Genomic DNA, 177,079 nt, shown 5'->3' with positions numbered 1-177,079 from the left:
ACTCCGGTACAATACCGAAGCCATCTCATAGCAGCTTAAAACGTTAAGGGTGCTTTTATTAAACTGTCCAAACTCTAGGGCTCAGTTCACGGTCACGATCACATCCGTCTTTATCACCGGTATTTTAGCGTCATTCATTTATTAAAGGGGGCATTTTCATGGGACTTGGAGAAGATATCAAACGGTTAAAGGAATTTGACGAATCGACGCAAGTCTTGTCGGTGTATCTGAGCACGGCACCGGATAAACGGAATCAGTGGGAGACGATTTTACGGAATGAGAAGAAACGTCTTTTGACGGAACAGGAGGATAAAAAAGCCGTTGAAAGCGTCTTTACGAAACTGGAACAAGCGATTAACAATCAGCGGACAGGGTTGCTCCGGAGTATCGTCGCCTTTGTCTCAAGTGATGATTCGCTTCAGGAAGTGTATTTGTTACAGCTTGATGTGACGGATGAAATCAGTTATTATAGCAAACCGAATCTCAATCAACTCGAAGTTCTTGATCAACAATTCCCACGGACCGGGATCGTACTGACGCATCTCGATTCCGCGACTGTCCTCGACGTCCGCCTTGGTGAAGTGGACGCGACGCACGAGTACGAACTGGATCTCGATACCGGGCAATGGCGGCGTTATCAGGGGAGAAGCGGACGAAGTGGCGCTTCGAGCAGCAATCAGACGGACGATTTCCGCAATCGGGTCGAACAGCAGGCAGAACGGTTTTACCGGGAATTGTCAGGAGAGGTCGAAAAATTGAACCGGTCGCTCGGTTGGGAGCAGATCATCGTCATCGGCGAACGATCGCAAGCGAACTTCCTCGAGCAGGCCCTAACGACCAAACCCAAACGGGTCATTCATAAAAATTTGTCGCAATCGAGCCAACAACAGATTCTCAAGCAGGTATTTTAAGCGTCCACGTCTAAAGTATAGCTTTAGACGTTACATAAGGAGTGACAACAGATGTTCATGCACCATATTACCGATCAATTGAGCTTAAAATTAATCGAACGCCAGGACGCCGACGCGTTGTATGCGTTGATTGACGCCAACCGGGACCACTTGCGGCAATGGCTACGCTGGGTCGACGGGGCGACCGGACCCGACATCTACCGGAACGAAATCATTCCGGCCTGGTTGACGGACTATGCGAACGGCAACGGCTTTGCCTGCGGGATCTATTTTGAGGGCGAACTCGTCGGGACGATCGCCTTACACGAAATCAATCAGACGTTACGGCAAACGTCGATCGGGTATTATTTGACCGGGAACGGACGCGGTAAAGGATTGATGACGACTGTCGTCGCATTTATCACAGACTATTGTTTTACGACATTACAACTGAACCGGGTCGTCATCGAATGTGCGGTCGGCAATACACGAAGCCGGAAGATACCGGAGCGTTTAGGTTTTCAGCAAGAAGGGATTCTGCGTGACGCGGAGCTTTTGTACGGGTCATATCATGATATTGCCGTTTATGCGATGCTCGCAAAAGATTGGTCCGGCACGTGCGTATCGTCCGTACAAAATCAGCAAATGAATTAAAGCAGGAGGTGCCACGGAATGGTTCAATTCATGAAAATGACAGAAGCGGCCTATGCTGCATACTTACCGGAAGCCATCAAAGAATATGCCGAGGAGAAAGTCAAAGCCGGGACATGGGCAGAGGTGGAAGCGCTTGACCGGTCAGCCGCCGAGTACGGCCAATTATTACCGGACGGTATCCAGACGAAACAGCATTATCTGTTTTCGATCGTTGACGATCCCGAACAGCCGCCGGTCGGTATGATTTGGTTTCAATTAAGTGAATCGACGCACGGTCGAACCGCCTTTATCTTTGATTTCAAAATCGAAGAAGGCTATCAAGGGAAAGGGTACGGACGGCAAGCGATGGAAGTACTGGAGCAGGTCGCCCGACGGATGAACATTAAAAAAATCAAATTGCATGTCTTTGCGCATAACACGCGGGCGATTCATCTCTATGAAACGACCGGATTTGTCACGACAGACTTACATATGACCAAAACAATCGACTGAAAAACACCTCTGTGCATCCGAAAAATCGATGCACAGAGGTGTTTTGTTGTCTTCAGCGCCACGTTTGAAGGGTGTTTGCGAACTGGATATCGGTCTCGAGTTCACCATGGATGTGCGTTGACATAAAATCGTTTCCGGCCAGCCAATCTTTAAAATCAAACGTAACCGGCTCTTGATCACCGCCGAGAGCGAACCAGACTTTCATGTCGGTCGGGAAATAGGCTGACGTATGAATCGTGCCTGCCCAGTGACTGTACAACTCGGAGAAGACCCCTTTATCGGAATCGTTTAACAGACGGAATGCCGATTCCGCATCCTGAATCAAATGCTGATGCGTTTTCAGTTCCATCATCCGGCGTTTTGAATCGTCGAGATGGAACCGATTTTCGTGTTGCAGCAGATCAAAATGATTCGTACAGAGATTCGTCTCCCGGACTTCGATGTCGCGGGCTGTCGCTTCGATGACGAATGACCGGTTCGACCGGTCATGGACGACATAACTGAAAGATCCCCGGTGCGGCATCTCTTTGACGAGCGAAATCGCATCTTCAATCGAGGTACATGTCTCGAGGATGATCCGCCCAATCATGAAACTGACGAAGCCGTCGCCCGGACGACGGCGGTTGATGAAATTGTACCCCATCGCAAGACCATGTTCGTTCATCCCGTCCATTCGTCCGGTGACGCGGGACGCCGGTCCGATGATGGCGGAGCCGCCATCCGTCGGTTGAAAGACAGAGAAACGTCCGTCGTATGTCATCGGATGATAATCATAATTGCGGACTAAGAAGTTATCGCCCGTCATGATGGAACAGCCGCTGCTTGGTCCTTCGACGCGGTAATGACCAAAATGGAGCAACGTATCGGCGAGCGATAATTCGAGTTCGTCCTGTAATCCGAGTAACTCGTCCCAAATGTACGGGGCATAGCGGAGAAACATCTCTTTCGTTTCGACAGGGTCGACCTGAAAACGGGGGACCCGGATTTTCCAATTGTCTTCACGGTTATGCAACAATTCATTTCGTTTCACATAACGGCCCTGTTCGCGGCCGAAGTCATAGTGTGTTCCGCGAAACTGCGTGATTTCGTTCGAGACAGACTGCACAAACTTCACTCCTTTTGTTTCTGTATGATTCTGATTATATCGAATCTGTCACCTCCTGTCGTAATCAAGGGCTTGGCACAACACATCCGGAAAATGAAAAACAGAAAAAGACTGAATCATTTGTGTAATCGACCGATAAACAGGTGGGAGGGGTCTACATAATGAAAAATTTATCAGTACGGAAAAAGATTCAACTGTTGATTGCGACAGCGATTGTCGCAATGATTTTATTAGCCGGTGCAGGACTCTATTTTTTAAATCAGATGTCGAATGCATCAAAAGCGATGTACGAAGAAAACTTGATTCCGATCCAGGAAGTGGCGCAAATCCGGATTGATACGCGGGCGCTTGATTCGTTTCTCGTCGAGATGATGCTGACGAAAGATCCGGCCCGGGTTGAAGAACTGGGGGCGCAAATCGATCAACGGCAAGCGCAAATCCGTTCTTCCCTCAACAAATTTGAACGCACATCTGTACCGACGAAACAATCAGAAAAACAAGTCGAGAACCTGAAGGACAGTGTCCTCGCTTACGATAACGGCTTGAGTACGATTCAGGACCTGGTCACACAGGGCGATGAAGAACAAGGCTACCGCTTCTATTCGGAAAGTCTCGAGAAAACACGGGACGAAGTGGCCAATACGGCGAAAAGCCTGATGATGTCGATGACGAAACAGTCGAAAGACATCAACGCATTGAACCAGCAGGAAAAGCAGGCAGCGTTTTACATCATGCTCGGGATTTTCCTCCTGGCCGTATTGTTGTTTGCCGGTCTTGCAATCTATATCACGCGTCTGATCACAAAACCGATCCGTTCCCTTCAAGGATGGATGAAGCAGTCGGGTAAAGGCGATTTGTCTGTCCGTGGCGATTACGTTTCAAAAGACGAACTCGGTCAATTGACGACATCATTCAACACGATGACAGAGCAGCTCCATCACGTCATCATTGAGATGACGGATACGTCGAAACATGTCGCGACAGCATCGGACGAATTAAGTACGAACGCGGAAGCGACGACAAAAGCGACGGAAATGGTTGCCGTGACGATGGAAGAAATCGCGAGCGGTGCCAGCCAACAATTAAATCAGGTATCCGGTGCATCGCGGACCGTTCAGGACTTGACGTCCGGCGTCAGTCAGGTTGCCGGGAATGCCCAACAGATGACGGACGCGACGGGTGACGCGATGGAGAAAGTGACTCACGGCGGACAGGTCGTCCGTCAGCTCGGTCAACAGATGGAACGGATTAACACCGACTTTACGGAACTGGGTCACGTCATCGTCGGACTTGGAAACCGGTCGCAGGAGATCGGACAAATCACCGATTCGATCACGGGCATTGCGGCGCAGACGAACCTGCTCGCACTGAATGCAGCGATTGAGGCGGCCCGGGCCGGTGAACAGGGACGCGGATTCGCCGTCGTCGCAGCGGAAGTCAAGACGCTTGCCGAACAGTCGGCACTCGCGGCGAAACAAATCGAGGGTCTGATTCAAGTCATCCGTCAGGAAACGGAACAGTCGGTTGTTTCGATGGAAAAAGTCACGACGGAAATGATGAACGGCATTCAGGTTGCCGGCGAGGCGAGTGCTTCCTTTGAAGCAATCGAACGGTCAATCAGTGACGTGACGGGGCAGGTCGAAGAAGTGTCGGGAGCCGTCCAGGAAATGGCGGCCGGCAGTGAACAGATTTCCGCAATCATGCGTGAGATTCAGGGTGTGACGGAAAGTACGGCCGCCGGAACCGAGAACATCTCGGCTTCGACGGAAGAACAGATGGCCTCGATGCAGGAAATCTCGTCCGCGTCACAATCACTGGCGACGATGGCAGAAGACTTAAAACGGTTGTCGAGTCGTTTTAACGTGTAATAAATCAGGCAGGTATCCAAAACGGATACCTGTTTTTTGATGGAAAAAGAAGGGATTTGAAGTAGTGAACAGTAATAACTATAGAAATAGTGAAAAAAGGAGGCTACGGATATGGGACCACATGAACTCATTGAATGGATTCTTTACGGGGTATTCGGTTTGATTGTGCTTCCGATTGTCGTGTTCGGCTTTGTGAAGACGGGAAAAAAACGTATGCTGGCTTTGATGACGGCAGGAGTGCTCTGTCTGATGTTCGGCAGTTTTTTAATGAGTCAGCCGGATGATGAGGACATCAAAGCAGAGATTCAGGAAAATGTAGCAGCCGTCAAACCGTATCTTGCGAAAGAGTTTCCGGGTGAAAAGTGGACGATTTCGACCGTACCCTTTCAAAAAGAAGGATATCAGCACGTCAATCCTTATTTCATAACCGTTGTTTTTCAAAATGAACCGGATGCTGCGTATGAGTACAATGTTAATCGCAACGGACGCGTCGAACTGGTCGGGTTTTCCAGTAAAAGTGATTACCATGAGTTTAACCACTTGGAAAAATGAAAAGAATCAAAAAAACAGTCCACCGCGAGGCGGAACTGTTTCAAACATCCGTTCAGGACGTCAGCGTTTTTCCTTTGGAAGACGATAGCGACGACATCGTTTTGACGGCGAAGAAGGCAATCAAACCGAACCCGACCTTGTTCGTTAAATCGGCAAAGTTGTAAATCAATTCGCGGACGAGCTGGATTTCAACTCCCGGCGCAAACAACGTGACAGCGTAACCGATCGGATAGATGGCCCAACCGATCAGGATGAACAACCGCATTTTCAGAAGAGCATCGCGAATTGGAGCCGGTTTGTTTTCCGCAGCTTTCGTGACATTCGTAAACAGCAGATAGATGATATAGATCCAGGCGAAACATCCAATCAGATACGACCACAGTCCGAGTTGCGTGAAACCGCCGGCGATGTTGATTGAGGATTCGCTGATGTAGCCGCCGACAATCATGATCACGTCAGCGATTACGAGTTTCGTCAGCAAGGACCGGCCGAGCCGACCTTTCAGACCGAGTAACAATGGAAACTTGACGAGCAACAGAGGCGTCGTGACGAGCCAGTCGATATAACGGATTTCTGTTGGAAAACCGCCGATTTCTGACAACAGACCGGACGTTCCGACGGCATCTTTCATAAAGTAATAATGAATGGCCGCGACAAAGGTGACGAGTGCAGCGACGGTAGCGGTGGAGCGGTATTCCGGTGCCAGTGAATTCCGTTCGACTAAAAAGTAGAGTGTCCCGGCGGCCATTCCGACGAATCCGACCCAAAACATATACTGCGTGGCAAGAACGAGTAAATTGACTTCTTCCATGATCAGTCACTCCTTCATTACACAAAACACGCGTTTCTATACATTTAGTATAGGACGACACTGGCAACAACGAAGTGCTTCAACCGTTGCGTGATGTGCGGTGAGGTACTGAAAAGACACAAGTTAGACGAAAGATTCAAACCGAAACCAAGACATCAAAACTGGAGGAATCAATATGCCTTTTCCCACTTTAGAAACATCCCGTCTCGCACTGGTGGAAGTAACACCGGAACACGCTTCGTCACTCTTTCATATCTTATCGAACGAAACCGTCACCCGCTTTTACGGAATGAATCCGCTTCGTGAACAAAACGATGCGTTGAACATCATAGGGTCTTTCAAACAGACGTATGACACGCAACAAGGCATTCGTTGGGGTATCCTGATCCGTGACAGCGGGACGTTTATCGGGACGCTTGGTCTGAATCACCTCAGCCTGTACAGCAAAAAGGCGGAGATCGGCTTTGAACTTGATCCTGCGCACTGGCGGCGTGGTTATGCAGCAGAAGCGATTCAAGCTGTGTTGGAATATGCCTTCGAGACACTGGCATTACACAGGATGGGTGCCGTGACATTTTTAGAAAACGAGGCATCCGTTCAACTGTTAAAACGACTCGGATTCGAAGAGGAAGGGATTTTGCGTGGTTATCTTTATCAAGACGGCTCGTCGCACGATGGACAGATTTTTTCATTGCTGCAACCAGATTATCAGTTGATGGTACAGGAACAACACGCACAGGAAAAACCGGTATGAAAGTGAACCGGATTGATCATGTCAGTATCAACGTACTGAGTTTAGTGGAAGTGACACATTTTTTCGTCAGCCTGGGATTCGTCGTAAAAGGTGAATGGGAATCGTCCGGACCGCAACTCGACCGGATTACCGGTCTGCGTAACGTCAAGACTTCATGTGCCGCTCTCGGCGTACCCGACGGAGAGACGTGGCTTGAACTCGTTCAATATCAGAATCCAGTCGATACTGGTCAATCATCAAACGAAGTTCACGCGGCAGGTCTTCGTCATCTTTGTCTCAATGTCGAGTCGCTTGACGCGATGATGACAATCGTGAACGAGCAGGGCTATACTTCAATCAGTCCGGCAGAGCAGTTTGGAGAAACGTACCGAATTTGTTATGTCAGGGGACCGGAAGGCATCATACTGGAAATAGCAGAAAACTATCTTAAACTAAAGGAGGGAAAAGATGTTTCGTAATTCAAAAGGCAGCACGCAAGTCTGACTCAATGATCTTGGTGTTTGTTTATTCGTCCTGATCGGTCTGACGCTTGCGACGTATCCTGTCGTCATCACGGCATCTGGACGGTTGATGTACGATGAATCAATCTGGCTGAGTACAACGGAAATGAACAAATTCATCACCTTTTATTTTTCTGCATTTTTTGCCTATTTTTTAATCGTAAATCAATTGTATCCCCGTTTTAATAGACGTCAGCTAAAAAAAGACTTGAATAACAAAGAGGTTATATAATAAATTGGTTATATAGAGAAAATCGTCAGTCTGAACGTGTCGGCTGACGATTTTCCCGTTGAAGCTCAATCCGGAAAGGAGGAATTGACTTGATTCGTACGGCGAACCCTGTCGAAGAGATGAGCCAGTTCTTGAAACTGCTCAGTGACAGTACACGTCTTGAAGTGTTGCGTCGGTTGCATGCCCGGGAACATTGTGTCTGTGATTTTGTCGAAATGTTTGATATCTCACAACCCGCCGTCAGCCGTCACTTAAAATTGTTGCGTCAAGCACAGGTGATTTTGGAACGGCGTGAACGGCAATGGATTTATTTCCGATTGAATCCGGATCATCCGCAACATGACTTGTTGTTGACGATCTTAAACTCGATGGAACCATTACCAGTTTCTTTACCAAATAGTTGCTGAGTTTTAAGTAAATAAACAGAGCTGATACATAACGGAAATGTTATGTAAGAAAAAATGTATTCAGCCGTTGTAAAACAGAGGAAAAAATTAATCAAGAAATGAAGTGAACGCATTGACCGGAACACATCTACTTGCGATCGGGATTTTCCTGATCACCTTATTTTTAATCATCAAACAACCAAAAGGTCTAGGCATCGGCTACTCCGCGATAGGAATGGCATTGATTGCCTTACTGACCGGCGCAGTGAATCTGGATGATGTCTCGACGGTTTGGGGCATCATCTGGAACGCAACCTTTACCTTCATCGCCCTGATCATCATCTCGTTGATTTTGGACGAAATCGGCTTCTTCGAATGGGCGGCGCTTCACATGGCACGTATCGCAAAAGGCGGCGGCGTCAAACTGTTTGTTTACCTGACATTGCTCGGCGCACTCGTATCCGCCTTGTTTGCGAACGACGGGGCTGCCTTGATCCTGACACCGATTGTTCTTGCCATCGTCCGCTACTTAAAATTACCGGACTACGTCGTTTTGGCGTACGTGTTTGCGTCCGGCTTCATTGCCGATACGGCGAGTCTGCCGTTCGTCGTCTCCAACCTCGTCAATATCGTCTCGGCCGACTTCTTTGACATCGGTTTTACGGAATATGCCTCACGGATGGTCTTCGTGAACGTCTTTTCCGTCATCGGCAGTCTGCTTGTGTTGTATCTTTACTTCCGCAAAAGTATTCCGAAGACCTACGACGTGACGCAACTTGTCGCACCGAGCACGGCAATTAAGGATCAGCGGATGTTCAAGTTATCGTGGCTGGTTCTCGTGCTGCTTGTCGTCGGCTACTTCACGAGTGACTTCATCGGCATTCCGGTCAGTCTCGTTGCCGGCGTCATCGCCTTGTTCTTCCTGTTGATGGCGCGTCGTTCACCTAGTGTGCCGACGAAAAAAGTCATCGCCGGTGCACCGTGGGCGATCGTCTTCTTCTCGCTCGGAATGTATATCGTCGTTTATGGTCTGCAAAATGCCGGGTTGACGCAAGTGCTTGCCGAAGTCATCGACGGTTTTGCGACGACGCTTGCCGGTGCGACGTTCGGGATGGGCTTCCTCGCCGCCATTCTGTCATCGATTATGAACAATATGCCGACCGTCATGATTGATGCCCTGGCAATCGAGCACAGTCAGACGACCGGCATCATCCGTGAAGCCTTGATTTATGCCAATGTCATCGGTTCCGATTTAGGTCCGAAGATTACACCGATCGGCAGTCTGGCAACACTGCTGTGGTTGCATGTCTTACGCTCGAAAGGTGTCAGAATCGGCTGGGGACAATACTTTAAAATCGGTACGATCCTGACGATTCCAACGCTTGCGATTACGTTGCTCGGATTGTACATCAGCTTGTTACTTTATTAATTTTCAGGAGGACACTTACATGAAATTGTTGATCATTGGTTCAGTTGCCGCCGGAACATCGGTCGGTGCAAAAGCACGCCGGAACAGTGAAGATTTACAGATTACGATTTATGACCGCGATCAGGACATCTCCTATTCCGGTTGCGGGATTCCGTACTTCGTCGGCGGTGAGATTGCCGACATCGACGAATTGACACCGCGCGATGCCGCATTCTTCAAAAAACGTTATAACATCGACATCCACACAAGACACGAAGTCGAATCGATTGATCACGCAACGAAAACGGCGACCATCGTTAATCTGGCGACCGGTGATCGGTTGACGGATACGTACGATACGCTGGTGCTTGCGACCGGTGCATCAAGCATCGTTCCGCCCTTACAGGGTGTCGATCACGACAACGTCTTCACGGTGCGCAATGTCCGGAATGCCGATGCGATCCGCTCATACATCGACGCCCATAATCCAAAAACGGCAACGATTGTCGGCGGCGGTTTCATCGGTCTTGAGATGGCCGAGCAACTGTCATACCGCGGGATTCAGGTGACACTCGTCGAACGTTTGCCGCAAGTCATGCTACCGCTTGACCGTGACATGGCAGAACGGGTTGCTGATCATTTAAGAGATAAAGGCGTCTCACTGTTGCTCGGAGAATCGGTGACGGCATTAAACGGGACGGAGCGGGTCACGGACATCGCCCTTGAAAGTGGCAAATCAATTGCGACAGAGCTCGTCATCCTGTCAGTCGGGGTCAAACCGAATACGGAGCTCGCCAAACAGATCGGCGTTGGGCTTGGTCAGACAGGCGCAATCGCCGTCAACCGGAAGATGCAGACGAACGTGGCAGATATCTATGCCGTCGGTGACGTCGCGGAAAGTTTCTCCGTCATTACCGGAGAAGCGATTTATCGTCCGCTCGGCTCGACCGCCAACAAGATGGGCCGGATTGCCGGGATGGTCATCACCGGGGAAGAAGCGGAACACCGCGGAATTCTTGGAACCGGCATCTTCAAAGCGTTTGATCTGACGGTCGCCCAAACCGGCTTGACGGAAAAAGAAGCGCGGGAAGCCGGATACGACATCGAAGTTCTCCACAATATTAAACCGGATCGTCCGGAATATATGGGTGGAAAAGAAATGACGATCAAGGCGATTGCCGACCGGGCGACAGGACGGGTCCTTGGCGCACAAATCGTTGGTCCGCAAGGGGTCGACAAACGGATTGATGTCCTCGCGACAGCGATTACGTTCAAGGCAAAAGCAGAAGATCTGTTCCACCTTGATCTTGCCTATGCGCCGCCGTTTGCGACAACAAAGGATCCGGTGCTCTATACCGGAATGGCACTCGACAATGCGATTAAAAAAACAGCCCGTCTGATGACACCAAATGAGTTGATCGAACAGGTCGCCGGCGGCAAGTCGTTCCAAATCATCGATACCCGTTCGAAAGCCCAGTTCGAAAAAAATCACGTCGACGGCGCGATTCATATCCCGCTCGGTGAACTGCGGACACGGGCGAAGGAACTCGATCCGACGTTGCCGACGATTGTTTACTGTAACAAAGGGGTGACCGGGAACGCCGCACAAAACGTGCTCAAAAACCTAGGTTTTACGGATGTCTGTAACTTATCCGGCGGTAATAAAAACTATCAACATTGCAAAAAGTGTCTGACCGAGTAATGGTCCGATGACAAAAAGCGGTTCTTCTTCGCAGAAGAGCCGCTTTTTTTACTGTGCATACCGGTAAGTATGCTCAATCCGTTGACGGATGCTGTCCGGCAAGGAAGCAGCGAGTGCGGTTTGTAACCGTTCCGGCGCGTCGAGCGGGTGAGACTGCCAGTAGTCTTCAAGGAGACGGACTTTGGATTCGCGTCCCGGCATCAATAGATAGAAGACGTACCAATCCTCAAGATGCATGAACGGATAGCGTTGTCCACCGAAACTGACCTGTTCCGTCATAGCCGTCTCATCAAAAATGAATGAAAAAACGCCTGCTTTATGTTGAATTTTGAAATCGACGATGAGATCCAGTTCAACGCTTCCAATCGTGTATTCTTCAAACCGGCGTGTCAAAAAAACTCCTTTATCTTGAGACGGCTGTTGTTTACCGAACTGCTTCAAAATCCGTTCAGCCACAGCGAAATCGTCCGGATGAAAGAGCAAATCCACATCGTTTGGATGCTCCACCAACCCATGGTGGGCGAGGAGAACCGAACCACCAATGCCCCATCTGACGTGAGCAGAGGCAAAGAGTGGGGAAAGGAGAGAAATCACGGATTCAATCATTTAAAATTCCTCCTGTGCAAACTATTGATTCTGTGAAATTACATTCAGCTTAGCAAACAAGCGCACTGAAATGAATTATTTTTTGGTCATCACCACTGTATGCTCAGGATAGGATTTCCGAAGACGTTTAAGCGACCTACTCAAATCCAACTCCGGTACTACACAAGGAGTTCATCGATTCGGATGAACTCCTTTTTAGTATGGATCAAATTTATCGTTTGAAAATAAAAAGACCAAAAGTGTTCCTTTTTGAAACTAATGGTGCTAGACTGTGGATATTCAAAACAGGACAGGATGTTGAGTAAGGAACGCTTCTCAACAGAAAGGTGGAAGAAACAGATGAAAATGAGTGTAAGAGAACAATGGTTCTCAAATGTCAGAGGTGATGTATTGGCAGGCATCGTTGTTGCGCTTGCTTTGATTCCGGAAGCAATCGCTTTCTCAATCATTGCCGGTGTCGATCCGATGGTCGGATTGTATGCTTCGTTTTGCATCGCTGTCATCATCGCTTTTGTCGGCGGCCGGCCGGGAATGATTTCAGCGGCAACCGGTGCGATGGCCCTTTTAATGGTCCCGCTCGTCAAGGAACACGGACTCAATTATCTGCTTGCGGCAACGATTTTAACCGGAGTCATTCAAATTCTCTTTGGGGTCTTCAAGATTGCACGGGTCATGAAATTCATTCCGCGTGCCGTCATGATCGGGTTCGTCAATGCACTGGCGATTCTGATTTTTATGGCTCATGTCCCGCATTTCATCGGGATTTCCACGATGACGTATGTGTTCGTCGCGATGACGCTGGCAATTGTCTATCTGTTACCGCGTTTTCTTAAAACGATTCCGGCACCACTGATTGCAATCATCGTGCTGACGATTGCGGCGATTTATTTAAACGTCGATTTACGGACGGTCGGTGATCTCGGAACGATTCAACGGTCGTTACCGTCGTTTTTCTTGCCGGACGTCCCGTTGAACTTCGAGACACTTCAAATTATTTTCTCGTATTCACTGGCACTCGCGATTGTCGGATTACTTGAATCATTGCTGACGGCGACGATCGTCGACGATATGACGGGCACGGAGAGCGAAAAAAACAAGGAAGCCCGCGGGCAGGGGATTGCGAACTTCATCACCGGTTTCTTCGGCGGAATGGCGGGTTGCGCGATGATCGGTCAATCGATCAATCGGTCATCAACGTCAAGTCAGGAGGACGTGGGCGGCTGTCGACACTTATCGCCGGGCTGTTCCTGATGTTTTTGATCATCGTCCTCGGAAACTGGGTCGTTCAAATTCCGATGCCGGTTCTTGTCGGAATCATGATCATGGTCTCAATTGGCACGTTTGACTGGTCGTCGTTTACGTATCTCCGTAAAGCTCCGAAAGCCGATGCCTTCGTGATGCTCGCGACAGTCAGCATCGTCGTTGCCACACATGATCTGTCAATCGGCGTCATGGCAGGTGTCGTGTTAAGTGCCCTGTTCTTTGTCGCCAAATTCTCGAAAATCAAGATCAAGCAACAGATAACGTCCGGAAAAACGGTATATACCGTCAAAGGTCCGTTATTCTTCGCGTCGGTTGATCATTTCATCGCTTCGTTTGATTATGAGGGGACGAACCAACAAATCCGGATTGATTTCAGCAGCACCCAAATTTGGGATGATTCGGCCGTCGGAGCGATTGACAAGGTGATGCTCCGCTTGATGGCGAATCAAAACAAAGTCGAACTGATTGGATTGAATCCGGAAAGTAAGAAACTGATTGATCGGTTGGCGGTTCATCAGGATCCGATCCCGAAAATTTCCACACATTGAGTTAAGGGGGAACGGTTATGTATCAACATATCTTATTAGCCGTCGACGGTTCGGACCATTCCGTCCGAGCGGCGGAAGAAGCAATTAAGATTGCCCGGCTCAGTCCGGACAGTCAAGTGGAAGTCGTTTTCGTCGCCGATTTTGGAAAAATTAAAGACGATGTCCTGCATACGAAAGGAACGGCAGGGCTTGAAGTGGCCCGCAGAAAAAGACTGGCACCGGTCGAAGAAAAGCTCGAAGCAGCAGATGTCTCCTATTACGTGACGATTCTTCGCGGTGAGCCGGGTCCGACAATTGTGGATCACGCCAATCAAAAGCAGGTCGATTTAACGATTATCGGCAGCCGGGGGTTAAACAGTCTGCAGGAAATGATGCTCGGTAGTGTCAGTCATAAGATTGCCAAACGCGTCAAATGTCCGGTTTTGATTGTGAAGTGACGAGTGAATCTTTTTCTGAAATCGCACATTAAAATGATTTATGTGTCTTGACCCGGGGGATAGTCAAAAAAAGAGGGGGTCATTCTAATGAAGAAGACATATTTGGTACCGGTTCTTGGTCTTGCCCTGTTTACCGCAGGATGCGGCAATTCGGACAATCAGGAAACGGAAAAAGTCGAGGAAACGACAACGACAAATGATAATTCGATGACGGATGACAGCACGATGAACGACGATACGTCAGGTACACAAGATCAGGATACAGTGACGGACAATGCCGACAAAGATTACGGATTCGTCAGTCTGTCAGTCGAGGCAGATACTTCGGACATGATGGACGCCGTCGACATTAGTTATGACCGTGATAACGACGGGACGGAAGCCGATTACAAGATGAACGGTGAGCAGGCGCAAGGCAATGAAGCGATGAAGACGCTGGATGCCAAGCTCGACGAACTGAACCTTGATGCCGATACGTCAAATGATGACGCGATTGCTCAAGTCGAGAAAGTCTTTGGCATCAATGACGCGACCCGTCTTGAAATCGAGATCGAGTTTGCCGATGGTACAGAAAAAGAATTTAAGAAGTAAAAAAAAGAGGTGCCAAGCGGCGCCTCTTTTTCTTTTCTCTCTATGATATGATGAGAACGTATTGTAAAATATTTCAATCGGGGGTTTTGAATGATGGAAATCACAAGCGGTACGACGAAAGATGGGCAATGGATCCGGGAGCAACTGATTGCTTATAACCGACAACACGTTCCGGCAACGCTCTTTACGGAAGCGGAACCATATTGCTTTTTGGCATGGGATGAAGACGAGCAACTCCTCGGCGGTGTTACGGCAAGTTATGTGTGGAATCATCTGCAGGTGCACTTTTTGTGGGTCGACCCGGAAAACCGAATCGGCGGTACCGGAAAACAGCTGATGGCAAAAATCGAATCGATTGCCGAAGAAAAATCATGCAGTAAGATCTTGCTTGATACGTTCAGCTTTCAAGCGCCGGGCTTTTATGAAAAGCTCGGATTCGAGGAATACGGTCGTCTGCCCGATCATCCGACGGAAGGACAGACCCAGTACTTTTTCGTCAAGTATTTGTAAGTGTTTAGCGTTGGTAATGATAGACCCAGGCCGCCATATAGGAAAACGTTCCGAGCGACAAGACGGTCGCGATGGCGTAAAACGGGAAACCCGGAACCCACTCAGGGAAACGCGCATAGACGGAGAACGGAATCATTAGGACGGTCAACGCAGCTAGGAACGTTGTATAGGCGACACGTGTCGCTTTACCGGTAATGACTTCCTCCCGTTCATCCTGATCGGAGAATTCCGTCATACCGACGGACCACTCGGAAAAAGAACTTTTTTTATTTGTCCGGTTGAGATACCCCATCACCGTTAAAATGATGGCGATTATAATCATTGGCAGGATTAACGGCAGTTCAAGCGTCAGATTAAAACCCGTTCCCCGAGTTGGATCATTGTCAAACACTTCAAGCTGTTGCGTGATCGAACTGATGAGAGCGGCACCTAGAAAATACATACAAATGTTTAAACACGACTGAATGATGACACGTTTCATTCCGATTCCTCCTCCAAGTAAAAAATCGATTCGACAGGACGCTCGAGCACTCGTGCAATCTGCATCGCCAGTAACAAGGACGGAGTATAGCTGCCTTTTTCAAGCGAGATGACTGTCTGGCGTGTGACACCAATCATCTGAGCAAATTGTTCCTGCGTCCATCCGTTGCTGCTCCGCAACGATTTAACCCGGTTCGTCAGCTTCATCACAGTTTCTCCTTCATTAGTTGGTACTTAAATTGTAAAGTATGTTTTACATTTTGTAAAGTTCGTTTTACATTGGAATAAAAAACAGACTGTTACTTTTTTGAGACTCTTTATCAAAAATCATCGAACCTCTTGAATTATCGGAATATTCAACCGATAAACGGGTAACTTACACAAAACGATGACGGTTGGCTTAAAGAGAGAAAGGAGGCGCCGACATGATGCCGGAATTGTTACCTGACGAGCGTGAACTCGAGCGAAGGATTCGAATCGTCCATTTGCTGCGTAAACTCGGGAAATCCGACGAAGCCATCGCCAAATCATTATATGTTTCCACCGAATGGGTCCAGTCGATCTTTGATGAAGACGACTGGCGACATATGCAATCATCCTAAGGAACAACGAACAGAGTGTCGGATGACGCTCTGTTTTTTTGTTTGCTTCTGTTAAAGAGTAGGCGGTCGAATTGTTTTTCGGTACACTGAGAAGGAAATCACTGGAAAAAAGCGGTCAACATGCGAAGAATTGCCATCATCGGTGCCAGTTTAACCGGTTTGTACACTACTTGGCGTCTGCAGGAAAAGGGATATGAGGTCACGCTTTTTGAGGGACGTGATCAGATCGGCAGGCGGATCGGGCAGGCTTCGCTATCAGTTGACCCGTTTATTCGAACCGGAAGTCCGATCCACGTATTGTTTTTTATCAGGACTGGGCAAAGGAAATGGAGACAGCCACGTTAGCCGACGCTGACTCGTTAATCGAAATTCCCGTCTATGAAGCGATTGAGCTTGAAGGATTGTGGAAAGATGCGCTGACGTTACTCGGAACGGAGAGTGACCCGGCGTTCGGCGACTATCTCGAAGGGGAGTTACAATGGGTCGAGCGGTGGTTAACACATCTCGCTTGTACATGAAACGAAAGGGTGAGTAGGAATGGAGATTAGGGTTAAAGTCTTTCACTATGATGTTTTTACGACAACACCGGGTAAAGGGAACCCTGCTGGTGTTGTGTTAAACAGTGACGCCCTATCAACAGAGCAAATGCAATTAATTGCAGCGCGCAAACAGGCTTTACGGAAACGACATTTGTTAGTCGATTAAACGAATCTGTTCCCCGCTTCAGATATTTTTCACCGAAATCTGAAATGAACCTTTGCGGGCACGGCACGATTGCTGCCTGGACCGCGTTGCAAGAGCAAAACTTTAATTCCGAACGTAAACAACTGATTGAGACCAAAATTGGTCGGTTAAATATTGGGGAAGTACGAACCCCAAAAGGAATTCAAGTACAGATGCAACAGGGAGTAGCACAATTTTCTCCGTTCGAAAGTGATTTGATACCTGTTCTTGAAAGTATCGGCATTAAGCTGGAGCAAGTGGATAAGCGGTTTCCAATCGTCTATGGAAGTACAGGGAACTGGACGCTGATTCTTCCAGTCAAACGCTTAAAAGACTTTCTTGATATGCAACCAGATAATAAACAATTTTCTTCAGTTTTAAAACAGTTTCCGGAAGCATCGATTCACCCGATTTGTCTTGAAACTTATTTGGCGGAAGCTGATATGCATGGTAGACATTTTTCTGCAACGCAGTCTGGAACAAAGGAAGATCCGGTGACAGGTACCGCAAGTGGCGTTATGGGGGCATATTACGCTAAATACATAAATCCACAATCCTGGGAGCGACATATCTTTCGAGTGGAACAGGGACATGAAATGGAACGCGAAGGATTAGTAGAGGTCACAGTCAACTATATTGCAAAAAATTGGGAAGTAATGATTGCAGGGGTTTGTGTCAGAACAACATCTCGCATACTCATTATTTAAAAAATGGAGGATCATCATGCAACAATCAAAAGATACGTTTCACCGGGCATTCGGTACATACGGCATCTATTATAATGAAGGAAAATTGCTCGTCATTCATAAGCAGGGCGGACCGTACACGTACCGGTACGATTTGCCGGGCGGGAGTCTGGAAGATTTCGAGACGTTGCCGGACGCGCTGGACCGTGAATTCCAAGAGGAAACCGGGCTGACGGTCCGTTCCAAACAGTTGCTTGGAACGTTTGAATTTTTCCTTCAGTCCGACTGGTACCGGGCGTCGCATCTGCATCATATCGGCGTATTTTTCCGCGTGTTAGAAGCAGTTGGGGAACGGTCTGTACCAAAGACATTTGATGGGCAGGATTCGACCGGTTCGTCCTGGGTCAGCCGGGAAGACGTCGATGCGTCGAACGCGTCGCCGCTTGTTTTAAAAGCTTTTGATTATTTCGAAAACCCGGAAACGGACAAACTGACCCGGATACAAGACTGGGTCGTCCGCCAGAAGGCGACACGATGTACCGGCATGTAATCTGGGATTTTGACGGGACGCTGTTTGATACTTATCCGGTCATGGCTACTTTCTTGCAGAAGATGTTACGCGGGCAGGGACAGAATGTGGCGATTGAGTCGATTTTGGAAGCCATGAAAATCTCGGCGAAAACGGCCTATGAAAAGTATGGACTTGATGCGGACGCGATTTCACGGTTCAAAGTACAAAAAGCACAGGCAGAACTTAAATCGGCTCAACCGTTTACCGACATACCGCAACTCTGCCGCTTCATTCAAAAACACGACGGACATAACTACATCCTGACGCATCGCGGAGCATCGACGTTTAAACTGTTACAGGCGAACGGATTGACCGGGGTCTTCCGGGATGTAGTGACGGCGGAGCGGGGATTTGCCCGAAAGCCGGATCCGGCCGCGATTCAGTATCTGATGAAACATTATCAAATGGAACCGGCTGAAACAATTATGATTGGTGACCGCGAACTTGACGTACTATCGGGACACCAGGCTGGAATTGACTTCTGCCTGATTGCGGACATACCGCCGAATCAAACTGTCGCGACGTACATTGTATCGAACGTGAAGGGTCTGAAGAGATTATTTGATTGATCTTCAAAAAAGCCGATAAAAGTTGGATGGTGACGTCCAACTTTTATCGGCTTTTTATGTTTATTCTGAAGATGACACATCCGTGTCACGCATATGAGAAGACAGTATGTAAGACGGTCAAAGATTATACTTTAAGAACCTATGTTCGTTTTATAACACAATTCAAACAGGGCTTTCCTTACTTATTTTTCATAATGTTAGTATAATCCATGCGGAAATATAAGTCTAGTTCTTTCTGTATCGTTTTCTTATAGTAAATCTACACGGGAAAAGCAGGGCTTCCTGCATGAATTGAAATGAGGGGATGTATATTATGGAGCAATTTTCTTGGGATTCAAACATGAAAGTCAGATTAGTCGGAGAGGGTCTGTTCAATTTATTATTTTGGATGTATTTCCCCTTTATCACCGTTTATTTCGGTCAAACGTTAGGTTTGCAGAAAGCAGGACTTCTGATGACCCTTCCTCCTCTGCTGAGTATCCTCGGCAGTTTAGTCGGCGGGAACCTTGCGGACACTTGGGGAAGACGTCCCGTAATGCTCGTTGGGACGTTCCTCCAAATGAGTATGTTCGTGCTGTTTGCAGCCTCCACCTCCTATTGGATCGACTATATCGCTTTTATCGGTATTGGAATCGGAGCTGCATTTTATCGTCCGGCTAGTTCTGCCATGATAGCGGACATTGTTCCCGAGCGTGCACTGCGTTCGGTATTTGCGACGTTTTCGACTGTGAACAATATCGGAGCAGTTCTTGGTCCGGTGATTGGAGCTGTTTTCTTTTTTCAATATCGCCAAACCTTACTATGGACTTGCGCCGGTATTCTTTTGCTGTACTTATTGGCTCTGTATTTCATGATGTATGAAACGGTTCCTCTTGAAAAAAAGCAAGAGGATGTGACATCATCCCTCAAACATTCCTTTCAAAAAAGATGGAACGGGTATCGAATCATTTTTCAGGACCGGGTTTTTATGTTGTATGTGCTTGCAGGAATTTTTTCCTTGTTTCCGATCATGCAACTTGATCTTTATTTGCCGGTTTATTTGATTGAGCAGATACCCGCGCAGTCTCTTCTATCTTGGACGCAAGACCCGATTCGTCTGACGAGCCAGTCACTGTTTGGATGGTTGGTCGGGTTTAACGGTCTTTTGTTTGTGCTCTTGATTCTTCCGGTGACCAATGCGCTAAAGCATTGGTCAGAAAAACGTCTGTTTATTGTATCTACCTTGTTTGCAGGGGTCGGAACGTTTTTAGTTGGTATGAGCAGTAATATCTTGTATTTATTTTTCTGTACCGTCCTCTTTACGCTGGGTGAGATTATTCGGACCCCCGTCACACAGAGTTTCGTGAGCCATTATGCTCCTAAACAAGCGAGAGGACAGTTCTTAGCAGCCGACAGTCTGCAGAATACACTTGGGAAAACACTTGCTCCGTTGACGGTCTATTTGTCAGGAATTCTGTCGCCGATCAGTATTTTTGGCGTCATCCTGTTCTTTTCCTTCACCGGTGTCGGATTATACCTTTGGTTATTCCGTCTGTACGAGACTCTTCGTCGACCGAAGCTAGAGGACAACTCCCAAACATCATGATTATTGAGAAGTTTTCTCTGACAATCGGTAAAAATGTCGGCAAAAAACTCACATATCTATAAATACGTGAGTTTTTTCTCTCTAATTTCTGAATGTCATGACGTTTTTTCTTCAGCCGTCAGATCAGCCGGCTGTTGTTCCCGCCAGACGAAGGTCAGGGCGATGCCGATGGCAAGCATGACCGTTGCGAAATAAAACGGATAGTTGAGATCGACGTCAAACAGAATCCCGCCGATGATCGGTCCAAGAATATTCCCGATACTCGTAAACATCGAGTTCATCCCGCCGACGAAACCTTGTTCGTTACCGGCGATTTTCGATAAATACGTCGTAACAGCAGGGCGCATCAAGTCGAAACCGACGAAGACGACCATCGTCACGAGAATAATCGCAAGGTAACTTGTCACATAGGTCATGACAAGGACGAGCAGGGTTGAACCGATCAGGCTGTACCGGATGAGACGAATCTCACCGAACCAGCGCGTCAGCCGTTCAAACAAGCCGACCTGGACGATGACACCGACGATTGCCCCAAGTGAAATCGCGAGCGCGATATCTTTCGCCGTGAATCCGAACTTCCGGTCGACGAACAGCGCGAACAGTGACTCAAACGACGCGAGTCCGAATGAAGAAATCAGCAGCACCATAAAAGCGATGAAGTAGAGCGGTGAAAAGACTTTCCGGAAACCGGTTTTTTGCTGGGGAATCGTTGACTGTTCATAATGTCGTTCCGGTTCGCGTAACGTAAAGACGGACAAGATCATCGCGGTCAAACCAAATGCGGCGGCAAAGAAAAACGGCACCCGCGTTCCGATGTCGGCCAGGAAACCGCCGATGCCCGGTCCGATGATGAAACCGGTCGAAATCGCCGCCGACATATAGCCGAGGGCTTTCGGACGGGTTTCGTTTGTCGTAATATCAGCGATGAACGCCGTGACGGCCGGCATGATAAAGGCGGCACTGACACCACCCAAAATCCGCGACGCAAACAATACTTCGACGGATTGTCCGAGACCAAACAGCAGTTCCGACATGCTGAAGATGAACAGACCGATGATGATCATCGGTTTGCGGCCGTACTTGTCGACGGCCCGGCCGGCGAGCGGAGATAATACAAGCTGGGCAAAGGCGAATGCCGAGACCATGTAACCGACGGTCGAACCGGAAATGTTCAGCTCGTTCATAATCGTCGGCGTGACGGGAATGACAAGACCAATCCCTAGAAAGGCGATAAACAGGTTAAGCAACAGGGTGCCTAAGATCAATTTGTTGTTTTGCATGGTGAATTCCTCTGTTTCTGTAGTTTAAATCATCAGCGGACAAGTCCCCGCCAAAAAATCGGCCAAACGGCGGTGAAACGCCGTTCAAATGCGGCGACGCCATTGAACACGAACTCGGTCATCGTCCCTTCCGTCACCGTCAAATAGGCGAGGGCGGCACTGGCGTAATCGTCCGAATATAAAATCTGTTCCGTCCGATTGCGTTCCCGTAACAAACGGGTCAAATGGCGTTGCATCGTATCAAAAAACGGATTAATCAAATCCGTCACTTCCCGTTCGAGTTTGACGGGTGGAAAATAGGCAATCCGTAAAATGAACTTCAATTGATCATTTTGGGTGCTCTCCTCGAGAAACCAGTCAAAAAACCCTTTCAGACTCTGTTCGAGTGACAGATGACGGGTCGAGATAAAGTACGTGGCGAGACGTGTTTTTTGTGTGTCGAGGGCGTAACGCATCGCCGTCAAAAATAAATCGTCTTTTCCGCGGTAATGCGCGTAAATCGATGGTTTTTTGATGCCGACGTCCTGCGCAATCTCCTGTAAGGACGCTCCTTCGTAACCGTGCTGGGCAAAATGCCGCAGGGCCGTCTGTAGTAATAATGAAGCTTTCATTTCGTCACCTTCCTAACGGTCGTTAGTTAATAGCCTAACAGATTTAAAATGATTGTCAAACAAAAAAGCCGAAGGTCGCTGGGACCTTCGGCTGCATGCATTCACTTATTTGTTGGCGATACGACCGCGTGATGCAACACGTGAACCTGTGATGCCGGCGATTGATGTCACGATCATCGTTAAGATGAGAGCGACGAAGCCCCAGATTGAAACTTTAGATGCTGTTTGTGTCGCTTGTTCTGTTTGAACACGGACATCTTCAACTGTTTTCTTGAGATCAGCTGATGTTTCATCGAGTGTTTGTTTTGCGTTTTCGATCTGTTTGCTTGTTTCGCTTGTTGCCTGGTTTAAACCGTCAACGATATTTTTCGTTGCTTTATCTGCTTCTGCTTGTGAAAGATCTGTGTTTTGAGCAACAGCTTCAGCGATTTTATCTTCATCGACCGAGTTTTGGATTTTTTCTGAACGTGCTGTCAATTTATCACCAAGATCGCTGACGATTTTATCGAAATCTTCCGGCTTTGTTAAGACATCTTTACCGGCTGCTGTTGCGTCATCTTTGACGGCATCGAGCTGACCTTGCAAGTAGTTCGGTTGTAATTCCCGGATGTCTGTATCTTTCAGAATTTCATCGACATTTCCTTCAAGTTCTTTTGTATCGACTTTTGAGACGTTATCCGTTACCGAGCTGAATCCTTGTGAGACAGCGTCTGATGTTGTGCTGGCGATTGCGCCGACACCTTGACCTGCCGCACCACCGACTGTACCAAGTACTGAACCGACTGTTTGGAACGTGTTGATTGTCGTGAATGTCAACAATGCGAACAAGAGGATGACACTTGTCGACCATGTGAGGAAACCGTGAACGAGTCCGGCACGTGATGATGTCACACCGGAAACGAAACCAGCGACGAACAATGAGATTAATAACGACAGGATTGCCCAGATGGCTAATCCGATGCCGACACCGTCAAACGGTTTGTCGGACGTGACGTCCGTAACACCAAAGCCGATGGCCGAACCGATTAAGCTGAATGTAATTAAAAGTGCAAAAAATGATACGACCCCCGCGATGATTGAACTCCACGAGATGTTTCGACCTGCTCCGTCTGCCTCCGGTCGCAAGTACGACGAGAAGCCTTTTCTTGTTTTTTCCATAATAATTCACTACCTCTCCACTTACAATTTTAGAACATCATTTGATTTCAAGAAACTTTGATTTGAACTGCTTTAAATTGAGATTTTGATGTGCATAGCTCTTATATTGCCGATAAAACTACCGAAGAAACCTAGTATCAAAAGTACTCCTTTTAGAAACTTTAATCGGATTATTCTGGCTATTATGCAAGGTTAAATGTACAACAGTTGATATTCGCAAACGTGTCCGATAGTATATTAAGCATAACGTGTTACTGTACAGTTTGTAATTATGGAATCATTTTAGCGATTCAAACTATTTTACTGGAGGTGACCCCCTGTCTCAGGGGAATGGATTGGACATATTGTTGGTATTGAATTTAGCGTTACTGGTATTGTTGATCGTCTTGACGGCATTTTTCGTCGGATCGGAATTTGCCGTCGTCAAAGTCCGGATGTCGCGGCTCGATCAAATGATTCAGGAAGGAAACAAAGGCGCCGTCCTCGCGAAGAAGGTCGCAAGCGACTTGGACTACTATCTGTCTGCCTGTCAGCTCGGGATTACGATCACAGCGCTTGGACTCGGGGCACTTGGGAAACCGACCGTCGAGAAACTGCTTGGACCTGTCTTTGACGAATTCGGCGTCGCTGCAGCCCTGTCGACGATTCTTTCCTATACAATCGCTTTCGTATCGGTGACGTTTTTGCACGTCGTCATCGGAGAACTTGCGCCGAAGACGCTTGCGATCCAGTACGCGGAACGGATGACATTACTCCTTGCACCGGCGTTATATGTCTTCGGTAAAATCATGTATCCGTTTATTTGGATCATGAACGGTTCAGCCCGTGTTTTCCTGCGTCTGTTCGGTGTTCAGCCGGCCGGACATGAGCAGGCCCATTCGGAAGAAGAGTTGAAGATCATCATGTCACAGAGTTTTAAAAGCGGAGAAATCAATCAGACGGAGCTCGCTCTGATGCAAAATGTCTTTGCGTTTGACGAACGGGTGACGAAAGATATCATGGTGCCGCGGATGAACGTGACGACGCTCTCACTCAGCATGACGTGGACGGAAGTCCTGCAGGTCATGACCGACAATCAGTACACGCGTTATCCGGTCATTGAAGATTTCGATAAAGACAAAATCATCGGCTACGTCAACGTCAAGGAAGTCCTGACGGATCAGGCAAACGATCAACAGCGGGATTTACGAAAGTATCTGAAAGACATTCCGGCTGTATCGGAAATCACACCGCTCCAGGAAACGTTGTTGAAGATGAAGATGACGCGTTCCCACATTGCGCTCGTCATTGACGAGTACGGCGGGACGGCAGGAATGATTGCGATGGAGGATTTGCTCGAAGAAATCGTCGGTGAGATCCGTGATGAGTTCGATGAAGATGAACAGGCTGATATCGAAACGATTTCAAAGACGGAATACCAACTGTCGGGAACAGTTCTCCTCGCAGATTTAGTTGAGCGCTTTAACCTGACGTTTCCTGATGCGGACGAAATCGATACGATTGCCGGGTTCATCCAGGCAAAAGGAACGGACTATCAGGTCGGGGAACGGCACGAGATGGAGACCTATGATTTGGAACTGCTGCACGTCGAAAACTATCAAATCCAGCAGGTGAAACTGGTTTTAAAACAATTAACTTAACCACAACAGCAAGCGCTCTGTAACACGGGGAGTGCTTGTTTTTTTCTGTTTCAAAATATATTTTGAAAGCGCTTCATAAAATGATTGAGCTGCACGTTTTCCATCGTATTCTAGTAATGAAAAGAATAAACCATTCAGGATTGTTACTGCGAAAGCAGGCAAAACCTAAATTGATATCTGTTGCGTGTTGCGGCGATGGATATGAATTTAGGTTTTTTCTTTTCAATACGATGCTTAAGGGTGGAGGTGAGGGATTCCGTGCAAATCGTGAAAGTGTTTAATAACAATGTCGTGGCGATTGAATCGAACGGACAGGAACACGTCGTCATGGGGCGGGGAATCGCGTTTCAAAAACGGATGGGCGATGTGATTGACGAATCACGGATCGAGAAAGTCTTTACGCTCGAGAGTAAAGAGAGCCGGGAACGGTTCATCGATTTTTTAAACGAGATGCCGCCAGCTGAAATCGAGACGGTTAAGGAAATCGTCAAGATGGCTGAAGCCAGACTCAACAAATCGCTCCATGACACAGTGTACGTGACACTGGCCGATCACATTCATTATGCGCTGTCACGGTATGCAGATGGTATCCTGATTCGGAATCCGCTCGTCTGGGAAGTCAAACGGTTTTATGCGCCGGAATTCGCGGCCGGTAAAGAAGCGGTCCGGCTGATTAATGAACGGCATAATGTCCGTCTCGAGGAGGAAGAAGCCGTTTCGATTGCCCTGCACCTGGTCAATGCCTCGATGTCCGGCGTCAAAGGTGAAAGTCTCCACATCGTCACCGAAATGACGAAGGCGACGCAGGCGATCATGACGATCATCACCTATCATTTTCAGGTCGAACTGGATGAAGAGTCCCACGCGTACGCCCGTTTTTTAACGCATCTCAAGTTTTTTGTCCAGCGGATTGTCTCTAAATCGATGCTGAAGGCAGGGGGAGACGAAGAATTGTATGAAATGGTCAAATCACGTTATCCGCTCGCTTTTGAATGTGTCGAAAAGATTGCCAGTTTGATTACCGGAAAGTATGACTATGCCGTCTCAAAGGATGAGCGGCTTTACTTGATGATTCATATCGAGAATCTCATGAAACAGAATCGTGCGTAAGGATGGTTACCGCATCGACGGGCCAAACCTAAAGGATTACAGGTGTTTTTCACTTGTCGTCGTTTAGGTTTTTTTATTCCAAAAAATCATGAATGGAGTGAGTCAGGTGGGCAAATATCAAACGCTGGCGCAAGATATCGTCCGATTGGTCGGGGGCGAAGACAACGTCAAAACGGTTTTTCACTGTGCGACACGGTTACGTTTCAAACTAAAGGATGAACAAAAAGCGGATGCCGAAGCGTTAAAACAGGTCGACGGTATCATTACCGTCGTCAAGAGCGGCGGACAGTTCCAGGTCGTCATCGGCAACCATGTCGGCGATGTTTACAACGAACTGAATGGAATCGGTCAGGAAACGTCGGAAGAAACGGAAAAGACCAGTTTATTCAACCGCTTCATCGATACGATTGCCGGTATCTTCACACCAATCCTCGGACCGATGGCAGGAAGCGGACTGTTAAAAGGGTTGCTCGCGATTCTTGTTGCGACTGGCTTATTGACACCGACGATGGGTACGTACATCGTCCTGAACGCGACGGCGGACGCCCTATTTTACTTCCTCCCGGTCGTCCTCGGACATTCGGCAGCAAAAAAATTCGGCGGCAATCCGTATATCGGGATGATTATCGGGGGCGCGCTCGTCTATCCGTCGATCGTCGCCCTGCAAGCTTCCGGTGAGAGTCTGACCTTCCTGACGATTCCGGTCGTTCTGATGAGTTATGCTTCATCCGTCATCCCGATTATCTTGGCGACGCTTGTCTCATCAAAACTTGAAAAATTCTTTAACCGTCACTCGCATGAAGCGGTCAAAAACTTTACGACACCGATGCTCGTCCTGATGATCGTCGTTCCGGTAACGTTCCTTGCGATCGGACCACTTGCAACATACGCGAGCCAAGGGCTTGCAGCCGGTTACTCGTTCCTCTACAACTTGAGTCCGGTCATCGCGATTGCCTTCATCGGCGCCTTTTGGCAAATCTTCGTCATGTTTGGTCTCCACTGGGGACTGGTCCCGATCATCATCAATAACCTGGCCGTCAACGGTTTTGACACGATTACAGTCGGTGTCCTGATGGCGACATTTGGTCAGGTCGGTGCCGTCTTCGCGATCACGATGCGGGCAAAAGATCCGAAAATCAAAGGACTCGGAACGTCTTCGACGATTGCCGGCATCTTCGGCATCACGGAACCGGCAATGTACGGTTTGACGTTGCCGCGGAAAAAACCATTCATTTTCGGTGTTGTCGGTGGAGCGGCCGGCGGTTTGGTCGGCGGCGGGCTCGGAACAGCTTCCTACGCGATGGGCGGACTCGGGATTTTCGGTATTCCGGTCATGATTCCGCAGGACGGTCTCAACTTGACGTTCTGGGGTGCACTGATTGGTCTTGCTGTCGCGACACTCGTGTCGTTCGGACTGACATACTTCTTTGCCCGCGACAACGAACAGGTGACGCAAGAAATACCGACGATCAGCGAACAGGTTGGCTTACCGGTCCTCGCACCGGTCAAAGGTGAAATCATTTCACTTGAACAAGTCGATGATGCCGTCTTTTCAAGCGGCGCAATGGGAAAAGGATTAGCGATCATTCCGGATGAAGGTGTCGTCTATGCCCCGTTTGACGGGGAAGTCGTCACGGTCTATCCATCGAAACATGCGATCGGTTTACGGTCGGACACCGGCGTTGAAATTTTGATTCACATCGGTCTCGACACCGTCCAGCTGAACGGTCAACACTTTGAGTCGTTCGTCGAGAATGGTCAATCCATCCGTGTCGGTGATCCGTTGATCCGCTTCGATATCGAGCGGATCAAACAAGCCGGATATGACGTCATCACACCAATCATCGTGACGAATACAGCGAGTTATCTCGACGTCTTACCGACGTATCAAGGAACGGTCGAACCGTCACGCGATGTCTTACGCATCTTAGTCTAAAACCAATCAGAGGAGGAATTATTCATGAAACAGATCAAATCCGATTTTCTATGGGGCGGCGCAACGGCTGCCAATCAACTCGAAGGGGCGTACGCAACAGACGGCAAAGGATTGTCGATTGCTGACGTTATGCCGGGTGGCAAACACCGGATGCAGGTCATCCATGATCTGCAGTTCGATTTCGAGTTAAAAGAAGAGTATACGTATCCGAATCATGACGGCATTGATTTTTACAGTCACTATAAAGAAGACATTGCCCTGTTTGCCGAAATGGGCTTCAAAACGTACCGGATGTCGATCGCCTGGAGCCGGATCTTCCCGAACGGGGACGAAACGGAACCAAATGAAGCGGGTCTGCAGTTTTATGACAACGTCTTTGATGAATTGCTGAAACACGGCATTGAGCCGCTCGTCACGATTTCGCATTACGAACTGCCGCTCCATTTGGCAAAAGAATACGGCGGCTGGCGCGACCGCCGGCTCGTGACGTTCTTTGAACGCTACAGCCGGGTGCTGTTCGAGCGTTATCAAGGAAAGGTCAAATACTGGCTGACATTTAACGAAATCAATGGTGCCCAGTTCATGCCGATGCTCAGTCTCGGGATGACGGTCCGCGAAGACGAAAACATGTTGCAGTCGACCTATCAAGGCCTGCATCACCAGTTCGTCGCGAGCAGTCTGGCGACGAAGGCCGCCCGGGAAATTGATCCGACGATGCAAATCGGCTGCATGCTGATTGCCGCTCCGGTTTATCCGTTCAGCTCAAACCCGGTCGACGTCCAGTTCGCCCTGGAAGAAGAACGGATGATGAACTATTTCTGCGGGGATGTTCACGTCCGCGGCGCCTATCCGGCGTTTGCCGACCGTTTCTTCACTGAAAACAATATCGAACTCGTTCTCGAAGACGGCGATCTTGAATTGTTGCGTGACTACACCGTCGATTTCTTCTCGCTCAGTTATTACATGTCGCGGACGGAAAAAGCGGAGAAAGACGGAAACGATGCCGGCGGAAACATCATGAGCGGCGTCAAGAATCCATATTTAAAAGCGAGTGACTGGGGTTGGGAAATCGATCCGGACGGGTTACGGATCATCTTGAATAAATTATATGACCGGTATCAGATTCCATTGTTCATCGTCGAAAACGGACTCGGTGCCTACGATGAAGTCGAAGCGGACGGTGCGATTCATGACTCGTACCGGATCGCGTATCTCGAAGGTCACTTGAAAGCGATGATGGAAGCGATCGAGGACGGTGTCGAGATGATGGGGTATACAAGCTGGGGCTGCATCGATCTCGTCAGTGCGTCGACTGGTGAATACAGCAAACGCTACGGATTCATCTATGTCGACAAACATGATGACGGGTCGGGAACACTGGCGCGGTCGCGGAAAGATTCATTCTACTGGTACAAAGAAGTCATCGCTTCAAACGGTGCGGTACTGACGCAGACATCAGTTTCAAAATAAGCAAAGACCGGCGTCGCAGAAGCGACGCCGGTCTTTTTTAATCAATTATTCTGCCCACCATAAGGCATCATCCGGTTTTTTAGCAACGGCTTGCAGTTCTTTTTCCGTCGAGACGGTCGGGTGGGAACCTTTTAAGGCTTTACCCGATGTGCTCTTGAAGAAGAAGAAGAACGTGATGAAGCCGATCACGCTGACGGCTGTCAGGTAATACGCCGGAGCGAGTGGATTTTGTGTCGCATGGACGAGCCAAGTCGAGACAAGTGGTGTCGTTCCGCCGAAAATCGAAACGGAAACGTTAAACGTGACAGACAATGTTCGGTAACGGACGTCTGTATAAAAGATACTCGGCAACAGACTTGGCATCGTTCCTTCGAAGATGGCGAGGAAGAATCCAAGAATGAAGATTCCGATTCCGACGAACAGGAGTGGCTTCAGACCAATCAGGTAGAACGAGAGAATCGACAGAATCGACAGACCGGCCAATGCAAACAGGACGATGTTCCGATTGCCTTTTTTGTCGCTGAGTTTACCGAAAAAGTAGGCGAGTGGAATCATGATGAACATGACACCGGTAATCAAAATCGTACTCGTTGAGCTTGAGATGCCCATGACTTCATTCAGGTAAGAAGGCATATACGACAGTAACATGTAGTTCGTAATGTTGAAGAATGCAACGGCGATGAAACAAACGATGATATCGCGTTTGTGGTCCCGGAGAATTTCGCGGAACGACGCCGGTTCTTCCGTATTTTCATTGATTTCATTTTCGAAAATTGGTGATTCATCGAGGTGGCGACGCAAGTACAGACCAAACAGTCCGAGCGGTGCCCCTAAGATAAACGGAATCCGCCAGCCCCACGATGCCATTTGATCGTCGGATAACGTGACGAACAGCACAGTCGCAAGAATCGAAGCTAAAATGTAACCACCGAGTGTCCCGATTTCAAGACCACTTCCAAGGGCGCTTCGTTTATTGTCCGGTGATGATTCCGCGATATAAACCATCGCGCCGGCATATTCACCGCCGGTTGAGAAACCTTGTAGAATCCGAGCCAGTAACAGTAGAATCGGTGCCCAAATCCCGATTTGATCATACGTCGGTAACAGACCGATGAGCAGGGTGGACGCTGCCATCATGACGATGGTTGTCGTCAGGACAACCTTTCGTCCAAGGCGATCTCCGATTCGTCCGAAAACGATTCCGCCGATTGGTCGCATTAAAAAAGCGATCGCAAACGTCGCAAAGGTAAAGACAAGCTTCAGTTCATCATTTTCAACAGCACTAAAGAAGTTTTGACTGATGATGATTGCGAGATAGGAATAAAGACCAAAATCGAACCATTCCATCGCATTCCCAATTCCGGTCGCGTAGACACTTTTTTTGGTTTGCTTCATGTCGACGACATTGACTTTTTCTTTTCTGAATTTCATGAGTTCTGTTCACTCCCTTTAATAAGTTCGTATCGTAACATAGTAGGAAATGAAGTCAAGTCGCTAAGCCGCTTAACGACTTGGAAATGACTAAAAACGGCTCTGTGCCGGGAGTTGTCAAACCGTTGAGACTGTAAGGAAGACGTCTTGTCGTCAAGATAAATGAAAAAATATTAATTTTTTTCATTTCTTTTTACAAAAATGACACGTTTCTTATTCGTTTTCATTTTGTTTGTCCGTCAAGAATCCGCCCTAAGCAGGAGGTCAAGTTAAGGAAATGATTGGTAAAATCAAATGGATACATAGATGAATGAAGAGGGCGGGATAACATGAATACTCGACGCATGGGAAAGTGGCTGGCAGGTTTATTAGGTGTAGCGATCATCAGCGGAACGGCTTGTTATTATCTGTTTGAAACGTCAAACGTAAATGGTTTTCCGATTCCACGAACGGGGACGGTCGAGGAAAAGCCGGAGGGTTTATTAGTCAAGACGCATCTTGTGTCGGAATTAGAAGGTCCCGGCGTATTATACGAAATGCGGATCCGGCAAGCCGGCTGGAAATGGATCGACCGGGAAGGACTGGCTGCCTGGTACGAAAAAGACGGCCGGATGATTGAGCTGACGACTTTTGATGATGAACTGTTTCTTGAACCGGCTGTGCGAGCGGGTATCGAACAGTAAACAAGCGGAGTTCCTATTCACAGGAACTCCGCTTGTTTGTGTCCTCAATTCGCATAGAGCAGCTTTTTCGTATCTTTGTCGAAGACCCGGTAATTGATTTCGAAAGCCTGATTCCGGGTCGTTGTTACCTGGCAATAATACGGAACCTTCTTCCCGTAAGCCTCGAGGTCAGGTGCGTCACGGAAAGAAAACGTATCGTTGGTCTCCGTTAACGTGATGTCGATCGATGTTCCTTTTGACTCCGACGGTTCTAGAACACAGGCACCTTCTAATACACGGTAATCCCGAAACACCATCTCGGTGAAACTCGGCATTGTCATCCAAAGACACAGCAATCCGAGTAACAGGACACCTGTCCATTTGAGCTTCTTTAAGAAAGCATACTGCTTATTGTCGAAGTGAAGTACAAGAAAGTAACAGGCCGGTAAGACAAACGCGATACCCAATAAAAAAATGAAAAAATAAGTGATGATTTCAGCATTCATCTGGACACGTCCTTTTCAAGAAACAAGTTCGTCAATCCGAATTTCCTGTAAGTATTAACTCCTCGGACCAAATAAGATGACAGCTACCCCGATCAGACAAATCCCGCCACCAAGCCAGTCGTAAAAATCGGGTGTTTTTTATCGATGCCGGCACTCCAAAGCAGCGAAAGGACAATAAATACTCCGCCATATGCGGCATAGACCCGGCCGAAAGTCGGGAACGTCTGCCAGATTGCGATGACCCCGTACAATGCAAGCGAAAGTCCGCCGAGCAATCCGAAATAAGCAGGCAGTCCCTCCCGCAACCACAGCCAAATTAGATAACCACCGCCAATTTCAGCAAGTCCGGCCAGTGTAAAAAATAGTAATGACATAATCTAAACGGTACTCCTTTTTAAACGGATCCATTATTCAGACGAATAGAGTAACCGGTTTGTCTTAACATCATAGAGCCGGTAAGAGATCTCAAATTCATGATCTTTTGTGGTTGTCACGTGACACGTATACGGGACGTCCGGTCCGTACGCACCGAGGTCGGCCCGATCCAAGAAACTGAAATAGTCGCCTGTTTTATCGTAATAAAGGTCAAGCGTCCGCGGTGAGGATTGATCATCGTATTCCACCGTACATGTTCCTTTGATTGTCGCATAGTCATGATAGAAGACGTATTTCAGACTCGGAGCCGTATACCAGATGAGTCCGACGCCGAGTAAACACATGAAAACGAGTCGGCCAAACGTAGAAAATTCGATTCCGGTATCCTCGCGGAGCCAGAAGTATAACAAGATGCTCAAGATTATACAGACGATCCCGCCTGCGAAAAGTGCGTAAAAAAACAATATTTCTTCATTCATGCGACCATCCCCCTCATAAATACAAGCCGTTCGCCTGAACGACGAATTGCGAGTGTTCATAATGATAGGTGATGACGGAATAGTCGAACGGTCGGCCGTTCGTCAGGTGGAAGATTGTCTCGACCGTCAATGCCGGATCACCGGCTGTCAGCTCCAAGTGGGTTGCGATTGCGTCCGGCAACTTACCGACATGCATATACATGTCCGAGAACCCGATGTTCAGTCCGAGGGCCGTCTCGAGGTACTCAAAGATCGATTGTTCGACGATTTCCCGGTTTAAGTAAGGCACGATGGTTTGACGGTAATAGGACTCCTCAAGACACATGATCTGCCCGTCGATGTAGCGGATCCGTTTAATGAAATAAACCATGTCACCGGTCGTACAGCCGAGGTTTTCAGCAACCGCTTCCGGACACGGGATTAACTCAAACGACAGGACGTTTGACCGGATGTCATGTTCGACGAGATTCTGCTTAAAACCTTGCGTCGAAAACAGCTCGATATAGCCTTTCCGATTGGTCTTGCGGACAAAAATCCCGCTGCCGCGGACTTGAAAGATGATGCCTTTTCGCTCCAATAATTCCAGTGCTTTCGTCATCGTCGTCTTGCTGACCGCGAATTGACGAATCAAGTGATCGAGAACCGGTAATTTATCTCCTTGCTGTAATGCATGTTGCTCGATGTAGGCTTCGATTTCCGTTGCCGTCTGTTGGTATTTCAGCATGGTTCACCCTCATTTTCCAGTAATTGTTCTGCTTTTTTACTATAGCATAAGACGATTTCGAACTAAATAATACGAATAATTAAATTGAATATGTATTGATAAATTGTACATGTACAATTATAATAAGAACGTACGATACGGATTTACACCATAAGGAGGTTCAGGGATGAGTAAAGTGCGGGATTATCAGCAGCTGGCGCATTCGATTTTGGAGGCGGTCGGCGGCGAGGACAATATCATCAGTGTTGCGCGGTGTGCGACCCGGCTGCGTTTAGTGTTGAAACGGTCGGATGCGAAAGCGAAAGATCAAGTCGCTGCCTTACCGGGCGTCATCACGGTTGTCGAATCAGGCGGTCAGTTCCAGGTCGTCATCGGGCAGCATGTCGGGGAAGTCTATGAAGCGTTTCGACCACTTGTTTCATTAGAGGACGGGAATTCGGATCAGGGGACCGAAGCACCGAAAGGAACGATCTTGAACCGGATCATTGCAACGATGTCCGCGGTCTTTGCACCGTTCGTCTATATCTTGGCGGCAGCCGGTATCCTGCAAGGGGCACTCATCTTAATTTCACTTGTGTTTAAAGACTTTGCCGCGACGGGAACATATGAAGTGTTCAGCTTTATCTCATGGGCACCGTTTACGTTCCTGCCAATTTTCATTGCGATCACGGCAGCGAATCATTTTAAAGTCAATCAGTTCATCGCAGTCGCCTGTAGTGCGGCACTCGTCAGCCCGACGTGGGCCGAGATGGCAGGGCGGATCACGTCGGGTGAGTCGATTTCATTCATCGGTATCGCTTTATCAGGTACGACGTATACGTCATCGGTCTTACCGCCGTTGTTCCTTGTCTGGTTACTGTCCTATCTCGAACGGTTCCTGAACCGGACGATCAATGATGTCATCAAGCCGTTGTTCGTCCCGTTTTTCTGTATGGTCATCATGGTCCCGCTGACGATTCTCGTCATCGGTCCGATCACGACCCTCGGAGCGGAAGGAATTGCAAACGGATACAATTATTTAGCGGAAAATGCACCGGCGTTGGCCGGATTGATTATCGGCGGTTTTTGGCAAATCATCGTCATCTTCGGTGTTCACTGGGGCGTCACACCGATGGTCCTGGCGAACTTCGAACAATATGGTCGGGATTCGTTCCAGGCGTATCAGACGATTGCCGTCATCGCCCAGGTCGGTGCCGTCATCGGTGTCATCTCAAAAACACGCAACAAGGAAACGAAAAAGGTTGGTGTCTCAGCCGGTCTGACCGGGATTTTCGGGATTACGGAACCGGCGATCTACGGGGTGACGTTACGCTTTAAGAAACCGTTCATCTACGGCTGTATCTCGGGCGCGGTTGGAGCGGTCGTCGCGAGTTTCTTCAAACCGTATTACTTCGCTTATGCCGGTCTGCCGGGACCATTGACGCTCGTCAACGGTATTAATTCCGATTATCCGTCGTCGATCGTCGGATTGCTGATCGGAACGGCGATTGCCTTGATTTTACCAATCGTTCTGATTCAAATCCTTGGTTTTGGTGAAGAAAAAGTTGTCCCGGTGACGACGACGCCGACAACACCGGTTCCGGCACAAGAAGTCAGTGCAACGTTGACGAATGAAGAAACGATTCAAGCACCGATCGCGGGACAAGTCGTGCCACTGTCGGACGTACCGGATGAGGTTTTTGCATCGGGAGCGATGGGGCAAGGTGTGGCGATTCGTCCAACCGGAAACACGGTCGTCGCACCGTTCACCGGTACGGTCGTTATGATTGCGCCGACAAAACACGCGATCGGACTCCGGTCGACGAGTGGCGTTGAAGTGTTGATTCACGTCGGTCTCGAAACCGTCGGCTTGGACGGAGAGCCGTTTACGCTGCACGTTGAAGACGGAACGCATGTCGAAGCGGGGCAAACACTGTTGACGTTCGACGCCGCAATGATTGAGCAGCACGGTTTACAGACGATTACACCGGTCATCGTCACGAACGCGTCGAGTTACGCGGAAGTGTTGACGACAAACACTGGAACGGTCGAAGCCGATACAGAACTGTTAACGATCGTGAAATAAGAGAGAATAAAAGGAGGAAATGAAGATGAAGACATTACCAAACGATTTTTTATGGGGCGGGGCACTTGCTGCGCATCAATTTGAAGGCGGCTGGAACGCCGGCGGTAAAGGACCAAGCGTCGTCGATGTCATGACGGCTGGTGAACACGGGGTGGCCCGCCTGATTACCGAGACGATCGAAGAAGGAACGTTTTATCCGAACCATGAAGCAATCGATTTTTATCACCGTTATAAAGAAGACATCGCGTTATTCGCCGAGATGGGATTAAAATGTCTCCGGACATCCATCGGCTGGAGCCGGATTTTCCCGAACGGGGACGAAACGGAACCAAATGAAGCCGGTCTGCAGTTTTATGATGATGTCTTTGACGAATTGCTGAAACACGGCATCGAACCAATCATCACGTTGTCACACTTCGAGATGCCGTTGCACCTGGCCCGCGCATACGGCGGGTTCCGCAACCGGAAAGTGGCCGAGTTCTTCGAACGGTTCGCCGAAGTTTGCTTCACACGCTACAAAGACAAAGTCACGTACTGGATGACGTTTAACGAAATCAACAACAAGATGGATGTCGAAAACCCGTTGTTCCTCTGGACGAATTCCGGTGTCAAAGTCGAGCCGGGTGAAAACGCGATGGAAGTCATGTATCAGACCGGTCACCACGAGCTGATCGCGAGTGCTCTTGCTGTCGCAAAAGGAAAAGCGATCAATCCCGACTTCCAGATTGGGGCGATGATTTCCCACGTGCCAATCTATCCATACTCGTCACATCCGGAAGACGTCATGCTGGCGGAAAAATCGATGCGTCAACGGTACTTCTTCCCGGACGTTCAGGCGCGCGGGTATTATCCGAACTATGCCTTAAAAGAGTTTGAACGCGAAGGGTATCAGATTCCGATTCTCGACGGCGACGACGAAATCTTGAAAAACGGAACCGTTGACTACATCGGCTTCAGTTACTACATGTCGACGACCGTCAAACACGACGCGACTGTCAACAATACAGGCAACATCGTCAACGGCGGCCTTGCGAACGGTGTCGAGAATCCGTACATCCAGTCGAGTGACTGGGGCTGGGCGATTGATCCGGTCGGTCTCCGGTATGTCTTAAACCGGCTCTATGACCGCTATCAGCTCCCGCTCTTCATTGTCGAAAACGGCTTTGGGGCCGTCGATACGATTGAAGACGGCAAGATTCATGACGCAGCGCGGATTGATTATCTGAAGACGCACATCGAGGCGTTGACGGAAGCGGTCACGGAAGACGGCGTTGAATTGATGGGCTACACACCATGGGGCATCATCGATATCGTGTCGTTTACGACAGGCGAGATGAAAAAACGTTACGGGATGATTTACGTCGACCGCGATAACGAGGGCAACGGATCGATGGAACGGATGAAAAAAGATTCGTTCGACTGGTACAAACAAGTCATCGCGACAAACGGTCAAAATTTATCTTATAACAAAGCCGTGCAACGTTAAGCCGGCCGACCTCCACCTGAACACGGGTGGAGGTTGTTTGTTATATCCAAAAAAGACTTGCCGGAACAAGGGAAAGACGGGATGATGAAGAAGGAATCATCCATTTTTTGTATGGATTAATTGAAAATCATCCTAAATACAGGATGATTCAAAAAGATGACGGAGGTTATACATATGTTTACAGTTACTGAATACTTGGCTTCCATCCGAACGAATCTCGCACCACACACAGAGACGTTGGTCAATCAGTTAAAGACAGTCGCGGAATTGACTTTTGCAGCAGATGTCGAGTTGCTTGATTTTGCAGCCTTTATCGAACCGTTGAGCCATGAGGTATCGATTACGCTCTTTTCGATGGACCGAGACGCCAACGAAGTATTTGAAGAAGAGGGAACACCGGGTTTTGCCGGCAGTAGATCAGTGCTCGATGAAATTGTCTTTATGGACGTACCGGACGACCAATCTGAGGCGTTTGATGCTTTTTATGAAGAACACGAGGAAACGCTGCTTGAAGAGGAACAGCGCCTGATCGGAGAATGGTTCCGTACCTGCTTTGAGCAAGCCGGTGGCGCTGCTGTGGAGTTGCCGTGTTACTTCGGCGTTCACGATGAAGGGCAGACACTTGATTTAAAACGGAATGTCTGGATGGACGAAGAAGAAAAATGGAACTGATACCTGACTTAAAGCACGTCGAAATCGGCGTCAGTATCGCCACCGTTTGGGAATTCGAGGCGGCATTAAGTTACTTTGACGTAAAAGAAACGGAACGAACGACGTATCCGTACGGAGAATACTTTTCCCGGACGATCAAAGGGACACCGGTCATCTTTTTCAGTACCGGTGTCCGCAAAGTGAACGGGGTTGGTGCGAATCAGTATATGCTGGCGCGTTTTCCACTTCAAAAAGTGCTTGTCGTTGGGACGTGTGCCGGCATCGACGAACGGTTTGACATCCTCGATATCCTCATACCGGACCGTGCCGCTCAATATGACTGTACGGTCAAAGAGATCGAACCGTTGCTTAAACCGTCGTTCATCGTGGAAATCGATGTGCTGAAATATGGCATGAAAGGCAACGGGACGATCGGTACGGCTGACCGTGCCGTCGTCATGTGGAACGATTATCTCGAACTGCAGGCGAACGACATTATGATTGCCGATACGGAAGCAGCGGCGATTGCCTATATCTGCCGTAAAAATGACGTCGAATGCATCATCATCAAAGGCATATCAGATGTTCCGACGGACGAGACGGATCTTGATCCGCTTCAGTCGAATCAGGAACAGATCAACGTCTACATCGCCAATACACCGAAGGTTATGACGAGGATTTTTGACGACTATCTGCACATATTCATTTAAAAGGAGTGACGTTATGAAAAAACGAGTTTTTTGTTCGGTCACGATGGCGCTGATGCTTGGCGGATGTGGAACCGGACAACCGAAAGAGCCCGACTTCCCTCGGTATACGGGCGAATATTTACACATTGCCTATATCGGGAAAGCACCGGAAGTTCGGGAAGACAACGTCCGTTTAAAGGAAATTTCATTCACAGAATTAAAAAATCGTAAGCAGGTCGCTTCGACTTTCGACGCGGTCATGATCATGCCGAACAAGTTACTGGAAGCGGATCAAGGCGAGTATGCCGACACCTACCTGAAAATGCGAATTCCGACGTTTTTCATCGGATCGAATAAGGGGCATGTGCCGTTTATCGCGGACTGGATTTCGTACAAGGAAGCGGCGGGAGAGACGACCGATTATGCAGCCGGTTACTTAAACGGGAAAACGACTTTGTTTTGGACATACGGGTTATACAACGATGTTAAAACGAAGAGACATATTACCGCCATGTATTCGAATGTCTTTCAAACGGTGGAAACGGTCAAAAACAAACGACAGCAGTAACAGAAAAAACGCTGTTCCGGCATCACGTCGGAATGGTGTTTTATGTATGAGATTGCGTCATGATGAGAAACGTGGCATGCGTCGTCGAAAACGCGGCGTGGCGTTGAAATCCGAGCTGTTCATACAGGTGAATCGCCCGTTCATTAAACGAAGCGACCGTTAAACGGAGCGGTAACGCCGATTGCGCTTTGACCGTATCAAGGACAAACGAACAAAACGCAAATCCTGTCCCTTGTCCGGTCAGTTCGGGCTGCCGGCCGAGTCCGATATCCAAATGGTCATCTGGGTACAAATGAAGCGGGCGACCAGGTGGGACTTGCGCAGAACGGCCCGTACAAAAGAAGCCGACGAGTTGTTTGTGAGCGATGACGGCCTGATAGGAACCGTCAAGCAGTTCAGCATATGCCTCCTCCGACTTTTCCATGTTGTAAAAATCGTACGGCGGCGGATAGGTCCACTTCAGAATGGCAGTTGCCTGATCAACGGTCATCGGGACAGCTTGAAAGGTCATAACGTATACCTCCGGATATATTTTTCTCCACTGTATCGCATTCCTGTTATTTTTTCTATATAATGTAAAAAAAGAACGGGGGAACGAACATGACGACAACGGAATTTTACCGGCACTTACCGGTCCTTAAGACCGAACGATTGGTGCTGCGGCCGCTTCGAGCAAGCGATCTTGATGATTTATTTGAATACACGCAGGACGAGGAAACCGCCCGTTACGTGACGTGGAATGCCAATCAGACAATTGAACAGGCCGAACAGTTTTTGAACTATGTCCTGTCAAACTATGACCAGGGGAAAGAAGCACCGTGGGCGATCGTTTGGAAGGAAACCGGCAAGATGATCGGAACAATTGATTTCATCCACCTGTTGCTCGACGACAATAAACAGACGGAACTCGGGTATGCGTTATCGCGTCAGTTCTGGGGCAAAGGAATCGTCACGGAAGCCGTCGCACGTGTCATGGCCTATGGTTTTGAAGAACTCAAGCTCGAGCGGATCCAGGCGCGGTGCATGGAGCCGAACATCGGTTCAGCCCGGGTGATGGAAAAAGTCGGGATGACGTACGAGGGAACGTTACGCCGATTAATCTTCATCAAAGGGGCGTTCCATGACGTCAAGATGTATGCAATATTACGGGATGAGTATGCCGCAGTGACGCAAAAGACAGAATCCAATTCGAAACAGCATCAATGAGATGAAACCCCCAAACCGGCGAACCGGTTTGGGGGTTTTTTGATTAGATCGTCTGTTCAACGGATGAAGCATCCACAAATTCAACCATGTGCGTCTCTGTATCGAGAATCCGTGTCCGTGGATCATCTTTTGAGAAGAAAATCGCTTCGCCGGTCGCGTCAAAGGCAAACGCCGTCGGAATCGAGAAGCCGCAATTGCGGTAAGAGCCGTCGGCGTGACTCGTTCCGAGGAATAGTGCCGATTGCTGGCGGCTGATGCGCCGGGCTTCGCCGGACCAGTCCGTGTATTGTTCCTCACTGAACATCCCGACACCGATCGGATTAAAAATGATGTCGACTTTGTCCTGCTTCAGACCGTCCAGGCCGAGGAAAATCTCCCGGCAAAGCAGATATCCGGCAGCTTGTCCGGCAACAGTCGCCGTCGACGGCGTATAAAGTGGACCGGCTTCCGGTGTCTTCGCCCGGTCGAGCAGAATCTCGCCTGTTGCATTGATGATCAGGGCCCGGTCCAGGCGATCCGCATCGCGGTACCCGGTCACGATGACGGTCGCGAATTGCTTCGCCAAGTGACGTAACGTCTCGACATCCGTCTCGCGGCAGTAACCTTCCGGATACAGCAGAAGATCGATGTCCGGATAGGCCGCTATTTCACGTTGCAATTGTTCGAGTTGTGTTTCCTGTTTCGGTTGGCCGATTAAAATCTTCATGTTAGCACGTCCTTCTATGTATTACGAAATTTGTTTGGTCGTCTGTCGTCCCGGAAAAATGCTTCCTTGTCCGGTTGCAGGACATGACGGATCAGTATGAGACTCAGCAGTGAAAGCAAAACAGAATCGGCAATGATGCTGAAACGAAGCGGGAACAGGTCGCCTGTAAAGCCGATCGCTAAAATCAACAGAATCTGGATGACGCTTTGACCGAGACCATACAGACTCGTGAAGCGGCCGATCAAAGCTTGCGGGACATTGTTTTGATAAAACGTCATGAAGCCGGTTCCGGCAAAGGCATTAAAAAAGCCGAGCAGTAAAAATCCGACCGTCACGATCAGAAATGAGCCGGCAGTCGCATACATCAGGTAGCCGATTGCGACGAACAGATAACCGCTGACGAGTAATGTCTTGAGCGACAGCCGGTTTGCAAAACGGGCAACCGTCAGACCGCCGAGGACGGAACCGATTCCCGTGATGCTGATCAGAAGACCGTAATCGGTGGCGGTCAAACCGACGACCGTTTGCAGAAAGACGACTTCCTGAGCATCCATTGCAAGTGCGAGACTCATCGACAAAATACCGACCAGGTAAATTCGGCTGACAAACCAGTTGGTCCGGCTGAACCGGCTGACCATCCGCCAATCGGTTCTAATATCCGACAGGCGGACGGTTGACAGAGTCGCATGCGAAACGGACGGCAACGTCAGGAGTAGTACCCCGGACACGAGAAATGAACCGGCATTGATCCAGATGGCGACATCGGGTGTCGCAACAAGTAACAGCAGACCGGCGAGTGCCGGACCAATCAAAAAGGCACTGGATGTGATCAGACCTCGGTACGCATTAAACGACTTGCGTCCGCTTTCCGGAATCATCTGCGTCAGATAACGGATGGCGGCCGGTTCAAAAAATGCTTTGACGAACGCCAGTCCAAACAACGTCAGGTACATCATTGGTAAGGACGATAAAAAGGGAATCAAGGCAACAAGCAGTGCCCGGACCAGATCGGTTCCAATCAGCCAGCGTCGGACATCGGCCCGGTCAACCACGCTGCCAGCCCAAAATTTCGTCAACAGGGCGGCGAGCGGACCGATGATCCAAAGACCGGCAACTGCGGCGGCAGAACCGGTCAGTTGATAGAGGTAGACATTGATCGCGACGAGGTAAACAAAATCTCCAAACTGGGAGATACCGAATGAAGCCAAAAGAGTCGAAGAACGAGACAACCAAATCCACCTGCTTTTCCAGAAGCATTTTACCAAAATTATACAGGTTGTCCGATTAGTATGCCAGACCCATCTTTTAAGCTGTTGTTCCGGAAATCAAGTTCTTTTGTTTAACAAGTGACTGTAAAAGCGAACTGATGACACCGAGTGTAACAGGAATCAAAATCAGTATAAAAGCAAATAGGATCAGACCCGGTGCATCATCCCGATCGGCGACGATGAACATGACCGGAAACAGACCGACTGCGACACAACTGATAAGGATAAAACAGATTTTAATTGTGCCGAAGGAAGAAGAGAGGACATTCGCTTCAGCCATACTTCCCTTAAGCGACCGGAGAATTTTTAAGACATGAACCAGGATCAGCAGACTCGGAATCAATGCGAGCAGTCCCGCCATCAAGATGAAATAACCCGGTTTATCGAGTAAGACTTCCAGTGAGAATCCCCGTTGTGCTCTTTTAATCAGCAGGGAAATGGCGACTCCCGCCAATCCGAACAGACTGATCAACAACCCGCTGCATACAAGTTGCAAGTAGACAAAACGCCATTTTTTCATCGGCCGTTCCTCCTTTCTTTCCTTCAGTATAGTCCATCTTTGTCCGGAAAATGACCGCCTGAAGGATGAGAAAAAAACTTTTTCGTTAATTCAAAGCAAAGTACTCGGAATTAGTTTGAACGTATGTTACACTGGGAATAAGAAAAGTAAGGAAGTAAGGAAAATCAGACAAAGAAAGAAGGAAGTTCGGAATGGAGCTATCCAAGTTGACGTCCAAAGGGCAAATCACGATCCCGAAAAAAATCAGACAGGCGTTACAAGTAGAGGAAGGAGATCGCGTTGCCTTCATCGAGGAAGACGGGTTTGTCATCATGGCGAAAGCGGATTTACAACAGCTGCATGACCTTCAAGATATTTTGAGTGACGAGAAATTCAAATCACTCATCCAAAAAGCACATCATCACCTGTAAAATTATCAGATTGACCAACTAAAAGGAGGAACTAACAACATGGATATGCGCGAAGTAGATTTACCGGGAATCGGACGGAAGTTCGAAGGAATTACGACAAGAGGGGACAAGGTGGTTGTGATTGTCCACGATGACGGACGCCGGGAAATGCACCACTATGACGATGATGATTTTGATGAGAGCATCTCAAGTGTGACATTCAACGACGCAGAGGCAAGACAGATGGCAGGTATTTTAGGCGGTCTGGCATATAAACCGAAGGACCTTGAAAAAATTGAACTGGCGTTTGACGATCTCGTCATTGAATGGTTTAAGATCGGTGAGGACTCATCCGTCAACAACCGGACGATTGGCGAACTCGACGTACGAAACGAGTACGACATCTCGATTATCGCTGTCCTCAAACACGATAAATCAAAATCATTGAACCCGGGTCCGGAGACACGTCTTGAAGCCGGTGATACGATTGTCCTGTCGGGAGAACGTCAAAATGTCCGCCACATTACGAAAGCACTCTTCTCAATCGAAGGAGGCGGATGATAGATGGATCATTTAATATTTGAAGTCGGTACCGCGCTTATCTTAGTGGCAATCGCAGCTTTGCTTGCGAATAAATTGAATTTTTCGATCATTCCGTTTTTAATCATCTTAGGGATGATCGTCGGACCGCACGCTCCGACAATCGGGATACTAGACTTCAAGTTCATTGAAAGTGCTGAGTTTATCAGCTTCCTCGGACGCATCGGTGTCCTGTTCCTCTTGTTTTATCTGGGACTGGAGTTCTCAATCGGAAAATTAATCCGGTCGGGTAAATCGATCGTTACGAGTGGAACAATTTATTTATCGATTAACTTCACAGGTGGATTGCTGTACGGATTCATCGCCGGCTTCCCGTTATATGAAGTGCTGATCATCGCCGGAATCATCACGATTTCGTCGAGCGCAATCGTTGCGAAAGTCCTCGTCGATCTGCGACGGACCGGGAATACGGAAACCGAGTTGATTCTCGGGATCATCATGTTCGAAGACATTTTCCTCGCTGTTTACCTGTCCGTCTTATCGGGACTCCTGCTTGGCGACGGAACGACGTTACTGTCTTCGGTCACATCGATTTTAATCGCTCTCGGTTACATGCTGTTGTTCTTCATCATCGCCCGCAAAGCGACACCACTTCTGAATCGGATGCTGAAGATTGCGTCGGATGAAGTCTTCATCATCGTCGTCTTTGCCGCCCTGTTCTTCGTCGCCGGCTTCTCGGAAACGATTCACGTCGCGGAAGCCATCGGGGCCTTACTGCTCGGACTCGTCTTTTCGGAAACGGAACAAGGCGAACGGATTGAGCACCTCGTCGTGCCGTTCCGTGATTTCTTCGGTGCTATCTTCTTCTTCAGCTTCGGACTGAGCATCGATCCGACGATGTTGCTTGACGCCGTCTGGCTTGCCCTCGGTGCCGTCGTCATCACGATTGTCGGAAACTATGTCGCCGGCATGATTGCCGGACGAAGAGCCGGACTGTCGCATAAAGCGTCTTCGAACATCGGGCTGACGATTGTCTCACGCGGTGAATTCTCGATCATCGTCGCGAACCTCGGCATCGCCGGCGGTTTGATGGAGATCCTGTCCCCGTTCTCGGCACTCTATGTCCTGATTCTCGCGATTCTCGGACCGCTGATGACAAAGGAATCAAGACGGATTTTCAACTTTATGAACGGAATATTCAAGTGGACGGAACCAAAACCGAAAAAAACGAAACCGAAATCCTGATTCGAAAATACGCTGACCGGCTTCAAGCCCGGTCAGCGTATTTTTGAGATGTCATCCTTTTAAGATGTCATACGTAGCCATGATGAACTGTCCGGACGGACGGCAACCGGTCAGTCGGAACCGGGTTTCAAGCGTTCCCTCCGGAAACAGCGGGATGCCGCTGCCGAGGACGACAGGGGCAATTGCCAGTTCCATCTGATTAATTCGTTTCAACCGTAACGCTTCCTGAATCAGTTCGCCGCCGCCAATCAGCCAAATCTTCCCGTCGATTGTCGGACCAATCCGGTCAAGCAAGACATCGAGCGGCTCATTCGTAAACGTGGCATGGTCCGACTGTTTGTCCGGTTGCCGGGTCAGGACATAGTTGTCGATGGCGGAGTAAGGGTAGTCGTTACTGAGAACGAGTACTTCGTCAAACGTTTTCCGCCCCATGATGACGGCACCGACGTCCTGCATGAACGTCGCGTAGCCGTTATCACCGTCTCCTTCAACAGCGAACAACCAATCGAGTGAATCGTCCAAACGGGCGATTTTACCGTCTAAGCTGCAGGCGATATATAAAACGGTTTGTGTCATCTTTTTTCCTCCTTTGGTTCGTTCTGTTTTTAGTCTACGGTATAATCATGACAAAAGATGTCATAATTAAAGGAGGTTTTTTATCATGAAAACCCGACAGCTGAAACTGATGCGTCTGTTGAACCGGCAACAACTGCTGACGGCGCGGGAACTGGCGGAAGCATGCGGCGTTTCCTTACGGACGATCCAGCGCGATTTGTTGGAGCTCGAAGCAAACGGCTATCCGATTTACAGCGAACGCGGACCGGCTGGCGGCTACCGGGTCTTACCAAACCGTCTGTTGCCGCCGCTTGCTTTGCGGGAACAGGAAGCCATCACACTGTTTTTGATGCTCGACTGGGTCGGTCAGGTGCCGGATTTGCCGTTCGGTACGTTACGCGGCAATCTTGCCGAGTGGTATCTGCACGAACTGCCGGCCGATCTCGAACTGAAGCTCGACCGGTTGAAAGGGCGTGTCCGTTTTGCCAAACCGGATACACCGGCGTCTCCATTGACGCGCGACTTGTTGCGGCTGATGGAGATGGAAGTGCAGGGTGAACTGATTTACCGGACGATAAGCGGTCGTCGGACGATTCGGATTGACCCGGTTGGTCTGACGTTTGAACGGAACCGCTGGTATCTGCTCGCGCAGACAGACCGCGGATTACGCCAGTACCGGGTCGACCGGATGGAGCAGGTGACCGAGACGACGGTTCCGTCACAGCGAATGACGTTTGAGGAGGCGGAGCAGCTCGGGCAGGCGGGAGAACAGGTGACGGTCCGTCTCGAGTTGACGCCGCTCGGCGAACGGTTACTTGAAGGGGTTTTGCCGCTGAATGCGTTGCGGACGTGGTTCGTGCCGGTTGCCGAACTGCCGTTTCTCGGACGACAGTTATTCGGATTGGGGCGGGAAGTGCGGGTTCTCGAACCGTTGCTCCTGCGTCAAGAGATCCAGGAGCAGGCCCGGGCGGTCATCGCCTTATATGAGGACTGACAAGGGGTTCTGTTCCTAAGTCAGTGAGAAACTATGTTACGATATAACCAGAGAAACAGTGAAAGTATGGAAGGGGTTTTCTATGGAAACGTTATCACTTATTTTGTTAATGCTTGCCTTAATCATCTTGACTCAAGTCCTTGGACACTACATCCGCTTCATTCCGACCGCGTTGATTCAAATCCTCGTCGGAACGATTGCCGCGCTGCTGATCAGCGGGCTGAAGATTGAAGTCGAATCGGAATGGTTCCTGTTATTATTCATCGCTCCATTGCTTTATAACGACAGTTCACATTTTCCGCGTGATGAACTGTGGAAGATGCGTGCCGCCATTTTCGGTAATGCCATCGTCCTCGTCCTGTTGACGACGGTCATCGGCGGTTACTTCATCAACTGGCTTGTACCGGTCATTCCGGTCGCGGCCGCCTTTGCGCTCGCGGCCATCCTGTCACCGACTGACCCGATTGCCGTCAACGGGATCGCGAAACGCGTTCAGATTCCGGAACAGATCTTAAATCTTGTCCGGGGAGAGTCGTTGATCAATGACGCCTCGGGACTGGTTGCCTTCAGTTATGCGGTCGCCGCCGTCGTCACCGGTTACTTCTCGATCCAGCAGGCGACAACGGAATTCGTCTACATGTTCGTCGTCGGAGCCGTCGTCGGTCTTACGATCAGCATCGCGATGAACTGGCTGAAGATGAAATTACGCCGGACCGGAATTGAAGACGTCGTCTTTTATGCGTTACTGCAAATCCTGACACCGTTCATCATCTTTTTCGTCGCAGAAGAAATTCTGCATGCGTCCGGTGTCATTGCCGTCGTGACGGGCGGGATTCTCCACGCCTTGATTAAAGAACGGACGGAAACGTTTTTTGCCCAGGAGCAGACGTTGACCGACAACATCTGGACGATGATCGCCTACATCTTAAACGGGATCATCTTCTTATTACTTGGTTTGACGTTACCGGAAGCGACACGCGAAATCTTTGCCGATGACGCGATTAACAACTGGCGTCTGATGTCATTTGTGATTGAAATTGGAACGGTCATTCTTTTAATTCGCTTGATTTGGACGATGTTCTTCAATTGGTTCGACCATCGCTTCCTGAAAAAAGCGGATCACCGCAAACCGTCGTTTAAGCAGGATGTCATCACGACACTCGTCGGCGTCCGCGGAACGATTACGATGGTCGGGGTCTTGTCATTACCGTTCGTGACCGAATCAGGAGAAGCGTTCCCGGAACGGTCGCTGATCATTTTCCTCGCGGCCGGTGTCATCATCTTCACACTGGTTCTCGCGACAATCCTTTTACCGTTGCTCAACCGCGGTGAGGCCGATGCTCAGCCGGAACTCGATTTGAATTCGTATAAACAGCGGATGGTCAAAAGGGCGATCACGGAAATCAAACAGGTCGTTCAGGAAGAAAATTCGACCGTCGCCTTTGATTTATTAAATGAATATCATGTCATGCTGCGCCTGTTACGGGCACAGGAGAAAAGTGAAGAAGAATTAACCCACTTCAACCAACAGCTGAAAAAACTGCGGCTTGAGGCGGTCCAGTGGGAACGTGACTTGACGAAACAATTCCTGCAGGAACATAAAACACCGGACCAGCTGAAAAAAGAAGTCTTCCGGTCGATTGATAACCGCCGCGAAGCCATCGACAAGGAAGCCCGCTTCCGTCTGTTGCAACCGATCCGGAAAATCCTTTGGAAACGGAAACGGTCTAACATGTCGTCCGATCAATTGATCCGTCTGACACAGGTCGAACATGAACTGTACGAACAGGTCATGACAGGAGTCGTCACCCGGCTTGAAGGATGCCGCGGCGATTATCCGGTCGATGTCGTTCAAAGCGTACTCGAATTCTATAAACGTTTACGCTTTAAACACACGCGCTGGTCGTCACCGGTCGGCGGAAAAGCCGACGTCGATCAGCAAAAAGAAGAACTTTGTCTGCGGGCAATCGAAGTCCAGCGCCAGGAAATCGCTTCGATGTCAAACGAAGGCGATTTGTCCGGCGAGGAAGAAAAAGAATTGCGCCGCTTCATTCACTATATCGAAAGTGTCGTTCTCTATGAGTACGTCGAGTAAATGAAAAAAACAGCCCTTGTCCAGTGGACAGGGGCTGCTTTGTGATTAACCGAGTGAAAGGTATTTGACTTCGAGGTAATCCTCGATGCCGTAGACGCCGCCTTCACGGCCGAGTCCACTTTCTTTGTAGCCGCCAAATGGGGCTTGGGCAGCAGATGGTGCACCGTCATTCAAACCGACGATGCCGTACTCGAGTTTTTTACCGAGCAGGAGAGCTTCGTCGATTTTTTCCGAGAACGCATAGGCCGCAAGACCGTATGGTGTGTTGTTCGCGCGTTCGATGACTTCGTCAAGCGTATCGAAGACCGAAATCGGTGCGAGCGGACCAAACGTTTCTTCCTGCATGCAGATCATGTCTTCCGTGACATTACCGAGGACGGTTGGTTCAACAAAGTATCCGACTGAATCATCAATCGTACCGCCGGAAAGAATCGTTGCGCCTTTGGCGACGGCGTCGTCAATATGTGCTTTGACTTTGGCAACGGCTTTCGCATTGATCAACGGTCCGATCGTCGAATCGGCGTCGAGTCCGTTGCCGACTTTCAGACGATTGACTTCAGCGACGAATTTTTCAGTGAAGGCGTCGAGAACCGATGCCTGGACATAAAAGCGGTTCGTTGCGACACAGGCTTGTCCGCCGTTGCGGAATTTCGAGCGGATGGCGCCTTGAACGGCTTTGTCGAGATCGGCATTTTCCGTGACGATGAACGGCGCATGACCACCGAGTTCAAGCGACAATTTTTTCATCGTATCAGCCGCTTGACGCATGATCAATTTACCGACCGCTGTTGAGCCGGTGAATGTGATTTTCCGGACACGGGAATCGCCTTGCCAGACACCACTGATTGTTGCGGCGTCCCCAGTCAAGACGTTGATCGCACCAGCCGGAATACCCGCTTCGATCGCCAGTTCGACGAGGCGAAGTGCCGTATACGGTGTTTCTTCTGACGGTTTCAACACGACGGTACAGCCGGCAGCCAGTGCCGGAGCGAGTTTCCGTGTAATCATTGCTGCCGGGAAGTTCCATGGCGTGATTGCCGCAACGACACCAACCGGTTCTTTTTCGACGAAGAGTCGTTTCCCGGGAACCGATGCCGGAATTGTTTCTCCGTAGATCCGGCGCGCTTCTTCCGCATACCAGCGGACATATTGATTGCCGTAGTCGATTTCTCCGCGTGCTTCGACGAATGGTTTCCCTTGTTCGAGCGTCATGATTTCCGCGAGTTCATCACGGTGTTGTTGAATCAGGCGGTACCAGGCATCGATTTTATCGGCGCGGTCATCGGCTGTCCGTTCCGACCAGTCGACGAATGCTGTACTTGCTGCATCGACGGCACGCGCTGCATCGTCTGCTGTGCTGCTCGGGACGTGTCCGAGCAATTCTTTAGTTGCCGGGTTAAAGACGGGAATCGTTTCTTCTGTGTTATACCAAATATTATTAATGACGTTTTGTTCAATCATGTGTTGCACCTCCGTGTGTTTTCATTACGTCCCTTATTAAACACCCATCCGGGCGGTTTGTGTACTTCCGCTTTGGATGGGGGACATAACGAACTGGAATACCCTTCTCAAAGTAGTTAATCGACTGAATAATCGGGAATATAAAAAGTAAGCGGAGTGGAGTATTGTTTGTCGGAGAAAGGACGGAATTCAGATGAATAAAAAATGGATGGGCGTCAGTCTTGCAGGAATCGTATTGATCAGTGGATGCGGTCAGCCGTCAGTTGGATCAGAAACGAAAACGAAGCAGGTCGAACATCAGGCAGCAGACACGAGCTACATACGTCAGGAATTAAAACGCGCCGATTTTATCGCGGCCCAGTACGATTATGCCCGGGCAATCCGGATTGTCGACCGGTTGAAGACGACGGAAGCGAAACAAAAGCGGAAGGAATACGCGGCGAAACAGGTGGATCTCAGTATGATTAAAGCCGGCACGTCCGTCCCGCACCTGTTTTTCCACTCCTTGATCGCCGAGCCGAAACGTGCCTTTGACGGGGACCGGAAACAGCAGGGCTACGATGATTATATGGTGACGCAAGGGGAGTTCGAACGGATTTTGACCGCCTTGTATCAACGGAACTATGTCCTCGTCCGCCCGACCGATCTTGCGGTATGGAGAGACGGACGGATGACGGAAAAGGGACTTGCTTTTCCAAAGGGCAAAAAGCCGCTTGTCCTGTCGCAGGATGACGTCAACTACTATGAATACATGACGGGAGACGGTTTTGCGACGACGTTGAAAGTGAAAAACGGGCGGATCACCAATTCGATGGCCGGAAAACCGGATGGTGCGTATGATCTCGTGCCGATCGTGGATGCGTTCGTCAACCGCCATCCGGACTTCTCTTACCACGGCGCAAAAGGATTGCTTGGTATCACCGGCTACAACGGTGTTCTCGGGTACCGGTCGTCGTATGCGCAGTACGGAAGTTCTTCTAAAGTTGAGCAGGCGCGTCAACAGGCAAAAGCGACTGCAACGGCCTTGAAGAAGGACGGATGGCAATTTGCCAGCCACACCTATGGTCACATCGCGATTGGAAAAGTCAGTCTGGCAACGCTTCAGGCGGATACGGCTCGCTACAACCGTGATGTCGCTCCATTGATCGGAACGACACGGCAGTTGATTTATCCGTTCGGCAGTGATATTCAGAATTGGCATGGGTACACGGGGGATAAATACCGTTATTTGACGCAGCAAGGGTTCCATTATTTTTATAACGTCGATGCGTCGCAGCATGCCTGGAAACAGTTAGGGAAAGATTATTACCGTCAGGCGCGGATCAATGTCGACGGGATTCGGCTCCGCCAGGCGATTGCCGGGAAGACCAAAGTCTTGGATCCGTTTTTCGATTCGAAAGCCGTTTTTGATCCGATGCGGCCGGTCGTTAAAAAATAATCTCATTCCTGAAAAACGAATTGACCCATTTAATGATTCACGACTTTCCACGTGACATTAAATGGGTATTCTTTATATAGAGGAGAAAGTGGAGACGTCAGGATGTGACGGTTTCTAGAACCTCAATATGGTTCGTATGGAAAGGAACCCGGGACATGCATACAGGATACAAGCTGTTGATGGCAGCAACGATTGTCAGTTCTACGATTGGTTTTACTCATGATGTTTCGGCACAATCGGACAGTTACAAGATCGCGTCGACGAGTTACAGTCAACCGTTGACCCAAATTGAGAGCTTCATCGGCGGAAAGAAAGTGGAAACGGTACGTTACACGTTAGGCAGTGTCGATCGTCTGCATGACGGTTTGTTATACAGTTCTTACGGTGACCAGGTGATCAATCTGAAAAACAGCAAGACGACACTCCAAAAAGTCGCCGACTCGCCACTGCGGATTACAAAGTATAAAAATGCTTACTATGTCTTAACTATATCTGCACTCAATGAATTTTCACTGACGAAATATACGTCTGAGTTCAAAAAAATCGGTCAGACGAAACGATTTGTCGGTCATGGGCGGGACATGATCGTAACCGGAGATAAAGTGTATGTCCTCGCCAATAACATGAAAACGGAAACGAATTCGGTTGAAATACATACGTTTGATACTAAACACTTTACGTCGCTCCACCTTGAGAAAATCAAGCCGATGATTTTTGCTTTTCATTTCCGGCATACCGGTAACGAGTTGAAAATTTACGGCAATCAAACGGAAGCAGGGGAAGAGCTGTCGATTGCGTCGTATGACTTAAAAAAACAACAGGGCAAAATCGTTTTGACGTCCAAGCAATCCGTCATGTGGGTCAACGAGACAAAAGCCTTGTCACCGACAAAAGATTTAGTCTTCAATATGTATTCGATGCTCGAAGTCGATCAAAAAACGAAACAGGTCCGGGTTCTGTACAGCAGTAAACAGGCACTGATTGACTATGCGTACGACAGTAAAACCAAAACGTATCATGTGCTCGAAGGAAATTATGAAACAAGTAACTACCGGGTCAAGACGCTGAACAGCCACTTTAAGCCGGTTGCCGATTATAAGTTTCAGCCGATCGGCCGTTTAATGCCGTTTCAGGTGTTGTGACAAATTCAGGAAGGGGTGTAACTTATGCAAAAAGCTTACAAGCTGCTGATGGCAGCAACAGTTGTCAGTATGACTGTTGGATTTAATCACGCTGTAGCGGCGCAAAAAGATACGTATCAAGTCGTTTCAACAAGTTACGAACAGCCGCTCACGACATTCGAGACTTATATCGGCAATAAAAAGATCGAAACGGTGCGCTATACGCTGAAAGGCGCTGATCGTCTGCATGACGGACTGTTGTACAGCTCGTATCATAACCGTGTCATCAACTTGAAAAATAGTAAGACGACCATCAAGCAGATTGAGCCGGCACCGATGCGAATCAAGAAGTATAAAAATGCCTATTACATGATGAGTTTATCGGCAATCAATCAATTTTCGCTGACGAAATATACATTGGATTTCAAGAAAATCGGGGCAACGAAACGTTATACCGGCTTCGGAAAAGATTTGATCGTGACCGGTGATAAATTGTATGTACTGGCAGATCATATGAAAGGAATCGATTACTCAATCAAACTCCATAGCTTTGATCCAACATCATTGAAGCCTCTCCAGCATGAGACCATCAAAGAATTAATTTATGCCGATTACATTCGCCTGGCCGGTTCACAACTCAAAATTTACGGCAACCGTTCGGAAAAAAATGAAAAATTGACGGTCTTGTCGTATGACGTTAAAAAACAGCGTAGTACGAAAATGATGACAACGGATCGATATGTAAAAGGCGGGGTCGAGAAAACACAAACCCTTACAAAAGAAACCGAACTGATCTTTAATCAAGACCGGATGTATGAAATCAATCATAAGACGAAACAAGTCCGTGTCTTATATGATAGTAAAGCTGATTTGATCGATTATGTGTATGATGCGAAAACGAAAACGTATCACGTCCTCGAAGAAATCACTGAAACGGCCGAATTCCGGGTCAAGACGCTGAACAGCCACTTTAAACCGATTGCCGAATACCGCTTGAAAAAATCCGACAGCGTCCGTCCTTTCCGTGTGTTGTGAAGAAACAAGTCCCACGACTTGTTTCTTTTTTATATGTACGTACTTAATCATTTTGATGAAAAAGACAGTTGTTCTACTCAAGGACAAACAGGGACTCTCGATAAAAATCGGAAGTCCCTGTTGCTTTGTTCTAATTAAAACCCTTTAATCGTCATCCCGCCGTCCACGAATAACGTTTGTCCGGTGACGTATGTTCCGGCATCCGACGCGAGAAAAACAGCCGGTCCAACGAGTTCCGTCAGTTCACCGACCCGGCCGAGCGGTGTCACGTCAACGATCTCCTGTAAGTAGGTTGGATCGGCGAGCAATGGTTCCGTCAGCGGCGTCTTGAAATACCACGGTCCGATTGCATTGACGCGGATGTTTTTTGGTCCCCATTCCAGCGCCAAGACTTTGGTCATCTGAATCAAGGCGGCTTTCGTCGTCGCATAGACGACACCGGTCCGCAGCGCGACATGTCCCGCAACCGAAGCGATGTTCAGGATACTGCCGCCCGTGTCCTGCATCCGGCGCCCGATTTCCTGTGAGAACAGGAAGGCAGACTTTAAGTTCGTCTGCTGGATTGTTTCCCACTCGTCCTCGGTGACATCCAGTGCTTTCGAGCGGATGTTCATTCCGGCGTTGTTGACAAGGACATCAATCCGGTCGACATATGTATAGGCACGGTCGACTGTCGCCTGGACCTGCGTCCGGTCGGTGACGTCGCACGTCAAAACAAAGGCCCGTCGTCCAAGCTGTTCGACCTGTTTTGCGGTTTCCTGTAAATCGGATTCCGTTCGGGCGACCAGTAAGACATCTGCGCCAGCTTCTGCCATTCCGATTGCCAGGGCACGGCCGATGCCACGACCTGCACCGGTCACAAGAACGGTTTTCTGATCCAGTTGAAACGAAGGTAAGTACATACGATCACATCCTATTCTGACAGTGTAATTTTACTGTACGCTCAAATTGACTGAAAAGAAAGAAAAATGCTGATGGACTGAAAACGATATGTTATTATTTGGTAAAAAAAGGAGGGGCGATATGAAACGGAAGCTCGGACTGATGATTCTCTCCGTTTTAGTACTGGCAGCATCTTTGGTTGCTTTTGAACGTTATGCCTACACGACTTACATTTACAAACCGGCGGATTATACCTTCCATTATAAAATCAAACCGCGTAAAGGACTGAAGGCGGCGGCGATAAAAATCAAACGTTTTCCGAGCGGTCCGATGATCAAAGGTGCCTCCTTGTTCTTGCCGGATATGCTGCTGCCGGTCGGAGCACTGGTCACAGCCTTCTTATCAGTGTTTGTGTTCCGCCGGTTACTCGGATACCGCCGGCGTAAACAGTTGCTTGAGCCGACGGAAGAGGGGGATCCGCAAATCTTGCGTCCGAAGATAGCACCGCTTGACTGGCATCCGGAGCAACAACGACAACAAACGGACTCCGTTTCCGAAGTCCGTCAATTGATTGCTTCTTTTGACCGGCAGCTGCCGGACGGATCAAAACGCCGGCCGGAAGAAACGGTCCAGGACTGGCTCGACCGGATCAAGTTGACGATTGATCCGATGCTCTATCATGTGGTCCGTTACGGGGAAATCGACGATCAGACGATCGACCGTTCCGAAATCGACGCTCTGCGGAACCGACTGAATCAACGGCTACGCGGATGACCAATCAAACGGAGTAACGTCTGATGGTGTTCCGCATCCCGTGTTACGAGAGATAGTTCCCGTGTCACGTCAAAACCGGTGATCGGCAATGTCCGGACTTCCGGCGGGAGACCATCCTGAAAGATTGCCGGTAAAATCGCGATCCCGAGTTTTGCCCGGATGAAGCCAAGGACGCTTGAACCAAATTCCATTTCCGAGGCGACGGTATAGGTCGCCCCGCGTTCCGCAAACGCGGCTTTCAGGATATTCGTCGAGTCACAGTCGATCGGCAAGGACAGGAACGACGAGGCTTCGATTTGATCGAACCGGACATCGACACAGCCTTCGAACCGTTCGTCGGCTTCATGGAAGTAGAGTAAAAACGGTTCCGTATACAGGTTTGTTGACGGATACGGATGCTCGATTTGCCGATCGTCGAGCAATACGGCATCGTACTGATGCTGCTCCAAACCGGCCATCAGTTCGATGTACGTATGGGCCGTCTTGATCTTCAGTTCCGGTCCGCCCACTGTTGGATGGTTGGCGAAGTGTTGCGGCAGGTAAGACATGGCGACACTCGGCCATGAACCGAGTGTAAACGACGTCTGTCCCTGCAACTGATCAATTTTTCGTTGCATGTCATCGAGCTGTTCGAGAATTTTTTGTCCGTCTTTGAAGACGATTTCTCCTGCCGGCGTCAACGAGACGCCGCTCGTCGTCCGTGTGAACAGCGGAGCGCCGACCGCTTGTTCGAGATTTTTGATTTGTTTGCTAAGCGCCGGTTGCGTCATATGCAAAAGTTCGCTCGCTTTCGTCAGGCTAGATGTTTCCGCCGTAACGTGAAAGGCTTCGAGCCATTCGGTTTTCATCAGACTTCACTCTCTCTTTACATGCGTGTGCTTTGACGATACTGTACGTCAGCTCGAAAAGACAACTTTTCCGCTCAATTTTATATATTCTTTGTTTGGAATATTCCTTTAAGGGTATATATAAATAAGAAGAGGTGGAAATCATGTCAGAGAGGCTTGCACGTACGTTATTTGCTTTATCCGATACCAATCGCCTGAACATCGTCGAACTGTTAAAGACAGGTCCGTTGCCGGTCGGTGAGATTGCCGCACAGTTAGGCCTTAACCAACCGCAGACATCAAAACACCTAAAGGTTTTGCTCGAAGCAGATCTCGTCCGCATCGAACCGGCCGCGAACCGCCGGATTTATCATTTGCGAACAGAGCCGTTCCAAGGTCTCACTGCGTGGAGCCAATCGTTTGAACAGCAGATGGTCAGCCGGATGACACGACTTGAAGGATATTTGGAACAGATACAGGACACAGTCAACCCAAAGGAGTGAATGAAGATGCAGGAAAAATTAAAAACGAAAGTCGAAGATTCCGTTCTTCAAATGGAATGGACGTTCAACGCTCCACGTGAGCTGGTATTTGCCGCATTTACGGAAAAAGAGCATCTCGAAGCCTGGTGGGGACCGGAAGGCTGGCAAACGGAAATCACGACCTTTGATTTCGTCGAAGGCGGCATTTGGCATTACTGTATGCGCTGCAAGGATCCCGCACAAGGGGAATTCTACGGAATGGAGTCATGGGGAAAAGCGATCTTCCGACAAATCGATGCTCCGCAAAGTTACGCCCACGCCGATTATTTTTCGGATGCTTTCGGAACAATTTCCGAAGAATTGCCGGGCAGTGAAAACGTGACGACGTTCGAAGCCGTCGGTGACCGGACCAGGGTAGTGTTCCGGTCGGACTTTAAGACCGAGGAAGCGGTAAAACAAGTCCTTGAGATGGGGATGAAAGAAGGGTTTACGTCACAACTGCATCGTCTCGATCAATGGCTTCTTCAACGAACCGTATCCTAAAAGATCTGACAATCCGTCACGGACAGGTTGTTTTTTCGAATATTCGGTCATATCTGTCACTCTTTTGGAAAAAAGGTCTTCCATATTGGGAATTCAAAGGAAAATACTTCATCTTTGGCAGTATGGAGCCGTTATACAAGATGAGATGATTGAAAAAGGGGATCGATAGTGTGAAATGGTGGGCAAAACAACAAGAGATGACGTTTTCAGAACGGATGCAACAAGAACAGGTACATGTTCGCTTAGAAGCGGGTTCAGCATTTGCGCAACAACTCCAGCTGATTGATTTGACGGTCGAGGATTTACAAATCGTTCGTTTGATCCGTCACGATGTCGCGGAGTGGATGCCGCAGATGGTCGATGCGTTTTATGCGGAGTTGGTCCGGGTGCCGGAGCTGAAACAACTGATTGAACGGCATTCGACACTTGAACGGTTAAAAGGAACGCTTGCCAAGCATATCCTCCAGATGTTTGACGGACAGGTTACACCGGACTACATCAATGTCCGAAAACGGATCGCCGACCGTCATGTCCGGATTGGTCTGCAAAACAAGTGGTACATCGCCGCGTTCCAAAAGGTATTAAACGTCTTAAGCCGGCAAATCGAGGACAGTACGTTACCGGAGTCGGAACAGGTCCGGATCGTCCGCTCCGCCGGAAAACTGTTTAATCTCGAACAACAGATTGTTTTGACGATGTATGAGGAAATGGTCGAAGCCGAGCGGCAGACGGTGACGGATGCGAAACAGCGTGTCGGACAGACCGTTCAAAAGTCGACAGAGGAACTGGCCGCGATGAGTCAACAATCGTCCGCCAGTTTTCAGGAAATGGAGCGACATGCCCAACAGGTTTCGTTGACGACGGGAACGATTGCGATGCAATTAAGCCAAGCCGCGAAAGAAGCAGAGGATGGCGTCGATTTGGTCGAGGCGGAAACGAAACGGTTCGAGCACGTCGTCTCCGAGATGACGCAGACGACGGAACAGATGACGCAACTTGCTTTTTTATCGCAAGAAATCGAACGAATTGCCGGAATGGTGACGGCGATTTCCGATCAGACGAACCTGTTGAGTCTCAACGCCTCGATCGAGGCCGCACGGGCCGGCGAGATGGGACGTGGCTTTACCGTCGTCGCCCAGGAAATCCGGAAACTGGCGGAAGAAAGTAAACGTTCCGCGTCAGAAGCATCAAGCATCGCGCAGGAAATCACCTCGAAAATGGGACAAGTCTCACGGCGGATGAACGGAACAGAACAATCGGTCGTGCAAACGACGGAGGAGCTGGGGCGCGTCGTCACCGCCTTTACGACGATTTCCCGCCAAACGGTCGATGTCTCGAAACAGATCATTACGCTGTCGCAGGATACGGAACAGGTTGCCGGAACGATTGAAGGGATGCGCCATATCGCGGAATCGATTGCCGAGACGGCTGACGATTTACAAACCGTTGCGACGACACTCTGAAGGAGGGATGGGGATGAGAAAACGAATCTATCTGTTGTTTGGAGTTGGAATTCTGATGCTTGCCGGTTGTGCAAGTAACGATTACCCGTCAGAGGAAGCCATCAAAAACGGCGATATCGTCACGACACCGGAACGGGCGAACGTTGACCAGTTTGAAACGTTTTTACAGCGGGTGGAGGCGAATAAAAAAGACACAATTCGGATCACGAACTATACGACGGAAGGAGATGCAATTCTGGAAGACATCACCTACGACGGAAAACAGTTCGTCTATTCACTGGATTCATCGCGCGACGAATACGGTTCCCAGGCCGACGACCGGGAAAAAGAAGTCTGTCGAAACATGCAGAAGAAAGCTGAAAACGAAGGATATGTCTTTACATTGACCGATTGTCAGGAAGGTCAGGATCATATTGTTTTTACTGCACGTCCAGGTGAATTATCTGACAGATGACAAAAGGTTGATCCTCAGACGGGGATCAACCTTTTGTGTCCAGTGTCTCCTCGAGCAGTCGCAGGGCTTCCCGCCAGCTGGAAAAGCGTTCAATCAATAACGTTAAGGAAGGAGCTTGATGTGTCCGGGAGTACCGGACATATTCCTGGCTCGTGATAGTCGGACCAATCGCGTCATAGGCTTCGCGTAAGGCATTTAAGCAGTCTTCATTTGAGTAGAGGCCGCTTGACGATAATTGAAAATGAGCCAACGCCTGTTTCCAGGTTCCGTGATGGCGGATAATGGTATTCGCACTCATCATTTGCGGATAATTGGCCCGCAGTTCGGAATAGGACCGGATGGTCACCCGGGAGCCGCATGTTTTGACATAAAAGGCGATGCTGTCATCAACACTCCAGCGGTCACTGTTTGCCGAATCGGTTTTCGAGCGGTCGAGCACCGCCCGTTTTTCAGTCGATAGTTCGGAAGTCCGGATGATTCCCGCCTGTTCGAGCAAACGAGTCCAGGAGCCGAATCGCCGTTCGATTTCCGTCAGAGACGGATACGGTAAATAGCGGGCTAACTTTTGATAGTGGGCAGCTTTCATCGGAGCTGTGTGCAATTGGTGCAATCCTTGGATCAAGCGGATGATTTTTTCATTGGTCGTAATAGAAGTGGATGTAGGCGTGGTTTCTTTCATAGGAAGTCTCCCTTAGCGGATGGCTGTTCATAATGCCGCTAGTGTACCATCTAGCCTTAAGAGATTTAACTAACAAAATCGTAAGGTTCGGACTGATGTCCTGAAACGGGTTCAACCCTCTGCAATGGCTTCGTACCGAAACGCGACAGTCCCTTGAAACACGTACAATTCGCCCGTTGAATTTTTTGACTGGTACAACTTCGTTCCTTTCGGCCAGTCGGTTGCTGTCCGGTCGGCAAGTGCTTCTTTTCCAGATAACTGTTTTTGGACGGTCGTAATGGAAACCAGATATTTTTTCACGATGGTCATATCTTTGCCGCTCCGTTTATAGACACGATCATGGATCCGGATTAAATCCGCTGATTGATCCTGGCAGGCTTCCTACGCAATGATGTCGGTCGTTGAGATCGTTTCGGTTTCCCGCGCACAGCCGGCAGTCAGACAAATGCTGCTCAGCAGGATGAAAATCAACTGTTTTTTCATTTCAGTCCTCCGTTTCGTTAGTCAGGCAGAAGAAGCTCTTTTATTTGGCGTTCGGTTGCAGTGAGAACAACTGGAGCAACCGCTCTATTGTCTCGTCAAACGATCGAACCGGTTCGTAACCGAGTGTCTTGATTTTGTCTGTTGCATAGGTCGGACGTTCCGCGACACGATCAGGGATTTGGTACGGTTTGCCGGAGGCTTCAACCAGCCGCATTCGGAAGTCCGTTTCCGGAATGTTGGTATCGACGGCGTGAAACACATCACCTGGTTTTCCACGTGTCAGGACGAGGAAAACCATCTCGGCAATGTTATCGGCATGGACCCAGTTGACGAGATCGTCCGGGTGGACCCAGGTCACACAATCCGCTTCCTGCATCCGTCTGACTTGCCGGTCGCCCCAGTGGGAATCCTGTTCGGCGCAAATGGCACCGGGGCGGAGAATCCGGACGTCCAAGCCGCGGGCGGCGTAATCGTTTAGAATCTGTTCCGACCGGATTTTTGTTTGGATATAGGGTGCCGGATGATCAACCGCGAGCGGCGACGACTCCGTCAAATGACCATCTGCCGGTTCCCCGTAAACGGATGTCGTCGAGATGTGAAGGACACGTGCTCCAGTATTTAACGCGACCGTTGCTAAATGAATGACACCTTCAACATTCGACTGGCGGGCAAGATTTTCATCATCACCGAGATAGGCGGCGCAATGGACGACCCAGTCGATCTGATCCATCGCTTTTTCAAGTGACGTTTGATTGGTCAAATCACCAAAAACCGGCGTGATCCCGAGTGATTCGAATTCGTTGAACCGCTCCGCCTGTCGTATCAATCCCCGGACTTCAAGCGCCTCTGACAATAATCGTTTTGCGATGCGCAGTCCAAGCGTCCCGGTGACACCGGTGACGAGAATCCGTTTTCCGGACAGTTCCATCTGATCAACCTTCTTTCTAAATTATTTCACCCGCTCAATCGTTGCGACGAGCGGTTTTTTGCCATTCCGGTATGCAAAGCGGATAATATCCCCCTTTTGGAGAACGGATAATTGATTCGTCCACCCGTCAATTGTTGTCTCGCCGTCCAGTGTGACTTCGGTCAAGGCATACTGTTCCTCCGGATTTTGGTCGTCCGGACCGAGCGAAAGCTGATTGCCGTTCAGTTCTTCGATCACGTATGCCTGATCGGAACAACCGGATAAACTGCCTACTATGAATAGACTCAACAGCATCAGCCAAATGATTCGGCGCATGTTTCCACCACACTTTCATTGGTAGGATTCAGAGATCAATCGGTTATGTTCATTGTAGGGATAGGAAACGAAATGCGAAAGTGAAATATGGATGAATTTAGTCAATTTAATAAAACGGATGGTAATATTAAGAAAAAAAGGAGGGGTGTCATGAATGCTTTTTCTAAAAAAGTACTGAGCCTTTTCGGCGTCATGGTCGTGATGTCCGGTCTGGTGGTTTTCCTGTATGTCCAGTCGATGGAACCGGACGAACCGGAAGCCGACCGTATGGTGCGCGAGACAAAATCATACATCGCAAAGCATTTTAAACAGGCAGAACTGCAAGGTGCCTTTTATGATGCCGCGGGGAAATACTCTGAGTTTGATTATGCCGTACAATTACAGGAGCCAAAAACCAATACGGAATTTTTCGTCTACATCGATCAGCAGACAAAGCAGGTCACGGATACGTACTTGTCTGAGCAGTGGTCACAGGAACTGACGGAACAGATTCGTCCGCTTGTTGAAAACATCTTCGGTACAGGGCCGGTGTACAGGGCCGTCTATTATCAGGACGATGTCCAACAGTTGAAATTGGACCCGACATCGTCAAGCAAATATCAAAAAGCAAAAATCCCGCCATTCATTACGATTACACTGCAACGGGACCGGTTACCGACGGAAGAGAAAAATCTGATGCGTCTGGCAACGGCTATAAAAAAACAGAAATTACTTCGGCACGGAAATCTGACCACGGAATACATCAATGAAAAAGGTGTTCTGCGGGAAGATGAAATCGGATTTAATACATACTTTTAACAAAAGAGCGGACGACCTGGAATGTCAGGTGATCCGCTCTTGTTCAGTTTCCAGTTACCAGGCTTTGAAGGTAAACGATTCCCATGAACAGAATCCAGACGCCGATCGGAATTTCTAGACTCATCAAAGCTTGCGTCAGCCGGTACGAAGTTCGTTTGTTTTGTAAGTAACGATCCGTCACGAAAAACAGGAGAGCGGCAGCCAGGCTGAGAATACCCGCGTAAGGATTCAGGAGCAGGAAAACCCCGGCTCCGAATGCCAGGTGCAGCACACCCGACACAACGAATTCCGCTTTTGGATGGTTGGTGATCCGTCGGCTGATGATTTCACTAATCAGTGACGTCATCCCGCCGTAAATCAGGATGAACGGAAAACTATACATCAGGTAAGCCGGAATACTGATGACAACACTTGATATATACTGCCCCATCGAATTATCAGGCAAGCTGGTCGGACCCGGAACAAACAGACCGAATAACATGGCGAAGATAGCGCCGGAGATGGAAGCCGCAATGATTTTCCGATAAATCATACGATCGGTCTCCCTTCTTGCTCCTGTACATGCTTCGCTTCCCGGACCGGAAACAACAAGCCGATTCCAATGATTAAAGCACAGCCGATAAAGATGGCTGGTAATCCGAGGGTCGCGACAAACGACATCGTTCCGAGAATGATTAAATCGAACGCGGAATCAACAAGATTAAGCAGCGAGAGTGTCGTCGCCCGGCTACCGGACGGGATGTGTTCGTTGATGATACCGGAGTAAAGCGGTTGTCGGATCGACCGCAGCATCCGCAGGACAAAAAACAGTACTAAGGCGATCCATAAGCTGTTAAACAGGAAACTCGCCAGTGAGACGGCAAGCAGTGTGATAATACCCGACAGTTGCATCAGTGTCGTCCGTTTGAAGCGGAGCAACAGCCAGGCGAGGTGCCGGGTGATCAGCATGCTGAGTAGAGCGGCGCTTGCGTACAAAACACCGAGCCATGCAACTGGAAGTCCGGCTCCCGTCACATACGGTTGCTCAAACTTTCCGAAAATGACGACAGATGGAATCAACACAATCGTGAAGTTGAGAAAAACTTTAATCAGATCCGGTGATCGGCGGATGATCTGCCAACCATTTTTGACATGGGTATACGGGTTGTCCCGGAACTGGTCAAAAGATTTAGGGTTGATCAGACTGAAAATCAACAGGAATTCGATGATTTTGAAGAGAATTCCGATGAGGATCAGAAATTGGAACTGACTTTCCGCCAAGTCCCGGACGAGAAAGGCGCCGATCAGGCTGGTAAAAATCGTGACGAAAAACATGACAGACGAGATCTTCGCCATGACCTGACTCATCGTCTTTTCCTGTCCACTTTCCTTTAAGGATTCGTAAATCAGAGCATCGTCTGAACCGGAAAAGAAGGACGTTGATAATCCCCACAGCAGTCCCTGAATCGAAAACCACCAAATGTCATCCGCAATCAGCAACAGACTGGTTGAGAAAATACTGATCAAGCTGCCGGTTAAAAACGACGCTTTTGGTCCGAAGCGGTCGGCAAAGGCACCGGTCGGGATTTCCGATACTAACGTCGCGGCACAATACATGAAGAGAATGATCAGAATGTCAGATGCCGACAAGCCGCGCTGGAAATAAAACAAGGTGATGACCGGATCGAGGAGATTGATCGTGCCGAACAAGGTGATGAAATAAAACACACGGACATTATGGGTAGCCAGATTATGATGATTTCGTTTGATGAACATGATATGTCCTAACTTGAACTGTAATGTTATTCTACACAATTATAATGATAATATATGGAATTTGAAAGGAATAATTAGGAGTTCAGAAAGGAATAGCGAAAGGAAACGAGAATACAACAGATAATCATAACAGAGGATCAAATCAGCCGCTGATTTGAAAGGGGGAGTCGACAATCGGTAACCAAATGACAAAGAGAAGGTGGTTTCTATGAACATTCAATTGCAAGCCTGTACGGCACAAGATGCCGATGAATTATTCGCGTTTGAACGTGATAACCGACGTTATTTCGAACAATCGATTCCGTCAAGAGGGGATGATTACTACGAACCGGAGACATTCCGGGAGCGACATGCCTCTCTCTTGCAGGAACAGCTGGACGGCAAATCGTTCTTTTTTTTGATTAAAAACGAAACCGGATCCATTCTCGGCCGAATCAACTTGGTGGACCGGCATCCGATCACCAAGCGGGCCGAGCTCGGTTACCGGATCGGGCGGTTGAACACGGGAAAAGGTATTGCGACACAAGCCGTCCGCTTGTTGATGGAATACTGTCCGGCACTTGATATTCAAGAAATCCAGGCCAAAACGACGGACGGAAACACCGCTTCGCAAATCATCTTGTCACGTAACGGATTCAAACGAGTCAATGAAGAGGAAACAGCGGAATTAAACGGTCAACAGGTGACGCTCATTCAGTTTAAACGAATCGTTTAAAATCGATTGAATCGAGGAGGATGTTTATGCTAACCCTGACATTAATCAATGCATCGAGTGTTATTTTGAGTGATACCGCACTGCGCCTTGTCTTGTTTGGTGAACTGTTGGTGCTCGTCCTTTTGTACTGGGCGTTCGCGCGATTCTCAAAACGCAGCCTTTGGATCGGTGGTCTTCTTTTAGTGATTGGATTTGCTGCACTCATTCCCGGCTATTTGTATGTCCAAAATTCGAATCCGCAAGACGCCGTCATTGACGTCGCGATTTTACTCTATTTCCCGCTCGAATTGATTGCGCTGGTGTTGGCGTTGCTCTCGCTCCGGAAACGTCCGGTGCGAAAGGCTGCGAAATAATTGAAAAAGCACCTTTAGAAAATGACTCCGGTATTCAAACCGTGAGTCATTTTTTAGGGGGGTTATGCGATTTTTTGAGGATTTTCTGCGAAATCCAAAAATACAGAGTCGCGGATGCACAAAAAAGCATAAGAAGAGACAACAGACCAGACAGCTCACTTGAGCGAATAGCTCCATCATGAAGCATTAAAAGAATGAGCAAGCCGATTAGAATGCCGGATACACCATATAGCAAAGCGACAGCCTTCCGGTGCTTAGGAAAGATTGAAATGAATCGTTTGTTCAGCCAGTCGACGAGGATTCCTGAAATGAAGATGATCGGAAACGAATAGATCGTGTAAATGACGAAAAGATCGAAAGATGAGAAATAGATGTCATCTCCTAAATCTTCGAAAAATGCATGAACGGATAAAACTAACGTCAACAGACCGGATGTGGCGATTGCGGTCAGAGCAGCTGATAATAATTTGTTCAACATACAGCACTCTCCTTTTTTCTGTTTCAGCTGATTTCATCGTTCCGTCCGCAATGGAATTCAATTGTCGGAATGTGTCCCGTCACGATGCCGTCTTTCGTATAGTAACCGCCGAGACTGATTTCATAGGTTTGATTGGCATCGATGCGCGTCGCTGTATAACCTTTTTGAATCCATTTTCCTTTCGTCCGGGATTCGGACGTGACCGAAACCGTATCCGAACAGAGATGACGTCCGGCACTTTGACTGTAGGCGGTCGTGATATCCGGTCGGACATTAATGTCACTTGCCGATTCCTCCTTGACCGCCTGTTTCTCGTTTGACGTCAAAGCAATCCTGAACGTACTCCGCTTTTCCGCGATTTTTCTGAATTCCTCGACCGGACGCCAGTCTTCATCCCGAAAGGCATAGATCGGGGCTAACTCCAGCTCACCATCCTGATGACTTTGATTCACGGATTCAATCACGATCTCGTATTGTTGATACCACTCATTTTTTTGCTCCGTCGTCGGTCCGTTTGTCTCAGCAATCGCGTCCGGCGACAACGGAACGAGCAGCGTAAGGGACAATAAAGCAGTAGATATTGTTTTTGTCATCGACATTCGTGTACTCCTTTTTCAGGCCATAATTTTTTGATACTGGATCAGCGTCGCGTTGGCAGTCAGCGGTTTCCGGACACCGGTTTCGACGTAACCCATCTTTTCGTACAACTGGCACGTTTTCGTTTCTTCAAAAAGACTCGACAGTTCCCAAGTCTCAGCCTGCGGATAACGGGCTTCCGCGAGCAGCATGGCTTGTTTGGCAAATCCGTTGCCTTGTGCATCCGGTGCTAGAAACAGCGGACTGATCCGGAAATGAACGTCTTCTTTCCAGCGAATACAGATCGCGCCGACGAGCTGTCCGTCCGCGATGATTTTTAGGAACATGCTCGTCGGATGATGAATCCGCGCGTAGACCCGGTCAATCGTTTCATTGGCAGGGTTCGTGTCGTAATCTTGATATTTCTTAAGCAAAGGACTGAACGCTGCGACTTGCAGTTCAAATAAAGCAAGAGCATCGCTGTCGGTTGCCGGTTCCAAATGAATCATCCTGATCCTCCTTTTTTGACGTAATGGAATTATTTTACCATAAGGTCATTCATATGGAATTATTTTTCCTATTTTATAGAGGGCTCTCCCTGTCTGAAAAAGACTATGGTATAGTAGATAAGTTAAAAAATACCATCTACCGATTTGAGGGGGGGAATGAGCATGACACGTCAAAAAAATATCGTCTATAACGTCTTATTGAACGAGGAACGGGATCAAGTGTTAATGGTCAAAAACATCGGACCGTCTTATTCGTATTACACGTTGCCCGGGGGAACAGTCGAAGCGGGGGAGACGTTACCGGAAGCAGCCGTCCGGGAAGCGAAGGAAGAAACCGGATATGACGTTGCGGTCGGGGAACTGTTACACGTCAGCGAAGCGTTTTTTCCGCAAGTCGATGAACATTGTCTGTTCTTCTTTTTCCAGTCGGAGATTCGCGGGGGCGAAATTGGCACGATTTTTCCGGATGAAATCGAAGAGATATCGTGGGTGACGATTGCCGACGCCGTTCAGTTCATGAATCTGTCGAAAGAATACGAACAGATTCTGACGACGCAACAGACGGTCCCGTATGTCTTCAACGGACAAATCACACACTGAGCGGAGGGGTAGGCATGAAGATTGTTGAAACAACGGATCTCGATACACTCGCCCGGCTGAATCGTTACGTCCATGAGCCGCACGTCGCGCAACAGCCGGACTTTTTTAAACCGTACGACTTTGCGACGGTCCGGGCGTTTTTTGCGAAAATGGTCGGGAAGGATCAACATCAGTTTTTAATTGCGGAACTGGACGGAGAAGCGATCGGCTACGTCTGGATCGAATATCTCCGGCGTCCGGAAAGTGCCTTCAACTTTGCCAATACCAAAGTCCGTGTCCATCATCTTTGTATTGTCGATGACAAACAGCAACAAGGGTTCGGCCGTCAGTTATTGCTTGAAGTCGAGCGACGGGCACTTGAACAAGGTATACATAAGATTGATCTCGATTACTGGATGAGCAACGACGGGGTCGACGTCTTTTACGAACGGCTCGGTTTTGAAAAGATGCGCCAAGTCGTCGCAAAATCGTTAAATTAAGAAAGAAGGAAGTACGAATGGATTATACAGACTTGAATTTCATTTTTGGTTTGCTGCGCATAGCAGTTCTCGTCATGGCGATCCCGTCAATGGTGTACGCGTTGTATCTGTTGCGGAAGATTGCTAATAAATAAGCGACACCTTGTTTCCTCGACGGAGACAAGGTGTTTTGTATTACATCGATTGAAAACAGGGTACTTAAATAATGAACGACGTCTCAGGAAAGCCTTGGAACTAGGAGGGATCAGATGTTATTTCTATTCATCGGTTATTACGATGCAGAAAAGATGAATCAGTCCTCGCAACAAGAGCTCGATGCCGTCATGGAACGGTGTAATCCACCGCTCGAAACGTTTTTTACGAAGCTCAACGTTCTGTATGAATGGCATCCGGGAGCCGAAACGAAACGGGCCCGGCTTCTCGACGGTCAGATTCAGCATCAGGACGGACCGGATCCGGACAAAACGGAACAGATCGGCAGTCTGATCGTGTTTGAAGCGGATGATTTGGAACGGGCGGTCGACTTGGCGTTACTTCATCCGACGACCCAGTTACCGGAAGCACAGAAGTACGGCTGGCGGATGGAAGTGCGGCCGCTGATTGACCCAAAAGAAGCCAAATAAACGGTTTTTTGAACATACAGCGCATCGAGGCGTTGTATGTTTTTGTGATTTTCGGGTATACCTGTTTCATAGCGGATTAATTGAAACCAGAAAGTCAGGTGAAGCAGACGTGTCGATCATTACCTTTGAAGACGTGCAGTACAAACACATACTCCGTGGCATCTCAGGTGCTTTTACGGAAGGAAAAATCACGACGCTCGTCGGACCAAGCGGTGCCGGTAAATCGACGTGCTTAAAACAAATCAACGGATTGATTTCCCCGGACAGCGGTCGGATTCGTTACCGTGGCGAGGACTTGGAACAGATGAACCTCGTCGAACTGCGGAAACAGATCGGAATGGCGTTTCAAAGTGCGCCGATGCTGCCGGGGTCCGTCATGGATAATCTCAGTTTGCCGAAAACAATTTTTCACGAGACTTTGGCACAGGACGAAGCGAAGCGTCTACTCGCACAAGTCGATCTCCATGTTGACTTGAAGCAGCCGGTCAAAGAGTTGTCGGGCGGTGAACGAAGCCGGCTCGCGATTGCCCGGACACTCGTTAATCAACCGGATGTCTTGTTACTCGACGAAATCACGGCCAGTCTTGATTTTCGGATGGTCAAGGAAATCGAACAGCTGATTCAGCGTCTGCAACGCGAGCTTCAGGTGACCGTCATCTGGATCACACATGATCTCGATCAGGCACGGCGGGTCAGTGAAGAAGTCTGGTTCTTAAAGGACGGTCAATTGCTCGAGCAGGGGGACGTCTCGTTGCTTGAACCGGACGGAACACGCCCGGACATCGAAGCGTTCTTGAAGGGGGAATCGTTATGAGTTACGTCCAACTGGCGACGTCGCTGATTTTCATTGCGATTCCGCTGATTCTTGCCTTTACACTGAAACTCGGTCTCGAAAAAGACATCCTGATTGCGACAGTCCGTTCCATCATTCAATTGCTGATCATCGGCTATATTCTGACGTTTGTTTTCGAGAGCGACAGTCCGATCTATATCCTGTTGATGATTCTGCTGATGATCGGAGCGGCGACGCTCAACGTCATCCGCAAGGGCGACGGGATTCCCGGGATCCAGTGGATTGTTCTTGCGACGCTGATTTCGGTCGAAGTGCTGACGATGGGGCTGATGCTCGGTCTAAACATCATTCCGTTTGAAGCCCAGCAAGTCATTCCAATCAGCGGGATGGTGATCGGGAACTGTATGATTCTGTCGCTGTTATTCTTGAACAAGTTTAAGGACGAGGTCGAACGCAGTGACGAAGTGATCGAATTGATTTTATCCCTCGGCGGTGATACGAAAACGGCAATTGATACCAGTCTAAAAAGTGCCATCCGGACGAGTATGATTCCGACGATCGAAGCGCAGAAGACGATGGGTTTGGTTCAACTGCCGGGCATGATGAGCGGTCTGATCATCGGCGGGGCCAATCCGATGGAAGCCGTCCTGTACCAATTGCTGATCTTATTCCTGTTGCTGACGACGGCAGCGACGTCGGCTGTCCTCGTTGGCTACATGTCGTACCGGAAATTGTTTAATCAGAAATCACAGTTCATCGGTCTGACGTACCGGAAGGACAAACAGAACTGATTTGAATTTTGAAACAGCCCCTGAGACGCTTAGCGGGTTGAAGAATTAAAGCAGTAACAAACAAGCCGTGCAACCACTCCCTTTTCGGGAATCGGTTGCACGGCTTGTTTTTGAAGGATTCCTTTCCATCGCGGTCTTTCTTTAAAAAGCAGGAAATCTTTAATGAACAGCGAATTCTGTCTACAGAGAACAAAACGGAAACGGGGCGTTCGAAATGCGAAAGACGGTACTGGCACTACTCTTATTAGGAATGATCGGCGGCATCGGTTGGTTTTTTCTTGAGCAGGAACAGGATGAGACGTTTGAACAAATCGTACGGGCCCGGGTGACGACACATGTCGCCGCGCAATATGGCAAAGAGACGATCATTGCGGTCAGGTCTGCCTATGACAAGACAGGTTCTTCGAAAGAAGCCCGGCATCAGGTCGCCGTTCAATTGAACACCGATCCGCGCGGTGAATACCAGGTCTTTCGACTGGTGAAACAACAGGTCGTTTTCGTCGGCCGGACCCGCTCGTTACCGGAACGGGAATAAGCTGAACGCGTCAGTTTTTCTGTGTTCGTAACCGGACGTAGGAGACAAGCGTCGGGACAGCGAGCGCCAAAGCGACAACCGTTGCGAGCAGGAGCGGCACGGAATCAAGCATTATGTACGAGACGAAGGCTGCTACAATCAAGCCGGTTCGAAGGACATTCAATCGAAATGGTGCAGTAGGAAGATCCTGATCAGGTACAATGTATGCCATCCGGTACTGGAAGTAGAAGTGGACCAACAGTCCGAGTTGAATGATCAGCAGAAAAGTCGAATCGGATTGTTCGAAAAAGATGGCGTAAATCGTCATCATCATGACGAGCAGATACAAACCAGTCGTGACAAGCAGACGTTTTTTCAATAGAGCATCCTCCTTTTTCTTATGTAAGTTGTTACTTTCTATACGTTCGTATTACCCAAGTGTTCCCAGGAATTTTCATTCAAATAAGTAATCATCCAATCATGAAGGGGGAAATCAAGATGTTTTACGGATTATGGACAAAGTTCACGACCCAACCCGGTGAGGGACACCGATTGGTGGAGGTACTGTTAGAAGCAGCAACGTCCTTACAAGATGTCTCAGATTGTGAGCAGTATATCGTCAGTACGACTGAAGAAGCTGATACCGTAATGGTCCGGGAAATTTGGACGGATCAAGCGGCGCATGCTGCGTCTTTGCAGTTGCCGGCGACCCGGCAATTGATTGAACAGGCGCGACCGATTCTGTTAAAGGTCGAGCGGTTGCTGGAAGATCAGCCGCACGGAGGCAAAGGACTGGCATAATTTTTACAAAAAGAGGGAATCATTATAGCCAGAACACGTATGATCGTCATGAGGTGAGAAGATGAACAAACAAGAACGGATCCAAACCATTCAAACCATCCGCAAGAGAACGAAGCCGGCCCGGATTCTATCGGCCGTCGTTACCGGCGGCGCCTTTTTAGCGGCTCATTTTTTTGACCAATCCATTTGGTCGATGCTGGTACTGATCTGTGCACTCGCGGTTTCCGGCGTGATGTTAGGTCGCGAAAGTTTTGAAATCAGCCGACTGTCAGATTCGACACGTGCCAAACGATTGATTCGACTCCGGTCCATCATGGGTTTTGGTATCATTTCACTCATGCTGCTCCTGATCGTCACGACTGAACTTAGAGATGATACGGACATGGCACTGCTATACGTGGCAGGATTCATGCTGATTGGAATCGTCATCGAAATCGTCCTCGAGTACCGAATCCATCGAGCCGATCCGGAACAGCCGATGAGCAAAGAATACCGCTGACTACATCCATTTGTTGAAAAAGCATCTGTAGCATTCGGGTGCTTTTTCTTGTGTTCAACTGACGGTATAAGCAGGCAAATCGCTTTCCTGTCCGGCTCTGGCATATGATAGGAACGACTCGTACAAAAGGAGGGCTTCTTATTCTTGCCATTATCATCGGATTAATCATCGGGATCCTCGTGCCCGTTCAAACGAGTGTCAACACACGCTTACGCGGCATCGTCGGCTCGCCGTTCCTTGCCTCTCTGCTCTCTTTCAGCATCGGGACGGTTTTTTTGATCGTCCTGACGCTGTTCGTGGAACAGAATTTCCGTCTGAATCCGGGTGTCTGGTCGGAACCCGCCTGGATTTGGATCGGCGGTGTGCTCGGTGTCATCTTTTTAACCGGAAACATTCTACTGTTCCCGCGAATCGGCGGTGTTCAGACCGTCATCATGCCGATTTTTGGACAGGTCTTGATGGGTCTGTTGATTGATAATTTCGGTTGGTTTTCGACCGCCGTCACTCCGGTTTCCCCAAGTCGTCTGCTCGGCGCCGGATTTGTCCTGCTCGGTGTCGTCGGTACCGTTGCGCTCGGTGACTGGCTCGCAAAACGCCGGCATCCGGAACAAGCGAAGCCTGTCGATCCGACGATTTACGGGTGGCGGATCATGGGTGTCGTCATGGGAATGATGAGTGCCGCCCAAGCCGCGATCAACGGGCATCTCGGAGTGGTGCTTGATTCCGCCATTAAAGCAGCATTGATTTCCTTTGTCGTCGGAACGGTGACCCTGTTGCTTGTCAATCTGATTGTCCGGACGAAGTGGCAGTTCGATCGGTCGCTCCCGACACCATGGTGGATTTGGATCGGCGGCTTGATCGGTGCTTTGTTCATCGCCGGCAATGCCGTCATCGTGCCGCTTGTCGGAGCGGGTGCTGCTGTCGTCATCGTCACCATCGGTCTGTTGACAGGCAGTCTGTTGATTGACCGGTTCGGTTTGTTTGGCGCAGCGAAAACGCCGGTCACCGGTGTTCAACTGGTCAGCCTCGGGCTGATGATTGTTGGTATCGTGCTGATCCGGCTCTAACTAAAAATGCTCCCTTCCGTCAGTGGAAGGGAGCATTTTTTAATCCAGTCCAATTTTGACGGTCGTCGGTTTCGGGAACGCTTCACTTGACGCATACATGACGAAAACAGACTGATCGTCCGGCACTTCATAAACAAAATCGATTTGCGAACGAAACGGAGGATAATACTGGAATCCATTTTTCCATGCTTTTTCGTTTCGATTGACGTAATCGATTTGTTCATACTCGGTTCCGTCCGGTGCTTGCAGCGTGAACGTATTCGGCCGGTAATTCACGGAACTTCCGTCATGATCGTAATACGTATCCTGAAAAATCAACGGCAACGTGACCAATTGGTAACCGCTCCGCGGTTTTAATTTCAACTCTTTCGGCGGATTCGGCAACATAGCGTCCACATGAAACACTGCTTTTTTCTGAAGCGGATCACCGGGATAGGTCTTGACGACACCTTTATTCATCATCTGTTTTACCGCTTGTTCTTCTTGATCCGTCAAAGCCTTTGCTACCGGAGGCAACTCGATTTTGACGGTGACCGTTCTCGGGAACGCACTATCCGATGCATACAGGACCAATACTTTTTCATCTTCCGGTACTTGATAGACGAGATCGACATGTGATTTTTTGCCCGAAAAATACTGATAACTGAATTTCCAGGCTTTTTCATTACGATTGACATAATCAATCGGCAAGTATTCCTTTCCGTCAGGAGCGGTCATCGCATAGGTACTTGGCCGATAAATAGACATGGCATTTTTAAATTCAGGATCAACATCTAGTTCCAACATCACCGGAACCGTCACAAAACGGTAACCCGGTTTTTCTTTTAAATCCAGTTCTTTTGGTGTCTCGATCAGCGGATCGACATAAAAGAACTGATTGTTGATCTGTTCGCCGCCCGGAGTCGTCTGCACCATACCTTTTTTCATCAACTTCTTGATTTTTTTATCGGTTTCCGACTGTGAAACGGCCGCTGTTTTCTTCGATTCATTTTGTTTTACATCAGCGATTTTCGCACCGGTCGTTTGAACGGCAGGCGGTTTATCCTGCGCCTGCTTTGGTGCTTGCGTGATATCTTCGTTTGAGGCAAACAGGAACAAGCTCGTAACACCGGCGACTAAGACGACGCCGATCGTGCCGAGCGTCAGTTTAAAGCGTCGTTCCGTCGCCTCGATATTGACGGCGACACTGCCGATTGCCGCATTCGGCGTAATCCGGACAGCCCGTTGCGCCGGCAACAGGGCACCGATGACCCCGGTCACAACCGGGATGAACAGCATCATGCTGAGGAACAACAGCTCATTGACCGGGAACTGGTTGTAGACGTATCCGATCATCGCGAGCGCAAGCAAGAGACCGATCACACCGGCGAACAACCCGGTCAGCATGCCTTCTGTCAGGACGAGCAGCCGGATCCAACCGTCGCGCCAACCGGTTGCTTTTAAGACGGCCAGTTGCGGTTTTCGCTCATTGACGTTTTGCCACATGATTTCCGTTGTTGTCAGAATCGCAATCAAGAGGGCGACCGCCATCGCGACGTAATGCTTCGTTCCGACTTCAAGCGCGACATATTCACCGAGCCAGGTCGCATATAAGACGCCTTTCAGTCGGAACGTCACGAACAGGAAGAAGATAAACAGACTGGTCGGCAGGGCAATTGCGACGATTGACAGCAATGTCCGTTGCCAGTAGGTGAACAGTTGATTGAGACTCATCCCGAAAATCGATTGCGACCGGACAAACCGGCGGCCTTTTGAGACTTCACCGGACCGCATGCTTTCAAACGGCCGGATGCGGCGGATCAGAGCCATCGGGACGAGCGTGCCGCCCCAATAAATCAACAGACCGGCGAGTCCGATCAAAAGGATCCGGCCGAGGGCGATCGGGTGATCCGTCGTCAGCCAGAACGAACCGAGAATCGTCCAGGAAATCAGGGCGACGAACGTTCCGAGCAGTGTCGCCTCTAAAAACAGCAGCTTCGACAGCTGACGCGGACGCCAGCCGAGTGACAGTAGAATCGCAAACTCTTTTTTACGGGCATAGAGCAAGATGACGTTTGAACTGAAGACATAAACGAGCGCGACCGCAATCACACTTGCGATGACGCCGCTCATCCCGACTTTTGCTTCCTGGAAAATCGCCATCGAGGAACCGAGTTTGATCCACGGTTGCTGGACCCATCCTAAAGCCGATTCATTTTTTAAGCCGGGCAGGTAGGTCAGGGCGAGCTGCGGCGAGGACCCGAGTGTAACATCAGTAATCAGTCCTGTCTTGTCTTCAATCTCTTGCGCGACCGCCTGTAATTTTTTTTCGCTCGTCGCATTCATGGCTTCGACCCCTTTGACGTTGACCCGGATGGCCGAGATGGCTTTGTCGCCACGGAGTTTGAACGCCGCATCGAGCGTCGTCAGCATCGACGGCGGTTTCGTCAGGAAGTCATACGGGTCATTCGTTGGCTTGACGTCACGGACGGGATTGACGGGCCGTTCGTCTTTGTCCATAACCCACTGGGCTTTCGCCGGGAAGTACGTTTCCATCGGCAGTTCCGTCAATGGATCCTTTGGAATGTTCAGCTTTTGTGGATCAAAGACACCGATGAAATTTAAAGTCATCTTCGGTACGGATTTAAAATTGATGGACGTATCTCCAAATGTCCGTGCTTTTCGGTACATCGTTCGTTTGGCCAATTGAATATCTTCCGGCACTTCCTGTGGTGTGATCTGATAGGCAAACGGCCATCGTGTAGCGAACGGACTCGCGAGCGCCTGGTATTCAACGGAGGAAGGCTTTAAGTACATCCAATCGAAGCTTCCGGTTGGTTTGGACGGAACCGTTCCTTTTAAGATGTCGTTGACCAGTTCTTCAGAGGTTTCGTTTGTCGTAATCTTGTAGACTTTCGCAGGTTGAAGCGGAAGCGTCTTCAGATACGATTTCCCGCCTTTTTTCATAATGTCCTGGACGGTCTCGGTCATCGAATCATTGACTAAGGACACATCGACTTTTTCGTAACGATACTTCCGGTAGGCATCGACGTATTCATGACTGTTTAAAATCAATGGGATCTTCCAGACATCGTTTCCGTTGTCTGTTGCGATATCGTCTTTTGTAAAGTATCGGCTATGTGTCGCTTTTTTCGTCGCTTGATCAAGACCGACAAGTTTTGCCTCTGCTTCCGGATCGATTCCGGCGAGCATCGTCGCACTGCCGAACTCCATCAGTGGTTGTTTTCCCAACTCTTGCGGCGAAAGATCCCGGTTTAAGCCATCACTTTCGGAAGGAGACCACCCGGCACCTAAAAAGTAGGAGTTTGTTTCCTTTTCCTGTTGTAAACCGGTATCCTGAACGTCTTGGATCGTAACTTTATAGATACCCGGCTCTTTGAAATCATACGTACCCAGTTGGGCATCTGCATAGTAATTCCCGATCATCGCAATCGGTGCCGCAACTTCAACATCCGTGATCTGTTTGATCATTTCATATTGTTTTCGCGTGATGCCGCCGTCGAGCCCGCTCATATAGTTCGGTTCAAGCAGCTTCAGGTCTTCCGTCACACTGCGGCTGTCCGGCGGTCGGACGACGATGTCGTAAGACGAGCCCCAGCGTTTTTGCAACTCGTCGACGACGGTGCCGTTGTTCGCCTGCGTCGTCCCGATCAGGTAACTGAGGCCGGTGCTGACGATCAGGACGCCGACGAGGAGCAGGATGAACCGCTCCTTGTTGCGCCACCAGGAATTCCAGATGAATTTCAGCATATACTTCCTCCTTTTTAAGGCACTTCAATTTTGACAGTCGTTGGTTTAAAGGCATCTCCCGAGGCATACATGACGTACGTCTTTTTCCCGCGCGGTACTTTAAAGACCAAGTCGACCTGCGAACGGAGCGGGGCAAAGTATTGACTGACCGCACGCCAGGCTTTTTCGTTCCGGTTGACGTAATCGACTGTCTCATAGACATGGCCATGCGTATCTTCGAGCGTAAATCGGTTCGGATTGTAGGTCGAAAAGCCCAGATTCGGCTCGGCTTCCTTGTCATGCAGGATGACGGGGACGGTCACGTATTGTTCGTTTTGCAATTTCGGCAGCTTCAGTTCCGCCGGCGGTTCTTTCAGCAGTGGTTCGACGTAGAAAAATTCACGCTTTGCTGCCTGATCGCCGGGGTAGGTTTTAACAAATCCCGGTTTCATCAGCCGGTCAATTCCAGTTAATTTCTTGTAGGATTTCGCTTTTTTCTTTGGTTTGATTGTAGGATCCGCTTTTTCGTCTTTGATTTTCGCACCGGTCGTCCGAACGGTCGGCGTCTTTTGGACAACCTGTTCAGTCGGCCGGATGACTTCTTCCGACGAGGCAAAGAAAAACAGCGAAGCAACACCCGCAACGAGAACCGTGCCGATCGAGCCGAGTGCGATTTTAAAGCGACGTTCCGTTGTTTTCGTGTTGACGGCGACACTGCCGATCGCGGCGTTTGGTGTAATCCGGACGGCCCGCTGCGCCGGCAGTAAGGCACCGAGAATACCGGTCACGACGGGAATCGCGAGCATCCCGCTGAGGAACAAAAGCTCCTTCGTCGGAAACTGATTGTAGACAAAACCAATCAGACCGAGGGCAACAAGGACGCCGACGATTCCGGAAAAGAAGCCCGTGAACAGACCTTCGCTGAGAACAAGCAAACGGATTTGCCGATCACGCCAACCGGTCGCCTTTAAAACGGCCAGTTGCGGTTTTCGTTCATTGACGTTTTGCCACATGATTTCTGTCGTCGTCAAAATGGCGATCAGGAGCGAGACCCCCATCGCGACGTAATGCATCGTCCCGACTTCAAGCGCCACATACTCGCCGAGCCAGGTCGCATACAAGACACCTTTCAAGCGGAACGTCACGAAGAGGAAGAAGATGAACAGACTGGTCGGCAGGGCGATCGCGACGACCGACAGCAACGTCCGTTGCCAGTATGTCACGAGTTGATTGAGACTCATTCCGAGCAGGGACTGCGACCGGACGAGCCGGCGTCCTTTCGAGACTTCTCCTGACCGCATGCTGTCATATGGTTGAATTCGGCGGATGAGCAGCATCGGGACGAGCGTTCCGCCCCAGTAGATCAACAGACCGGCGAGACCGATCAACAGGATCCGGCTGAGGGCAATCGGATGATCTGTCGTCAGCCAGAACGAACCGAGAATCGTCCAGGAAATCAGAGCGACGAACGTTCCGAGCAACGTCGCTTCGAAAAACAGCATTTTCGACAGTTGACGCGGACGCCAACCGAGTGACAGTAAAATTGCGAACTCTTGTTTACGGGCATACAGTAAAATGATGTTCGAACTGAAGACGTAGACGAGCGCGACTGCGATGACACTAGCGATGACGCCGCTCATCCCGACTTTGGCTTCCTGGAAGATCGCCATCGAGGAACCGATTTTGATCCACGGTTGCTGAATCCAGCCGAGTGCCGATTCGCCCTTCAAACCGGGCAGATAGGTGAGGGCGAGCTGGGGGGACGAACCGAGCGTCACATCGGTGATCAGTCCGGTCTTGTCCTCGATTTCCCGAGCGACGGCCTGGATTTTTTTCTCGCTCGCTTCATTCATCACGTCGACCCCTTTAACATTGACGCGGATGACCGAAATAGCTTTATCGCCGCGGAGCTTAAAGGCAGCGTCAAGCGTCGTCAGCAGGGACGGCGGTTTGGTCAGGAAATCATACGGGTCGTTGGCCGGTTTAACGGTCCGGGCCGGATTGACGGGGCGGTTATTTTTATCCATGACCCATTCGGCTTTCCCCGGGAAGTAGGTCTCCATCGGCAGTTCCGTCAACGGATCCTTCGCGATGGCCAGCTTTTTCGGATCAAAGACGCCGATATAGTTGAGTCGCATTCTCGGAAGGTCCTTGAAGTCTTTTGCGAATTCAATCGCTTCGCGGTACATCGTTTTCCGTGCGAGTTGGGCATCTTTTGCTGCTTCCTTCGGCTTGACCTGGTAGGTGAACGGCCAACGGTTCGGGAAAGGGCTTGTAATCGTCTGATAGTCGACCGCTGACGGTTTCAGGAACATCCAGTCGAAACTGCCCGGAGGCATCGAGGGCAGGGTGTGGTGTAAGACGTCATCAACCAGCTTTTGATGCGTGTCCTGGGTTGTCACTTTATATGTCTTGGTTTCATAGACGGGAAGTGTCCGCAGGAACGGTTCTCCGCCTTTTTTCATGATGGCTTTGACGGTTGCGTCCATCGAGTCGTCTACAACCGGGAATTCAACTTTTTCATAGCGGTATGTCTTAAAGGCATCGACATATTCCCGGCTGTTTAAAAGAATCGGAATCTGGCTGACGTCCTCGCCGAGATCCACTACCGTATCGTCTTTTGTGAAGTAGTGGCTGTATGTTTCTTTTTTGGTCGCCTGATCGAGTCCGACGAGTCGGGCTTCCGCTTCCGGGTCAATGCCGGCAAGCATCGTCGCGCTGCCGAACGGGAAGAGCGGTTGTTCTCCAAGCTCCTGCATCATGATATCGCGGTTCATTCCGTCATTCCCCGACGGATTCCAACCGGCTGCGAGGAAAAATGAATAGGGAGACTTCTCGATTTTCAGTCCGGTGTCCTGTTGGTCGACCATCGACACTTTATATACACCTTCCTCGTCAAATGTGTACGTGCCGACTTCGGAAAAGATGTTGCTGTTGCCGATCATCGCAATCGGAGCCGCGACTTCAACATCCGTGATCTGTTTGATCGTTTCGTATTGTTTTCGCGTGATGCCGCCATCGAGCCCGCTCATGTAGTTCGGCTCAAGCAGTTTCAGGTCTTCCGTCACACTGCGGCTGCCGGGCGGCCGGACGACGATGTCGTAAGATGAGCCCCAACGTTTTTGCAACTCTTCGACGACGGTGCCGTTGTTTGCCTGCGTCGTCCCGATCAGGTAACTGAGGCCGGTGCTGACGATCAGGACGCCGACAAGGAGCAGGATAAACCGCTCCTTGTTACGCCACCAGGAATTCCAGATGAATTTAAGCATCGGCCGTTCCTCCGATCATCCTTTGGCTATAAAAAAACGAAACAACAGGTTCAATAAATGATGGTTCATTCATTCGGATGACGATTGGATTTTTACGTACATCGCTCATCACAGTTCCTCCCTCAAAAGTTGTATGACATATTTTTCATTTTAAAATGATTATTTTACCATTATATATAATTAAAGAACCTTTTTGGTTCAGAATGGAGATAATTATCTAAAAATTCCATCAATTTATTTTTACGATTCGTCCAGAAGGACCGCTTAATCTGGTTAAAGGACATCCGGTAAATGGAAGCGAATAGGATATAAAGTAGAAGATTTCTAAAAGGAGGAATGGCGATGATCATGATTGGTATATTTACCGTGATTGCTGTAGGAATGACGATTTTAGCGGCACGACGAGGTTACCGGGAACGGTTAATGGATGATCTCGTGCGTATACGTCAAACGATCACGAACTGGATATCCATCATCGAAATGACCCGCCGTTCTGGTAAGGAGAGGAAATATTCATGAAAAATAAACAGGAGCGGACCCAGTTCATTCAGGAGGCAAAACGGCGTCTGATGAAACAACGCATGTTGAGTGCACTGTTGTACGGAACAAGTATCGTCCTGATTGTCGCCAATCGCGGGGCTTACTGGCCGTTCGCCGTTCTCATCGTTGCGCTGGTCTTGATTGCCCGCCTGCACTCAAAAGAAGTCAACCGGGATATGGCGCTGACACCGCATCCGGCAATGAAGCGGATCATTCAAGTCCAGTACGTGATTGATTATTGTTTCATCGTCTTAGTCGGTCTTTTTCTGCCGGTCGTATTAAACCTGAGTCTGCCGTTCTTCACGAGTATCGGGGTTTACCTGTTGCTTGCCATTGTACTCTTACTGACGGATACGATTCTTGAACGCCGCGGAAAAGTACTCGATCCCGAGCATCCGACAAAAAAAGAGTTGCGGACCTATCCGAAGACGTGGCAAAAGCTGAAGACATAACGAGGAGGCTATCCGTGCAGGAAACAAACGAAATCTACCAGTCATTGTATGAAAATGAAACACTGCGCGAACAGTTAATTCTCGTTGACCGGCTCGGACTGCCGGATGCCTGGATTTGCGCCGGTTACATCCGGTCGTTGGTTTGGGGGCTGACTTTGACGGGAGAACAGGATATCGATGTCGTCTATTACGACGCGACCGATACATCGGAAGCGACGGAAAAACAGTATGAGGAACAGTTGAAGTCATGGCAACCGTTGCCGTGGTCGGTCAAAAACCAGGCACGGATGCACTTGAAAAACGGGTTGCCTCCGTATCAATCGACCTGTGATGCCATCGCACATTTTCCGGAGACGGTGACGGCGATAGCGGCGAAGTTAACGGACGGACAATTGCAGCTGTATCTGGCCTATGGCGCAGCCGATTTACAGACTCGGACGATCCGTCCGACACCGCTCTTTTCAAAAGGATTACCGCGTCATACGATTTTTCAAAAACGTGTCGCCGGTAAGGGATGGGACAAGCGGTCTGATTTACGGATTGTCGACCGGTTCTAAACAATCAGGATCAACCGTCAAAGGAGGGGTCAGATGGATTTTCGGAAGATGCTGGTTGCCGGCCTCGGTGCCTTGCTGATTTTTTATCTGTTTCGGGAACCGCCGGCGCCTGACTATAAAAAGAAATTTAATGCCTCCATCGAGACCGTGATTAAACTGGAAAACGAAGAACTCGTTTGGCAGAATCACGATCCGATTGTCCGAAAAGAAACGGGTATTGAAGTCAGTGATGACGGGGACTGGATTGAGCTGTACTATGATACACCTTTGCAGGGAGATAAAAAAAGTGTCTACCAAAAGCAGGGTGACCGGTACGTGCGGGTGACGGATATAAAGACGGTTTCCGATCAACTCGATCAGTCGGACACGACGTATATCGAAAACTTGGGAATCAAGTGAAGGAACAGCTGAAGGAATCAGAAAAACGCTGATGCCAGAAGTGACCGGCATCAGCGTTTGTTTCATTATCCTTTAATCGTCCATGTATCCCGCAGTTCGATGATTGTTCCTTCCGGCGCCTTCAGTTTACTGAGGTGACCGTCGACGACAAAATAGATGTTGCCGTCGTGTTTCGGTAAGAACGGCATGCCGAGCTGTTCGAGCCGTGCGACTTCCGCCTGCAGATCATCGACATACAATGCGAAATGGACGGGACCGGCTGCATGTTTCGTATAGGACGTCAAGGTCTCATCGACTTTGTTCGTCTGAAGTTCGATGTAGAAGTCACCGAGCTTCAGCCAGCTGTTGAAGGCACGGGTATGGAAATCAGGGGATTCCTGGACCAGTTCGAAGCCGAGGTGTTCGTAAAACGTTTTCGACGCGGTGTAATCGGTCGTCTGGATACAGAGGTGATGGATTTGTTTCATCGTCAATCATCCTTTCAGGTGATGCGGATTGTATGTAGTCTACAGTAATTTCAAACCAAATTTTATCATAAACAAGCGTCCGTTTCCTTTGTGGGAGACGGACGCTTGTTGATTACGTCAGATCGAATTTCTCTGTCTGATCTGTTAAATAAGAAGATGTTTCGTTTAACGTCTCGACCAAAACATGCAATCCGGAAATCGTCGCAATCATCTGCTCGGAGGCGGCAGCGACTTCTTCGTTGCCGGCCGTATGTTCTTCCGCAACAGCGGCGATCTCCGTCAAGGCACTGCGGATCCGTTCTTCCGTCCGGGCAACATCCAGCATTTGTTGCCGCATACCGGCAGCCGAACGTGCGACGGTTCCGACCTGTCCCGCTATATCAGAAAACGAGCCGTCCGTCGCTTGGATTTCCTGCTGACCGGTCGCCGTTTCCTCCAATGTCTCCATGAAGCGGACTTCCATTTGGGTCGAGTTGCCGGTGATGTTCTGAACAATCGAAGCAATCTGGTCGACGCTGCTTGCGACATGCGTCGATAACTTTTTGACTTCCGACGCGACGACCGCAAATCCTTTTCCCTGCTCGCCGGCACGGGCCGCTTCGATCGCAGCATTCAGTGCCAGTAAGTTCGTTTGCGCCGCGATATCACGGATGATTGTTACAAGTGCCTGGATATCAGTCGACTGTTGTTTTAATTGCCGGACCTGTGCCGCGGCTTCCGCGACATGCGTATGAATCGTATTCATCCGGACGACGGACTGTTTCATCTGCGTTTGTCCTTCTTCGGTCGCACGGCGCATCGTCTCGACAGTCTGTTCGATATGCCGGCTGTCGTCAGCTGTTTTTTGGACAAGAGCCGAGAATCCGGTCATCTCATCCGTCAATGCGAGAGTCGTATGCGTCTGATTTTCCGTCCCGGCTGCGATTTCCGACATCGTCTCGGCAATCTGCGTCGAACCGTCCAACACTTCCGCCGTTCCGGCATCAATCGCCAGACTTGTCTCCGTGACGAGAACTGTCGTCCGTTTGATGTCGACAATCATTGAACCGAGTGTTGTATTCATTTGCTCGATGGAACGGGCCAGCGTATAGATTTCATCTTTAGCCGGGATTTTTAAATGATGCATCGTTTGCTGCGCCCGATCAAGTTTTCCGTCAGCAATCAGCTGGGCGACCGATTGAAGCGTCTCGAGCGGTTTTAATTTTCGTCCGAGTATGTAATACAGCGTACCAAGCGTCAGAGCAAGCAGGATAAGCAAAAGTCCGATGAACAAAGGCAGACTCTGTTTCAGGATCGAAGTCGTCAAGGTTTCGACATCTTTTGCCGCGATATCCACCCCGAGAATTCCAATGACTTGACCTGCTGCTCCTTTAAGCGGCACATAGACACTGATGTACTGTCCGTATTTCGGATCATCGATCATATCCGTCGCATGAGTTTGTCCTTTGAGGACGTCTTTCATGTCGGAGGCGACGGCTCCTGTTGCCGGATCATTGATTTTCGCGGCGTCAGCAAGTGGAAGACCGTCAATCAACAGTTTGACCTTGCCTTGATCGATTTTTGCCGTATAGACATACAATAAGCCGTTTTGCTTTCGTAATTGATCAAGCGATTCGCGTAATTGATCATACGTCGCATCGTTTGTCGGATTCGTTAAGAATTTTTGGTAGGCATCGGTATCAATAGTCTTAGCGATTCGAAACGCATCCTGTTCTGCTGTCTTTTTCAGCGTCGACAACGCGGTTTGTTTCGTCGTCATGTAAAGGGATACACTGCTGAAGACAAAGAAAAGAATGAGTATCAAGCTGATGATGAGCAGTAAACGTGTTCTGATAGAATGAGTCCGTGTCGTATTCATATAAACCTCCTGATGAAGTATTGCGTTGTGCTTATCTAAGTTATCGGTCAGATTTTGAATAAACTATAGAGAGCGTGACTAAAAAAGTTAAAGGATAGAATAACGGTAACTACTTAAAAAACGATAAAAATAAAATGTTTACAGTTAAATAGTTTAGTGTTAAATTATTCAATGCGAGAAGGAATGTGTAGAATATGACGCAAGTATCAAACGACCAGAAAGGATGTCGAACGAATGGAACAAGATCAGCTTTTTAAGATGATACACACGGTGGAAGCCGTGACGAATGAAGCGATCATCGATTGGAATACCCGTTTTCCGCATAACGTCGGAATTTCACCAATCCTGACACTGGGCGAGTTAAAACGAAAAGGACCTCAAAATCAAATGAAGTTAGCAGAAACACTTGGTTTTACGGGAGGAGCGATGACAAACATCGCTAAAAAGCTGATTCAGCTTGAATTGGTCGAGCGGGTCTATAACGAACAGGACCGGCGGCAAGTCTTGCTTCAGATTACGCAGCAGGGCGAGCAAATCTTAAGTGAAGCTCAGGCAATCGGAACACAACAGTATCTTGAACTGTATGACGTGTTGGATGAAGAAGAGATTCGGCTTTATTTGGCAATCAACGAAAAACTGTTGACCCATATCCGGGCAAAGCGTGAGAACGGAGTGAAACGATGAATCGAGTAGCAGGAAAAGTGGCATTGGTGACAGGAGGTGCGTCAGGGATTGGCTTATCGGCCGCGACTTTGCTTGCCGAAGCAGGAGCTGCCGTCGTCGTCGCAGATTATAACGTCGATGGAGCGGAAGAAGTAGCGGCTAAGTTACGGAAACAAGGACGACAAGCTTCTGCCGTCTTCTTGGACGCGTCTGAAGCTGAATCGATCCAGCATGCTGTCGATTTTACCGTCGAGTCGTTTGGGAAAATTAACGTGTTGTTCAATAATGTCGGTCTGACGAACCTTCAGAAAGATCTCGATGTCGTCGCAATGGACTTGGCGGAATGGGACCGATTAATGAACGTCAATGTCAAAAGTGTTTTGCTTGGTGCAAGATATGCGATTCCACATATGAAGGAAGCAGGTGGCGGATCAATCATCAATACAGCTTCGATGTCGGCTTTTGCGGGTGACAGCATCCGTTCTGCCTATGGGACGTCAAAAGCTGCCGTCGTCCAGTTGACGAAGTATATCGCGACGCAGTACGGCAAGGATTTAATCCGCTGTAATGCGATTGCTCCGGGTCTGATTTTGACACCAGCAGCAAAAGAAAACATGAGTCCCAGTCTGCTCGCGACCTTCGAAAAATACAATGCCCTTCCGTATCACGGTGAGGCCGATGACATCGGACATGCCGTCGTTTATCTTGCGTCAGACGAATCCAAGTTCATGACCGGGCAGACGCTACAAATTGAAGGCGGACATTATATCGGCAATCCGACCAGTCCCGATTTTTTAGCGATGCAACCTTAACACCAAGAAACGGAGTGGATGAAAATGAATCGATTAGCAGAAAAAATCGTCTTAGTGACCGGTGCTGGTAGTGGCATGGGAGAAGCCACGGCACTGATGGCGGCGCGTGAAGGTGCCATCGTCGTCGCGACGGATATCAATGAAGAGGCCGTCCGTGCGGTCGTTAAACAGATACTGCTTGAAGGGGGTCAAGCATATGCGTTACGCCACGATGTCTCTTCCCGTGAAAGTTGGCAAAACGTCACGGACATGATCATGCGGGAGTTTAATCAACTGGATGTTCTGGTCAACAATGCCGGCATTGCGCTCAGTACCCCATTTTTAGAGCAGGATGAAACCGATTGGTCCCGGATTTTCAACATTAACGTCAACAGCGTTCTGCTCGGGATGCAACAGGCGATTCACTTGATGCAGGAAACGGGTGGATCGATCGTTAACATCGCCTCGATTTCTGCCATCAGCGGAATGGCGGGAGCCGGCGGATATACGGCATCAAAAGGGGCAATCGATGCGGTAACGCGGGCGGCGGCTGTCGATTACGGCAAGTACAACATCCGGGTCAATGCCGTCTATCCGGGGTACATCGAGACGAAGATGAGTGCCCCGTCGATGACAGCCTATAAAGACTATTTTGAACAGGTAATTCCGCTTGGTCATGTCGGACAGGCCGAAGAAGTCGCGCACGCCGTCCTCTTCCTTGCGACAGATGAAGCGAGTCATATCTCGGGAATCGGTCTTCCGGTAGACGGTGGCGTCACAGCCCGTTAACTCAAAGGAAACGAAAGACGCTGTCCATCCGACAGTGTCTTTTTTTATCGAATAACAGGTCAATTGGTAATAAAAATTCGTTTTTAAAGAATTTTTTTACAAAAAAAGCGGTACAATGGAAGGTGAAAATGACAAACGAAATGAGTGGATATTCATGCTTCAACCATGGAAAAAACGAATGCTGTACGGAACGGCGGGACTGGCCGTTTTTGTCAGTGCAGGTGCTTTATATCTCGGATTGCGTCCGGAGGAACCAAAAGCCGTTTCCTATCCGGTCATTTCGAAGGATCTCACGACGATGACGTTTACGCCGAAAGATGGTCAGGTCATCCTGCTGTATGGAAGCGATATTAGCCGTTATAAAGAAACACAGGATGATCCGCAAGAACCGGGATTGATGACGACACTGTCGAAAACGGGGAAAGAGCTGAAGACAGAAGCAATTGCTGACCCGGATTTCTATTGGATGAGGCTGTCACAAAAAGGAACCGACCCGCGGCACATCTATGCACATCACCCGGATGGCATCGAAGCCGATCACTTTTTTACGTACGATTTAAAACGGGGCACGTTTACAAAACACGAAGTGCCGAATACAGCGATCACGTCCGTTGCCCATTACGGGAAAGATGTCTGGCTGGAATCGAATGCCTCGAAGCCAAAGGAAAACATTCAGTTAATCAACGTCCGGACAGACAAGCGGTATCCGATTGAAGATCGGCTGATGCCGGTCTTTGATTCACCGATTCTTGAACTGGATCAGACGATTGCTTATGCCAACAACGGGACCGAGGATGATCAAGAAGGGGCGGCCGGAATGGTCCTGCTCGACCAAACGACCGGAAAATCACGCGTCATTCGAAAAGCGGACGAACCGTATGCCTATACGGCGTTATACGGTGCGAAAGACACTGCGTATTTTGCAACGACCGACGGCGTGATGATCCGGCTGAAGACGAACGGAACGATGCAGCAAAAGTCATTTTCAGTATTGGATGATGTCAACTACTGGGCGACGGAACCGATGCGGATGATCAACAAACAGACCGGATATCAAATCATTGGCACCGGTGAAAACGATACGGATCAACGGCTCGTCAAGTGGACGTTCGGACAAGCCTTCCGGGTTGAACCGGTCCGACCTGATTTCTGGCAGGCGGGGAACTATTACCGTTACCTGTACCGGAATCCGTATAAGAAGACGTCATATTTCACGGAAAGTAAAACGTCACTTTCCGGAAAAGGCCGATTGATCGTCACGGATGACAACTTAAAAACGTTACGGACGATACCGGTCGCAGGAGCAAACGGCGTGGACTTCGTGATCGATTAACAGCAAAGGGAGGGAATGAAATGGCGTTTGAAGAGGTGTATTTGACAGCAATTCAAGCACGGTTCCGGGCCGTCCGCGAACCGGCGGAGCAGGCACTCGGTTGGCTGAACGAGGAACAGTTCCATCAGACACTGGCGCCGGATACGAACAGTGTGGCACTGTTGATCCAGCATATGACAAACAATATGACGTCACGCTGGACCGACTTTTTGACGACAGACGGGGAAAAGCCGGACCGCAACCGGGACGCCGAGTTTGTCGACCAAGGGCATGATAAAGAGACCTTGCTGACACTATGGAACGACGGCTGGAAACTCGTCGAATCAACGCTTGTTTCCTTGACACCGGACGATCTGGAACGGACCGTCTTGATCCGCGGCGAACCGCATCTCGTCGTCGACGCGATTGAACGGCAACTCGCGCATTATGCCTATCACACCGGACAGCTGATTTTTTTAATGAAGATCCTGCTCGGACCGGACTTTAAACCATTGACGATTCCCTTGCCGCATCAGCGGCACTGAACGAAACAGACCTGCCTCTTTTCGATAAAGAGACAGGTCTGTTTTCATAGTGTACGTGCACTTGGTGTACCGAAGAATTTGGTCGATAATGAAATCGTAAAAGCATGCTCGCCTTTTTTGAGTTTGATGCCTGCAGGAGAATCGATAGCAGCTAATGATCTTCCCATCATGGACTCATGGACGGTCGACTTTTCTAACATCAACAGGTCATATTCAGATGCGTGGAATGATTGGTTCTGAAACTCGACACCCGTCATCAAGAATTTTTTTAAATCATTTGATTCTTCGGACCACTCATTCATCGTATCCTCAAGCTCATATCTGTAGGACCGGTAGCCTTTTGCGCGATCAGACTGTTGACTGAGTTTCAGTGATTTTCCGTCATATTGACCGGGTTTGATGGTCTCGGAAAACCAGATTTTCTGCTTACCCGACGCAAAATATTCGATTCCGGTCAGGTAAAGGGGGCGATCCGTTTGACCGGTCATGACATAGGTCGCGCTATTTACAAAGGCATCTTCCGGTTCTTTGGACTCAACGAATTTAAGTGTCAACGGCAGTTCCGTTGGTTTGATGACTTTTTTCGGACCGGTTTCTTCTGCGGTGCAACCGGCAAGTAAAAGTGCCGATAGTGAACAGACAAGCAGTTGTTTCAACATCCACGTCACGTCCTTCATCTGTAAGTATATTCAGTGTAAGGGGAATGGATGATATTTACAATCTGATTAGGTATCACAGGAAGGACGGATTACATGAAAAAACGTTTTATTCTTTTACTGTCGCTCGGACTATTTGGCTGTTCAGCGACCTGGCAACAACAACCGGCGGAGTCGACAGCTGCGAAACACGTTCTGTATGTCGCGCCGACCGGCAAGGATACGAATGCCGGTTCAATCAAACAACCGCTGAAAACGCTGAAACGGGCCGGTCAGCTCGCGAAAGCCGGCACGACGGTGTACCTTCGCAAAGGAACGTACACGGAAGCGTTGATGGTCAAGCACAGCGGGACGAAACAGGCACCGGTCGTCTTCCGGAATTACCAACAGGAGAAAGTGGTCTTAAGTGGTAAGACGCTGAAACCGAAGGACGGAGACACGGCACTCATTCGGATTGAAAATCGACAGTATGTGACGATTCAAGGACTGATTGTCGCCGATATCAAAACGACACGAACCAACGAAACACCAATCGGAATTTTTGTTAAGGGTACCGGACGGAACATTCAATTGATTGACAACCAGGTCCGGCGAATTCAAACCCATGCGAAAGACGGCAACGCTCACGGGATTGCAATCTACGGCACCGGTCGCTTAAAGCAGATCACCGTTCGGGGGAACCGGGTCGAAGATAATCGGCTCGGGGCCAGTGAAGCTTTGGTTCTGAACGGTAATATCAACGGTTTCTCCGTCACGAACAATATCGTTCGGCGCAACGATAACATCGGGATCGACTTGATCGGTTATGAGGGGGTTGCGACAAAACCGACCGAGGATTATGTCCAAAACGGAACGATTTCCGGCAATGTTGTTTCCGACAGTTCAAGTTACGGCAATCCGGTCTACGGCAAAGAGTACAATGCAGCCGGAATTTACGTCGACGGTGGAAAGCAGCTGACAATCGAAAACAATACCGTCGAGCGGAATGATATCGGCATCGAAGTGACGAGTGAACATGCGGGAAAATACGCGGAACAAGTCACGGTCCGCGGCAATCTGGTCAAACAAAACCGGTTCACCGGTATTTCAATCGGCGGATACGACAGGAAGCGCGGCGGAACGAAGCAGGTCCGGATTACACGAAATCAGGTCACCGGCAATGATACGAAAGGACTGGAAGGGGGACAACTGCTGGTCCAACATGATGTCCGCGATAACCGGATTGACCGCAATACGTTTACGACGGGTCCGGATAATTTGTTTGTCGCCCATTTTTTTAAGACAAGCTCAGGGAATCAGTTCGAACAGAACGCGTACCACTTGGCGAAAGGAACAGCGAAGCGTTGGATTTGGCAGGATCAAGAATACCGCACTCAATCTGCTTTTGAGCGGGCAGTCACGCAATGAATGAAAAACAGACGTCATTCTCCTCCTTGAGGAAAAGTGACGTCTGTTTGTTTAACGGACTTGTACTTTTAGGCATTGTAGCCGACGAACAGTGTGAAAAGCATCAAACCGGCTGAACCGATGATGCAGGTCAGGCAGACGACAGTCGTAAAAATACGCAGCGGCAACGGTAAGCTGACCTGTCTTTTCCAGACGACATACACGACGACGGCACTCGCCATCATCAGTAAAGCCAAAATCGAGAACGGTAACGCCCGTTCCTGAATCAAATAAAAAATATCCAACGTCTCACGTCCTTTCTGTCAGATTCCGAATCAAAGGGGTTGTCCCCTGCAAAATTGAACCTCGTTACGTTATACTAATTATTGTAACATATGGATTAATCACCCAACATGGAATCAGAGAAAGAAGGGGAGACGATTGGCACAATCATTACGCAGATCAGCGACAGATCGTTCGATCCAGGGAGTGTGCGGCGGACTCGCGGAACACTTCGGTATTTCGTCACTGGCCGTCCGGCTGATTTTTATTGTCATTCCGCTTCCGATCAATTTAATCATTTACATGATTCTCGCTAACGCGATGGTGGATGCACCAAGAACGTTGTAAAAACAAACGAACAAAAGGAGGCATGACGATGACAAACGGAAAGATTGCACTTCGTGTGTTAGGTGTTCTGATTGGCGCGATCGTCGGTTTACTGATTGTTTACGAAGCGAAAGGGACCTTTGACGTCAGTGTCCTGCTCGGATTCGTAGTCGGGGTTCTGATTTTTGCCCTGATCAACATCATCTGGGTACGTATCAAACGACCGTAACAGAGGAACAACCGGGACTTTCGAGTCTCGTCACGACACCAAAGTTCGGCATCGGACAGACGGCTTATCTCGTCGCCGGGACAAAACGGATTCTTTGGGACTGCATTACCTATCTCGATCAGGCGGTCATCGAGGAAGTGGGACAACTCGACGCAATGGCCTTGTCGCATCCGCACTATTACGCGACTCAGGTCGAGTGGGCGGAAACATTTGAAATTCCGCTGTACATTCATGAAGCGGACAAGGAATGGGTGACGCGTCCGAGTGAACGGATTGTCTTTTGGTCCGGTGACCGTTTGAAGCTAGCTGACGATGTCGCGTTACACCGTATCGGCGGTCATTTTGACGGGGCGACTGTGCTTGAATGGACGTCAGGGGACGAAGGACGCGGGATTTTACTGACGGGAGATATCGTCCGTGTCGTCGCCGACCGGGCGTGGGTCAGCTTCATGTACAGTTATCCGAACCTGATTCCGTTACCGGCAGCGACCGTCGCTGAGATGGCGTCTGTCTTAAAAGACATCCGCTTTAATCAAATCTACGATGCGTTCCATAAAATCGTTGTGACGGATGCGAACGCAGCCGTCGCCCGTTCGGCAAGCCGCTACATCGAGGCGCTAAGCGGACACGTCAAGGAACGTGAACGGCGATGATTCTTGGGCTTTATGAAGCACATCTACCGGTCCGAGATTTACAGCGCTCAATCGCGTTTTATACGGGACTTGGGTTGAAACTTGATCACATCGTAGATGAAAAAATCGCTTTTCTCTGGATTGTTGAGGATCAGAGTTGGCTCGGTCTTTGGCAAGCGGACCAAGTCGAACTGCCATACCATCCGTCAATCCGCCATATCGCCTTTCACGTTTCACTCGACGGCTTGCGTGAGTCGGTCGCTTGGCTGACGGAACGCGGGTTCACACCGCGTAAAGCGTTTGGTTTTGAAGGAACGGAACCGTTCGTCATGCCGATTGCCCAGCATGCTCATGCGAAGATCCATTTTAACGATCCGGACGGCAACAGTCTCGAGTTCATCACGAAGCTCGATAATCCGCTCGGCGCACAGGATTACATGTACTTAAGCGAATGGGAAAGCCTCTTGAACGAGCGGGGTTTGGTCTTAAGATAATCAAGTCCTCCTCGATTCCTTGTGAGTCAGAGGGGGATTTTTTTGAGATCACATTCTTGTAGGCTCTCTCATGCTTTGAATATACGATTGGAATTAAGTTGCAAAGATGGAGATTATCATTCCCAAAAAAGCCCTGTTTTGAGCGATGGGTCAATGTTTTTCTGAATCTGAGCAGATTGATGTGAAGCGAAAATGGGACTTGTTATGATGAGTGGCAGATAAAATCGTTTTTTCAAAAAATAGTTTCGAAACTAAATGGATGAAACTTGAAATGATGACCTGAAGGAGATTAACCACGTGACGACACCTCAACTAACAAACCCAACCCTTGCTTCTGCGGATATTCTGGAAGCCCTGACCGACAATGTCGCAATGATTCGTTTTGATACACAACGCCGGGTCGTTGATGTCAACGACTTGTTTGCTAAGACAATGAAGTACAAACGCGATGAGATGATTGGCATGCACCACCATTTATTCTGTACGACGGAATTTGCGAATAGCGAAGCCTATCAAAAATTATGGAACAAACTACTGGCCGGTTTCAGCTCGGCTGATAAAATCGAACGGATTGATGCCCGCGGCGACTCGATCTGGCTCGAAGCAACTTATATGCCGATTTACGAAGCAAACCAGGTCGTCGGTGTCGTCAAAATCGCTTCTGATATCACGGACCGGCAAGAAACAATCCAAGAGTATGCGACGTCCTTTGCCGGCATCGCAACCGATTTGGATGACCGATCCACGCAAGGCAAACAGGAGAGCCGTCAACTGAAACAAACGATTGAGAAGATGGCGGACGACGCCAAAGAAAATTTACGGACACTAGCGAATCTGCAGGAACAGTCTTCCGAAATCACAAAAATCACCGGAACGATCAAAGAGATTGCGGCGCAGACCAATTTATTGTCGCTGAACGCTTCGATTGAAGCAGCACGCGCCGGTGAGCATGGAAGCGGCTTTAACGTCGTTGCGACGGAAGTCCGTAATCTCTCGAAACTTGTCGAACTTGCTGTCGTCAATGTCCGCGACACGACGGAACAGATGAACAAGGAACTGGAGCGGATTCAACAGGGCATCTCGCGGGCAAACGCCGATGCATCGTCGAGTGTCTCCGTCATGGAAGAGACGTTGCAACGGTTCGAGACCGTCAGCGAATCGGCCCATGAACTGAATGAAACGGCAAAGAAATTTACGACAGTCATTTAAACGGAAGAGTCATGCCTTTGGGACATGGCTTTTTTTTATGCGTTCATCTGATTCGAACAAAGGCAGTACACACCACAAAAACGATACCGCAGCCGCATAACAAGAGAATCTGTTCGAGACGGACATCAAATGACAGCGAAAGAGACAAGGCCGCATAAGACAATGGAACCAAACCGTTTGACGAAGCGTTGACAAGGCTCATGACCCGTCCCATCATCTGTGGCCGTGTCGTCGTTTGAATCGTCGTCAATATCAGAACATTGATGATGGAGGAGATGCCTCCCATTGTCAGCAGCAGCAGAACGCCTTGCCAGACGTGTCCGATTTGTCCGAGTAACCCAAGACCGACTCCAAGCAGACCAATCAACGACAGCAACAGGCGAAACGACTGGTTGATTGAGTGGGTGAAGCCGATCCAGGCAGCCCCAAGCAGCATGCCAAGCTGATACGCACCTTGGAGATAACTCGGATCAAGGGCTTTACCAAATAAAACCCGGTCGACCAACAGGGGAATCCCCATCAGCAAAGGACCAAAAAAGAAGAAGTTGATGATAATCAGCAGGAAGAGGATCCGTCTTAAGTATGGGTCGGCAAACACATAATGAAATCCTTGCACGAGCTCAAGCCAAGCGGAGGTCCGAGTCGGATTGTCGACAGGATGTTCGCGAATGAAAAAGGTACCGAGCGATGCGAGCAAAAGAAACAGTGCAATCGTCAAAAACAAGAAGTGGAACGATGAGAAGGTCAGCAGTACGCCGCCAAGCAACGGTCCGGAGAATAATGCCATCTGATTGGAGGTTTGAAGAATTGAGTTGGCGCGCGTCAGATCTTCTTTCGAAACGAGAAGGGGCAGCAGTGACGCACTGGCAGGGGAAAAGAACGCATCGATACAACCGAATGTAAAAGCAAATACAGCGAGTGGAACGATCGTCAACAGCTCGAAGTGGTAGACGGACAGCAACAGCAGAACAAAGGTGAATCGCAGCAGACTGGAATAGCGTAAAATGATCGACTTCTTGAACCGATCAGCAATCACACCGCCGAACACCATCAAAAAAATCCGCGGCAACAACGTCAGCATTAAGACGAGACCTAAATAAGCATCAAGTTTCAAGACGCGAAGGATATACCATTGCTCGGCAAACAGGTAGGTCGACAGGGCGAGAAAGGAACAGGTACTGGCGAGCCAAAGTGCTCGAAACGAACGATTCCGCAAGAGCGGTTGATGCGTTTTTTGCTCAGTCGCCTGCATGTCCTCCCTCCTCGTCCGCTTGAACTAACGGTGCATCAATCTCAAACGCCGTCGCCATCACGTAATATAACTTCTTGTCCGCTTCGGATGAAGGATCCTGTTCGATGTCCTGCAACAGTTCCCGGTACCGTTTCGTAAACGCCAAGAATTGTTCAGGTGAAAGCCGGAGTTCTTGTTGGAACGACAGGCTTTCCCAGTCCTCTACGTCAGAGGAACGCGGGGCAAACGAGCGGTCAGGTGCCGTCAAGACCCGTGTTTTCGCGCGGTCGAGGACCTCGATATAAGACTGGCGTGTCGCTTGTTTCGTCTCGACAAGATTCAGGAGATGATCAGCCGGAATGAACCCGCGGGCGACGGCCTGATAAAACTTCAATACATTTCCGCCTCGGACTTCTTCCTTGACGAGTTGAATCAACTGATACTTTTCGAGTTCACGCAGATGATACAAAATCTTTGCCCGGGAGACGTCAAGTTTTTGGGCCAATTGCTGGCCGGTATGTGGCTGTTCAATCAGATGCATCAGCATTTTTGTCCGCATCGGATCACTGATGACTTTGAGTTGTTCGTACTGTTCGAGAATCAAAATCGCCTGCTGTTCCATTATTAACACTCCTTTTTATTAACCGGTTAACTTTTATTAACTGCAATCTTAGTATACATGAATGATTGACAAAATAAACCATCTTCTTAAAAGAAGGAATTGTTTAGTTAAATCAGAACGTTAAACAAAGAACAGATTCTGAACTTACAGAGGAGTGATTCATATGAACCAAGCTCAAGAAATTCAGATCCAGACCGTAATCCGACGTCCGGTCGCCGAAGTCTGGACGTACTGGACGGAACCGGAACACATTAAATCCTGGAACGCAGCGTCCGACGATTGGCATACGACGGAAGCGGCGAATGATGTCCAGGCGGGCGGTCGTTTTTCCAGTCACATGGCAGCAAAAGACGGCAGTATGGGGTTTGACTTCTCCGGCGTCTACCAGGAAGTCATCTTATATGAAAAACTTGCCTATACGCTCGACGACGGACGGCATGTAACGGTACGGTTTACAGCGAACGGGGAGGAAACGGAAGTCGTGGAAACATTCGAGGCGGAGTCGGTGAATCCTCCGGAAATGCAGCAGGCCGGTTGGCAGGCGATCCTTGACCGTTTCAAGGCATACGCGGAACAACAGTGAATACGATCAGACAGCAAAAAGCCCGTCCAATCTGGAACGGGCTTTTCTCGTGTTCAGTTGTTGACTTGAATGATGCGGAAAGACACGGTTCCATCATCTCGGACGACACTGTAACCAAGCCGCCCGTTCGCGAAGAGCGGTTTGGAGTATTCACCTTCCATTTCGGTCAACGGAACGACGGTTCCATTCGACAGGTCCGCATACAGAAGTTGATTGCGTTCTTCCCGGAAGACGATGTGATCCGGCGTCAGAAAACAAAACCCGTCGATCAGGTAATACGGTTCGGGGGTCTTGTAACGATAGGAGATATGGTTCGACACGTGAGCTTGAAATCCCGCAGAACCTTCCGCTCCCGTCACCAGATAATGCTGTCCATAGGCGAAATCAAACGGCATCGTCGTTTTTTTGACGGTTTTTCCGGAAAGTGTCGTATAGGCGGTCGTCTTTTCGTCCGCTTTGTATGTTGTTTGATCGAGAAGAATTCCCGCATCACCGTCCCGTAAGTACTGGGCATAGTCGCCGCTCCGGGTTTCTGCTTCCTTCACTGTCAGTGTTTTTTGTGTCGTGACGTATCCGGTCGCCGCATCATATTTTTGGACGAGTGACCGAGTCTGATCTTTCTGACTGATGTGCTTGATCCAAGAGACATGTGCCGTCGTGACTTGGAGATCCGGATAAAAACGAGACGATTCGCTCCCTTGATCAAGTTGTTGAAGCGAACCGGTTGCTAGGTCCATCACCTCGAGTGTCCAGTTGCTGTTCTCCCCGTTGTCCTGATAACGGATCCAGAACAGTTGTCGTCCGACACCAACCAGCTTATAGATGGCTTGGCTCGTCGAATAAAGTTTTTCCAGGTGTCGATCCGTCAGCGAATAACGGAAAATCGAACTGTTTTTTTCACTTGAGGCATAAAAGTACACGGCTGCTTCATCGATATAGCTCGGACCGGACAGGTAAGGGTAACGTTGATAGACATCTGTTAAGTCGTGACTTGTACTTGGTCCAAGTGTCGAAAAGGTCTCACTGCGGATTAATTCTGTTGGTGCCGGTACCGGCTGAATTGATTCCGTCTTCGGCTGACTGCATCCGGCAAGCAGCAGGACAAGGCTGAATAAGCTGAGTTTTAAAAAATAAGGCATAGCGGAAAACTCCCGTTCTGTTTTAAGAAAATGAAAACTCTATTAGTGTATAGGGAAATAAATCCATTCCCCTAAAAAAGAAGTGGGACTTACAAAAATGTAAGATAATTTTCCAACTATAAATATTCTGAATATTCGTTTAGTAACTTAAAGACCGGGAATATATATCTAAAAGATACTATCTAAAAGATATAGGAGAAACCGATGCCAAAAGAAAACATGACCCGGTATGCGATTTTAGGGCTACTTGCGAGCGGTTGTACGTCAGGCTACGAAATGAAGCATACGATTGATACAAGTCTCAACCACTTTTGGAAGATCAGCTTCGGACAGGTCTATCCGATGCTGAAAACGTTGGTGCAGGAAGGATTGATCGTCGAAGAAACGGGAGAGGGGGATGACCGGAAGACGTTTGTTCTGACACCGGACGGCGAGGCGGAACTCGGACGCTGGGTCGAGGAGCCGACGACGGAACTTCCGGTCCAGCGGAATGAACTGTTGCTGAAACTCTATTTTGCCCGGCATGAATCAAAGGAGATGACGATTCAAAAAATCGACCAGCATGCTGCTCTGCTCCGGGAGCGATTGGAGACATACCAAATGATTGAACAATCGATTTTGGCCTATAAAGAAGCGGATGACGCCATGTATTGGCTGCTGACGCTTGATTACGGCAAACGCAAGACACAAGCACTGCTCGAATGGTGTGAAGCGTCCGTTCAGACACTCGAAGGAGGAACATCATCATGAAACGCGTGATCGCGACACCAAATGAAGACATCGTCGTATTCATCATCGGCTTACGGATCAACCGTCTGCGATCGGTCCGGAAATGGTGGCCGACCGTCCAGGCGATGACACCGATGATTGAGGAATGTTATGAGCAGCAGGTTGGTTTATTGTCGCATGAGATGCTCGTCGGTTGGCGGTCGGTTACGTTGATTCAGTATTGGCGTTCCTCCGACGCTTTGATTGCCTATTCGCACGGTAACCGTCACCTGACCGCGTGGAAAAAGTTTAATCAGTCGTCGCGGGCGAGTAACGTCGTCGGGATTTTCCATGAGACGTTTGAAATCAGCAACTACGAAACGATGTATGTCAATCTGCCGACCCGGGGACTGGCGAAAGCGGTCGGCGAAAGTACAATTCAGAAGCATCAGGAGCAGGCGAAAGACCGGCTTGCGGAACGCAAGGTGTCGACACGTGAATAACGAACGAAGGGAGCGGTTTCCAATGATCCGCTCCCTTGATGTATGTATTACTGTTCTACCCGGACTAATGTTTCACCGCAATTTTGACAAATCGAATTCATTGTTTCGGTACACTCTTTGCAAAAAGTACAGTTGTGCGAACAATGATACGTTTCCTGACCTTCTTCAAATGTCTCCGCACAGCGGGTACAGTTTGTTGCCTGCATGTCGTTCACCTCACTTATGTTTGATCTGTCTTTATTGTACGAAAGCAGAACAGAACCGGACAGACGATTTTCCTTGGAATTCAGTAGCTTCACCTGAAAATGAATGGTAATTTTAAGATATGTCTTCATAATATTAGGAGGGTTGAAAAATGGACGAAATTGATTATGCGATTATCCAAACCTTGCAGGGAGATGGACGGATGTCCTGGACGGAACTCGGCAAAACGGTTGGTCTGTCGACACCGGCCGTCAACGAGCGCGTCAAGAAACTCGAGTACCGTGGTGTCATCGAAGGATATCGGGCCGTCATTAATCCCGTTGCGCTTGAAAAAACCATCATGGCGATTTTGATGTTCGAAGATACAAAATGCGACGCGTTTATCGCGTTTTGCCAAGATCATCCGGATGTCATCGAGTGCCACCGGCTCGCCGGAACGTTTAACTTCATGGTCAAATTGTATACGCCGTCCGTCGAGACACTGGAAACGTTTATCGATGCTTCGATGAAGTACGGAAAACCATCGACCTGGATCCGCTTGTCGTCACCTGTCGCGTTTAAGGCGTTTACGGTAGGAGATGGAGTACTGATATGAAAAGTGTTATCAGGCAACGAATCGAACAACAAGTCGGTTCGATCGATTCGATCCGTCCCGTTGCCGAGCAGGGGGGAACAGCCATCGTCTACTATGTGAAAACGTTAGATGGCACCTATATCCTCAAGCAGGCAAGCTTACCCCGTTACCGCGAGTGGTTGGCGCAGGAAGCGACAGTAATGCAGACGTTTAAGTCACAACAACATATCACCATCCCGACATATATTGATTATATGAAAGACGAGCAACAGGATTATTTACTGATGTCCTACATAGCAGGTGAGACGTTGACAACGACACTCGAGAATGCTTCCGAACGGCAGCGTCTTGAGTTGATTCGAGGATTTGGACGGTTTCTCCGACAGCTCCATACGAAGGAGATTAGCTCTGCCCATTCTTCACAAGATTGGCTGGATAAACAATTGCTGCAAGCCGATCACTACATGAAACAGGGATGGACAAGTGGTTCAAGCGAGTTGCTTCACGCGTTATCCACCAAGCATCCGGAACCTGTTCCGGCGACGTGGATACACGGGGATTGCACGACGGATAATCTGTTGGTCCGAGACAACGCAATTGTTGCGTTTATTGATCTAGCCGGAATGACGGTCGGTGATCGCCGCTACGATGAAGCTTTGGCGACACGATCTTTTGGGACGGATATCAAGATGCTCGATGCCTTCTACTCAGGATATGGATTTTCACCAATCTCAGAAGAAACATTCCGCTTTTTCGATGACGGATTGTATGAATTTTATTGAAAAAATTGAAAATGATAAACGGCTACCCCCTGAACTTTTAAAGGAAATAACCGCATGATTATGTTTTAAGTTAAGTACAACACTTCGTTGCTTCTTCGACCTGGTTTTCCGGAATCAGGACTTGGCCGTCTTTGACCGTAAACTCAATATCATGAGCTTTCAGACGCTCGATTTGAGCCGGTGTCTCTTCACCCCATGGAACGGTTTTCGGTTGCTCGGCAGCACATCCGGCGAGCAGTAGGCTACTTGCGAACAGCAATGGTTTTAACATGAATTCCACTCCTGTCAGGATATCCGTTGATTTTTGTTGAAAAACAGTTGTTTCAACTGCAGGCCGTCGCTAGCAAGACCACTGGATAAGCGAATCGGAAGAAGGTTAAGCAGGATAAAGATGACTGAAACTTGAATGAAAGGCTGAGCAAAAAAATGCATGGTCGGACTCGGAAACAGCAGACTCAGGATCAAAATAATTATACCACCTATCAAGTTGGCACCAACTCCGCCGAGTAATACAATAGCTCGTTGTCCGCGGCTGACCGGAATCTCTGACGGTTCAGATTGATGCAGTCCTTCCCAAAATTGCTTTCGAGCGATGGAAAAATGACCGATTCGCAGAAACGGTTCACCTTTCCCAATTGAAATTGATTTTAAGCGCAAACCGACTAACCGGGCGGCAAACGCATGCCCGTATTCGTGCAGAATCAGACTCGGAAAGTAAAAGGCAAGCATGATTAAATTAAATAAAAGAAAATGCATCATCTTCCTCCTCTCATTCACAAACATAACAAAAATGGTTAATTAAGGCAAATGAACTTCTTGTTATTCAGATAAAATCCAGAAAAGAGTGATATTGATGGAATTCATAAAACTACCTAACTTCCCCATAGAAATCTTTCCGTCGAAACACTCTGTATCCCGCAAAATCATCTGTTTGTACCATGGATGGGGATCAAGCGTGACAAAATATGAAGATTTCGCCCGGATGCTTTCGGAACAAGGATTTACGGTCATCGTGCCGGAACTCCACCTGCATGACAGTCGCGATCGGCTGGAGGCATACTTTGACCACGGTGTCGTCGAACGACATTTCTGGCAGATCGTTTTTCAGAGCATTGAGGAGTCCGTTACGCTCGTGAAGCAGTTGAACGTAACACAAGCAGACACCATCTGGCTCGGTGTTTCGATGGGGGGATTCATCGCGAGCGGTATCGCTGCGAAACAACAGGGAAGTGCCGGGGTAATCAATATCAACGGCTCCGGATCCTTTTTGTTTTCGGAACAGCTTTTTCGACAGCGCGATAACAGAGCTGATTTAACAATGGAAGAAGAACAACGTTTGCAGGCATATGATCCTGTCCTGCAAGCAACGTCCGCGCCGACGTTATTCGTACACGGTCAGTGCGATACGGTCATTCCGATCGAGACGCAGGAACACTGCGTGCAACAATCAACGGAACTGAATCGTGATTTGACGTTTCTTAAATATCCGTCCATCAATCATACGGTATCGGATCAGATGATTTCGGATGTCCTGGATTGGTTAAATCAGCGCTTTTAATGTTAGACGGAAGAACCGGACACCTGCCTGAGGTGCCCGGTTTTTTAGTGCGGAGTGATCCATACAAAACGCTCATCATCAGTGTCGCGATAGCGAAACATGATGCAATCCTTATCAGCATACTGGTTGTCTTCCTTGTTTTCTACCGCAGGATTTTATCAAGCGCTTTCCCTTTTGCCAGTTCATCAATCAACTTGTCGAGATAGCGGATTTCCCGCATCAACGGATCTTCGACGTTTTCGACCCGGACGCCACAGACGACACCTTTGATTAACAATCGACGTTCCTGCATGTCCGGCGCCTCCGCAAAAAAGGCTTCGAATGTCGTCTGATCTGTTGCCAGCGTTGCGAGTTGTTGCTCCGAGTAACCGGTCAGCCAGCAAATGATCGTATCGACTTCCTGTTTCGTTCGACCCTTGCGTTCCGCTTTTGTCACGTAAAGCGGATAGACACTCGAAAACGCTGTCGTGTACAACCGATGTTTCGTCATCGTATTTCCTCCTCATGACTAATTATTACCAAAAGTGTAGCATACCGAACGCTCGAAATGGACCCCTCCAGATAAAACAAAGACCGTCCTTTTCGCACGAAAGGAACGGTCTTCACCAATCATTTTTTTAAATCGATGACATGGAATTCAATCTGTTCGTCGTCCGATACCCCGTATGCGAGCTTCCCGTTGACATAAATCGGTTTGGACGTCGTATCAGCCATATCCTTTAAAGGAGCAACGGTGCCGCGCGCAAGATCGGCGTACCAGAGTCGCGTCATACTCTCCCGGAAAATGACGCGGTCAGCCGACAAAAAGCGGAACGCGTCAACTGTCAGCCGGTTATCGGCCGGTTTGAACTGGTAACCTGTTTTTTGCGCCTTCTTGTTCAGGAAGAGGGCTGATCCTTCTTCACCGGCCGCGACATACTTTTTGCTGTGCTCAAAATCAATCAGCCCGTTCATCCGTCGTTTGAACGTGCCGTCAAACGTCTCGAGTGTCGGTGTTTGATGACCGTTCTTAATATGCAAAATCAGTCCGGCATCGCTCCGGCGGAAGTCAAACGGGTACTGCCCCTCCCGCTTTTTGCCTTCCTTTAAAACATACTGCTGATGGATGATGATGGCGTCTTCCGCCACATCAAACGACTTGAGGAGCGTTTTCGTTCGCGTCGGTGTCGCTTCCTGCGTCATCCAGGAGATCCGTTTTGAGGAGGCATCGAGATAAGGAATCGCCGTATCATGACGGCTGATACCCTGATCCAGCGTATTGATGTTTCCCGTCTTTAAGTCCATCGAACGAATCGTCCATTTTTGTCCCGACTGGGTCGGGTTGGATTCGACCCAAAACAGGTAATGCGATACCCCGGTCATCATACCGATCGTCCGGTTGACCGTATGCAATACTTGATTATCGTTCGACCCTTGGCTGTACCGGTAAATGTAGCTTTTACTGGCGGTGTCACTCGTTTGTTTCACATGCGTATAGTAGATCGATTGCTGATACAGATAGTCCGGCGCAATGAGGACGGTTTGTCCGGTAAAGAACGGGCTCAGGTTGTATTTCTGATGGCTTCCAAGCGTAACCATTTCCGATTGTCGCTTCAGCGGCATGTATTTTCCATAGTTGGACAACGGAGCAACGACCGGTTCAACGGTTGGCGCAGCTTGAGCCTTCGTATCGTTCGGGTGCTGCTTCGTAACCGTCGAATCAGTGCATCCTGCCGTGGCGACAAGCGTCAACGTCAACGCCGCCGTAAAGAAAGTCTTCCGGGACATAGTATGTGGTCTCCTTTAACTAACGTAAAGTGGGGAATCAGGCTCAACGGCGGTTTTGTTTCATTCGCCAACGCATCGAGACTAAAAAAGCGGAAATACCGGACAAGGTGACTAAATAGAAACAGACGGCGAAAGCAAACTCGCCATAATCCTCCAGACTGGCGAACGGATTCCCCATAATAAACGGGTTGGGTAACGCACCAATCAAAAACAGCGGAATGAACAGCAGGAGAAACCGTTTCCAAAAATAATACTTATACGAAGTACCGCTACTGACGTCCATCAGTGTACTCCTTTCCAAATTCAGAATTTAATATCCTATATTTAACATATTATATCATTTATAGTTTGGTCAGATAAAAAGATTTAAAGAAGTCATCAATGAAAAAAAACGGTCAGGAAGTTACCAGCTGGGCTGTCGTCTTCCTGACCGTTTGACCGGCTTATTTCATTTGTAAGACGACTTTTCCTTTGGCCCGACCGGACTCGGAATACTCGAGCGCAGCCTGTGCCTCTTCAAACGGATAGATGCGGTCGATGACCGGTTTGATTTGTCCGGTCTCAATCCATTCTGTAATGTGTTCCAGTTGGCGTCCGCTCGGTCGCATGAATAAAAACGTGTACGTGACCCGGTGTTTCCGTTCAAGCCATGTTTCGCGGAGCGTCAGCAGGCGGAACAGGTTGGTCTTCAGAAAACCGGACCGGTAGGATTTCCCGAACCGGCCGTTAGGCAGTCCGGAAATCGAGACGATGTGTCCGCCCGGACGGACGATTTTAAACGAACGCCGGAGCGTCTCACCGCCGATCGTATCGTAGACACCGTCATAATCATGCAGGACTTCGTCAAACGCTTCCGTCCGGTAATCGATGATTTCATCAGCGCCAAGTGACGCAACCAAATCATGTCCGGCGGGACTCGCCGTCGTTGCGACGTACAAGCCCATTGCTTTCGCTAGTTGGATGGCAAACGTGCCGACGCCGCCCGCACCGGCCTGGATCAGGATCTTTTGTCCCGGCGTCGCCTGCAAGACGTCGTGTAATGCCTGATAGGACGTCAAGCCGACGAGCGGGATGGAGGCTGCTTCCTCAAAGGAGAGCGACGCCGGTTTTAGGGCAAGCATCTGTTCATCGATTGCGATGTATTCCGCAAAGGTACCGATTCGATTTTTCTCGGCCCGTCCGTAGACGGCATCACCGACTTGAAACTGCTTGACGGCATGACCCACTTCAACAATGATGCCGGCGAAGTCATTCCCGAGAATCAGCGGGAACTGATACGGGATCAACAGCTTGACGTCACCGTCCCGAATCTTAAAATCAACCGGATTGATGCTCGCCGCGTGAATTTCGACAAGAACGTCATGCGGGCGGACGTCCGGGCGGGGCTGTTCGGTTTGTTCGAGCGGAACCTGTCCGTATTTTGAAATCGTCATCGCTTTCATGAAAATCCTCTCCATTTCCTGGTTCTGCTGCTTTTAGTCTAACAGTTGATTAAGCATGAGAACACTTTGAGTGATTCATTCAGGCATGATAAGCTGAACAGGAACAGGGAAAATTTGGAGTTTGGGGTGAATGGGATGGATCAGATAGGAGAACGATTGTTGCGGCTGTGGATCCGTGTACCACGGTTCGTGAAACGGATGGTGCCGCTCAGCCTGACATTGTATGTCCTTTTATTCATTGTCACGAACGGGATAACAACGCTTCTTCATTTTAATATTGAGTTGTTCTCGTGGCGCGATCTCATCATCAGTTTAGCCGGAGCGGCGATTCTTGTCCCGGTATTCAATCAGTCAAAAGGGGAGGATAAAACATGAAACAATCGGAGCAGGAAGAACCATTGACGGGCGGGAATGTCTCCGACGTCTCGCGGATCGGGGAGACGGTCAGACGGGAACAGAAACCGGAGAGTCTTCGGGTCCACCGGGTACTGCAACATCTTGAGCAAAAAGGATTTGAAGGAAGCCCACGCTATTTAGGAATCGATCCACAGGGACGTGAAATCTTGTCCTTCATCGAAGGAGAGGCCGGGAATTATCCGCTTCAGCCGTATATGCAGTCAGACCGCGTTTTGGAAGAAACAGCACGGTTGTTACGTTCCTATCACGAGGCAGTTGCGGATTTTCCAATACCAACCGATTGGCAGCCGCTCGACGGAACACCGGAACCGCTTGAACTCATCTGTCATAATGATTTCGCCGTCTATAATGTCATTTTCCAAAACGAGCGTCCGGTCGGGATCATCGATTTCGACGTCGCTGCCCCGGGACCACGGATTTGGGATATCGCTTATACGATGTACACGTTTGTTCCGTTAAGCAGGCATCAAATGACAGAAGACGGTGAGCCGGCTCATTACAATCCGGTCAACGATCAAGAACGGATCCGGCGTCGGGTCCTTCTGTTTTTGTCTGCTTACGGCAAAGCGGAGCTGAAGGATGAGATGTATGAAACCGTGCTGCTACGCGTGGAAGCGTTGATCAAAACGATTCACCGGAGAGCGGCGGAAGGCGATGACGCGTTTCAACGGATGATTGATGACGGACACGTCACGCATTATGAACAGGAAATCGACTTTTTAAAGCGAGAAGGAGCCGACTGGTTCCGATGAATACATCGAAGAACGGAGACTCATCATGTTGCACACGTTAAAGGAGACCGCTAAAACGTTAAAAAAACAGCTGTTCATCTTGTATTTCGCCTATCAGGACAACCGGGTCGCCTGGTATACGAAATTATTTACGGCCGGTGTCGTCGCTTATGCGTTCAGTCCGATTGATTTGATTCCGGACTTCATCCCGGTACTCGGTTACCTCGACGACCTGATTTTAGTCCCGTTAGGTATCCTGTTGGCACTGAAGATGTTGCCGCAGGACGTCATTGAGGACTGTACCGCCAAAGCGGAAGCCTTGGTACGTGCGGACAAACCGAAAAACTGGTTTGTCGGCGGCTGCATCGTGTTGCTTTGGTGCGGGCTTAGTGTCTGGACAGGTCTAAAGGTGTACGACATGCTGCAATGATTAAGCTTCAGAAAGTGTTTCATAGGCGGATTTAATGTGTCGGTAGATAACGTCCGTCGGTAAAGCGGCATCAATCTGAATGATGGGGGAAACGGATTGTTCCATTTGAAGGCGGTGTTCGGCGAGCGTCCCGATCATCGCCGGATCGGTCGCCGTCAAATATGTCCGGCACCAATCGAGAAATTCATTGGAGCCGGTGAAATCGGGATATCGTGCCTGTTCCCGCTGGATTAAACGTTCCATCCGCATGTCTTCATTTAAACGTAAAAAAACAAGCAATTCCCGGTCGGCAAAACCGTCGGGATTCCATGAGAACACGGAGCCGGATACGATGTAGTGCCGATGTTGTTCGATATCCGATCTGTATAACGCATACCGCTCTGCAATCGAACGTTTTTCGGTAAAGGTGCGGTCCTTCCACAGGTAATGATCCGTGTCAATCCAGGGGATACCTTCTTGTTGCCCAATCCACTTGCCAAGCGTACTTTTGCCGGTGCCGGAACCACCGATGATTTGAATCCGCAAGAGGTGACCTCCTTAGCGCATAAGGCGCAGTTGATGTAAACGATTTTACCATAGCAGGCAGGGAGACGACGGAAGAATCGTTCTCCCTTTTTTCGGGTATTTGTCTAACAGAGAAGCAAAACAGCGGACGGTCGTGTTTACCTGTGAAGGGAGCAGTGAGGATGATTCCGTTTTTCATCTTGATGCGCAACATGTACCACGTGTTACGTATTCTGTTTCGGCAAGATGAGCAAAAAGCCGTCATGTTATCGGGCGCTTTTCTCCTTGCGGTCGGGATGTTTTTTTATCACAGCGTCGAACAGCTGAGTTATCTCGATGCGCTGTATTTTTCCGTCATGACGCTGACGACGGTCGGCTATGGCGATATTCATCCCGTCACGCCGATCGGCAAGATTTTTACGATGGGGTATGTTCTGCTCGGAATTGGTATCATCAGTGCCCTGATCGTTAATTTTAACCGGGCGTTAAAAGAATTTCATGCCAAGAAAGATCAGGCGAAGCAGAAGTGACAGAAAAATCCTGTTCCTGACGCAATTAAAAACAAAGAGGAAGACCGGACCTCGTATATCGAGAGCCGGTCTTCCTCTTTGTTTATCGATTCGATTCACCCAGCATCCTTAAGCTCCTGATGCGGATTGACGCGAGCTGCGATATGCTCCGGCAAAAGCAGGGAGACACCAATTAACAGCGGCTCATCCCAGGGCACGAGATCATACAAGGCATAAAAGTTCATGTGTTGATCTCCTATCTGATTTTTTTACAGATTTTTGAAACTAAAACGGTGTATGCTCAGTCTAATGAAGAGAGAAGAAAGGAGGGAAGTCCCGTGTTCCGAAAAAAGCGTGCCGGCAGTTGGACGGATGAAACGTTCCTTGCAGCGTTATATGCCGAAGAACATTACATCTACCGGATGTCATTTCTGTATTTGAAGCAGGAACAGGAAGCACTCGAAAACGTGCAGGAAGTCGCTTTTCGGGCTTGGAAGTATCGCAAATCACTGAAGGAAATCACGTATTTTAAAACGTGGCTGACGCGGATCACGATCAACGCGGCACTCGATCAGCTCAAGAAACACCAAACGCTCGTCTGGACGACCGACGGTATGGAGAACTTGAAAGAACCGCAGACCGCTTCGTTTGAACACGTCGTCGTAAATCAACTGTTTCTGGCTGATCTGCTCGAACGACTCGACGTCAAGGAACGTTCGCTCGTGACGTTACGGTATCAAGCCGACTATTCCCTTCAGGAGATCGCCGACCTGCTCGACATTCCGGTCAGTACCGTCAAAAGTACGTTGTACCGGGCAATTCAAAAATTACAGCGGCAACAACTAAAAGGAGGAGAGTCCGGATGAAACAGCAACTGGAGTCAGCGTTAGAAGAACTTTCCGTACCGGACAGCGTCCATACGCGGATGAAGCAGGGGATCCACCGGAACAGACGGAAGCACCGGGTACCGCAACTGGTGTTGGCAGCGATCCTGCTGATCGGTCTGATGCAGTATGACCGGATCGAGTCGTGGATACATCCGCCGACCGGACAAACGACCGCTTCGATGGTCCCGGGACTTGTTTATCAAGGGATGATGTATACCGAGACCGGAACGACGGTCTCGGAAGCAGCAGCGCAACAGTTGCGTGGACAGAAGCTAGGGACGTCCGAAAACACGTTGACGGAAGAAAATGAAACGGCACGGTTAAACGATTCCTTTGCCTCAAACCTGACAGACTATACGATTTACGAACTGGACGGATATGCGCCGACGGTCCGGTTGCTTGCGATCGGTCGGGAAGAGGGCAAGTCAATGATCCGGATCCTGGACGGGACGACCTACGAAGCGGACTATTTCCAAAAACTCCGGCTCGATCAAGGCATCACGCAAATCAGCTATCAGACTGAACGGACGCGGGAAACGGGGCAGAAAAAGTTGCTTGCTCCTTCCGCAGCCTGGATGGATCTGTTGACCGGTCTCAGTGCGACCGTGCCGCTTTCAGACGCTGAACTGCCGGTTGACGTACAGAACAATCGACAAGTCCGGGTTGTCGACGTGACGATGACCGATGGGGTCACGAACCAGTTCCAGTTGATTGAAGGCGGATATGTGTTGTATGAACCGCTCCATGCTTATTTTGACGTGAAGGGGACGGCTTTTGAGACCGTTTGGAACGACATGCGATGAACCGTTTATTCGAAGGATTTCCGGAATCCGTAAAACGGACGGAATGCCTGACCGCGGTAAAAACTCTCCGAACTGCTCGACGCGAGGACTTCGATTCGCGTCGTCGGATACGCTTCATGCAGGCGGGCAAACAGCTGTTGTGCGAGACCCTGGCCCCGGAATTCGGCATCAATCAGTAATTCGCAAATGTATAACGTCACTTGAGTGTCGGTCATTCCGCGGACATACCCGACGACTTCCCCCGCATGTTCGACGACAAACGCCGCATTGGAATGTTGCCAGGCCAGTTTTGTCCGGTCATGCAGACGGACGAGCTGATTCCAGCCTTCCGCCGCATTTAAGCGCTGAATCGCGGGGAAGTCCTGTTCCTGATAGGGGCAGATCTGATATTCTGATTTCATGTGTTAAAACCTGCTTTCCTGGTTGAGTCGTGTGATGAAAGGTAAAAGCTGCGACCAGTCGTGTAACGTGCCCTCAACGGGAGCGGTCGATTTCAGAAGTGCCGGCATCCCGACGGCTTTAGCCGCGGCGACGTCATGCAACGGATGATCGCCGATGAACAGAACCTGTTCCGGCTCCAGTCCAAAGGCTTGTACGGGACGTAAAAACAACGCAGGCTCCGGCTTGGAAAGACCAACTTCTTCCGAAATCAAAATCGGATCAAAAAAGTGCTGTAAGCCGTGCGCTTCGATGACAGACCGTTGCAGATCGCTCCGCCCGTTCGTAATCAGCCCGAGACGGTAAGAGGACGACAGAGATTCGAGCAAAGAAATCGTTCCCGGGAAGAGGACACTGGTTTTTGCGAACCCGGTCAAGTAATCGTCGAGCAGCACTTCCGGGGAGACATCCAGCTGAAAGTGAGCGATGAGTTGCTGGTAGACGCGGTCTTTCCAAACGAGACCACGTTGATCCCATTCGATGAACAGGGTCTGGTAGACATCAGCCGGACAGTTCGAGATCGGAGCGATCAAGCGGAGATGTTGATCGGCGATAAAACGCACTAAAGACATCTCGCGATCGAGCAACGTGCCATCGAGATCAAATAAGAGGGCTTGAATCGGCATCAGAAAACAACTCCTATACATATTAAATATTTCAACTACCGTAATATTAATTTAAATAAAATCAAGCCAAAAAGGATAATTCAATTGTTTCTATACTACCAGTCCTGTCCACAAAAAGGAGGTCCACCATGCATTTCAATGCTCCATCATACCCGAAACAATGGTTCGACACGAAATCAGCCGGAACACCGGTCGTCATTTTAACTGGAATGGGCTGTTCCTATGAAGAATGGTATGAAGTCATCCAGTCGCTGCGACCCGCCCACAGGATTCTCAGTTTCCACCGCCATTCCTGGAAAGAAGGGGACGGTATTCACCGGACAGGTCACGCCATCCAACAGTTGCAAACTCTGTTAAGCGGATCAAACGTTGATGAACCAATTCTGCTGATCGGTCATTCCTACGGGGGATTGATTGCTCAGGAATTTACGAAACTGTTCCCGGAACGTATCAAAGGCCTGATACTGGTTGATTCCACATCCGTCGATTTACATGAACTTGATGCGCTCGATACGCCGGTTCTCGATGCGGTATCATCGGATGCCGCCTGGCAAGCGTTATGCCGGGACTACGCTATCAAAACAAAAGAACAACTCAAACAGTTGTTGCAACCGGTCCTGACCGGGGCTCAAAAGCGATTACCCCAAGCAGTCCAGGATGCTCTGGTCGACTTTCAGACCGAACCAGACCTGTATGCGATGATGGATTCTAAAGTGGAACACTGGAAAACGGATGCGGCGCGGATCCGCACCGGCCCGTTTCCGGACGTTCCCTTGATTGTGATTGGGCGGGATCCGGAGCTTTCCATCCAGGACGGCATCAACGACGGCTTACCGGAAGACGAGCTGCGGCAGGTCGAGGAGACATGGCACCGGTTAGTCTTACGGCAGGCAACATTAACGAAACAAGCTGATTTCATCACGGCAACAGGCGCAGGTCACGCGATTCATCTTGACCGTCCTGATCTTGTCATCTCAGCTGTAACCAAGCTCGACGTCACATGACTCATACCAACGTTTTCGACCGTTGCTTTTCTTGATACATCATCTGATCGGCTTTTCGTAACAAGTCCAGGACGTCTGTCGTCGCTGTTTGGTAAGCAAAACCAAGCGAAACCGACAACTCATGACGATCGAAATCGCATCGTAGGGCGGCGATTAAATCGAGCACAGTTTGTTCTGTCCCATTTTGACTGACGATGACAAATTCATCCCCGCCGAGACGAAAGGCGTCTGGGCTGAATCGGCTTAAACAAAGAGCCGTCTGTTCGAGCAGAGCGTCTCCCGCCACATGTCCGAACCGGTCGTTCACTTGCTTTAAGTCATTGAGGTCAAGGGTTATTAAACCCAGAGGAAGCAATGGACCGTCTTGCAACTCCGAAACCAGCCCGTCAAACGCATGCCGGTTGTACAGTCCCGTCAAGGAATCACGTTCGCACAGTTGCTCGAGTTCCTTCTGACGTGCTCTCGCGGCATCCATATTCCGGATGACGCCCTGGACGGCAACGATTTCGCCGTTTTCATAAATCGGTGTCGTGTATTCCTCAAACCAGATGTAGATTCCGTCGTTCGTCCGCCAGCGTTGCGGAAACGGCTCGTCATAGTTGCAGTTGCCGGAGATTTTCGACATCAGAATCTCGACATCATCCGGATGAATCCGGTCGAAACAATCCGACGGGTCGGCATAACTCGCCTCGACCGTCCCGGCACCGATATGTTCATCGAGGGCAGGGCTGATATAACGGAACCGATAGACCGGTCTCACTTCAAAAATGTACATGATATCTTTCGAATGTTTTCCGAATGTCGCGATCGTCGGCTGGACCGAAGACGACCGCTTCATTTTTTGGAACATGAAGCGTCCAAGCAGCGTACATACAACCCCAATCATGATTCCGACCCACAGCACACGGGTTCACCTGCCTTATGTAGTTATTCCTTAATCTGAAGATGGAATGATTTGTAAAAACAGACACAGTAAAGTATAGCAAAGAAACCGTTCTTGATATACAAAAAATCCCATTTTCATTTCCGAAAGTCTCGAACATCCTAAACACGGCACCCGCTTTGGCAGGTGCCGTGTTGTCGTAGCCATGAAAGGGGAGATGGAAAATCGTCAATTTTTGAGCTTTTTACTAGCCCACATGAGATTCAAAAAGGTGAACAGCAAACACGAAAAGATACTTCGATATGACACAACAGACGATCTGACCAGTTGATGCTCCGCGACGTTTAGGATCGACGAGGGGAACCCATCAGAAAAAACAGGATCAAGGTTCTTGAGGACCAGAAGCAGAAAGCTGATTCCGATGGCAGAGATCGCAATCAGGACCTGATGTCTTACATACATACTGATGACGATGACCAGACTGATCAAATAAAGAATCCACAAACTGTAGAGAACGGAAAAAGAAATCAATTTTGTCATCGGGAACGCGCCGAACAAATACACGGTACAGCCGTAGGAGGTCAGAATCCCGAATCCAAGACTGAACATGCTGATGAACCAATGGGCAATCAGTTTGGCGGAAACATAACAGTGTATCGAAACCTGGCGCGTCAGAATAAAATCCTGCATCCCGTTTTGACGGTCCGTTGCAATCAGTCCCATGAAGCTGATCAGTAAGATAATCAGTCCGATTTGATTAAATTGACCGGAAATGGTCGATAAAAATACTTCGTTTGCTGTCGGAGCCGGTTTGTCCGGGTCGAGGATGACTCCGATCGAACCGCCCATCTGTTGCAGAATGAGGTCCATATACAGATTAATCAACGGTTGGGTCAAACCGAGTAGAACAAAAAAAATCGTCAACCAGACGTATTTATATTCCTTTGCCGCTTCTGTCAGTTCTACCCTTACAAGTGCTGTGAACTGACTCATACATCCGCCGCCAGTTCGAGAAACGTGTCTTCCAGTCCCACTTCATGGAAACCGACGGATATCACGTCCAACTGTTTTAAAGAGCAGGCGGTTAAGACGTGTTTCAAATTGAACGCATGTGTTCCGGTGATGAGAAAGGCAACAGGGGATAGTTTTTCTACGGTGACGGATGGAAAGCAATTCAGGACCTGATCGACTGATACGGCATTCCTGAACTGAAGGCGCACCTGTTGAAGATCAATCGTTTGATCCTCCCGGTAAAGGTGTTTGATGATCCGGCCGTTTTTCATGATAATATAACGGTCACAAATCTCCCGGATGTCATGCAGTATGTGCGTCGACAACAAAATCGTCATCCGTTGCTTCAGACGCCCGATCAAGTTCCGGATTTCATTTCGCCCGATTGGATCGAGGGAGGCGACAGGTTCGTCTAAAATTAAAAATTGCGGCTCATGCAGAATGGCTTGCGCAATTCCGAGCCGTTGTTTCATTCCGCCTGATAACTGTTCGACCGGAACATCTTGTTTGTCCTGAAGGCCGACTTCTTCTAATTTTTCTGAAATACGCTTCTCCAGCCACTCTTTTTTTATGCCGGATAATTTACCGAAAAAGAGCAAAGACTCCCGGCACGTCATCCATGGTTTAAAATCCGTGTATTGCGATAAGTAACCGATCTGTTTTTTGTACCGTTCAATCGGCTGATCCTGAAATGAAATCTCGCCTGATTCATATGAGAGAATCCCCATCAGACATTTGATCAGCGTTGTTTTACCTGCTCCATTGGGGCCAAGTAAGCCGATGCATTCGTTTTCCTGAATCGAAAAATCAATTCCGTCGAGAATTTTTCGTTTATTCAGCGTTTTATGGAGGTTATGAATGGTAATCATGACTGATGCTCCTCCTTCCGACGATCAAGTATAAGATCGGGCCAATCAGTTGCATACTTAAAATGACGAATAACCAGACATACGGCAAAGCAATCTGTTTTTTTCGGTTCGACCAGTCAAAAAGGGTGATTCCGATCAGCAATACATGTAAGGAGAAAATCGGGATGAGGAGGGGAAGCCATTGCAACCAGTCAATCTCAAGTAAAGGCGTTATCTCTGTATTCATACAGTCACTCCTTTCTATTATCATTATCAATAATGATAATTAATAAGTCAACCTGTTTTTACTTTTGATTAAATCAGTGAAACCTTTAAAAATTGCACTGTACATATGGTATGTTCATGTAGCGGAACGTGTTTTGTTTGAAATACGGCACATTTAATGTGCCAGGAAAGGGAGCAATGAAATGAATTTAGATTTGTTTAAGAATCAGGTCCGATTCAAAATCGCACTGGAATTAATTGATCGTGATGAAGGAATGTCCATCATGCAGCTGAACAAACGGCTCGATGATGTTCCCCAAGCTACGCTGTACCGTCATGTGAATGCGATGCTTCAAGATTCTTTGTTGAAAGTAATCGGCGCGCAGCGTGCAGGAAAAGTCGAGGAAAAAATTTATGCCTTGAACACTTCCGGATATAAGATTAAAGAGGAAGACTGGGTTTCTGCGACTTACGACGAAAAAGTCAATTTCGTCTCGCTTTATTTTATGTATATCTTGCAAAATTATAAGAACTATCAGGAGACGCTTTCTTTAACCGACAGACCGGATCAGGCGACATTCTCTCTTGTAAAACTCAATTTACCCGATGAAACATTCCGGACGTTTGAATCCGAGCTCGCTGCCTTACTGGAAAAGTATCACGGCTTATCCGCACATCACGAAGAGGAGGAGACAAAAAGAACCGTGTCCTTAGTCATCATCCCATGACAGAAAATCAAAAGATGCTGACTTAAAAAAAGAACCACTCATTTTTTCACGTCCTTTCCTCAGGCGAGACACAACCCAGTTTTTCTGCCTTAATCAGGCAGGAAAGCGGGTCTTGCTTGTCTCTGACAGCGCAAAAATGCGCTTTTCCTGTAGGAGTTGCGTGAAAAGAGTGGTTCTTTTTTTAAACGCGATAAAAGTGGCAGAATTGAAATCTGCCACCCTTAACTTTGTAGAGATTGGTTTTGGAGTCAGCCTCTTTAAATCGTTCCTAGCATGAGATACGTTCGAAATCCGCGATTGGCGTAATACGAGTCGGCTCCATTATGGTACACGAAAACATGATCATACCGCCGGTCACAGAATAACGCGCCGCCTTGCGTCCGAATCGCTTCCGGTGTCTCAATCCAGCTCGACGTCTTTACATCGAACGGTTGAATCGTTTGCAGGTGACGGTAAAGGTCTTCTGTCAATAAGGCGACACCGTGTGCAACAGCTTCCGCGACGACACTGCCGGCAGGCTTATTTTTCTTCCGCTTTTCCAGTGCAGCCTCGTCATAACATAAGCTGCGGCGGCCCGATGGACTTTCCGCTGCACAATCAACGAAAACCCATTGACCATTTGGCATTGCTACGATATCCGGTTCACCGCCGGTCTGTTCCATCCAGTCAAGGGAACGGAGCATTTCCGGGGATAACCGAGACACGATATCATCCCACTTCACAGCAGGATGCCGGTCGGGATGATCCGTGAACCGATGGTGGAGGATGTCAATCAACGTCGCTTGATCCATGTCTTTTCCGCCTTTCGATGATAGTTTAATCCCTTTATAAGATGTATGGAATGTACATCATTTTTCCAAATAACGGTAGAGGGTGCTTTTGCTGATGCCCGTTTGCTCCCGGATTTCGGACAGACTGTACTGTTTACTTTGATACATGTCGATTGCTCTTTTGACGTTTTCATCCGGCTTTCGCGGGCGTCCCGTCTGTTTGCCGAGCTCCTTTGCTTTAGATAGTCCTTCGCGGGTCGCCATGCTGACGACGTCACTTTGAAGGGTCACGAGATGCTGGACGATGTCACGGAACGACTGGTTCAGGGTATGCCGGGTATCAATGTCTTCCCGGATGGACAAGAGGAAGGCTTGCTTCGTATCCAAAGCGTTCAACACTTCGATCAGATGACGCGTCGAATCCGCCAACACATACAAATGAGAGACGAGTATGATGTCACCCGGTCTGATATCTTCTAACAATTGATCAAGCACGTAACGTCGTTTCGATGAACTGTGCTCCTCGATCCTTACTTGATCGGTTTCATAGGTCTTTACTGTCTCGGCTTGCTTCTCACACGTCGGATCTTCAAAATAGGGGCGCATGTAACAAATAATCATAGTGTTCTCCTCGCTCGAATCAAAATACCTGCTGCGATGAAAAGAATACGCGGATCTGTTCTAGATGAAACTCGTATTCAAGATTCATCCAGCGGTGTTTATCTGTCACTTCCTAGTATAAGGGAAACCTGGACGAGAAGAAAGGTGGGGTACTATACAGGAAGCGGTGGAAAAATAAACGACAAGAACACTTTCTGCATGACCTGATTTTTAATACAATAAAAACGTCCTCGTCAGACGAGAACGTCGGCAATCCATTAAACGGAGACAACAGAAATCCGTTCCTTGTCGTGGCGGTGATGCTCGACTTCATCCGCTAACGCAACGGCATAATCAGCGTAACTGATGTAACTTTCACCCGCGGCATTGACGGTCAGGACATCTTTCGCCAATTGATACTTTCCGGTCCTCGGTCCTTCCGGATCAAAGAAGGCGGCCGGACTGATGAACGTCCAGTGTAAATCAACGGTCTGTCGCAAATCTTCCAGGTTTTTCGCCTGATTCTTTGCTGTCGGCAGGTAAGTAGACGGGAAATCCGGTGTATCCGCAAGACGGAGTGTCTGTTCCTCGTCGACATACAGGCTGCCCGCACCGCCGACGATGATCAAGCGGGTCGGCGTACCGCGTAACTGATCAATCAAGTGCCGACCGAGATCGACATGTTGGTGTTCATTTCCCGGTGACGCTCCGAACGCATTGATGACGACATCAAAATCTGTCAATTCCTCCGTCGTCAATGCGAACGCATTCCGTTCGAGCACCGTATCGTGTTGGGTCCGCGCCGCATCCCGGACGATTGCCGTCAACGCATGACCCCGTTCAGCCAATTCCTCTAAAATGACCCGTCCTGCTTTTCCACTGGCTCCAATGATGGCAACCTTCATCCAAAACGCCTCCTTGGGATTATATGTAGCTTTACATGTAATTATTTTAGTTACAGAATTTATCATTGTCAAGCCAATTGACATTAAACGGGATGCTCATTAAAATAAATGCATTGGTGGTGAAACAAATGATTAACAGTCGACTTGCGGTTTCTGTCCATATCCTGGCCTTGATCGCGACACATCCGGACCAAGCCTTGTCTTCTGACTATATCGCCGGAAGTGTCAATACCAATCCGGTCGTCATCCGTCGCTTAATCGGATCATTACGCCAAGCCGGATTGCTTTCGACGGTTGCCGGAAAAAGCGGGGCGACTTTGACAAAAAATCCGCAGGACATTACATTACTAATGATTTACCGGGCCGTCGAACCGAAAGAGACCTTATTTTCCATGCACGAGCAGCCGAATCTGGCCTGTCCGGTCGGCCGCGACATCCAGTCCACACTCAACCAGTCATTTACCCGGGCTCAACAGGCTCTTGAAGCAGAGCTCGGAACCGAAACGCTTGCGGATATCCTCCATCGTCTTGTCCGGACAAGATGATGGTCGTCTGCCGTTTAATGAAAACGCCTTCACTTTTGAAAGGGGAAATGTCAAGATGCGACTGATCAGTTATTCAGCCGTCAGTGCAATCGGATCCTTTTTGCTGTTCACTACCTATGCCTTCCTGACAAATATCGAAAATGAATTCTTGTATCAGTTCGGGACGTTTGCGACGACCTTGTTTACATTCGCTGTCGGCTTGCCAGTACTCTTTCTGACAAGGCGGTATCCATTTCCTTTACGCTGTTTGATTTATGTGACGGCCGGTGTCTTTACGATTTTATTGTTCGTCGGCTTTTATGATTATTTTGGTCAGGAAACATTTGTCGAGTCACGGCAAAACTTAAGCGGGATCGTCCGATTTGCGACACTGGCCTGCCTGTTTTACATCGTGCCGTATGAATGGCTGTACCAAAAAAAATCGTCGCCACATCATCCTTCGATGACCTCTTGAACGGGACCTTCTGAAAAGAAGGTCTTTTTTGCAGGAATTCCCAATAAAAAGGAGAAAAAGGTAGACAGCTACTTAAAGAGGAGGAGAATGTTCATGCAAGATACATTCATTTGTCGACAACTCGGGAAGTCCTTTATTGGGGACGGCATCGAGACACATGCGTTATCTAATATCAACCTGACACTGGATGCCGGCGACTTCATTTCCATCATCGGTCCGTCCGGCTCCGGCAAATCGACGTTGCTCAGTTTGATTGGGACACTCGATCGTCCGACGAGCGGTACGTTATCCTACGGGGATCAGGCGATTCATCAACTCAAGAGCAAGGAACTGTCCGATTTCCGTTTTGAGAACGTCGGCTTCATCTTTCAACAGTTCCATCTGATTCCGACCCTGACGGCACTCGAAAATGTCATGGCACCGTTGTTCGGACGGAAAGTGACGTATGACAAAAAAGAACGGGCCTTGTCCTTGCTTGAAAAAGTCGGACTCGCCGACAAAGCCGGTTCGCTGCCGTCACAACTGTCCGGTGGTCAACAGCAACGGGTCGCCGTCGCCCGGGCGCTCGTCCATAAACCGAAGTGGTTGCTCGCAGATGAACCGACCGGGAATCTCGATACCGAAACCGGTGAAATCATCTTTAACCTGTTGCGCAGTTTAAACGAGGAGAAGGGGTGCGGTGTCCTGTTCGTCACCCATGATCCGGCACTTGCTGAACGGGCCAACCGGAAAATCGAGATGCGTGACGGTCTCGTCATCGAAGACCAACGGCTTGTCCGCACCTGACACCTTCTTTTTGAATTCACCGCATCGACCGCGTACACTGAATGTGTAGAGGAGGCGAGGTCATGCGCTTAGGAATCCTGGATCAAGTCCCGCTTCACGAGGGGGATACGATCGAACAGACGATGGAAGCAACAAAACGACTGGTCGTCGAGGCGGAACGGCTTGGTTACGACCGCTATTGGTTTGCCGAACATCATAATACAAACGGACTGCTCAGTGCCGCACCGGAACTGTTCCTTGCCCGGATGGGAGACGTCACCTCCCGGATCAGACTCGGGTCCGGAGGTATTCTGTTACCCCAGTATCATCCGCTCAAAATCGCCGAGACTTTTTCAACGCTCGCCGCGTTTTATCCGGGCCGGATCGAACTCGGCATCGGCAATTCACCGGGCGGCAGTGAACGGACCCGGCGGGCATTGACGGATGGCGCAGGCAACGCGGCAGCAGACTTTCCGCGGTTACTCGATGAAGTGGACGGGTTTTTGACCGACCGGTTGTCATCGCGTCACCCATACCGAATCGTCAAGACGACACCCCGGATCAAGGAACAGGTGCCGTTATCCGTGCTCGGTTTGTCACCGCGAAGTGCCTCACTGGCCGCTGAGCGCGGACATGGACTCGTATTCGGTCACTTCATCAATCCCGACAAATGGGAAGAAACGTTACAGACATATCGCGACGAATTTGTCCCAGTCGATGGACGGACACCAAACGTTATCGTCTGTGTCTTCGTCATCTGTGCCGAGACGACGTCAGAAGCGGAAGCCTTGGCCCGGACACAGGACGCCTGGATTCAAGGCATCCGGCTCGGTCACTCGATTGTACCGTCGTTTGCGACAACGGAAAACAAACAGTGGAACGAAGAGCAGCAACGGCGTATTCAAAACGACCGCCGGCGAACGATCGTCGGGACACCGGACGAAGTCGCCGAGGCATTGCAGGCGTTATCCGACCGTTACCAAACCGATCAGTTTCTATTGATCAACAACGCGTTTGATCAGCAAAAGCGGCTCCGGTCCTATCAGTTGATTGCGGAACGATTACTCCGTTAAAAAACACCGCCTGAAAGCAGGCGGTGTTCGTTTTCTCTTATTGTTGGGCTGTCGGGCGGATCAGGATCTCATTGACCGCCACATCGTCCGGTTCGTTGACGGCGTAGGCAATCGCCCGGGCAATCGCGTTAGCGTCCATCGCTTTTAAGTTGCCGATGCCTTGTTTGATTTCTTCATCCGTGATGTGATCTTTCAGCTCGGTATCGACCGCTCCCGGTGAAATGATCGTCGCCCGGATGTTATTGTCGACCGATTCTTCTTTTCGTAAGCCTTCCGTAATCGCACGGACGGCAAACTTCGTCCCGCTGTAGACCGCACTCGACGGCATGACATCGTGTCCGGCAACGGATGAGATGTTGATGATATGACCGCGTTTTTGCTCACGCATGTATGGCAGGACGGCACCAATGCCGTACAGCACACCTTTAATATTGACGTCGACCATCGTGTTCCACTCGTCCTGCTTGTTTTTGTTCAGTTTCGACAGCGGCATCAGGCCGGCGTTATTGACGAGGACATCGACCGAACCGAACGTATCCTGGGCGAGTTTTGCGAGTTGCTCGACTTGCGCCGAATCCGTGACATCCGTTACTTGATAAACGGCTTTGCCGCTAAGCTGTTCAATTTCCTGTTGCAAGGTTTTCAGACGATCTTCCCGGCGTGCCGCGAGAACCAGTTGTGCACCTTGTTTGGCCAGTAACTTAGCCGTGGCTTCCCCGATACCACTTGATGCTCCTGTAATGATGACGACTTTATTTTCGATCATGCAAAAAACCTCCTGTATATTTTTTAACTCAACCCTAGAAGTATTAGCCTTTTTTCAACACAAGCAAACCTCGGACCGACAGTTCGAAGGAAGAAAGGATACCGATTATGAAAAAACGATTTTGGCTTGTTCTTCTAATAGTCGGATTGATGTTATATCTCGAACCGTTTCGCGGAACCCCTCCGGAACCGGACGTTTCCGTCAACGGGACGGACATCGCTGTAACGAGCGGTTCGTCCTGCTGGAATAGCTTGTTGAACAGCAAGTGTATTGACCTGAGTGACTCGACTCCACTCGACATGACAGCGGAACAAACACCAACCGTCGTCAAACCCGGTCAGAAGATTGAGGTCGCCTTTAACGACGGTCCAGCACCGGAACGAATCAAGGCCGAGCAATGGCAGAAAAATGACACGAAAAAAACGATCCGGCTGAAGAATGAACAGATTACCGCCCCCGATCAAAAAGGGGTCTATACCTACCATGTCTATGCCTGGTGGAAAAAAGGGGACGGCAACGTCGCTTTCCCTGTCCAGGTAAAATGATATTGACAACGCAAGAATCATATGGTAAATCTCGTTTTTTCATAAAATACGAAAGTTCCTTCCTTGATTTTTCGATGGGAGGGACTTTTTTTGCGGAATATAGTAAATAAAACACTGGTTTTCAGCGACTTCGTCTTTAAGTTATCAGAATAATGGAACTTTAATTAAAAGTGTATTTTAATGTTTTAAGGTCTAGTGAACGGGAATAAACACACCATACACATAATATTTCAGCTAGCGAAAGTCTTATGTGAAAGAATCTTACAACGTTATCTAAAGGAGAGATGAAGATGAATGGGTTCAATCGTTTCTTACTCGTTCTCATCGGCCTGCTTGGGTTAGTCAGCGTCGGTTTACTGGTCCTCGGCGTTTATGACGTTCCGCGCATCAGTCCGTTGCTCGAACAATGGCAGGATCAACAATGGTACAGCTACACGGTGCTCTCGATTGGTGGATTTTTAGCTTTCGTATTCGTCATTCTCTTATTTACCGGATTACTCAGTCGCTCGAAAGGTCAACGATTGTTGATCCGGACAGGAGACGGCAACATCACGATTTCGAAAGAAACCATCGAACGGACGGCACTTGAGTCGATTCGTGGGATTAATGGCGTCCGGACACCAAGTGTCCATGCGGATATCCATTCGAAGAAAGAAACAGTCGCTCTGACCGTTGACTGTTCGGTTTTCGGACAGGAAGGGTTGCCGACGATCGGGAAAGATATTCAAGAACGGGCGAAACACGCGGTCGAGTCGTTACTGGAATTACCGGTAACGAGCACGAAAGTCAAAATCAGTGATACAAAAACAAAAACGTCGGAACGAGTCGTTTAAAGGGAGGAATTGAACATGAGTACGAAAGAACAGTTGTATCCGTACCGGTTCCGGTTAATCGGCGGTTTTGTTGGACTCGTGATCGCGGTTCTGTTCCTGACAATCGGTTTCGGACCCACGATGTTACTGCTCGTCTTCACCGCGATCGGCTTTTTGATCGGGAAATGGCGGGACGGGGCACTCGATATTGAAGGATGGATTCAGTTCTTTAACCGGGACTGATTCATATATAAAATAACCTACACTTTATTCAAAAGGAGAGATTTCAAATGGCAAACGAATCATTAAACACAACTGGACAAAATGAAGAGGTACGTACGAATAAATTAACATTCGAAGATCAGGTCATCAAAAAGATCGCCGGGATTGCTTCAAATGAAGTACAAGGCATTTTATCAATGAGCGGTGGATTCATGAGCGGTTTGACGGATCGCCTCCGCAGCACGGAAGACATCACAAAAGGTGTCGGCGCAGAAGTCGGTGAGCGCCAGGTTGCGCTTGATCTTCGCGTCATCGTCGAATACGGCAAAAACATCCCGTCGATTTTCCAGGAAACGGTCGCTAAAATCAAAAAAGCAATCGGTGATATGACAGGACTTGAAGTCGTCGAAGTCAACATGCATGTCGAAGACGTCATGACACGGGCCGAATTCGATGCGAAAAGCAAAAACAATGAAGCCGTAGAAGAAAAAACAAGCCGCGAATTAAAATAATCGAATCGACCGGGAATTCTCGTTGTGAGAGTTCCTGGTTTTTTCGTGTTTTCCAAAAAAACGTTTACCAAATTACCATCAATCCGCGTGACTGTAAGGATTGAAAACGGGAAAAGACAAAGGAAGACTTCAATCCAATCGGAAAGGATGAGATGATCATGCGTTTAGACGGAAAAGTCATCATCGTTACCGGAGCTGCTTCCGGAATGGGTAAGGCGATGGCAGAGATATTTGCAGCGGAGGGGGCCCATGTCGTTGTTTCGGATATTCACGGTGAAGCAGCACGACAAGTCGCGCAGTCGATTACTGAAAACGGAGGAACGGCACTCGCAGTGGAAACGAATGTGGCAGAAGAAACCGCCGTTCAGCAATTGATCGATCAAACCATTACGACGTACGGGAAGCTGGATGTCCTTGTCAATAATGCCGGCATCATGGACGGAATGGAAGGCGTAGGGGATATCTCGGACGAGCGCTGGGAACGTGTTTTCTCCGTTAACACGACCGCCGTCATGCGTGCGATGCGGCTTGCCGTTCCGTTGTTCCAGAAACAGGGTCACGGTGTCATTCTCAATAACATTTCAATCGGCGGGTTGAACGGTGCGCGGGCCGGAGCCGCCTATACAGCGTCGAAACACGCCGTCGTCGGCTTGACGAAAAACACCGCCTATCTGTACGCTAAGGAAGGAATCCGTTGCAACGGAATTGCTCCCGGTGCAGTCGAGACGAACATCGGTCAGTCGATGACGAACATCAATGAATTCGGGATGGGCCGGACGATGCTCGGGATGGGACTGAATCCCCGGTCAGCGAAGCCGGAAGAAATTGCCCGGTTGGCGTTGTTCCTTGTTTCCGAAGAGAGCAGTTTCGTCAACGGGGCAATTGTCATCGCGGACGGCGGCTGGAGTGCTTATTAAAGAGATTTCTTAAGGTTCCCTGATCAAAGGGGGCCTTTTTTGATTGAATAATAATTTAGAGCAGTCATTAATTGATGGAACGCTATTCAATATGGAAGGAATTAGTCGATAAAAGGAATAATAAGATAGTGTAATCCAAATGAGGAGTCTTCAGCAGACGGGAAAGGGTGGATCAATCGATGCAAGAACAGACGACACGCGTGACGGATACCCAAGTCATCCGGGCAATTGAACAGAACCTGGCGATTATCCGATTTGATGACCGACGTAAGGTCGCTTACGTCAATGAGTTGTTTGCCCGGACGATGGGGTATGAGGCCGATGAGTTAATCGGGCGGTACCACCGGGACCTTTGTTTCCCCGGATTCGCGGACAGTCCGGCTTATGAACTGTTTTGGCGCAAGCTGATGCAAGGCATCACGTATCAAGACAAAATCGAGCGGCGGTCGGCGGACGGACAACAAAAGTGGCTCGAAGCGACGTATATGCCGATTTTCTCGGAGGACGGACGGCGTGTCGTCGGCGTGTCAAAAATTGCAACCGACATCACCGTTCGACAACAGGATGTCTTGCGGATGGCAGACGAATTGAATGCCACCTCAGCTTTTTTGACGGTGAAATCAGAAAGCGGACGCCAGGATGGACTCCATGTATTGGCAACCGTTCAGCAGGTCGAAGCGGAATCGACAGCAAACCTCGCGAATCTCGTCCAACTCCAGGCGCAGACCGATTCAATCACCGATATCGTCACGACAATCCGTGACATCGCCGCCCAAACCAACCTGTTGGCACTCAATGCAGCGATCGAAGCGGCGCGCGCCGGCGAACACGGACGCGGGTTCAACGTCGTCGCGACAGAAGTCCGCAATCTGTCCAATAAAGTCTCGCTATCAATCGGTGAAATCAAGGAGAATATCGAAGGGATCGTTCAACGGATTGAGGAAGTCTCAACGAGAATTGAACACATCTCGTTAAAAGTTAAAACAAGCAGCGGACAGCTCGAACAGACGGTCCGCGAATTTGATCTCTTGGCGGATTCTGCCAAGCAATTGGAGCAACAGGCAAAAGAATTTGTGCGGGTGTTATGACGCCTGCATGGTTTTAATGACTCATTCCTGCCTTCTTTCGTGTGATTCTGACAAGAGTCATCCGGAAGAAGGTCTTTTTACGTCAAAAATACATTATACTAAGCAGATGTTTGATGAAATCGAAAGTAGCCTGGCTACTCAAAAAAAGGAGGGCTGGTCATGTCAGTCTCGACGACTGTTACAGCACGCCAGTACGGACTACTGGCATATCCGCTGATTCTGTCGAGTATTTTGACGCCGCTGCTTGGCGTCACCGATACGATTACGATCGGACAGACCGGGGATGCGGTCGCCATCGGGTCGATAGCGATCGGCGCTGTGTTCTTTAACACGATTTATTGGCTGTTCGGATTTTTAAAAGTCAGTACGACCGGCTTCAGTGCCCAAGCGAGTGTCCATCAGGATGAAACGGCGTTGCACTTTGCTTTATACCGCCCGGTTTTGCTCGGATTCCTGATCGGACTCGTATTGATCCTTTTACGTGTTCCGTTGACGGCAGGGGGACTTTACTTACTGGCAGCGCCTGAATCCTTGTTGCCGGATGTCACGACGTACATTGATTACCGGATTTACGGGGCACCGTTCGTCCTGGTCGGATACGCGGTTCTCGGCTGGCTGATCGGGCAGGGGCAGGTGAAACGTGCTCTGTTGATTCAAATATTCAGCAACCTCATCAATATCGTCCTCGATGTCGTCTTTGTCCTCGGCCTCGGATACGGTGTTACCGGTGTCGCGATTGCGACACTCGTCGCTGAAATCAGTATCGTCGCTTCCGGATTCCTGATCATGTTCCGGCAACTCGCCTGGAAAGCCGTCTATCGCGATCTCTTATTTCATGTCCAGGCGTACCGGCAGTTTTTTACCGTCAATGCCGATTTATTCGTCCGGACTATTTTTCTGTTGCTCGTGACCGGCTGGTTTACCCGGACCGGTGCGCAATTCGGACCGGATGTGCTGGCGGCCAACGCCATCTTGTTGCAAATCCAGTATGTGATCGCCTACTGGTTCGGAGGACTCGGCAGTGCTTCGACGATTCTCGTCGGACGGGCGCGGGGGCGGCGTGATGAAGCCGGTTACCGGAAAAGTCTTTCATTGACACGGCAATTCGGGATCGCTTCCATCGTGTTGATGATCGGACTGTTAGCTGTTTTCCAGGATGCCTTCCTGCGGCTGTTTTCAACCGATCCGCTCCTGCTCGACGTCTCCGCCCTGTATTATGGGTGGATTCTCGTCTTTCCGTTGACCGGTGGATTTGCGATGCTGTACGAAGGGGTCTTTTCGGGACTGGCCCGGGCAAAACCGGTCCGGAACTCGATGATTCAGGCTTTTCTTGTGTTCGGACTATTACTGCTGTCGATTTACTGGATCGGCAATCACGGGGTCTGGCTCGCATTCATCGGTTTCGGTCTGGCACGATCGCTGTCACTCCATCTGGCGGAGCGCCGGCTGAACCTGACATTTGAACGACCGGACAAAAAAACGGATCTTCCTGTTTAACGATCAACAGTGAAGATCCGTTCTTTTATCGTATTACTTTTAATTTGTTTTCGTGCATCAACCGAATCCCGGATATGTATGATGTAACGGCGTCCCTTTTGATAACCCGAGCGGGGCGGCTTGATCCGGAGTTCCTTGCCGTCAATGACTTCAAGCTCCGTCTGCATCCGTTCGCCGGTCGAATCCGTGATCGTAACCGTCCGGTCCGAGACTTGTTCCGGACGCAGTCCTTTCGAGAATTCGATATCAAACGTATGATACTTCGAAATCGTCCGCGCACGAGACTTGAAGTGGGGGCCGTCCGTCTGCTCGTCGAGCGTACAGTAACACCCGGTGAAAAGTAAGCAAACAGTGAGGATAATGGAAAATAACGGTTTCACAATCAAGCTCCTTTCAGCATATTTTTCATTATAAGACAAATAATGGGAGGGTTCAATCATTCTCGGGACGGATTCTGAAATAACCCTTCAAGACAAGCCGTGGGTGATGGTATACTCAAGCGAGAGAAAGGCAGTGGTAAAACATGCAACAGACAGATCAACGCGAAATCATCGTTTCCATCCGGACGAGTTACGATTTCAAAGCCGATGAAGGACGTGCCGTCCGTGTCGTCGAATTTCACGGACGCCGGACAACCGTCATCGATACGTTTAAAAAATCAACGCCGAAACGGATGATTCTCCTCGAGATGATCCGCGCCGTGCAGTCCTTTAAAGAGCCGTTCCATATCATCTTTAATGTGGAATGCAACTTCGGTTTCAAGTACCTCAACGATGAACGGAAGTGGGAAAACCGCGATCTTGGAGATACGTTCAACGAATTGATTCAAGCAGGCGGACATACGATTGAGCTCCGCGACTGTTCGTTTTATGAAGGCGGCAAAGACTTGCAGAAGTGGCTGCTGAATATCCTGAAAAAAGCGAATTGACCTTTTACAGACAGATGACGTTCACGGGACGGTCATCTGTTTTTTTGTTGTTGCCATTCCCGTCGTCTGCAAATATGTGGTAAATTTAGAGGATAGAAAAATGACAACCAGATCGACATCACCGTCAACTATTTCGTAAAGAGGTGGAATTATGAACAAAGAAGATCATCAAATTGCCCGCAAGCTCGTATCTACGTATTTGACAGGGACTCAAATCTCGACGATTCACCTGACAGGCTTTATCAGCATCGAACTGATTAATCTTTATGATGCCACGATTCCAGATATCTCAATCCGGATTGAAACCGACCGCTTGTATTACGGGGATGTCGAATCTTCGAAGGACTGGGTCGTCCGCCATATGCCGAAAGAAGAGATGCTTCACTTGATTGTGACGTTACATACCGAACGAATCATTGCCGTCCGAATCGGAAAAGCCGCTCCTCATCTGTTCATCACCTTCAGTTCGGGAAAAACGCTTGTGATCAACGGGTCGGATACGTATTACGAATCATGGGCCATCGATATGACGTTACCTGATAAAGGCCTTGTCTCGATCGTCGCCGTACCGGGCGATGAACTGGCCGTTTTCGCTTCCGACAATACGCTTTTGCATAATCAGACACATGAGTGATCAGCTGTCGCACGCCCTGCAGCTTGCCCACTTGCTGGTCGAGAGCCGTTATCCGGATTGTGACGCCGCTTTACTCGCCGGAAGTTTTGTCCGGGGGCAGGCGACTGCGACATCCGATTTGGATCTCGTCGTGTTTTATGAATCCGTTTCCGCTTCTTACCGAGAATCGTTCACCTTCGATCGATATCCGGTTGAGGCGTTCATCCATTCGAGTTCGACGATTCTCGCCTTCTTTCAACAGGATCGCAAGCGGGGGCGCCCTTCCATGCAACGGATGGTCGCGGAAGGTCTCGTCGTGCGGGATCACCCGATGCTTGTGCCGCTGAAAACACAAGCTGAAACGGAGTTACTCGCCGGTCCGCCGATTCTTTCACTTACTGAAATGGACCGGGCCCGGTACTTTCTGACCGATCTGCTTGATGATTTTATCGGCGTGACCGATCGGACGGACGGGCTCGGAATCGCTTCCCGGTTGCTCGAACAAGCAACGGACTTCCGGTTGCGGGCATCCGGTCACTGGACAGGACAAGGAAAATGGCTGATCCGCAGTCTGGCAATCGTCGATCCGGTCGAGGCCACACGATTAGCGGACGCTTTTGATGTGTATTTCCGGTCCGATCAAAAACAGTCTGTCATCGATTTGGTGGAACAGTGGCTCGATGCGCATGGCGGTCGTTATTTTGACGGTTTTTCAATCGGAAAATGAGAAAAGGGGAGAGGCTGATGCTGACTATTCGGGAAGGGACGGAAGAATCCACTCCCTACAAAACGTTTCTGCAAGAAAAAATTCGGACGTATAATGATGAACAATCTCCGCACCATGCCAAAAAACGCCGTACTGCGATATATCCCGTCCATGTGATGGTATTCGAGGAAGAACAGATTGTCGGAGGAATCTATGGGGAAATCTATTGGGGTTGGCTTGAGATTGAATTTCTTTATCTACCGGACAGCTTACGTGCGCAAGGTCTCGGCAGTCAACTGTTACACCGAATCGAAACGTTAGCGCGTCAATCCGGGGTTAACCGCGTTCTTGTGACGACGTTTTCTTTTCAGGCGTATGACTTCTATCAAAAATACGGATATGAGACAGTCGGCGTGATCGCGGACTATCCACCGGGATTCTCGCACTACACACTCGTCAAACACTTTATTCCGTCTTCAGGTTCGGCATGAAGAAACGGATTTGGTTGTTCTTGGCTATGATTTGTCTCGCTGGCGGATTGCTCTCCTCACTGAAACAAACGGCACAGATTGCTGCTTATGGCGTGACGCCTCAAACGCTGATCGATGTCATGAATCAGTACCCGGCGAAGGTTCCGTTCTCGACCAAACAGGTGTACTGGATCGAACCGCTCGGTGACAGCCATACGATTGCATTCGTCAAAACGGAAAAAGCGCATCTGTTACTCGTGTTGCAACAAACGGACTCGACCTATCGGATCGTCCGCCTGATCCGCCAAGCGCCGCAACCAAATGACTGGTTTGAAGGACGGTTACTGGAAATCGAGCAAAAACGTTATTTGGCCGTTTACGGGGAAAATCGCTCCCAAAACCTGAACCGGTTGACGTTTGATCCGTATAAAGCGACGTACGACGGGAAACAGGAACGGAACGTACCGCTGAAAGACATCAAACGGACGCTGGATGTCCGGAATAAGGACAGTTTCCATACGATTCAAGCCTTGCCGGAAGCCTTTCCCCGGTCGCTCTTTTTTGATATTCATGCTGTCGATGCACAGGGCAACGAACAGTTGCGCCGGTTGTCGAATACGCTTGACTGAAGTCTCCGGACTGGGAAGAGCCGTCTTGCGTTCGGTATACTGAAGATAGTTAAGACAGAGGGGGACATAGTATGTGGATTGTCATGAATCAACTGCGTGTACAAAACGGAAAAGCCGATCAAGTCGCGGCACGTTTTCAGACGACAAAAGGAATTGAGCAGATGGATGGATTTGTCCGGATGCAGGTCTTAGTGGATCTCAGTCAGGATGAGCATGATGTCGTCACGATCATGACGACGTGGGACAAACAGGAGCATTTCCATGCCTGGCAGGCGAGCCAGGCCTATAAAGGTGTCCATAAGAAACGGGATGAAGGAACATCGGAAGTCAAACCGCTTGTCCTGTCAAACGCTGTCACGGAATATGCCGTCGTCGCCGATCATACCCACGCTTAAGCAAAACCGTCTTTTCCCATGAATGGGGAAGAGACGGTTTTTGTCTGGAGTGGATGATTCGGAAAGCGGGTAAAAGAATTAAAATTGAACCTCGAGAGGTGACGGAAGATGGCGACACGTAAAGGCATCGTTTCCGGTTTGACAGTTTTGTTCGGCATGATGTTCATCATCGGTTTTTTCCTGTCCGGCGGTTTTGTCTACCTGTACTTTTTTGCCCTGCTGATTGCCTGCGCGTCCTTTTTACGGGAGCGGCTGACGCGCGGGGAGTGGTTGCAGGAAGGAATCGCCTTTATCTTGTTTTGTGCGGTCATTTTCCTCGTCGAACAGCTGATTTTTTAAATCATTTGACCTGATAGGTATCAAGCAGCAAATCGCGCCCTTCTGCAGGCAACTTAAAACTGATCTTCCGGTGGACATCTTCGAGATAGACATCGGTTTTTTTGATCCGCCGGTCGAGATAAATCTTGAACTGTTGTGCTTTTTCGTCCTTCATCAACGTCAAGTACGGCCGCTCGGCGAGTCGTCCTTTCCGCTCCGCCTCTTCACTGTCCTCAATCAGCCGAACCAACTGTTTGGATTCTTCGAGTGACGTCTCGATGTAGGCATCGGGTGCGAGCGGCTCCGCCATATCTAAATCGCCGTTCACAAATTTCAGCTTTCCGAGCGGCCGGTCATGAAACAGGGCGAAACGCGGTAACGAATAGTCCGCGTCGTACAGTTCGTCCGGCGGCACGTCAAGATTAGGCGGAAGTTGTTGTTCGTGCTTGACGGTCAGCTGGTAACGGGTCGTCTGTCCGGTTTTTTCTTTGACGGTGACCGTACCGTAAGTGCCGTCTGCATGTGGTGCCTCCTTGAACTGAATCGTACTTCGCTCCTTCGAAGAATGAATGGGCGCACGATAGCGTGCTTGCCCTATCAGATTCAACTGGACTTCGTACGGTTCTTGAATCTGAATGTTCGATTCGAGAACAAGCGGGACGGATCCGACAAACGGTGTCAGCTCCATGATGTTCGTGACGACCGTCTGTTTCGTTTGATCATTTGTTGCCCGGACGACAAGATAACCGGTCGTCGGGACCGTCAGCTGTCGTGCAGATTTCATCAAGGATCTGCCGGAGATGCGGACACTTTCCTCGAAGTTAGAAGATAACTTCTGAAACTCTATCTGATCGTGAGGCGTGACCAGGTGTTTGGATGGAAAGCGATCCTGTTTTGGAGTCAACTTGTGATAACCGGGTTTTGAAATATAATCATGGCAATACAAAAAACGATCCTGTTTTGTTTTCAGATAGACGGCCTGCTCGCCCATCGATTCCGGAAACTGGCTGACGAGATTAACGAAATATTGTGTGCCGACTGCATAATCCTTCGGGGCAGCCACCCGTTTTGTCGCACACACCTGTTTGATGAGGGCACCCAGCTTCGGATCATCTTTCTTGAGATCAGTCAGGTTCAACGTGTCGTACACTTGCGGTAAGTAGGTGTAATCGATTGGTTTTGCCTCCGGACTACAGCCGCTCAACAGGACGGCACCAAGCAGGACGGGAATCAGTTGACGCATAGTTATTCCTCCACTTCTGTCAGGAGATCGGCTGCGACTTTACCGGACAGTTTCGCTGTTTTTTTCGTTTTTGTATCTTTGACATAGATATCGGTTTTGTTGGCACGTGCTTTTACGTATAGTTCAAACGATTGGCTTTTTCCGTTTTGAATCAATGTCATATACCGGATATCTGCCCGCTTCCCTTGGATTTTTTCAAGCTTTACTTCCTTTAAATCGTTCGAAACCTGCTTGGCAAGCTTGTCCGGTAACAGAGACAATTGCCGGAAGTTTCCGTCTTTGAGTGCAGCGTCGTTCGGATGCAGAAATCCATGAATTTCCTTGCTATCATTTCCAATCCCGTTAAAGCCGCGGACACGAATATCTTTTACTGTTGTCTCGTAACGCAGAGAAATCGTCTTATTCAGCGGCTTTTCCGTGTCTTTTGATTGGAAAGTCACGTACGGAATCGTCTTGTTCACCGGTAAGATGTCAGGAAGCGGGTGATAGGTCAAATCAACGGCTTGTTTACCGATAGTTTTTACAACGTCTTCTTGATTAAAGTACTGGTCTGATTTTATCATCAATGCATATGTCTTGGACGACAGACCCTCCGTCGTCTTTTCGAACGACAACTCAAGTTTCGGATAGGAAAACGATGCCGGTAATCCGAAAAGGGGTTGCTGTTGACCGTCTTCTTCTTTTTCCAGAAACACGAGTTGCCCTGTTACCGGGAACTCGATTGACAGGCGTTGCACGTTCTTTGACACATCTACAGCCTCTGCTTTCCGTTTTGCTGCTTTGTTATATGTACGGACGGTTAAAGCCGGTTCTGTGATCGGTGAACGTTCTTGACCGGAGGTTGATTTCAGCCAAGGATGCTCTTTTAATTGAATCGGGTGCGCCGTCAGCCGATTTGTTTTCGGTGAACGACACGTTAAGTAGTAGGTATCTCCTGTTGCGATGTATTGCAACTCAATCGGCGGGGTATAGGTTCCGACTTGTTGTAAGCTGAAGTAAAGTCCATATTCACCAAGTGTCCGGTATTGTTTCGGCAGGGGAGCCGTCTTTTTTGTGTTTTCGCATGTTTTTAACAGGTAGGCGGACTGCTGTCTCGGTACCGGTTCAAATAATTCATCCGAAAAATTTACAGCTTCCCAGTAATTCGGATTGCGTTCTAACTGTAATAAGGATTCTGTCCCGCATCCTGTCAGGAACAGGCTACCGGCGAAACTGATTGCAAGTACGGATTTTTTAATGGTAATCGCTCCTTCCTTCTTTTAACAATATTTTACCATGAGGACACCCTTTCACTTCCAATAAAATTCAAATCTGAAAATAGAGAGTTATTATAATCTAATCCGGTGAGACGTTGGACAATGTGGACTAAGCTATATGAACAGGCATTTGAACTGTAAAATAAAGACCAAACAGAGCCCTTTAACGTACTAAAAAAAAGACCTGAATTAAAGCCCGTGATCGCTTAAGCGAATCACTTCACATCTTTTGTAAATCCAATATATATAGATGTTCTCCTTCATCTGAAGAAAGAAAAGTAAATGTAAGCTTTTTAAGTAAGTTGATTGAAGGAAGATTTTCAGGTGACACGCTCGCATTTATTCTGACACAACCTTTTTGCTTGACCCAGTCTACAATTGCGGCAAGTACTTCATATGCATAGCCTTGCTTAGCATGAAGAGGACTTATCGTGTATCCCACCCAAAAAGTGCAATGATCCCTTTTTAAATAAATATCACCAATCAATCGATTAGTTGTATTGTTGATTATGGCAAGTTGTGCACCTTTTAAAAGAGAGGGTTCGCTAAGTAATTCTTTAGCATACATTTGCTTGGTCAATCCTTTGAATCCTTGAAACTGCATCCAGTTCTCATCATTTCTATATCGCATAAAATCATCTAGATTTTCTTTATCAAACCGACGTACAGTACATCGCTTAGTTTTTATCTCCATAGAACCTACCGCCTTTTCTGCATATTTCCATTCATCAATCCTGTCCCGTTAGTTGAATAACACCTATTTCCATTATGTGTTATTTCAAAGATATATCAATAATCCTTTCAAAAACGAATGACTTTGCGAAAACAGTTTAAAATTAAGATGTTAGTTTCCGGTTATAACCGGGTATCTTCTAATTGTGCACGGAAGTTACATCAATTAAAACAATGGGGGTTTTTACAGATGGGTACATTTATTCAGGCAGTCGACGGAACGAAGATTTATGTAGAAGATATCGGTTCAGGACAACCGGTCGTGATGCTCCACGGATGGCCGGCAAACAATAACATGTTCGAATATCAGAAAAACCGTCTGCTCGAAGAAGGCTACCGTTATATCGGCGTCGATTACCGCGGCTACGGTAAATCGGATGCGCCGGCGACCGGATATGACTATACGACGATGGCGTCGGATATCAACGAAGTGATTCAGCAATTGAAATTAACGAACGTCACATTACTCGGTTTCTCGATGGGCGGCGGAATCGCTTTAAAATACCTCTTGAATCACGGAGAGTCAAACGTCTCAAAACTGATCCTAGCAGGGGCGGCTGCACCGGTCTTCACGCAACGCGACGGTTATCCGTACGGCATGAAGAAAGAGGAAGTCGATGCCTTGATTGAGGACACGAAACAGGACCGTCCATCGATGTTAAAAGGATTCGGGGAAATCTTTTTTGCGAAAGAGCATCCGGAACCGCTCCAGCAATGGTTCCATAATTTGAGTGTCGATGCTTCATCCCACGGTACAATCCAGTCAGCAATTGCCTTACGGGACGAAGACTTACGGGACGGTCTGCCGAAGATTTCGGTCGATACACTCATCATGCACGGTAAAAAAGATCAAGTCTGTCCGTTCGAGTTTGCTGAAGTCATGCATGAAAACATCAACGGTTCACGTCTTGAAGTCTTTGAAGAGAGCGGACACGGGATGTTCCTCGACGAACGCGAGAAGTTCACGGAAACACTGGTTGCGTATTTAAAATCAGGTCAATCGGTCTGATATCGGTCATAAAAGTCCGTTTCTACGAAGATCAGGGTGGCAGATTCCAAATCTGTCACCCTGATCTCTTTTTGAGTTTGCGTCTTTTGAATGAAACTATCAGATCTCGGAAAGGATAACGTCTGGAACTGTTCCGAATTAAGGTGCTTCTAATTGTTCGCTGACTTGGCGTGCCAACTCACCTGACAATCGGGCACTTTTTTTCGTCCGTTGATCCTGCAAATAAAGGTCCGTCTTATTCGCACGTTTTTTCAGATACACGTTAAACGTTTGCGTGTTGCCGTATTCAAGCAATGTCATATAAGAAAATGGTGTGCGTGTACCTCGCGGATCTTCCAACGTCACCGCCTTTAACTCTTCCGTCATCGCCCGGGAAAGCCGCTCCGGCAGAATGACCATCTCACTTAATTTCGCCTGTTCAAACGATTTCATCGTCGGATGGAAGTAAGCCGTGATTCCGTGCGGCTCATCTTCGAGTTGGTATTCCTTGACCGGACGGTAAAGCGGCCGATAACGAACGGACAGCGTCTTTTCTTCCACTACCCGTTCTTTTTTTACGACTTGAAGGTTCACAAAGGGAACGGTTTGATTGACCGGTAATGTTTTCGGCAAGGAAAGTTGCTTCGTTTTGATCCGGGTCGATTTGTCAGCTGTCATGATTTGTCGATCCGTCATGTCCCAACCGTCACGTGAAAAAGTCAACGAGCGGGACGTTGATCCGTCGATATGACGGCGGCTCACCAAATAAAACTCGCCTTGCTGGTGAAGGGACGACAGCGGAATGTTTCGAATGATGTGCTCTTGACCGGACTCTGTCATGACAAACAACAACTGTCCCGAAATCGGCAATTGAAACGCATGGTACGGCTTCAAATCCTTCGCAAATTCATTGTCTACGCTCATTTCCTGATTGACGGATACATGTCGGTCCATTTGTTCTTCTGTCAACGGAATCGAGACGGGTGCTTGAAGGGCGACATGATCCGAATCCTTCGTCAAGCGGACCCACGGATGGTCCGACGCTTTCACCGGATGGACACGCAAGTCCTGTGTCTTCGGCGAGCGACATGACAGGTACATCTGATTGCCCTGTGCCAAATAAACAATCTCGGTCGGAAACGGCGCAATTCCCAGATTATTTAACGTAAAAAACATGCCAAATGTCTCTAATGTCCGATATGATTTCGGAAGAGACACCGTTTTGTTCTGCATACAGGTCCGCAACATTTGGTTCTTTTGTTCAACGGGGACTTCCTGATCCGAGTGTTCGTCGGAAACAAAGGAATAGGCGGACCAATTGGAAGGGACAGGCTGAAGATCCAGCAAACGTTCTTGCCCGCAGCCGGTTAACACGATGCTGGATAGAAGCGCGAGAATCCGTACATTATTCTTGATGATAATTCCTCCTTTAATGAATTATCCATTATATTACCATGTTCACGAGATCATCTTCCTTTTTTTAAACATATTCCCTAAACGAAAAACAGGCAGAAAAGATGAGCGATTCACCTTTCTGCCTGTTGATTCAGACCGTGTATTTCTTAATGAATCGTCGGTCGATCCATTGTTTGAAGTACCAGCTGAGCCGGTTGGTTCGGTAAAATCGGCCGTACAGCAAGGTGGCCTGGCGATGACCGAGTGCAAGCAGCGTCAAATAATACCGTTGCGGTCGAAACGTCCGTAACGGTTCGTCGTTCACGAACCGGATTAAATTCTGAAGCAACAGCGGAGCCTGGCGCACCGCCGTCACCCCATTCTTTGGTGTTTCCGGGTATGCGGTCAGAGTCGCACAGTCCCCGACGGCAAAAATCGACGGATCCTCGAGCGACTGCAGTGTCTCGTGCACCAGTAAAAATCCACGCGCATCACAGTACAAGTCGGATGCCCGGAACAGTTCGGTTGCACTGGCGCCGCCTAAAAATAAGACGGCATCTGTCTCAATGGAATGCCCGGACCGCAAGTGCGCCGTTTGACCGTCCAGCGTTTCGAACCGGTCCACGATTCGGTTGACGCCCAGCTGATCGAGTCGCGCGGCCAGTTCCGGACCTGCCGGATGACCGCTGAGCAACGGCTCTTCATGAATCAGGGTGACCGGTGTACCGTTTGACTGAAAGGATGCGGCCATCTCGACTGCCGCTGCACCACTGCCGACGATGACAGGGGAGTCGGCACTCCGGAACGTCTGGAACGCATCTTCCACCCGATAGTTCGGTTTGATCGTGACATGAATCGGGGTGCTTGCTTCCCAGTCGCTCGAACCGATGTTGCAGGACACGATATCATATGGGACGACCCGTCCGGACTGACAAATGACCTGTTTGCCCGCGGCATCGATCCGCATGACCCGGTCCTCAATCCATGTCTTACCGTGCCGTTCACATAATACTTTGACATCGATGCGGGTTTCGTCGAGTGTATAGGTGCCGTCTGCTAATCCGGAGAACATGCCGGAATAATACTGATAACGGGAGGGGGTGACGACAATCCAGTCGATTTCCGGATGACTCCCTTGTTTGATGCATTCTAAATGCGCATGACCTGCGCCGACTAAGACCATTCGCTTCACGACATTCACCTGCTTTTTTTGAATTCTCTGCATCTGAGAATATGATTCCCTCAACTGAGTGGACATAATCTTCTGCTTGTCAGACAAAAAGGCGAAGCGACGTCGTGATGATGCAGACGAGACCGAAAAACAATCCATCAACGCGGGTGACGACCGGTCGGACATAATAGGTCCGGTCCGGTTGGAACTGACGGGCTTCCATCGCAATCGCAATCCGTTCCGAGCGGATGATGCTCGTCGTAAACAGCGGCAGACTGATTGCGAAAAACGTCTGCCACGGCCAAATCGACCGTTGTTGCCGGATCCGGCGTGCCTGGCGGATGGTCCGGATCGCCTGACGGAAAATCGGGATGAAGCGAAGTCCGGCTAAAAATCCGTAAGCCAGACGGACCGGCAGACGGCATTGATGAATCAGGCTCATGACGAACCGGGTCGGATCGGTCGTTGCGACGAACGTTATGCTCAGCAGGACAAAAGCCAGCATCCGCGTTGCAACCAGCCAGGCATGAGCAAGACTCTCTTCCGTGATCCGGAACCAACCGAACGCCCACAGTTCCGTTTCCCCTTTTCCGAACGCCGCCATCATCCAAAACGTCAGCAAAAATAATACCGTATACGGCACAAGACGGAAGACCAGCGTGGACAGCTTCCATCCGGAACAGGCTACACCGACGGCTGCAAACAGAAGCAAGGCGACTGTCACCGGCAGACGTGACGTCGTAATCAGCAACAGCATGACATACACCAGTGTTCCGAGCTTCACGGCGGGATTAAGGCGTGCGAGCAGCGAATTGTTTTCCTGCACGGTGTTTCACCTCCTCGAGTTGCTGATAGCGTACCGATACCGGGCGGATCAACTGGTTATGCTCAAGCAATGATTCGTTCCGGAACAATTCATCCGGTGCCCCGTCAAATTGAATGTGCTTCTCGCCGATGACGACAACGCGGTCGGCGTAACGGTAGACCAGCTCCATGTCGTGCGTCACCATGATCAGCGTAGTTCCCGCTTCCCGGGCTTGGTGTAACACATCGAGAATCTGAGCGGTCGTCTCAGCATCTTGTCCGAAGGTCGGTTCATCGAGTAACAGGACAGCTTTTCGTTCCAGCAACATCGTCGCGACACTTAAGCGTCTTTTTTGCCCGAGACTGAGTGCAAGCGGGGACTGAGCGGCGACATCCTCCAAACGGTAGTGTTGCAGGGCGTCAGCTACTTGACTTCGTGCCGTTGACGGAGAGCTGATGGCCAGTTCATCGGCGACCGTCTGTTTCAGAAATTGAAACTCCGGTTGCTGAAAGACGAAACCAACTTGCCGGTAAAACGTCCGGTCCCGCCATTTTTTCAAAGGTGTCTGAAACAGCTTGATCGTCCCGCTTTGCGCCGGCAACAGTTTTGCCAGCGTCTCAAGCAGGGTGCTTTTACCGGCAGCGTTGCGTCCGACGAGCATGATCCATTCTCCGGCGGACGCGGTCAGCGAAATCCGGTCGAGAATCACCCGTTTGCCATGCGTGATCGTCACATCGGTCAAATCAAACGTCGTTTCGTTTGCCACCGGACGTCTTGCGACGGGCGGGTTATTCAGAAACCGCGCTGTTGCGACCGTCAGCGGAATCGTCTCGAGTGTATAAGGATAGAGCAATGGCGACATGATACCGTGCCGGATCAGTTCCTCCCGTTTCTCTTCGAAGACTTCAAGCGGGGAACCGTCAAGCCTCAGCTGTCCTTCCCGAAAGACCAACACACGGTCAGCAAACGTCACACATTCTTCCAGTTGATGTTCGATCAACACCAGTGTCACGTTCGGATTGTGATGCAATTCTTCAATCAGCTCCATCATCAATCGGCGGCCGTGCGGATCGAGTTGCGCCGTCGGTTCATCGAGTAACAGGATGTCCGGTTCGAGTGCCAACACACAGGCCAAAGCAAGCCGTTGTTTCATCCCGCCGGACAGTCCGGCAATTTGCGTCGTCAAGGCGAGGTCGAGTCCAACCCGTTTCAACACCGTTCTGATTCGTTCTTCCATTTCATCGCGGGGAATACTCCGGTTTTCCAGACTGAAGGCGATTTCCGCCCCGACCGTCTGCATGCAAAACTGATCGTCCGGCTGTTGAAACAGCATGCCGACGGTTCCGTCTGCGCGCCATTCACCGGTGACTTCCGCCTCAATCGTTTCCGGCATCAGACCGGCAAGCGTATGCAAGAAGGTCGTTTTGCCGCTGCCGCTCGGACCAATCAATAAGGTCGTCTCTCCTTGCCGGAGCGACACGGTCAAGTCGTTTAAAACATCTCGGTCTTGATCCGGATAGCGGACGGTCAGATTCCGGCACCACATCAGGCAGCCCGCCGTTTCTGTTGTCGTCCGACGGCGTAACCGTTCAGCGTTCCCGTCTTGACGAGTGAGTCGACGATGATTTTCGCGAGCAATCCGCCAAGTAATGCCCCACTGACCAGTTGCAGGGAAAACGTCAATAGCAGTGTCGTCGTCGTATAGTAGGCGAACCCATTGACGACCAGACTATAGACCATACTTCCGACAGCCGCAAACATGCCCGACAGCATCAAGGTGAAGGTGTTGAAGTTCCGGTAGCCGACTAACAGAAAAGCAACCTCAGCGCCAATGCCTTGCGCAAGTCCAATCAATAAAGCCGATAAACCGAAGTGACTCCCTGTAAACAACTCGACGGCAGCAGCGACGACTTCTGCAATCAATGCCGCGCCTGGTTTTTGAATGATGTAGGCGACAAGGGGACTGGCGATGACCCAGATGCCGAACATCCAGTTTGCTCCGACCGGTCCAAAGATGGCCGAGATCGGCAACCATAACGTCGACCATCCTAAGTAGAGGACACCACAAGCTACGGCGAGCATCATCATGACGATGATTTCTTTCATTTTCCAACTGTTCATAATCACTTCTCCTTTGAATGCACACCCACAAAGAAACCACAAAAAAAGACCGCCCTCTATGAAAAGAGAGCGGTCGTGTAACCTGCAAGATGCAGAAAAAGAGCACGAGGATTCCGCTCCACTTTCCTACGCTAGTATGAACTAGATCAGGTTCAAAGGGTCCGAAGTAAATCGTCTCAGCCGAGCGGGCTCCCCTAGTGGATGTGTCAATGATGTGTACCTTCTTCACTGTACGGCTGTCGCCGCGACTTGTCAATATGCATAAAAAAACCTCCCACGAGGGGAGGGGAGAAAAGATTACTCTTTATCTTCTTTGTTTTCTTCAGCTTGCTCTTCAGAAGTTTGTTCTGAATCGTCTGTCGCTGTATCCGCATCAGCTGCTTGTGCCTCAGCTTCTGCTTCTTCGATTTCTTCAAGTTCAGCTTCAAGTGTCGATTCAACGACCGCTGCAACTTGGATGTCACCTTCTGTGACGACACGGAAATCTTTTTCTTCCGGAAGATCAGCGACTGTAATCGAATCTCCGATTGCAAGTTCCGTTACATCCACTTCGATGCGTTCCGGTAATTTATCTGGTGTTGCGGCAACTGTTACTTTAAAGAGTGTTTGTGAAAGGAATCCGCCAAGTTTCGCGCCAGCTGCTTCGCCGACCAGGACGATATCCGTTTCGACTTCTGTTTCTTCATCCATTTTAACAGCGATGAATTCAACGTGTTTGATTGTTGGTGTAAAGATGTCCATATCGAGTTTGTTGATCAATGTGTTGACCTTTTTACCGCCGATTTGAAGAGCAACCAAGACGTTTTCGCCGTGATCACGGACAACTTTGACCAATTCTTTTTCGTCGAATGAAATCGGTGTGCTTTCCACTTTGTAGCCATACACGACACCAAGAGCTTTTCCTTCATGACGTAATTGCTTTCTAAGTGAGCGCGGGCGTACTTCGCGTTCTTCTACTTTTAATGTTACTGACATGTTCATTTCCCCCTTGAATTTGGTATAGCCCTCAAAAGGTAATGAATGTAGGAGTGGAACAATAGGTTCCAACAGAAATTCATGCGCTAAATGCTAGTTCAACTGGATTTCATTCAGAAATGAAAAACGAAGTGAGTAAGTAGCATTTCTCTCCCAGGTCATTACGCTGATATTGAGAAACAATAATTGAAAAGCGACCGTGTTGTACGGTGCTAATGTAGATATACCCCTATCTTTCAAAAGTTAAAACCTTTTTTTCTGAATTTGATTGTCGAAAGACCTTCAAACCTGTTGATAGACAACGGATTGAAGGTCCTTCATTTTTTTAAGATTTTCTTTGATTTGTGTGGTTACTCACCTGCTGAATCGATAAAAGCGGGGGAATCGAGCAGACGGACGAGTTCACGAATCGTTAAAATATCCGGCTTCTGATCCGATAAGACGGCATCAATCATCGTCGCTTTGCGATCTTGTAATTCCGCCATCTTTTCCTCGATCGTTCCGGTCATCAACAGCTTGATCACTTCGACCGGTGACTGCTGTCCCAATCGATGAGCCCGGTCAGCCGCTTGTTGCTCGACGGCCGGATTCCACCAACTGTCGTACAAAATGACGGTATCTGCCGTCGCCAGATTCAGACCGGTCCCGCCGGCCTTCAAGGAAATCAGGAAGAGATCAACTTCACCGGCATTAAACCTTTCACACAGTGCGACCCGGTCCTCAACCGGTGTCTCACCCGTCAGCAGAAAGTGGGCACGTTGTCGTGCTGCCAGTCGTTCCCGAATCCGGGCCAGCATCTTCGTATACTGGGAAAAAATCAGGATCCGGTGTCCGGCGGCTAATTTTTCTTCAATTAACGTCAGCAGACGTTCGAGTTTTGTGGATTCGCCTGTATAATCTTCGACAAACAGCGCCGGATCACAGCAAATCTGCCGTAAGCGGGTCAAACCGGCCAGCAACTTAATCCGGTCCTCACGTTTCGTTTCATCCAAATGACGCAATGTTTCCAGTTGCAGTTTAGATAAGTAGGAGGCGTAAAGCTTTTTCTGTGTCGGGCCAAGGTCTGTATAGTGATGGACAATCTGCTTCTTCGGTAAATCCTGCAACACCTCATCTTTGGTCCGCCGCATCAGAAACGGACGGATGAATCGTTTGATCTCGTCATGCGACCACGTTTGAAACGTCTGTAAGTCCGGCAGCAAGGAAGGGAAGATGACTCGGAAAATCGACCAGAGATCATCGGTCCGGTTTTCAAGCGGCGTTCCGGTCAAGGCAAACCGACGTTTCGCCCGAATCCGGCGCAAGCGGACAGCGGTTTGTGACGCCGGATTCTTCAGATGTTGTGCCTCATCAAAAATTACGACGTCGTATTCGACGGCCTGGTGTGCCTCCATGTCGGCTCGTAACGACGGGTAGGAAATCAAAAAAATCCCGTCCGCTGGTACTGTCTCGATTTGGTCCAAGCGGTGCTTTCGCGCTCCGGTCAACAGATGGACCGTTCTCGTCGGGGCAAATCGCGTGAGTTCCGCCTGCCAGTTATGGAGCAGGGAGGCCGGGGCGACAATTAAGACCCGTCCCGGCGGCAGCGTCTCAAGACACCCAATCGCCTGAATCGTTTTCCCGAGTCCCATCTCATCCGCTAAAATCCCGTGCCCGTCGTGTCCGGCGAGATTCGCCATGAACTGGATCCCTGCCCGCTGATATGGATACAAGTGGCGGTCGAGTACTTCCGGGAAGTTCAGGTAGACTCCTGTTCCATTTTTCAGCTCGAGCCATCGTTCTGTTAATTGTTTATGGACATGCAAGAAGGAGGCGCCGACCAGATGTTTGAGGTTCGGCAGAGCCGGCGCGCGCAACACCGCTTCAAGTTGGTCCTGCTCTGCTGCTTCGAGTTGTCGAAAGACGCGTTGCAACTGTTCAAACGCCCGGTTCTCAAACGAGACAAACTGACCGTTCTTTAACCGGTGATACGTTTTCCGGGTGACAAGCGACTGCAAGACCTGTTTCAGTTCGACTTCCGGAATCCCGTCCATGGAAAAGCGGAAGGTTAACCAATCCAGGCGGTCCGTCGTGTCGACATCAATCCGCGGATGGAACGGTCCGTTCGGTAAGGATTGGCGGATACTTTCCGTCACTTGAACGACGAGTTCACCGTAAACGACACGGGGATCGAGCAAACCTTTCAGAAATTGATATTCCGCCGCTTCTTCCTCTAATCGATAGCGACCGTTCCGCTCGAGGAAGCCACTCTCCGTCACGTAGCGGAGGACGGCTCCTTCGAGCGATACATCGCGCCCGAGCCAATCTGTCTCTTGCAACGGATTAATCCGAACTCCCTGATAGATAAACGTCACGAGCAGTTCAAGTCCACCAGCTTCCCGGTCCAGCGCCAGCTCGACCGTCGGCGGACCGCTGACGAGCCGTTGTTTGAGCGGGGGACTGAGCCAGACATCGGCAAGATTCCGTAAGTGGTCACGCCTTTGTAAAAGTCGGTCAAAATACATTGGGCTGATGATAAAACGTTGTTGCGCCGTGATGCTTTCCATCACAATCGCCGAACCGTTGACATCAAATCTGATTTTTGCCCGTTCCGCTTTACTTAATGTTTGCAAATAAGCCGTCACCGCGGCATCTTCGGTCTGCCGCGTCGTCGCAAACGGACGGATTAATGATTGATTTCCACCAGGTGTGCCGTAGACTTGCACATGATGCATCGCTAGCAACACGGCAACGATATGTCCGCAAAACGATTGATCCATCGCAAGTGACGGACAGTTGCAACCGGCATCGACGCCGTGTTCCTTGACGCGAACGGTGACGGTGAACAGGTCTTCGCCTTGAACGGCGGCTTCGACAAGCAAGTCACCGGATTGGTAGTTTCGCAGCGTGACTTTTTTAGCGGCGACATAGCGTTTGCCGCGACGGAACGCATAGGTATCCGACATTTGTTTGATTTTCCGTTCACTTAGTCCATAATTCATCTCGTAACTCCTTTCATCAGGATATAGGTGACATAATACAATTATCGTTCACTATCAAATAATTCAATCGCCCGTTTTTTCTCTCGATCACCAATATGGGCATAAACCTGGGTCGTTGCGACTGATTCGTGACCGAGCAACTGTTGAATCGTCAAGACATCGACCCCGCCGGTCGCGAGGCGCGTTGCGAATGTATGCCGTAATTTGTGCGGCGTGATCTGTTTCCGTTCCAAAAACGGCAAAACCGGACGCAAGCGGTCGACGTGCCGCTTTAAGATATGTTGGACCGCCCGGGGGCTCAGTGCTTTTCCTTGCTTCTGAAAAATCGGTTCAGGTCCCCGCATCGTCAAACTGTAATGCGCCGCAAATTTTCGCAGAGCGACCCGGACCGGTTTCGCGAGCGGGATGACACGTTCTTTGTTGCCTTTCCCGATGACGCGAATCGTCCCTTCATGGAAATCGACGGCATTCCAGGTCAATTGTGTCATTTCGCTGAGCCGCATCCCGCTGTACCCGAGCAGCTGAAACAACGTGATATCCCGGACGCGATCCCGCTCATAATGCGTGGCTTCCCGGGCATTCATCTCGACGTTCGACGGCAACAGCTGCATGAGTTCGTCCCATTCGCGTTTCGTTAAGTAAACCGGATCCCGTTTCGCCTGTTTCGGACGATTGATTTTCGCGACCGGATTTTCCGACAGCACGCCGATATCAATCAAATGCCGGAATAACGACTGCAAGGCCGATAGTTTCCGGTTGATGACACTCGGGGCATTTTGTTTCGTTAACGCTAAGTATTCCGCATAAGCGGCAATCCCGGACCCGTCAATTTCAAGAAACGCTTCTTGCGTGATATCCCGCGCCTGAATTGCTTCTCCCGATGCTTCCGCAACGAACTGGAAAAACGAATCAAAATCGTAGACATACCGCCGCATCGTTGCTTTCGAGAAATTTTTTGAAGCCAAGTGATCGATATAGGACCGGATGAAGTCCGGCATCCGGACATACCCCGGCAGATCCATCGTATGGGCGGGAAGGGGTATCGGTTTTACTGTTTTTCCTAGGTTTTTAAACAAACTCATCATTCTATCCCCTCTCTGTCATGAGTATACCAAACGTTGGTAGACCGTACACTAGTTTGCGTGAAATAGTTATTTCACGCAACGTTAAATTGTCAGACAGGGAGCGCTCAGTTGCATCGAAAACTGCGCAGACGGATAACCATTCGACTCGTTGCAAATCAGCATCTCATCGTTATAACTGCAATAAAAGACAATAATAATATTATGTAAACTGTTAAAACGATTATTTTCCGCAGAAAACCATTTCGCTCTCAGTTGCATCGAAATTCATTCCTACGGGTAGTTGGTCGTCTCGTTTTCGTACAGAGCGTTTTTAGTTTTTACGTATTTGAATCGTTCCTTTCTCCAGTTGGAAGGCTTAATCCAAATCGAATCGGGTATATAGTCTAAGACTATCCTGTATTTAACACGAGGGGGACATAACATGATTTCAGATCAACAAGCACGTAAATTGTTAAAAGATGCAAAACGCATTGCGGTCGTTGGTGTTTCGAGCGACTCCGGCAAAACGGCCAACTGGATTGCGGACTACCTGGTCCAACACGGTTACGAAGTCATTCCGGTCAATCCGACGTTAAATGAATGGAACGGGCAGAAAGTCTATCCGAGTGTCGCCAGCATCCCGGGACACATCGATATCGTCGATGTCTTCCGCCGTTCGGAATTTCTGGCGGACGTCGCAAAAGATGCCGTCGCACACGGTGACGTCGGCATGATTTGGAACCAGCTTGGATTATCGAGTGTCGAAGCGGAAAGTTTAGCACTCGGGGCCGGCATTCCATACATCGAAAATCGTTGCATTAAAATTGAACACCAGTACTTGTAATCGTGATCCGGCAAGACATCTACTCCTTGACAGTAGGTGTCTTTTTTTCTTGTTTTCTAGATTATCCTTGTCAGATAGCAAGAAGATGCCTACAATTAGATACAGACTACTGGAAAAACGAACGAACGTTTGGAATATTCGGCGTTTTTCTATTTGAGGTGAAAAACATGGCGACAGATTTAAATAATTATAATGATGATGCCATACAGGTGCTCGAAGGACTCGAAGCAGTCCGGAAGCGCCCGGGTATGTATATCGGCTCGACCGATCATCGCGGACTCCACCATTTGGTGTATGAGATCGTTGATAATGCGATTGATGAGGCACTGGCCGGATTCGGGGAACAGATTGATGTCATCATCCATAAAGATAACGCAATTACCGTCCGCGACCATGGACGCGGTATGCCGACCGGGATGCACGCTTCCGGAAAACCGACGGCAGAAGTCATCTTCACGGTGCTTCATGCCGGCGGTAAATTTGGTCAAGGCGGTTATAAAACATCGGGCGGACTGCACGGTGTCGGGGCATCTGTTGTCAACGCCCTGTCGACGCAGTTAAAAGTCACGATTTACCGCGACGGGAAACAGTTTGAGCAAACGTTCGAAGACGGGGGAATTCCGAAAACGACCTTGCTCGAAACGGGAACGACCCGCCAAAAAGGAACAAGCGTCTACTTTAAACCGGACGGAAAAATCTTCAGCACGCTGACATACAATTACGATACGTTAGCGGAACGCCTGCGTGAATCAGCCTTCCTGTTGAAAGGATTGAAAATCACACTGACCGACGAACGGTCGGACAAAGCGGACACGTTCCAATACGAAGACGGAGTCAGCGAATTCGTCGGCTATTTGAACGACGACAAAGATACGTTACATCCGACAGTCGCCTTTGAAGGTACGGAAAATGACATCGAAGTCGATATCGCGTTCCAGTTCACGGATGCCTATTCGGAAAACGTCCTGTCGTTCGTCAACAACGTCCGGACACGGGACGGCGGAACACATGAAGTCGGTGCCAAAACAGCGATGACTCGGGTGATGAACGAGTATGCCCGTAAAAACACACTGCTCAAGGAAAAAGATAAAAACCTCGACGGCAACGATATCCGCGAAGGATTAACGATGATCGTGTCGATCCGAATTCCGGAAGAATTCCTACAATTTGAAGGGCAGACGAAATCAAAACTCGGTTCACCGGAAGCCCGGACGAGCTGTGACGCCGTCATTACACGCCGCTTGTCGACGTATCTCGAGGAAAACCCGCAAACAGCGACCCTTCTGATCAAAAAAGCGATCCGCGCCGCTCAGGCCCGGGAAGCAGCGCGTAAAGCCCGCGAAGAAGCCCGGAACGGCAAGAAAAAGAAACGTTCGAGCATCCTGAACGGGAAGCTGACACCTGCCGCGTCAAAAAACGCCGAGAAAAACGAATTATTCCTCGTCGAGGGGGATTCTGCCGGTGGTTCAGCGAAACAAGGACGCAACCGGACGTTCCAAGCGATTTTACCGTTACGCGGGAAAGTCCTGAACACGGAAAAAGCGAAGCTCGCGGATATCATGAAAAATGAAGAGATCAATATGATCATCCACGCAATCGGGAGCGGCGTCGGAGCAGACTTTGACCTGTCCGATTGCAACTTCGACAAAGTCATCATCATGACGGATGCCGATACGGACGGGGCGCATATCCAAGTCTTGTTATTGACGTTCTTCTTCCGTTACATGCGTCCGTTGATCGATGCCGGAAAAGTTTTCGTCGCTCTGCCGCCGCTCTACCGCGTCTCGAAAGGGAAGGGAAAATCCGAGAAGTTCGAGTACGTCTGGGACGAAGAAACCCTTGCCAAAACAACGAAAAAGTTCGGAAAAGGGTATATGATCCAGCGCTACAAAGGACTGGGTGAGATGAATGCACCACAACTTTGGGAAACGACGATGGATCCCGAGACGCGGACGTTGATTCGTGTCACGATCGATGATGCAGCTGTCGCTGAAAAACGTGTATCTGTCCTGATGGGCGATAACGTCGGACACCGCCGAAGCTGGATTGAAGACAATGTAGCGTTTGGGCTGACGGAAGACCTCTCGATCATTGAAAATGAACATGTGACGAAAGAGAGTGTGAACTGATATGTCTAACCTACAAAACATCCTCAACCTGTCCCTCGAGCAAGTCGTCGGGGACCGGTTCGGACGTTATTCGAAATACATCATCCAAGACCGGGCCTTACCGGACGCGCGTGACGGATTAAAACCGGTTCAACGCCGTATCTTGTATGCAATGCATACGGAAGGCAACCTGTTTGACCGCGCTTACCGGAAGTCTGCCAAGACAGTCGGTGTCGTCATCGGTAACTACCACCCGCACGGCGATTCGTCGGTCTATGAAGCGATGGTCCGGTTGAGTCAGGAGTGGAAACTCCGGTATCCGTTAATTGACATGCAGGGGAATAACGGCTCGATCGACGGCGACAGTGCGGCTGCGATGCGATATACGGAAGCCCGTTTATCGAAAGTATCGAGCCTGATTCTCGAAGGCATCAATAAACAGACTGTTGATTACACGTTGAACTTTGATGATACGACGGAAGAACCGCTCGTCTTGCCGTCCCTCTTGCCGAACCTGCTGATGAACGGTTCGACGGGGATTTCGGCCGGTTATGCGACGGAAATTCCGCCGCATCATGCCGGTGAAGTGTTGGACGCGGCAATCGGTCGAATTTCAGGAACGGTTCATACTGTCGATGACTTACTGACGCATATGCAAGGTCCCGATTTCCCGACCGGCGGTGTCGTCCAAGGTCTTGACGGCATCAAAAAAGCGTTTGAAACCGGCCGCGGCAAAGTCATCATCCGGTCGCGGGCAACGATTGAAACATTACGCGGCGGACGCCAGCAAATCATCATCACGGAACTGCCCTACGAAGTCAACAAAGCAAACCTTGTCAAACGGATGGAAGAACTCCGCCTGGACCGCAAAGTCGAAGGGGTCGCGGAAGTCCGCGACGAGACGGACCGCGACGGTCTTCGTGTCGTCATCGAGCTGAAAAAAGAAGCGGATGCAGAAGGGGTGCTTCACTTTTACCTGAAGCAGACCGACCTGCAAATCGCCTATAACTACAATATGGTCGCGATCCACGAGCGGACACCGCGTCAGATGGGTGTTCTCGCGTTACTCGACGCGTATCTCAGTCACGTCAAGGATGTCGTCATCCGCCGGACAACGTTTGATCTCGAGCAGGCGAAACGCCGCCAGGAGGTCGTTTCGGCCCTGATGACGGCGATTTCCGTCCTTGATGAAACACTCGCTTTGATCCGGTCGGCCTCCAACAAATCGGAAGCGAAAGACAAGTTGATTGAACGGTTCAGTTTCACCGACCGCCAAGCGGAAGCTGTCGTCATGCTTCAGTTGTACCGGTTAACGAACACCGATATCGTTGAATTGCAGGAAGAAGCGGCGAAACTTGAAAAAGAAATCGCCCGCCTTGAAAAAATCCTGAACGACGAAAAAACACGGAACCGGTTGATCATTAAAGAATTAACCGTTCTGAAAGAGCAAGTCGCGGACAAGCGGCGTTCGACGATCGAAGCGGAAGTCGAAGAGCTGAAACTGAAGACGGAAGTCATGATCGCCGTCGAAGAAACCATGGTCTTTGTCTCGAAAAACGGCTATATCAAGCGCTCTTCGATGCGTTCGTTCGGAGCAACCAACGATTTACCCGAGATGAAGGAGCAGGATCGTCTGTTGTATCAAGGACAGGCGATGACGACCGACCACTTGATCGTCTGGACGGTTCAAGGGAATTATCTCCTGATTCCGGTCCACCAGTTGCCGGACACGAAATGGAAAGACGGCGGACAACACGTCGCCAATCTCGTACCGCTCGAGCCGGGCGACCGGATTTTATCGGTCGATCTCGTCCGGACGTTTGACGAGACATCACACTGTCTGTTCGTCACGCGCCAAGGAATGGTCAAACGCTCGAAGCTGAGCGATTACAATGCGCAGCGGAAGTCTAAACCGCTCCAGGGCGTCCGTTTACGGGCGGATGACGAAGTTCTGTACGCCAAGATTTCAACCGGACAGGAACAACTCTTCTTGACGACCCAGCATGGTTTCGGCCTTTGGTTCACGGAAGAAGATGTCCCGGTCGTCGGTGTCCGGGCAGCGGGTGTAAAAGCAATCAATCTGCGCGATCAGGACGTCGTTGCCGGTGCGATTGGCTTTAAACAGCCACCGAATATCGTCTTGCTGACGCAACGCGGTGCGTTGAAGAAAATGCGCCTTGCGGATCAGTTCCAAGTCTCGAATCGTGCCTTACGCGGTACGCAATTATTGCGCGATTTAAAATCAAAACCGCATCAAGTGGCCGCCTTGATTGACGTCACACAAGCAAAAGAACTGATTTTGATCGGAAAAGAACAGGAAAAGACGATGCAAGTCCCATCCTTGTCCTTCCTCGATCGGTTATCAAACGGTTCGTTTGCCTATGACGAAGAAAAATTCGGCCCACTTCTTGATTGGTATACCGTTTGATGGTCAGATGCCCCTCATTTTTAAAGAGGGGTGTCTTTTTTTAGGTTATTTTAGGTTAGATGGTGTTTCGTCGCTCCTTCCTGTTCGTTTCTAGCTTTCTGACGCCTGTTTTGACCGCTTTTTCAGACTTTTCTTCGAATTATCGCCAAATCACCCGTTTACAAATTGAAACGACTGCCGATAACCGCTACAATAAAAGAAAATGGTCAGGCAAGATTACCACGAAGTATGTGGAGCGGGCAGTTCGGAGCTTTAGCTTATAGGATTCGTTTCATCAAGCAGCTACGGACATGTTCCTCGGCTGCTTTTGTGCCATCTGCCAACTGGAGAGGTGATGACGATGAAATTCAGAAGACGCGAAAAAGTAGCAATCTATATCACACGGGAGCAACCAGAGGGATGGGAACTACTTGTTTTTCATCCGCAATCCGCTCCAGACAGTGATTGGCAAATTCCTGCCGGCACCATCGAGGATGCTGAAATCGCCAAGGAAGCGGCAGTTCGGGAAACACTCGAGGAAAGCGGTTTATCGCTTGCGACCGTTCAGTACGTAGGTGAAGAAGAAATGCGTTATCCGGAACGAATGCGGGTGCATTACACGTATTTCTATCATGCTCATATCGAATGTCAGGAAAACCGATGGACGCATTGTGTCGCTGGTGACGGTCAAGATTGCGGTGATTTTTTCCATTTTGCCTGGTTACCGCTTGAACGAATCACGCAACTCGAACGCCGGCATCATATTTTCTTGGATCGTTTGATGAGCCGCTTGGAACGAACACATCATTACGATTGTCGGAAACACGGTTAATCCCGTGTTTTTTTGTTTTGTCTCACTATCTTAAGTTTACCTGACTTATGAGACAATAATTATTAACTATTGATAATATATGTTATGTTAACTTAAAGAAAAAAATAAAAATTATTTGGTTGGTCTTTGATTTTCTACGCTTCCCTGTTACTCTAAATACAGTAACATATCTATTGTTACCTCTTAACCGGTAACAATTGCTAAGTAACCGTACATTCGGTAACAAGGAGGATTTTTTTATGCAAGCTGTTGCGGTTTCCTTTGATATTCAAAACTCCCGGAGCTATTCGAGTAAAGAACAGTTGTTAACCGATCTGCATCAATTAGCGGATCAGTTGAACGATGCATTTCCGGCGGCGCTCGTACCGTTTCAAATTAAGTCCGGTGACAGTCTGCTTGGTGTGTTTAACGAGTATGCCGTCAGTTATCCGCTCATGCTGATGCTGCTGAATCAGCCGTTAGACGGTTATATCGGGATTGGATTCGGCCAATATGAGACGCTGTCGACGACGCATGCCGACGAAGCCAACGGCAGTGCCGTTATTTTCGCTTTTGAAGCCCAGGACGCCGCCAAACAGACGGCCAACCGGATTGCTTTTGCCGGGCCGCCCTATTTGCCGACCGCCCTGCTGAACGGTTATATCGAGATGTTATACCCGGCGTATTTCGGTAAAACAGACCGCCAAATCGAATTACACCGGCTGATGGATCAACATCCGGAGGCCACTTACGAAGAAATCGGCTTACAAATGGGATTTCATGAAAAAGATGCGCGCATGAATGTTGCGAAACTTGTTGCCCGCTCCCAACGTAAACAACGTAAACGCCTGGAAAAGGCATTCGTCGATGCTTTAAACCAATTGCAGGTCTGGGAGGCGATCGGATGACTTTACTCTTAAGTCTGCTCCTCGTCCATCTGTTGGCGGATTTTCCGTTCCAAAGTCAACGGATGGCAAAATTGAAACAGCGGCAACTCCGGGTATTACTTGGACATATGACGGTACATAGCATCGGGACAGCTGTTGTCCTCGGCATCTTTTATACGTGGGGTGATTTGAGTGGCGCGACTGCCTGGATCATCGGAGGTGTCATCATCGGGACACATGTCTTGCTGGACGGCTCGCCGTTCAAACGTCTTTTACATCCGGCGCTCGCATTTTGGATTGATCAACTGCTCCATCTTGCGATTCTGACAGGGATTGTCATCTATTTGACACCCGTTGATTGGCCGACAACGTTTCCGCTGCTGGACCAGGTCTTATGGGTCAGCGTCTGGGGTTTGATTGCGACGGAATTGATCGGCCGCGGGATTGCCCCGCTGCTTGCACCCTTCGCTCCCCGTCTGATTGAGTCACATTTTGAACGGAAAGTGACGCGGAAAGAACAACTGGACGGTCTGAAACGGTCCGTTACGCATGAAGTCGAAGATTCCGCCCGGAGTTACACGACGGAAATCAACGGTGTCGGCCGCTACATCGGACTCGTCGAACGCGCCATCATCGTTTGCCTCGTAGCAGTAAACGCAACAGGAGCCATCGGATTCATCATCGCTTTAAAAGCGTTGGCCCGATTTAAACAGTTTGATGACCGCCGATTTGCGGAATACTATATCATCGGCAGTTTACTGAGCATTCTTGCTGCCTTACTGTGCGGAATGGTGATCCGCCTTGCCTTTTAACGACAGCAAGACGATAGATTGAGATACAGAAAGAGAGGTGGACGGTCTCTTAAGGTAAGGAACCGTCGTAAAATCATGAAACAGATTGGATTAGTCAGACACCACCGGGTGACGGAAGGTTACCCGACCAAAGGCTGGATCAGTGCAGCCGACATCGAAGCCTGGATTGAGCGTTATGATGTCTCGACCATCGATGTCCAACCCGTTGAACTCGGAAATATCGACTGGACGATCTGTTACGCCAGCAGTATGCCGCGAGCCGTTCAAACGGCGGAAAGCGTCTATGGGAAAGACATCATCGTGACGGATCTGTTACGGGAAGTCCCATTCCCGACGATCCGTTCACGGATTCGTCTCCCCTTCCTTGCCTGGGCACTGATTGGACGGCTTGTCGCGCCATTCAGTAAACGAATTCAGGCGGAAATCAAAGATGCCAACGAGCGGATTGCGGTACTCCTGAATCAATTGACGTTTGAACAACAAGAACATGAACGGGTTTTGCTCGTCGGACACGGCGGGATGATGATTCTGATGCGGACCGCCTTGAAAAAACGCGGATATGTCGGTCCCCGCTTCGGTCATCCACGCAACGGTATGTTGTATTTGTTTGAGAAACGGGAGGGCTAGGTATGAAATGGGGTTCCGTTCTACTGCTTGCGCTCTGTCTGATTGTCATCTTTTATATGACACGCGACGACGAGCCGTTACCTGGTGATCGTCCGGGATCGTCTACTGTCATTCACGTCTACGGCTTTGATGTCGGTCAGGGCGACAGTACCTTGATTCAGACGAAAAACGAAACGATTTTGATCGACGGCGGGAATAACGGCAAAGGAGACGATGTCGTCCGCTACCTGAAGAACCTGGGTATCACCCGTCTGACAGCGGTCATCGCAACACATCCGGATGCAGACCATATCGGCGGGCTCGATACGATTCTCGATGCCCTGCCTGTCGATCAAGTTTACGCACCACGCGTCAATCACACGACAGAAACCTACCGGGACTTCCTGCTCGCCGTCAAACGGCAAGGGATCACCATTAAAACAGCTAAAGCCGGTGTTTCGATTCCAAGTGACGAAGTGAAACTGAACTTACTCGCCCCGCTCCGCGACGGCACCCGTGATTTAAACAGCTGGAGTACGGTCCTGCAACTCGTTCATGGCGATACTACCTTTCTCTTCATGGGAGACGCTCCGATTCGGACGGAACAGGACTTACTCGAATCCGGAGTGGATTTAAAAGCTGATGTGTTAAAAGTCGGGCATCACGGTGCGGATACCTCGTCCTCGATTCCTTTTTTACAGGCAGTCCACCCTTCCCGCGCCTTGATTTCAGCGGGCGAAGGTAATGCATACGGTCATCCGCGGCCGACCGTCATGAATGCGCTCGCGGCGGAAAGCATCCATGTCGACCGGACGGACCGGATGGGCACCGTTCAATACACGTCGGACGGGCAGACGATTCAGGTCAAAAGCCGGACCGACTTAAGTCCCGAGTAAAGGAGAGGATACACGATGAAAATGACCGTCACGGAATTTGACGGGGACCAGGCGATTTGTGAGACGGAAAATCGTGAAACAGTGCAAGTCCCCCGCTCGCGTCTGCCTCATGCTGCGACGATCGGCGACTGGCTCGAATGGCGCGGTCGTTCGATCCGGATTCTCCGGGAGGAAACGCAGAACCGTCGGCAGGAAATTGATGATTTGATGAATGAACTGTTTGAAGACTAAAACTCCGTTCCTTGGCCTGTCAGTGGTCAAGGATTTTTTTATTCACCTTTGTTTTTCCAATAATAAACAGCAAATCTAAAAAATCGACTTAAATCACTAGCAGTTTTTTCTGAATTTTCGTAAACTTTAGGAATACGAAACAAAAAGGGGGATTTATCCATGTTCCAACAATTACGAACGAACTTAAAGCAAGCGGTCCTCGGACAAGAACATGTCATAGATCATCTTCTGATCGGACTGTTGTCGGAAGGTCACGTTCTGCTTGAGGATCGGCCGGGTACCGGAAAAACGACACTCGCCAAATCACTGGCCAACACACTCGATGCCAAATTTTCCCGTATCCAATGTACCGCGGATACGTTACCGACCGATCTGCTTGGAATGGAATTGTTTAATCCATTAACCGGTTCATTCGAACAACGGTTTGGTCCGCTGTTCGCAAATATCGTCCTTGTCGACGAAATCAACCGGACGACGCCGCGTACACAGTCCGCCCTGCTCGAAGCGATGGGGGAAGCTCAGGTGACGATCGGAGATACCTCTTATACGTTACCGCAACATTTTCTAGTCATCGCGACCCAAAATCCGTTTGACGGTCAGGGGACGTTTCCCCTCCCTCATGCGCAACTCGACCGCTTTTTGTTCAAACTGTCGTTTGCTCCGCTCGATCGACAGGTCGAAAAAGCCTTGTTACAGGGGGCTCACTTACAACCGAGTCCATTCCAGGTACCGCTTGAGCAGTTGAATACCTGGAAACAGGAAGTCCAGGCGGTCACGATTGAAGATGCCGTCGAAGATTACCTGCTTGACGTCTGTGATGCCTTACGGGCGCACCGGGACGTTGAGATCGGTCCAAGTCCTCGCGCTACCTTGGCGCTTCTACAAGCGGCAAGAGCGCGAGCCTGGATGCACGACCGGACATACGTGACACCGGAAGACATTAAGCAGTTGGCAAATCCGTTGCTTGCCCACCGGCTCGTCCTGACACTTGAAGCGACATTAAAGATGACGAATGGTCGCTTGGTCCAGCAGATTTTGGAGTCATTGACTGTTCCGACCGAGGTGTAATATGCAATTGATTACACCGAAGTCCTTTCATCCGATGATTTTATTTTGGATTGCCGTTGCGGCCGGTATTTGTACACTGTACGGTTCGATCCTGATTGCGACATTGCTCGTCGCTTACACGTTGTACGGGTATCTCTTGCCGAAGTACCTGGAATACCTCGGAGAACGTCTGAGCGTCCGGCTCGTCGAAACCGTCCGAGCGTTCCGTGACGATCCACTCGCCATTCCATTCGAAATTCATAATCCGACACGGTTTGCTCTTGGGAAGGTGACCGTGTCCGGTCTTCTCGGGGAACAGGTCCGGATTGAGGACGCCAGCAGTCAGTTTTGGCGGCAACATGTCTATGTGCCGCGTCAGGCTCATGTGCCGTTTCAAATCGATGTCACGGCAGCCAAACGGGGAACGATTCGGATCCAGTCGTTTGATATCATGATTTCTGATCCGTTTCATCTGATGACACTGTACTTGACGTTACCGATTCAACAGCTTGGTCATGTCTTCCCTGATTTCGCACCGGCCTCCGTCGAATGGAATGAACGCCAAATTCCTGGCGAGACGATTGACCGGTCGAGTCCGTTTACGGACCGCTCGAGCTTTCATTCGGTCGTCCCTTACGCGGGCGATGCGAAGACGATTTACTGGTCTGCTTATGCCAAGACGGGGGAACTGTATTCCTATCAGTATGACCGGATGCGTAATCATGACTATGCCGTCATCATTGACGGACTGTCGGCCGACGGTTTGGCTTTACGCGGCGACTTTGAAAAATTGCTCTCCCGGGCGGCAACGATTATCCGCGAACTGGAAAAACAAGGCGCCTCATACAGCCTCTGGATTTCAATGGTCAACCGGGACGGACAGTGGTATCACGTACCTTCCGGGAAAGGAAAAGAACAATTCTTGCGGACGATAGAATGTCTCGCCCGGATTTCAGAATATGATTTACCGCTCGAACGCCGTTACTTCACAAAACGGCTTCAACGGACCGTCCCGTCGACGACAGCCGAAATTCATCTCGGGCACCGCCATAAGGGGGTGAGCGCATGATCATCTGGTGGATTCTCGTCATCAGCTTGTTGCAAGCCCCGCTCATCATTCTGATTTTCCCGTTGCTCGCCGTTATTCCGGCGCGCCCAATCCGAATCGGCGTTCAACTGGCGGCAGCTGTTGCTTTTCTTTTGATTTCTCCGCTGATCAGTATCCTGCTGTTACTTGCGATTGCACTCAGCGCATGGCTCGAGACCGTCGATTACCCGTATAAATTTGCCGTCAGTGCGACGGTTCTGACCGGACTGTGTTTACTGTTACCTGGATTCCACCCTCCGCTCGGTGCGTATCTTCTGCTTGGTCTCGTCTGGGGCATTCCCTTCCTCAGGCAGCACTTGATTGAATGGCGCCGGATTGTCGCAGGTATCTCGTTGTTTCTGGGTGCCAGTCTGGTCCTCGTCACCTTAATCCGGCTGCTGAAAGAAGCGCTGTTCGGTTCTGTCGCGAACCTGACCCGTCCGGCACTTGAGGCGTTCGGTTCCCTCTTCACCTGGACATTACCGCTCGCAGAACAGATCGATCAAAAAACGAAAGCCGACAGTACATCCGGGTTATCAGACATCGCCCCGCAAGAAAGTCTAAAAGCGGCCGGCATGAGTTCCGATACGCTGTTTTATTTGAACATGACAGGAATTATCCTGGCGCTTCTCGCCGTCGGTCTCACGTTCTACCTGATTCGTAAACGCCGGGTCGTGGCAACGGAGGCTGAACCGGTCGCCCGGATGACCGTGCCGAAGCAGGCAGCGCCTGTCAAAAAACACAGCCAGCATCCGCTTCTGAAAATCGCCTCGCAACTCGAACAGGCTTTCCCGCGACGCCATGACGAGACGACCGTCGAATGGCTGACACGGATTGAATTTCCGGAAGCTGTTGCCCATGCACGGCTTCTCGACGGCATTGAATTCAGCCGCAGCGAGCCGGCGTACGATCTTCAACTGTTCCGGAAATATGTCCGCGAACAAATCGAACGCTGAATCCAAAAAGAAGGTGCTCCGATATCGGAACACCTTCTCAGACTGAAGACAAAGTAGTGGTTCTTCTCGATAAAGAGAAAAACCACTACTTTGTCTTCAGTCTGAACAGACCTTCAAGAGGTCTGTTCCAGGTATAAAAAGATTTAAACAAATGTAAGCAGTTATGTTCATCTAGCTACTCATGTCGTAAGAGTATGATATGAAATATCCTGACTGATTTTGTTTATAAGACAACGTATTAATAGTCACTTAATACATTGTCAACTTTTAATTAACAATATCATATTCGTTTAAAATATTTTCATATGCAGGGTCATTTAAAATTTCTTCAGAATTTTTATTTGCTTCATTGATTATTTGTGTTCTTTCTTTAAAACTTAATTGATTCAAGAACTGAGATTCTGTCATTCCGTTTGGAAAACTCATATTGTTTTGATTTATTCCTTCTTGAATTGCTTCTGTTTTAAGATTTGTTTTAGATAAAGATTGATATGTAACACTAGAATTAGATGACTTAGTCGGCAAGTTTTTATTATCTGCATAGTTGATTCCTATTTTTATACTTTTTTGGTCGTTTGGATCATCGAAATAAGACTTATACCAATTTACATTTGAAGTTTTACATTTAATTTGCACTGCACCTGCTGCTACTAAAAGTACTTTCGGCTGAAATCCACCAAACCGTCCAACATATCCAAAATGCATATTCCCTAAATCTTCACCTTTCATCACTCTTCCACCGAATACATATCTGTCATTTACTCCATACGCATGCTTGTAATCCCAAGGACCTCTACTATTAACCTTTCCAGTGAAATAGTATCCCGTGCCTATAGGATATGTTTTATCGGATATTGTATATTGATAAAGTGATGCGGCATTCTTTAACATTTTTGAGGAAAACGATGCCGTCACATCCCCACCAGGATTAATTGCACTGTATGTACCTACAGGATCATCATTTACATCAGAGTCTTCGGCCTTTACCAAGTGTTGAGAAGATGATGTAATTAAAAAATACATAGATAAACTAATCATTATTTTTCTTTTCAAAATAAAACTCCCCTTCCATCCTCAAATATTATAGGATTAAATTGACTTGAGATAGATTTAAATTAATTTTTTAGGGATATCTTTTTTTGAATATCTCTTTAGAAAGGAGCGTTTATGAAAAAAATACGCTGGTTATTATATACTATTACATTTTTGTTATTTTTATTTATTTATAATTCTTTTTTTAATTATGATTTTTTTAAATTTATTTCATCTATTTTTTCAACAGCACCTATACATCTTGGTCTCGCTTTCAGCTTTATTACTTGTTTGTGTTCAATATTATTATTAATAAAAGTAAGTTCATTCAATGATAAAAAAGCAACTATTGGGATGTTAGTTACCCTTATAATTAACTTAGCATTCTTATTCGTAACAGGAATAGTGGATTTGATCGGCTCTTTATTCTCTTAAATTATTATGAAGACTAGGTACAAAACATAGGCTGAAATGGATAATGTTCATTCAGCACGTAATTAAAAAAATCGATATGTATCTGTAAGTAAGATACTAAACAAGACCATTTGTCGTTTAACGCTTCATTCCTTTCCTTTCCTCGCAAGGATTAGAAGAACTTAGAAATATCTCGCACCAATCAGTGACTCGTATCTCTACCGTTCCGGCAGGTGCATAGCAGTGTAATGCCTTACATCAGTCAGAAAGCTTTTCAATCGTCTCTTTTTAAGAGAGATAAAAGCTTACAGAAAGTAAACTACTCAAAGATAGCAAAAGATATTAAAGCTATATAGGTACACATAGTTATTCCCCAATTTCTTCAATAACATCTAGCATCTTCCGTGAATCCACATGAGCTGAAAACAAACCTTCTATGGCCCGCAGTGGATTAATCTACTGCGGGCCACCTCTTTCCTTATTCAAACGGCATACTCTTGTGAATCGGGCATTGTATCAAAAACGACAGGAGACCATCGAACGTGTCTTCGCAGATGCAAAAGAAAAGCATGGCATGCGTTGGGCCCGATATCGTGGTCTGAAAAAAACAACGCTACAAGCGATGCTTACTTTTAGTGCCTTGAACCTCAAAAAATTGGCGAACTGGTTATGGGATTCCGGTGGGAATCCTTGTTTTTCATACTATTTTATACGACTACATAAGACAAACCCTCATTTCAACGTTGAAATGAGGGTTTGTCTACAATCTGAAAAGGTGCTCCGATTTCTTTTTCTTATTTAGAATCAATTTTAGACGCTTTACGCGCTATGATAACAATAAAGACGATGGCAGCAACCGGAAGCACGAGTGGCATCCAGTCCAGGATATACTGTGTATTCATCGTATCCCCTCCTCCAAGACATGCTGGTACTCTACACGTAGCATATTCCAAAAGACGGGACCATGCAAGCGTCGTCAGATCCGCGGCAACATCGAGTAGATGACGGAATAATAGATCAAGACACTGGTCGAGACACTATAGACTAACAATATGTAGGGTGCGAATTTCGGCTGAGCATGCCGTTTCAGCACTTTCAGTGAAAACATCGTGATTCCTGATGCAAATAAAGGACTAAAGCCGAAGACCACAAGATCCATGGACATTAAAAGCTCTGTACTAAAGAGTAGATTAAAGGCGAAAATCGATAATAAATACCAAGACGTGTAGGATAAACAGATGAAAAAGAGGTATGACACGCCCGCAATAACGCTTCCCATCCGTGGTTTTTCCATATGTTGCATGATGCCCCTCCTGTAACAAAAATAAGATATCCTTAATGGTAATCGGAAAAAGTTCTTAAAAATATTCAAATATGAATATACGACAAAAAACGACAAAAAAAGATCTTCTGCTCCCTTCAGCAAAAAATCTTCTCTGTTCGTTTTAGACACTTTCATTCATCTGTGGACTGACCGGAACACCTGCTTGATACACCTTGGCAAGCTCCAACACTTTATTCTTGAAGGCCTCCCGGCAAAGAGCCGGCTCCAAAATCTCCGCTTGCTCCGCAAACTGAATCAACCACATCATGAAACCTTGGGAAAACAGCGCTCCGACCTTGACCTCAAACCAGTCCCCTTCGAGACGCCGGCAACGAATGTCCGTCCCGAACCGGTCGACGACAGTCGGCATGACGCTCTCATGGAACTTTAACGTCAACTGTTCCTGTTCGCCACCGTACATATTGAACATACTGCTCAAATAAGTGGCTTCGACCTCGACCGGTGTCTGGGCCGGCTCAAAGACACTGCAATTAACGATTCGATCCACGCGGTAGGTCCGGATCTCTTCGACCCGTTCATCCCGTCCAATCAAGTAGTAGTTCCCGTTATCGACGATCAGATGAGCCGGCGTGACGAGATAGTAATCCCCGTCGCGACGCAACTCGAACTTTCGGGTCCGTTCGTTAAATTTGCCCTGATATTGAAAATTGATGATGTCCTGTTCGATGATCGCTTTTTGGATGGTATCAATCGAAAACGGGATGACGCCTTTCGGTTTCTTGACGGTATGTATGACCGGCGTCAACGTTTTTGCCAGACGTTTACTCGTTAACGTATGAATATTACGGACCAGAACCTCCGTTTCACTCTCAGAGATGAACTTGGCGCTGGCAATCGCATCCACGAGTAATCGTAAATGATGGTATTCGAACGGACGGCTGACCAGATGATACGGAATCGCAAGACCGTTTTTGGTTTCTTCCGCATGAATATCGAATCCTGATTTAGCCAAAGCAGCAATGTCCTCTTTTAAGGACTTTCGGGACAGCTTTTCAATCAGTCCTCTTTTCGACAGTTCGGTACTCAATTCTTCTAATGTCAACGTCTGTTCTTCATCTGAATACTGCTCAAAAATGTCTCGAACGGCTAACAACCGATCCCGATTGGATAATTTTTCATTTGGCACGGGGCATCCTCATTTCCTATCCATAAGATGTTTGATTATACTTGGATTATACCTCAAAAAGAAATTAAGAATAACAATAATATGGAAATATTTAAGAGATAGGAGAATTTGGATGCAACACATTGCTGATTGGGAAGGTTACCGATTTGATTACCGGGACAGCGGAACCGGTCCCGTCATTTTACTGATTCATGGGACACAATCCGATTACCGGGAAGTCTATCACGTCGAACGATTAATCGAAGCCGGCTACAGGATCATCGTCCCATCTCGTCCTGGATATGGAAAAACGCCGCTCCGTGTCGCCTCGTCGCCCGGCGAGTTAGCGGCTTTTTACCGGAGATGGCTGGCTTCTCGTCACCTCGAACGTTACACCGTATACGGCATTTCTGCCGGCGGACCGACCGCGATTGCTTTGGCGAGCGGTAATCCAGCTGTCAGTTCGCTCGTACTAGCCTGTGCGATGACACACCAGATTTCACTTCCTTATCAGGACTGGCTTGTCCAACCGCTCCTTCAGCGTCCGCTGCAACTCGTGCAATGGATCCTGTGGCATTACGTGAAAGATAAATTGGTTAAGTTTCCACAGGAAGCATCCGTTCGGATGGTTGAAATGACGAGTCTGTTGCAGCGGGACGAGATCCGCCGTCAATTAAATGGAGCCGACCAGCAATTGTTGTATCAAGTCGGATTGCAGAACGGACCGGGCCGGGGGGTGTTGTTTGACTTGACGCAACAGATTGATCGTCCGCTCCTGCAGGCCATCCGTTGTCCGGTGCTGATCGTTCACTCTAAAGCGGACCGGGCCGTCCCGTTCGAACATGCCCTTTACGCCCGGCGTGCCATTGCGCATGCCCAGTTCATCGAGTCGGCGAGCCCTGGTCACCTGATTTGGATCGGCCCGTCTGCGCGTCGCGACGAACGAATGATTGAACGCTTTATCGCCTTAAATCACTTGTAGGCGGACACGGAGGTTCAGCTTTTCGTTTTCTTCCTCAATGGAGATGATTCCCCGCGCCGTCAGTTCTTCGATTGCCAAGCGGGTCCGTTCCAAATTAAAGCGGGCATACCGGGCAATCTCCGCTATGCCCATTCGGCAGGACAGCTGATTCGCCTTGATTTTCGACGACGGTTTGGCGACGGAACGTTGCAACAGACGCCAAAAGACTTGCCGGGCATCATCCGACAGCGCATATGCATTTTTTTCGATGACTGGCGGGACGTACCGGATGTCCTCCCGGATGCGCCGGATGAGGTAGAGACTCAACCAGTATTCCACGTCCGCCTGAATCCGGAAAAATTCAAACCACCATAACTGATCGAGCGCTTCCGCTTCATCTTGCCGTAATGCCCAGGATGCCGGAATGTCGTCAAACTCTTCATCGAGAAAGTCTTCGTAGTCCAACGCAGTTTCATATAAGACCTGGGGCGGGATCCGGTCAAGCGTCTCCCGTTTTTGATATAAATCAAAACTCATCCGCCGGAAGTGTTCGACAGACCCGGCGACTTGACTGAGTTGCATCAACTGTTTCGTGATGAGACGGGCAAGTCCGTCCAGTTCGAGCTGAACGGCATATAAGTGTTTTTCAAGAGCAATCAATGTACTTCGTTCCATCAGACAGTTCCTCCTCTGTTCGTGGCATACTTCTAGTCTTTTAGTCTTTTTCCGCAAATCGGACATTCAAAACCATCTTCTGTTTGTCTCCCGGTACCGGATGACTTGTTCTTCCTGAAGCGGGTTTATCTCCCAAATAAATCGGGAATATTTTTGATGCAGTGGTCTAAACGATTCAATCGGAGGTGGAACAACGTGTTACAGTCCAAAAAGCGCACGGAGCGGAAGTGGAGACAACGCACGACACGTAATCATATCCTGCAATTGGAACACTTGTACAAAGCACATCCTGTCCGAACGACGACACAAACCAAAATGGTTTTTTCCAAACTGTTGGAAGATGCTATTCGAAGCGGGCGGTCCGTGACGGTCCGTTATCTGGATCAGGGAAACGAAACCACGTTGACCGGATCGGTTACGGCTCTTTTTCATGCCGGCGGTCTCATTAAAATCAAGACCTCGACCGGCTTACGACGTCATATCTCGTCTGACACAATAATGGACGTCCGTGAATCCATCACATAAAAATCCGGTTATCCAAAAATCTTCTTATACATGCAGACAAGGGGGACGGATCTGAATCCGTCCCCCTTGTCTATTGAAAAACTGACCGGCTTGTCAGTTCCTGATTTCATGGACACCCCTTATTTTTTATCTAGCTTGACATTTTGGTCAGCCGGCAAGGTTGTCGTCGTTTCTTCCTCTTCGAGCTTTGGTACACCTGCTCCGTACTCTGTTGTCTCGTCTTCGACATAAGAGGCGGCAAACGCCGGATTCAGCAGATCGGATTTTGAGCCCACGATGACGATCCGGCCGTGTCGGACTTCCTCTTCCAAATCTTCAGCTACATCTTTCGTCATACCGAGCTCCGACAACTGGGCAATCCGGTCTTTCCGGTTGCTGCGGACGGTCGACATCAATGTCTCGAAAAATGATTTTTTAGTTACACGATACGCTAACGTCTGCGTGTCGTTGGCAATCCGTTCCGCCAACTCTTCATCCTTCGCAAAAATGTAAATTTGTTTATTCGAATAACCGCTTGACTTCAAGCTCGTCACTTCTGCGTCGACGGCTGTCATGTTCCGTACGATTCTAGTTTCAATCATCTTGTTTCCTCTCCTTCATGCGAGCCGACTTTCTACTCTCGATATAAAGTTATTCCCGAAACATAATGAATAAAACATGAATCGCCAAAACGTATCAACCGGTTTTTCGCAAACGGACCGCCGGACGCCGTTTCAATACTAACGTCAGCCCGACCACCAGACATAACAAGATTTGCGGTATCATCGTTTCGTACGTCGGATAAAAACCGATCCAGGAAACGGTTGGCAGGTAGGAAACGGCATGAATCGGCACGATGCCTGTCAGTTGTAACGCATGCAGACTGGCGCCTAAGATTTTAAAGGCCATAAGATAAATCAATCCGGTCGCCGCTAAAAAGAGCCGGTTGATCGGTAGACGCACCCCGAAATAAATAACCGCGAGTGAACAGATACCGACCAGTCCGATCGCTAAAATGATTCCCCCGGCCAAAGCAGTTGTCGTCATCGCTGGTGCCATCCCGACATAAAACAGCAGTGTCTCGGCCCCTTCCCGGAAAATCGTCAAAAAGCTGACGGCGAATAAGGACCGTCCCGCAAGATTTGTTGCCAGTCCGGTTTGCCGTGAAGCAACAACCGTTTTCGAATGTAACCAGGAACCGACGAGCAGCATCATCAATACCGCGGCCAGTCCGGTCCATCCTTCAATCTGCTCCCGACCGACAGCAGCAAGTGCCGTCGAAAAGAATTGTTGAATCACGAGCGCCAGTGCTCCGCTAGCAAGTAATCCGAACAGTGCGCCGCTCCAAATCATTCGTTCTCCCGTCACCTTGGCTTTTCGAGTGAAAGCGACCAGTGCACTGATGATCAGCAATGCTTCGAGCCCTTCCCGTAACATGACGAGCATCGCATCGACAAAAGAATACGTCGTTTTCTGCGCCAAGACCTGAAGTGACGTGATGATCGGTGCCAAATCGGTCCGGGTGGCGTCAACCGTCGACTCGTCTAAACGTGACAACAGCACCGGCACTTCCGATTCGATCGTCGTATATAAAGAACTGCTCCGGGTCCGGACCTCCCCTTCCCCGCTCGGCCATCGTTCGATGAATGCCGTCAGCGTCTTCTGCGCCGCCGGGACGTTCCCGGCAGCGAGTTGCTGATCGGTCTGTTTCAGCAAGGCTGTCAGTTCGGACAATCCTGTCTGTTCCGCCGCTTGAACGGTATCACCTTGCAGGAAAGAACGGATGCTTGCGTCAAACTGATCGAGTGCTGCATTCAGCTCCGGCTGATCAAAATTTTCCCGCGCCAAAGCGATTCGGATGGCAGACAACCCCATCTCGACTTGACCGTAATGACCGATGCTTGTTTCCCGGACGACGGTCTCGCGGTCCGTCCACGCCTGCAGTAATTCGGATTGCAGCTGCTGACATTCAGGCATCGTCGTAGCCTGCCGGAGCTGTTTCGTCCAGCCGAACAACTCTGTTAAGCGTTTTTTAGCCGCAGGATCTGTTTTCGGCTGATCTGTTTCCTCCAGCGTCCGGACGGCTGTCGACAGTTCCGTCAAGCGTTGTCTGATCTCCGGGAGGGCGGTTTGTTTCTGAACTTCTGTCAACCGATGTTGAATGACCTTTTGTTCGGCAGAAGCCGGCAGGCGGTCAATCTGTTTTTCAAGTGTGTTCAAAGTCGTCCCGAGCGTACTCCGGTCGTTGTCATTGACTGCTGACAACGCTTGACCAATCGAGACGTACAGCGCATCTGTCTCGGAATCCGCGTGGACAACCGGACTGACGATTGCCGTGAAGAGGAACAGTGCCAGGAACACGTTAAGCAAAGAGCGCATCACCGATGTAGCCTCCTTTTTGAATCCCGCCGAAACAGGCGAAAAGAGCACTGCCGCGGTGGGTAATGTATTCATTTAAACGATCGGACGCCGCTAAACGCCGCTGAATCGTGATGAACTGTTCCGGTGACCGCTGGTACGATAAAAACAACAAGCCGGCATCGAGTGCCCCGGTTGTTTCATTGATGCCCGCCTGATAGGAGTAGGAGCGGCGTAACAACTGTGCTTCACCTGATCCGTGCGCGACCGCCGTATGCGAATCTTTCGGAAGTGAGGCTTCCCCGCGTGCCGTTCGTTTACTTGGCGTCACGGATGCAAATTCGTCTTTTGAACCGAGTGGTGCGCCGGATGCCCGGTCCCGGCCGAAGGTGCGCTCCTGTTCTTTCAAAATCGTCCGGTCCCAGACTTCAAGATGCATCTGAATCCGGCGGACGACAAGAAAACTGCCGTTTGTCATCCATGGTGAGCCGTCCTGCCACTGATAAAAGAGGTGTTTATTCCGAATAGCAGGCTGCGAGACATCCGGATTTCCGGTTCCATCCTTGAATCCAAACAGATTCCGTGGTGTCCCTCCTGTTGCATCCGCTGCTTTTGACCGTTGGAAACCGGTCTGGGTCCAGCGGATTTTGACGACGCCCCGACCGATTCGGGTCAAGTTCCGCAACGCATGAAACACGACTTGTTGATCGTCGGCACAAATCTGAACGACAAGATCTCCGCCCGCCCATTTCGGGTCGAGCTGATCAAGATCAAAAGCCGGCAACTCCCGGAGCAGATTCGGACGCTTATGACCGATTTCGAACCGGTCGTCCGCAAACAGACCGTGTCCGCAACCGAACGTAAACGTCAGATGGCTCGCTGACAGCCCTTCCGCCTCCCCCGTATCTTCCGGCGGGACGTACAGACTGTCCGAGTCACCGAGCGGCAAGCCAGCGGTTAGCCGGGCGCATGCCCGTGTCCAGCGTTTCAAGAGGTCAATCAATTCATCGCGTCGTGTCGTCTGGACATCAAAGGCGACGATCTGGACATGATTTTGGGGCGGTGTCAGGATACCCGCCTGATACTTGCCGTAGAACGGGACCTGATCCGTCGCTTCGGCGGTCAAGGCACGCGGTAACCACCGTTCGAGCCCGCTCGCGTAAAGCGCAGCTCCGAGTCCGGTCAGTCCGGCAACTTTCAGGACGTCACGCCGTGTAACGCCCGCTTCTAAAGTAGTTCGTGTCATCGATCAGCCCTCCAGTACGATCCCCATCTTCGAGAGCGGCTCGGCCAGCTCGTTGATGGCTTGACTCAATTGTTTGACGTCCGCTTTGGATAACGCGGTATAGAGAACATACCCATCCTCTTTCTTTTTGGCTTCCAGTAAACCGTTGACATCAGCAAAGCGGGCGGCAATCTCTTTTGACAAAGCGGCATCCTGTTTTTGAAGCGCCGGGTTCAACAGTTGATAAATTTTTTCCGCCCCTTGAACATTGGCTGCAAAATCATACAAGTCCGTGTGGGAATAGCGGTCTTCTTCCCCTGTTACTTTCGACGTCGAAACTTCGTTCAATAAATCAGTCGCCCCGGTGACAAGCAGTTCCGGCGTCACCTCGACGGTTTCGACTTTTGCCCGGAGCAGATGAACATCCTGCATCAATTGATCGGCGTATCCTTCATATCCTTCGGTCGTCCCTTTTTCAAACAGTCCTTGTTCGATCCGGTGATAGCCGCCCCATTCCGATTCCTTAACATCCCCTTCACGGGCATCGATTTTCGGATCGAGATCCCCGAATACTTCGGCAATCGGTTCCGCCCGTTCATAATGCATCCGCGTTGGTGCGTAGAGCGCTTTTGCCTCTGCCAAGTCACCCTCTTTGACCGCTGTCGTGAACGCTTCCGTCTGTTTCGTAAACTGTTCCAGTTCTGCAATCGCATAGGTCCGGTAATCGGCCACGACCTGTTTGAACGGGTCTGGCTTGGGCGTCGCCGGTTTCGTCGTCGCGGTTTGTTCGTTACAGGCTGCCAGTAAAGCCGTCATCGATAAAAGTCCGATGGCCAGTGTTTTTGTATGTCGCATGGATGGTTCCCCCTGATCGTTAAGTAAGTTCATCAATCAGTATAGTCGATAATGATAATCGTTATCAATATATTTCAATAAAAAAATCCTCCCTTTCAGACGGCGCTGTCTGGAGGGAGGATGACTGATTCAGGATTCACGTTTCTTGAAATACGTTCGCGAAATGATAAAGGCCACGATGCCGAAGCCGATAAATACAAACGCTTTTTGAATCAACGACAAGAATGACAAGTCAAACAACAACAGTTTGACGGCACTGACCGACAACAACAGTAGACCGGACAGGCGCCAGGCCGCTGTCCCGCGAATCCGGCCGATTGCCACGAGTACAAACGATAACAGGATGTAGGCAACAGATAACGTCGTACTACGATCCGTTTGATCAAGCGCCGCGTAAAACGGCAGTTCCATTACGATCAGCGTATAGGTGACGAACACACCGGCAGCGGCGAAAAACAGCACAAGCTGCCAATATTTCCGCCACACTGCTTCCTCGTGCGTCCGAACGAGCAGAACGATGAACGCTGTTGTTGCAAGTGTCAGACCGAAAACGGAGACGGCATACGACTGATCGTTGAAGCGGTACGTTTCATATGTTCCGATCGTATACAACACGAACATCACATACACGACAATCCCGAAAAATCGTTGGTGTGGTACTTGCTGACGTTTGACGAACCATAAACCGGCAATCGCGAGAGCGTAGAGAATTGAACGGAATTGATCACCGAAACTCAGTGGATCGACCGGTATCTGCGAAATCGCAAACAGAACGGCGACATGACCGACACCATTTTGCCACGCGTCTTTCGTTTGATTCGCGACGACGTAAGCGAGTAGTGCAAACAGAACCGCGAGTCCGTAACCATACGGCCAATCGATCACGGACAGACTGAGCAGGACGAACCCGCTCGCTATCCAGCTCGGATAGTTATACGTGAGCGGCAGTCGCGTCCCGATATAGGCGAGACCGAGATAAGCCATAACAGAGGCAACGAGTAACGTCACTTCATCAATCAGAGGACGTGTCTCAAAATTGACAGTGAGACTGCCGAAAACAAGCGCCAGGAAAAAGACGCCGGCAGCAACCGGGTACGCCTTGACCGCTTTCAGACGAAGGACAGCAAATAGCAAGGCGGTAAACAACAGCACTTCGTACAGTAAAAAGAGGAAGACGTTCGGCTCGTCCGTCAACTGAAGAAACGGCAATAAAAAGCCGGTAATCGAAACCAGCACCAGCAATGCCGTCGAACGCATCCACAACATTAATCCATATGCGATCGCGAGTACGACAATCTCTAAGAAAAAGGCCAACAGCGGTGGATAAAATTGATATAAGGCCATACCGGCAAATAACGCCGACAAGGAGACGATCGTTCCGGTCGCGACAAGCCCGACGCCGAGCTCACGTCGTTTCTTCTCATACTGAAATTCTCCGAGCGCCATGACGAGCAGACCGATGACGACACCACTTCCGATCCGGACCGCCGGGCTGATCAGTCCGGCAAGTGACGCATAGGAAAACAGAAAAATCGCCCCGATTGCTGCAAAAATCGCCCCGATCCGCGGTAACCAGACCGTCGCGAGGACGTTTTCCCATTCCTCCCGTGTTCGGGCTTTTTTCACGACGGGTGTCCGGGTTTTTTTGACGAACGCCGGTCGGACGGCTGGGCGCGTCACGGAAGAGACCGGTTCCGGCGGCAATTCTTTTGCCGATTGGTGTTCCAATTGATCGACACGAGCCTTTAAGCGGACGATTTCCTGTTCCAGCTGTTCCAGTCGTTGGTCATCCATTTCTTCACCACTCCTTTCAAGAAGAACTTACAGAGGTTGTCATTATTTTACACGATTTTTAAATCGATTCCCATTTCTTTAAAAAAGCGCCCTTGGTCGACCGCATAAAAAAAACCGGTGAAGCCAACCGCTTCACCGGTCAATCGATTAACGGACAGATAACGCGTACTGTCCTGTCGTGTTGTAAACAGACGTAAATTGTGAACGGCTGACCGTATATTTTCCACGGTAGGGATCGGATACCGTAAACGCACTGCTTGAGACACCTGTCACGAGCATGACATGGTAGTTGCGGTAACCGGTAAACGTTTTACCGTCCGGCTTGATCCAAGAGAAGTAACCGTACGGATTTTTGAAATCGACGGTCGCCCAGACGATGACCGGGTTTCCGTTACGGATTTCACTTTCAATTTTGCTGACCCCTTGTTTCGAGATATCAGCAGCACCGCTGCGGTATTTTTTCGCGAGCGGCAGGATGCCTTTCGGATAAATACCCCAGTTTTTATAATAATCAAGTGTTCCTGCCGGATTTCCGGTAAACATTTTTTCCGGATCGGCCCAGTAATACTTACCGTTTTTATAGGTCGCATTTGTCATGCTTTTTGGCATCTGGTTATATAAGGAAGACGCGGAAACGGCCTTTTTCTTGTATTCGAGTGCCATTTTCAGTGAAACGAATTCACAGCCTGACGGATAACCGAGCGTATACTGGTTGTAATACGGGACGTTCAATTGTTTCGACGAACTGCTGCTTGGTGCCGTTTTCGTCAAATACTGTGTCGACACGTAACGGTAGCTGCCGTTGTATAAAATACGTGTCCAGCTGCCGGATGTTCCGTAAGACGCAACCTTTACACCTTTGTTCAGTTGTGTGACGGTTTTCGCCGTCGTACTCGGAGCGGTTCTGACGTTTAATGTCCCGACCGTCGTATAACGTGCCCCGGTCGACGTATACTTCGATGTCGTCGACGTCCGGACATAATCTTTGTGTATGTAACCCGGTTTTGATTTGTACGTGATTTTATACCAACTGCCGGACATCCCGTTTGAAGTATAGACGGCTCCTTTTGTGATTTTCCCCAAGATTTTACTTGTTGTCGATGGTTTCTCACGCACACGTAATACATCTGTCGTGACCGTCAGCTTCGTGGCAGCTTCTGCGATGAGCGATGGACTGAACACACCGAACAAAACACCTGCCAAAATGAAGGACGTAATGATTTTTTTCATGATAAACCCCCTTATTTTCTGTAATACACACATTTTTCCCATCTTTTTGGAATTTTAATCAATATTCCACAAGAAAATTCTGAAAAATTGCGATATCTTTTTCTTTATAACAAAAAATCTCAGCTCTGTATAGACAGATTGCTGAGATGTAATTATATTGATATTTAGTAAAAATCAGTTTTGAAGCTCTAAAATGAACGGGGACGGTTTTGAAAAAGCCTGCTCCATCAAGTGTGCAACGAGTTTCGTATCGGCTTCGGAGACGGGCAACGGTGTCCCGTGGACGATACTTTCATAAAAGGCACGATATAATTTGCCGTAGTCTCCGACCGGGCTTGGAATCCGGACATCCTGGAGATGACCGTGATCGTCATGGTACAACAGACGACCGAAATCATCTTCTGAGTCTTCACCAAATCCTTCTTCTCCCGGGAAGTAGTTTGCTTTGAGATCGAGTTCCTGCCGGTCGATATGCTGTTTGATGAACGTTCCGTTTGTGCCGTGAAGCATCCAGCGCGGAGCACCCGCTAACGCGATATGACTGGTCCGGACGCTGACTTTTAAGTCCGGATAATAGAAATCGAGGGCAAACGTATCATCCGGATTGCCAGCTAGGCGGACCGTCCGGATATCGTACCCGACCCGGTCCGGTTTCCCGAACAGGGCGACGATTTGATCAATCGTATGGACACCTAGACCGTATAAGGCACCGTTTTCCGGACGCGGAATGGCCGGAGCCGCGTCCGGCCGGTAAAGGTCGAAGTGTGAGACCACTTCGACGAGTCGTCCGAGCTTGCCCGAACGGATGACTTGTTCGACGACTTGAAAATCGCTGTCAAAACGCCGGTTTTGATACGCCAGCAGCTTGACCCCTTGCCGGTCTGCTTCCTCGAACAACCGGTGCGTCTCGTGCTCCGTCACGGTGAACGGTTTTTCGACCAACACATGTTTTCCGTGTTGCAAGGCTTGCAGGGCGTAGGCGAAATGCGTCGCCGGCGGGGTGTTGATGACAACGACCTGAAGCTCGGGATCGTTCAGCATCGTGTCCAAATCCGTTGTAAAGCGGACATGCGGCAATCGAGACGCATAGGTTGTCTCTAATTCCGGTTTTGCTTTTCGATTATAAATCCAGGTGATATCAAAATGGTCCTCAATCATGACGTAGGGCAGATGATACCGGGTCGTACTTTTTCCGAAGCCGATAAAACCAATCTGAAGTCGCATCCGATCACTCCTCGAAACATTCTTTTTCTAACCATACCAAAGCAGACAGAACTTGTCCTATCTAAATGTCCCGTTATTTCAGAACCGGTGTTTCCTTATACTCATATGTCGCAAAACCGTCACGAATCCCTTGAGGCTCAAAACCAAAGGACGCATAATAACGGTTCAAGAAGTCGTTTGTCGCAAGACAGTCGAGACGCAACCGTTCCTGCTCTGCCGTCGTGACCGCGATGACATGCCGCAACAGTTGTTTGCCGACGCCAAGACCTTTTGCCGTCTCGCTGACGACAATCCGGTGGATGTACAGCCCTTCCGTATCCGGCCACAACGTCTGATCCCAGGCGAGCGACGGTAACAGCGCAATCGAACCGAGCAGTTCCGCCCCCTGTTCAAAGACATACAGTCGCCCGGCTGCCAAATCGTTTGCGACCAGTTGCTGTAAATCTTCCTTCAGGTAAGCGGACCACTGCTGGCTCCCGCGTGCTTGAAACAATTCGGCTTTTTCGCGCAACAGGGTCGCAATCTGTTTAACGTCCTGTTCAGTAGCTAGTCGTATCATAGTGTTCCTCCTGTAAAAAAAATTCTCCTTCATCCTAACGAAAGTGAACCCAGAAGAAAACCGTTTTGCATAAAGTCCTGCAAAAATCACAAAAACGCATGAGTTTGTAAATTTTTTCATAGTTTCAGATTCTATATCTCGATACTGTATAGTCAAGGAGTGAACAGACCCCCAGTCTGCACAACACAGGTCTACCGACTTCCCACGAGTCGGTAGACCTTTTTTTAAACCGTTTAGTCCAATCCGACCCAACGTTTGGACAGTGCGCGGGCTTGTTGACGGTATGCCTCATCTTCTACGACTGGGTTACTGAGTCGCGGCGCGGAATCCGCGTTCCAGTAATTCTTGAATCGTTACCATACCCATGCCGGAGTTTGCTCCTGTGACTACACAGATGTTCATATAAGATGCCTCCTCTTTCTTCAATCAATGATCCATTATGATACGTGTTTTCCTTTTTTTACGGATTTATACACATCTTCCGGCAAACTATTTTCTAAAGCAACCGCAACGAATGACGTATACTAAAGAAAAGACGTCTTTCATTGAAGGAAGGGATCGCCTATGAACGAAGGAACCGTCCTGTTGCTGGCCGGTATTCTCTTGTTGCTTGCCATCGTCACGACGAAATTTTCTGTCCGTCTGAACGTCCCGACCCTGATTCTGTTTGTGTTTGTCGGTATTCTGGCCGGAACGGATGTCTCCGGCTTGATTGATTTCGCCGACTTCGAACAAGCCCGTCTGTTCGGTACAATCGCACTCGTCATCATCTTGTTTGACGGCGGTTTAAATACGAAATGGCGGGATTTCAAAACCGTACTGCCGGCAGCGTTATCCCTCGCAACCGTCGGTGTCCTCGTCACGACCGGGCTGATTGCCGGCGTCGCGCATTACTTGCTTGATTTCAGTTGGCCGATCGCCTTACTGATCGGGGCCTTGATCGGCTCGACCGATGCCGCTGCCGTCTTTTCCCTGCTGAACGGTCGTCCGATCGATCAAAAAGTGAAGCATACGCTCGAAGCGGAGTCCGGAACAAATGACCCGATGGCCGTTTTCCTGACGATCCTGTTCACGGAATTCGCTTTGGATCCGGCAGCATTTTCCGCCTTACGCGGCATCTTGCTGTTATTTTACGAGATGGGCCTTGGTCTTGTAATCGGTCTGTTCGTCGGCTGGTTGTTGACGTCCTTGATGAACCGCATCCAGTTGCAGTCGTCGGCCCTCTACCCGACGCTTTTGATCAGCGGCGCACTCCTTTCCTACGGCGTCGCAACCAGCCTTCATGCGAGCGGTTTTTTAGCCGTCTACGTGACCGGAATATGGCTCAGCAACCATGATTTGATTTACCGGGATATTCTCGTCCGGTTCAGTGGCAGCCTGTCTCACTTGGCGGAAGTCGGCATGTTCATCATGCTCGGACTGCTCGTTTTCCCGAGGCAACTGTTCGATCCGCATACACTGTTCGTCTCCGGTGTCATCGTCTTGACGTTGATTCTCGTTGCCCGTCCGCTCGCCGTCTATTTATCCCTGTTGCCTTTTCGTTATAACTTCCGCGAACAGAGTGCCATCACGGCCGCCGGCTTACGCGGCGCTGTGCCGATCATCCTTGCGACATATCCTTTGTCGAGTGGCTTACCGGACGCCTATCCGTTATTTAATATCGTTTTTTTCACCGTCATGACATCGGCTCTCCTGCAAGGGACTGCCTTGCCGTGGGTCGTCAAGCTGATGAAGCTTGATGCGAAACCGACCATCGACATTGAACCGTTGATTCAGTTCATGACGGTCGCGAATCCGAATGCCGAAATCGTCGAAGTCAGTGTCCCGTCCTATTGCCGCATCGACGGGAAAACACTGCAGGAGATTGAGATGCCGCAGGATTTGCTGGTCGTCGCCGTCATCCGGCAGAATGCCATCATCACACCGCGGGGACAAACCCGGTTAATCGGAGGCGATCAACTGTTGATCCTGACGCCGAAACAGTCGGAAGAACGGATCCGGAAACTGATTGCGTCCCTTGGAATCTAAGACAAAAGACCGGACACCTGAGGGCGTCCGGTCTTTTTATTTCTTCTTTTTCCGGCAATCACCGGTTTCCGGTCAGATCTTCCGTCCGCTGAATCCGGACTAGCCCCGGCGGACGATGCGGAAACGTGATCGTCAGTCCCGCGAATCGGCAACTGTCATTACTGTTTTGTGCCCGGACGATCCAATCAATCGTTTCCTGCCGTGCCAAGGCGTTGCGGACCCGGTTTTCGACCTGTTGTCTCGAAATCCCTTCACAGGAGACTTCCGTCAAATAGGTCGTCTCGTCGGACTCGAACTGTTTCCAGATCCCTAACAGCAATTGACCGACGGCACTGACGGGAGTTCCGTCCGGCTCCCCCGCCCCGACCGCTTCGTCGAGTCGTTCGATGGCCTCCGGTGCCGTGTCCCCGAGCGCCAAGATCCGTCGCGATCCTTGCTGCATGATCCGGAAACGCTTTTGTCCATCGTCAAGCCACAGGCGCTGGGCAAACGGATTGACCGGAATACCATGGAAAAACGTTACTGTCCCGCGCCAGGCGAAACCGAACGACGGATCGTAAGCCTGCATGACCGCCATCACCTGTGCAAGAAATGATTGCACTTCCGTTCGTTCCGCCTGCAACCGGGTCCGGACATCCTCGAACTCGTGGAGCGGGACAGCCAATGGAATCCGCGTGAACAATTCGCTTTCCGGTACACGGTGCGGTGCGAGGACCGTCCCGTCAAGCCGGTAATCACTTGCCGGACGTCCCGTCCGCCCGACGAACAGTTGCCAGTGGTCTTCAACCGCCGCAAAGGCATAGGTCTGATGGGCAAAGGATGGAGCGACGAACAGACCCGGGAACGGTTCGAACGTAGCAATCCGGAGCGGTTCGCCGTCGTTCCACTCCTCTTCGATGACACGGACGAGCTGTCCGGTCAACGAGAGTGTATCCGTCAGATAACGGCCGGTGTTGCTGTAAAAACCTAAAATGTATTCCCGCTCTTCCTCTTCGAACGTCATCATCGTCATTTGAAACAGGGACTGGACCTGGGCTTCAGCAAACAAATCGTCGACGCTTTCCGGATGATGGGATTCGATGGCCACCATCTGCCACCCCATCCGTTCATATAAGTTGATCGTAATCGGGAAAAATAAGAAAGCACCATGTGTGGCTTCAAGTTTCAGGATATCCTGCATGGCAAGCCGCTCGATCCGTAAATCAAACCCCATCCGTTCCAGATGATCTTGCAAACGTCTTTTCCAGTGCGTGAATTCCATCTTTTTCCCTCCTTCTGCCTTATGCGCGTTTACGAAGCGGATTTTTGGACCAGTAAAGATAAAGACCGACCAATCCGGCGATTCCGATCAGATACGCCGGGGTGCCACTGACTTGCATCAGGACGACGGGATTCGGCACGAATTGAATCAAAACCGCTTTATACGTCGCAAACAAGATAAAGCTGACTAAAAATTGAATCCAGACCCGTTTTTTGACGTCGCGGATTTTCGGCGACGTGATTAAGATCGACATCGCATCAATCAGGAACAAGGCGATGATCGAAAATAAAATGTAATCTGCGAGAGCGAACTGGAAGATTCCATCGATTCCTTCGATGAAGATAAACATCAAAATCGTCGAGATATAATTCCGGGTCCAGCGCTTCTGAGTTTCAATCCGCCGTAATTCCGGAATCTCGGCAATCATTTGATTCAACCGTTCTTCCGGTGATTGTCCGTGGACGGTTTCAAACGGTTTTTGCAAGCGCTGGGCTTCATACAGATCCGCTTGGAGACGGCGTTCGATATCCGTCCGTTCCGGTTCTTCGACGTTCAGGTTCAACCGTGGTAATAATGACTCTAGAATTCGTGTGTTGGCTTTAGTAAGTTTCAAGCGAGATCCCCCTTTTTCACGTTTAAGTATACCGGTTTCAAGGAAAAAAAGACTACCGGGAAGATGACGATTAATTGACG

203 protein-coding genes, 4 pseudogenes and 1 riboswitch are annotated in these 177,079 nt (G+C 49.2%); of the genes and pseudogenes, 122 read left to right on the top strand and 85 right to left on the bottom strand.

Annotation, left to right across the window (positions count from 1 at the left end; all coding sequences use genetic code 11):
* The first annotated feature begins 158 nt into the window (after nucleotides 1-158).
* Genes KNP91_RS07275 through KNP91_RS07265 form a run of 3 tightly spaced genes read left to right on the top strand, consistent with a single transcriptional unit; the run spans nucleotide 159 to nucleotide 2,036 of the window.
* Entirely contained in the window at nucleotides 159-911 is a 753-nt protein-coding gene (locus tag KNP91_RS07275) for a VLRF1 family aeRF1-type release factor (protein WP_214849397.1), read from the top strand.
* Nucleotides 912-962: 51 nt separating this feature from the next.
* Nucleotides 963-1,544 (top strand): GNAT family N-acetyltransferase, encoded by a 582-nt coding sequence (locus KNP91_RS07270; protein WP_214849396.1) that lies wholly within the window; start codon nucleotides 963-965, stop codon nucleotides 1,542-1,544.
* Between the two features lie 18 nt (nucleotides 1,545-1,562).
* Nucleotides 1,563-2,036 carry a GNAT family N-acetyltransferase gene (locus tag KNP91_RS07265; RefSeq protein WP_214764878.1) on the top strand — a complete coding sequence of 158 codons (474 nt, stop codon included), beginning with the start codon at nucleotides 1,563-1,565 and terminating at the stop codon, nucleotides 2,034-2,036.
* A 52-nt stretch (nucleotides 2,037-2,088) separates the two neighbouring features.
* Here the strand turns inward: KNP91_RS07265 and KNP91_RS07260 are convergent, their stop codons facing one another.
* The gene (locus KNP91_RS07260) at nucleotides 2,089-3,141 is read right to left on the bottom strand and encodes a C45 family autoproteolytic acyltransferase/hydrolase (protein WP_214849392.1); all 1,053 of its coding nucleotides are present in this window, start codon (nucleotides 3,139-3,141) and stop codon (nucleotides 2,089-2,091) included.
* Between the two features lie 161 nt (nucleotides 3,142-3,302).
* Between KNP91_RS07260 and KNP91_RS07255 the strand changes: the two genes are divergently transcribed.
* Together KNP91_RS07255 and KNP91_RS07250 are read left to right on the top strand one after the other, a co-directional pair.
* Nucleotides 3,303-5,009, top strand: coding sequence for a methyl-accepting chemotaxis protein (locus tag KNP91_RS07255; RefSeq protein ID WP_214849389.1), 1,707 nt, complete (start codon nucleotides 3,303-3,305; stop codon nucleotides 5,007-5,009).
* Between the two features lie 111 nt (nucleotides 5,010-5,120).
* A complete protein-coding gene (locus tag KNP91_RS07250) occupies nucleotides 5,121-5,561 on the top strand; it encodes a hypothetical protein (protein ID WP_214849387.1) in 441 nt (146 codons plus the stop codon).
* Between the two features lie 52 nt (nucleotides 5,562-5,613).
* Here KNP91_RS07250 and KNP91_RS07245 read toward each other — a convergent pair whose 3' ends face one another.
* A complete protein-coding gene (locus tag KNP91_RS07245) occupies nucleotides 5,614-6,372 on the bottom strand; it encodes a bacteriorhodopsin (protein ID WP_214849386.1) in 759 nt (252 codons plus the stop codon).
* Between the two features lie 175 nt (nucleotides 6,373-6,547).
* Between KNP91_RS07245 and KNP91_RS07240 the strand changes: the two genes are divergently transcribed.
* The 5 genes from KNP91_RS07240 to KNP91_RS07220 all read left to right on the top strand — a co-directional run bounded on the left by KNP91_RS07240 (nucleotide 6,548) and on the right by KNP91_RS07220 (nucleotide 11,354).
* Nucleotides 6,548-7,126, top strand: a complete 579-nt coding sequence (locus KNP91_RS07240; RefSeq protein ID WP_214849385.1) for a GNAT family N-acetyltransferase — start codon at nucleotides 6,548-6,550, stop codon at nucleotides 7,124-7,126.
* On the top strand, nucleotides 7,123-7,584 hold the full coding sequence (locus KNP91_RS07235; protein ID WP_214764872.1) for a VOC family protein: 462 nt from the start codon (nucleotides 7,123-7,125) through the stop codon (nucleotides 7,582-7,584). The genes KNP91_RS07240 and KNP91_RS07235 overlap by 4 nt, the downstream gene beginning before the upstream one ends.
* 363 nt (nucleotides 7,585-7,947) lie before the next feature.
* The gene (locus tag KNP91_RS07230) at nucleotides 7,948-8,265 is read left to right on the top strand and encodes an ArsR/SmtB family transcription factor (RefSeq protein WP_214764871.1); all 318 of its coding nucleotides are present in this window, start codon (nucleotides 7,948-7,950) and stop codon (nucleotides 8,263-8,265) included.
* A 103-nt stretch (nucleotides 8,266-8,368) separates the two neighbouring features.
* A complete protein-coding gene (locus tag KNP91_RS07225) occupies nucleotides 8,369-9,673 on the top strand; it encodes an arsenic transporter (RefSeq protein ID WP_012370311.1) in 1,305 nt (434 codons plus the stop codon).
* A gap of 19 nt (nucleotides 9,674-9,692) precedes the next feature.
* Entirely contained in the window at nucleotides 9,693-11,354 is a 1,662-nt protein-coding gene (locus KNP91_RS07220) for an FAD-dependent oxidoreductase (protein ID WP_214849384.1), read from the top strand.
* A 48-nt stretch (nucleotides 11,355-11,402) separates the two neighbouring features.
* Here KNP91_RS07220 and KNP91_RS07215 read toward each other — a convergent pair whose 3' ends face one another.
* Nucleotides 11,403-11,960 carry a hypothetical protein gene (locus KNP91_RS07215; protein ID WP_012370313.1) on the bottom strand — a complete coding sequence of 186 codons (558 nt, stop codon included), beginning with the start codon at nucleotides 11,958-11,960 and terminating at the stop codon, nucleotides 11,403-11,405.
* 339 nt (nucleotides 11,961-12,299) lie between these two features.
* Between KNP91_RS07215 and KNP91_RS07210 the strand changes: the two are divergent.
* The 4 genes and pseudogenes from KNP91_RS07210 (at nucleotide 12,300) to KNP91_RS07195 (ending at nucleotide 15,309) form a co-directional block, all read left to right on the top strand.
* Nucleotides 12,300-13,771 (top strand): annotated as a pseudogene (locus KNP91_RS07210) (SulP family inorganic anion transporter).
* A 17-nt stretch (nucleotides 13,772-13,788) separates the two neighbouring features.
* Nucleotides 13,789-14,208 carry a universal stress protein gene (locus KNP91_RS07205; protein ID WP_214849383.1) on the top strand — a complete coding sequence of 140 codons (420 nt, stop codon included), beginning with the start codon at nucleotides 13,789-13,791 and terminating at the stop codon, nucleotides 14,206-14,208.
* Nucleotides 14,209-14,295: 87 nt separating this feature from the next.
* Nucleotides 14,296-14,799, top strand: a complete 504-nt coding sequence (locus KNP91_RS07200) for a YusW family protein (RefSeq protein ID WP_214849381.1) — start codon at nucleotides 14,296-14,298, stop codon at nucleotides 14,797-14,799.
* Nucleotides 14,800-14,889: 90 nt separating this feature from the next.
* On the top strand, nucleotides 14,890-15,309 hold the full coding sequence (locus KNP91_RS07195; protein WP_214849378.1) for a GNAT family N-acetyltransferase: 420 nt from the start codon (nucleotides 14,890-14,892) through the stop codon (nucleotides 15,307-15,309).
* A 4-nt stretch (nucleotides 15,310-15,313) separates the two neighbouring features.
* Here the strand turns inward: KNP91_RS07195 and KNP91_RS07190 are convergent, their stop codons facing one another.
* The gene (locus tag KNP91_RS07190) at nucleotides 15,314-15,790 is read right to left on the bottom strand and encodes a DUF2178 domain-containing protein (RefSeq protein WP_214849375.1); all 477 of its coding nucleotides are present in this window, start codon (nucleotides 15,788-15,790) and stop codon (nucleotides 15,314-15,316) included.
* Nucleotides 15,787-15,996 carry a helix-turn-helix transcriptional regulator gene (locus tag KNP91_RS07185; RefSeq protein WP_114595896.1) on the bottom strand — a complete coding sequence of 70 codons (210 nt, stop codon included), beginning with the start codon at nucleotides 15,994-15,996 and terminating at the stop codon, nucleotides 15,787-15,789. The genes KNP91_RS07190 and KNP91_RS07185 overlap by 4 nt, the downstream gene beginning before the upstream one ends.
* Nucleotides 15,997-16,214: 218 nt before the next feature.
* Here KNP91_RS07185 and KNP91_RS07180 point away from each other — a divergent pair, with 218 nt between their 5' ends.
* From KNP91_RS07180 to KNP91_RS07150, 8 genes are all read left to right on the top strand, one after another.
* Complete coding sequence (locus tag KNP91_RS07180) at nucleotides 16,215-16,391, top strand: hypothetical protein (RefSeq protein ID WP_214764866.1); 177 nt, start codon at nucleotides 16,215-16,217, stop codon at nucleotides 16,389-16,391.
* Between the two features lie 120 nt (nucleotides 16,392-16,511).
* Nucleotides 16,512-16,736, top strand: a complete 225-nt coding sequence (locus KNP91_RS15865) for an NAD(P)-binding protein (protein WP_214764865.1) — start codon at nucleotides 16,512-16,514, stop codon at nucleotides 16,734-16,736.
* Complete coding sequence (locus KNP91_RS07170; RefSeq protein WP_214764864.1) at nucleotides 16,718-16,909, top strand: hypothetical protein; 192 nt, start codon at nucleotides 16,718-16,720, stop codon at nucleotides 16,907-16,909. Before KNP91_RS15865 ends, KNP91_RS07170 begins: the two co-directional genes overlap by 19 nt.
* Before the next feature lie 19 nt (nucleotides 16,910-16,928).
* Nucleotides 16,929-17,096, top strand: a complete 168-nt coding sequence (locus tag KNP91_RS15720; RefSeq protein ID WP_251135923.1) for a PhzF family phenazine biosynthesis protein — start codon at nucleotides 16,929-16,931, stop codon at nucleotides 17,094-17,096.
* On the top strand, nucleotides 17,024-17,821 hold the full coding sequence (locus KNP91_RS07165) for a PhzF family phenazine biosynthesis protein (RefSeq protein WP_353048715.1): 798 nt from the start codon (nucleotides 17,024-17,026) through the stop codon (nucleotides 17,819-17,821). Before KNP91_RS15720 ends, KNP91_RS07165 begins: the two co-directional genes overlap by 73 nt.
* Before the next feature lie 16 nt (nucleotides 17,822-17,837).
* Nucleotides 17,838-18,350 carry an NUDIX hydrolase gene (locus KNP91_RS07160; protein ID WP_214849372.1) on the top strand — a complete coding sequence of 171 codons (513 nt, stop codon included), beginning with the start codon at nucleotides 17,838-17,840 and terminating at the stop codon, nucleotides 18,348-18,350.
* Nucleotides 18,335-18,940 carry an HAD-IA family hydrolase gene (locus tag KNP91_RS07155; protein ID WP_214764861.1) on the top strand — a complete coding sequence of 202 codons (606 nt, stop codon included), beginning with the start codon at nucleotides 18,335-18,337 and terminating at the stop codon, nucleotides 18,938-18,940. The genes KNP91_RS07160 and KNP91_RS07155 overlap by 16 nt, the downstream gene beginning before the upstream one ends.
* Nucleotides 18,941-19,253: 313 nt before the next feature.
* Complete coding sequence (locus tag KNP91_RS07150; protein WP_214849370.1) at nucleotides 19,254-20,525, top strand: MDR family MFS transporter; 1,272 nt, start codon at nucleotides 19,254-19,256, stop codon at nucleotides 20,523-20,525.
* A 95-nt stretch (nucleotides 20,526-20,620) separates the two neighbouring features.
* Here the strand turns inward: KNP91_RS07150 and KNP91_RS07145 are convergent, their stop codons facing one another.
* The 3 genes from KNP91_RS07145 to KNP91_RS07135 all read right to left on the bottom strand — a co-directional run bounded on the left by KNP91_RS07145 (nucleotide 20,621) and on the right by KNP91_RS07135 (nucleotide 23,574).
* Nucleotides 20,621-21,805, bottom strand: coding sequence for an MFS transporter (locus tag KNP91_RS07145; protein WP_214764859.1), 1,185 nt, complete (start codon nucleotides 21,803-21,805; stop codon nucleotides 20,621-20,623).
* A 32-nt stretch (nucleotides 21,806-21,837) separates the two neighbouring features.
* On the bottom strand, nucleotides 21,838-22,416 hold the full coding sequence (locus KNP91_RS07140) for a TetR/AcrR family transcriptional regulator (protein WP_214849368.1): 579 nt from the start codon (nucleotides 22,414-22,416) through the stop codon (nucleotides 21,838-21,840).
* A 105-nt stretch (nucleotides 22,417-22,521) separates the two neighbouring features.
* Entirely contained in the window at nucleotides 22,522-23,574 is a 1,053-nt protein-coding gene (locus KNP91_RS07135) for a hypothetical protein (protein ID WP_251135922.1), read from the bottom strand.
* A gap of 335 nt (nucleotides 23,575-23,909) precedes the next feature.
* Between KNP91_RS07135 and KNP91_RS07130 the strand changes: the two genes are divergently transcribed.
* The 4 genes from KNP91_RS07130 (at nucleotide 23,910) to KNP91_RS07115 (ending at nucleotide 29,730) form a co-directional block, all read left to right on the top strand.
* Complete coding sequence (locus KNP91_RS07130; protein ID WP_214849366.1) at nucleotides 23,910-25,214, top strand: hemolysin family protein; 1,305 nt, start codon at nucleotides 23,910-23,912, stop codon at nucleotides 25,212-25,214.
* 258 nt (nucleotides 25,215-25,472) lie between these two features.
* Nucleotides 25,473-26,324 carry a BglG family transcription antiterminator LicT gene (gene licT, locus KNP91_RS07125; protein WP_214764857.1) on the top strand — a complete coding sequence of 284 codons (852 nt, stop codon included), beginning with the start codon at nucleotides 25,473-25,475 and terminating at the stop codon, nucleotides 26,322-26,324.
* A gap of 106 nt (nucleotides 26,325-26,430) precedes the next feature.
* Entirely contained in the window at nucleotides 26,431-28,260 is a 1,830-nt protein-coding gene (locus KNP91_RS07120) for a beta-glucoside-specific PTS transporter subunit IIABC (RefSeq protein ID WP_353048714.1), read from the top strand.
* 24 nt (nucleotides 28,261-28,284) lie between these two features.
* Nucleotides 28,285-29,730 (top strand): glycoside hydrolase family 1 protein, encoded by a 1,446-nt coding sequence (locus KNP91_RS07115; protein WP_214849362.1) that lies wholly within the window; start codon nucleotides 28,285-28,287, stop codon nucleotides 29,728-29,730.
* A 45-nt stretch (nucleotides 29,731-29,775) separates the two neighbouring features.
* On the opposite strand, the gene KNP91_RS07110 is transcribed toward KNP91_RS07115, so the two are convergent.
* Nucleotides 29,776-31,161 (bottom strand): MFS transporter, encoded by a 1,386-nt coding sequence (locus KNP91_RS07110; RefSeq protein WP_012370326.1) that lies wholly within the window; start codon nucleotides 31,159-31,161, stop codon nucleotides 29,776-29,778.
* 329 nt (nucleotides 31,162-31,490) lie between these two features.
* On the opposite strand from KNP91_RS07110, the gene KNP91_RS07105 reads away from it, so the two are divergent.
* Entirely contained in the window at nucleotides 31,491-31,844 is a 354-nt protein-coding gene (locus KNP91_RS07105) for a hypothetical protein (protein ID WP_214849360.1), read from the top strand.
* Nucleotides 31,845-31,888: 44 nt separating this feature from the next.
* Here the strand turns inward: KNP91_RS07105 and KNP91_RS07100 are convergent, their stop codons facing one another.
* The 4 genes and pseudogenes from KNP91_RS07100 to KNP91_RS07085 all read right to left on the bottom strand — a co-directional run bounded on the left by KNP91_RS07100 (nucleotide 31,889) and on the right by KNP91_RS07085 (nucleotide 33,907).
* Complete coding sequence (locus KNP91_RS07100; RefSeq protein WP_214849357.1) at nucleotides 31,889-32,329, bottom strand: hypothetical protein; 441 nt, start codon at nucleotides 32,327-32,329, stop codon at nucleotides 31,889-31,891.
* A gap of 54 nt (nucleotides 32,330-32,383) precedes the next feature.
* Nucleotides 32,384-32,703: pseudogene (locus tag KNP91_RS07095) on the bottom strand (YnfA family protein).
* Nucleotides 32,704-32,736: 33 nt separating this feature from the next.
* Nucleotides 32,737-33,183: a hypothetical protein gene (locus KNP91_RS07090; RefSeq protein WP_214849354.1), complete on the bottom strand. Its 447-nt coding sequence runs from the start codon at nucleotides 33,181-33,183 to the stop codon at nucleotides 32,737-32,739.
* Nucleotides 33,184-33,196: 13 nt separating this feature from the next.
* Complete coding sequence (locus KNP91_RS07085) at nucleotides 33,197-33,907, bottom strand: GntR family transcriptional regulator (RefSeq protein WP_214849352.1); 711 nt, start codon at nucleotides 33,905-33,907, stop codon at nucleotides 33,197-33,199.
* A gap of 166 nt (nucleotides 33,908-34,073) precedes the next feature.
* Between KNP91_RS07085 and KNP91_RS07080 the strand changes: the two genes are divergently transcribed.
* The 5 genes from KNP91_RS07080 to KNP91_RS07060 all read left to right on the top strand — a co-directional run bounded on the left by KNP91_RS07080 (nucleotide 34,074) and on the right by KNP91_RS07060 (nucleotide 39,366).
* On the top strand, nucleotides 34,074-35,972 hold the full coding sequence (locus tag KNP91_RS07080; protein WP_214849351.1) for a beta-glucoside-specific PTS transporter subunit IIABC: 1,899 nt from the start codon (nucleotides 34,074-34,076) through the stop codon (nucleotides 35,970-35,972).
* Between the two features lie 25 nt (nucleotides 35,973-35,997).
* Nucleotides 35,998-37,458, top strand: a complete 1,461-nt coding sequence (gene bglA / locus KNP91_RS07075) for a 6-phospho-beta-glucosidase (protein WP_214764849.1) — start codon at nucleotides 35,998-36,000, stop codon at nucleotides 37,456-37,458.
* A 174-nt stretch (nucleotides 37,459-37,632) separates the two neighbouring features.
* Nucleotides 37,633-38,130: a hypothetical protein gene (locus tag KNP91_RS07070; protein WP_131972781.1), complete on the top strand. Its 498-nt coding sequence runs from the start codon at nucleotides 37,633-37,635 to the stop codon at nucleotides 38,128-38,130.
* On the top strand, nucleotides 38,121-38,819 hold the full coding sequence (locus KNP91_RS07065) for a 5'-methylthioadenosine/S-adenosylhomocysteine nucleosidase family protein (protein ID WP_214764848.1): 699 nt from the start codon (nucleotides 38,121-38,123) through the stop codon (nucleotides 38,817-38,819). The genes KNP91_RS07070 and KNP91_RS07065 overlap by 10 nt, the downstream gene beginning before the upstream one ends.
* 13 nt (nucleotides 38,820-38,832) lie before the next feature.
* Nucleotides 38,833-39,366 carry a hypothetical protein gene (locus KNP91_RS07060; RefSeq protein ID WP_131972780.1) on the top strand — a complete coding sequence of 178 codons (534 nt, stop codon included), beginning with the start codon at nucleotides 38,833-38,835 and terminating at the stop codon, nucleotides 39,364-39,366.
* Nucleotides 39,367-39,406: 40 nt separating this feature from the next.
* Here KNP91_RS07060 and KNP91_RS07055 read toward each other — a convergent pair whose 3' ends face one another.
* Entirely contained in the window at nucleotides 39,407-39,877 is a 471-nt protein-coding gene (locus KNP91_RS07055; RefSeq protein WP_214849350.1) for a GNAT family N-acetyltransferase, read from the bottom strand.
* Between the two features lie 89 nt (nucleotides 39,878-39,966).
* Between KNP91_RS07055 and KNP91_RS07050 the strand changes: the two genes are divergently transcribed.
* The gene (locus KNP91_RS07050) at nucleotides 39,967-40,572 is read left to right on the top strand and encodes a GNAT family N-acetyltransferase (RefSeq protein WP_214764846.1); all 606 of its coding nucleotides are present in this window, start codon (nucleotides 39,967-39,969) and stop codon (nucleotides 40,570-40,572) included.
* Nucleotides 40,573-40,615: 43 nt separating this feature from the next.
* Here KNP91_RS07050 and KNP91_RS07045 read toward each other — a convergent pair whose 3' ends face one another.
* From KNP91_RS07045 to KNP91_RS07035, 3 genes are all read right to left on the bottom strand, one after another.
* Complete coding sequence (locus tag KNP91_RS07045) at nucleotides 40,616-41,278, bottom strand: hypothetical protein (protein WP_214849349.1); 663 nt, start codon at nucleotides 41,276-41,278, stop codon at nucleotides 40,616-40,618.
* A gap of 14 nt (nucleotides 41,279-41,292) precedes the next feature.
* Nucleotides 41,293-42,507: an MFS transporter gene (locus KNP91_RS07040; protein ID WP_214849348.1), complete on the bottom strand. Its 1,215-nt coding sequence runs from the start codon at nucleotides 42,505-42,507 to the stop codon at nucleotides 41,293-41,295.
* Nucleotides 42,508-42,583: 76 nt separating this feature from the next.
* Entirely contained in the window at nucleotides 42,584-43,066 is a 483-nt protein-coding gene (locus KNP91_RS07035; RefSeq protein ID WP_214849347.1) for a DUF2975 domain-containing protein, read from the bottom strand.
* Between the two features lie 191 nt (nucleotides 43,067-43,257).
* Here KNP91_RS07035 and KNP91_RS07030 point away from each other — a divergent pair, with 191 nt between their 5' ends.
* From KNP91_RS07030 to KNP91_RS07020, 3 genes are read left to right on the top strand one after another with little or no spacing between them, the layout of a single operon-like run.
* A complete protein-coding gene (locus KNP91_RS07030) occupies nucleotides 43,258-43,476 on the top strand; it encodes an AbrB/MazE/SpoVT family DNA-binding domain-containing protein (protein WP_012370339.1) in 219 nt (72 codons plus the stop codon).
* Nucleotides 43,477-43,515: 39 nt separating this feature from the next.
* Nucleotides 43,516-44,016: a cation:proton antiporter regulatory subunit gene (locus KNP91_RS07025; protein WP_131972774.1), complete on the top strand. Its 501-nt coding sequence runs from the start codon at nucleotides 43,516-43,518 to the stop codon at nucleotides 44,014-44,016.
* A 3-nt stretch (nucleotides 44,017-44,019) separates the two neighbouring features.
* Nucleotides 44,020-45,240: a cation:proton antiporter gene (locus KNP91_RS07020; RefSeq protein WP_214764841.1), complete on the top strand. Its 1,221-nt coding sequence runs from the start codon at nucleotides 44,020-44,022 to the stop codon at nucleotides 45,238-45,240.
* A 51-nt stretch (nucleotides 45,241-45,291) separates the two neighbouring features.
* Here the strand turns inward: KNP91_RS07020 and KNP91_RS07015 are convergent, their stop codons facing one another.
* Nucleotides 45,292-45,816 (bottom strand): dihydrofolate reductase family protein, encoded by a 525-nt coding sequence (locus KNP91_RS07015; RefSeq protein WP_214849344.1) that lies wholly within the window; start codon nucleotides 45,814-45,816, stop codon nucleotides 45,292-45,294.
* An 85-nt stretch (nucleotides 45,817-45,901) separates the two neighbouring features.
* Between KNP91_RS07015 and KNP91_RS07010 the strand changes: the two genes are divergently transcribed.
* On the top strand, nucleotides 45,902-46,789 hold the full coding sequence (locus KNP91_RS07010; protein ID WP_214764839.1) for a helix-turn-helix transcriptional regulator: 888 nt from the start codon (nucleotides 45,902-45,904) through the stop codon (nucleotides 46,787-46,789).
* A gap of 82 nt (nucleotides 46,790-46,871) precedes the next feature.
* Nucleotides 46,872-48,884: a Na+/H+ antiporter gene (locus KNP91_RS07005; protein ID WP_214849341.1), complete on the top strand. Its 2,013-nt coding sequence runs from the start codon at nucleotides 46,872-46,874 to the stop codon at nucleotides 48,882-48,884.
* A 45-nt stretch (nucleotides 48,885-48,929) separates the two neighbouring features.
* Here KNP91_RS07005 and KNP91_RS07000 read toward each other — a convergent pair whose 3' ends face one another.
* A complete protein-coding gene (locus KNP91_RS07000; RefSeq protein WP_214764837.1) occupies nucleotides 48,930-50,345 on the bottom strand; it encodes an NAD-dependent succinate-semialdehyde dehydrogenase in 1,416 nt (471 codons plus the stop codon).
* A 193-nt stretch (nucleotides 50,346-50,538) separates the two neighbouring features.
* On the opposite strand from KNP91_RS07000, the gene KNP91_RS06995 reads away from it, so the two are divergent.
* From KNP91_RS06995 to KNP91_RS06985, 3 genes are all read left to right on the top strand, one after another.
* Nucleotides 50,539-51,783, top strand: coding sequence for a polysaccharide deacetylase family protein (locus KNP91_RS06995; protein WP_251135920.1), 1,245 nt, complete (start codon nucleotides 50,539-50,541; stop codon nucleotides 51,781-51,783).
* A gap of 155 nt (nucleotides 51,784-51,938) precedes the next feature.
* A complete protein-coding gene (locus tag KNP91_RS06990) occupies nucleotides 51,939-52,925 on the top strand; it encodes a hypothetical protein (protein ID WP_214849338.1) in 987 nt (328 codons plus the stop codon).
* Between the two features lie 24 nt (nucleotides 52,926-52,949).
* A complete protein-coding gene (locus KNP91_RS06985) occupies nucleotides 52,950-53,939 on the top strand; it encodes a hypothetical protein (protein ID WP_214849335.1) in 990 nt (329 codons plus the stop codon).
* 134 nt (nucleotides 53,940-54,073) lie between these two features.
* Here the strand turns inward: KNP91_RS06985 and KNP91_RS06980 are convergent, their stop codons facing one another.
* Nucleotides 54,074-54,841, bottom strand: coding sequence for an SDR family NAD(P)-dependent oxidoreductase (locus tag KNP91_RS06980; RefSeq protein WP_214849332.1), 768 nt, complete (start codon nucleotides 54,839-54,841; stop codon nucleotides 54,074-54,076).
* Nucleotides 54,842-54,962: 121 nt separating this feature from the next.
* Here KNP91_RS06980 and KNP91_RS06975 point away from each other — a divergent pair, with 121 nt between their 5' ends.
* The gene (locus tag KNP91_RS06975) at nucleotides 54,963-55,595 is read left to right on the top strand and encodes a hypothetical protein (protein WP_214764833.1); all 633 of its coding nucleotides are present in this window, start codon (nucleotides 54,963-54,965) and stop codon (nucleotides 55,593-55,595) included.
* Here KNP91_RS06975 and KNP91_RS06970 read toward each other — a convergent pair.
* A complete protein-coding gene (locus KNP91_RS06970) occupies nucleotides 55,577-56,443 on the bottom strand; it encodes a LysR family transcriptional regulator (protein ID WP_214764832.1) in 867 nt (288 codons plus the stop codon). The two genes, KNP91_RS06975 and KNP91_RS06970, sit on opposite strands and share 19 nt — an antisense overlap.
* 143 nt (nucleotides 56,444-56,586) lie before the next feature.
* Between KNP91_RS06970 and KNP91_RS06965 the strand changes: the two genes are divergently transcribed.
* The 4 genes from KNP91_RS06965 (at nucleotide 56,587) to KNP91_RS06950 (ending at nucleotide 59,364) form a co-directional block, all read left to right on the top strand.
* Complete coding sequence (locus tag KNP91_RS06965) at nucleotides 56,587-56,925, top strand: ArsR/SmtB family transcription factor (RefSeq protein WP_214764831.1); 339 nt, start codon at nucleotides 56,587-56,589, stop codon at nucleotides 56,923-56,925.
* Between the two features lie 6 nt (nucleotides 56,926-56,931).
* Complete coding sequence (locus KNP91_RS06960) at nucleotides 56,932-57,447, top strand: SRPBCC family protein (RefSeq protein ID WP_214849329.1); 516 nt, start codon at nucleotides 56,932-56,934, stop codon at nucleotides 57,445-57,447.
* 170 nt (nucleotides 57,448-57,617) lie between these two features.
* On the top strand, nucleotides 57,618-58,910 hold the full coding sequence (locus tag KNP91_RS06955; RefSeq protein WP_214764829.1) for a globin-coupled sensor protein: 1,293 nt from the start codon (nucleotides 57,618-57,620) through the stop codon (nucleotides 58,908-58,910).
* A 13-nt stretch (nucleotides 58,911-58,923) separates the two neighbouring features.
* Nucleotides 58,924-59,364: a DUF4362 domain-containing protein gene (locus tag KNP91_RS06950; protein ID WP_214764828.1), complete on the top strand. Its 441-nt coding sequence runs from the start codon at nucleotides 58,924-58,926 to the stop codon at nucleotides 59,362-59,364.
* Nucleotides 59,365-59,389: 25 nt separating this feature from the next.
* On the opposite strand, the gene KNP91_RS06945 is transcribed toward KNP91_RS06950, so the two are convergent.
* From KNP91_RS06945 to KNP91_RS06930, 4 genes are all read right to left on the bottom strand, one after another.
* Nucleotides 59,390-60,043 (bottom strand): homing endonuclease associated repeat-containing protein, encoded by a 654-nt coding sequence (locus KNP91_RS06945; RefSeq protein WP_214764827.1) that lies wholly within the window; start codon nucleotides 60,041-60,043, stop codon nucleotides 59,390-59,392.
* 111 nt (nucleotides 60,044-60,154) lie between these two features.
* Nucleotides 60,155-60,352 carry a hypothetical protein gene (locus tag KNP91_RS15715; protein WP_251135919.1) on the bottom strand — a complete coding sequence of 66 codons (198 nt, stop codon included), beginning with the start codon at nucleotides 60,350-60,352 and terminating at the stop codon, nucleotides 60,155-60,157.
* A 214-nt stretch (nucleotides 60,353-60,566) separates the two neighbouring features.
* Entirely contained in the window at nucleotides 60,567-61,454 is an 888-nt protein-coding gene (locus tag KNP91_RS06935; protein ID WP_214849327.1) for an NAD-dependent epimerase/dehydratase family protein, read from the bottom strand.
* Between the two features lie 21 nt (nucleotides 61,455-61,475).
* Nucleotides 61,476-61,769 (bottom strand): hypothetical protein, encoded by a 294-nt coding sequence (locus tag KNP91_RS06930; RefSeq protein ID WP_214849326.1) that lies wholly within the window; start codon nucleotides 61,767-61,769, stop codon nucleotides 61,476-61,478.
* Between the two features lie 150 nt (nucleotides 61,770-61,919).
* On the opposite strand from KNP91_RS06930, the gene KNP91_RS06925 reads away from it, so the two are divergent.
* Nucleotides 61,920-62,567: a hypothetical protein gene (locus KNP91_RS06925; protein ID WP_214849325.1), complete on the top strand. Its 648-nt coding sequence runs from the start codon at nucleotides 61,920-61,922 to the stop codon at nucleotides 62,565-62,567.
* Between the two features lie 43 nt (nucleotides 62,568-62,610).
* On the opposite strand, the gene KNP91_RS06920 is transcribed toward KNP91_RS06925, so the two are convergent.
* Together KNP91_RS06920 and KNP91_RS06915 are read right to left on the bottom strand one after the other, a co-directional pair.
* Complete coding sequence (locus KNP91_RS06920) at nucleotides 62,611-63,099, bottom strand: hypothetical protein (RefSeq protein WP_214764822.1); 489 nt, start codon at nucleotides 63,097-63,099, stop codon at nucleotides 62,611-62,613.
* Nucleotides 63,096-64,322 (bottom strand): MFS transporter, encoded by a 1,227-nt coding sequence (locus tag KNP91_RS06915; protein WP_214849324.1) that lies wholly within the window; start codon nucleotides 64,320-64,322, stop codon nucleotides 63,096-63,098. The genes KNP91_RS06920 and KNP91_RS06915 overlap by 4 nt, the downstream gene beginning before the upstream one ends.
* Before the next feature lie 208 nt (nucleotides 64,323-64,530).
* On the opposite strand from KNP91_RS06915, the gene KNP91_RS06910 reads away from it, so the two are divergent.
* Both KNP91_RS06910 and KNP91_RS06905 read left to right on the top strand, forming a co-directional pair.
* Nucleotides 64,531-65,037, top strand: a complete 507-nt coding sequence (locus KNP91_RS06910) for a GNAT family N-acetyltransferase (protein WP_214849322.1) — start codon at nucleotides 64,531-64,533, stop codon at nucleotides 65,035-65,037.
* A gap of 26 nt (nucleotides 65,038-65,063) precedes the next feature.
* Entirely contained in the window at nucleotides 65,064-65,390 is a 327-nt protein-coding gene (locus KNP91_RS06905; RefSeq protein ID WP_012370366.1) for a hypothetical protein, read from the top strand.
* A gap of 46 nt (nucleotides 65,391-65,436) precedes the next feature.
* On the opposite strand, the gene KNP91_RS06900 is transcribed toward KNP91_RS06905, so the two are convergent.
* From KNP91_RS06900 to KNP91_RS06890, 3 genes are read right to left on the bottom strand one after another with little or no spacing between them, the layout of a single operon-like run.
* A complete protein-coding gene (locus KNP91_RS06900; RefSeq protein WP_012370367.1) occupies nucleotides 65,437-65,868 on the bottom strand; it encodes a hypothetical protein in 432 nt (143 codons plus the stop codon).
* A 23-nt stretch (nucleotides 65,869-65,891) separates the two neighbouring features.
* A complete protein-coding gene (locus KNP91_RS06895; protein WP_214849321.1) occupies nucleotides 65,892-66,467 on the bottom strand; it encodes a hypothetical protein in 576 nt (191 codons plus the stop codon).
* Between the two features lie 15 nt (nucleotides 66,468-66,482).
* Nucleotides 66,483-66,953 carry a GNAT family N-acetyltransferase gene (locus KNP91_RS06890; RefSeq protein WP_214849319.1) on the bottom strand — a complete coding sequence of 157 codons (471 nt, stop codon included), beginning with the start codon at nucleotides 66,951-66,953 and terminating at the stop codon, nucleotides 66,483-66,485.
* 162 nt (nucleotides 66,954-67,115) lie between these two features.
* Here KNP91_RS06890 and KNP91_RS06885 point away from each other — a divergent pair, with 162 nt between their 5' ends.
* From KNP91_RS06885 to KNP91_RS06860, 6 genes are all read left to right on the top strand, one after another.
* The gene (locus KNP91_RS06885; protein ID WP_012370370.1) at nucleotides 67,116-67,553 is read left to right on the top strand and encodes an NUDIX domain-containing protein; all 438 of its coding nucleotides are present in this window, start codon (nucleotides 67,116-67,118) and stop codon (nucleotides 67,551-67,553) included.
* Nucleotides 67,554-67,567: 14 nt separating this feature from the next.
* Nucleotides 67,568-68,032: a GNAT family N-acetyltransferase gene (locus tag KNP91_RS06880; RefSeq protein ID WP_012370371.1), complete on the top strand. Its 465-nt coding sequence runs from the start codon at nucleotides 67,568-67,570 to the stop codon at nucleotides 68,030-68,032.
* Between the two features lie 248 nt (nucleotides 68,033-68,280).
* A complete protein-coding gene (locus KNP91_RS06875) occupies nucleotides 68,281-68,655 on the top strand; it encodes a YciI family protein (protein ID WP_012370373.1) in 375 nt (124 codons plus the stop codon).
* Between the two features lie 109 nt (nucleotides 68,656-68,764).
* Nucleotides 68,765-69,469, top strand: a complete 705-nt coding sequence (locus tag KNP91_RS06870; RefSeq protein ID WP_012370374.1) for an ABC transporter ATP-binding protein — start codon at nucleotides 68,765-68,767, stop codon at nucleotides 69,467-69,469.
* Nucleotides 69,466-70,239 (top strand): ABC transporter permease, encoded by a 774-nt coding sequence (locus KNP91_RS06865; protein ID WP_012370375.1) that lies wholly within the window; start codon nucleotides 69,466-69,468, stop codon nucleotides 70,237-70,239. The genes KNP91_RS06870 and KNP91_RS06865 overlap by 4 nt, the downstream gene beginning before the upstream one ends.
* Nucleotides 70,240-70,453: 214 nt before the next feature.
* Nucleotides 70,454-70,774, top strand: coding sequence for a hypothetical protein (locus KNP91_RS06860; protein ID WP_214849317.1), 321 nt, complete (start codon nucleotides 70,454-70,456; stop codon nucleotides 70,772-70,774).
* A gap of 10 nt (nucleotides 70,775-70,784) precedes the next feature.
* Here the strand turns inward: KNP91_RS06860 and KNP91_RS06855 are convergent, their stop codons facing one another.
* Nucleotides 70,785-71,132 carry a hypothetical protein gene (locus KNP91_RS06855; protein ID WP_012370377.1) on the bottom strand — a complete coding sequence of 116 codons (348 nt, stop codon included), beginning with the start codon at nucleotides 71,130-71,132 and terminating at the stop codon, nucleotides 70,785-70,787.
* 119 nt (nucleotides 71,133-71,251) lie between these two features.
* Between KNP91_RS06855 and KNP91_RS06850 the strand changes: the two genes are divergently transcribed.
* The 3 genes from KNP91_RS06850 to KNP91_RS06840 all read left to right on the top strand — a co-directional run bounded on the left by KNP91_RS06850 (nucleotide 71,252) and on the right by KNP91_RS06840 (nucleotide 73,120).
* Complete coding sequence (locus KNP91_RS06850) at nucleotides 71,252-71,554, top strand: putative quinol monooxygenase (protein ID WP_012370378.1); 303 nt, start codon at nucleotides 71,252-71,254, stop codon at nucleotides 71,552-71,554.
* Nucleotides 71,555-71,615: 61 nt separating this feature from the next.
* A complete protein-coding gene (locus KNP91_RS06845) occupies nucleotides 71,616-72,053 on the top strand; it encodes a hypothetical protein (protein WP_214849315.1) in 438 nt (145 codons plus the stop codon).
* A 104-nt stretch (nucleotides 72,054-72,157) separates the two neighbouring features.
* Nucleotides 72,158-73,120, top strand: coding sequence for a DMT family transporter (locus tag KNP91_RS06840; protein ID WP_012370380.1), 963 nt, complete (start codon nucleotides 72,158-72,160; stop codon nucleotides 73,118-73,120).
* A gap of 39 nt (nucleotides 73,121-73,159) precedes the next feature.
* Here KNP91_RS06840 and KNP91_RS06835 read toward each other — a convergent pair whose 3' ends face one another.
* Together KNP91_RS06835 and KNP91_RS06830 are read right to left on the bottom strand one after the other, a co-directional pair.
* Nucleotides 73,160-76,870 (bottom strand): ABC transporter permease, encoded by a 3,711-nt coding sequence (locus KNP91_RS06835; RefSeq protein WP_214849313.1) that lies wholly within the window; start codon nucleotides 76,868-76,870, stop codon nucleotides 73,160-73,162.
* 14 nt (nucleotides 76,871-76,884) lie between these two features.
* Nucleotides 76,885-80,118 (bottom strand): ABC transporter permease, encoded by a 3,234-nt coding sequence (locus KNP91_RS06830; RefSeq protein ID WP_214849311.1) that lies wholly within the window; start codon nucleotides 80,116-80,118, stop codon nucleotides 76,885-76,887.
* A gap of 342 nt (nucleotides 80,119-80,460) precedes the next feature.
* Between KNP91_RS06830 and KNP91_RS06825 the strand changes: the two genes are divergently transcribed.
* The 4 genes from KNP91_RS06825 to KNP91_RS06810 are packed head-to-tail and all read left to right on the top strand — an operon-like array spanning nucleotide 80,461 to nucleotide 82,066.
* On the top strand, nucleotides 80,461-80,637 hold the full coding sequence (locus KNP91_RS06825; protein ID WP_214849437.1) for a hypothetical protein: 177 nt from the start codon (nucleotides 80,461-80,463) through the stop codon (nucleotides 80,635-80,637).
* On the top strand, nucleotides 80,634-81,110 hold the full coding sequence (locus tag KNP91_RS06820) for a hypothetical protein (protein ID WP_214849310.1): 477 nt from the start codon (nucleotides 80,634-80,636) through the stop codon (nucleotides 81,108-81,110). Before KNP91_RS06825 ends, KNP91_RS06820 begins: the two co-directional genes overlap by 4 nt.
* 14 nt (nucleotides 81,111-81,124) lie before the next feature.
* A complete protein-coding gene (locus KNP91_RS06815) occupies nucleotides 81,125-81,667 on the top strand; it encodes a nucleotidyltransferase family protein (protein WP_214849309.1) in 543 nt (180 codons plus the stop codon).
* A 33-nt stretch (nucleotides 81,668-81,700) separates the two neighbouring features.
* A complete protein-coding gene (locus tag KNP91_RS06810; protein WP_214849307.1) occupies nucleotides 81,701-82,066 on the top strand; it encodes a hypothetical protein in 366 nt (121 codons plus the stop codon).
* Nucleotides 82,067-82,131: 65 nt separating this feature from the next.
* Here the strand turns inward: KNP91_RS06810 and KNP91_RS06805 are convergent, their stop codons facing one another.
* Nucleotides 82,132-82,533, bottom strand: coding sequence for a VOC family protein (locus tag KNP91_RS06805; RefSeq protein WP_214849305.1), 402 nt, complete (start codon nucleotides 82,531-82,533; stop codon nucleotides 82,132-82,134).
* A 112-nt stretch (nucleotides 82,534-82,645) separates the two neighbouring features.
* A complete protein-coding gene (locus tag KNP91_RS06800) occupies nucleotides 82,646-84,391 on the bottom strand; it encodes a methyl-accepting chemotaxis protein (RefSeq protein WP_214849303.1) in 1,746 nt (581 codons plus the stop codon).
* A gap of 234 nt (nucleotides 84,392-84,625) precedes the next feature.
* Between KNP91_RS06800 and KNP91_RS06795 the strand changes: the two genes are divergently transcribed.
* The 5 genes from KNP91_RS06795 to KNP91_RS06775 all read left to right on the top strand — a co-directional run bounded on the left by KNP91_RS06795 (nucleotide 84,626) and on the right by KNP91_RS06775 (nucleotide 88,491).
* Nucleotides 84,626-85,075 carry a MarR family winged helix-turn-helix transcriptional regulator gene (locus tag KNP91_RS06795; RefSeq protein WP_214849301.1) on the top strand — a complete coding sequence of 150 codons (450 nt, stop codon included), beginning with the start codon at nucleotides 84,626-84,628 and terminating at the stop codon, nucleotides 85,073-85,075.
* Nucleotides 85,072-85,866: an SDR family NAD(P)-dependent oxidoreductase gene (locus tag KNP91_RS06790; protein ID WP_214849299.1), complete on the top strand. Its 795-nt coding sequence runs from the start codon at nucleotides 85,072-85,074 to the stop codon at nucleotides 85,864-85,866. The genes KNP91_RS06795 and KNP91_RS06790 overlap by 4 nt, the downstream gene beginning before the upstream one ends.
* 24 nt (nucleotides 85,867-85,890) lie before the next feature.
* Entirely contained in the window at nucleotides 85,891-86,634 is a 744-nt protein-coding gene (locus KNP91_RS06785) for an SDR family NAD(P)-dependent oxidoreductase (RefSeq protein WP_214849297.1), read from the top strand.
* A 154-nt stretch (nucleotides 86,635-86,788) separates the two neighbouring features.
* On the top strand, nucleotides 86,789-87,967 hold the full coding sequence (locus KNP91_RS06780; RefSeq protein WP_214849295.1) for a hypothetical protein: 1,179 nt from the start codon (nucleotides 86,789-86,791) through the stop codon (nucleotides 87,965-87,967).
* Between the two features lie 20 nt (nucleotides 87,968-87,987).
* Nucleotides 87,988-88,491, top strand: a complete 504-nt coding sequence (locus KNP91_RS06775) for a DUF1572 family protein (protein ID WP_012370390.1) — start codon at nucleotides 87,988-87,990, stop codon at nucleotides 88,489-88,491.
* A 44-nt stretch (nucleotides 88,492-88,535) separates the two neighbouring features.
* On the opposite strand, the gene KNP91_RS06770 is transcribed toward KNP91_RS06775, so the two are convergent.
* On the bottom strand, nucleotides 88,536-89,150 hold the full coding sequence (locus KNP91_RS06770; RefSeq protein WP_214849293.1) for a hypothetical protein: 615 nt from the start codon (nucleotides 89,148-89,150) through the stop codon (nucleotides 88,536-88,538).
* Nucleotides 89,151-89,243: 93 nt separating this feature from the next.
* Here KNP91_RS06770 and KNP91_RS06765 point away from each other — a divergent pair, with 93 nt between their 5' ends.
* Nucleotides 89,244-90,554 (top strand): right-handed parallel beta-helix repeat-containing protein, encoded by a 1,311-nt coding sequence (locus tag KNP91_RS06765; RefSeq protein WP_214849291.1) that lies wholly within the window; start codon nucleotides 89,244-89,246, stop codon nucleotides 90,552-90,554.
* A 68-nt stretch (nucleotides 90,555-90,622) separates the two neighbouring features.
* Here the strand turns inward: KNP91_RS06765 and KNP91_RS06760 are convergent, their stop codons facing one another.
* Nucleotides 90,623-90,838 carry a hypothetical protein gene (locus KNP91_RS06760; RefSeq protein WP_214764801.1) on the bottom strand — a complete coding sequence of 72 codons (216 nt, stop codon included), beginning with the start codon at nucleotides 90,836-90,838 and terminating at the stop codon, nucleotides 90,623-90,625.
* 136 nt (nucleotides 90,839-90,974) lie between these two features.
* On the opposite strand from KNP91_RS06760, the gene KNP91_RS06755 reads away from it, so the two are divergent.
* The 5 genes and pseudogenes from KNP91_RS06755 to KNP91_RS15800 all read left to right on the top strand — a co-directional run bounded on the left by KNP91_RS06755 (nucleotide 90,975) and on the right by KNP91_RS15800 (nucleotide 93,706).
* A complete protein-coding gene (locus KNP91_RS06755) occupies nucleotides 90,975-91,163 on the top strand; it encodes a PspC domain-containing protein (RefSeq protein ID WP_214764800.1) in 189 nt (62 codons plus the stop codon).
* 28 nt (nucleotides 91,164-91,191) lie between these two features.
* A complete protein-coding gene (locus tag KNP91_RS06750; RefSeq protein WP_214849288.1) occupies nucleotides 91,192-91,371 on the top strand; it encodes a hypothetical protein in 180 nt (59 codons plus the stop codon).
* Nucleotides 91,353-92,024 (top strand): annotated as a pseudogene (locus tag KNP91_RS06745) (MBL fold metallo-hydrolase); the annotation flags it as partial. The gene KNP91_RS06750 and the pseudogene KNP91_RS06745, both read left to right, overlap by 19 nt.
* Nucleotides 92,021-92,497, top strand: coding sequence for a VOC family protein (locus tag KNP91_RS06740; protein WP_214849283.1), 477 nt, complete (start codon nucleotides 92,021-92,023; stop codon nucleotides 92,495-92,497). The pseudogene KNP91_RS06745 and the gene KNP91_RS06740, both read left to right, overlap by 4 nt.
* Nucleotides 92,498-92,794: 297 nt before the next feature.
* The gene (locus KNP91_RS15800; protein WP_214849280.1) at nucleotides 92,795-93,706 is read left to right on the top strand and encodes a methyl-accepting chemotaxis protein; all 912 of its coding nucleotides are present in this window, start codon (nucleotides 92,795-92,797) and stop codon (nucleotides 93,704-93,706) included.
* Between the two features lie 43 nt (nucleotides 93,707-93,749).
* On the opposite strand, the gene KNP91_RS06730 is transcribed toward KNP91_RS15800, so the two are convergent.
* Together KNP91_RS06730 and KNP91_RS06725 are read right to left on the bottom strand one after the other, a co-directional pair.
* A complete protein-coding gene (locus tag KNP91_RS06730) occupies nucleotides 93,750-94,958 on the bottom strand; it encodes an MFS transporter (RefSeq protein ID WP_214849277.1) in 1,209 nt (402 codons plus the stop codon).
* A complete protein-coding gene (locus KNP91_RS06725) occupies nucleotides 94,945-95,559 on the bottom strand; it encodes a winged helix-turn-helix domain-containing protein (protein WP_214849274.1) in 615 nt (204 codons plus the stop codon). The genes KNP91_RS06730 and KNP91_RS06725 overlap by 14 nt, the downstream gene beginning before the upstream one ends.
* 163 nt (nucleotides 95,560-95,722) lie before the next feature.
* Between KNP91_RS06725 and KNP91_RS06720 the strand changes: the two genes are divergently transcribed.
* A complete protein-coding gene (locus tag KNP91_RS06720; protein ID WP_214849273.1) occupies nucleotides 95,723-96,142 on the top strand; it encodes an SRPBCC domain-containing protein in 420 nt (139 codons plus the stop codon).
* Between the two features lie 53 nt (nucleotides 96,143-96,195).
* Here the strand turns inward: KNP91_RS06720 and KNP91_RS06715 are convergent, their stop codons facing one another.
* The gene (locus KNP91_RS06715; RefSeq protein WP_214849272.1) at nucleotides 96,196-97,281 is read right to left on the bottom strand and encodes a TolB-like translocation protein; all 1,086 of its coding nucleotides are present in this window, start codon (nucleotides 97,279-97,281) and stop codon (nucleotides 96,196-96,198) included.
* Nucleotides 97,282-97,485: 204 nt separating this feature from the next.
* Here KNP91_RS06715 and KNP91_RS06710 point away from each other — a divergent pair, with 204 nt between their 5' ends.
* Nucleotides 97,486-98,031, top strand: a complete 546-nt coding sequence (locus tag KNP91_RS06710) for a PadR family transcriptional regulator (RefSeq protein WP_131972695.1) — start codon at nucleotides 97,486-97,488, stop codon at nucleotides 98,029-98,031.
* Entirely contained in the window at nucleotides 98,028-98,492 is a 465-nt protein-coding gene (locus KNP91_RS06705) for a DUF4188 domain-containing protein (protein WP_214849271.1), read from the top strand. The genes KNP91_RS06710 and KNP91_RS06705 overlap by 4 nt, the downstream gene beginning before the upstream one ends.
* Nucleotides 98,493-98,539: 47 nt before the next feature.
* Here the strand turns inward: KNP91_RS06705 and KNP91_RS06700 are convergent, their stop codons facing one another.
* A complete protein-coding gene (locus tag KNP91_RS06700; RefSeq protein ID WP_012370403.1) occupies nucleotides 98,540-98,698 on the bottom strand; it encodes a DUF1272 domain-containing protein in 159 nt (52 codons plus the stop codon).
* Nucleotides 98,699-98,847: 149 nt separating this feature from the next.
* Between KNP91_RS06700 and KNP91_RS06695 the strand changes: the two genes are divergently transcribed.
* Both KNP91_RS06695 and KNP91_RS06690 read left to right on the top strand, forming a co-directional pair.
* Complete coding sequence (locus KNP91_RS06695) at nucleotides 98,848-99,291, top strand: Lrp/AsnC family transcriptional regulator (protein WP_214849270.1); 444 nt, start codon at nucleotides 98,848-98,850, stop codon at nucleotides 99,289-99,291.
* Nucleotides 99,288-100,052: a phosphotransferase gene (locus KNP91_RS06690; RefSeq protein WP_214764786.1), complete on the top strand. Its 765-nt coding sequence runs from the start codon at nucleotides 99,288-99,290 to the stop codon at nucleotides 100,050-100,052. Before KNP91_RS06695 ends, KNP91_RS06690 begins: the two co-directional genes overlap by 4 nt.
* 70 nt (nucleotides 100,053-100,122) lie before the next feature.
* Here KNP91_RS06690 and KNP91_RS06685 read toward each other — a convergent pair whose 3' ends face one another.
* Both KNP91_RS06685 and KNP91_RS06680 read right to left on the bottom strand, forming a co-directional pair.
* The gene (locus KNP91_RS06685; RefSeq protein WP_114595793.1) at nucleotides 100,123-100,323 is read right to left on the bottom strand and encodes a hypothetical protein; all 201 of its coding nucleotides are present in this window, start codon (nucleotides 100,321-100,323) and stop codon (nucleotides 100,123-100,125) included.
* 14 nt (nucleotides 100,324-100,337) lie between these two features.
* Nucleotides 100,338-100,808: a site-2 protease family protein gene (locus tag KNP91_RS06680; RefSeq protein WP_214764785.1), complete on the bottom strand. Its 471-nt coding sequence runs from the start codon at nucleotides 100,806-100,808 to the stop codon at nucleotides 100,338-100,340.
* A gap of 97 nt (nucleotides 100,809-100,905) precedes the next feature.
* Between KNP91_RS06680 and KNP91_RS06675 the strand changes: the two genes are divergently transcribed.
* Nucleotides 100,906-101,610, top strand: coding sequence for an alpha/beta hydrolase (locus tag KNP91_RS06675; protein WP_251135918.1), 705 nt, complete (start codon nucleotides 100,906-100,908; stop codon nucleotides 101,608-101,610).
* A 142-nt stretch (nucleotides 101,611-101,752) separates the two neighbouring features.
* On the opposite strand, the gene KNP91_RS06670 is transcribed toward KNP91_RS06675, so the two are convergent.
* From KNP91_RS06670 to KNP91_RS06655, 4 genes are all read right to left on the bottom strand, one after another.
* Nucleotides 101,753-102,100 carry a DUF2200 domain-containing protein gene (locus KNP91_RS06670; protein ID WP_214764783.1) on the bottom strand — a complete coding sequence of 116 codons (348 nt, stop codon included), beginning with the start codon at nucleotides 102,098-102,100 and terminating at the stop codon, nucleotides 101,753-101,755.
* Between the two features lie 119 nt (nucleotides 102,101-102,219).
* The gene (locus KNP91_RS06665; protein WP_214764782.1) at nucleotides 102,220-103,377 is read right to left on the bottom strand and encodes a hypothetical protein; all 1,158 of its coding nucleotides are present in this window, start codon (nucleotides 103,375-103,377) and stop codon (nucleotides 102,220-102,222) included.
* 43 nt (nucleotides 103,378-103,420) lie between these two features.
* Entirely contained in the window at nucleotides 103,421-103,660 is a 240-nt protein-coding gene (locus KNP91_RS06660) for a hypothetical protein (RefSeq protein ID WP_214764781.1), read from the bottom strand.
* A 160-nt stretch (nucleotides 103,661-103,820) separates the two neighbouring features.
* Nucleotides 103,821-104,819 carry an NADP-dependent oxidoreductase gene (locus KNP91_RS06655; RefSeq protein WP_214764780.1) on the bottom strand — a complete coding sequence of 333 codons (999 nt, stop codon included), beginning with the start codon at nucleotides 104,817-104,819 and terminating at the stop codon, nucleotides 103,821-103,823.
* Nucleotides 104,820-104,954: 135 nt separating this feature from the next.
* Here KNP91_RS06655 and KNP91_RS06650 point away from each other — a divergent pair, with 135 nt between their 5' ends.
* From KNP91_RS06650 to KNP91_RS06640, 3 genes are read left to right on the top strand one after another with little or no spacing between them, the layout of a single operon-like run.
* Nucleotides 104,955-105,194 (top strand): hypothetical protein, encoded by a 240-nt coding sequence (locus tag KNP91_RS06650; RefSeq protein ID WP_234944599.1) that lies wholly within the window; start codon nucleotides 104,955-104,957, stop codon nucleotides 105,192-105,194.
* A complete protein-coding gene (locus KNP91_RS06645; protein WP_214764779.1) occupies nucleotides 105,191-105,988 on the top strand; it encodes a phosphotransferase in 798 nt (265 codons plus the stop codon). Before KNP91_RS06650 ends, KNP91_RS06645 begins: the two co-directional genes overlap by 4 nt.
* Before the next feature lie 25 nt (nucleotides 105,989-106,013).
* Nucleotides 106,014-106,397: a YkvA family protein gene (locus KNP91_RS06640; RefSeq protein ID WP_214764778.1), complete on the top strand. Its 384-nt coding sequence runs from the start codon at nucleotides 106,014-106,016 to the stop codon at nucleotides 106,395-106,397.
* Here KNP91_RS06640 and KNP91_RS06635 read toward each other — a convergent pair whose 3' ends face one another.
* Nucleotides 106,398-106,922, bottom strand: coding sequence for a shikimate kinase (locus KNP91_RS06635; protein WP_214764777.1), 525 nt, complete (start codon nucleotides 106,920-106,922; stop codon nucleotides 106,398-106,400).
* 161 nt (nucleotides 106,923-107,083) lie between these two features.
* Here KNP91_RS06635 and KNP91_RS06630 point away from each other — a divergent pair, with 161 nt between their 5' ends.
* Nucleotides 107,084-107,431, top strand: coding sequence for a potassium channel family protein (locus KNP91_RS06630; RefSeq protein ID WP_012370417.1), 348 nt, complete (start codon nucleotides 107,084-107,086; stop codon nucleotides 107,429-107,431).
* A gap of 95 nt (nucleotides 107,432-107,526) precedes the next feature.
* On the opposite strand, the gene KNP91_RS15795 is transcribed toward KNP91_RS06630, so the two are convergent.
* On the bottom strand, nucleotides 107,527-107,655 hold the full coding sequence (locus tag KNP91_RS15795; protein ID WP_012370418.1) for a hypothetical protein: 129 nt from the start codon (nucleotides 107,653-107,655) through the stop codon (nucleotides 107,527-107,529).
* A gap of 93 nt (nucleotides 107,656-107,748) precedes the next feature.
* Here KNP91_RS15795 and KNP91_RS06625 point away from each other — a divergent pair, with 93 nt between their 5' ends.
* Nucleotides 107,749-108,276, top strand: a complete 528-nt coding sequence (locus KNP91_RS06625; RefSeq protein WP_214849269.1) for an RNA polymerase sigma factor — start codon at nucleotides 107,749-107,751, stop codon at nucleotides 108,274-108,276.
* Nucleotides 108,273-109,100, top strand: coding sequence for a hypothetical protein (locus tag KNP91_RS06620; protein WP_214849267.1), 828 nt, complete (start codon nucleotides 108,273-108,275; stop codon nucleotides 109,098-109,100). The genes KNP91_RS06625 and KNP91_RS06620 overlap by 4 nt, the downstream gene beginning before the upstream one ends.
* A 5-nt stretch (nucleotides 109,101-109,105) precedes the next feature.
* Here KNP91_RS06620 and KNP91_RS06615 read toward each other — a convergent pair whose 3' ends face one another.
* Nucleotides 109,106-109,501 carry a GNAT family N-acetyltransferase gene (locus tag KNP91_RS06615; RefSeq protein WP_214849264.1) on the bottom strand — a complete coding sequence of 132 codons (396 nt, stop codon included), beginning with the start codon at nucleotides 109,499-109,501 and terminating at the stop codon, nucleotides 109,106-109,108.
* A 3-nt stretch (nucleotides 109,502-109,504) separates the two neighbouring features.
* A complete protein-coding gene (locus KNP91_RS06610) occupies nucleotides 109,505-110,164 on the bottom strand; it encodes an HAD family hydrolase (protein ID WP_214849261.1) in 660 nt (219 codons plus the stop codon).
* A 128-nt stretch (nucleotides 110,165-110,292) separates the two neighbouring features.
* Between KNP91_RS06610 and KNP91_RS06605 the strand changes: the two genes are divergently transcribed.
* On the top strand, nucleotides 110,293-111,168 hold the full coding sequence (locus KNP91_RS06605; RefSeq protein ID WP_214849258.1) for an alpha/beta fold hydrolase: 876 nt from the start codon (nucleotides 110,293-110,295) through the stop codon (nucleotides 111,166-111,168).
* Between the two features lies 1 nt (nucleotide 111,169).
* Here KNP91_RS06605 and KNP91_RS06600 read toward each other — a convergent pair whose 3' ends face one another.
* The 4 genes from KNP91_RS06600 to KNP91_RS06585 form a co-directional block, all read right to left on the bottom strand.
* Entirely contained in the window at nucleotides 111,170-112,072 is a 903-nt protein-coding gene (locus KNP91_RS06600; protein ID WP_214764771.1) for a sensor domain-containing diguanylate cyclase, read from the bottom strand.
* A 207-nt stretch (nucleotides 112,073-112,279) separates the two neighbouring features.
* Entirely contained in the window at nucleotides 112,280-113,044 is a 765-nt protein-coding gene (locus KNP91_RS06595) for an ABC transporter permease (RefSeq protein WP_214764770.1), read from the bottom strand.
* On the bottom strand, nucleotides 113,041-113,931 hold the full coding sequence (locus tag KNP91_RS06590; protein WP_214849256.1) for an ABC transporter ATP-binding protein: 891 nt from the start codon (nucleotides 113,929-113,931) through the stop codon (nucleotides 113,041-113,043). Before KNP91_RS06590 ends, KNP91_RS06595 begins: the two co-directional genes overlap by 4 nt.
* Entirely contained in the window at nucleotides 113,915-114,157 is a 243-nt protein-coding gene (locus KNP91_RS06585) for a PLDc N-terminal domain-containing protein (protein ID WP_214849253.1), read from the bottom strand. The genes KNP91_RS06590 and KNP91_RS06585 overlap by 17 nt, the downstream gene beginning before the upstream one ends.
* Nucleotides 114,158-114,338: 181 nt before the next feature.
* Between KNP91_RS06585 and KNP91_RS06580 the strand changes: the two genes are divergently transcribed.
* Nucleotides 114,339-114,863 carry a helix-turn-helix domain-containing protein gene (locus KNP91_RS06580; protein ID WP_114595764.1) on the top strand — a complete coding sequence of 175 codons (525 nt, stop codon included), beginning with the start codon at nucleotides 114,339-114,341 and terminating at the stop codon, nucleotides 114,861-114,863.
* 257 nt (nucleotides 114,864-115,120) lie between these two features.
* Here KNP91_RS06580 and KNP91_RS06575 read toward each other — a convergent pair whose 3' ends face one another.
* From KNP91_RS06575 to KNP91_RS06565, 3 genes are all read right to left on the bottom strand, one after another.
* Complete coding sequence (locus tag KNP91_RS06575) at nucleotides 115,121-115,654, bottom strand: DUF4256 domain-containing protein (protein ID WP_214849252.1); 534 nt, start codon at nucleotides 115,652-115,654, stop codon at nucleotides 115,121-115,123.
* A gap of 57 nt (nucleotides 115,655-115,711) precedes the next feature.
* Entirely contained in the window at nucleotides 115,712-116,254 is a 543-nt protein-coding gene (locus tag KNP91_RS06570; RefSeq protein ID WP_214849250.1) for a recombinase family protein, read from the bottom strand.
* Nucleotides 116,255-116,511: 257 nt separating this feature from the next.
* Nucleotides 116,512-117,138, bottom strand: coding sequence for an NAD(P)-dependent oxidoreductase (locus KNP91_RS06565; protein WP_214849247.1), 627 nt, complete (start codon nucleotides 117,136-117,138; stop codon nucleotides 116,512-116,514).
* A 128-nt stretch (nucleotides 117,139-117,266) separates the two neighbouring features.
* Between KNP91_RS06565 and KNP91_RS06560 the strand changes: the two genes are divergently transcribed.
* The 4 genes from KNP91_RS06560 to KNP91_RS06545 all read left to right on the top strand — a co-directional run bounded on the left by KNP91_RS06560 (nucleotide 117,267) and on the right by KNP91_RS06545 (nucleotide 119,975).
* Nucleotides 117,267-117,683: an Rrf2 family transcriptional regulator gene (locus KNP91_RS06560; protein ID WP_214849244.1), complete on the top strand. Its 417-nt coding sequence runs from the start codon at nucleotides 117,267-117,269 to the stop codon at nucleotides 117,681-117,683.
* Nucleotides 117,684-117,738: 55 nt separating this feature from the next.
* Nucleotides 117,739-118,137, top strand: a complete 399-nt coding sequence (locus KNP91_RS06555) for a hypothetical protein (protein WP_214764764.1) — start codon at nucleotides 117,739-117,741, stop codon at nucleotides 118,135-118,137.
* 93 nt (nucleotides 118,138-118,230) lie between these two features.
* The gene (locus KNP91_RS06550) at nucleotides 118,231-118,923 is read left to right on the top strand and encodes an ABC transporter ATP-binding protein (protein ID WP_251135917.1); all 693 of its coding nucleotides are present in this window, start codon (nucleotides 118,231-118,233) and stop codon (nucleotides 118,921-118,923) included.
* Between the two features lie 62 nt (nucleotides 118,924-118,985).
* On the top strand, nucleotides 118,986-119,975 hold the full coding sequence (locus KNP91_RS06545; RefSeq protein WP_214849241.1) for an LLM class flavin-dependent oxidoreductase: 990 nt from the start codon (nucleotides 118,986-118,988) through the stop codon (nucleotides 119,973-119,975).
* Between the two features lie 37 nt (nucleotides 119,976-120,012).
* On the opposite strand, the gene KNP91_RS06540 is transcribed toward KNP91_RS06545, so the two are convergent.
* Nucleotides 120,013-120,741: an SDR family oxidoreductase gene (locus KNP91_RS06540; RefSeq protein ID WP_214849239.1), complete on the bottom strand. Its 729-nt coding sequence runs from the start codon at nucleotides 120,739-120,741 to the stop codon at nucleotides 120,013-120,015.
* A gap of 107 nt (nucleotides 120,742-120,848) precedes the next feature.
* On the opposite strand from KNP91_RS06540, the gene KNP91_RS06535 reads away from it, so the two are divergent.
* The 7 genes from KNP91_RS06535 to KNP91_RS06505 all read left to right on the top strand — a co-directional run bounded on the left by KNP91_RS06535 (nucleotide 120,849) and on the right by KNP91_RS06505 (nucleotide 126,334).
* Complete coding sequence (locus KNP91_RS06535) at nucleotides 120,849-121,286, top strand: hypothetical protein (protein ID WP_214849238.1); 438 nt, start codon at nucleotides 120,849-120,851, stop codon at nucleotides 121,284-121,286.
* A gap of 290 nt (nucleotides 121,287-121,576) precedes the next feature.
* Entirely contained in the window at nucleotides 121,577-122,119 is a 543-nt protein-coding gene (gene amaP / locus KNP91_RS06530; RefSeq protein ID WP_214764760.1) for an alkaline shock response membrane anchor protein AmaP, read from the top strand.
* Between the two features lie 15 nt (nucleotides 122,120-122,134).
* Nucleotides 122,135-122,341 (top strand): DUF2273 domain-containing protein, encoded by a 207-nt coding sequence (locus tag KNP91_RS06525; RefSeq protein ID WP_214764759.1) that lies wholly within the window; start codon nucleotides 122,135-122,137, stop codon nucleotides 122,339-122,341.
* A 47-nt stretch (nucleotides 122,342-122,388) separates the two neighbouring features.
* Nucleotides 122,389-122,832 carry an Asp23/Gls24 family envelope stress response protein gene (locus KNP91_RS06520; RefSeq protein WP_214764758.1) on the top strand — a complete coding sequence of 148 codons (444 nt, stop codon included), beginning with the start codon at nucleotides 122,389-122,391 and terminating at the stop codon, nucleotides 122,830-122,832.
* Between the two features lie 158 nt (nucleotides 122,833-122,990).
* Nucleotides 122,991-123,749 carry an SDR family oxidoreductase gene (locus KNP91_RS06515; RefSeq protein ID WP_012370441.1) on the top strand — a complete coding sequence of 253 codons (759 nt, stop codon included), beginning with the start codon at nucleotides 122,991-122,993 and terminating at the stop codon, nucleotides 123,747-123,749.
* Between the two features lie 179 nt (nucleotides 123,750-123,928).
* Nucleotides 123,929-124,837: a methyl-accepting chemotaxis protein gene (locus tag KNP91_RS06510; protein ID WP_214849237.1), complete on the top strand. Its 909-nt coding sequence runs from the start codon at nucleotides 123,929-123,931 to the stop codon at nucleotides 124,835-124,837.
* Nucleotides 124,838-124,996: 159 nt separating this feature from the next.
* A complete protein-coding gene (locus KNP91_RS06505; RefSeq protein ID WP_214849236.1) occupies nucleotides 124,997-126,334 on the top strand; it encodes an MATE family efflux transporter in 1,338 nt (445 codons plus the stop codon).
* Here the strand turns inward: KNP91_RS06505 and KNP91_RS06500 are convergent.
* A complete protein-coding gene (locus KNP91_RS06500; protein WP_012370444.1) occupies nucleotides 126,331-126,714 on the bottom strand; it encodes a hypothetical protein in 384 nt (127 codons plus the stop codon). The two genes, KNP91_RS06505 and KNP91_RS06500, sit on opposite strands and share 4 nt — an antisense overlap.
* 143 nt (nucleotides 126,715-126,857) lie before the next feature.
* Here KNP91_RS06500 and KNP91_RS06495 point away from each other — a divergent pair, with 143 nt between their 5' ends.
* From KNP91_RS06495 to KNP91_RS06465, 7 genes are all read left to right on the top strand, one after another.
* A complete protein-coding gene (locus KNP91_RS06495) occupies nucleotides 126,858-127,262 on the top strand; it encodes a hypothetical protein (protein WP_012370445.1) in 405 nt (134 codons plus the stop codon).
* A 151-nt stretch (nucleotides 127,263-127,413) separates the two neighbouring features.
* The gene (locus KNP91_RS06490; protein WP_012370446.1) at nucleotides 127,414-127,896 is read left to right on the top strand and encodes a hypothetical protein; all 483 of its coding nucleotides are present in this window, start codon (nucleotides 127,414-127,416) and stop codon (nucleotides 127,894-127,896) included.
* A complete protein-coding gene (locus tag KNP91_RS06485; protein ID WP_214764754.1) occupies nucleotides 127,889-128,602 on the top strand; it encodes a nucleotidyltransferase domain-containing protein in 714 nt (237 codons plus the stop codon). Before KNP91_RS06490 ends, KNP91_RS06485 begins: the two co-directional genes overlap by 8 nt.
* 17 nt (nucleotides 128,603-128,619) lie before the next feature.
* Nucleotides 128,620-129,072, top strand: coding sequence for a GNAT family N-acetyltransferase (locus KNP91_RS06480; RefSeq protein ID WP_214764753.1), 453 nt, complete (start codon nucleotides 128,620-128,622; stop codon nucleotides 129,070-129,072).
* On the top strand, nucleotides 129,069-129,680 hold the full coding sequence (locus KNP91_RS06475; protein WP_214849235.1) for a hypothetical protein: 612 nt from the start codon (nucleotides 129,069-129,071) through the stop codon (nucleotides 129,678-129,680). Before KNP91_RS06480 ends, KNP91_RS06475 begins: the two co-directional genes overlap by 4 nt.
* A 71-nt stretch (nucleotides 129,681-129,751) precedes the next feature.
* Entirely contained in the window at nucleotides 129,752-130,075 is a 324-nt protein-coding gene (locus KNP91_RS06470; protein WP_214849232.1) for an antibiotic biosynthesis monooxygenase, read from the top strand.
* A gap of 108 nt (nucleotides 130,076-130,183) precedes the next feature.
* Nucleotides 130,184-130,414 carry a hypothetical protein gene (locus KNP91_RS06465; protein WP_214849230.1) on the top strand — a complete coding sequence of 77 codons (231 nt, stop codon included), beginning with the start codon at nucleotides 130,184-130,186 and terminating at the stop codon, nucleotides 130,412-130,414.
* A gap of 1 nt (nucleotide 130,415) precedes the next feature.
* Here KNP91_RS06465 and KNP91_RS06460 read toward each other — a convergent pair whose 3' ends face one another.
* From KNP91_RS06460 to KNP91_RS06450, 3 genes are all read right to left on the bottom strand, one after another.
* Nucleotides 130,416-131,636, bottom strand: coding sequence for a hypothetical protein (locus tag KNP91_RS06460; RefSeq protein ID WP_214764750.1), 1,221 nt, complete (start codon nucleotides 131,634-131,636; stop codon nucleotides 130,416-130,418).
* A gap of 2 nt (nucleotides 131,637-131,638) precedes the next feature.
* Entirely contained in the window at nucleotides 131,639-132,589 is a 951-nt protein-coding gene (locus tag KNP91_RS06455; RefSeq protein WP_251135915.1) for a hypothetical protein, read from the bottom strand.
* A gap of 523 nt (nucleotides 132,590-133,112) precedes the next feature.
* On the bottom strand, nucleotides 133,113-133,586 hold the full coding sequence (locus tag KNP91_RS06450) for a GNAT family N-acetyltransferase (protein WP_214764749.1): 474 nt from the start codon (nucleotides 133,584-133,586) through the stop codon (nucleotides 133,113-133,115).
* Nucleotides 133,587-133,814: 228 nt separating this feature from the next.
* Here KNP91_RS06450 and KNP91_RS06445 point away from each other — a divergent pair, with 228 nt between their 5' ends.
* A complete protein-coding gene (locus KNP91_RS06445; protein ID WP_214764748.1) occupies nucleotides 133,815-134,633 on the top strand; it encodes an alpha/beta fold hydrolase in 819 nt (272 codons plus the stop codon).
* 138 nt (nucleotides 134,634-134,771) lie between these two features.
* Here the strand turns inward: KNP91_RS06445 and KNP91_RS06440 are convergent, their stop codons facing one another.
* From KNP91_RS06440 to KNP91_RS06405, 8 genes are all read right to left on the bottom strand, one after another.
* On the bottom strand, nucleotides 134,772-135,788 hold the full coding sequence (locus KNP91_RS06440; protein WP_214764747.1) for a hypothetical protein: 1,017 nt from the start codon (nucleotides 135,786-135,788) through the stop codon (nucleotides 134,772-134,774).
* 370 nt (nucleotides 135,789-136,158) lie between these two features.
* Nucleotides 136,159-137,190 (bottom strand): FAD-dependent oxidoreductase, encoded by a 1,032-nt coding sequence (locus KNP91_RS06435; protein ID WP_251135954.1) that lies wholly within the window; start codon nucleotides 137,188-137,190, stop codon nucleotides 136,159-136,161.
* An 88-nt stretch (nucleotides 137,191-137,278) separates the two neighbouring features.
* On the bottom strand, nucleotides 137,279-138,004 hold the full coding sequence (locus KNP91_RS06430; RefSeq protein WP_214849225.1) for an energy-coupling factor transporter transmembrane component T family protein: 726 nt from the start codon (nucleotides 138,002-138,004) through the stop codon (nucleotides 137,279-137,281).
* Complete coding sequence (locus KNP91_RS06425) at nucleotides 137,970-139,529, bottom strand: ABC transporter ATP-binding protein (RefSeq protein ID WP_214764744.1); 1,560 nt, start codon at nucleotides 139,527-139,529, stop codon at nucleotides 137,970-137,972. The genes KNP91_RS06430 and KNP91_RS06425 overlap by 35 nt, the downstream gene beginning before the upstream one ends.
* Nucleotides 139,529-140,104 carry an ECF transporter S component gene (locus KNP91_RS06420; RefSeq protein WP_012370460.1) on the bottom strand — a complete coding sequence of 192 codons (576 nt, stop codon included), beginning with the start codon at nucleotides 140,102-140,104 and terminating at the stop codon, nucleotides 139,529-139,531. The genes KNP91_RS06425 and KNP91_RS06420 overlap by 1 nt, the downstream gene beginning before the upstream one ends.
* Before the next feature lie 106 nt (nucleotides 140,105-140,210).
* A riboswitch (TPP riboswitch) is annotated at nucleotides 140,211-140,310 on the bottom strand.
* Between the two features lie 91 nt (nucleotides 140,311-140,401).
* Entirely contained in the window at nucleotides 140,402-141,079 is a 678-nt protein-coding gene (locus tag KNP91_RS06415) for a 50S ribosomal protein L25/general stress protein Ctc (protein ID WP_026832883.1), read from the bottom strand.
* Between the two features lie 350 nt (nucleotides 141,080-141,429).
* Nucleotides 141,430-144,060 carry a DEAD/DEAH box helicase gene (locus KNP91_RS06410; protein WP_214849222.1) on the bottom strand — a complete coding sequence of 877 codons (2,631 nt, stop codon included), beginning with the start codon at nucleotides 144,058-144,060 and terminating at the stop codon, nucleotides 141,430-141,432.
* A 41-nt stretch (nucleotides 144,061-144,101) separates the two neighbouring features.
* Nucleotides 144,102-145,142 (bottom strand): tyrosine-type recombinase/integrase, encoded by a 1,041-nt coding sequence (locus tag KNP91_RS06405; protein WP_251135914.1) that lies wholly within the window; start codon nucleotides 145,140-145,142, stop codon nucleotides 144,102-144,104.
* A 424-nt stretch (nucleotides 145,143-145,566) separates the two neighbouring features.
* Between KNP91_RS06405 and KNP91_RS06400 the strand changes: the two genes are divergently transcribed.
* From KNP91_RS06400 to KNP91_RS06345, 12 genes are all read left to right on the top strand, one after another.
* Nucleotides 145,567-145,968 carry a CoA-binding protein gene (locus tag KNP91_RS06400; RefSeq protein ID WP_012370464.1) on the top strand — a complete coding sequence of 134 codons (402 nt, stop codon included), beginning with the start codon at nucleotides 145,567-145,569 and terminating at the stop codon, nucleotides 145,966-145,968.
* Nucleotides 145,969-146,135: 167 nt separating this feature from the next.
* Nucleotides 146,136-148,097, top strand: a complete 1,962-nt coding sequence (gene parE, locus KNP91_RS06395) for a DNA topoisomerase IV subunit B (protein ID WP_012370465.1) — start codon at nucleotides 146,136-146,138, stop codon at nucleotides 148,095-148,097.
* Nucleotide 148,098: 1 nt separating this feature from the next.
* A complete protein-coding gene (gene parC, locus KNP91_RS06390; protein ID WP_214849220.1) occupies nucleotides 148,099-150,504 on the top strand; it encodes a DNA topoisomerase IV subunit A in 2,406 nt (801 codons plus the stop codon).
* Nucleotides 150,505-150,844: 340 nt separating this feature from the next.
* Nucleotides 150,845-151,315 carry an NUDIX domain-containing protein gene (locus tag KNP91_RS06385; RefSeq protein WP_233494529.1) on the top strand — a complete coding sequence of 157 codons (471 nt, stop codon included), beginning with the start codon at nucleotides 150,845-150,847 and terminating at the stop codon, nucleotides 151,313-151,315.
* 239 nt (nucleotides 151,316-151,554) lie between these two features.
* A complete protein-coding gene (locus tag KNP91_RS06380) occupies nucleotides 151,555-152,202 on the top strand; it encodes a hypothetical protein (protein ID WP_012370468.1) in 648 nt (215 codons plus the stop codon).
* On the top strand, nucleotides 152,199-152,993 hold the full coding sequence (locus tag KNP91_RS06375; protein ID WP_214849216.1) for a DUF3307 domain-containing protein: 795 nt from the start codon (nucleotides 152,199-152,201) through the stop codon (nucleotides 152,991-152,993). The genes KNP91_RS06380 and KNP91_RS06375 overlap by 4 nt, the downstream gene beginning before the upstream one ends.
* A gap of 75 nt (nucleotides 152,994-153,068) precedes the next feature.
* Nucleotides 153,069-153,620 carry a histidine phosphatase family protein gene (locus tag KNP91_RS06370; protein ID WP_012370470.1) on the top strand — a complete coding sequence of 184 codons (552 nt, stop codon included), beginning with the start codon at nucleotides 153,069-153,071 and terminating at the stop codon, nucleotides 153,618-153,620.
* Between the two features lie 2 nt (nucleotides 153,621-153,622).
* Entirely contained in the window at nucleotides 153,623-154,495 is an 873-nt protein-coding gene (locus KNP91_RS06365; RefSeq protein ID WP_214764738.1) for a ComEC/Rec2 family competence protein, read from the top strand.
* A gap of 15 nt (nucleotides 154,496-154,510) precedes the next feature.
* A complete protein-coding gene (locus KNP91_RS06360; protein ID WP_012370472.1) occupies nucleotides 154,511-154,726 on the top strand; it encodes a DUF3006 domain-containing protein in 216 nt (71 codons plus the stop codon).
* A 159-nt stretch (nucleotides 154,727-154,885) separates the two neighbouring features.
* Nucleotides 154,886-155,794, top strand: coding sequence for an AAA family ATPase (locus KNP91_RS06355; protein ID WP_012370473.1), 909 nt, complete (start codon nucleotides 154,886-154,888; stop codon nucleotides 155,792-155,794).
* 1 nt (nucleotide 155,795) lies between these two features.
* Nucleotides 155,796-156,842: a DUF58 domain-containing protein gene (locus KNP91_RS06350; protein ID WP_214849214.1), complete on the top strand. Its 1,047-nt coding sequence runs from the start codon at nucleotides 155,796-155,798 to the stop codon at nucleotides 156,840-156,842.
* Entirely contained in the window at nucleotides 156,839-157,816 is a 978-nt protein-coding gene (locus KNP91_RS06345) for a hypothetical protein (protein ID WP_214764737.1), read from the top strand. Before KNP91_RS06350 ends, KNP91_RS06345 begins: the two co-directional genes overlap by 4 nt.
* A gap of 267 nt (nucleotides 157,817-158,083) precedes the next feature.
* On the opposite strand, the gene KNP91_RS06340 is transcribed toward KNP91_RS06345, so the two are convergent.
* On the bottom strand, nucleotides 158,084-158,869 hold the full coding sequence (locus KNP91_RS06340) for a polymorphic toxin type 44 domain-containing protein (RefSeq protein WP_052294386.1): 786 nt from the start codon (nucleotides 158,867-158,869) through the stop codon (nucleotides 158,084-158,086).
* 904 nt (nucleotides 158,870-159,773) lie between these two features.
* On the opposite strand from KNP91_RS06340, the pseudogene KNP91_RS15700 reads away from it, so the two are divergent.
* Nucleotides 159,774-160,064: pseudogene (locus KNP91_RS15700) on the top strand (transposase); the annotation flags it as partial.
* A gap of 174 nt (nucleotides 160,065-160,238) precedes the next feature.
* Here the strand turns inward: KNP91_RS15700 and KNP91_RS06330 are convergent.
* Together KNP91_RS06330 and KNP91_RS06325 are read right to left on the bottom strand one after the other, a co-directional pair.
* Complete coding sequence (locus KNP91_RS06330) at nucleotides 160,239-160,565, bottom strand: hypothetical protein (RefSeq protein WP_214849210.1); 327 nt, start codon at nucleotides 160,563-160,565, stop codon at nucleotides 160,239-160,241.
* A gap of 142 nt (nucleotides 160,566-160,707) precedes the next feature.
* Nucleotides 160,708-161,733, bottom strand: coding sequence for a helix-turn-helix transcriptional regulator (locus KNP91_RS06325; RefSeq protein ID WP_214767023.1), 1,026 nt, complete (start codon nucleotides 161,731-161,733; stop codon nucleotides 160,708-160,710).
* Between the two features lie 112 nt (nucleotides 161,734-161,845).
* Here KNP91_RS06325 and KNP91_RS06320 point away from each other — a divergent pair, with 112 nt between their 5' ends.
* On the top strand, nucleotides 161,846-162,694 hold the full coding sequence (locus KNP91_RS06320; RefSeq protein ID WP_214849206.1) for an alpha/beta fold hydrolase: 849 nt from the start codon (nucleotides 161,846-161,848) through the stop codon (nucleotides 162,692-162,694).
* On the opposite strand, the gene KNP91_RS06315 is transcribed toward KNP91_RS06320, so the two are convergent.
* Nucleotides 162,680-163,348 carry a hypothetical protein gene (locus tag KNP91_RS06315; RefSeq protein ID WP_012370482.1) on the bottom strand — a complete coding sequence of 223 codons (669 nt, stop codon included), beginning with the start codon at nucleotides 163,346-163,348 and terminating at the stop codon, nucleotides 162,680-162,682. The genes KNP91_RS06320 and KNP91_RS06315 overlap by 15 nt on opposite strands.
* Before the next feature lie 195 nt (nucleotides 163,349-163,543).
* On the opposite strand from KNP91_RS06315, the gene KNP91_RS15790 reads away from it, so the two are divergent.
* The gene (locus KNP91_RS15790) at nucleotides 163,544-163,873 is read left to right on the top strand and encodes a YolD-like family protein (protein WP_214849204.1); all 330 of its coding nucleotides are present in this window, start codon (nucleotides 163,544-163,546) and stop codon (nucleotides 163,871-163,873) included.
* A gap of 119 nt (nucleotides 163,874-163,992) precedes the next feature.
* Here KNP91_RS15790 and KNP91_RS06305 read toward each other — a convergent pair whose 3' ends face one another.
* From KNP91_RS06305 to KNP91_RS06270, 8 genes are all read right to left on the bottom strand, one after another.
* Complete coding sequence (locus KNP91_RS06305; RefSeq protein ID WP_114595719.1) at nucleotides 163,993-164,454, bottom strand: YflT domain-containing protein; 462 nt, start codon at nucleotides 164,452-164,454, stop codon at nucleotides 163,993-163,995.
* Between the two features lie 94 nt (nucleotides 164,455-164,548).
* Nucleotides 164,549-166,231 carry an FTR1 family iron permease gene (locus KNP91_RS06300; protein ID WP_214849422.1) on the bottom strand — a complete coding sequence of 561 codons (1,683 nt, stop codon included), beginning with the start codon at nucleotides 166,229-166,231 and terminating at the stop codon, nucleotides 164,549-164,551.
* Nucleotides 166,215-167,456 (bottom strand): iron uptake transporter deferrochelatase/peroxidase subunit, encoded by a 1,242-nt coding sequence (efeB, locus tag KNP91_RS06295; RefSeq protein WP_214849203.1) that lies wholly within the window; start codon nucleotides 167,454-167,456, stop codon nucleotides 166,215-166,217. The genes KNP91_RS06300 and efeB overlap by 17 nt, the downstream gene beginning before the upstream one ends.
* A 3-nt stretch (nucleotides 167,457-167,459) precedes the next feature.
* Nucleotides 167,460-168,290, bottom strand: coding sequence for an iron uptake system protein EfeO (gene efeO / locus KNP91_RS06290; RefSeq protein ID WP_214767015.1), 831 nt, complete (start codon nucleotides 168,288-168,290; stop codon nucleotides 167,460-167,462).
* Nucleotides 168,291-168,419: 129 nt separating this feature from the next.
* On the bottom strand, nucleotides 168,420-170,084 hold the full coding sequence (locus KNP91_RS06285) for a DUF2339 domain-containing protein (protein ID WP_214849202.1): 1,665 nt from the start codon (nucleotides 170,082-170,084) through the stop codon (nucleotides 168,420-168,422).
* A gap of 147 nt (nucleotides 170,085-170,231) precedes the next feature.
* Nucleotides 170,232-171,314, bottom strand: coding sequence for a C39 family peptidase (locus KNP91_RS06280; protein ID WP_214849201.1), 1,083 nt, complete (start codon nucleotides 171,312-171,314; stop codon nucleotides 170,232-170,234).
* Between the two features lie 174 nt (nucleotides 171,315-171,488).
* Complete coding sequence (locus KNP91_RS06275) at nucleotides 171,489-172,538, bottom strand: oxidoreductase (protein ID WP_214849199.1); 1,050 nt, start codon at nucleotides 172,536-172,538, stop codon at nucleotides 171,489-171,491.
* Nucleotides 172,539-172,611: 73 nt separating this feature from the next.
* Nucleotides 172,612-173,097 carry a GNAT family N-acetyltransferase gene (locus KNP91_RS06270; protein WP_012370490.1) on the bottom strand — a complete coding sequence of 162 codons (486 nt, stop codon included), beginning with the start codon at nucleotides 173,095-173,097 and terminating at the stop codon, nucleotides 172,612-172,614.
* Between the two features lie 564 nt (nucleotides 173,098-173,661).
* On the opposite strand from KNP91_RS06270, the gene KNP91_RS06265 reads away from it, so the two are divergent.
* Nucleotides 173,662-175,125, top strand: coding sequence for a potassium/proton antiporter (locus KNP91_RS06265; RefSeq protein WP_214849196.1), 1,464 nt, complete (start codon nucleotides 173,662-173,664; stop codon nucleotides 175,123-175,125).
* Between the two features lie 58 nt (nucleotides 175,126-175,183).
* Here KNP91_RS06265 and KNP91_RS06260 read toward each other — a convergent pair whose 3' ends face one another.
* The gene (locus KNP91_RS06260) at nucleotides 175,184-176,386 is read right to left on the bottom strand and encodes a hypothetical protein (protein WP_214849194.1); all 1,203 of its coding nucleotides are present in this window, start codon (nucleotides 176,384-176,386) and stop codon (nucleotides 175,184-175,186) included.
* Nucleotides 176,387-176,405: 19 nt separating this feature from the next.
* A complete protein-coding gene (locus KNP91_RS06255; protein ID WP_214849191.1) occupies nucleotides 176,406-176,999 on the bottom strand; it encodes a hypothetical protein in 594 nt (197 codons plus the stop codon).
* Nucleotides 177,000-177,079 lie beyond the last annotated feature (80 nt).

The organism is Exiguobacterium sp. s138, from assembly GCF_018618775.1.
Lineage (GTDB): Bacteria > Bacillota > Bacilli > Exiguobacteriales > Exiguobacteriaceae > Exiguobacterium_A > Exiguobacterium_A artemiae.
The sequence above is the reverse complement of the archived record's forward strand: the minus strand, read 5'-3'. Positions and strand labels throughout refer to the sequence as shown.

Excerpts from the sequence above, each read along its gene's own strand:
- KNP91_RS07275 (WP_214849397.1), top strand. The coding sequence starts at position 159 with ATGGGACTTGGAGAAGATATCAAACGGTTAAAGGAATTTGACGAATCG.
- KNP91_RS07270 (WP_214849396.1), top strand. The coding sequence starts at position 963 with ATGTTCATGCACCATATTACCGATCAATTGAGCTTAAAATTAATCGAA.
- KNP91_RS07265 (WP_214764878.1), top strand. The coding sequence starts at position 1,563 with ATGGTTCAATTCATGAAAATGACAGAAGCGGCCTATGCTGCATACTTA.
- KNP91_RS07255 (WP_214849389.1), top strand. The coding sequence starts at position 3,303 with ATGAAAAATTTATCAGTACGGAAAAAGATTCAACTGTTGATTGCGACA.
- KNP91_RS07250 (WP_214849387.1), top strand. The coding sequence starts at position 5,121 with ATGGGACCACATGAACTCATTGAATGGATTCTTTACGGGGTATTCGGT.
- KNP91_RS07245 (WP_214849386.1), bottom strand. The coding sequence starts at position 6,372 with ATGGAAGAAGTCAATTTACTCGTTCTTGCCACGCAGTATATGTTTTGG.
- KNP91_RS07240 (WP_214849385.1), top strand. The coding sequence starts at position 6,548 with ATGCCTTTTCCCACTTTAGAAACATCCCGTCTCGCACTGGTGGAAGTA.
- KNP91_RS07235 (WP_214764872.1), top strand. The coding sequence starts at position 7,123 with ATGAAAGTGAACCGGATTGATCATGTCAGTATCAACGTACTGAGTTTA.
- KNP91_RS07220 (WP_214849384.1), top strand. The coding sequence starts at position 9,693 with ATGAAATTGTTGATCATTGGTTCAGTTGCCGCCGGAACATCGGTCGGT.
- KNP91_RS07215 (WP_012370313.1), bottom strand. The coding sequence starts at position 11,960 with ATGATTGAATCCGTGATTTCTCTCCTTTCCCCACTCTTTGCCTCTGCT.
- KNP91_RS07205 (WP_214849383.1), top strand. The coding sequence starts at position 13,789 with ATGTATCAACATATCTTATTAGCCGTCGACGGTTCGGACCATTCCGTC.
- KNP91_RS07200 (WP_214849381.1), top strand. The coding sequence starts at position 14,296 with ATGAAGAAGACATATTTGGTACCGGTTCTTGGTCTTGCCCTGTTTACC.
- KNP91_RS07195 (WP_214849378.1), top strand. The coding sequence starts at position 14,890 with ATGATGGAAATCACAAGCGGTACGACGAAAGATGGGCAATGGATCCGG.
- KNP91_RS07190 (WP_214849375.1), bottom strand. The coding sequence starts at position 15,790 with ATGAAACGTGTCATCATTCAGTCGTGTTTAAACATTTGTATGTATTTT.
- KNP91_RS07185 (WP_114595896.1), bottom strand. The coding sequence starts at position 15,996 with ATGAAGCTGACGAACCGGGTTAAATCGTTGCGGAGCAGCAACGGATGG.
- KNP91_RS07180 (WP_214764866.1), top strand. The coding sequence starts at position 16,215 with ATGATGCCGGAATTGTTACCTGACGAGCGTGAACTCGAGCGAAGGATT.
- KNP91_RS15865 (WP_214764865.1), top strand. The coding sequence starts at position 16,512 with ATGCGAAGAATTGCCATCATCGGTGCCAGTTTAACCGGTTTGTACACT.
- KNP91_RS07170 (WP_214764864.1), top strand. The coding sequence starts at position 16,718 with ATGGAGACAGCCACGTTAGCCGACGCTGACTCGTTAATCGAAATTCCC.
- KNP91_RS15720 (WP_251135923.1), top strand. The coding sequence starts at position 16,929 with ATGGAGATTAGGGTTAAAGTCTTTCACTATGATGTTTTTACGACAACA.
- KNP91_RS07160 (WP_214849372.1), top strand. The coding sequence starts at position 17,838 with ATGCAACAATCAAAAGATACGTTTCACCGGGCATTCGGTACATACGGC.
- KNP91_RS07155 (WP_214764861.1), top strand. The coding sequence starts at position 18,335 with ATGTACCGGCATGTAATCTGGGATTTTGACGGGACGCTGTTTGATACT.
- KNP91_RS07150 (WP_214849370.1), top strand. The coding sequence starts at position 19,254 with ATGGAGCAATTTTCTTGGGATTCAAACATGAAAGTCAGATTAGTCGGA.
- KNP91_RS07145 (WP_214764859.1), bottom strand. The coding sequence starts at position 21,805 with ATGCAAAACAACAAATTGATCTTAGGCACCCTGTTGCTTAACCTGTTT.
- KNP91_RS07140 (WP_214849368.1), bottom strand. The coding sequence starts at position 22,416 with ATGAAAGCTTCATTATTACTACAGACGGCCCTGCGGCATTTTGCCCAG.
- KNP91_RS07135 (WP_251135922.1), bottom strand. The coding sequence starts at position 23,574 with ATGGAAAAAACAAGAAAAGGCTTCTCGTCGTACTTGCGACCGGAGGCA.
- KNP91_RS07115 (WP_214849362.1), top strand. The coding sequence starts at position 28,285 with ATGAAACAGATCAAATCCGATTTTCTATGGGGCGGCGCAACGGCTGCC.
- KNP91_RS07110 (WP_012370326.1), bottom strand. The coding sequence starts at position 31,161 with ATGAAATTCAGAAAAGAAAAAGTCAATGTCGTCGACATGAAGCAAACC.
- KNP91_RS07105 (WP_214849360.1), top strand. The coding sequence starts at position 31,491 with ATGAATACTCGACGCATGGGAAAGTGGCTGGCAGGTTTATTAGGTGTA.
- KNP91_RS07100 (WP_214849357.1), bottom strand. The coding sequence starts at position 32,329 with ATGAATGCTGAAATCATCACTTATTTTTTCATTTTTTTATTGGGTATC.
- KNP91_RS07090 (WP_214849354.1), bottom strand. The coding sequence starts at position 33,183 with ATGAATGAAGAAATATTGTTTTTTTACGCACTTTTCGCAGGCGGGATC.
- KNP91_RS07085 (WP_214849352.1), bottom strand. The coding sequence starts at position 33,907 with ATGCTGAAATACCAACAGACGGCAACGGAAATCGAAGCCTACATCGAG.
- KNP91_RS07080 (WP_214849351.1), top strand. The coding sequence starts at position 34,074 with ATGAGTAAAGTGCGGGATTATCAGCAGCTGGCGCATTCGATTTTGGAG.
- bglA (WP_214764849.1), top strand. The coding sequence starts at position 35,998 with ATGAAGACATTACCAAACGATTTTTTATGGGGCGGGGCACTTGCTGCG.
- KNP91_RS07070 (WP_131972781.1), top strand. The coding sequence starts at position 37,633 with ATGTTTACAGTTACTGAATACTTGGCTTCCATCCGAACGAATCTCGCA.
- KNP91_RS07065 (WP_214764848.1), top strand. The coding sequence starts at position 38,121 with ATGGAACTGATACCTGACTTAAAGCACGTCGAAATCGGCGTCAGTATC.
- KNP91_RS07060 (WP_131972780.1), top strand. The coding sequence starts at position 38,833 with ATGAAAAAACGAGTTTTTTGTTCGGTCACGATGGCGCTGATGCTTGGC.
- KNP91_RS07055 (WP_214849350.1), bottom strand. The coding sequence starts at position 39,877 with ATGACCTTTCAAGCTGTCCCGATGACCGTTGATCAGGCAACTGCCATT.
- KNP91_RS07050 (WP_214764846.1), top strand. The coding sequence starts at position 39,967 with ATGACGACAACGGAATTTTACCGGCACTTACCGGTCCTTAAGACCGAA.
- KNP91_RS07045 (WP_214849349.1), bottom strand. The coding sequence starts at position 41,278 with ATGAAGATTTTAATCGGCCAACCGAAACAGGAAACACAACTCGAACAA.
- KNP91_RS07035 (WP_214849347.1), bottom strand. The coding sequence starts at position 43,066 with ATGAAAAAATGGCGTTTTGTCTACTTGCAACTTGTATGCAGCGGGTTG.
- KNP91_RS07030 (WP_012370339.1), top strand. The coding sequence starts at position 43,258 with ATGGAGCTATCCAAGTTGACGTCCAAAGGGCAAATCACGATCCCGAAA.
- KNP91_RS07025 (WP_131972774.1), top strand. The coding sequence starts at position 43,516 with ATGGATATGCGCGAAGTAGATTTACCGGGAATCGGACGGAAGTTCGAA.
- KNP91_RS07020 (WP_214764841.1), top strand. The coding sequence starts at position 44,020 with ATGGATCATTTAATATTTGAAGTCGGTACCGCGCTTATCTTAGTGGCA.
- KNP91_RS07015 (WP_214849344.1), bottom strand. The coding sequence starts at position 45,816 with ATGACACAAACCGTTTTATATATCGCCTGCAGCTTAGACGGTAAAATC.
- KNP91_RS07010 (WP_214764839.1), top strand. The coding sequence starts at position 45,902 with ATGAAAACCCGACAGCTGAAACTGATGCGTCTGTTGAACCGGCAACAA.
- KNP91_RS07005 (WP_214849341.1), top strand. The coding sequence starts at position 46,872 with ATGGAAACGTTATCACTTATTTTGTTAATGCTTGCCTTAATCATCTTG.
- KNP91_RS07000 (WP_214764837.1), bottom strand. The coding sequence starts at position 50,345 with ATGATTGAACAAAACGTCATTAATAATATTTGGTATAACACAGAAGAA.
- KNP91_RS06995 (WP_251135920.1), top strand. The coding sequence starts at position 50,539 with ATGAATAAAAAATGGATGGGCGTCAGTCTTGCAGGAATCGTATTGATC.
- KNP91_RS06990 (WP_214849338.1), top strand. The coding sequence starts at position 51,939 with ATGCATACAGGATACAAGCTGTTGATGGCAGCAACGATTGTCAGTTCT.
- KNP91_RS06985 (WP_214849335.1), top strand. The coding sequence starts at position 52,950 with ATGCAAAAAGCTTACAAGCTGCTGATGGCAGCAACAGTTGTCAGTATG.
- KNP91_RS06980 (WP_214849332.1), bottom strand. The coding sequence starts at position 54,841 with ATGTACTTACCTTCGTTTCAACTGGATCAGAAAACCGTTCTTGTGACC.
- KNP91_RS06975 (WP_214764833.1), top strand. The coding sequence starts at position 54,963 with ATGAAACGGAAGCTCGGACTGATGATTCTCTCCGTTTTAGTACTGGCA.
- KNP91_RS06970 (WP_214764832.1), bottom strand. The coding sequence starts at position 56,443 with ATGAAAACCGAATGGCTCGAAGCCTTTCACGTTACGGCGGAAACATCT.
- KNP91_RS06965 (WP_214764831.1), top strand. The coding sequence starts at position 56,587 with ATGTCAGAGAGGCTTGCACGTACGTTATTTGCTTTATCCGATACCAAT.
- KNP91_RS06960 (WP_214849329.1), top strand. The coding sequence starts at position 56,932 with ATGCAGGAAAAATTAAAAACGAAAGTCGAAGATTCCGTTCTTCAAATG.
- KNP91_RS06950 (WP_214764828.1), top strand. The coding sequence starts at position 58,924 with ATGAGAAAACGAATCTATCTGTTGTTTGGAGTTGGAATTCTGATGCTT.
- KNP91_RS06945 (WP_214764827.1), bottom strand. The coding sequence starts at position 60,043 with ATGAAAGAAACCACGCCTACATCCACTTCTATTACGACCAATGAAAAA.
- KNP91_RS15715 (WP_251135919.1), bottom strand. The coding sequence starts at position 60,352 with ATGACCATCGTGAAAAAATATCTGGTTTCCATTACGACCGTCCAAAAA.
- KNP91_RS06935 (WP_214849327.1), bottom strand. The coding sequence starts at position 61,454 with ATGGAACTGTCCGGAAAACGGATTCTCGTCACCGGTGTCACCGGGACG.
- KNP91_RS06930 (WP_214849326.1), bottom strand. The coding sequence starts at position 61,769 with ATGCGCCGAATCATTTGGCTGATGCTGTTGAGTCTATTCATAGTAGGC.
- KNP91_RS06925 (WP_214849325.1), top strand. The coding sequence starts at position 61,920 with ATGAATGCTTTTTCTAAAAAAGTACTGAGCCTTTTCGGCGTCATGGTC.
- KNP91_RS06920 (WP_214764822.1), bottom strand. The coding sequence starts at position 63,099 with ATGATTTATCGGAAAATCATTGCGGCTTCCATCTCCGGCGCTATCTTC.
- KNP91_RS06915 (WP_214849324.1), bottom strand. The coding sequence starts at position 64,322 with ATGTTCATCAAACGAAATCATCATAATCTGGCTACCCATAATGTCCGT.
- KNP91_RS06910 (WP_214849322.1), top strand. The coding sequence starts at position 64,531 with ATGAACATTCAATTGCAAGCCTGTACGGCACAAGATGCCGATGAATTA.
- KNP91_RS06905 (WP_012370366.1), top strand. The coding sequence starts at position 65,064 with ATGCTAACCCTGACATTAATCAATGCATCGAGTGTTATTTTGAGTGAT.
- KNP91_RS06900 (WP_012370367.1), bottom strand. The coding sequence starts at position 65,868 with ATGTTGAACAAATTATTATCAGCTGCTCTGACCGCAATCGCCACATCC.
- KNP91_RS06895 (WP_214849321.1), bottom strand. The coding sequence starts at position 66,467 with ATGTCGATGACAAAAACAATATCTACTGCTTTATTGTCCCTTACGCTG.
- KNP91_RS06890 (WP_214849319.1), bottom strand. The coding sequence starts at position 66,953 with ATGATTCATTTGGAACCGGCAACCGACAGCGATGCTCTTGCTTTATTT.
- KNP91_RS06885 (WP_012370370.1), top strand. The coding sequence starts at position 67,116 with ATGACACGTCAAAAAAATATCGTCTATAACGTCTTATTGAACGAGGAA.
- KNP91_RS06880 (WP_012370371.1), top strand. The coding sequence starts at position 67,568 with ATGAAGATTGTTGAAACAACGGATCTCGATACACTCGCCCGGCTGAAT.
- KNP91_RS06875 (WP_012370373.1), top strand. The coding sequence starts at position 68,281 with ATGTTATTTCTATTCATCGGTTATTACGATGCAGAAAAGATGAATCAG.
- KNP91_RS06865 (WP_012370375.1), top strand. The coding sequence starts at position 69,466 with ATGAGTTACGTCCAACTGGCGACGTCGCTGATTTTCATTGCGATTCCG.
- KNP91_RS06860 (WP_214849317.1), top strand. The coding sequence starts at position 70,454 with ATGCGAAAGACGGTACTGGCACTACTCTTATTAGGAATGATCGGCGGC.
- KNP91_RS06850 (WP_012370378.1), top strand. The coding sequence starts at position 71,252 with ATGTTTTACGGATTATGGACAAAGTTCACGACCCAACCCGGTGAGGGA.
- KNP91_RS06845 (WP_214849315.1), top strand. The coding sequence starts at position 71,616 with ATGAACAAACAAGAACGGATCCAAACCATTCAAACCATCCGCAAGAGA.
- KNP91_RS06840 (WP_012370380.1), top strand. The coding sequence starts at position 72,158 with ATGATAGGAACGACTCGTACAAAAGGAGGGCTTCTTATTCTTGCCATT.
- KNP91_RS06835 (WP_214849313.1), bottom strand. The coding sequence starts at position 76,870 with ATGCTGAAATTCATCTGGAATTCCTGGTGGCGCAACAAGGAGCGGTTC.
- KNP91_RS06830 (WP_214849311.1), bottom strand. The coding sequence starts at position 80,118 with ATGCTTAAATTCATCTGGAATTCCTGGTGGCGTAACAAGGAGCGGTTT.
- KNP91_RS06825 (WP_214849437.1), top strand. The coding sequence starts at position 80,461 with ATGATCATGATTGGTATATTTACCGTGATTGCTGTAGGAATGACGATT.
- KNP91_RS06820 (WP_214849310.1), top strand. The coding sequence starts at position 80,634 with ATGAAAAATAAACAGGAGCGGACCCAGTTCATTCAGGAGGCAAAACGG.
- KNP91_RS06810 (WP_214849307.1), top strand. The coding sequence starts at position 81,701 with ATGGATTTTCGGAAGATGCTGGTTGCCGGCCTCGGTGCCTTGCTGATT.
- KNP91_RS06805 (WP_214849305.1), bottom strand. The coding sequence starts at position 82,533 with ATGAAACAAATCCATCACCTCTGTATCCAGACGACCGATTACACCGCG.
- KNP91_RS06800 (WP_214849303.1), bottom strand. The coding sequence starts at position 84,391 with ATGAATACGACACGGACTCATTCTATCAGAACACGTTTACTGCTCATC.
- KNP91_RS06795 (WP_214849301.1), top strand. The coding sequence starts at position 84,626 with ATGGAACAAGATCAGCTTTTTAAGATGATACACACGGTGGAAGCCGTG.
- KNP91_RS06790 (WP_214849299.1), top strand. The coding sequence starts at position 85,072 with ATGAATCGAGTAGCAGGAAAAGTGGCATTGGTGACAGGAGGTGCGTCA.
- KNP91_RS06785 (WP_214849297.1), top strand. The coding sequence starts at position 85,891 with ATGAATCGATTAGCAGAAAAAATCGTCTTAGTGACCGGTGCTGGTAGT.
- KNP91_RS06780 (WP_214849295.1), top strand. The coding sequence starts at position 86,789 with ATGCTTCAACCATGGAAAAAACGAATGCTGTACGGAACGGCGGGACTG.
- KNP91_RS06775 (WP_012370390.1), top strand. The coding sequence starts at position 87,988 with ATGGCGTTTGAAGAGGTGTATTTGACAGCAATTCAAGCACGGTTCCGG.
- KNP91_RS06770 (WP_214849293.1), bottom strand. The coding sequence starts at position 89,150 with ATGTTGAAACAACTGCTTGTCTGTTCACTATCGGCACTTTTACTTGCC.
- KNP91_RS06765 (WP_214849291.1), top strand. The coding sequence starts at position 89,244 with ATGAAAAAACGTTTTATTCTTTTACTGTCGCTCGGACTATTTGGCTGT.
- KNP91_RS06750 (WP_214849288.1), top strand. The coding sequence starts at position 91,192 with ATGACAAACGGAAAGATTGCACTTCGTGTGTTAGGTGTTCTGATTGGC.
- KNP91_RS06740 (WP_214849283.1), top strand. The coding sequence starts at position 92,021 with ATGATTCTTGGGCTTTATGAAGCACATCTACCGGTCCGAGATTTACAG.
- KNP91_RS06730 (WP_214849277.1), bottom strand. The coding sequence starts at position 94,958 with ATGCAGGCGACTGAGCAAAAAACGCATCAACCGCTCTTGCGGAATCGT.
- KNP91_RS06725 (WP_214849274.1), bottom strand. The coding sequence starts at position 95,559 with ATGGAACAGCAGGCGATTTTGATTCTCGAACAGTACGAACAACTCAAA.
- KNP91_RS06720 (WP_214849273.1), top strand. The coding sequence starts at position 95,723 with ATGAACCAAGCTCAAGAAATTCAGATCCAGACCGTAATCCGACGTCCG.
- KNP91_RS06715 (WP_214849272.1), bottom strand. The coding sequence starts at position 97,281 with ATGCCTTATTTTTTAAAACTCAGCTTATTCAGCCTTGTCCTGCTGCTT.
- KNP91_RS06710 (WP_131972695.1), top strand. The coding sequence starts at position 97,486 with ATGCCAAAAGAAAACATGACCCGGTATGCGATTTTAGGGCTACTTGCG.
- KNP91_RS06705 (WP_214849271.1), top strand. The coding sequence starts at position 98,028 with ATGAAACGCGTGATCGCGACACCAAATGAAGACATCGTCGTATTCATC.
- KNP91_RS06700 (WP_012370403.1), bottom strand. The coding sequence starts at position 98,698 with ATGCAGGCAACAAACTGTACCCGCTGTGCGGAGACATTTGAAGAAGGT.
- KNP91_RS06695 (WP_214849270.1), top strand. The coding sequence starts at position 98,848 with ATGGACGAAATTGATTATGCGATTATCCAAACCTTGCAGGGAGATGGA.
- KNP91_RS06690 (WP_214764786.1), top strand. The coding sequence starts at position 99,288 with ATGAAAAGTGTTATCAGGCAACGAATCGAACAACAAGTCGGTTCGATC.
- KNP91_RS06685 (WP_114595793.1), bottom strand. The coding sequence starts at position 100,323 with ATGTTAAAACCATTGCTGTTCGCAAGTAGCCTACTGCTCGCCGGATGT.
- KNP91_RS06680 (WP_214764785.1), bottom strand. The coding sequence starts at position 100,808 with ATGCATTTTCTTTTATTTAATTTAATCATGCTTGCCTTTTACTTTCCG.
- KNP91_RS06675 (WP_251135918.1), top strand. The coding sequence starts at position 100,906 with ATGGAATTCATAAAACTACCTAACTTCCCCATAGAAATCTTTCCGTCG.
- KNP91_RS06670 (WP_214764783.1), bottom strand. The coding sequence starts at position 102,100 with ATGACGAAACATCGGTTGTACACGACAGCGTTTTCGAGTGTCTATCCG.
- KNP91_RS06665 (WP_214764782.1), bottom strand. The coding sequence starts at position 103,377 with ATGTCCCGGAAGACTTTCTTTACGGCGGCGTTGACGTTGACGCTTGTC.
- KNP91_RS06660 (WP_214764781.1), bottom strand. The coding sequence starts at position 103,660 with ATGGACGTCAGTAGCGGTACTTCGTATAAGTATTATTTTTGGAAACGG.
- KNP91_RS06655 (WP_214764780.1), bottom strand. The coding sequence starts at position 104,819 with ATGAAAGCGATGACGATTTCAAAATACGGACAGGTTCCGCTCGAACAA.
- KNP91_RS06650 (WP_234944599.1), top strand. The coding sequence starts at position 104,955 with ATGGATCAGATAGGAGAACGATTGTTGCGGCTGTGGATCCGTGTACCA.
- KNP91_RS06645 (WP_214764779.1), top strand. The coding sequence starts at position 105,191 with ATGAAACAATCGGAGCAGGAAGAACCATTGACGGGCGGGAATGTCTCC.
- KNP91_RS06640 (WP_214764778.1), top strand. The coding sequence starts at position 106,014 with ATGTTGCACACGTTAAAGGAGACCGCTAAAACGTTAAAAAAACAGCTG.
- KNP91_RS06630 (WP_012370417.1), top strand. The coding sequence starts at position 107,084 with ATGATTCCGTTTTTCATCTTGATGCGCAACATGTACCACGTGTTACGT.
- KNP91_RS15795 (WP_012370418.1), bottom strand. The coding sequence starts at position 107,655 with ATGAACTTTTATGCCTTGTATGATCTCGTGCCCTGGGATGAGCCGCTG.
- KNP91_RS06620 (WP_214849267.1), top strand. The coding sequence starts at position 108,273 with ATGAAACAGCAACTGGAGTCAGCGTTAGAAGAACTTTCCGTACCGGAC.
- KNP91_RS06615 (WP_214849264.1), bottom strand. The coding sequence starts at position 109,501 with ATGAAATCAGAATATCAGATCTGCCCCTATCAGGAACAGGACTTCCCC.
- KNP91_RS06610 (WP_214849261.1), bottom strand. The coding sequence starts at position 110,164 with ATGCCGATTCAAGCCCTCTTATTTGATCTCGATGGCACGTTGCTCGAT.
- KNP91_RS06605 (WP_214849258.1), top strand. The coding sequence starts at position 110,293 with ATGCATTTCAATGCTCCATCATACCCGAAACAATGGTTCGACACGAAA.
- KNP91_RS06595 (WP_214764770.1), bottom strand. The coding sequence starts at position 113,044 with ATGAGTCAGTTCACAGCACTTGTAAGGGTAGAACTGACAGAAGCGGCA.
- KNP91_RS06590 (WP_214849256.1), bottom strand. The coding sequence starts at position 113,931 with ATGATTACCATTCATAACCTCCATAAAACGCTGAATAAACGAAAAATT.
- KNP91_RS06585 (WP_214849253.1), bottom strand. The coding sequence starts at position 114,157 with ATGAATACAGAGATAACGCCTTTACTTGAGATTGACTGGTTGCAATGG.
- KNP91_RS06580 (WP_114595764.1), top strand. The coding sequence starts at position 114,339 with ATGAATTTAGATTTGTTTAAGAATCAGGTCCGATTCAAAATCGCACTG.
- KNP91_RS06575 (WP_214849252.1), bottom strand. The coding sequence starts at position 115,654 with ATGGATCAAGCGACGTTGATTGACATCCTCCACCATCGGTTCACGGAT.
- KNP91_RS06570 (WP_214849250.1), bottom strand. The coding sequence starts at position 116,254 with ATGATTATTTGTTACATGCGCCCCTATTTTGAAGATCCGACGTGTGAG.
- KNP91_RS06565 (WP_214849247.1), bottom strand. The coding sequence starts at position 117,138 with ATGAAGGTTGCCATCATTGGAGCCAGTGGAAAAGCAGGACGGGTCATT.
- KNP91_RS06560 (WP_214849244.1), top strand. The coding sequence starts at position 117,267 with ATGATTAACAGTCGACTTGCGGTTTCTGTCCATATCCTGGCCTTGATC.
- KNP91_RS06555 (WP_214764764.1), top strand. The coding sequence starts at position 117,739 with ATGCGACTGATCAGTTATTCAGCCGTCAGTGCAATCGGATCCTTTTTG.
- KNP91_RS06550 (WP_251135917.1), top strand. The coding sequence starts at position 118,231 with ATGCAAGATACATTCATTTGTCGACAACTCGGGAAGTCCTTTATTGGG.
- KNP91_RS06545 (WP_214849241.1), top strand. The coding sequence starts at position 118,986 with ATGCGCTTAGGAATCCTGGATCAAGTCCCGCTTCACGAGGGGGATACG.
- KNP91_RS06540 (WP_214849239.1), bottom strand. The coding sequence starts at position 120,741 with ATGATCGAAAATAAAGTCGTCATCATTACAGGAGCATCAAGTGGTATC.
- KNP91_RS06535 (WP_214849238.1), top strand. The coding sequence starts at position 120,849 with ATGAAAAAACGATTTTGGCTTGTTCTTCTAATAGTCGGATTGATGTTA.
- amaP (WP_214764760.1), top strand. The coding sequence starts at position 121,577 with ATGAATGGGTTCAATCGTTTCTTACTCGTTCTCATCGGCCTGCTTGGG.
- KNP91_RS06525 (WP_214764759.1), top strand. The coding sequence starts at position 122,135 with ATGAGTACGAAAGAACAGTTGTATCCGTACCGGTTCCGGTTAATCGGC.
- KNP91_RS06520 (WP_214764758.1), top strand. The coding sequence starts at position 122,389 with ATGGCAAACGAATCATTAAACACAACTGGACAAAATGAAGAGGTACGT.
- KNP91_RS06515 (WP_012370441.1), top strand. The coding sequence starts at position 122,991 with ATGCGTTTAGACGGAAAAGTCATCATCGTTACCGGAGCTGCTTCCGGA.
- KNP91_RS06510 (WP_214849237.1), top strand. The coding sequence starts at position 123,929 with ATGCAAGAACAGACGACACGCGTGACGGATACCCAAGTCATCCGGGCA.
- KNP91_RS06505 (WP_214849236.1), top strand. The coding sequence starts at position 124,997 with ATGTCAGTCTCGACGACTGTTACAGCACGCCAGTACGGACTACTGGCA.
- KNP91_RS06495 (WP_012370445.1), top strand. The coding sequence starts at position 126,858 with ATGCAACAGACAGATCAACGCGAAATCATCGTTTCCATCCGGACGAGT.
- KNP91_RS06490 (WP_012370446.1), top strand. The coding sequence starts at position 127,414 with ATGAACAAAGAAGATCATCAAATTGCCCGCAAGCTCGTATCTACGTAT.
- KNP91_RS06485 (WP_214764754.1), top strand. The coding sequence starts at position 127,889 with ATGAGTGATCAGCTGTCGCACGCCCTGCAGCTTGCCCACTTGCTGGTC.
- KNP91_RS06480 (WP_214764753.1), top strand. The coding sequence starts at position 128,620 with ATGCTGACTATTCGGGAAGGGACGGAAGAATCCACTCCCTACAAAACG.
- KNP91_RS06475 (WP_214849235.1), top strand. The coding sequence starts at position 129,069 with ATGAAGAAACGGATTTGGTTGTTCTTGGCTATGATTTGTCTCGCTGGC.
- KNP91_RS06470 (WP_214849232.1), top strand. The coding sequence starts at position 129,752 with ATGTGGATTGTCATGAATCAACTGCGTGTACAAAACGGAAAAGCCGAT.
- KNP91_RS06465 (WP_214849230.1), top strand. The coding sequence starts at position 130,184 with ATGGCGACACGTAAAGGCATCGTTTCCGGTTTGACAGTTTTGTTCGGC.
- KNP91_RS06460 (WP_214764750.1), bottom strand. The coding sequence starts at position 131,636 with ATGCGTCAACTGATTCCCGTCCTGCTTGGTGCCGTCCTGTTGAGCGGC.
- KNP91_RS06450 (WP_214764749.1), bottom strand. The coding sequence starts at position 133,586 with ATGGAGATAAAAACTAAGCGATGTACTGTACGTCGGTTTGATAAAGAA.
- KNP91_RS06445 (WP_214764748.1), top strand. The coding sequence starts at position 133,815 with ATGGGTACATTTATTCAGGCAGTCGACGGAACGAAGATTTATGTAGAA.
- KNP91_RS06440 (WP_214764747.1), bottom strand. The coding sequence starts at position 135,788 with ATGTTTTTTACGTTAAATAATCTGGGAATTGCGCCGTTTCCGACCGAG.
- KNP91_RS06435 (WP_251135954.1), bottom strand. The coding sequence starts at position 137,190 with ATGGTCTTAGTCGGCGCAGGTCATGCGCATTTAGAATGCATCAAACAA.
- KNP91_RS06425 (WP_214764744.1), bottom strand. The coding sequence starts at position 139,529 with ATGTGGTGCCGGAATCTGACCGTCCGCTATCCGGATCAAGACCGAGAT.
- KNP91_RS06420 (WP_012370460.1), bottom strand. The coding sequence starts at position 140,104 with ATGAACAGTTGGAAAATGAAAGAAATCATCGTCATGATGATGCTCGCC.
- KNP91_RS06415 (WP_026832883.1), bottom strand. The coding sequence starts at position 141,079 with ATGTCAGTAACATTAAAAGTAGAAGAACGCGAAGTACGCCCGCGCTCA.
- KNP91_RS06410 (WP_214849222.1), bottom strand. The coding sequence starts at position 144,060 with ATGAATTATGGACTAAGTGAACGGAAAATCAAACAAATGTCGGATACC.
- KNP91_RS06405 (WP_251135914.1), bottom strand. The coding sequence starts at position 145,142 with ATGAGTTTGTTTAAAAACCTAGGAAAAACAGTAAAACCGATACCCCTT.
- KNP91_RS06400 (WP_012370464.1), top strand. The coding sequence starts at position 145,567 with ATGATTTCAGATCAACAAGCACGTAAATTGTTAAAAGATGCAAAACGC.
- parE (WP_012370465.1), top strand. The coding sequence starts at position 146,136 with ATGGCGACAGATTTAAATAATTATAATGATGATGCCATACAGGTGCTC.
- parC (WP_214849220.1), top strand. The coding sequence starts at position 148,099 with ATGTCTAACCTACAAAACATCCTCAACCTGTCCCTCGAGCAAGTCGTC.
- KNP91_RS06385 (WP_233494529.1), top strand. The coding sequence starts at position 150,845 with ATGAAATTCAGAAGACGCGAAAAAGTAGCAATCTATATCACACGGGAG.
- KNP91_RS06380 (WP_012370468.1), top strand. The coding sequence starts at position 151,555 with ATGCAAGCTGTTGCGGTTTCCTTTGATATTCAAAACTCCCGGAGCTAT.
- KNP91_RS06375 (WP_214849216.1), top strand. The coding sequence starts at position 152,199 with ATGACTTTACTCTTAAGTCTGCTCCTCGTCCATCTGTTGGCGGATTTT.
- KNP91_RS06370 (WP_012370470.1), top strand. The coding sequence starts at position 153,069 with ATGAAACAGATTGGATTAGTCAGACACCACCGGGTGACGGAAGGTTAC.
- KNP91_RS06365 (WP_214764738.1), top strand. The coding sequence starts at position 153,623 with ATGAAATGGGGTTCCGTTCTACTGCTTGCGCTCTGTCTGATTGTCATC.
- KNP91_RS06360 (WP_012370472.1), top strand. The coding sequence starts at position 154,511 with ATGAAAATGACCGTCACGGAATTTGACGGGGACCAGGCGATTTGTGAG.
- KNP91_RS06355 (WP_012370473.1), top strand. The coding sequence starts at position 154,886 with ATGTTCCAACAATTACGAACGAACTTAAAGCAAGCGGTCCTCGGACAA.
- KNP91_RS06350 (WP_214849214.1), top strand. The coding sequence starts at position 155,796 with ATGCAATTGATTACACCGAAGTCCTTTCATCCGATGATTTTATTTTGG.
- KNP91_RS06345 (WP_214764737.1), top strand. The coding sequence starts at position 156,839 with ATGATCATCTGGTGGATTCTCGTCATCAGCTTGTTGCAAGCCCCGCTC.
- KNP91_RS06330 (WP_214849210.1), bottom strand. The coding sequence starts at position 160,565 with ATGCAACATATGGAAAAACCACGGATGGGAAGCGTTATTGCGGGCGTG.
- KNP91_RS06320 (WP_214849206.1), top strand. The coding sequence starts at position 161,846 with ATGCAACACATTGCTGATTGGGAAGGTTACCGATTTGATTACCGGGAC.
- KNP91_RS06315 (WP_012370482.1), bottom strand. The coding sequence starts at position 163,348 with ATGGAACGAAGTACATTGATTGCTCTTGAAAAACACTTATATGCCGTT.
- KNP91_RS06305 (WP_114595719.1), bottom strand. The coding sequence starts at position 164,454 with ATGATTGAAACTAGAATCGTACGGAACATGACAGCCGTCGACGCAGAA.
- KNP91_RS06300 (WP_214849422.1), bottom strand. The coding sequence starts at position 166,231 with ATGCGCTCTTTGCTTAACGTGTTCCTGGCACTGTTCCTCTTCACGGCA.
- efeB (WP_214849203.1), bottom strand. The coding sequence starts at position 167,456 with ATGACACGAACTACTTTAGAAGCGGGCGTTACACGGCGTGACGTCCTG.
- efeO (WP_214767015.1), bottom strand. The coding sequence starts at position 168,290 with ATGCGACATACAAAAACACTGGCCATCGGACTTTTATCGATGACGGCT.
- KNP91_RS06285 (WP_214849202.1), bottom strand. The coding sequence starts at position 170,084 with ATGGATGACCAACGACTGGAACAGCTGGAACAGGAAATCGTCCGCTTA.
- KNP91_RS06280 (WP_214849201.1), bottom strand. The coding sequence starts at position 171,314 with ATGAAAAAAATCATTACGTCCTTCATTTTGGCAGGTGTTTTGTTCGGT.
- KNP91_RS06275 (WP_214849199.1), bottom strand. The coding sequence starts at position 172,538 with ATGCGACTTCAGATTGGTTTTATCGGCTTCGGAAAAAGTACGACCCGG.
- KNP91_RS06270 (WP_012370490.1), bottom strand. The coding sequence starts at position 173,097 with ATGATACGACTAGCTACTGAACAGGACGTTAAACAGATTGCGACCCTG.
- KNP91_RS06265 (WP_214849196.1), top strand. The coding sequence starts at position 173,662 with ATGAACGAAGGAACCGTCCTGTTGCTGGCCGGTATTCTCTTGTTGCTT.
- KNP91_RS06260 (WP_214849194.1), bottom strand. The coding sequence starts at position 176,386 with ATGGAATTCACGCACTGGAAAAGACGTTTGCAAGATCATCTGGAACGG.